Origin of the sequence: Stenotrophomonas sp. STM01 (genome assembly GCF_014852135.1) — a bacterium.
GTDB classification, from domain to species: domain Bacteria; phylum Pseudomonadota; class Gammaproteobacteria; order Xanthomonadales; family Xanthomonadaceae; genus Stenotrophomonas; species Stenotrophomonas capsici.
On record NZ_JACVBA010000002.1, the window covers coordinates 518793 to 749478 of the forward strand.

202 protein-coding genes, 1 pseudogene and 1 riboswitch (1 of these 204 running past the window's edge) are annotated in these 230686 nt (G+C 67.4%); of the genes and pseudogenes, 82 read left to right on the top strand and 121 right to left on the bottom strand.

The features are described from left to right. Positions 1-146: 146 nt before the first annotated feature. Positions 147-410, top strand: coding sequence for a hypothetical protein (locus tag IB227_RS12260; protein ID WP_192287624.1), 264 nt, complete (start codon positions 147-149; stop codon positions 408-410). A gap of 183 nt (positions 411-593) precedes the next feature. Further along, the gene (locus IB227_RS12265; protein WP_192287625.1) at positions 594-2171 is read left to right on the top strand and encodes a winged helix-turn-helix domain-containing protein; all 1578 of its coding nucleotides are present in this window, start codon (positions 594-596) and stop codon (positions 2169-2171) included. Here IB227_RS12265 and IB227_RS12270 read toward each other — a convergent pair. Both IB227_RS12270 and IB227_RS12275 read right to left on the bottom strand, forming a co-directional pair. Continuing rightward, positions 2155-3264, bottom strand: coding sequence for a serine hydrolase (locus IB227_RS12270; protein WP_192287626.1), 1110 nt, complete (start codon positions 3262-3264; stop codon positions 2155-2157). The two genes, IB227_RS12265 and IB227_RS12270, sit on opposite strands and share 17 nt — an antisense overlap. A gap of 124 nt (positions 3265-3388) precedes the next feature. Then, positions 3389-3937: a cysteine hydrolase family protein gene (locus IB227_RS12275; protein ID WP_192287627.1), complete on the bottom strand. Its 549-nt coding sequence runs from the start codon at positions 3935-3937 to the stop codon at positions 3389-3391. A gap of 101 nt (positions 3938-4038) precedes the next feature. On the opposite strand from IB227_RS12275, the gene IB227_RS12280 reads away from it, so the two are divergent. Next, on the top strand, positions 4039-5013 hold the full coding sequence (locus tag IB227_RS12280; protein ID WP_192287628.1) for a helix-turn-helix domain-containing protein: 975 nt from the start codon (positions 4039-4041) through the stop codon (positions 5011-5013). A gap of 5 nt (positions 5014-5018) precedes the next feature. Here IB227_RS12280 and IB227_RS12285 read toward each other — a convergent pair whose 3' ends face one another. Continuing rightward, positions 5019-5342, bottom strand: coding sequence for a metalloregulator ArsR/SmtB family transcription factor (locus IB227_RS12285; RefSeq protein ID WP_207911828.1), 324 nt, complete (start codon positions 5340-5342; stop codon positions 5019-5021). Positions 5343-5390: 48 nt separating this feature from the next. Between IB227_RS12285 and IB227_RS12290 the strand changes: the two genes are divergently transcribed. Together IB227_RS12290 and IB227_RS12295 are read left to right on the top strand one after the other, a co-directional pair. Next, positions 5391-5885: an SRPBCC domain-containing protein gene (locus IB227_RS12290; RefSeq protein ID WP_192287629.1), complete on the top strand. Its 495-nt coding sequence runs from the start codon at positions 5391-5393 to the stop codon at positions 5883-5885. Positions 5886-5903: 18 nt separating this feature from the next. Beyond that, positions 5904-6266 (top strand): hypothetical protein, encoded by a 363-nt coding sequence (locus tag IB227_RS12295; protein ID WP_132865603.1) that lies wholly within the window; start codon positions 5904-5906, stop codon positions 6264-6266. A 33-nt stretch (positions 6267-6299) separates the two neighbouring features. Here the strand turns inward: IB227_RS12295 and IB227_RS12300 are convergent, their stop codons facing one another. Together IB227_RS12300 and IB227_RS12305 are read right to left on the bottom strand one after the other, a co-directional pair. Further along, the gene (locus tag IB227_RS12300; protein ID WP_132865604.1) at positions 6300-7001 is read right to left on the bottom strand and encodes a LytTR family DNA-binding domain-containing protein; all 702 of its coding nucleotides are present in this window, start codon (positions 6999-7001) and stop codon (positions 6300-6302) included. Continuing rightward, positions 6989-8698, bottom strand: a complete 1710-nt coding sequence (locus IB227_RS12305; protein ID WP_192287630.1) for a sensor histidine kinase — start codon at positions 8696-8698, stop codon at positions 6989-6991. The genes IB227_RS12300 and IB227_RS12305 overlap by 13 nt, the downstream gene beginning before the upstream one ends. 179 nt (positions 8699-8877) lie before the next feature. Between IB227_RS12305 and IB227_RS12310 the strand changes: the two genes are divergently transcribed. Next, the gene (locus IB227_RS12310) at positions 8878-10380 is read left to right on the top strand and encodes an alpha/beta fold hydrolase (RefSeq protein ID WP_192287631.1); all 1503 of its coding nucleotides are present in this window, start codon (positions 8878-8880) and stop codon (positions 10378-10380) included. An 83-nt stretch (positions 10381-10463) separates the two neighbouring features. On the opposite strand, the gene IB227_RS12315 is transcribed toward IB227_RS12310, so the two are convergent. Next, positions 10464-12164, bottom strand: coding sequence for a serine hydrolase domain-containing protein (locus tag IB227_RS12315; protein ID WP_192287632.1), 1701 nt, complete (start codon positions 12162-12164; stop codon positions 10464-10466). A 221-nt stretch (positions 12165-12385) separates the two neighbouring features. On the opposite strand from IB227_RS12315, the gene IB227_RS12320 reads away from it, so the two are divergent. Further along, positions 12386-13303: a LysR family transcriptional regulator gene (locus tag IB227_RS12320; RefSeq protein ID WP_192287633.1), complete on the top strand. Its 918-nt coding sequence runs from the start codon at positions 12386-12388 to the stop codon at positions 13301-13303. A gap of 190 nt (positions 13304-13493) precedes the next feature. Continuing rightward, a complete protein-coding gene (locus IB227_RS12325) occupies positions 13494-14495 on the top strand; it encodes a cyclase family protein (protein ID WP_192287634.1) in 1002 nt (333 codons plus the stop codon). 30 nt (positions 14496-14525) lie between these two features. Here the strand turns inward: IB227_RS12325 and bla are convergent, their stop codons facing one another. Then, a complete protein-coding gene (gene bla / locus IB227_RS12330) occupies positions 14526-15392 on the bottom strand; it encodes a subclass B3 metallo-beta-lactamase (RefSeq protein WP_192287635.1) in 867 nt (288 codons plus the stop codon). 239 nt (positions 15393-15631) lie between these two features. Here bla and IB227_RS12335 point away from each other — a divergent pair, with 239 nt between their 5' ends. Further along, the gene (locus tag IB227_RS12335) at positions 15632-17314 is read left to right on the top strand and encodes a tetratricopeptide repeat protein (protein ID WP_192287636.1); all 1683 of its coding nucleotides are present in this window, start codon (positions 15632-15634) and stop codon (positions 17312-17314) included. 178 nt (positions 17315-17492) lie between these two features. On the opposite strand, the gene IB227_RS12340 is transcribed toward IB227_RS12335, so the two are convergent. Both IB227_RS12340 and IB227_RS12345 read right to left on the bottom strand, forming a co-directional pair. Further along, positions 17493-17906: an H-NS histone family protein gene (locus IB227_RS12340; protein WP_192287637.1), complete on the bottom strand. Its 414-nt coding sequence runs from the start codon at positions 17904-17906 to the stop codon at positions 17493-17495. A 121-nt stretch (positions 17907-18027) separates the two neighbouring features. Beyond that, positions 18028-18909: a LysR substrate-binding domain-containing protein gene (locus tag IB227_RS12345; protein WP_192287638.1), complete on the bottom strand. Its 882-nt coding sequence runs from the start codon at positions 18907-18909 to the stop codon at positions 18028-18030. Positions 18910-19076: 167 nt separating this feature from the next. Here IB227_RS12345 and IB227_RS12350 point away from each other — a divergent pair, with 167 nt between their 5' ends. Together IB227_RS12350 and IB227_RS12355 are read left to right on the top strand one after the other, a co-directional pair. Continuing rightward, positions 19077-19706, top strand: coding sequence for an ankyrin repeat domain-containing protein (locus tag IB227_RS12350; RefSeq protein WP_313252598.1), 630 nt, complete (start codon positions 19077-19079; stop codon positions 19704-19706). 49 nt (positions 19707-19755) lie between these two features. Further along, entirely contained in the window at positions 19756-21210 is a 1455-nt protein-coding gene (locus tag IB227_RS12355) for an amidohydrolase family protein (protein ID WP_192287640.1), read from the top strand. A gap of 95 nt (positions 21211-21305) precedes the next feature. On the opposite strand, the gene IB227_RS12360 is transcribed toward IB227_RS12355, so the two are convergent. The 5 genes from IB227_RS12360 to cyoA form a co-directional block, all read right to left on the bottom strand. After that, a complete protein-coding gene (locus IB227_RS12360) occupies positions 21306-22001 on the bottom strand; it encodes an SCO family protein (RefSeq protein WP_192287641.1) in 696 nt (231 codons plus the stop codon). Between the two features lie 78 nt (positions 22002-22079). After that, on the bottom strand, positions 22080-22412 hold the full coding sequence (gene cyoD / locus IB227_RS12365; protein WP_132865615.1) for a cytochrome o ubiquinol oxidase subunit IV: 333 nt from the start codon (positions 22410-22412) through the stop codon (positions 22080-22082). A gap of 2 nt (positions 22413-22414) precedes the next feature. Next, entirely contained in the window at positions 22415-23044 is a 630-nt protein-coding gene (gene cyoC, locus IB227_RS12370; protein WP_192287642.1) for a cytochrome o ubiquinol oxidase subunit III, read from the bottom strand. Next, entirely contained in the window at positions 23041-25023 is a 1983-nt protein-coding gene (gene cyoB / locus IB227_RS12375) for a cytochrome o ubiquinol oxidase subunit I (protein WP_192287643.1), read from the bottom strand. The genes cyoC and cyoB overlap by 4 nt, the downstream gene beginning before the upstream one ends. A 5-nt stretch (positions 25024-25028) precedes the next feature. After that, positions 25029-25928, bottom strand: a complete 900-nt coding sequence (gene cyoA, locus IB227_RS12380) for a ubiquinol oxidase subunit II (protein WP_192287644.1) — start codon at positions 25926-25928, stop codon at positions 25029-25031. 185 nt (positions 25929-26113) lie between these two features. Between cyoA and IB227_RS12385 the strand changes: the two genes are divergently transcribed. From IB227_RS12385 to IB227_RS12400, 4 genes are all read left to right on the top strand, one after another. Continuing rightward, on the top strand, positions 26114-27526 hold the full coding sequence (locus tag IB227_RS12385) for a PLP-dependent aminotransferase family protein (RefSeq protein ID WP_192287645.1): 1413 nt from the start codon (positions 26114-26116) through the stop codon (positions 27524-27526). A gap of 70 nt (positions 27527-27596) precedes the next feature. Beyond that, a complete protein-coding gene (locus IB227_RS12390; RefSeq protein ID WP_192287646.1) occupies positions 27597-27860 on the top strand; it encodes a hypothetical protein in 264 nt (87 codons plus the stop codon). After that, positions 27857-28462 carry a DUF6436 domain-containing protein gene (locus IB227_RS12395; RefSeq protein ID WP_318639543.1) on the top strand — a complete coding sequence of 202 codons (606 nt, stop codon included), beginning with the start codon at positions 27857-27859 and terminating at the stop codon, positions 28460-28462. Before IB227_RS12390 ends, IB227_RS12395 begins: the two co-directional genes overlap by 4 nt. Before the next feature lie 195 nt (positions 28463-28657). Beyond that, positions 28658-30019 carry a PLP-dependent aminotransferase family protein gene (locus tag IB227_RS12400; RefSeq protein WP_192287647.1) on the top strand — a complete coding sequence of 454 codons (1362 nt, stop codon included), beginning with the start codon at positions 28658-28660 and terminating at the stop codon, positions 30017-30019. 12 nt (positions 30020-30031) lie between these two features. Here the strand turns inward: IB227_RS12400 and IB227_RS18635 are convergent, their stop codons facing one another. The 11 genes from IB227_RS18635 to IB227_RS12455 all read right to left on the bottom strand — a co-directional run bounded on the left by IB227_RS18635 (position 30032) and on the right by IB227_RS12455 (position 41087). Then, positions 30032-31087, bottom strand: a complete 1056-nt coding sequence (locus IB227_RS18635; protein ID WP_192287648.1) for an AAA family ATPase — start codon at positions 31085-31087, stop codon at positions 30032-30034. Continuing rightward, positions 31084-31653, bottom strand: a complete 570-nt coding sequence (gene pnuC / locus IB227_RS12410; RefSeq protein WP_192287649.1) for a nicotinamide riboside transporter PnuC — start codon at positions 31651-31653, stop codon at positions 31084-31086. The genes IB227_RS18635 and pnuC overlap by 4 nt, the downstream gene beginning before the upstream one ends. Continuing rightward, a complete protein-coding gene (locus IB227_RS18640) occupies positions 31650-32999 on the bottom strand; it encodes an AMP-binding protein (protein WP_318639544.1) in 1350 nt (449 codons plus the stop codon). The genes pnuC and IB227_RS18640 overlap by 4 nt, the downstream gene beginning before the upstream one ends. Then, complete coding sequence (locus tag IB227_RS12420) at positions 32996-33592, bottom strand: hypothetical protein (RefSeq protein ID WP_225591811.1); 597 nt, start codon at positions 33590-33592, stop codon at positions 32996-32998. The genes IB227_RS18640 and IB227_RS12420 overlap by 4 nt, the downstream gene beginning before the upstream one ends. A 25-nt stretch (positions 33593-33617) precedes the next feature. Further along, positions 33618-35387 (bottom strand): VWA domain-containing protein, encoded by a 1770-nt coding sequence (locus IB227_RS12425; protein WP_192287650.1) that lies wholly within the window; start codon positions 35385-35387, stop codon positions 33618-33620. Beyond that, positions 35384-36376: a hypothetical protein gene (locus tag IB227_RS12430; RefSeq protein ID WP_192287651.1), complete on the bottom strand. Its 993-nt coding sequence runs from the start codon at positions 36374-36376 to the stop codon at positions 35384-35386. Before IB227_RS12430 ends, IB227_RS12425 begins: the two co-directional genes overlap by 4 nt. A 1-nt stretch (position 36377) precedes the next feature. Beyond that, positions 36378-37958 (bottom strand): MoxR family ATPase, encoded by a 1581-nt coding sequence (locus IB227_RS12435; protein WP_192287652.1) that lies wholly within the window; start codon positions 37956-37958, stop codon positions 36378-36380. 150 nt (positions 37959-38108) lie between these two features. After that, a complete protein-coding gene (locus IB227_RS12440) occupies positions 38109-38747 on the bottom strand; it encodes a glutathione S-transferase family protein (protein WP_192287653.1) in 639 nt (212 codons plus the stop codon). 67 nt (positions 38748-38814) lie between these two features. Then, positions 38815-39174, bottom strand: coding sequence for a hypothetical protein (locus IB227_RS12445; protein WP_192287654.1), 360 nt, complete (start codon positions 39172-39174; stop codon positions 38815-38817). 21 nt (positions 39175-39195) lie between these two features. After that, positions 39196-40086, bottom strand: a complete 891-nt coding sequence (locus IB227_RS12450; RefSeq protein ID WP_192287655.1) for a sulfotransferase — start codon at positions 40084-40086, stop codon at positions 39196-39198. Then, positions 40083-41087: a glycosyltransferase gene (locus IB227_RS12455; RefSeq protein WP_225591812.1), complete on the bottom strand. Its 1005-nt coding sequence runs from the start codon at positions 41085-41087 to the stop codon at positions 40083-40085. Before IB227_RS12455 ends, IB227_RS12450 begins: the two co-directional genes overlap by 4 nt. Positions 41088-41262: 175 nt before the next feature. Here IB227_RS12455 and IB227_RS12460 point away from each other — a divergent pair, with 175 nt between their 5' ends. Both IB227_RS12460 and IB227_RS12465 read left to right on the top strand, forming a co-directional pair. Continuing rightward, a complete protein-coding gene (locus IB227_RS12460; protein WP_132865631.1) occupies positions 41263-41976 on the top strand; it encodes a response regulator in 714 nt (237 codons plus the stop codon). Next, positions 41973-43427 (top strand): HAMP domain-containing sensor histidine kinase, encoded by a 1455-nt coding sequence (locus tag IB227_RS12465; protein WP_192287657.1) that lies wholly within the window; start codon positions 41973-41975, stop codon positions 43425-43427. Before IB227_RS12460 ends, IB227_RS12465 begins: the two co-directional genes overlap by 4 nt. A gap of 101 nt (positions 43428-43528) precedes the next feature. On the opposite strand, the gene IB227_RS12470 is transcribed toward IB227_RS12465, so the two are convergent. Then, positions 43529-44893 carry a glutamate--cysteine ligase gene (locus IB227_RS12470; protein WP_192287658.1) on the bottom strand — a complete coding sequence of 455 codons (1365 nt, stop codon included), beginning with the start codon at positions 44891-44893 and terminating at the stop codon, positions 43529-43531. Positions 44894-45131: 238 nt separating this feature from the next. On the opposite strand from IB227_RS12470, the gene IB227_RS12475 reads away from it, so the two are divergent. From IB227_RS12475 to IB227_RS12485, 3 genes are all read left to right on the top strand, one after another. Next, positions 45132-45830 (top strand): VIT family protein, encoded by a 699-nt coding sequence (locus IB227_RS12475; RefSeq protein ID WP_192287659.1) that lies wholly within the window; start codon positions 45132-45134, stop codon positions 45828-45830. Positions 45831-45833: 3 nt separating this feature from the next. Beyond that, a complete protein-coding gene (locus IB227_RS12480) occupies positions 45834-46667 on the top strand; it encodes an AraC family transcriptional regulator (RefSeq protein WP_192287660.1) in 834 nt (277 codons plus the stop codon). A 99-nt stretch (positions 46668-46766) separates the two neighbouring features. Next, complete coding sequence (locus IB227_RS12485) at positions 46767-47744, top strand: MBL fold metallo-hydrolase (RefSeq protein ID WP_192287661.1); 978 nt, start codon at positions 46767-46769, stop codon at positions 47742-47744. Positions 47745-47984: 240 nt separating this feature from the next. Here IB227_RS12485 and yihA read toward each other — a convergent pair whose 3' ends face one another. Beyond that, a complete protein-coding gene (yihA, locus tag IB227_RS12490) occupies positions 47985-48620 on the bottom strand; it encodes a ribosome biogenesis GTP-binding protein YihA/YsxC (protein WP_192287662.1) in 636 nt (211 codons plus the stop codon). A gap of 172 nt (positions 48621-48792) precedes the next feature. On the opposite strand from yihA, the gene IB227_RS12495 reads away from it, so the two are divergent. From IB227_RS12495 to IB227_RS12510, 4 genes are all read left to right on the top strand, one after another. Next, positions 48793-49578 carry a c-type cytochrome gene (locus IB227_RS12495; protein WP_132865638.1) on the top strand — a complete coding sequence of 262 codons (786 nt, stop codon included), beginning with the start codon at positions 48793-48795 and terminating at the stop codon, positions 49576-49578. 93 nt (positions 49579-49671) lie between these two features. After that, complete coding sequence (locus tag IB227_RS12500) at positions 49672-50322, top strand: thiol:disulfide interchange protein DsbA/DsbL (RefSeq protein WP_192287663.1); 651 nt, start codon at positions 49672-49674, stop codon at positions 50320-50322. Between the two features lie 128 nt (positions 50323-50450). Next, positions 50451-51254 (top strand): thiol:disulfide interchange protein DsbA/DsbL, encoded by an 804-nt coding sequence (locus IB227_RS12505; RefSeq protein WP_192287664.1) that lies wholly within the window; start codon positions 50451-50453, stop codon positions 51252-51254. A gap of 70 nt (positions 51255-51324) precedes the next feature. Then, entirely contained in the window at positions 51325-52062 is a 738-nt protein-coding gene (locus IB227_RS12510; RefSeq protein WP_132866222.1) for an endonuclease/exonuclease/phosphatase family protein, read from the top strand. 119 nt (positions 52063-52181) lie between these two features. Here IB227_RS12510 and IB227_RS12515 read toward each other — a convergent pair whose 3' ends face one another. Then, positions 52182-52592, bottom strand: coding sequence for a biopolymer transporter ExbD (locus IB227_RS12515; RefSeq protein WP_192287665.1), 411 nt, complete (start codon positions 52590-52592; stop codon positions 52182-52184). A 178-nt stretch (positions 52593-52770) separates the two neighbouring features. Between IB227_RS12515 and IB227_RS12520 the strand changes: the two genes are divergently transcribed. Further along, entirely contained in the window at positions 52771-54714 is a 1944-nt protein-coding gene (locus IB227_RS12520; protein ID WP_192287666.1) for a transglycosylase SLT domain-containing protein, read from the top strand. 111 nt (positions 54715-54825) lie between these two features. Further along, positions 54826-56055: a multifunctional CCA addition/repair protein gene (locus IB227_RS12525; protein WP_192287667.1), complete on the top strand. Its 1230-nt coding sequence runs from the start codon at positions 54826-54828 to the stop codon at positions 56053-56055. 245 nt (positions 56056-56300) lie between these two features. On the opposite strand, the gene IB227_RS12530 is transcribed toward IB227_RS12525, so the two are convergent. The 5 genes from IB227_RS12530 to IB227_RS12550 are packed head-to-tail and all read right to left on the bottom strand — an operon-like array spanning position 56301 to position 61966. Continuing rightward, the gene (locus IB227_RS12530) at positions 56301-57368 is read right to left on the bottom strand and encodes a DUF5009 domain-containing protein (RefSeq protein WP_192287668.1); all 1068 of its coding nucleotides are present in this window, start codon (positions 57366-57368) and stop codon (positions 56301-56303) included. A gap of 5 nt (positions 57369-57373) precedes the next feature. Further along, a complete protein-coding gene (nagA, locus tag IB227_RS12535; RefSeq protein ID WP_192287669.1) occupies positions 57374-58522 on the bottom strand; it encodes an N-acetylglucosamine-6-phosphate deacetylase in 1149 nt (382 codons plus the stop codon). Beyond that, the gene (locus IB227_RS12540; protein ID WP_192287670.1) at positions 58522-59550 is read right to left on the bottom strand and encodes an SIS domain-containing protein; all 1029 of its coding nucleotides are present in this window, start codon (positions 59548-59550) and stop codon (positions 58522-58524) included. The genes nagA and IB227_RS12540 overlap by 1 nt, the downstream gene beginning before the upstream one ends. A gap of 6 nt (positions 59551-59556) precedes the next feature. Beyond that, positions 59557-60633, bottom strand: coding sequence for a LacI family DNA-binding transcriptional regulator (locus IB227_RS12545; RefSeq protein ID WP_132865647.1), 1077 nt, complete (start codon positions 60631-60633; stop codon positions 59557-59559). Positions 60634-60676: 43 nt separating this feature from the next. Continuing rightward, a complete protein-coding gene (locus IB227_RS12550; protein ID WP_132865648.1) occupies positions 60677-61966 on the bottom strand; it encodes a sugar MFS transporter in 1290 nt (429 codons plus the stop codon). 369 nt (positions 61967-62335) lie between these two features. On the opposite strand from IB227_RS12550, the gene IB227_RS12555 reads away from it, so the two are divergent. The 6 genes from IB227_RS12555 (at position 62336) to IB227_RS12580 (ending at position 75490) form a co-directional block, all read left to right on the top strand. After that, entirely contained in the window at positions 62336-63358 is a 1023-nt protein-coding gene (locus IB227_RS12555; protein ID WP_192287671.1) for a glucokinase family protein, read from the top strand. Positions 63359-63450: 92 nt separating this feature from the next. Beyond that, a complete protein-coding gene (locus IB227_RS12560) occupies positions 63451-66123 on the top strand; it encodes a TonB-dependent receptor (protein WP_192287672.1) in 2673 nt (890 codons plus the stop codon). A 291-nt stretch (positions 66124-66414) separates the two neighbouring features. Then, positions 66415-68718: a family 20 glycosylhydrolase gene (locus tag IB227_RS12565; protein ID WP_192287673.1), complete on the top strand. Its 2304-nt coding sequence runs from the start codon at positions 66415-66417 to the stop codon at positions 68716-68718. A 392-nt stretch (positions 68719-69110) separates the two neighbouring features. Continuing rightward, positions 69111-70211, top strand: coding sequence for a glucokinase (locus tag IB227_RS12570; protein ID WP_192287674.1), 1101 nt, complete (start codon positions 69111-69113; stop codon positions 70209-70211). 35 nt (positions 70212-70246) lie between these two features. Next, positions 70247-73048, top strand: a complete 2802-nt coding sequence (locus IB227_RS12575) for a TonB-dependent receptor (protein WP_192287675.1) — start codon at positions 70247-70249, stop codon at positions 73046-73048. Between the two features lie 108 nt (positions 73049-73156). Continuing rightward, positions 73157-75490 (top strand): family 20 glycosylhydrolase, encoded by a 2334-nt coding sequence (locus IB227_RS12580; protein ID WP_192287676.1) that lies wholly within the window; start codon positions 73157-73159, stop codon positions 75488-75490. 211 nt (positions 75491-75701) lie between these two features. On the opposite strand, the gene IB227_RS12585 is transcribed toward IB227_RS12580, so the two are convergent. Both IB227_RS12585 and IB227_RS12590 read right to left on the bottom strand, forming a co-directional pair. Beyond that, positions 75702-76103, bottom strand: a complete 402-nt coding sequence (locus IB227_RS12585; RefSeq protein ID WP_132865655.1) for a VanZ family protein — start codon at positions 76101-76103, stop codon at positions 75702-75704. Beyond that, complete coding sequence (locus IB227_RS12590) at positions 76091-77275, bottom strand: class I SAM-dependent methyltransferase (protein WP_192287677.1); 1185 nt, start codon at positions 77273-77275, stop codon at positions 76091-76093. Before IB227_RS12590 ends, IB227_RS12585 begins: the two co-directional genes overlap by 13 nt. A gap of 54 nt (positions 77276-77329) precedes the next feature. Here IB227_RS12590 and IB227_RS12595 point away from each other — a divergent pair, with 54 nt between their 5' ends. After that, positions 77330-78067, top strand: coding sequence for a pteridine reductase (locus tag IB227_RS12595; RefSeq protein ID WP_192287678.1), 738 nt, complete (start codon positions 77330-77332; stop codon positions 78065-78067). Between the two features lie 101 nt (positions 78068-78168). Here IB227_RS12595 and folK read toward each other — a convergent pair whose 3' ends face one another. From folK to IB227_RS12655, 12 genes are all read right to left on the bottom strand, one after another. Beyond that, positions 78169-78660: a 2-amino-4-hydroxy-6-hydroxymethyldihydropteridine diphosphokinase gene (gene folK, locus IB227_RS12600; protein WP_192287679.1), complete on the bottom strand. Its 492-nt coding sequence runs from the start codon at positions 78658-78660 to the stop codon at positions 78169-78171. A gap of 119 nt (positions 78661-78779) precedes the next feature. Beyond that, the gene (locus IB227_RS12605) at positions 78780-80300 is read right to left on the bottom strand and encodes a hybrid sensor histidine kinase/response regulator (protein WP_192287680.1); all 1521 of its coding nucleotides are present in this window, start codon (positions 80298-80300) and stop codon (positions 78780-78782) included. Positions 80301-80306: 6 nt separating this feature from the next. After that, the gene (locus IB227_RS12610; protein ID WP_132865660.1) at positions 80307-80747 is read right to left on the bottom strand and encodes a response regulator; all 441 of its coding nucleotides are present in this window, start codon (positions 80745-80747) and stop codon (positions 80307-80309) included. Next, entirely contained in the window at positions 80744-82561 is a 1818-nt protein-coding gene (locus tag IB227_RS12615; protein WP_192287681.1) for an ATP-binding protein, read from the bottom strand. Before IB227_RS12615 ends, IB227_RS12610 begins: the two co-directional genes overlap by 4 nt. Positions 82562-82740: 179 nt before the next feature. Then, the gene (gene gnd / locus IB227_RS12620; RefSeq protein WP_192287682.1) at positions 82741-83649 is read right to left on the bottom strand and encodes a phosphogluconate dehydrogenase (NAD(+)-dependent, decarboxylating); all 909 of its coding nucleotides are present in this window, start codon (positions 83647-83649) and stop codon (positions 82741-82743) included. Next, a complete protein-coding gene (locus tag IB227_RS12625) occupies positions 83634-84887 on the bottom strand; it encodes a hypothetical protein (protein WP_225591813.1) in 1254 nt (417 codons plus the stop codon). Before IB227_RS12625 ends, gnd begins: the two co-directional genes overlap by 16 nt. A gap of 17 nt (positions 84888-84904) precedes the next feature. Next, complete coding sequence (locus IB227_RS12630) at positions 84905-85459, bottom strand: DUF2242 domain-containing protein (RefSeq protein ID WP_192287683.1); 555 nt, start codon at positions 85457-85459, stop codon at positions 84905-84907. Positions 85460-85552: 93 nt separating this feature from the next. Beyond that, a complete protein-coding gene (locus IB227_RS12635) occupies positions 85553-87727 on the bottom strand; it encodes a carboxy terminal-processing peptidase (RefSeq protein WP_192287684.1) in 2175 nt (724 codons plus the stop codon). A 208-nt stretch (positions 87728-87935) separates the two neighbouring features. Next, a complete protein-coding gene (gene lipA, locus IB227_RS12640) occupies positions 87936-88946 on the bottom strand; it encodes a lipoyl synthase (RefSeq protein WP_132865666.1) in 1011 nt (336 codons plus the stop codon). A gap of 16 nt (positions 88947-88962) precedes the next feature. Beyond that, positions 88963-89664 carry a lipoyl(octanoyl) transferase LipB gene (gene lipB, locus IB227_RS12645; RefSeq protein ID WP_132865667.1) on the bottom strand — a complete coding sequence of 234 codons (702 nt, stop codon included), beginning with the start codon at positions 89662-89664 and terminating at the stop codon, positions 88963-88965. After that, the gene (locus IB227_RS12650) at positions 89652-89930 is read right to left on the bottom strand and encodes a DUF493 family protein (RefSeq protein ID WP_132865668.1); all 279 of its coding nucleotides are present in this window, start codon (positions 89928-89930) and stop codon (positions 89652-89654) included. Before IB227_RS12650 ends, lipB begins: the two co-directional genes overlap by 13 nt. 109 nt (positions 89931-90039) lie before the next feature. Then, a complete protein-coding gene (locus tag IB227_RS12655) occupies positions 90040-91017 on the bottom strand; it encodes a CsgG/HfaB family protein (protein WP_132865669.1) in 978 nt (325 codons plus the stop codon). 404 nt (positions 91018-91421) lie between these two features. Here IB227_RS12655 and IB227_RS12660 point away from each other — a divergent pair, with 404 nt between their 5' ends. Next, positions 91422-92477, top strand: coding sequence for a lipid A deacylase LpxR family protein (locus IB227_RS12660; RefSeq protein ID WP_192287685.1), 1056 nt, complete (start codon positions 91422-91424; stop codon positions 92475-92477). Between the two features lie 138 nt (positions 92478-92615). Here the strand turns inward: IB227_RS12660 and IB227_RS12665 are convergent, their stop codons facing one another. The 8 genes from IB227_RS12665 to IB227_RS12700 form a co-directional block, all read right to left on the bottom strand. Beyond that, positions 92616-93830, bottom strand: a complete 1215-nt coding sequence (locus IB227_RS12665) for a D-alanyl-D-alanine carboxypeptidase family protein (RefSeq protein WP_192287686.1) — start codon at positions 93828-93830, stop codon at positions 92616-92618. Between the two features lie 88 nt (positions 93831-93918). Continuing rightward, on the bottom strand, positions 93919-95196 hold the full coding sequence (locus tag IB227_RS12670) for a septal ring lytic transglycosylase RlpA family protein (RefSeq protein WP_192287687.1): 1278 nt from the start codon (positions 95194-95196) through the stop codon (positions 93919-93921). Then, on the bottom strand, positions 95193-96338 hold the full coding sequence (gene mltB, locus IB227_RS12675) for a lytic murein transglycosylase B (protein ID WP_192287688.1): 1146 nt from the start codon (positions 96336-96338) through the stop codon (positions 95193-95195). Before mltB ends, IB227_RS12670 begins: the two co-directional genes overlap by 4 nt. A gap of 363 nt (positions 96339-96701) precedes the next feature. Then, a complete protein-coding gene (gene rodA, locus IB227_RS12680; RefSeq protein ID WP_132865674.1) occupies positions 96702-97808 on the bottom strand; it encodes a rod shape-determining protein RodA in 1107 nt (368 codons plus the stop codon). Continuing rightward, positions 97805-99886 (bottom strand): penicillin-binding protein 2, encoded by a 2082-nt coding sequence (gene mrdA / locus IB227_RS12685; protein WP_192287689.1) that lies wholly within the window; start codon positions 99884-99886, stop codon positions 97805-97807. The genes rodA and mrdA overlap by 4 nt, the downstream gene beginning before the upstream one ends. 2 nt (positions 99887-99888) lie before the next feature. Further along, complete coding sequence (gene mreD, locus IB227_RS12690; protein ID WP_132865676.1) at positions 99889-100374, bottom strand: rod shape-determining protein MreD; 486 nt, start codon at positions 100372-100374, stop codon at positions 99889-99891. Then, positions 100371-101429, bottom strand: coding sequence for a rod shape-determining protein MreC (gene mreC, locus IB227_RS12695; protein WP_192287690.1), 1059 nt, complete (start codon positions 101427-101429; stop codon positions 100371-100373). The genes mreD and mreC overlap by 4 nt, the downstream gene beginning before the upstream one ends. Positions 101430-101602: 173 nt before the next feature. After that, complete coding sequence (locus tag IB227_RS12700; RefSeq protein WP_005419402.1) at positions 101603-102649, bottom strand: rod shape-determining protein; 1047 nt, start codon at positions 102647-102649, stop codon at positions 101603-101605. A gap of 274 nt (positions 102650-102923) precedes the next feature. Between IB227_RS12700 and IB227_RS12705 the strand changes: the two genes are divergently transcribed. Next, the gene (locus tag IB227_RS12705) at positions 102924-103856 is read left to right on the top strand and encodes a carbohydrate kinase family protein (RefSeq protein ID WP_132865678.1); all 933 of its coding nucleotides are present in this window, start codon (positions 102924-102926) and stop codon (positions 103854-103856) included. A 115-nt stretch (positions 103857-103971) separates the two neighbouring features. Further along, complete coding sequence (locus tag IB227_RS12710; RefSeq protein ID WP_192287691.1) at positions 103972-104796, top strand: DMT family transporter; 825 nt, start codon at positions 103972-103974, stop codon at positions 104794-104796. Between the two features lie 12 nt (positions 104797-104808). Here IB227_RS12710 and rimI read toward each other — a convergent pair whose 3' ends face one another. The 3 genes from rimI to pssA are packed head-to-tail and all read right to left on the bottom strand — an operon-like array spanning position 104809 to position 106555. After that, positions 104809-105306 (bottom strand): ribosomal protein S18-alanine N-acetyltransferase, encoded by a 498-nt coding sequence (rimI, locus tag IB227_RS12715; protein ID WP_192287692.1) that lies wholly within the window; start codon positions 105304-105306, stop codon positions 104809-104811. After that, positions 105303-105779 carry an alanine acetyltransferase gene (locus IB227_RS12720; protein WP_192287693.1) on the bottom strand — a complete coding sequence of 159 codons (477 nt, stop codon included), beginning with the start codon at positions 105777-105779 and terminating at the stop codon, positions 105303-105305. The genes rimI and IB227_RS12720 overlap by 4 nt, the downstream gene beginning before the upstream one ends. After that, on the bottom strand, positions 105776-106555 hold the full coding sequence (gene pssA, locus IB227_RS12725; RefSeq protein ID WP_132865682.1) for a CDP-diacylglycerol--serine O-phosphatidyltransferase: 780 nt from the start codon (positions 106553-106555) through the stop codon (positions 105776-105778). The genes IB227_RS12720 and pssA overlap by 4 nt, the downstream gene beginning before the upstream one ends. A gap of 83 nt (positions 106556-106638) precedes the next feature. Between pssA and IB227_RS12730 the strand changes: the two genes are divergently transcribed. The 3 genes and pseudogenes from IB227_RS12730 to IB227_RS12740 form a co-directional block, all read left to right on the top strand. After that, positions 106639-107037 carry a DUF4124 domain-containing protein gene (locus IB227_RS12730; protein WP_132865683.1) on the top strand — a complete coding sequence of 133 codons (399 nt, stop codon included), beginning with the start codon at positions 106639-106641 and terminating at the stop codon, positions 107035-107037. A gap of 95 nt (positions 107038-107132) precedes the next feature. Beyond that, complete coding sequence (locus IB227_RS12735) at positions 107133-108827, top strand: proline--tRNA ligase (protein ID WP_192287694.1); 1695 nt, start codon at positions 107133-107135, stop codon at positions 108825-108827. Between the two features lie 156 nt (positions 108828-108983). Next, positions 108984-109349: pseudogene (locus IB227_RS12740) on the top strand (H-NS histone family protein); the annotation flags it as partial. 102 nt (positions 109350-109451) lie between these two features. On the opposite strand, the gene IB227_RS12745 reads toward IB227_RS12740, so the two are convergent. Beyond that, positions 109452-110717, bottom strand: a complete 1266-nt coding sequence (locus tag IB227_RS12745; RefSeq protein WP_132866223.1) for a threonine/serine exporter family protein — start codon at positions 110715-110717, stop codon at positions 109452-109454. A gap of 83 nt (positions 110718-110800) precedes the next feature. Between IB227_RS12745 and IB227_RS12750 the strand changes: the two genes are divergently transcribed. The 4 genes from IB227_RS12750 to IB227_RS12765 are packed head-to-tail and all read left to right on the top strand — an operon-like array spanning position 110801 to position 114307. After that, positions 110801-111913 carry an MlaE family lipid ABC transporter permease subunit gene (locus IB227_RS12750; RefSeq protein WP_192287695.1) on the top strand — a complete coding sequence of 371 codons (1113 nt, stop codon included), beginning with the start codon at positions 110801-110803 and terminating at the stop codon, positions 111911-111913. Between the two features lie 2 nt (positions 111914-111915). Next, the gene (locus tag IB227_RS12755) at positions 111916-112725 is read left to right on the top strand and encodes an ABC transporter ATP-binding protein (protein ID WP_192287696.1); all 810 of its coding nucleotides are present in this window, start codon (positions 111916-111918) and stop codon (positions 112723-112725) included. Between the two features lie 2 nt (positions 112726-112727). Further along, on the top strand, positions 112728-113654 hold the full coding sequence (locus tag IB227_RS12760; RefSeq protein ID WP_132865688.1) for an MlaD family protein: 927 nt from the start codon (positions 112728-112730) through the stop codon (positions 113652-113654). Beyond that, positions 113651-114307, top strand: a complete 657-nt coding sequence (locus tag IB227_RS12765; RefSeq protein ID WP_192287697.1) for an ABC-type transport auxiliary lipoprotein family protein — start codon at positions 113651-113653, stop codon at positions 114305-114307. Before IB227_RS12760 ends, IB227_RS12765 begins: the two co-directional genes overlap by 4 nt. On the opposite strand, the gene IB227_RS12770 is transcribed toward IB227_RS12765, so the two are convergent. From IB227_RS12770 to IB227_RS12780, 3 genes are read right to left on the bottom strand one after another with little or no spacing between them, the layout of a single operon-like run. Beyond that, positions 114252-114866, bottom strand: coding sequence for an alpha-ketoglutarate-dependent dioxygenase AlkB (locus IB227_RS12770; protein WP_192287698.1), 615 nt, complete (start codon positions 114864-114866; stop codon positions 114252-114254). The genes IB227_RS12765 and IB227_RS12770 overlap by 56 nt on opposite strands. Positions 114867-114909: 43 nt before the next feature. Then, positions 114910-115542 carry a CoA transferase subunit B gene (locus IB227_RS12775; protein WP_192287699.1) on the bottom strand — a complete coding sequence of 211 codons (633 nt, stop codon included), beginning with the start codon at positions 115540-115542 and terminating at the stop codon, positions 114910-114912. 1 nt (position 115543) lies between these two features. Continuing rightward, positions 115544-116278: a CoA transferase subunit A gene (locus IB227_RS12780; protein WP_132865693.1), complete on the bottom strand. Its 735-nt coding sequence runs from the start codon at positions 116276-116278 to the stop codon at positions 115544-115546. Positions 116279-116424: 146 nt separating this feature from the next. Between IB227_RS12780 and IB227_RS12785 the strand changes: the two genes are divergently transcribed. Beyond that, positions 116425-117771 carry a phosphomannomutase gene (locus IB227_RS12785; RefSeq protein WP_192287700.1) on the top strand — a complete coding sequence of 449 codons (1347 nt, stop codon included), beginning with the start codon at positions 116425-116427 and terminating at the stop codon, positions 117769-117771. Positions 117772-117779: 8 nt separating this feature from the next. After that, positions 117780-119183, top strand: coding sequence for a mannose-1-phosphate guanylyltransferase/mannose-6-phosphate isomerase (locus IB227_RS12790; RefSeq protein WP_192287701.1), 1404 nt, complete (start codon positions 117780-117782; stop codon positions 119181-119183). Between the two features lie 57 nt (positions 119184-119240). Here the strand turns inward: IB227_RS12790 and rfbD are convergent, their stop codons facing one another. The 4 genes from rfbD to rfbB form a co-directional block, all read right to left on the bottom strand. After that, positions 119241-120143 carry a dTDP-4-dehydrorhamnose reductase gene (gene rfbD, locus IB227_RS12795; RefSeq protein ID WP_192287702.1) on the bottom strand — a complete coding sequence of 301 codons (903 nt, stop codon included), beginning with the start codon at positions 120141-120143 and terminating at the stop codon, positions 119241-119243. Beyond that, complete coding sequence (rfbC, locus tag IB227_RS12800; protein WP_192287703.1) at positions 120140-120697, bottom strand: dTDP-4-dehydrorhamnose 3,5-epimerase; 558 nt, start codon at positions 120695-120697, stop codon at positions 120140-120142. Before rfbC ends, rfbD begins: the two co-directional genes overlap by 4 nt. Then, positions 120694-121581 carry a glucose-1-phosphate thymidylyltransferase RfbA gene (gene rfbA / locus IB227_RS12805; RefSeq protein WP_192287704.1) on the bottom strand — a complete coding sequence of 296 codons (888 nt, stop codon included), beginning with the start codon at positions 121579-121581 and terminating at the stop codon, positions 120694-120696. Before rfbA ends, rfbC begins: the two co-directional genes overlap by 4 nt. A gap of 64 nt (positions 121582-121645) precedes the next feature. Further along, entirely contained in the window at positions 121646-122701 is a 1056-nt protein-coding gene (rfbB, locus tag IB227_RS12810; RefSeq protein WP_192287937.1) for a dTDP-glucose 4,6-dehydratase, read from the bottom strand. 248 nt (positions 122702-122949) lie between these two features. Between rfbB and IB227_RS12815 the strand changes: the two genes are divergently transcribed. From IB227_RS12815 to IB227_RS12835, 5 genes are all read left to right on the top strand, one after another. Continuing rightward, positions 122950-123696: an electron transfer flavoprotein subunit beta/FixA family protein gene (locus tag IB227_RS12815; protein WP_192287705.1), complete on the top strand. Its 747-nt coding sequence runs from the start codon at positions 122950-122952 to the stop codon at positions 123694-123696. Beyond that, positions 123696-124631, top strand: a complete 936-nt coding sequence (locus IB227_RS12820; RefSeq protein ID WP_192287706.1) for an FAD-binding protein — start codon at positions 123696-123698, stop codon at positions 124629-124631. The genes IB227_RS12815 and IB227_RS12820 overlap by 1 nt, the downstream gene beginning before the upstream one ends. Before the next feature lie 173 nt (positions 124632-124804). Further along, positions 124805-125938, top strand: a complete 1134-nt coding sequence (gene wecB, locus IB227_RS12825) for a UDP-N-acetylglucosamine 2-epimerase (non-hydrolyzing) (protein ID WP_192287707.1) — start codon at positions 124805-124807, stop codon at positions 125936-125938. A 565-nt stretch (positions 125939-126503) separates the two neighbouring features. Beyond that, on the top strand, positions 126504-128924 hold the full coding sequence (locus IB227_RS12830) for a hypothetical protein (RefSeq protein WP_192287708.1): 2421 nt from the start codon (positions 126504-126506) through the stop codon (positions 128922-128924). 11 nt (positions 128925-128935) lie between these two features. Continuing rightward, complete coding sequence (locus tag IB227_RS12835; RefSeq protein WP_192287938.1) at positions 128936-129925, top strand: glycosyltransferase family 2 protein; 990 nt, start codon at positions 128936-128938, stop codon at positions 129923-129925. A gap of 378 nt (positions 129926-130303) precedes the next feature. Here IB227_RS12835 and IB227_RS12840 read toward each other — a convergent pair whose 3' ends face one another. The 9 genes from IB227_RS12840 to IB227_RS12880 all read right to left on the bottom strand — a co-directional run bounded on the left by IB227_RS12840 (position 130304) and on the right by IB227_RS12880 (position 142763). Continuing rightward, positions 130304-132418: an LTA synthase family protein gene (locus IB227_RS12840; RefSeq protein ID WP_192287709.1), complete on the bottom strand. Its 2115-nt coding sequence runs from the start codon at positions 132416-132418 to the stop codon at positions 130304-130306. Between the two features lie 31 nt (positions 132419-132449). Next, positions 132450-135977, bottom strand: a complete 3528-nt coding sequence (locus IB227_RS12845; RefSeq protein ID WP_192287710.1) for a glycosyltransferase — start codon at positions 135975-135977, stop codon at positions 132450-132452. Beyond that, a complete protein-coding gene (locus IB227_RS12850; protein ID WP_192287711.1) occupies positions 135970-137307 on the bottom strand; it encodes an ABC transporter ATP-binding protein in 1338 nt (445 codons plus the stop codon). The genes IB227_RS12845 and IB227_RS12850 overlap by 8 nt, the downstream gene beginning before the upstream one ends. After that, entirely contained in the window at positions 137297-138082 is a 786-nt protein-coding gene (locus IB227_RS12855) for an ABC transporter permease (protein ID WP_225591816.1), read from the bottom strand. Before IB227_RS12855 ends, IB227_RS12850 begins: the two co-directional genes overlap by 11 nt. A 32-nt stretch (positions 138083-138114) precedes the next feature. After that, on the bottom strand, positions 138115-139299 hold the full coding sequence (locus IB227_RS12860; RefSeq protein ID WP_192287712.1) for a cystathionine gamma-synthase: 1185 nt from the start codon (positions 139297-139299) through the stop codon (positions 138115-138117). Between the two features lie 87 nt (positions 139300-139386). Continuing rightward, on the bottom strand, positions 139387-140757 hold the full coding sequence (locus tag IB227_RS12865) for a pyridoxal-phosphate dependent enzyme (RefSeq protein WP_192287713.1): 1371 nt from the start codon (positions 140755-140757) through the stop codon (positions 139387-139389). A 187-nt stretch (positions 140758-140944) separates the two neighbouring features. Beyond that, positions 140945-141163 carry a YdcH family protein gene (locus tag IB227_RS12870; protein WP_132865713.1) on the bottom strand — a complete coding sequence of 73 codons (219 nt, stop codon included), beginning with the start codon at positions 141161-141163 and terminating at the stop codon, positions 140945-140947. A gap of 329 nt (positions 141164-141492) precedes the next feature. Then, the gene (locus IB227_RS12875) at positions 141493-142374 is read right to left on the bottom strand and encodes an OmpA family protein (protein WP_132865714.1); all 882 of its coding nucleotides are present in this window, start codon (positions 142372-142374) and stop codon (positions 141493-141495) included. Next, a complete protein-coding gene (locus IB227_RS12880; protein ID WP_132865715.1) occupies positions 142374-142763 on the bottom strand; it encodes a DUF4398 domain-containing protein in 390 nt (129 codons plus the stop codon). Before IB227_RS12880 ends, IB227_RS12875 begins: the two co-directional genes overlap by 1 nt. Before the next feature lie 98 nt (positions 142764-142861). Between IB227_RS12880 and IB227_RS12885 the strand changes: the two genes are divergently transcribed. Further along, a complete protein-coding gene (locus IB227_RS12885) occupies positions 142862-143992 on the top strand; it encodes a PilT/PilU family type 4a pilus ATPase (RefSeq protein ID WP_132865716.1) in 1131 nt (376 codons plus the stop codon). 156 nt (positions 143993-144148) lie between these two features. Here the strand turns inward: IB227_RS12885 and maiA are convergent, their stop codons facing one another. Further along, positions 144149-144805, bottom strand: a complete 657-nt coding sequence (maiA, locus tag IB227_RS12890) for a maleylacetoacetate isomerase (protein ID WP_132865717.1) — start codon at positions 144803-144805, stop codon at positions 144149-144151. Positions 144806-144898: 93 nt separating this feature from the next. Beyond that, positions 144899-145888 carry a fumarylacetoacetate hydrolase family protein gene (locus IB227_RS12895; protein ID WP_192287714.1) on the bottom strand — a complete coding sequence of 330 codons (990 nt, stop codon included), beginning with the start codon at positions 145886-145888 and terminating at the stop codon, positions 144899-144901. Positions 145889-146255: 367 nt separating this feature from the next. Here IB227_RS12895 and IB227_RS12900 point away from each other — a divergent pair, with 367 nt between their 5' ends. Continuing rightward, positions 146256-147683, top strand: coding sequence for a DEAD/DEAH box helicase (locus IB227_RS12900; protein ID WP_192287715.1), 1428 nt, complete (start codon positions 146256-146258; stop codon positions 147681-147683). A gap of 220 nt (positions 147684-147903) precedes the next feature. Here IB227_RS12900 and IB227_RS12905 read toward each other — a convergent pair whose 3' ends face one another. Then, positions 147904-150471: a M14 family zinc carboxypeptidase gene (locus IB227_RS12905; RefSeq protein WP_192287716.1), complete on the bottom strand. Its 2568-nt coding sequence runs from the start codon at positions 150469-150471 to the stop codon at positions 147904-147906. Between the two features lie 253 nt (positions 150472-150724). Then, positions 150725-153355 carry a TonB-dependent receptor gene (locus IB227_RS12910; protein ID WP_192287717.1) on the bottom strand — a complete coding sequence of 877 codons (2631 nt, stop codon included), beginning with the start codon at positions 153353-153355 and terminating at the stop codon, positions 150725-150727. Positions 153356-153554: 199 nt separating this feature from the next. Between IB227_RS12910 and queD the strand changes: the two genes are divergently transcribed. From queD to IB227_RS18645, 4 genes are all read left to right on the top strand, one after another. Beyond that, positions 153555-153911, top strand: coding sequence for a 6-carboxytetrahydropterin synthase QueD (gene queD / locus IB227_RS12915; RefSeq protein ID WP_132865722.1), 357 nt, complete (start codon positions 153555-153557; stop codon positions 153909-153911). Between the two features lie 257 nt (positions 153912-154168). Continuing rightward, positions 154169-154528 carry a phasin family protein gene (locus IB227_RS12920; RefSeq protein WP_192287718.1) on the top strand — a complete coding sequence of 120 codons (360 nt, stop codon included), beginning with the start codon at positions 154169-154171 and terminating at the stop codon, positions 154526-154528. 196 nt (positions 154529-154724) lie between these two features. Further along, positions 154725-155207 (top strand): GAF domain-containing protein, encoded by a 483-nt coding sequence (locus IB227_RS12925; protein ID WP_132865724.1) that lies wholly within the window; start codon positions 154725-154727, stop codon positions 155205-155207. Next, positions 155204-155566, top strand: a complete 363-nt coding sequence (locus IB227_RS18645; RefSeq protein WP_192287719.1) for a TfoX/Sxy family protein — start codon at positions 155204-155206, stop codon at positions 155564-155566. Before IB227_RS12925 ends, IB227_RS18645 begins: the two co-directional genes overlap by 4 nt. Before the next feature lie 53 nt (positions 155567-155619). Here IB227_RS18645 and cobS read toward each other — a convergent pair whose 3' ends face one another. The 3 genes from cobS to cobT are packed head-to-tail and all read right to left on the bottom strand — an operon-like array spanning position 155620 to position 158002. Beyond that, on the bottom strand, positions 155620-156351 hold the full coding sequence (gene cobS, locus IB227_RS12935) for an adenosylcobinamide-GDP ribazoletransferase (RefSeq protein ID WP_192287720.1): 732 nt from the start codon (positions 156349-156351) through the stop codon (positions 155620-155622). After that, entirely contained in the window at positions 156348-156935 is a 588-nt protein-coding gene (locus tag IB227_RS12940; RefSeq protein ID WP_192287721.1) for a histidine phosphatase family protein, read from the bottom strand. The genes cobS and IB227_RS12940 overlap by 4 nt, the downstream gene beginning before the upstream one ends. Next, positions 156932-158002 carry a nicotinate-nucleotide--dimethylbenzimidazole phosphoribosyltransferase gene (gene cobT, locus IB227_RS12945; RefSeq protein WP_318639545.1) on the bottom strand — a complete coding sequence of 357 codons (1071 nt, stop codon included), beginning with the start codon at positions 158000-158002 and terminating at the stop codon, positions 156932-156934. The genes IB227_RS12940 and cobT overlap by 4 nt, the downstream gene beginning before the upstream one ends. A 138-nt stretch (positions 158003-158140) precedes the next feature. Continuing rightward, a riboswitch (cobalamin riboswitch) is annotated at positions 158141-158378 on the top strand. A 117-nt stretch (positions 158379-158495) separates the two neighbouring features. On the opposite strand from cobT, the gene btuB reads away from it, so the two are divergent. Then, a complete protein-coding gene (btuB, locus tag IB227_RS12950) occupies positions 158496-160355 on the top strand; it encodes a TonB-dependent vitamin B12 receptor (protein WP_192287723.1) in 1860 nt (619 codons plus the stop codon). 110 nt (positions 160356-160465) lie between these two features. On the opposite strand, the gene IB227_RS12955 is transcribed toward btuB, so the two are convergent. The 8 genes from IB227_RS12955 to dinB all read right to left on the bottom strand — a co-directional run bounded on the left by IB227_RS12955 (position 160466) and on the right by dinB (position 170504). Then, positions 160466-161236 (bottom strand): heme ABC transporter ATP-binding protein, encoded by a 771-nt coding sequence (locus IB227_RS12955; protein ID WP_192287724.1) that lies wholly within the window; start codon positions 161234-161236, stop codon positions 160466-160468. Then, on the bottom strand, positions 161233-162276 hold the full coding sequence (locus IB227_RS12960) for an iron ABC transporter permease (RefSeq protein WP_192287725.1): 1044 nt from the start codon (positions 162274-162276) through the stop codon (positions 161233-161235). Before IB227_RS12960 ends, IB227_RS12955 begins: the two co-directional genes overlap by 4 nt. Continuing rightward, a complete protein-coding gene (locus IB227_RS12965; RefSeq protein WP_192287726.1) occupies positions 162273-163331 on the bottom strand; it encodes an ABC transporter substrate-binding protein in 1059 nt (352 codons plus the stop codon). The genes IB227_RS12960 and IB227_RS12965 overlap by 4 nt, the downstream gene beginning before the upstream one ends. 129 nt (positions 163332-163460) lie before the next feature. Beyond that, positions 163461-164867 carry an ATP-binding protein gene (locus IB227_RS12970; protein ID WP_192287727.1) on the bottom strand — a complete coding sequence of 469 codons (1407 nt, stop codon included), beginning with the start codon at positions 164865-164867 and terminating at the stop codon, positions 163461-163463. Between the two features lie 133 nt (positions 164868-165000). Then, on the bottom strand, positions 165001-165948 hold the full coding sequence (locus tag IB227_RS12975) for an alpha/beta hydrolase-fold protein (RefSeq protein WP_318639549.1): 948 nt from the start codon (positions 165946-165948) through the stop codon (positions 165001-165003). A 56-nt stretch (positions 165949-166004) separates the two neighbouring features. Next, on the bottom strand, positions 166005-168248 hold the full coding sequence (locus tag IB227_RS12980; RefSeq protein ID WP_192287728.1) for a FepA family TonB-dependent siderophore receptor: 2244 nt from the start codon (positions 168246-168248) through the stop codon (positions 166005-166007). 246 nt (positions 168249-168494) lie between these two features. Further along, positions 168495-169145, bottom strand: coding sequence for a phosphoglycolate phosphatase (gene gph / locus IB227_RS12985; RefSeq protein WP_225591818.1), 651 nt, complete (start codon positions 169143-169145; stop codon positions 168495-168497). 270 nt (positions 169146-169415) lie between these two features. Continuing rightward, entirely contained in the window at positions 169416-170504 is a 1089-nt protein-coding gene (dinB, locus tag IB227_RS12990) for a DNA polymerase IV (RefSeq protein WP_192287729.1), read from the bottom strand. Positions 170505-170715: 211 nt separating this feature from the next. On the opposite strand from dinB, the gene fabA reads away from it, so the two are divergent. Beyond that, positions 170716-171231, top strand: coding sequence for a 3-hydroxyacyl-[acyl-carrier-protein] dehydratase FabA (gene fabA, locus IB227_RS12995; protein WP_132865737.1), 516 nt, complete (start codon positions 170716-170718; stop codon positions 171229-171231). After that, the gene (fabB, locus tag IB227_RS13000) at positions 171231-172439 is read left to right on the top strand and encodes a beta-ketoacyl-ACP synthase I (RefSeq protein ID WP_192287730.1); all 1209 of its coding nucleotides are present in this window, start codon (positions 171231-171233) and stop codon (positions 172437-172439) included. Before fabA ends, fabB begins: the two co-directional genes overlap by 1 nt. Positions 172440-172598: 159 nt before the next feature. On the opposite strand, the gene IB227_RS13005 is transcribed toward fabB, so the two are convergent. The 3 genes from IB227_RS13005 to IB227_RS13015 form a co-directional block, all read right to left on the bottom strand. Further along, on the bottom strand, positions 172599-172976 hold the full coding sequence (locus IB227_RS13005; protein WP_132865739.1) for an SH3 domain-containing protein: 378 nt from the start codon (positions 172974-172976) through the stop codon (positions 172599-172601). A 132-nt stretch (positions 172977-173108) separates the two neighbouring features. Beyond that, positions 173109-175142: a M3 family metallopeptidase gene (locus IB227_RS13010; RefSeq protein ID WP_192287731.1), complete on the bottom strand. Its 2034-nt coding sequence runs from the start codon at positions 175140-175142 to the stop codon at positions 173109-173111. Between the two features lie 30 nt (positions 175143-175172). Further along, positions 175173-176294, bottom strand: a complete 1122-nt coding sequence (locus IB227_RS13015) for a PLP-dependent cysteine synthase family protein (RefSeq protein WP_192287732.1) — start codon at positions 176292-176294, stop codon at positions 175173-175175. A 289-nt stretch (positions 176295-176583) separates the two neighbouring features. Between IB227_RS13015 and IB227_RS13020 the strand changes: the two genes are divergently transcribed. The 5 genes from IB227_RS13020 to IB227_RS13040 all read left to right on the top strand — a co-directional run bounded on the left by IB227_RS13020 (position 176584) and on the right by IB227_RS13040 (position 180846). Continuing rightward, positions 176584-176943, top strand: coding sequence for a CopL family metal-binding regulatory protein (locus IB227_RS13020; protein ID WP_192287733.1), 360 nt, complete (start codon positions 176584-176586; stop codon positions 176941-176943). A 127-nt stretch (positions 176944-177070) separates the two neighbouring features. Beyond that, positions 177071-178870, top strand: coding sequence for a copper resistance system multicopper oxidase (locus IB227_RS13025; RefSeq protein WP_192287734.1), 1800 nt, complete (start codon positions 177071-177073; stop codon positions 178868-178870). Further along, positions 178867-179901, top strand: a complete 1035-nt coding sequence (locus tag IB227_RS13030) for a copper resistance protein B (protein WP_192287735.1) — start codon at positions 178867-178869, stop codon at positions 179899-179901. The genes IB227_RS13025 and IB227_RS13030 overlap by 4 nt, the downstream gene beginning before the upstream one ends. 58 nt (positions 179902-179959) lie before the next feature. Beyond that, positions 179960-180268: an EF-hand domain-containing protein gene (locus tag IB227_RS13035; RefSeq protein WP_165931215.1), complete on the top strand. Its 309-nt coding sequence runs from the start codon at positions 179960-179962 to the stop codon at positions 180266-180268. A gap of 56 nt (positions 180269-180324) precedes the next feature. Beyond that, positions 180325-180846 carry a DUF411 domain-containing protein gene (locus IB227_RS13040; protein ID WP_192287736.1) on the top strand — a complete coding sequence of 174 codons (522 nt, stop codon included), beginning with the start codon at positions 180325-180327 and terminating at the stop codon, positions 180844-180846. Between the two features lie 762 nt (positions 180847-181608). Here IB227_RS13040 and IB227_RS13045 read toward each other — a convergent pair. The 4 genes from IB227_RS13045 to IB227_RS13060 form a co-directional block, all read right to left on the bottom strand. Then, the gene (locus IB227_RS13045) at positions 181609-183429 is read right to left on the bottom strand and encodes a 2Fe-2S iron-sulfur cluster-binding protein (protein ID WP_192287737.1); all 1821 of its coding nucleotides are present in this window, start codon (positions 183427-183429) and stop codon (positions 181609-181611) included. Beyond that, on the bottom strand, positions 183426-184118 hold the full coding sequence (locus tag IB227_RS13050; protein WP_192287738.1) for a PepSY domain-containing protein: 693 nt from the start codon (positions 184116-184118) through the stop codon (positions 183426-183428). Before IB227_RS13050 ends, IB227_RS13045 begins: the two co-directional genes overlap by 4 nt. Before the next feature lie 55 nt (positions 184119-184173). After that, positions 184174-186882: a TonB-dependent receptor gene (locus IB227_RS13055; protein ID WP_192287739.1), complete on the bottom strand. Its 2709-nt coding sequence runs from the start codon at positions 186880-186882 to the stop codon at positions 184174-184176. Positions 186883-186978: 96 nt separating this feature from the next. After that, complete coding sequence (locus IB227_RS13060) at positions 186979-187374, bottom strand: CopL family metal-binding regulatory protein (RefSeq protein ID WP_132865749.1); 396 nt, start codon at positions 187372-187374, stop codon at positions 186979-186981. A 429-nt stretch (positions 187375-187803) separates the two neighbouring features. Between IB227_RS13060 and gloA the strand changes: the two genes are divergently transcribed. Together gloA and IB227_RS13070 are read left to right on the top strand one after the other, a co-directional pair. Further along, complete coding sequence (gloA, locus tag IB227_RS13065; protein WP_192287740.1) at positions 187804-188322, top strand: lactoylglutathione lyase; 519 nt, start codon at positions 187804-187806, stop codon at positions 188320-188322. A 90-nt stretch (positions 188323-188412) separates the two neighbouring features. Continuing rightward, positions 188413-188841 carry a VOC family protein gene (locus IB227_RS13070; protein WP_132865751.1) on the top strand — a complete coding sequence of 143 codons (429 nt, stop codon included), beginning with the start codon at positions 188413-188415 and terminating at the stop codon, positions 188839-188841. A 179-nt stretch (positions 188842-189020) separates the two neighbouring features. Here the strand turns inward: IB227_RS13070 and IB227_RS13075 are convergent, their stop codons facing one another. Together IB227_RS13075 and glmS are read right to left on the bottom strand one after the other, a co-directional pair. Continuing rightward, the gene (locus IB227_RS13075; RefSeq protein ID WP_132865752.1) at positions 189021-189452 is read right to left on the bottom strand and encodes a CBS domain-containing protein; all 432 of its coding nucleotides are present in this window, start codon (positions 189450-189452) and stop codon (positions 189021-189023) included. A gap of 517 nt (positions 189453-189969) precedes the next feature. Beyond that, a complete protein-coding gene (gene glmS, locus IB227_RS13080; RefSeq protein WP_192287741.1) occupies positions 189970-191802 on the bottom strand; it encodes a glutamine--fructose-6-phosphate transaminase (isomerizing) in 1833 nt (610 codons plus the stop codon). Positions 191803-192016: 214 nt separating this feature from the next. On the opposite strand from glmS, the gene IB227_RS13085 reads away from it, so the two are divergent. The 11 genes from IB227_RS13085 (at position 192017) to IB227_RS13135 (ending at position 205401) form a co-directional block, all read left to right on the top strand. Beyond that, positions 192017-193285, top strand: coding sequence for an efflux RND transporter periplasmic adaptor subunit (locus IB227_RS13085; protein ID WP_192287742.1), 1269 nt, complete (start codon positions 192017-192019; stop codon positions 193283-193285). 125 nt (positions 193286-193410) lie between these two features. Continuing rightward, the gene (locus IB227_RS13090; RefSeq protein ID WP_132865755.1) at positions 193411-194133 is read left to right on the top strand and encodes an ABC transporter ATP-binding protein; all 723 of its coding nucleotides are present in this window, start codon (positions 193411-193413) and stop codon (positions 194131-194133) included. Positions 194134-194148: 15 nt separating this feature from the next. Further along, on the top strand, positions 194149-195474 hold the full coding sequence (locus IB227_RS13095; RefSeq protein WP_192287942.1) for an ABC transporter permease: 1326 nt from the start codon (positions 194149-194151) through the stop codon (positions 195472-195474). A 2-nt stretch (positions 195475-195476) separates the two neighbouring features. Further along, entirely contained in the window at positions 195477-196694 is a 1218-nt protein-coding gene (locus tag IB227_RS13100) for an FtsX-like permease family protein (RefSeq protein ID WP_192287743.1), read from the top strand. A gap of 18 nt (positions 196695-196712) precedes the next feature. Continuing rightward, entirely contained in the window at positions 196713-198017 is a 1305-nt protein-coding gene (locus IB227_RS13105) for an ABC transporter permease (protein WP_192287744.1), read from the top strand. Between the two features lie 165 nt (positions 198018-198182). Beyond that, positions 198183-199406: an FtsX-like permease family protein gene (locus IB227_RS13110; RefSeq protein WP_192287745.1), complete on the top strand. Its 1224-nt coding sequence runs from the start codon at positions 198183-198185 to the stop codon at positions 199404-199406. 18 nt (positions 199407-199424) lie between these two features. After that, complete coding sequence (locus IB227_RS13115) at positions 199425-200738, top strand: ABC transporter permease (protein ID WP_192287746.1); 1314 nt, start codon at positions 199425-199427, stop codon at positions 200736-200738. Positions 200739-200844: 106 nt separating this feature from the next. Beyond that, a complete protein-coding gene (locus IB227_RS13120; protein ID WP_192287747.1) occupies positions 200845-202068 on the top strand; it encodes an FtsX-like permease family protein in 1224 nt (407 codons plus the stop codon). Between the two features lie 68 nt (positions 202069-202136). Then, entirely contained in the window at positions 202137-202565 is a 429-nt protein-coding gene (locus IB227_RS13125) for a nuclear transport factor 2 family protein (protein ID WP_192287748.1), read from the top strand. Positions 202566-202691: 126 nt separating this feature from the next. Next, positions 202692-204038: a sigma-54 dependent transcriptional regulator gene (locus IB227_RS13130; protein ID WP_192287749.1), complete on the top strand. Its 1347-nt coding sequence runs from the start codon at positions 202692-202694 to the stop codon at positions 204036-204038. 10 nt (positions 204039-204048) lie between these two features. After that, complete coding sequence (locus IB227_RS13135) at positions 204049-205401, top strand: ATP-binding protein (protein ID WP_192287943.1); 1353 nt, start codon at positions 204049-204051, stop codon at positions 205399-205401. A 19-nt stretch (positions 205402-205420) separates the two neighbouring features. Here the strand turns inward: IB227_RS13135 and IB227_RS13140 are convergent, their stop codons facing one another. Both IB227_RS13140 and glmU read right to left on the bottom strand, forming a co-directional pair. Beyond that, a complete protein-coding gene (locus IB227_RS13140; RefSeq protein ID WP_192287750.1) occupies positions 205421-205954 on the bottom strand; it encodes a GNAT family N-acetyltransferase in 534 nt (177 codons plus the stop codon). Next, positions 205923-207290: a bifunctional UDP-N-acetylglucosamine diphosphorylase/glucosamine-1-phosphate N-acetyltransferase GlmU gene (gene glmU, locus IB227_RS13145; protein ID WP_132865765.1), complete on the bottom strand. Its 1368-nt coding sequence runs from the start codon at positions 207288-207290 to the stop codon at positions 205923-205925. Before glmU ends, IB227_RS13140 begins: the two co-directional genes overlap by 32 nt. Positions 207291-207495: 205 nt before the next feature. On the opposite strand from glmU, the gene IB227_RS13150 reads away from it, so the two are divergent. Beyond that, positions 207496-209364, top strand: a complete 1869-nt coding sequence (locus tag IB227_RS13150) for a hypothetical protein (protein ID WP_192287751.1) — start codon at positions 207496-207498, stop codon at positions 209362-209364. Then, on the top strand, positions 209361-209738 hold the full coding sequence (locus tag IB227_RS13155; protein ID WP_192287752.1) for a GtrA family protein: 378 nt from the start codon (positions 209361-209363) through the stop codon (positions 209736-209738). Before IB227_RS13150 ends, IB227_RS13155 begins: the two co-directional genes overlap by 4 nt. Before the next feature lie 230 nt (positions 209739-209968). On the opposite strand, the gene IB227_RS13160 is transcribed toward IB227_RS13155, so the two are convergent. From IB227_RS13160 to IB227_RS13200, 9 genes are all read right to left on the bottom strand, one after another. Further along, complete coding sequence (locus IB227_RS13160; RefSeq protein ID WP_132865768.1) at positions 209969-210391, bottom strand: F0F1 ATP synthase subunit epsilon; 423 nt, start codon at positions 210389-210391, stop codon at positions 209969-209971. 83 nt (positions 210392-210474) lie between these two features. Then, positions 210475-211881 (bottom strand): F0F1 ATP synthase subunit beta, encoded by a 1407-nt coding sequence (gene atpD, locus IB227_RS13165; protein WP_192287753.1) that lies wholly within the window; start codon positions 211879-211881, stop codon positions 210475-210477. Between the two features lie 37 nt (positions 211882-211918). Then, complete coding sequence (atpG, locus tag IB227_RS13170) at positions 211919-212782, bottom strand: F0F1 ATP synthase subunit gamma (protein WP_132865770.1); 864 nt, start codon at positions 212780-212782, stop codon at positions 211919-211921. A gap of 77 nt (positions 212783-212859) precedes the next feature. Next, complete coding sequence (gene atpA, locus IB227_RS13175) at positions 212860-214407, bottom strand: F0F1 ATP synthase subunit alpha (RefSeq protein ID WP_192287754.1); 1548 nt, start codon at positions 214405-214407, stop codon at positions 212860-212862. A 45-nt stretch (positions 214408-214452) separates the two neighbouring features. Beyond that, positions 214453-214980, bottom strand: a complete 528-nt coding sequence (locus IB227_RS13180; protein ID WP_132865772.1) for a F0F1 ATP synthase subunit delta — start codon at positions 214978-214980, stop codon at positions 214453-214455. Between the two features lie 3 nt (positions 214981-214983). Beyond that, a complete protein-coding gene (locus IB227_RS13185) occupies positions 214984-215454 on the bottom strand; it encodes a F0F1 ATP synthase subunit B (RefSeq protein WP_132865773.1) in 471 nt (156 codons plus the stop codon). A gap of 115 nt (positions 215455-215569) precedes the next feature. Further along, positions 215570-215872 (bottom strand): F0F1 ATP synthase subunit C, encoded by a 303-nt coding sequence (atpE, locus tag IB227_RS13190; protein WP_054661978.1) that lies wholly within the window; start codon positions 215870-215872, stop codon positions 215570-215572. Between the two features lie 73 nt (positions 215873-215945). Beyond that, positions 215946-216743, bottom strand: coding sequence for a F0F1 ATP synthase subunit A (gene atpB, locus IB227_RS13195; RefSeq protein WP_192287755.1), 798 nt, complete (start codon positions 216741-216743; stop codon positions 215946-215948). 24 nt (positions 216744-216767) lie between these two features. After that, on the bottom strand, positions 216768-217133 hold the full coding sequence (locus tag IB227_RS13200) for an ATP synthase subunit I (RefSeq protein WP_192287756.1): 366 nt from the start codon (positions 217131-217133) through the stop codon (positions 216768-216770). A 441-nt stretch (positions 217134-217574) separates the two neighbouring features. Here IB227_RS13200 and IB227_RS13205 point away from each other — a divergent pair, with 441 nt between their 5' ends. After that, positions 217575-218399 carry a hypothetical protein gene (locus tag IB227_RS13205; protein WP_132865775.1) on the top strand — a complete coding sequence of 275 codons (825 nt, stop codon included), beginning with the start codon at positions 217575-217577 and terminating at the stop codon, positions 218397-218399. Between the two features lie 115 nt (positions 218400-218514). On the opposite strand, the gene IB227_RS13210 is transcribed toward IB227_RS13205, so the two are convergent. From IB227_RS13210 to IB227_RS13230, 5 genes are all read right to left on the bottom strand, one after another. Further along, positions 218515-219222, bottom strand: a complete 708-nt coding sequence (locus IB227_RS13210; protein WP_192287757.1) for a DUF6624 domain-containing protein — start codon at positions 219220-219222, stop codon at positions 218515-218517. A 76-nt stretch (positions 219223-219298) separates the two neighbouring features. Next, positions 219299-221083, bottom strand: coding sequence for a dihydrolipoyl dehydrogenase (lpdA, locus tag IB227_RS13215; protein WP_192287758.1), 1785 nt, complete (start codon positions 221081-221083; stop codon positions 219299-219301). 17 nt (positions 221084-221100) lie between these two features. Then, positions 221101-221760 carry a hypothetical protein gene (locus IB227_RS13220; protein WP_192287759.1) on the bottom strand — a complete coding sequence of 220 codons (660 nt, stop codon included), beginning with the start codon at positions 221758-221760 and terminating at the stop codon, positions 221101-221103. Continuing rightward, entirely contained in the window at positions 221757-223136 is a 1380-nt protein-coding gene (gene aceF, locus IB227_RS13225; RefSeq protein WP_192287760.1) for a dihydrolipoyllysine-residue acetyltransferase, read from the bottom strand. Before aceF ends, IB227_RS13220 begins: the two co-directional genes overlap by 4 nt. A gap of 187 nt (positions 223137-223323) precedes the next feature. Further along, positions 223324-223878, bottom strand: coding sequence for a DNA-deoxyinosine glycosylase (locus IB227_RS13230; protein WP_192287761.1), 555 nt, complete (start codon positions 223876-223878; stop codon positions 223324-223326). A 202-nt stretch (positions 223879-224080) separates the two neighbouring features. Between IB227_RS13230 and IB227_RS13235 the strand changes: the two genes are divergently transcribed. Beyond that, the gene (locus IB227_RS13235; RefSeq protein WP_132865781.1) at positions 224081-224722 is read left to right on the top strand and encodes an OmpW family outer membrane protein; all 642 of its coding nucleotides are present in this window, start codon (positions 224081-224083) and stop codon (positions 224720-224722) included. An 89-nt stretch (positions 224723-224811) separates the two neighbouring features. Here the strand turns inward: IB227_RS13235 and IB227_RS13240 are convergent, their stop codons facing one another. From IB227_RS13240 to IB227_RS13265, 6 genes are all read right to left on the bottom strand, one after another. Then, positions 224812-225573, bottom strand: coding sequence for a YiiX/YebB-like N1pC/P60 family cysteine hydrolase (locus tag IB227_RS13240; protein ID WP_132865782.1), 762 nt, complete (start codon positions 225571-225573; stop codon positions 224812-224814). 60 nt (positions 225574-225633) lie between these two features. Beyond that, positions 225634-226197 carry a CcdC protein domain-containing protein gene (locus tag IB227_RS13245; protein ID WP_192287762.1) on the bottom strand — a complete coding sequence of 188 codons (564 nt, stop codon included), beginning with the start codon at positions 226195-226197 and terminating at the stop codon, positions 225634-225636. 143 nt (positions 226198-226340) lie between these two features. Next, entirely contained in the window at positions 226341-227135 is a 795-nt protein-coding gene (locus IB227_RS13250) for a MetQ/NlpA family ABC transporter substrate-binding protein (RefSeq protein WP_192287763.1), read from the bottom strand. Between the two features lie 84 nt (positions 227136-227219). Beyond that, positions 227220-227909 (bottom strand): methionine ABC transporter permease, encoded by a 690-nt coding sequence (locus IB227_RS13255; protein ID WP_192287764.1) that lies wholly within the window; start codon positions 227907-227909, stop codon positions 227220-227222. Then, positions 227906-228913: a methionine ABC transporter ATP-binding protein gene (locus IB227_RS13260; RefSeq protein ID WP_192287765.1), complete on the bottom strand. Its 1008-nt coding sequence runs from the start codon at positions 228911-228913 to the stop codon at positions 227906-227908. The genes IB227_RS13255 and IB227_RS13260 overlap by 4 nt, the downstream gene beginning before the upstream one ends. Positions 228914-229184: 271 nt before the next feature. Then, entirely contained in the window at positions 229185-230081 is an 897-nt protein-coding gene (locus tag IB227_RS13265) for a DMT family transporter (protein WP_192287766.1), read from the bottom strand. Positions 230082-230186: 105 nt separating this feature from the next. Between IB227_RS13265 and IB227_RS13270 the strand changes: the two genes are divergently transcribed. Next, positions 230187-230686, top strand: the 5' end (the start) of a protein-coding gene (locus tag IB227_RS13270; RefSeq protein ID WP_192287767.1) for a serine hydrolase domain-containing protein. 592 nt of this gene lie beyond the right edge of the window; only the first 500 of its 1092 coding nucleotides appear in the window; it begins with the start codon at positions 230187-230189; its stop codon lies beyond the right edge, outside the window.

The following is a 230686-nucleotide window of genomic DNA, read 5'->3' on the forward strand; positions in this document are numbered from 1 at the left end:
GAAATCACTGAACCGTAAAGAAATCGGCACGACGAAGTACCGGCCAAGCGCGATAAACAGGCTTCAAGCGATTGAATCGCACAATTCCCCCGCAAAGCGCCTATGGTGATTGGAGATGAGCTCACCCAGTGCTCAGGGCCGCAGCGATGAACTACGAAGAAGCAAGGGCGGATCTCGACGATCTGGCCCTTGAGATGACGACGTCGAATCACGCCTGGACACAGACCAAACGGCTGGAAAAGCTGCGTGCACTCGCCATCGTCACCAGGCGCGCATTGAAAGAGGCAGCGGGTACCTCTAACGAGCAGGAGCGCCTGAACGGCATCGAGGCAGTACTCGATCGCATCAAAAGCATGATGGAGTCGGGAGCGCAGCTCGAGAAACTGAAGGAAGGCTACATCCATCGTTGATCCGCGCAGCGATTGATCGACCTCCCATCAGCCACCGGATGATGTCGGCTGCAATTGCCGCTGCCCAACCACAGCAGGCAGGACTCGCCCCACACCGCGCCTGGGATATGGCTTCCATGCCCGGTCCTGGAGACCACAACGCTGCTGATACTCTTGGCCCTCCCGGACCCTCCTCCGCTCGCGATGGCTGACACCCCACCTGCCCCGCCCCCGCAATACCGGCTCGACGACCTGCGCATCGACGTGGCACGCCAGCGGGTGACGCGCGAGGACGGGCAGCTGCTGGACGTGAGTGGGCTCAGCTTCCGCCTGCTGCATTACCTGCTCACGCAGGGCACGCGCGTGGTGGGCTTCGATGAGCTGATCGCGCAGATCTGGGCACCGGCGCATGTCAACGAGGAAACCGTGACCCAGCGCGTGCGCCTGCTGCGGCAGGCACTGGGCGAGGACGGCCGGCAACCGCGCTACCTGCGCTCGGTGCGCGGCCAGGGCTACCAGCTGTGCAGCGAACCTTCGCTCGATGCGCCACTACCGCCGGCCCCCGCGCACGCACGACGCGGCCTGGTCATTGCCGGTGCCATCGTGCTGCTGGCGGCAGCAGGCATCGCCTGGTGGCAATGGCCCGACGCCGACAACCCGGCGCACTCCCCGCTGCTGCAGCGCGCCGACTACTACGCCGGCATCGGCCAGCGTGACAACAACGAACGCGCGCTTGCGCTGTACCGCCAACGCCTGCAGGAAGCGCCGGATGACGCCCTCGCCACGCTGGGCGCGGCACGCGCCCTGGCCGCGCGCCTGTGCCTGTACAGCGGCAGCCGCGACGATGCCGACCAAGCCCAGGCGATGGCCGAAGCGGTGATCGCCCGCCAGCCGCGGCTGGCTGCCGCGCATGCGGCGCTGGCCTATGCCCATGACTGCCGCGGCGCGGTCGATGCGGCCATCGCCGGCTACGAGCGCAGCGTGCAACTGGATCCCGACGCCGATGCCAGTCGCGCCTCGGCGGCCTACCTGTACGCCCGGCAGGGCCGCCTGGCCGATGCACTCGACGCCAATCTCGCCGTGCGGCATCCCGGGCAGGTGCGGTTCTGGGAGCTGCAGGTGGCCTCCAACCTCGACCTGCTCGGGTACGCCGCCGCAGCCGAAGCACGCTACCGGCGCAGCTTCCAGCTGTACCCGGACAACGTGTTCTCCAACCAGGCCTGGCCCACGTTCCTGTTCGAACATGGGCGCATGGAGGAGGCCCGTGCGGCACTGGCCGAAGCACGGGCCCGTGGCACCGCGCATGCCGGGTTGCACCTGCTCGGTGCGGAACTGGCACTGCTGCAGGGCGATGCCCACGGCGCGCAGGTGGAAGCAGGCAAGGCACGGGCACTGAAGCCGCACGCCAGCCTGCCACGGACGGTCGCCTGGATCACCGGTGCCGCCGTCCGGCCTACGTCGGCCGAACTGTTGGTGCAATCCAACGCCCTGCGCGAAGGCCTGCAGGGCAGCGATGCCTTCGATGGCATCGACGCCGCCCTGCTGGCCGATCTGGCCGGTGACCGCAGCGCTGCATTGGCAGCGCTGCAGGCAGCCGTTGCCGCGGGCTACCGCGATGCCAACTACCTGCGCGTGTCACCGCTGCTCGCAGGCCTGCGCACCGACCCCGGCTTCACGCCGGTGCTGGCAACGATCACGTCCGCCATCGCCGCCGAGCGGGCACGCATCAACGCGGCCGGGCGGTTGCCGGCCGACGCCAAGGACGTCACGGCAACGCGCTGAGGATGTAGTCCTGCAGCAGCTTGCGGGTTTCCTGGTGCATGCCGCGCTGGTTGTAGCGGGTGCGCGTGACCACGACCACCAGTTGCTTGTCCGGCACCACGAACACCGCATTGCCACCATTGCCTGACATCGTCCACGCATGCAGCTCCTGCGTGCCCATGGTGATGGTGAAGCGCCACATCTGGTAGCCGTAATCGGCGTCGAACGGGGTCTGTGCGCGCACCTGCATCATCGCCTGCACCCAGCCCGGCGACAGCACCTGTCGTCCGTTCCAGCGACCGCCGTCGGCCAACAACTGGCCGAGCCTGGCCAGATCGCGGCTGCGGTACTCGGTGCCACCGCCGCCCATGCCGACGCCTTCGGAGGCGTGTTGCCAGACCGAGCCGCTGATGCCCAGCGGGCGCTCCAGCGCGTCTGCCGCGAAGCGCTCCAATGGCATCGCGCTGGCGCGCTCGACGATGGCGCCGAGCAGGAACGAATTGGCGGTGCAGTAGGCGAACGCACGGCCGTGCGGACTGTCCGCCGGTCGCTTCACCCACGGCGCGTAGCCGCGTTCGGGCAGGTCCAGGGTGAAGCCGGTCCAATCGGCGCTGACATACATGCGCTCCTCATGCCCGGCCGAGTATTCGTTGTTGTCATCACATTCCCACTGCGCGCTCATGCTCAGCAGGTCCTCGACGGTGGTGGCGTCCTTGAACCTGCCCGGGTGCGCGGGCGTGCGCTCGGGGAAGAAGCCAAGCACCTTCGCGTCGACCCCGGTGATCAAGCCACGGTCGATGGCCGCCCCGACCAGCATCGCGGTCACGCTCTTGGTCAACGAGCGGGTGTTGTGCAGGGTCGTGCGGTCGGCACCGTTGAAGTAGGCCTCGTGTACCAGCTTGCCGCGGTGGACGACCAGCACGCTGGTGGTGTCGGGCGCCTCGCCGCCACGGATCGCGGCATCCAGCGCGGCAAGGCGAGTGGCATCCAGGCCCTGGCTGGCGGGGTCGGCGACGGTCCAGTCAGGGGACGTGGAGGCCGCGGCGGAGGCGGCCAGGGAGGGAACGAAGGAGGCAAGGACGGCAAGCAGGGCGAGGCGGATCGGGCGGGGCATGGAGGCGCTCCAGGTAGGGAGCGCCCAGCCGACCATGGCCCCGAATGAACTGCCTGATGTGCGGATGAAGATTAATGAAGTCGTTTTCAATCAAATGGTTGCGCCGCATCCGCGCTCGCAGGGATCAGCCGGCGAGCCAGGCGTCCGTCGAGGTCACGCGCGCATAACCGAAGGCGAAGGCCGCCATCATCGCCGCATGCACCTGCGCCGCCGGGGCGGTGACGCCGTTGAACGCCAGGTCCAGCGTGGCGCAGGCATCGTGCAGCACGGTGACCGTGTAGCCGAAGTCGGCGGCGGCCCGCACGCAGGCGTCCACGCACATATGGCTCATCGCACCGATGACGACCACCTCGCCAACGCCGCGGGCATCCAGCTGCTGCTTCAGGTCGGTGTCGCGGAACGCATTGACGAAGTGCTTGGTGATCACCGGCTCGTCTTCCCGCGGGGCGACGACGGCCTGCATCTCCACCCCGTCCGAGCCCGGCACGAAGATTGGCGCTTCGTTGCTGGCCGATTCGTGACGGACATGCAGCACCGGGATGCCGGTGCGGCGGGCTTCGGCGATGACCGTCACCGCGTGGGCGACGGCGGCCTCGATGCCGGTGAGTGGCAGCTTGCCGGTGGGCAGGTATTCGTTCTGCAGATCAATGACGATGACGGCACGCTTGTGCATGGGGCTCCCGGTTCACGTATGGAAAACGTGGGAGAATTTTCCGCCGCCAGCCGCACGCAGCGAAGGGGCGTCACCGACATTCTTGAGGGCTGCACCGACAGATGCACCACGACCGCCACATCGAGATCGGGATACTGCGCTACCCCGGCGCACAACTGGCGGCCGTACTCGGGTTGGCCGACCTGCTCGCCCTGGCCGGCAGGATCGCCCACCGTCACGCGCCCGCAGGACCGCCGCAGCTGCATGTCACGCAATGGCATATCGCCGTACCGGGGCAGCGCCCAGCGCCGGACGCACCTTCCCCCGCGCAGTGCAGCCTGCGACCGGACGTATTGATCCTGCCGCCGAGCCTGGAGGAACCACTCACCACCGAGGCGGCCGCGCCCTACCTCGATTGGCTGCGTGGCCTGCATGACACCGGCAGCACGCTCGCCTCGGTCTGCGCCGGGGCCTACCTGCTGGGCGAAACCGGGCGCATCGATGGCCGCACCATCACCACCAACTGGGCGTTCAACGACAGCTTCGCCAGCCGCTTCCCTGCGGTGCGGCTGGACACCGACCAACTGGTCATCGACGACGGCGACATCCTGACCGCCGGCGGGGCGATGGCCTGGATCGACCTGGGCCTGCGCCTGGTGGAGCGCTACCTCGGCGTGGCGGTGATGCTGGACACCGCACGCACCCTGCTGGTTGATCCGCTCGGACGCCAGCAGCGTTACTACAGCAGCTTCGCGCCCCGCGTCTCGCATGGCGATGCAGCGGTGCTGGCAGTGCAGCAATGGCTGCACGAAACACACGCCAAGGCGGCAGCCCTGCCCGAGCTTGCACGCCGCGCCGGGCTGGAGGAGCGCACCTTCCTGCGCCGTTTCCAGAAGGCCACCGGCATGACCGCCACCGAGTACGGGCAGCGCGTGCGCGTGGCCCATGCACGCGACCTGCTGCAGTCCACCCGGCTGCCACTGGAACGCGTGGCCTGGGACGTCGGCTACAGCGACCCGGGCTCGTTCCGCAAGGTGTTCCACCGCATCGTCGGCCTGACCCCGGGCGAGTACCGGCGGCGGTTCAACGCGGGCTGAGGCCCTCAGCCTTCCAAGCCGGATTTGAGCCGGTCCAGCAGGGTCAGCGCATGGGTGGCGTACTGGCTGATCCAGCGCTCGTGGATGTGCTTGATGGGCAGCGGATTGAGGTGGTTCCAGCGTTCGCGCCCTTCGCGCTGGACGATCACCAGGTCGGCCGCTTCCAGCACCTTCAGGTGCTGCATGACCGTGCAGCGGTCCATGTCGTCGAATGCCTCGCACAGCATGCCGGTGGTGCGTGGCTGCTCCTTCAGGCAGTCGAGCAGCGCCCGCCGCCGGGGGTGGGCCAGCGCCTTGAAAACCGCGTCTTCCGCATCGCCATCCATCATGTTATATATTTATAACACATAGCCACCCAGTGCAAGAGGAGCAGTGCCATGAAGCCTGAATTCCGGGTATCCGCACGCATCGCCAAGCCGGTCAGCGCGGTGTTCGATGCGGTCGTGAATCCTGAAACGCTCAGCGCGTACTTCACCACCCTGGGCGGCGCCAGCGCACCGCTGGTGGCCGGTACGACGGTGCTGTGGTGGGGCGACGTGCCGGTGGACGTGGCCGAGGTGATACCGGACAGCCGCATCGTCCTGCATTGGGATGGCCCCCGCGCCGCCGATGGCACCGCCACCTACAAGACCCGCATCGAAATGAACTTCACCGCACTCGATGGCACCGCCACCCTGGTCACCATCGCCGAGACCGGTTGGCATGAGGACGTGCAGGGCCAGCGCAGCGCCTACATCAACTGCGAAGGCTGGTCGCAGATGCTCAGTTGCATGAAGGCATTCCTGGAGTACGGCATCAACCTGCGCGCGGGCTACTACCCCAGCGAACTCAATGGCGAACCGGCGCGCGCGCCGCTCGTGGACGACGAATAGAACCCGGGAGCATCCGCCATGCATACGACCTTCCAGGGTGGCATCGACATCGCCATCAAGGTACCGCCGCATCAGTACGAGGCAACGCTGCAGTTCTACCGGGACGTCATCGGCCTGACCCCCATCACCGACAAGCTGCCGGACATCGGCTTCGCGCTGGGGCCGACCCGGCTGTGGATCGCCGAAGCACCGGGAATGAGCCAGGCCGAAGTGTGGCTGGAGCTGTTCACCGAGCGCTTCGAGGACGCCGCGGCACATCTGGCCAAGGCCGGCGTCGTTCGTTGCGACGCCATCGAACCCTTGCCGGAAGGCTTCCGGGGTGGCTGGATCACCAACCCCGCCGGCATCGTCCACATGGTCCGCGAGCCGGATGCATGGTGACCGGCGTGGCAGCGGTGCCAGGAGCCAGCGTGTTCAATCCAGCCCGAGCTCCTGCCGCAATGCCGCGACATGGGCACGGCCAACGGTAAGCGCCGCACCGTCGCTCAGCACCAGCCAGTAGCGACTGCCCGAGCCGGCATGCAGGCTACGTACATGGCGCAGGTTCACCAGGTAGGAGCGGTGGCAACGCACGAAATCGGGGGGCAGCACCGCGCCCAGGCCGGCGAGCGACTTGTCGTGCAGTTCGCTGCGCCCGTCGGACATGTGCAGTTCGCTGTAGTCGCCATCGGCACGGATCCACACGACATCCGCCAGTTCGACCAGGGCCGTGCCCTGGGCCCGCCAGATGCCGAGATAGCGGGCGCGACCGGAGCGGTAGCGCCCCACGTCCAGCAACCGCTGCAGGGCCTGGCCCAACCGCTCGCGCGAGAACGGCTTGGGGACGAAATCCAGCACGCCATGCTCGAACGCCTGCAATGCACGCTCACGATGCGCCGAGACCACCACGCAGTGGTAGCGCCCGGACACGGCCTTCCGCAGCAGTTCAAAGCCGTCCTCGCCGCCAAGATTGAGGTCCAGCAACAGGCCGTCGTAGACGCTGCGCCCCAGCCTGTCGCCCGCGGACTCCAGGTCCTCCACCGCATCGAAGCGTGCGCGGGCACCGGCCAGCTCCGCGCACAGGCGCAGAAGGCGTTGGCGTACCAGCGGCTCATCCTCGACGATCAGGATGCGCATGGCAGCTCGATCCGGCCACGCCAATCGGCGCCATCGGCCCCTTGGGTGAACTGCCAGCGGCCGGGCCAGGCGACCTCCAGGCTGGCCTCGATGTAGCGCGTGCCGGTTCCCCTGCCGCGATGTGGCGATGATCCGCGCACACTCCGCAGCTCCAGGACCCAACGGTCATTCTCCTGATGCACGCGCAGGCGGAATGGATGCTGCGCGCAGGCGACGGCCCCGGCATGGGTCAATGCGTTCTCGACCTGGGCGTGCAGTACGCCGGGGGGCAACGACACGCCAATGTCGGCGGCCTCCACCTCCAGCGCGATGGGCCGGTCCAGGGCCAGGCCAACGATGTCCAGATGACTGCGGCACAGCGCCAGCTCATCGGCCAGGGGAACGCTCGGCCGGGCGCTGCTGTCGCGAAGGCGATCGAACTGGTCAGCCAATGATTCAACCATCCGGCTGGCGCGTGGCGGCTCGCGTTCGATCAGTTCCTGCAGGCAGGTCAGCGTGTTCATGAGCCAATGCGGCTGGATGCCCCGTTGCAGCAGTTGCAGCGACAGCTGCGCGCGCTCCTCGCGCAGTCGCGCGTTGTTGCGGTCCAGCGCACGCAGTTGCGCGGCGTGCCGCAGCAGCAGGAAGACCATCAGCACCGACAACAGCAGGAAGTACGGCCCATCCAGGAACGCACCGCGTTCGATCGCCAGGGCCATCGCACCGGCCAGCAGCAGGGCCAGGATCGGCCAGCGCTCCTCCCGCGCTTCACGGGCGCGCAGCAGAACCCCCGCCGAGGCCAACAGGCTCAGCAGCAGCACCACGGTGGAGCGGGCGTCGAAGCTGGGCATGAAGATCGCCGCTGCCACCAGGCCCGCCAGGTACACGGCGCAGGCGCCGGCTGGCACGGCAACACGGAAGCGCTGGGCCAGGTAGGCCGGCAACAACGCCGCCGCAGCCACGTGCAGGCACAGCAGGGCGAGCAGGCGTGGGCCATGCCACGGATAGGCATAGCCCAGCAGCGACCGCCACGCCTCCACCACCGGCAACACCAGGCCGACCGCGCACAGCGCCAGCAGCAGGCGCGTGTCCGCCGTGCGCGGACGCCCACGCTGCACCGCCAGGAAGTACAGGCATGCCGCCGCCAGTGCCCCCATGGCGAACGCCGCGATCAACCAGGGTCGGAGCAGGTGGCCAAACAGCAGCTCCGGCGGCGCCACTACGGCAACTGCGTCGGCGCTGCGCAGCGCGATGCCCTGATGGTGGCTGGAGGCAAGTACCAACAATTCGTCCGCGCCCGCGTCAGGAGATGCAGGCAGTATCCGGACGATGTCGACGCGGCCGGGGTGCTCTGCTTCGGCGGTACGGCCCACGACGCCGTTGCCCGGCAAGGGCTGCCCGTTCCAGTACAGCTGGCTGGCACCGCGCAGCGACAGGCGAAGTGCACGGCTGGCCCCGTGCTGTTCCCCCGGCGTCCCCGAGTGCCAGCGCAGCCAGTACGGCCCCCGCCAACCGGCCAGGACGCCCTGGTCCAGCGGGCGCCAGTCCGCCGTGGCTGGCGGGTGCCGCGGCAATGCCCCGGACGCCGGCAGCACCGCCGGCGCCATCTCACCGTCCAGCACCTGCACCTTGGCCATGTCCGGCGTGGCAACGGCCATCCACGCCGCAACGGCGGCGGTCAGTACCGCGAGTACGGCCATGGTCCGGAAGATCTGCATGCGCCCATCGTATCGGCTGGACGGAGACATTGGACGGCCAGCTGGAGACGTTGGGCGGACCGGCGCGGCCGGATCGACGCGTACGGGGCGATGGTGGTCACGCCCCCTGCACCCGGTACCACTTCCGCCGTCGTCGGGGCCAGTTCCACACCCACGCTTGCCCACAACCGGAGTCCGCCATGTCCCGCACACCGCGCACCGTTCCCTTCGACCGTCGCCCCTCCCCGCATCGGGCCGGCGTACTGGCCACCCTGTGCCTGGCCCTGGCCGCAACTGCAGCGGCACCGGCAGCAGCCGGCAAGGCCCCGACGCCGCTGGTGTTCTCCCCCTATGCCATGGTCACCAAGAGCCACGGCACGATTGCCACCGAGGAGGCCTTCCTGGAGGTGCCGCGCCGACACAGCGAGCCCGATGGGCCACGCATCCGCCTGCGGGTGGTGCGCCTGCCCGCCACCGGCGGCGATGGCCGCGCCGCACCGGTGGTCTACCTGGCCGGCGGCCCGGGTGGATCGGGTTTCGGGACGGCGCTTGGGCCGCGCTGGCCGGTGTTCGATCGCGTCCGTCGCCAGACCGATGTCCTGCTGCTCGACCAGCGCGGCACGGACTTCTCGGAAATGCCCCCGGAATGCTCGCACGCACATCGCTTCGCCGACGCCGAGCCATTGCAGCGTGAGGCCGCTTTGGCCGCGCTGCGCGGTGCAGCCACCGAATGCATCAACGAATGGCGCAATGTCGGCGTCGATCTCGGCGCGTACACCACCGCCGAAAGTGCCGACGACATCGACGACCTCCGGCGCGCCATGGGCCTGCCGCGCATCAGCCTGTGGGGCATGAGCTACGGCACGCACCTGGCCCTGGCCACGGTTCGCCGCCACGGCCCGCAGCTTGAGCGGGTGGTGCTGATGGGAACCGAGGGCCCGGACGATACGATCAAGCTGCCGCTGGCGGCGGACACGCTGCTGGCAGACCTGTCCACGGTCGCGCGCAAGGACGGCTTCGACGACCTGCAAGGCGCCGCCCGACGCGTGCTGGCAAGCTTGCGCCAGCACCCCGTGCAGGCAAGCAGCCCGTTGCATGGCGGCAGAACCGTCACCATCGGCGAGTTCGACGCGCAGATCGCCATCGCAAACGCGCTTGGCCGGCGCTCGACGCAGCGGATGCTGCCACTGCTGCTGCGCGAAGCCGAAGCAGGTGACTACACGTTGCTGGCCGGGTTCGTGCTGATGATGCGCGAGGACATGGGCAGCTTCCGCGCCATGCCGTTGGCGATGGACGTTGCTTCCGGACAGAGCCCGCAACGGCGCGCCCTGGTCCAGGCGCAGGCACGCGAAAGCCTGTTTGGCGACGCGTTGAACTTCCCGCTTCCGGAACTGGCGGTCGGCCTGGGGTTGGCCGACCTGGGTGAAGCATTCCGTGCGCCGCTGCGCAGCGATGTCCCGACGTTGTTCATCAGCGGCACGCTCGACGGCCGGACCCCGCCGGCCAATGCCCAGGCCTTGCTGCCCGGCTTCAGCAAGGGCCAGCACCTGCGCGTACGCGGCGCCAGCCATGACAACGAACTCTGGCTGGGCAACGCCGCCATCGCCGACCGGATCGCGGACTTCCTCGCCGGCAAGACGGTCGGCGCGGACGCACTGGACGTGCCATTACCCGTGTTCATCACGCGCAAAAGCGAGCTGTAGTAGCGCTCCGTGCAATGCCGGTCGCCGATCGGCATTGCACGCTTCCGTAGCGCGCCCCGATCAGCCGATGCCCCGCATCGCGCTCACACGCGCTGCAGGCGAAGATTGCGCCAGGTGGGCACCGGCCCACGGAAGTCCGCCGCCTCGCCGTCGCTGGTAAAGAACAGGCCGGGCTCGGTTTCAACGACCAGCCGTGTTCCATCCAGGTACAACCACCCCGAGCGCCGCTCCACCTCGACCACCATCGAGGAGCGGCCCCATTGGTCGATGCGGTAGCGGCCCAGCCAACGCTCCCACTGCGGCGTGTCCGGACCGCGTGGCAGGTCCGGGCCGTCATTGTGGTCAAGGCTCTCCTCGCCCGATGCACATTCAAGATGCGCTGGCTGGTCGCCGGTGGCAGCGTGGTAGCGATAGCTGACCACCTCACCCTCCGCATCCACCGTGAACACCGCATCGACATCCATCACGCCGAGCGCGACACCGGGCTCGCCCTCCGTTCGATGCAGGTGCAGGCGTCCCTCGTCATCGCTGCGGATCTGCGCGCGCACGTTGCGGCCGATCCAATGGCCAGCGAAGGCACGCACCCGCGCCGGGATCGGCTGGATCGTGGCCAGCGCCGAGGCCGGCAACCGCGGTGCGCGTGGCCCGAAGCGGGCCGCCAGCAGTTGATCGATCAGCGCGTCACCAAAGCGATAGCCGGCCGAGGTGGCGCGATTGAACATGGCCGCGAAGCCCACACCCGCTTCCACGCAGTAGGTGAACACGCAGCCGAAGCCGAAACCTCCGCCACGATGGTGCAGCAGGCGCACCGGGTTCTGGCCGTAGCGTCGCTCGGTACGCATCACGCCCAGCCCGTAGTCACCGCCCAGCCCGAAGCCGTGCATCTGCTTCCATGACGCCGGCGCCAGCAGCTGGCGGCCCGCGTGGCGGCCGCCGGAAAGCATGAACGCCAGGTAGGTCGCCATGTCGCGGGCACTGGTCCACACCCCGCCGGACACGAGCAGCGGCGTCACCGAAGGCACTTCTGCATGGCCCTCCTGGAGACCGCGCGCGCGGTTGGCACGCGCCTGGTGGACCGCCGCGTCGGCGGTGCTGTCCTGCATTCCGAGCGGCGCGAACAACCGCGTCTGCAGCCATTGCGCATACGGCATGCCCACGGCCCGCTCCAGGATATGCCCGGCCAGGTCGAAGCCGAGGTTCGAGTAGCGGTAACGCTCACCCACCGGGAAGCGCAGCCAGGTCTTCTCGATGCTGCGCACGTGCGTCTCGAAATCGGGAGAAGCAGCCTCATAGTTGTTGCCCACCGGTGCCTCATGGGTGAAGCCGGCGCGGTTGGCCAACAACAGGCGCAGGGTGATCCGCTCCTGCGGCGCGCGCTCGAAGCGACTGTTCACCGTGAACGCCGGCAGGTAGCGGGTGATGGGCGCATCCAGATCGAGCAGGCCATCCTGCACCGCCAGCAACACCGCGACGGCAGCGAAATGCTTGGAGGTGGACTGGATGCTGAAAAGCGTGCGGGCATCGACCGCCTGCCCGTCCACGTCGGAGGTGTGGCCAAACCCTTCCACCCACTGCGGCGTCCCATCCTGCACAAGGCAGACCGCGGTCGCGCCGATCCTGCTGCCGGCCATGGCGGACACGATGGCGCTGCGCTCGCCATCGATGAGTGAAGCCGTGCCGGCAGGTGCCGCGGCGGCGAGGGCGGCACTGGCAGGAACCAGGCCCACGGCCGGCAGCGCGGCCGTGCTGGCCAGGAAGGAGCGGCGATTGAGCGTGTAAGCCATGGATGCACCTGCCCTCTGCAAAGGGGCGATGCTTGCACTCCAGCAGCGCGCGGACATGTGTCGTTCGACATAAATGACACGAACAAGGCGTGATGCACCTCGCAGGACCGGCATTCTTCACGCGCGGAGGCAAGCCTCCAGCACGCCTGAGGCGCGGCATGCACCTTCATCATCCATCGCCGCGAACCTGCTTTCCGCTACCCTTCCACGGATTTTTCCAAATGAGAACCGCCGTGGACTCCTTCAACCTGATGCGCGCGTTCCGGCGGATCGTCGAGCGTGGTGGAATGGCGCGTGCCGCCGAAGACCTGGGTATGTCGGCAGCGGGCCTGAGCAAGCAGCTGCGTACACTGGAGGCGCATCTTGGCGTCGTGCTATTGCAGCGCACGACCCGGCGCATGAGCCTGACCGATACCGGCCAGGCCTACTACCTGGAGTGTTGTCGCCTGCTCGACGAGCTGGACGCGCTGGAGCGCGGCATCGCACGCCAGCGCGAGGAAGTCAGTGGACGACTGCGGGTCAACGCCCCGCTGTCATTCGCACTGAACACACTGTCGCCGTTGCTGCCGCGCTTCCTCGCCCGCTACCCCCAGGTCGCGCTGGACCTGGTGATGGAGGACCGGCTGGTCGATGCGGTGGGAGAAGGCTTCGATGTTTCGCTGCGGCTGCGCGCCGTACTGGAAGACTCCACCCTCGTCGCACGACGGCTGGCCTCCGTTGAGCAGGTGTTGTGCGCAGCGCCGGCATACCTGCAGCAACACCCTGCGCCTACCACAGCCGCGCAGCTGCGCCAGCATACGCTGCTGGCCTACAGCCTGTCCGACTCACCAGGTGGTTGGCCATTGCAAGGTCCGGATGGGCCGGTGACCGTGAACCCGCCCACACGCGTGAGCGCCAACAACAGCCTGCTGCTGCGCGACCTGCTGGTTGCCGGCGTCGGTATCGGCGCCCTGCCTTCGTTCCTGGCGGCACCGGCGTTGGCCGGCGGGCAGCTGCAGCAGGTACTGCCCGACCACCGCTATCCGCCACGCATCGTATATGCGGTCTACCCCACCCAGCGTCACCTGCAGCCCAAGGTGCGCGCCTTCATCGACTTCCTGCAGGACGTATTACCACAGTGCGCAGGGCTGGATTCCTGACATCTGGCAAAAACTGAGCTGCCGGGCAGCCACTGTTTCGCCGCCGGACCACTGCCTAACCTGCGCTCTTCCGCTGGGCCGGGCATGACAGTGGCACGTGATCACCGACCCAACCTGGTCGAACGCGCCATCTGCCTGCGACGGGCCCCGTCCTGACGCGCCACGCGTCGTTCCCTGCAAGGAGTCCCCCATGATCCAACGTCCCCTCGCCGCCGCACTGGGCGTGCTGCTGGCCACACTCTCCCCGCTCACCGCCGCACATTCCGGCTCCGCTCCCGCGGGGCAGCAGGTCGGCACCAGCCCCTGGGGGCCGGACGACGAGATCGGCCGCCTCAACCTGATCACCGAGCAGTCGCGCGCAGCAATCCTCGCGCGTGTCACCGGTGGCAAGGTCTACGACCTCGCCACCGACTACTACGTCGGCATGCCCAGCTGGCAGGATGCCGGCGACCCGCACTACCAGTTCTGGATGACGCACACGCCGCAGGGCACGGTGATCGACGACCCGATGGGCGTGGGCGAAGCCATGAACATCACGCGCAGCTATACCGGCACCGCCTTTTCGATGTACAGCCACACCGGCACACACATCGATGCGTTGAATCACTTCGGCATCCATGGCCGCATCTGGAACGGCTTCGAGGCCCGCACGCACCTGGGCGACCGCGGCTGGAGGGTCACCGGCATCGAGAAGTTCCCGCCGCTGGTGGCACGCGGCGTGCTGATCGACGTCGCTGGTGCCAAGGGCATGGACATGCTGCCGGAGAGCTACCGCGTCACCCGCCAGGACCTGCAGGATGCACTGCATCGCCAGAAGGTCAGTCTGCAGCAAGGTGACATCGTGTTGATCCGCACCGGGCGCATGCAACTGTTCAACCAGCCCAAGGCCTACATGGCAAACCCACCTGGCATGAGCCTGGATGCAGCTCGCTTCCTGGTCGAGGATGGAGGTGCGATGGTGGTCGGCGCCGACAACCTCAGCTTCGAGACCTTCCCGTCGGAAGTGGCCGACGACTACGTTCCGTTGCATACCTATCTGCTGGCCCAGCAAGGGGCTCCGATCATCGAACTGATCGCGCTGGACGAACTGGCCCGCGACCGGGTCTACGAGTTTGCCTTCATCGGCGGGCCGCTGAAGATCCGCGGTGGCGACGCCGCGCCACTGCGGCCGGTGGCACTGCCGGTGCACTGAGCACCTCGCCGCAGCTGAGCAGCGCGGCCCTCAGCGCGGCGCAGCTTGCGCTTGCGCAAGCGTCCGCTCGAAGTCCGCGCGGAAGTTCTTCACCAGCCGCGGCAGCAACACCGGATCAATGAATGCATCATCGTCCCCGCGCGCACGCTGCTGCTCCCGCTCCAGTACCTCGGCCACCGACGGGTGGCTGGTCAGCACGATGTCGGCGCGCATCACCGCCAGCTTGGCGAAAGTGGCGCGGTAGTCCTCGACGATGCGGGGATAGGCACGATTGCCGACCAGGGTATTGCCGGCCACGGTGATGCTGCACAGGAACAGCACCTCGCGCGGCGTGCCCCGGTCGTTCACCGTCATGCTCCAGCTGGTGCAGCCACGCGTATGCCCCGGCGTCAGGTGCGCGGTCAGTTCGACATCGCCCAGGCGCACCCGTTCGCCGTCGCTGACCACCTGGTCGACCCGGATCGGCTCGAATGGCTGGATGCCGTAGTTGTTGTCGCCCTGGTTGCGTCCGTTCTCCAGGGCCCAGCGGTCACCCTCGCTGGCGATCATGCGCGCGCCGGTGTCGCGCTTGATCCGCGCCATCGCACCGACATGGTCGGCATGGGCGTGGTCGCTGATCAGCAGCTTCACGTCGGTCAGGCGTACGCCCAGGCTCTCGATGTTGCGTTCGATCAGCGCCGCGTTCTCCGGTAGGGTGGCATCCAGCAGGATCGCCCCCGCCTCTGTGGTGATGAGGTACGCGGACAGTCCTTCGGTACCGACGTAGTGCACGTTGCCTGCGACCTGGAAGGGCGCGACCGGTGCCGACCATTCCGCCGGATCGGCCGCCAGCGCCGGCCAGATGCTGGCCGCGGCCAGTGCGGTGGCGAGGATGCCAAACCCGTTGCCAATCTTCATGCGTCCGCCTTCGTTGTGTGGATGGAACCGAACGATGCGCCGCACCGGCATCGCCCACAATCGAGCAGATTTCGGCCCAGCCATCAGGTTTTCTCATGCCACGCCAGGCGCGGTGGCGCGCGACACCGGACAGGCGCCGATGTGCCGGAATCAACATTTGGCGCGTGCTTAACGCGGCGCTATCACATCCCGCATTCGCCGGCAGTATCGTCCGCCGTGCCTGTCATGGAGTGACCCCGATGACCCGTCGAACCCCGCTCCTGCTGTCCCTCGCCGCGCTTGCCACGCTGTTGTCGGCCAGCTGCGACCGCGGCACATCGCAACCGGCCGGGACCGCGGCGGTACCGCCCGGCACGGCTGTGCCGCTGTTCGAAACGTTCGGGGACCTGCATCGCGACGTTGGCACCCGCGTACCGGCTGCCCAGCGCTATTTCGACCAGGGCCTGCGCCTGGCCTACGGCTTCAACCACGAGGCCGCGGCCCGCTCCTTCGCCGAAGCGACGCGGCTGGACCCGCAGTGCGCGATGTGCGTGTGGGGCCAGGCACTGGTGCTCGGGCCGAACATCAACCTGCCGATGGATCCGTCGCTGGCCGGTGACGCCGCGACGCTCGCGGCCAAGGCCGCCGCACTGGCCGGCAATGCACGCCCCGCCGACCGTGCGCTGATCCAGGCGCTGCAGGTCCGCTATACCGCGCCCGCACCGGAAGACCGCAAGCCGCTGGACCGGGCCTATGCCGATGCGATGGCGCGCGTGGTCCAGGCGTTTCCCGCCGATGACGATGCCGCGACGCTGTACGCCGAAGCCCTGATGGATCTCTCGCCCTGGGCTTACTGGAGCGCGGACGGCACGCCCGCCGAATTCACCGCACGCCTCGTCGGCGAACTGGAACGCGTGCTGGCCCGCAATCCGCGCCATATCGGCGCCATGCACTACTACATTCATGCGGTCGAAGCCTCCCCCGACCCACGCCGCGCCGAGCGCCACGCCGACGCCCTGGCCGCGCTCGCCCCCGGTTCCGGCCATCTGGTGCACATGCCGGCACACATCTACATCCGCCTGGGCCGCTACCACGATGCCACCCTGACCAACCTGGCGGCGAGCACCGCGGACAAGGACTTCCTCGCGGTCTGTCGCGGCAGCAACGGCGTCTATCCGCTCGGCTACGTGCCACACAACTGGCACTTCGCGACGATGACCAGCGGCCTCACCGGCTCGCGCACGCTGGCGATGGAAGCGGCCAGCCAGACCGCGCGACGTGCCGACCAAGCCGCGATGGGCGAGGCACCGATGCAGTTCATGCAGCAGTTCGTGGTCACGCCGTTGCTCACCCAGGTGCGCTTCGGTGACTGGGACGCCATCCTCGCCGACACCGCGCAGGCACCGGCATTGCCGTATCCCTCGGCGATCGGCCATTTCGCGCGCGGCATGGCGCAGCTGCGCAAGGGGGCCCTGGCCGATGCCGCGCGCGAAGCCGAGGCATTGCACGCGATCACGCTGGATCCGGCGATGGCGCAGGTGAGTTTCTTCGACATCAACCACGCCGATGCCGTGTTGCGCATTGCCGACGCCCTGCTGCGCGGCGAGCTGCTGCGCGCACAGGGCAAGCCCGCCGACGCCATTGCCGCACTACGTGAGGCCGCCACCGCCGAGGACGCACTGGCCTACAACGAACCCGCCGATTGGCCGTTGCCGATCCGTCCCTACCTGGGCGCCGCGCTGCTGGAAGCGGGCGATGCCAAGGCCGCCGCCGATGTCTTCCAGCAGGACCTGAAGACCTATCCCGCCAACGGCTGGTCGCTGTTCGGCCTGGCGCAGGCACAACAGGCGATGGGCCAGGCCGACGCCGCACGCGAGACCTCGCGCCAGCAACGTGACGCCTGGCAATGGGCCGATGCGCCGCTGACCGCGGCGCGGTATTGAGTGCCTGCTGCCATGTCACGATACGGACGTAGCCGCACTTCGTCCGAGGTGCACTTCATCGCGCGCCATCACGACGCGGACCGGCGCCGGCGTCGAGATGCCTGCGCGGTGTGCCCTGCCCTCTGTTCGTCGTCATTGGCATGCCCTTGCCGCATATGTGCGCAAGGGGCACGAGCCGTCAGCCCTGCTTGAACAACTTGCGCTTCGGGTTGGCCGGGGCCGCCTTGGGCGTGAGCTTGGCCACGCCGGGGACGAGGAAATCGACCGGGTCCTGGCCGAAGCGAACCTTGGAGGCGAGCCAGCGCGGCATCTTGCCGCGACCGGTCCAGGTGTAGCGGCGGTTCTCCGGGTCACGGTACTTGATGGCCACCTTGGGCAGCTTGCGGCGGCGCGTACGCGGTGCGGCGCCTCCGTCCATGCCTTCTCCGAACACTTCCTCGATCGTGTAACCGGCCTTCCTGGCCAGCGCGGTCAGCTGCTTCTTCACCTTCTCGGCAGGTGGGCGGCTGACAAGCGCCTTGCGCGTCTGTTCCGCGGTGCGGATCAGCTGGTTCAACTCCCGCACGCTCAAGGAAGTCAGGTCTATCGTCATTGGTAGGGATCCCATGAAAAACAGGCCGGGGCATGGACACCCGGTTGCAGGCAGTTTAGCGCGTCGCCGCCTTCGTCCGGCCATGCTGCGGCGGATACCCCGCTACCACTGGCACCCGCGATCAGGCCGGCTCCTCGCCGAGCATCCGCACCAGCATCGCCGCCAGCGTCTTGACCTCCGGTTCGGCCGAGGGGCGCTGCAGCAGCACCCGCTCGATGCTGTCCACCACCGGCAGTCCACTCGCCGGACCCAGCACCACGTGCGCGGCGGTCACCGCGCGTGCCGGCAGCAGGCTGATGCCCAGGCCGTCGGCGACCGCGGCCTGGATCCCACCCAGGCTGGAGCTGGTGAAGCTGATCCGCCAGCGCCGGCCCAGCGCCTCGACGGCATCGATCATGTCCTCGCGGTACAGCCCACGCGGGGGGAAGGCCACCAGCGGCACCGGGTCCTGCATGAAGGTGGGAGCGGCGGCGGCGTCGATCCAGCACATCGGCTCGGGCCAGCAGGCCAGGCCCTCGCGGCTGCCACGGCGCTGCTTGACCAGCACCAGGTCCAGTTCGCCACGGTCGTAGCTTTCGGCCAGGCCGCGGCTCAGCCCGCTGCTGACCTCCAGCTTCACGCGCGGGTGGTCACGGCTGAAGTCGGCCAGCAACCGGGTGGTGCGGCCGGCGGCGAAGTCCTCGGGCACGCCAATGCGGATGGTGGTGCCCGCCCCTTCGCCGGACAACGCGGCGGCCAGTTCCTCGTTCAAGGCCAGCATCCGGCGCGCATAGCCGAGCACCGTCTCGCCGATGTCGGTGGGACGCGCATCACGCACGCCACGGTCGAGCAGGCGCTGCCCCGCCAGCTCCTCCAGCCGCCGCACCTTCTGGCTGATGGTGGACTGGGTCGAGTGCAGGCGCGTGGCCGCGGCCGTGAAGCTGCCGCAGTCGGCCACCGTCACCAATGCACGCAGCAGGTCGAGGTCGAAGATCGACCTATTTGATTTATGAATATCACCCATCGCCATATTTCATTTCTGGATGGAACGGCCGACTTGTAGCATCGGCGCCAGCCCCGGGCAACTGCGCCGGCGGCCTGGAACGGCAAGCGGCGCGCCCGCGCCACGCATCTGGAGACGACATCATGGCTACCCGGCATTGGGTCACCACGCATGCATTGGCCGCGGCCATGCTGACCTCCTGTTCGGCCGGCGCCGGCGAGCCGGCGCTGGCTGAAGCGCTGCACCAGGCCGCCACGCACGGCGACGCCCGGCAGGTGACTGCCCTGCTCGAACGCGGCGCCCCGCTGGAGGCCCGCGACGGGGAAGGCCGTACCCCGCTGCTGGCCGCCGTGCGCCAGCGCCGCGCCGATACCGCACGCGTGCTGATCCATGCCGGTGCCGACGTCAACGCCAAGGACCGGATCCTGGACAGTGCCTACCTGCTCGCCGGTGCCAGCGGCCAACGCGAGATCCTGGAACTGACACTGCAGCACGGCGCCGACCTGCGCAGCACCAACCGCTACGGCGGTACCGCGTTGATCCCGGCGGCCGAACGCGGGCACGTGGAGGTGGTACGCACGCTGATCCAGGCCGGCGTCGATGTCGACCACGTCAACCGGTTGGATTGGACCGCGCTGCTGGAGGCCATCATCCTCGGCGACGGCGGCCCCGATCACGTGGCCATCGTGAAGCTGCTGATCGACGCCGGTGCCGACGTCAACCTCGCCGACGGCAATGGCATCACGCCGCTGCAGCATGCCCGCCAACGCGGCCAGGCCGAGAACATCCGTCTGCTGCTCGCCGCCAACGCGCGATGAGCACGGCGTCCTTTCCCCTGCGCACCCGCGCGGCCCACGAGAACCCCTGATGAAGACCACGCTTTCCCTGGCCATTTCGGCCCTGTTCGCGGTTGCGCTGCCGGCGCTGGCTGCCCCGTCCAGCGCCGATGTGCTGATCCGCCATGCCACCGTGGTCGACGTGGAGCACGCCCGCCTGCAGCCCGGCCAGGCGGTGGCCATCCGCGGCCAGGACATCGTCGCCGTCGGCGATGACGCCACCTTGGCCCGGCAGTGGCAGGCCACGCAGGTGGTCGATGCCGGCAACCGTTACCTGATCCCCGGGCTGTGGGACATGCACGTCCACTTCGGTGGTGGCCCGGCCCTGGTCGAGGAGAACAAGGCGCTGCTGCCGCTGTACGTGGCGCATGGCATCACCACCGTGCGCGACGCCTCCGGCGACCTGCCCGAGCAGGTGTTGTCGTGGCGCGGGCAGATCGCGGCCGGGCAGTTGTTCGGGCCGCAGCTGTTCACCTCCGGCGCCAAGATCGAAGGCATCGCGCCGGTCTGGAAAGGCACCCTCGAGGCCGGCGACGAAGCCGGCGTGGACGCCGCGCTGGACCGCGAGCAGCGCGACCAGGTGGACTTCGTGAAGATCACCGACAGCACGCTCAAGCCCGAGCTGTTCCTGTACGCGCTGCGCCAGGCCAAGCAGCGTGGCCTGCGCACCTCCGGCCACATCCCGATGGCGCTGACCGTGGAGCAGGCCGTCGATGCGGGCATCAGTTCGATCGAACACCTGGACTACGCGTTCAAGGCCGGGGTGAAGGACGAGGCGGCCATCGCCGCCGACTTCGCCGCCGGGCGCATCGACCGCGCCGAGGCCAACCGCCGGCTGCGCGGCGGCTTCGACCGCGACACCGCGATGGCGGCTTACCGCCGCTTCGCCGAACACGGCGTGGCGGTGACCCCGACCCTGGACGGTGGGCGCATCATCGATTTCCTCGACGTCGAACCGCATGCCGACGACGCCTACCTGGCGTATATCGGCCCGGGCCTGCGCAAGACCTACGCCTGGCGCGTGGACCGTGCCGCCAAGGCCACGCCACAGCAGATCCAGGACCGCCATGCGCACTACGCGCAGGTCGCCGCAGTGTTGCCGATGCTGCAGCAGGCCGGCGTGCAGATCATGGCCGGCACCGATGCGGGCTTCCTCAACTCGTACAACTATCCCGGCATCGGCCTGCACAACGAACTGGCGTTGTACGTGCGTGAAGGGTTGAGCGCACCGCAGGCGCTGGCGGCGGCGACCCGCGCCGGCCCGGCCTGGTTCGGCAAGCTCGACCGCTACGGCGCGGTGCAGGCCGGCAAGGCCGCCGACCTGGTGCTGCTGGAGCGCAATCCGCTGCAGGACATCGGTGCGACCACCGCAATCAATACAGTGATCCTGCGCGGCCAGGTCCAGGACCGCGCGGCGCTGGATGCACTGCTCGACGCCACCCGTGCGCAGGTGAAGGCCTGGAACGCGGCCGACGCCGCCGATTGAACCGGCACTTCGGCCGGCGCGCGTGACCGCATGGCGCACGCGCGCCATCCGTGGATTCGACCAAGGGGACGTGCAGGCGTCCCCGCCTGACCGGCTCAGCCCTTGCCGGCCACGCCCGGGCACTGCCCCGCACCCGGTGCCTTGACCGGATGGTCCGGCTCCAGCGTGAGCCGCTGGATGTCGGAGAACAACTGCTCCACCGGCATGCCGAACGGCACGAACAGGCGCACCCTGCCCTGGCGGTCGAACAGGTAGCCGCCCGCGGTATGCGTCATCGCGTACGCGCCGGGCACCGGGCCGTCCTCGCGCTCATAGAACGCCTTGAAGCGCGACGCCATGGCGGCCAGTTGATCGGCATCACCGACCAACGCGGTCGCGCTGGGGTCGAAGGCTTTCACGTAAGTCTGCGCGACCGCAGGCGTATCCTGCTCGGGGTCGACGGTGACGAACACCACCTGCAACTTGTCCGCGTCCGAGCCCATCAGGTGCTTCACCTGGCCCAGCTCGACCATCGTGGTCGGGCACACGTCCGGGCAGCTGGTGAAGCCGAAGAACAGGTAGGTGACCTTGCCCTGGAAATCGGCCGGCGAGCGGCTGATGCCAGCGCTGTCAGGCAGCGTCCAGTGCTGGCCCAGGTCCTGGCAGGAGATGTCCTTGCCGTAGTAATCGAGCTTGGGCTTGGCCGCGCAGGCGACCAGCAGCAGGCTGGCGGCGGTGACCAGCACGACGGGAAGGGAAAACGTGCGTGCCAACGCGGCCAGGCCGGTGGCGAGGGGGAAATGACGGGACATGGCGTTGGCAATGCGAGGGACGGCCCACCGACGGACACGCAACGGGCCGGCAGTTGCCTGCCGGCCCGTGCGACGGCGTCAGTTGACCATCATGTGGAAGTGCATGCTCCAGATGATCCAGACCGAGAGCGCGACCACGATGAAAAGGATGACCAGCGTGAAAACGAAACTGGCCAGGTTCCAGCCGCCCTCCGAGGAGCGGTTCATGTGCAGGAAGTAGACCAGCTGCACGATGATCTGCACCACGGCGAAGGCCACCAGCAGGAACAGCGTCAGCGGCCGCGACAGCGTCGGGTTCATCACCAGCAGGAACGGGATGACGGTCAGTACCGCGCAGATCACGAAGCCGATCAGGTAGGAACGGGTGGAGCCGTGGCCGCCACCGGCGCGGGAAGTATCGATGTCGGACATGCTCAGAACGCTCCAACCAGATAGACGAAGGTGAACACGCAGATCCAGACCAGGTCCAGGAAGTGCCAGAACAGGCTCAGGCAGGAAATGCGGGTGACGTTGGTGGCGGTCAGGCCGCGGCGATGCACCTGGTGCATCACCACCGCCATCCACAGCAGGCCACTGGCCACATGCAGGCCGTGCGTTCCGACCAGCGCGAAGAACGCCGACAGGTAGGCACTGGTGCCGGGACCGGCACCTTCATGGATCAGATGGCTGAACTCGAACACCTCCATGCCGATGAAGGTGGCGCCGAGCGCGAAGGTCACGCCCAGCCACGCCAGCACCGCCTGCTTGTTCTGGCGGTGCATGGCCAGCACGGCTTGGCCGTAGGTGATGCTGGAGAACAGCAGCACGAAGGTTTCCACCATCACGAACGGCAGCGAGAACAGCTCCTTGCCGGTCGGCCCGCCCGCATAGGCGGTGCTGAGCACCGCGTAGGAGGCGAACAGCGAGCCGAACAGCACCAGGTCGGACATGAGGTAGATCCACATGCCGAAGACCTTCATGCCGCCCTGCGCATGGCCGTGGTCGTCGTGACCGTGGCCGGCCACCTGCTCGGTGATGGCGGCGGTGTTGGACATCAGGTTCATGCGGTCACCCCGTGCTGCTTGAGCTTGCTCTGGTGTTGTTTCTCGATCTTTGCCACTTCATCGGCGCTTACGTAGTAATCCACGTCCTCGTCATAGGAGCGCACGATCAGGGTCACGATCATCGCCACGAAGCTGGCGCCGGCCATCCACCAGATATGCCAGATCAAGGCGAAGCACAGCACCAGGATCCAGACGTTGAGGATCAGCGGCACGCCGGTGTTCTTCGGCATGTGGATCGGCGCGTAGGTCTTCGGTGGCGGTGGCAGTCCTTCCTTCTTGGCCTCATGGAAGGCATCGAGCTGGTCGGCCCTGGGTACCACGGCGAAGTTGTAGAACGGCGGCGGCGAGGGCGTTGCCCATTCCAGCGTGCGGGCATTCCACGGGTCACCGGTGACGTCCAGGTTCTTCTTGCGGTCGCGGATGCTGACGTAGATCTGCACCAACATCAGCACGATGCCCGCGAACACGAACAACGCACCGACGAAGGCCACGATCAGGTACGGCGTCCACGCCGGGTTGTCGTACTGGTTCATGCGCCGGGTCATGCCCATGAAGCCGAGCATGTACAGCGGCATGAAGGCCAGGTAGAAACCGATCACCCAGCAGGCGAAGGACCACTTGCCCAGGCGCTCGTTGAGGGTGAAGCCGAACACCTTCGGGAACCAGTAGACGAAGCCGGCCAGGTAGCCGAACAACGCGCCACCGATGATGGTGTTGTGGAAGTGGGCGACCAGGAACAGGCTGTTGTGCAGCAGGAAGTCCGCACCCGGGATGGCCAGCAGCACGCCGGTCATGCCGCCGATGGTGAAGGTCACCAGGAAGGCGATGGTCCACAGCATCGGCACGCTGAACTCCACACGGCCGCCGTACATGGTGAACAGCCAGGTGAAGATCTTCACGCCGGTGGGGATGGCGATGATCATCGTCATGATGCCGAAGAACGCATTGACGCTGGCGCCCGAGCCCATGGTGAAGAAGTGGTGCAACCACACCACGAACGACAGGATGCCGATGGCCAGCGTCGCGCCCACCATCGACTTGTAGCCGAACAGCTTCTTGCGCGCGAACGTGGCGGTGACTTCGGAGAAGATGCCGAACGCCGGCAGTACCAGGATGTACACCTCCGGGTGGCCCCAGGCCCACACCAGGTTGACGTACATCATCGGGTTGCCACCCAGGTCATTGGTGTAGAAGTGGAAGTCCAGGTAGCGGTCCAGCGTCAACGCACCCAGCGCGACGGTCAGGATCGGGAACGCGGCGATGATGATCACGCTGGTGACCAGCACGGTCCAGGTGAACACCGGCATTTTCATCAGGGTCATGCCCGGCGCACGCATGCGCAGGATGGTGATGAACAGGTTGACGCCGGTCAGCAGTGTGCCCACGCCCGACGCCTGCAACGCCCAGATGTAGTAATCGACACCCACCCCCGGGCTGAACTCCAGCCCCGACAGCGGCGGATAGGCGACCCAGCCGGTCATCGCGAACTCGCCCACGCCCAGCGAGATCATCATCAACGCGGCGCCGACCACGAAGATCCAGAAGCTGAAGGCATTGAGGAACGGGAACGCCATGTCGCGTGCACCGATCTGCAGCGGCACGATGATGTTCATCAGGCCGACCACGAACGGCGTGGCGACGAAGAAGATCATGATCACGCCATGCGCGGTGAAGATCTGGTCGTAGTGCTCCGGCGGCAGGAAGCCCTCGCTGCCCGGACCGGCGGCGGCCAGCTGCGCACGCATCATCAGCGCGTCGGCGAAGCCGCGCACCAGCATCACCAGCGCCACCACGACATACATGATGCCGATCTTCTTGTGGTCCACGGTGGTGAACCAGTCGCGCCAGAGCGTGCCCCAGAGCTTGAAATAGGTCACCGCGCCGAGCAGCGCGAGGCCACCGAGCACCATGCCCAACAATGTCACCACGACGATCGGCTCGTGCAACGGCACGGCGTCCCACGTCAACTTACCGAACATGCTCATTACTCCTGCGAGGCCTGTGTTTCTGCGTGATGGCCCGAACTGGCCGCGGTGTTCTCGCCCACGCCGATGAACTGGTCGATGACCTTCTTGAACAGCAGCGGCTCGACCGAGGCGAAATGGCGCACCGGCGCCTTGCGGCTGGGTGCGGCCAACTGCTTGAACGCATCGAAGCTGAGCTGCTCCGGTGCGCTGCGCACTTGGGCGACCCACGCATCGAACTGCGCATCGGTCATCGCGGTGGCGGTGAACTTCATGTTGGAGAAGCCATGGCCGCTGTAGTTGCCGGACATGCCGCGGAACTCACCCGGTTCGTTGGCGACCAGGTGCAGCTGCGTGCGCATGCCGGCCATCGCGTAGATCTGCCCGCCCAGCTGCGGGATGAAGAAGGTGTTCATCGTCGAGTTGGAGGTGATGTCGAAGGCCAGCTGGCGCTTGGCCGGGAAGTTGAGCTGGTTGACCGTGGCGATGCCCAGGTCCGGGTAGACGAACACCCACTTCCAGTCGGTGGCGATCACTTCCACGTGCAGCGGCTCGCCGGGGATGTCCAGCGGCTTGTAGGGGTCGAGCTCGTGGGTGGACTTCCACACGATGGCGGCCAGCACCGCGATGATGATCAGCGGCACGCCCCACACCACCACTTCCACCTTGGTCGAGTGCGCCCAGTCGGGCATGTAGCGGGCGGCCGTATTGCCCGCGCGGTAGCGCCAGGCGAACACGAAGGTCAGCACGATGGCGGGGATCACCACGATCAGCATCAGCCCGATGCAGATCAGGATCAGGTCGCGCTGGGCCAGGCCCACGTCCCCCTTGGAGTCCAGCAACACCCAGTTGCAGCCAGCCAATCCCACGCATGCCAAAGCGGCCAGCGCTGGGCGGATGCGTTTCCAGCAGATATTCATTGAAGGTCGACCCGGTTGAAGGAGCTGCTTGACCGGGGACATCCAGCGCCCGGCGCGGGCGCGCGGAGCGGCTACACTGTCCGTACGGCGGCACCTACAAAAGGAACTCCGCTCCAGTCAAGTCCATACAAGATACATCATTGTATGGCTTGATGCACATGCCATGTATGGAAGGTGCCTCCCCGATGCAGCAACACGCCACTGGCCGACGCCTGAAAAAGCCGAACCGGACCTGGGTCCGCCCATTCACCGAGGGCGCCGGCCCGCTGTACCTGCAGATCGCCCAGCAGGTCCGCGCCGCGGTCGATGACGGCGTGCTGCAACCGGGCGACCGGCTGCCGCCGCAACGCGACCTGGCCCAGCAGATGGGGGTGGACCTGACCACGGTGACCCGCGCCTATGCCGAGCTGCGCCAGTCCGAACTGCTCGACGCACAGGGCGCCGGCGGCACCTTCATCGCCCTGTCCGCCGGCAACGGCGCCACCTCGGTGGACCTGAGCATGAACATCCCCCCTTTGCTGGGCAGCGGGTCGTTCGCGCAGGGCATGGAGCGCGGCTTCCAGCAGCTCAGCCAGCAACTGGGCCAGGGCGAGCTGATGAGCTACCACGTCGGCGCCGGCTCGCGCGAGGACCGTGCCGCGGCCGTGCAGTGGCTGGCCCCGATGCTGGGCACCGTCGCCCCGGAACGGGTGGTGATCTGCCCCGGCGCCCAGACCGCGCTGTGCGCGATCCTGCTGGCCAGGACCCAACCCGGCGACGTGATCGCCGCCGAACAGCTCACCTACCCCGGCCTGCTGGCCGCCGCGCGCGTGCTGCAGCGGGGCATCGCGCCGATCGCGATGGACGCCGAAGGCATGCTGCCGGAGGCGTTGGAAGCGGCCTGCCAGCAGCGCAAGCCGAGCCTGGTCTACCTGATCCCCACCATCCAGAACCCGACCACGGCAACCCTGTCGCAGGCCCGCCGCAGCGCCCTGCTCGCGGTGGCACGCCGGTACGGCGTGGCCGTGGTCGAGGACGACCCGTACTGGCTGCTGGCCGGCGATGCCGCCGCGCCGCTGGCCGTCGACAGCAGCCCGCAGGCGCCGGTCTACTACGTCTCCACCCTGTCCAAGTGCCTGGCGCCGGGCCTGCGCACAGCCTATCTGGTGGTGCCGCAGGGCGAGCCGATGGAACCGGTGCTCGACGCGTTGCGTTCGATCGCGCTGATGCCGACCCAATCGATGGTGGCGGTGGCCTCGCACTGGATCCGCAGCGGCCAGGCCGACGAGATGGTGCGCCGCTTCCAGCAGGAGCTGCGCCAGCGCCAGCAGATCGCCGCACGCCTTCTGCCCAGGCCCTACCAGGCGCATCCGGCCGGCCTGCACCTGTGGCTGCCGCTGCCCGCGCGGCTGGACCAGTACCGGCTGATCCAGACCGCGCAGGCCCAAGGCCTGGGCATCGCCAGCTCCGAGGCATTCAGCATCGAGGAGCAGGCCGGCAACGCGATCCGCCTGTCGCTGGGCGGGGCAGTCGACCAGCCCAGCCTGGCAGCCGCGCTGACCCGCCTGACCGAGATCATCTCGACTGCGCCTGAGACGCGAACGCAAGCCATCGTCTAGCGCCGCCCCGGTCATATCCATACAAAAATGATACATTTGAATTCTTGTATGTAAATGCGTGTGCTTCGTTATGCGTCGGGACAAGCTGAAATTCCACCTGGTCATGTTCGGCTGCGCCGGCTTCGTCGGCGTGGCGCTGGCCTCGCTGGCCTATGTCTGCACCCGTCCGCAGACCGCCAGCGTGCAGGCCGCCGAACGGGCCGCCATCACCCAGTGCTGGGAGCGCAGCCGCGCGCCTGACCGCACCGAGATCTACCGCCGTGCCCAGGCCGATTCGTGCCGGGAAATGGTCAAGCAGTACGAGCACAAGTTCGGCGCAGGCGCTGCGTCGTGAACACCCCTGCCGCGACGCCCGCGCGTCGCCGTGGCATGCACCTGCTGATCGCCGCGGCCTGTGTCTTCATGTTCGGCGTGGGCGTGGCGCTGTGGCAGTACTTCGGCTTCAGCGAACAGGCCAGCTTCGCCGAGCAGGCCATCGTGTTCGACGACGCGCAGTTGCAGCTGCCACCGCAACTGGCCGGTGCCAATGGCCGTATCCGCGTGGTGCATTTCTGGGACCCGGCGTGCATGGTCTGCAACCGCGAAACCGGTGCGCACCTGAGCTACCTGATCAGCATGTACCGCCGCGCCGGCATCGACTTCTACGCAGTGCGCCGCCCCCGCACCACCGGTGAACTGCCCGACTACCTCAAGGGCCGCCTGCAGGAACTGCCCACCCTCGCCGGCGTGGAGCAGATCCCGGCCAGCCCGGCGGTGGCGATCTGGGACCGCGACGGCCACCTCGCCTACGCCGGCCCGTACAGCATCGGCATGGTGTGCAACTCGGCCAATAGCTTCGTCGAGCCGATCCTGGACAAGCTGGTCGCCGGCAAGCCCGTGCGCCCGCGCGGCCTGCTCGCCGTCGGTTGCTATTGCCGCTGGCAAACCACGCCCTGACAGCGCCATGTGCCTTCCCTTCGCCCTCGGTGCGCGGCGCCGTCGCACGTCCACGAAGAACAGCGGGCACCCACTCCAACCGACCGATGGTTGTGAGCAGGCGCCCGCCGCTGAGGTAAACGATAGGGCACGACATCCTCCCTACATGGCGCGACCGTTTGTCGCAGCCCTGCCCCGCTTCCACGAAGGTGCGCGATGACCTGGATCGACAACGCGCTGGCCAGCAACGGGCCGATCTACCTGCGCATCGTCGATACGATCGAGCGCACCGTGAACACCGGCGAGCTGGCACCCGGGCATCGCCTGCCTTCGCAGCGTGCACTGGCCAAGCAGTTGGGCATCGACCTGACCACGGTCACGCGCGCCTTCGATGAAGCGCGCCGGCGTGGCTTGATCGAGGCACGCGGACCGCAGGGCAGTTTCATCGCACCGCCCAAGGCCGCCTTCGGGCAGCCGGTGGACATGAGCATGAACGTGCCGCCGGTACCGGATGCGGCCGCACTGAACGATGCGCTGCGCCGCGGTGCCGCCGCCGTGCTCGCACGCAGCAATGCGCCCAACCTGATGACCTACCACCTCACCGGCGGCAGCCGCACCGACCTGCACGCGGCGACCGGCTGGCTGGAACCGATGCTGGGCAAGGTGGCTGACGCCCGGCTGGTGGTCGCCGAAGGCGCGCAGTTCGCCCTGGCCGCGCTGCTGGTCAGCCAGACCCGCGAAGGTGACGCTGTACTGTGCGACCGGTTGGTCTATCCCGGCCTGCTGCAGTTGGCCGACTCGCTCGGGCGCCGACTGATCGCGGTCGATGCCGATGCCGACGGCATGCGCCCGGACCAGCTGGAGCGTACCGCGCGGCTGCACGACGCTCGGCTGGTGTACTTCAACCCGACCTGCAACAACCCGACCGCGCTGACCATCCCGCCGCTGCGTCGCGCCGAACTGGCGCGCGTGCTGCAGCAACACGACCTGCTCGCCATCGAGGACGACCCGTACTGGCACCACGATGCCAGCAAGCCGGCGCCGATCGCCGCGTTCGCACCGGCGCACGTGCACTACGTCTCCACGTTGTCCAAGGCGATCAGCCCCGGCCTGCGCACCGCCTTCGTGCACTGTCCGTCGGCCGCGCACGCCGAAACATTGGCGCGTGTGCTGCGGGCACTGTGCCTGATGGGCCAGCCGTTCGGCATGGCGCTGGCCAGCCAGCTGCTGCTGGACGGCTCGGCGCAGGCGCTGCTGGAGCAGGCCCTGGCTGAAGCACGCGAGCGCGCCCGCCTAGCCGATCACCTGCTCAGCCCGTATCTGCGCGCGCAGGTCGGCGGCGTGCATGCCTGGTGCACGATGCCGCCGCCGTGGACCGACACCGCGTTCGCACATGCCGCGCAGCTGCAGAGCCTGGCGGTCTCCCCGTCGTCCATCTTCAGTACCGTGGACCAGCCCCTGCACGATGGTGTGCGGCTCTCCCTCGGGCTGGCGCCGGACCGCCGCCAACTGGAAAGTGCCCTGCGCCGCATCAACCAACTGCTCACCGACACCGCCCCGGCACGCCTGCAGGGCTGAAACGCACGCCCCTCAGGCCACCGCGTCGGCCAGCTGCAATGCCTGCCAGGCGGCCTGCGTGCGCGCCTGCCAGTCCCCGTGCAAGGTCTGGTAGGGCACGCCGCGTGCGTCCAGCTCGCGCACGTACCAATCGTGTTGCCACTGCCGGAATGCCGGGTCACGGCGGGTGCCATCCTGCACGAACGGCACGTCCGGCCCGCACAGCAGCACCAGGTCGTAGCGGCGCGTGGCCAGCGCGACCAACGCCGGGTCAGCGCGATCGAACATCGCCTGCGCATACAGCAGCGTGGTCAACGGCGAGGTATCGCAGACCAGCCAACGCTGCGCATCGGCCAGCAATTGCGTTTCACGCGCCGCCTGGGTGCGCGCGATCCGCAGCAGGTCCGCCTCCTGCAGTACGCCCTCCTGCGCTTCCCACAGCTCGCGGCCGTACTCGGCGGCATGCACGCTGCCGCAGCGCTGGGCCAGATGGACTGCCAGCGTCGACTTGCCGGTGGATTCCCCGCCCAGCAGCACCACCCGGCGCACGAAGTCGCCGTACACCTGCGGCGCCAGCAGCTGTCGGTGCGCGTGCAGGTCGCGGCGGATCGCGGTGCCCGAGGTGGGCACGTGCACGCGCGCGGGGTCCACCGCGACATGCACGACTGCGCGCCCACCGCGCTGTTGCTGCTCCTGCGACAACACCGCGGCGAAGCCCGGCCCGTAGGCCTCGCTGGTGAACACCGCATCGACGTCGCTCCGTACGATCTCGCGCAGCAGCCAGGCCACGAAATGGCGGTGCGTCGCATCGTCCTCGTCGTTGTGCGGCAGCGCCCGCACCGGCACGCCGCGTTGTTGGCAGAGCGCGGCCAACCGCGCGTCATCCAGCACCCAGTGCTGTGCCTGCGGATACAGATTGCGCAACCACTGCTCGCGCCGCGCCGGCCACAGGCCATCGAACTCGGGCCGGGTGTAACTGACCACGACCAGCCGCTCGCAGGCGGCCTGCGCATGGTCCAGCAGCACCTGGTGGCCGCGGTGCAGCGGGCAGAACTTGCCCACCACCAGCCCCACGCGATGCGGCTTCACGCGCGCGCTTCCTGTGCCCGCCACAGCCGGTGCCAATGCCGCCACGCCAGCCAGGCGTTGATCCAGTACGCGGCATACAGCACCGAGGTCAGGCTCAAGCCGCGCGAGGCGTACAGCGGCACGGCGATGCTGTTGACCAGTATCCACACCGGCCAGGTTTCCACCCGCCGCTGCATCAACAGCAGCTGCCCCAGCACCGACAGGCACAGCACCGCCGAGTCGGCGAACGGCGCATAGGCGTCGGTGAAACGGTGCAGCAGCGTGCCGTAGGCCAGCGCGGCCAGCACCGCGGCCACGCTCATCAGCGCAAAGCTGCGCAGCCGCGTGCGCTGGATCGGCAGCGCGGCATGGTTGGCGCTTGCATGCCAGTTCCACCAGCCAAACAGGCTGGCCACGACGAAGAACACCTGCAGCAGCACGTCGGCGTACAACTGGGTGTGCCAGAACAACAGGCCGAACAACGAGCAGCCGACGATGCCGGTCCACCAGGTGTGCACGCTGTTGCGCGCGGCCAGCAGGATCGAAGCGGCGGCCATCACGTTGGCGGCGATTTCAAGAACGGTCATGCGGTGAAGCCTTCCGGTAAGTCAGTGGTGTATTGCAGCAGCTTGTCCTCGGCATGCAGCCGCTGCACCTGCACGGCGCGTCCGTCTAGGGCCTGTTGCAGGCGGGCGACGGCATCGTCGGCCAACCCGGCTTCTGCCACCGGCAGGTGCAGGGTGATGCCGGCATCGGCGTGCTGGTGCACGCGGTAACGCGACAACGGCAACGGGGCCAGCGCGTGGCTCACGTCGATGTTGTTGATCCAGCGGCCGTTGGCAGTGAGGTAACGCACCGGGCGCCGGCCCTGCAGGCCGACGATCATCGGCACGTCACCGGCCATCGCCAGTGCGCCGCGGTCGCCGGTGCGGTAGCGCAGCAGCGGCAGGCAGAAGTTGAAACCACCGGTCAGGGTGATCTCGCCTTCCTGCCCGGCCGGCAATGCCCGGCCCGCCGCATCCACCACTTCCACGTACATGCCCGGCTGCAGCAGCACATGTCCACCATAGGCATCGTCGTGCACCGCCAGCGGGCCGGCTTCGTTCATCGAGTACAGGTCCAGCACCGGGCAACCGAAGCGCGCTTCAAGCGCGGTGCGCAGGCCGGTCGACAAGGCCATCGACACCGACAGCAGCACGCGCGGGCGGTGCCAGAGTGGCAATTGGAGCAGGGTGGCGAAGGAGATCGGGTCGCCGGCGATCACTTCCGGCTGCATCTGGTCGATGTAGCGCGCACGGTCGTCCACGTCGCGCCAATCGTTGGGGTGCAGGTTGATCTTGGCCAGCCCCGACTCATCCATCGTCGGCGTCACCGACACATAGGTGAAGCAGCGTTGCTGCATGCCCAGCAGCATCACCCCCATCTGCCCGCGCCCATGTTGCAGGCCGATGCCGAACCGGGCCAATGCACGCTTGTGGTAAGCCAGGTAACGCGCGGCCACCACCGGGTGCGACGGCAGCACCAACGGATGGCCGGTGGTGCCGGTGGTGCGGAAGTTCATCATCCGCTCCAGCGGCACCGGGTCGGGCACGAAGCGGGCGATGTCGGCGGCCAGGTCGCCTCGGTCGGTGGTCGGCAGCGCCTCGAACGCCGTGCCACGGCCGCGCGCACGGAAGTACGGCACCTGTGCATGCACCGCGTCGAGGAACCCCGCCAACCACGGCGGCGGCACACCGAGCTGCCATTCAAACCGTGCCGCCATCACCTGCTGCTCATAGGCACGCAGCTGCGTCACCTCTTCGGCCAACAGGCGGTTGCCGCTCTGGTTGCGGAAGATCGGCGCGGCCGGATGCTCACGCATCCGCCGCAGCAGGCGCCGGCCCTCCTCGCTCAGGGTCGGGTAGCGCTCGGCATCGGTGGGCGCCTGGCTCACTCGCGCGTCCACTTGTCCGCCGATTCCTCGGCCGCCTTGCGCGCCAGGGCTTCACGGATGGCACGTGCACGCGCTTCGGCGGCGCGGCTGGCGGCGAGCAGGCGGCGCCGCTCCACCCCGCTGACGCTGGCCAGCCGGTCGGCCGCCTGTGCCGCGGTTTCGCCGGCGGGCAACAGGCCCAGCCGCGCGATGGTGGTACGTGCCAGCTCTTCGCGCCGGTCCGGCTCCAGCACGTAACGCGTCGCCGCCGCCTCGGTCGCCAGCGCCGGCACCGCCTCGCTGAACAACGCCTGCAACTGTTCGCCATCGCGATCGAACGACTGCCACGTCGCATCGGCCAGCAACCACGCCATCACCGCCGACAGGCTCAACTGGTTCGCGTTGACCCCCTGCAATCCGCCCGACAAGGTCACACGCAGCGACGATGCCATCGCCGTGCCGTGCATCGCCAACACGTCGTTGACCACGGCGGCAACGTGCAGCTGCCCTTCGCGGCCGCGCCGTGGCGGGTCGAGGAAGTCCGCAGGCGTGTCGAGCAAGCGACGCAACAGGACGTCGAGCGACGGGCCGGTGGTCATGGGCATGTCAGGCATGAAAACAGGTTTCCTATCTGCCGGCTCATCGCCGCGCCTCCTGCTGGTAGTGACGGCGGCTGAAATCGCGGGCGAAGGCCAGCAGATCGGCCATGTCGCGCACCACATGGATGTCCCAGCCGGCGTCGCGGGCGCGCAGCAGGTCGGCGGTCCAGCCCTTGGCACCGGCCAGGTGATCGGGCAACGGGCTGTACAGGTTCAGTGCCATCGTGCCGCCGGCCCGGCCCGCGCGCAGTGCCTGCGCGGCCACGTCCCAGCCGCTGTTGCCGCGTTCGTCGTCCTCGAACATCGTGGTGATGCCGTCGTCGGAGATATGCAGGATATGCACGGCGCGCCCGGTGCGGCTGCGTTGCGCGTAGGTATCACGCAGGCGATGGATCGGGAAGGCCGTGGCGCCGCCGAAATAGCCGACCAGCACCTCCAGGATCGCATTCTCGTCGCGGACGAAGCCCTCGGTGTGCAGGTACTGGTGCTTGCCACTCCACAAGGTCACCTGCACCCGCGCACCTGCGCGCAGCGCCGACAGCGCGATCACCGCGCCGGCCAGGGTCAGCCATGACGTTACCTGCTGCGGGTTGGGCATCGAGCCGGAGCTGTCCACGTACAGGTCCAGGTCGATCGGCTCGGCCGCCGGCTCGTTGCCGGGGGCATCGCCATAAACGCGCCGCACCGTGGTCACGCCCGGCACCACCCGGGGCGACTGCATCAGCGTCTGCAGCCAGTCCACCGCATCGAGCGGGTCGCCCGGCTCCCACGGCTCCAGGCCTTCCATCTCCGGTTCCATCGCCTGGGGTTGTGCACGGACCGGAAAGCGGATCAGGTGCGGCAACGCACGTTCGCGGTAGTAGCGGATCGCCAACTGGCTGGGGTCCAGTTCCAGCCCCGCCGCGCGCAGGATCTCGCCATACTCGAAGGGCTCGCGCGCCTGGCCCACGCTGTGCGCGGCGGCCGGCTCGGCCTCGGGCTCGGCCCGGGCAGCGGCCTCCGATGCCTCGCCGGTGACACGCGGGTCGTGCGCCGGGTGCACGGGCGGCTCCAGCTCGTCTTCCTCCAGTCGGTCCAACCCGGACGGCTGGCTGCCGCGCCCGGCGTGACGGGTATCCATCAACGCATCCACGCGCGCGTCGCTCACCGTCTCCAGCAGGTAGGGCAGCAGCAACGCCGAAAAGCGGCCGGCACCGATCATCCATTCGTTCGCATAAGTGCGGATCACCCGCGCGCCGAGCCAGGCATCGCCGCGCAGGGCCGCATCGTCCACCGGTCCGCCCAGGCTGCCGGCCGGCTGCTGCCAGAGCTGCTCGTAGATGCCCATGTACAGGGTCCACAGCGGGGTGCTGCCCTGTGCGCCGGCCGCCAGGCGCTGGTAGACCCCGGCCATGCGCAGGCCGCACTGCCGCTGCAGGCGGTCGTTGATGAGCAGGTCGGTGTAGAGGTTGGCCACCATCGGCGCATGCGCCTCCAGCGTCGGCAACGCGCGATGGATGCGCGCCAGCAGGCGGGCATGGTCGGTGGCGGTGGCCGGCGCCAGGACGTGGTGGCCGATCTCGTGGGCGAGGATCTCGCGGGCGAACGCCTGCAGGCCGAGCTGCTGGACGCGCGGCAGGTCGATCACCACACGCTGGTCGGCCAGCCGGATCATCGCGAAGCTGCCAGTCAGGCCTTCGGCGGCGGCGTCCACGCTGGAATCGCACAACCGTGGATCCTGCAGCCGGGTGAACCGGCTCCAGTCGGCCAGCGCCTGCGGCCAGGCGGTACGCCAAGCGGCCAGCAACGCGTCGTGATCAGGCGAATTCACGCGACCTCCGGCACCACGCGCACGTGATGCGAATACGGCGAATGGATCGCGATGCCGGCCGGCCCTGCCACCAGCTGCAGGCCTTCGCCGGGTGCCGCGAACCGGATGTGGCGTGCGCCGAGCTGCACGCCCTGCGCATCCACCACCGCGGCCCGTGCCGGCGTTGCACTGGCCGCGGCGAACTCCGCCGCACTGGCGGGCAGCACCACGGCGCCGAAGGCATCGGCCAGCAACAGGTGGTGACGCTCACCACTGCGCGCGATGAAGCCCAGCGCGCAGGCGCGCAGTTCCGGCGGCGCGGCGAACGGGCCGCCCAGGCCGGTGAAACCGCCCAGCAGTTGTCCCTGCGCCTCCATTGCCTGCGTGCGCGGGTTCCACCAGCGCTCCCGCTGCAGCTGTTGGCGCACCGCGTCCACCTGCCCGCCTGCGACGCCCAGGGCCTCGGCCACCAGGTCATCGGGCAGCTGCGCCGATTGCGCCAAAGCCGCCTCGCGCAGCTGCACCATGCCCGCCTGCCAGGCGCACAGCGCGCCGACAGCGCGCAGTTGCGCGCCCGAGGTGCAGCGCGCGGCCAGCGGCTGCATCGCGGCGATCCATTCCGGCACGCGCACGCCGGGCACGTTGTCCATCCGCACCACCGCATTGCTCAACGCGCCCAGCACCTGCAGCGGCTCGTGGGCAATCAGCGCCGCCGCCGGCATGGCCAGTTGCTGCCAGGCCGCGTCCACCCACGGCAGGCGCGCGGCCGGGCCGGCCAGCCCTTGCGCGACCAGTTCCAGCCCGACGTCGAAGCCGGTCTCGGCCACCACCAACGTGGCCGCCGCATCAACCTGCGCGACCGCCACGCACACCGGGTCCAGCGTCTGGGTGATGAAGGCCGACAAGGCCGCCGTATCGAAGCCGGGCCAGCGGTGCCGTGCCTCAGCCACGCGCTGGTTGAACAGGCTGCGCCGCGCGGCCAGTACACCGGCCAGTACCGACGACACCATCTCAGCGTGCCCGCAGCCAGTGCAGGTAATTGGTGTAGCGCTGGTGCAGGTACTTGAGCTTGAGCAGGTCGTCGTAGAGATGGCCGTACAGCTTGCGCCCCTTCACCCGCTCCTCGATCAACCGCTCGATGCGGGTCAGGCGCGCGCGCGTCTCGCGCTCGGTCACGCCGTCCAGCCCGCGGGCGAACTGCGCGGACAACTCCCCGACCGGGTCGTTGCGGTCCAGGTCCAGGCGGTCGTACTCGGCGTTGGAGGCATCCAGCAGCCAGCGCAACCAGCTCAGCCGGTCACTGCGGTAGGCCGCGTTCTCCGGCAGCGCAAAGAACGGTGCGTCCAGGTCGGGCTGCAGCTTGTCGTTGAGCACGAACGGCAGCACCTGGCGCACGTCGTCCAGCGCCACCGCCTGGTTGCCGCGGAACCACGCCAACGCCTTGGCGTACACCAGCAGCGTGCCCAGGTTGCGCACCGACAAGCCGTTGCGGGTCTGGCAGCCCAGGTCCTTCATGCGGTCGCGGCCGCTGTCGGCGGCGGTGGCCTGCGCCCAGTCGGTGCCGGCCAGGCGCACGGTGTCCTTGGTCAGGTACTCGAACTGCGCGCCGGCCGTCTCCATCAGCTCGAACTGGCTGCTGAAGAACTCGATGCGGCGGCGCACGTCGTCGGGCACGTCCACCGCACGGATCTGCGCCATCATCTGCTCGGACTCAGCCTCGCTGAAGATGATCTCGCGCGGCACCAGCTCCTCCGGCCGCAGGTTCTGCTCGATGCGCAGCAGCATCTCGTCCAGGAAGCGCGGGTTGAACGCCAGCGCCTGCACCACCACGTCGATGCGGTCGCGCAGCGCCTCGATCACCTGGTAGGTGCCGCCGCCGCGGTCGTCGTTGGCGGTCAGGTACCACGCCGATTCCGGGCATTCGTAGACCTGGTTGAGGATCTCGGCGTAGTTGTCGCCCATCACCGTCAGCAGCGCGCTCTGGGTGCGGGTCGGGATGCGGTTGTACTCGTCGATGATCTTGACCCGCATGCCCAGCCAGTTGCGCCAGGCGATGCGGATCTGGCCCATGTCCTGCGCCGCCACCAGGTCCGCCGGCAAGGGGTTGCCGAGCAGGTCGGCGATGGTCATCTGCGGATGGCCATGCTGCATGGCGCGGCGCACCTCGCGCACCGGGTAGCCGGCCAGCACGCCCATCAGGATCGCGCTGGCGGTCTTGCCACGGCCGGGGCCACCGACGAACAGGCATTTGCGCCGCGTGGCGAAGGTCAGCAGCGGCAGCAGCACGTAGCTGGAGTAGCTCTGCGCCGAGGGCAGGGTCAGGGTACGGCGGGTATCGCCGACGCTGAAGCTCGCCGACGGGCCATCGTGGTACTCGATGTCGTAGTGCGGGCTGATGATGGCGTTGTTGACGATCCAGAAGTACGCCTGGCGCAGCTTCTCATCCAGCGCCAACGGCGCGGCCTCGCCGGAGCCCTGCAACTGCACCGGCCCTTCGTACAGCTCGGCCACGTCGAAACTGCGCGCGACCGGCTCGGCGCGGGGGTTGGTGGGCGCCTGCGACAGGCGCTGGAACAGGTTGAATGGCGACACCGGGCATCCCTTCGACAACGTGCCCGGATTCTAGCGTGGCCGCAATGATCCGCCGGTCATGTCCTGCACGGCAGGCTGCCTGCCAGCGCCGAGCCCTGCCCGGCGAGGCATTCCCGCTCCCGCGCGGCACCGCCACGCGTCACCCGCGCCTCACCCGCGCGGCGGGATCAGGGCATCATCCAGCGCCGTCGCACGCTGCCACGCCGCGCGCTCGCGCAGGCGCTGCCCATACTCGGCGAAGGCCGTGCGCTCGGGCAGTGTCTTGAACATCTGCCCCCACAGGATCTGGCTGCCCACGTAGACATCGGCCGCGCTGAACTGCTCGCCGAGCAACCACGGCCGCGCATCGGCCGCCACCTGCTCCAGCGTGTCGACCACCTGCTCGAAGCTGCCATAGCCCACCGTGCCCGACCGCTCGGCCGGTGCCAGCAGTCCCAGTGCCTTGGCGCTGACCGCCGCCTCCACCGGGCCAGCGGCGAAGAACAGCCAACGCAGGTAACTGCCACGCAGTGGATCGTCATTGGCCGGGGCCAACCCGGCCTGCGGGAAGGCATCGGCCAGGTAGGCGCAGATGGCCGCGGCCTCGGTCACCACCACGCCCCGATGGACGATGGCCGGCACCTTGCCCATCGGGTTGATCGCCAGGTAGGCCGGGGCCTTGATGCTGTCGCCAAAGCTCAGCACCTCGGCCTGGTAGGGCTGGCCCACCTCCTCCAGCATCCAGCGCACGATGCGCCCGCGCGACATCGGATTGGTGTAGAAGACGATCTCGTCGCTGCTGTTGCCCATGCCGGTTGCTCCGCGAAAGGAATGCGGAGTCTAGCGCCGGGCCTGTGCATCCGCCGCGGCGGGCATCTCAGTCGCGCGGCGGCGGCGGGGGTGGCGGCTGCACGCCCTTGTCCTTCAGGCAGGCGTCCATGGCCTCGCGGTCATGGCCCTGCGGCGGCGCCGGCGGCTTGCCGCCCGTGTCACCGGGCTTGGGCAGCGTGATCCCGAGTGCGGTGGCGCATTCCTCCAGCGCCTGGGTGAATGCCGGATCCCGCGGCCGATGCCCGGGGTGCGGCGCACCCGGTGGCGGCTCGCGGTGTTCGCCCGGCGGTGCCTGGTCCGGCGCGCTGGCGTTGGCATCGTTCATCCAGGCACCGGCCACCAGCGCCAGCCCGAGCAGCGCGGCGGTGGCCGGTACATGCCCGCGCAGGGTTTCCATTGGCTTCATCGTTGTTGTCTCCGTTGTGGGCTAGGCGGCCGCAGCGTGCTGCAACGCGCCGGGAAGCGGCAGCAGGCGTGCGCGGATGCGGGCCTGCTGCCGTGGGGTGAACATCTGCTCGAACTTGCGGTGATCGCGCAGCGGGCCGGTGGCATCACGCTTCCAGGGTTCGTCGGCGCGTACCAGCGGCAGGCCGTGCGACGGGTGCCGCAGTGCGGCCGCGTCGCCGGGCAGGCCAAGGAAGGCACGCAGGCGCGCCAGCGTGGGGCCCGGTGCCTGCAGCACGTGTTCGTAACGCAGCAGCAGGTGGGCGGGATGTCCCTGCCAGCGCAGGCTTTCCTGCAGCGCGCGGTTCCAGCGGTCCACCGCCAGGTCCAGGTCGAGGAACGGTCGCCATGGCGGGTAGCGGTGTGCGGCGGCATGCAGCGACGCCACCACTTCCGCGCCATCCCGCACCAGGTGGATCACCCGCGCGCCGGCGACGTGGCGCTGGATCTGCGCCAGGTAGAACAGGTGGTCAGGCGTCTTCTCCAGCCACGCACCGGCGCCGTGCCGCGCGCAGTAGGCATCGAGCGCGGCCACGAACGCCTGCAGCTGCCGTTTCGCCGGCTGCCAGCGCGCCCTGGTGTCGATCGGACAGGCCAGCTCCGGGATGCCTTGCCATGCCCGCTGCACCTGGTGGCGCGGCACCCAGCCCAGGCCGGCCTGGCAGCGGCGGCGCAGCTGCTGCAGCTGGCGCCACGGCGGCCCCGCCGCGCGCGCCTGCCTCCGGTGGTCCTCGCTACGCAGCAGCCGCTGCACGAAGTGGGTTTCAGGCAACGACACCACCTGCGCCTGGGTGGCCAGCAGGTGCTGCAGCAAGGTGGTGCCCGAGCGCGGACACCCCACCAGGAAGCACCGGCCCGGCACGGCCGCGCTCATCGCTCGACCTCGGCCAACGGCAACGCCGCCGCACTGCGCGTCCAGGCCAGGACCTCACGCTGGAAGCGCCGGGCGAAGGCCTGGTCATTGCACAGGTAGTAGCTGCGCGCGGCGTGCGAGAGCCGCGCCAGCGCCGCCGCGTCCAGGGCCAGTGCCTGCTCGACCGCCGCGGCGATGCCTTCGCCGTCGACGAAGTAGCGGCGCGCCAGTCCGTCGGTCCGGCTGCCCGCCACCGGGATGTGGATGCCACGCTGCGCCGCCACCAGTTCGGCCATCGGCTCGGCGTCGGTCGTCAGCACCACCGCCCCCACGCTCAGCCCCTCCATCAGGTAGTGGCCGAAGCCCTCGGTCTCGGACGGGCACACATGGAACAGGCACTGGTTCTGCAGGGCCTGCAACGCGGCATCGTCGAGGTAGGCGATGCGGTGGTCGATGTTCGCCGCCACCACCTTGGCCGTGGCGATCTTCGGGTGCTGCACCACCACCAGCAGTGGCCAATGCGGATGCCGCTGCCAGGTGGCCAGCAGCGCCTGCGTACCCTTGGCCGAACTGCGCCCGGCCAGGTGCAGGAACACCCGCTGGCGTGGCACCGCCGCCTGCATCCGGTCCGGGCTGGTGAAGCCGATGTAGCGTGCGTCGCAGCCCAGCGCGTGGAAGATGCGTTCGGCATGGCGGGTCTTGCACAGCACCGCGTCGAAGGCCGGCAGCAGTGGCAGCCAGCGCTCCAGGAACCATTCCGGGTTGGGCACCAGCAGGTTGCGTTCGGCCAGCGGCAGGCAACGGCGGTAGACCCGCTCGGCGAACAGCTGCAGCGGCGCCTTGCCGTGCAGCAGCCGCCGGCCCCACAGGCCCAGCTCCTGCAGCCGCATGCGGCTGCGCCCGCCGATGCCCAGCCGCTCGACCCGGGCCTGCCCGGCCAGCAGGCCCGCCATCAGGTCCAGGTCCCGGCTCAGGCCCACCCCGTTCTCACGGCTGATCAGGCGTACTTGCGGAAGCCCCATCGACTGCACCCGGCGAAAAGAGGGCGCAGTCTGCGCACCCCCGATGGCCATGCGATGGCCCGCCCCTGGCACCGGCCACAAGCACTGACAAGCATTGACAAAGAGCGGCGCTATGATCGGCGGTCCGCCATACCGGCGCGGATGCCGGCACTCTTCCCTTCGCTGAAGGAACCCCATGTCCAGCCATATCCTGGTGGTCGACGATGATCCGGACCTGCGCCGCCTGATCGCCGATTTCCTTGCCCAGCACGGCTTCCACGTCGCCACCGCCGAGAACGCCGCCCAGCTGCGGCTGGCCGTGCGCGACCAGCGCCCCGACCTGATCGTGCTGGACGTGATGATGCCCGGCGAGGACGGCCTCAGCGCCGTGCGCCAGCTGACCAGCGAACGCAACCCGCCGCCGGTGATCATGCTCAGCGCGCTGGGCAGCGACACCGACCGCATCATCGGCCTGGAAGTCGGCGCCGACGATTACCTGTCCAAGCCCTGCAACCCGCGCGAGCTGCTGGCGCGCATCCGCGCCCTGCTGCGGCGGGCGCAGACCAGCGTGGAGCCGACCTCCTCGGCGCCGCACCCGATCTACGAATTCGGCGGCTGGCGGCTGGATGCCCTGCACCGCGACCTGCGTGACCCGGAGGGCACCTACATCTCGCTGTCCGACGGTGAGTTCACCCTGCTGCGCAGCTTCGTCGAGCATCCCCAGCGGGTGCTCAGCCGCGACCAGTTGCTCACCCAGGCCCGCGGCCAGGACTGCGAGGTCTACGACCGCGCCATCGACAGCCAGATCAGCCGCCTGCGCCGCAAGCTCAACGAGCGCGGCCACCCGGAACTGATCCGCACCGTCCGCAACGAAGGCTACCTGCTGCTGCCCACGGTCCGCCGTTTGTGAAGCCCCTACCGATCTTCGCCCGCACCTTCCTGCTGCTGCTGGGCGCGCTGCTGGTGGCCCTCGCGCTGGGCTTCGGGCTGTTGCTGACCCGGCCGCCGGTGCGGCCGGTGGGCGTGCCGCTGTCCGAGGTGGTGGCGCTGCTGTCCAGCCAGTTGCCCCCCACCAACAGCCGGCTGACCGTCACCGACAGCGCGCAACGCCCGGCCTGCCCGGATGGCCAGCAGGAAGACTGGTTCATGGGCCGGCGCCTGGCCGGCTGGATGAACGTCGACGTGGATGCCCTGCACTACTGCCGCGGCATGCGCCTGCCGGTACCGGTGGACGTCCTGCGCCAGAGCCGCCAATGGCAACGCCCGTTCGATCCGACCCGCCCGCCAGGGCATGGCCCCGGGCCCGGCCCGGGTTTCGATCCGGACGACCGCCCGCCGCCGGCGGCCGGCCAAACCCCGCGGCAGCCGCCCTCGCCCGACGACATCCGCCGCGCCAACGCGCCGCTGTTCGGTGACTTCTTCGTGGCGGTGCGCAAGCCGGACGGGCATTGGCGCAGCGTGACCCACCGCATGCCCGGCGCGCTGCCCAGCGTGGCGCGCCACGTGCTGGTGCTGTTCCTGCTCGGTGCGGCGGTGATGCTGCCGTTGGCCTGGTGGTTCTCGCGCGCGCTGTCGGCACCGATCCGCCGCTTCGCCCAGGCCGCCGACCGGCTCGGCAGCCATCCCGGCGCGCCGCCGCTGGACCGCAGCGGCCCGGCCGAGCTGGCCCGCGCCGCCGATTCGTTCAATGCCATGCAGGCCCGCATCAACCGCCTGCTGGACGAACGCACCCGCACCATCGGCGCGATCGCGCACGACCTGCGCACGCCGTTGGCGCGGTTGTCGTTCCGCCTGCATGCGCTGCCGGACGAGGCCCGCGACAAGGCCAGCGCCGACATCGCCGAGATGAACACCATGATCACCGCCGCGCTGGATTTCCTGCACGGGCAGTCACAGCACGGCCCACGCAGCCGCCTGGACTTCGCCTCGCTGGTGGAAAGCGTGGCCGGTGACCTGGCCGACACCGGGCACGATGTCACCGTCACCGCCTCCGAGCCGGCGCTGGTCAGCGGCGACCCGCTGGCGTTGCGCCGCGCCCTGTCCAACCTGATCGACAACGCCCTCAAATACGGCCAGCACGCGCGGCTGCGCCTGCAGCGCGAGGGCTGCAACGTGGTGCTGGACGTGGACGATGATGGCCCCGGCATCGACCCCGCGCGCGAGGACGAGTTGTTCCTGCCGTTCGCGCGTGGCGAGGAATCACGCAACCGCGATACCGGCGGCATCGGCCTGGGCCTGTCGGTGGCCCACAGCGTGGTGCTCGACCACGGCGGCACCCTGCGCCTGCGCAATCGCGACGATGGTGGGCTGCGGGCGACGCTGAGCCTGCCCTGCCTGTCACCGGACCTGGCCAACGGCTGAGCCGCCCATCGCCGCGCTCAGCCGTGCACGGGAAGGCAGGGCTGCACCGGCAACGGTCGGAACGGAGCGGCGGCGGGAAGCGGATTGCGCCCCGCGCCGGCTCAATAGGCGAAGGTCGTGAACACCGGGTCGATGTTGCCGTTCCATTCCCCATGGAACAGTTCCAGCTTGCGCTCGGCCGCGGTCTTGCCCGAATCCACGATTTCCTGCAGCACGTCCAGGAACCGCGTTTCGTCCTGGCCATCGCCATTGAGCGCGGCACGACGGCGCAGGCCGTCGCGCGAGATCTCCAGCGCGCGGCGCGCCAGGTCACGCACCGTGCCGTCGCGGAACGGCAGGTGCATCGCGTGCTTCGGCACGCCGTCACGCAGCGCGTGGCGCTCGGCCAGGCTGAAATCCTTGACCAGGTCCCAGGCCGCGTCCAGCGCGGTCTGGTCGTACAGCAGCCCCACCCAGAACGCCGGCAGCGCGCAGATGCGGCTCCACGGGCCGCTGTCGGCGCCACGCATCTCCAGGTACTTCTTCAGCCGCACTTCCGGGAACGCGGTGGTCATGTGGTCGGACCAGTCGCGCAGGGTCGGCAACGCGCCCGGCAGCACCGGCAGCCGGCCCTGCAGGAAGTCGCGGAAGCTCTGCCCGCTGGCATCGTGGTAGATGCCGGCGCGGTAGGAGAAGTACATCGGCACGTCGAGCAGGTAGTCCACGTAACGCTCGTAGCCAAAACCGTCCTCGAACACGAAGTCGAGCATGCCGGTGCGGTCGGCGTCGGTGTCGGTCCAGATGTGCGAGCGGTAGCTCAGGTAGCCGTTGGGCTTGCCCTCGGTGAATGGCGAGTCGGCGAACAGCGCGGTGGCGATCGGCTGCAGCGCCAGCGACACGCGGAACTTCTTCACCATGTCCGCTTCGCTGGCGTAATCAAGATTGACCTGCACCGTGCAGGTGCGGGTCATCATGTCCAGGCCTAGCGAGCCGACCTTGGGCATGTAGCTTTTCATGATCTGGTAGCGGCCCTTGGGCATCCACGGCATGTCCGCGCGCGCCCACTTGGGCTGGAAACCCATGCCCAGGAAGCCCAGCTGCATCTCGCCGGCCACCTGCGCCACCTCGTTGAGATGCGTGCCGGTTTCCACGCAGGTCTGGTGGAGGGTCTCCAGGGCCGCGCCGGACAACTCCAGCTGCCCGGCCGGCTCCAGCGACACCGACGCGCCGTCGCGCAGCAGCGCGATGGTGCGGCCGTTCTCCAGCACCGGCTCCCAGCCAAAACGGGTCAAGCCGGTCAGCAGTGCCTCGATGCCGCGGTCACCGTCGAAGGTCGGCGGGCGCAGGTCATCCAGCCGGAAGCCGAACTTCTCGTGCTCGGTGCCGATCCGCCATTGCGCCTTGGGCTTTTCGCCGGAAGCAATGCTCTGGACCAGTTGGTCGCGGTCAGTGATGGGGGTATCGGCGACGTGGCTGGGGCTCGACAAGGGCAGGCTCGCAAGGTTCTGTTCTGGGCGGGGATGTGGGGACCCGGCCCCGGCATCACAAGTGCGCACTATATCGCGGAGCCCGTTATCCACCGGTCACCGTGGCGGTTTTCAGCATCCCACCGGCAACGGCTTGACCGGCCCCTGCCGGCGCCCCGGACCCGCCGCCGGCGCGGCATGCAGCTGATAACGCGTTTGATTCCGCTGGCCCCGGGCCATGCGTCCTACACTGCCCGGCATGACTCGCACCCCGCATCGCGAAATCCACCGTTCCGACCGCGTCGGCTGGCTGCGTGCCGCCGTGCTGGGCGCCAATGACGGCATCGTCTCGGTCGCCGGCCTGGTGGTCGGCATCGCCGCCAGCGGCGCCCCGGCCTCCACCGTGCTGGCCACCGGCGTGGCCGGCACGGTTGCCGGCGCGATGTCGATGGCCGCCGGCGAGTATGTCTCGGTGCAGTCCCAGGCCGACACCGAACACGCCGACCTGGCGGTCGAGCGCCGCGAGCTGCACGAGGACCCGCACAGCGAACTGCAGGAGCTGGCGATGATCTACCGCCAGCGCGGCCTGTCGCCGGAACTGGCCCAGCAGGTCGCCGAGCAGCTCACCGCGCACGACGCGCTGGCCGCGCATGCCCGCGACGAACTGGGCATCACCGAGGAACTGCGCGCCCGCCCGCTGCAGGCCGCGTTGGCTTCGGCCGGTGCCTTCATCGCCGGCGCGGCCCTGCCGGTGCTGACCACGGTGTTGGCCCCGCATGCACACGTGGCACCGATCACCACCGCGGCTACCCTGGTCGGGTTGAGCATCACCGGCGCGCTGGCCGCGCAGGCCGGCGGCGCACCCGTGCTGCGCGGTGCCTTGCGGGTGATGTTCTGGGGTGCGTTGGCTATGTCCGCAGCCGCCGGCATCGGTCAGTTGTTCAATACTGCGGTCTAAGCCATGAACCTGCCCGCCGACCATGCCACCCAGGTGCTGGCCCAGTTTGCCTCGTTGGCCGACTGCCAGTTCGCCAATGGCTACGCCTGCATCACCGCCCGACGCGAACACGGTGCCAGCTCGGTGGAGATTCCACAGCCGCAGTTCGCCATCCTGCTGCAGGGGCGCAAGCAGGTCCGTACCGCCCAGCAGTCGCTGGATCTGGGGCCGGGGGATCTGTTCGTGGTCACCCGCCGCTGCCGCTTCGACGTGGTCAACAGTCCCGACCCCGACACCGGCAGGTATGTGAGCGCCATCGTGCCGTTCTGTCCCGATGTACTCAGCGCCGCGCGGATGTTGTGGAACGAACCGCTGCCCGAACCCGGGCAGGCGCTGGCCGTACAGCCGCTGCACGAACACGCCCCGATCCTGCTGCAATGGCGGCAGGCATTGCGCGAAGCCCGTTACAGCGAGGCCCGCTCGGCGCTGGCCACCTTCACCCTGACCCTGTGCCGGCGCGGTCTGGGCGGCCTGCTGATTCCCCCCGAACCCGGCCTGGGCGAACGCATCCGCGATCTGGTCGCCGCACAACCGGAACGCGACTGGCAGTCGCGCGATTTTGAACAGCATCTCGGCATCAGCGGCGCCACCCTGCGGCGACGTCTGGCAATGGAAAAACTCGGACTGCGCGAGCTGGTCGTCGATGCCCGTCTGGCCCATGCCATGCAGCTGCTTTACACCACCCGGCTGCCGCTCAAGACGGTGGCCGCACGCTCCGGCTACAGCTCGCTGGCCAGCTTCAACAAGCGCTTCGTCGACCGCTACGGCATGGAACCGGCAGACATCGGCAACGACTGAGCACCACGAGCGGTTCGCGCACCATTCTGAGCGGAACGCCCGCCGCAACCGACGCACCATGCAGACACCGCGGCGCCGCCGCAAACGGATGAAACCTGCATGTCCCCACGTTCAAAGCGCTCACTGACAGCTCTCCTGCTGTTGGCCGCCACCTGCGCCGGCAGCGCCCAGGCCGGCACCTCGCACACCCCCGACCGACAGGTCCCGGGCGTCTATCACCAAACAATCGGCGCGCTGCGGATCACCGCGCTGTTCGACGGCACCGTGGCGCTGGGCCGACAGGAAATGGCCGGCGTGGACACCGCGACCGTCACCCGACTGCTGGACCACCGCTACGTCCCGGAGAATGATCAGGGCCTGCAGACGGCGGTCAATGCCTTCCTGATCCAGAACGGCAATCACCTCACGCTGATCGACACCGGCACCGCCCAATGCTTCGGCCCGGGGCTGGGCCAGGTACTGGGCAATCTGCGCGCCGCCGGTTACGACCCGGCCGAAGTCGATGAGGTACTGCTGACCCACGCGCACCCGGACCATATGTGCGGGCTGCTCGACGCCGACGGCAAACCGGCCTATCCGACCGCCACGGTCTGGCTGTCACGCGCCGATGCCGACTACTGGCTGGACCCAGCCAGCGAGACCGCCGCACCGAAGCGCGTGCAGGCCGCGTTCCCGCTCGCCCGCAAGGCCGTCGCCCCGTACGCGGCCAGCGGCCGCCTGCATCGCTTCGTACCGGCCGATACTCTGCCCGCCGGTATCAGCGCACTGGACAGCCACGGTCATACGCCCGGCCACACCTCCTACAACGTGGACGCAGGCAACGGCCAGCAACTGCTGGTGTGGGGCGATCTGGTGCATTTCCATGCCGTGCAGTTCGCCCGCCCCGACGTGTCCTTCGAGGCGGACAGCAATCCCGAAGCGGCCATCGCCAGCCGCCGTCGCATGCTGGCCGAGGCCGCCGACAAGGGATGGTGGGTCGCCGGTGCGCACCTGCCTTTCCCGGGCCTGGGCCACGTCCGCCGTGAAGGCGAGGCCTACGCCTGGGTACCGGCCGAATTCTCGCCGCTGACGCCATGACAGACCGGCCCTGCCCCCTCGCTTCCGTACGGCGAGGGCCATGACCGGCCCGTTACCTTCCGCACGACGAAGGGCATGACCGGCCCCTCCCTTTCGCGCAGCGAAGGAACATGACCGGCCCCCTCCCTTTCGCGCAGCGAAGGGGAGGGTCGGGGAGGGGTGCCTTGGCGGAAACCACCACCCGGCAGCACCGGGCCGCGCGGCGGCGGCCCTGCCGATGGCCTGCGTGCCGGGCAGGGCTCAGCCCTGCGGGGCCGGCGCTTCCTCGGCCGGCGGGTTCAACCCCAGCCAACCACCGATGATCGTGCGGGCCTCTTCCACGCCCTGCTTCGACTCACCGGAGAACACCTGCACGCTGACCGTATCGCCGAACTTGGCGTGCAGCTCCTTGCGCACCTTCTGCAGCGTCTGGCCCTGCTGGCCACGGCCGAGCTTGTCGGCCTTGGTCAGCAGCGCGTGCGCGGGCAGGCCGCGCTGCACCGCGTAACCCAGCATCTGCAGGTCGTATTCCTTCAGCGGGTGACGGATGTCCATCACCACCACCAGCCCCTTCAGGGCATTGCGGGTGCGGAAGTACTTGTCGATGAAAGCCTGCCAGTGCGCCTGCAGCTCCAGCGGCACCTTGGCGTAGCCGTAGCCGGGCAGGTCGACCAGATGCGCCTCGGGCGTGATCTGGAAGAACACCAGCTGCTGGGTGCGGCCCGGTGTCTTGGAGACGCGGGCCAGGGCGTTCTGGCGGGTCAGGGCGTTGAGGGCGCTGGACTTGCCGGCGTTGGAGCGGCCGGCGAAAGCCACTTCGGCCCCTTCGTCGTCCGGCAATTGCCGGGCATTGTGGGCCGAGAGCAGGTAACGGGCGCGTTCGATGAGCTGTGACATGCGCATAGGATCGCATGTTGCGGTGCCGCGCGTGGTTCACGCTGCCCTGCAGCACCGCCCTGCCCCGGCTTTTTTGCTGCACTGCTTCGTTGACCCTGCCGCAAAACGGCGTTGATAATCCGACCGATGCCGGCGCACAGCCCCGCCCGGCCGGTCCACACGGAGCTTCCGCATGCGCCATGCTCGTGTTCTTGCCGTTACCGCGTTAGTCGTTCCCGTCATTGCCGCTGTTGCCTTTGCCCAGAGTTCGGTCGTCCCGGTCCCGGACAACGCGCCGGTGCAGACCGCCTCGCTGGAGGTCGATTTCAGCAAGACCAAGCCCGGCGACGCCAAGGCCGGCGAAGCCAAGGCCTCCACCTGCGCCGCCTGCCATGGCGCCGACGGCAACTCCGCGGTGGAGATCTACCCCCGCCTGGCCGGCCAGAGCGAGCGCTACATCGCCAAGGAAATGGCCCTGATCGCCAACGGCCAGCGCAACGAAGGCGCGGTCGCGGCGATGCTGCCCTTCGTGCAGGGCCTGACCCCGCAGGACATGCGTGACATCGGCGCGTTCTTCGCCACCCAGAAGCCCGGTGCCGGCGTGGCCGACGATGCCGCCGTCGCCGAGGGCCCGTATGCCGGCATGAAGTTCTTCGAGATCGGCCAGAAGCTCTACCGCGGCGGCGACGCCAGCCGCAACATCCCGGCCTGCATGGCCTGCCACGGCCCCACCGGTGCCGGCAATCCCGGCCCGGCCTACCCGCATATCGGCGGCCAGCACGCCGGCTACGTGGCCCAGCGCCTGCAGCGCTACCAGTCCGGCCAGACCCAGGAAACCGACGCGGCCCAGTTCAGGATCATGCAGCAGGTCAGCCATGCGCTCACCGAGCAGGAGATCCAGGCGCTGGCCAGCTACATCCAGGGCCTGCATGATCGGGCTTCGGACGCCAAGGTGGTTGCCGCCGCCTCGCAACCCTGACCCTGCCGGTCGCTCCGGCGACCCGGCAACTGCACGATACGCAGACACGCCGGCCGCAAGGTCGGCGTCGCTTTTTCCACTGGAGACTCCCCCATGACGTTGTTCCCCCGCCTGATCCTGCTGTTGTGTGCCCTGCTCCCCCTGGCCGCCTGCGCGGCCAGCAATGCCACCCCGGTCGAGGGCCAGGACTACGAGTTGATCGAACAGCCCGGCCCGTTTGCGCCGCTGGCCGGCAAGATCGAGGTGGTCGAAGTGTTCGGCTACACCTGCCCGCATTGCGCCCACTTCGAGCCGCAGCTGGAAGCCTGGGCCGCCAAGCTGCCGGCCGACGTGCGCTTCACCCCGGTACCGGGCGCGTTCGGCGGCTATTGGGATGCCTACGCCCGCGCCTTCTACGCCGCCGAGCAGGTGGGCGTGCTCAAGCGCAGCCATGCCGACGTGTTCAAGGCCCTGCATGAGCAGCGCAGCCTGCCGGTCCAGAATGTCTCGCCCAGCGAACTGGCCAACTTCTACGCCAGCTACGGTGTGCAGCCGGACCGCTTCATCGAGGCCCTGCGCAGCGAGGCGGTCGAGCAGAAGGTCCGCAATGCCCGGACCTTCGCCCAGCGCGTACGCGTCCCGGGCACCCCGGCGCTGATCGTCAACGGCAAGTACCTGGTGCGGGGCGCGACCTTCGATGACCAGCTCCGCATCGCCAGCGCCCTGATCGCCCGCGAACGCGCCGGCGGCGGCAGGGCCCGCTGAGACATTGCGATCCATGGCTGGGCCGATCTGCCGGTTCAGCCAAGCCTGTCGATAATGGCATCATGCGAGCGCCAGCCGCGACGCTGCGGCCTGAATGCATCCAAGAATCCCGCTGGAGATCCCACCCGATGAAGATCCGCTTCGCCCTGGCCCTGACGGCCCTGCTTCCGTTGATGGTTGCCTGCAAGGCCCAGGACGGCACCGCCGACACCACCGCCCCGGCCACCACTCCGGCAGCCCAGACCACCCCGGAAGCGGCCCCGGCCGCCACCGAAGCCGCTCCGGCAAGCGAGGCCGCCCCGGCCGACGCTGCCGCCAACACCCCGGTGCCGGCACCGGCGCGTCCGGTCGGCCCCGAGCCGGTGGCAGGCACCGACTACGTCGCCATCGAAGGCGGCCAGCCGTTCCAGCCGGCCACCGGCAAGGTCGAGGTGACCGAGATCTTCGGCTACGTCTGCCCGGCCTGCGCCCGCTTCCAGCCGCTGGTGAACTCCTGGAAGGCCGGCCTGCCGGCTGACGTGAACTTCGTCTATGTCCCGGCCGCCTTCGGCAGCATGTGGGACAACTACGCCCGCGCCTTCTATGCCGCCGAAACCCTGGGCGTGCAGGAAAAGACCCATGACGCGCTGTACTCGGCCATCCACATCGAGCAGACCCTGAAGGGCGAGCGCGGCATGGACACCCCGGAAGACATCGCCAACTTCTACGCCAAGTACGGCGTGCAGCCGAAGACCTTCACCGACACCATGGCCAGCTTCTCGGTGGCCGCCAAGGTCAACCGCGCCAAGCAGTTCGCCCAGCGCAGCAAGATCACCGGCACCCCGTCGCTGATCGTCAACGGCAAGTACCTGGTCAAGGGCAAGAGCTATGAAGACATGCTCCGCATCGCCGACCACCTGATCGCGCGCGAACGCGCCGCCAACGCCCAGTAAGGACACCAGGGCCTCGGAAACGGGGCCCTTGGTTTTGCACGTCGTGAAATCCCAGACCCAGACATTGCGGTTGCTGACGGCCAACATCCAGGCCGGCTCCAGTACCCGCCGCTACAGCGACTACGTCACCCGCAGTTGGTCCCACGCCCTGCCCGCCGGACAGAAGCGCTCCAGCCTGGACGCCATCGCCAAGCTGGCCAGTGGCCGCGACATCGTGGGCCTGCAGGAAGCCGACCCCGGCAGCCTGCGCTCGGGCTTCACCAACCAGACCCATTACCTGGCCGAGCGGGCCGGCTTCAATTACTGGAGCCACCAGCCGAACCGGCGCATGGGCGGCGTCGCTTCCAGCGCCAATGGACTGCTCAGCCGGCTGGAGCCGGTCGAAGTGCAGGACCATGCCCTGCCCGGCCGCCTCGGCGGGCGCGGCGTGCTGGTCGCCCGCTTCGGCGATGGCGACCAGGGCCTGACCGTGGCGGTGGCGCACCTGTCGCTGGGCATGGCTTCGCGCCTGTCGCAGCTGGACTTCATCTCCGACCTGCTGTCCGACCTGCCCAATGCCGTGCTGATGGGCGATTTCAACTGCATGGCCGACCGGCCCGAGATGCGCGTGCTGTACCACAAGACCCGCTTGCAGCCGCCCAGCTGCAACGTGCTGACCTTCCCGAGCTGGGGCCCGGACCGCGCCATCGACCACATCCTGCTCACCGACAACCTGAAGATGGTCGACACCCGCGCGGTCGCTGCGGCGCACTCGGACCACCTGGCGGTGGAAATGGAAGTCCAGGTCCCGGGCGAGAGCCTGCGCTGAGGCCAGGCAACGCGGCAACGAAACGAACGAAACGAAGGCCGGCATTGCCGGCCTTCGTCATTTCATGGCGGTTCCCGCCGGCATCGGCGGGCCTGCCCGCGTGCGCCACCCCCGCCTGCTCAGCGCACGAAGCTGATCCGCTGCATGTGCGCGTTGCTGGCATCGGCCAGCACCTGCGCCATCACCTCGTACTGCGCGTCGGGCGAAGCGTCGATCCGCAGCTCCGGCAGGTTGCCGGCATGCGCCTGCGCCTGTTCCTGCAGTTGCGCCTGCAGCGTGGCGCGGCCGATCGGCTGCCCATTCCAGAACAACTGGTTGCCGGCATCCACGCGCAGCTCGATCGGCGGCGGTGGATCCGGGCGCGGGACCCACCGCTCGCTGCGCTGCGGCAGGTCGACCGGGATGGGAACGGCCACCATCGGCGCGGTGACGATGAAGATGATCAACAACACCAGCATCACGTCCACCAGCGGGGTGACGTTGATGTCGGCCAACGGACGTCCGGAATTGCCTGCCGCACTGAATGCCATGTCCAGTTCCCCGGGGCGAGGCCGGTTGCCTCGGATCCAACGCTACGCCGCTGCCGGAGCAATGCCATCGCGGTTGGCATGCCCGTTCAGCCCGCGTTGGCGTGAGGAGGCCCGTTCCATTCATCCACCAGTTGGAATGTCGCTCGGTCGTTGACGCCGCGGTCGGTATCCTTCGGCCATGAAGCATTTTTTCCTGACGCCACTGGCCGCCCTTTCCCTGCTGACCGGCTTTGCCGCCTGCGCACAGAACCTTGATGCCCAGCGCGCGACGATGCGCAGCGCCATCGACAACGCCGAACGCGGCCAGTTCGATGCCAATGCCGCCGCCAGCCTGCGCAATCACCCGCTGTACGGCTGGCTGGAGTACAGCGCCCTGCGTCGCAACATCGACACCTTGGGCACGCCGCAGGCGCAGGACTTCCTCAAGCGCTACCAGGGCCAGGCGGTGGCCGAGACCTTCCGTGCCGCCTGGCTGCCGGCGCTGGCCCGCCGCCAGGATTGGCCGACCCTGCTGGCCAACTGGAAACCCGGCAACGATGCCGGCCTGCGTTGCGCCGAACTCAACGCCCGCCAGGCCACCGGCAAGGCCGACGCACAGTGGACCAGCGATGCGCAGGCGTTGTGGCGCAGCAGCGGCAAGTCGCTGCCCGATGCCTGCGACCCGGTGTTCGCGGTGCTCGCCAGCCGCGGCGGCCTGTCACCGGCGCTGCGTTGGGAACGCATCGATGCGGCCGCCGATGCCCAGCAACCGGCGGTGATGCGCGCCGCCGCACGTGGTCTGCCGGCCGCCGAGTTGGCCCAGGCCAATGACTACGCCGCCTTCGTCGACAAGCCCGACGCCCGCGCACTGAACTGGCCGAAGAACGAGCGCAGCCGCCGCATCGCCACCGACGGCCTGCAGCGGCTGGCCAAGGCCGACCCCGGCGCCGCCGAGCAGCAGTTGCCACAGTACGCGCAGGCGCTGGGATTGAGCGCCGAACAGCAGGGCCAGGTGCTGTATGAGATCGCACTGTGGACGGTGGCCTCCTACCTGCCGGATTCGGCACGCCGGCTGGCTGCGGTGCCCGAATCGGCCTACGACGAACGCCTGCACGAATGGCGCACCCGCGAAGCCATGGCCCGCGGCGACTGGCCGGCGGCATTGGCAGCCATCCGCAGGATGCCGGCGACGCAGCGCAATGATTCGCGCTGGCGCTGGTTCGAGGGCCGGCTGCTGGAGAAGACCGGCCGTCCCGGCGAAGCCACCGCGCTGTACCGTGCCGCCGCCACCGAACCGACGTTCCACGGCTTCCTGGCCGCCGACAAGCTCAAGCAACCCTACGCGCTGTGCCCGTGGAACCCCGGCGACAGCGCACAGGCCAAGGCAACGGTGGCACGTGACCCGGCACTGGTCCGTGCGATCGAACTGTTCAGGATCGAACGCCCAACCTGGGCGGCGCGCGAGTGGGCCGACGCGCTGACCCGCTTCGATGACACCCAGCGCCGCCTGGCCGTGGAAGTGGCCAGCACCAACGGCTGGTTCGACCGCGCCGTGTTCGCGCTCAAGGGCGCGCAGGAACAGCGCCTGTACACGCTGCGCTTCCCGCTGCACCACGACGACACCATCCGCCGCGAAGCCAGTCGCAATGCGCTGGACCCGGCCTGGGTGGCCGCCGAGATCCGTGCCGAGAGCATCTTCAACCCGAAGGCGCGCTCGCCGGCCAATGCCATGGGCCTGATGCAGGTGCTGCCGGCCACCGGTGCCAGCGTCGCCAGGAGCATCGGCCTGAGCGGCTACGGCGGTGCGGCCAGCCTGTACGACTCGGACACCAACATCACCCTGGGCACCGCCTATCTGCGCCAGTTGATGGACAAGTACGGCGGCCAGCCGTACGTCACCATCGCCGCCTACAACGCCGGCCCCACCCCGACCGCGCGTTGGCAGACCCAGCGCCCCAACTACGACCCGGATTTCTGGATCGAGACGATCAGCTACAAGGAAACCCGCGAGTACGTGGCGCGCGTACTGGCCTTCAGCGTCATCTACGACTGGCGCCTCAACGGCAACGCGTTGACCCTGAGCGACCGCATGGTCGGCAAGGTCGACGGGGCACGCAAGGCATTCACCTGCCCCACGCCCTGACCAACGCCGCATGGCCAAGCGCAGCCATGCGGTGCTGAAGCGTTGCCCTGGAGTCCTGCCGGGGACGGCCCGGCACTACCCTTGACGCGCCCTGCGCCGCATCATGTCGGCATGAAGATCTATCTTGTAGGCGGCGCGGTCCGCGACGCACTGCTCGGCCAGCCGGCCGGTGACCGTGACTGGGTGGTGGTCGGCGCCACGCAATCGGACATGGAAGCGCGCGGCTTCAAGGCCGTGGGCAAGGATTTCCCGGTGTTCCTGCATCCGGACAGCGGCGAGGAATACGCGCTGGCACGTACCGAACGCAAATCCGGGCGCGGCTACCGTGGTTTCGTGGTCGACGCCGACCCGTCGGTGACGCTGGAAGAAGACCTGCAACGCCGCGACTTCACCATCAACGCCATCGCCCGCGACGAGACCACCGGTGAGCTGGTCGACCCCTGGGGTGGCATGCGCGACATCGAGCGGCGCGTGCTGCGCCACGTCGGCCCGGCCTTCATCGAAGATCCGCTGCGGGTGCTGCGCGCGGCCCGTTTCATGGCCCGCTTCGCCCCGCTGGGTTTCACCCTGGCCCCTGAAACCGCCGAATTGATGCGGCAGATGGCCGCCAGCGGCGAACTCGACGCGCTGGTGCCCGAGCGCATCTGGCAGGAGCTGCGCCGCACCCTGGCCCTGCCACGGCCCTCCGCGTTCCTGCGCTGCCTGCACGATACCGGCGCACTGAAGGCGATCCTGCCCGAACTCGATGCGCTGTACGGCGTGCCGCAGCGCGCCGAGTTCCACCCGGAGGTGGACACCGGCATCCACCAGGAAATGGTCAGCGACATGGCCGCGCGGCTGGCGCCGGGCGACGACCTGATCGGCTTCGCCGCGCTCACCCATGACCTGGGCAAGGCCCTGACGCCCAGCGACGAACTGCCGCGCCACATCATGCACGAGCAGCGCGGGCTCAAGCCGTTGGCGGCGCTGTGCGAGCGCCTGAAGGTCCCGACCGACCATCGCCAACTCGCCGAAGCAGTGTGCCGCGAGCACCTCAACGTGCACCGCATCGACGAACTGCGCGACGCCACCGTGCTCGAGCTGATCCAGCGCTGCGACGGCTTCCGCCGCCCCGAGCGGATCGCGCAGATGGCGCTGGCCTGCGAATGCGACAAACGCGGCCGGCTCGGCTTCGAGGACGGCGACTATCCGCAGGGGCAGACGCTGCAGCGCCTGCACGCCGCCGCATTGGCGATCAACGCCCGCGACATCGCCACCGCAGGCCTGCACGGCCCGGCGATCGGTGAAGCATTGAACAAGGCGCGGGTCGCCGCGATCCACAATGCCCGGAGCCAACCGTAGCCGGGGATGAACTCCCGGCTCGTGGCGCCCGCCACGCGGTCAACACCGCGCCGCTGCAGGAGCGGCTTCAGCCGCGAAGCCCGGGATGAAGAGGCAAGTGCTGCCGCATGCAATTGCATGATCTTTGGCGAGTTGTCGCATCAGCGGCTTCGCGGCTGAAGCCGTTCCTACGTGGAACTCGCATGAAGCCTGCGAAAAGGTCATCCCGACAGCACCGCGATGCCGGGCGCCCCTGATGCGCGACGTCAGATCTTCAGATAGATCTTCCGCCGGTCCATCCATGCCATCGGCAGCCACCACAACGCGACGAACGCCAATGCCATCGCCAGCGACGCGCCCTGCGCGCCGGCCAGCGGCGTGATCCAGCGCTCGAATACGTGCGTGTACAGCCAGCCCCAGCTACCGGTGGCCATCATCGCAAGCACCATCGCCGAGGAGCCGGCGTAGGCGGTGATCGCGTTGACGCCGAAGCGTCGGCCCAGCGCAGGCCAATGGCGGATATCGATCAGCACGTGCGCCAGCCACAATGCCGCGAACGCCCAGCCCGCGGTCCACAGCACGTAGGAGGGTGTCCACAGGTTCTTGTTGAACGACAGCCACATCGACCACACCGCGCCCAGCGCCAACAGCACGCCCGCACCCGGCAGCAGGCGCGCGGGGCGTGTACGCAGCAACGCACCGGCCTGCAGGCCGATCAGCGTCGATGCCAGCGCGCCCAGCGTCGACAGCAGGCCTTCCGGATCGTGGCCGTGGCCGGTGACCGGGTCGTATTGGTACAGCAGCGAACCAAACAGCGCGGTGTCCACGCGACTGGGCAGGTTGAGCCAGGGCGCCAATGAACCGCCCGCGGCCAGCAGCAGCGCGTAGCCCGCCAGCAGGCCGAACAGGCACAGCCACTGAGCGCGCGGTCGCAGCCAGATCGCGACCATGCCCGCCACCGCGAAACAGATGCCGATCCGCTGCAGCACGCCCCACGGCCGGTAGTGGGCCAGGTCCAGCCACCACCAAGCCAGCAGGTGCAGCAGCAGGCCCAGGCCAAGGATGCGCAGTGCGCGCACCAGCACCGTGCGGCTCAGCGCCGCGCGGTCGGCGCCCTGCTCCACCCGTGGCACCACGCCCAGCGCGATCGACACGCCGACGATCACCAGGAAGAACGGGAACACCAGGTCGGTCGGCGTGCAGCCGTCCCACTCCGAATGCAGCAGCGGCGCGAACACATGCCCCCAGCTGCCGGGGTTGTTGACCAGCAGCATCGCGGCCACGGTGAGGCCACGCAGGGCATCAACCGAGGCATAACGCAGGGGTTTGCTCATGGCGATCAGGCCTGTTCTGGTTGACCGGCAATCCAGGTGGCCCGCACCTGCAGGGCCTCATCCAGCAACACGAAGTCCGCCGCGTAGCCGGCGGCGATATGCCCATACCGCTCGCCCAGACCAATGAACCGGGCCGGGTAGGTCGAAGCCATGCGCGAGGCTTCTGCCAGCGGCAGGCCCAGCAACTGCACGGTGTTGCGCACGGCCGTGGCCATGTCCAAAGCCGAGCCCGCCAGCGAGCCGGCGGCATTGCGCACCACGCCATCGACGGCGGTGATCACCTCCCCGTACAGCTCGAAGGCCGGGCTGTCCGAGCCGACCATCGGCATCGCATCGGTCACCAGGAACACCTTGCCGCGCGGCTTGGCCGCCAAGGCCACGCGCAGGCTGGCCGGGTGCACGTGCACGCCGTCGACGATCACGCCACACCAGCTGTGGGGGTCCTCCAGCGCGGCACCGACGGTGCCGGGGTCACGCCCCTGCAACGGTGACATCGCGTTGTACAGGTGGGTGAAGCCGCTGACACCGGCATCCAGCCCGGCGCGGATTTCCTCGTAGGTCGCCGCGGTGTGGCCGGCCGCGACGATGGCGCCGTTGGCCACCATCTGCGCGATGGTTTCCACCGGCACGCGTTCGGGTGCCAGCGTGATCAGGGTGACGCCGTTGTCCAGCGCGGTGGCCATGCGTACTTCATCGGCATCGGGCACGCGGAACTTGCCGGCATCGTGCGTGCCCTTGCGGGCCGGCGCGATGTACGGGCCTTCCAGGTGGATGCCAAGCACGCCGGGCACCTTGGCGGCGATGGCATCGCGGGTGGCCTGCACCGCACGCGCCATCACCTCGGCGTCGTCGCTGATCAGCGTCGGCAGCATGCCGGTGGTGCCGAACCGGCGGTGGCCGGCCATCATCGTGCGCAGCGCATCGACATCGGTCTGGTTGTTGAACAGCGCGCCACCGCCGCCGTTGACCTGCACGTCGATGAAGCCCGGCATCAGCCAGCCACCGCCCAGATCGACCTGGACATCGGCCGCCTGCAGCGACGCGTCGTCATCGGCGAGCACCGCGACGATGCGGCCGTCCTCCACCACCACCGCGACGTCGTCGCGGAAGTCCTCGCCGGCAAGGATCCGGCCGTTGCGCAGTACGGTGTTCATCAGACCGTTTCCGTGACCTTGTTCAGGTGCGGCGGCAAATCCGGATTGTGGCCTCGGCGCAGGGCCAGCGCGTTGATGGCCCGGTAGAAGCTCTGGATGGTAAGCAGCGGCGCGCACAGCGGGTGCGGCGCGACGATGGTCGGCAGGCTGCCGCCTTCGCCGGCCAGCCACACCTGCGCGCCACGCGCGGCGAACTCCTCGGCCACGGCGCGGGTGCCACTGCCGGTTTCATCCGGCTGGGCGAAGGCCAGCACCGGGAAGTCGCGGCCGACCAGCGCCATCGGGCCGTGCTTCACTTCCGCCGAGCTGTAGCCCTCGGCGTGCAGGCCACAGGTTTCCTTGAACTTGAGCGCGGCCTCCTGCGCGGCGGCCAGGCCCGGGCCGCGGCCCAGCACGAACAGGTTGTGGGCATCGACCAGGCCATCGGTCAGCGCGGTCCAGTCGCATTCCCAGGCCTGGGACATGGCGGCCGGCAGGGCGTCGAGCGAAGCGATCAGCGCCGGATCGTTCTTCCAGTAAGCACCGAGCTGCAGGATCGCGGCCAGCGAGGCCAGGTAGCTCTTGGTCGCCGCGACGCTGCGCTCGGCACCGGCGCCCAGCGGGATCACCGTGTCGGCCAGCTGCGCCAGCGGCGAATCCTCGACGTTGACCAGCGCCACCACGCGCGCGCCGCCGGCCTTGGCGGCCTCGGCGTTGCGCAGCAGGTCCGGGCTCTTGCCCGACTGCGAAATCACGATGTACAGCGCGCTGCGCACCTGCAGCGGCGCTTCGTAGACCGAGCCCACCGACGGCGACGCCGAGGCGGTCACCAGGCCCAGCTGGGTCTCGAACAGGTACTTGCCATAGGTTGCCGCGTGATCGGAACTGCCGCGTGCGCAGGTGACCACGAACGGCGGCGGGTTCTGCCGCAGGTCGCTGGCCAGTGCCTGGACCACCTCGCGGTTGCGCGCGAACTGGGCGGCGATGACCGAGGCGCTTTGCGCGGCCTCGTTGAACATCAGGGTTTGCGTCTCACTCGGCAGTGCCATGGATCGTTACTCGGAAAGGTCGGGGGGGGATGAGGGAGGCCGCGCCGGCTGCTGCCGCAACGGTGCGGTGGAACCGCGCACCACCAGCTGCGGCACGAAGCCCTGGTTGTGCAGCTGCACCGGGGCGTCGTCATAGGCATCGGTGCGCAACTGGCTGATCAGCAGCCGCGCGGCATGCCGGGCGATGTCGCCGGTGGCCTGCTTGGCGGTGGTCAGCGCCGGCCACGACTGGCGCGAGAACGGGCTGTCCTCGAAGCCGGCGATGGACAGGTCGTACGGCACGTTGAGCCCGGCTGAATTGGCCGCGGCCAGCACGCCGGCGGCGATCTCGTCGTTGGAGCCGAAGATGGCGGTGGGCGGCTCGCGCAGCGCCAGCAGGCGGCGTGCCCCCCGGAAGCCATCGTCGAAGGTGTAGTCGCCCGGGATCACCAGGTGCTTGTCCAGCGGGATGCCGTAGTCCTTCAACGCGGCCTCGTAGCCGGCGTAGCGCTCACCGCTGGAGTGGTGCGAGGTACCGCCCCACAGGAAGCCGATGCGCTGGTGGCCGAGCTGGATCAGGTGCTCGGTGATCTCGTAGGCGGCGTCGCGGTCGTCGACGAACACGCACGGGCCATCGCCCGGGTCCTCGGTGGCGGCGATGATGCGCACGTTCTTGATCCCGCGCGCGTTCAACGCGGCGACCAGCTCCGGCCGCTCGGACATCGGCGCGGTCAGCACCAGCCCGGCCAGGCGCGAGCGCTGCACCCAGTCGGCCAGCTCCTCGGCCAGCATCGGCGAGGTGGAATCGCAGGGGTGGATCTGCAGGCCGAAGCCGGTTTCACGGCAGGCCGAGAGCACGCCGTTCTGCACGCCGATGATGTGGTACGGGTTCGGGTTGTCGTAGACCAGCCCGATCACGAAGGTGGTGTTGCTGCGCAGGTTGCGTGCGGACGGGTCCGGCTCGTAGTCCAGCTCGGCCACGGCCCGCAGCACCCGTGCCCGGGTGGCCTGCATCACCGAGGGTTCGTTGTTGATCACCCGCGACACGGTCTTCAGGGAGACCTTTGCCCGCTCGGCGACGTCCTTGATGGTGGGTCTGCGCATTACCGGTTCCCGCGTTGGCTCGATGGTCGCCATGATGCTTGATTCACGCGCCACGCGCCCTGCCCGCGTTGTGGCCCAGGGTGCCGAAGAACAGGATGTACAGGTAGCACGGGACCATCAGCGCGGCGAACACCAGCTGGAAGTGTTCCGGGTACGCATGCTTGAGCAGGGCGAAGGCCTGCGGGATGATCGCGCCGCCGGCGATGCCCATCACCAGCAGGGCCGAGCCGGTCTGGGTGAAGCGGCCCAGGCCGCGGATGGCCAGCGGGAAGATCGCCGGCCACATCATGGCGTTGGCGAAACCCAGCGCGGCGACGAACCCCACCGAGACATAGCCGTGGGTGAAGTAGGCGCCCAGGGTGAACACCACGCCCAGCACCGCCGACACCGCCAGGTACTTCTCCTGCGAGATGAAGCGCGGGATCAGCACCAGCCCGGCCACGTAGCCGACCAGCATCGCGAACAGGGTGTAGGACGTGAACAGCTTGGTCTGGTCCAGCGGCAGGCCGAAGGCATTGCCGTAGGTGCCGATCGCGTCGCCGGCCATCACTTCCACGCCGACGTACACGAACAGGCACAGCACGCCCAGCCACAGGTGCGGGAACTGGAAGATGCTGCGCCGGGCGGCCTTGCCATCATTGGCGGCGGCATTGGCCTGGTCCGGCTTCACTTCCGGCAGCGGCGAGAACAGCACGCCCACGGCGACCAGCAGCAGCACGCCGGCGATGGCCATGTACGGGGTGTGGATCTTGGCGGCGAAGGCATTCAGCAGCTCGGTCTTGGTGGCCGCGTCGGCCGCCTGCACCTGGGCTTCCAGGTCACCGATGCCGTGCAGCACCAGCGAGCCGATCACCACCGGCGCGAGGATGCCGGCGATCTTGTTGCAGATGCCCATCAGCGCGATGCGCTGGGCCGCCCCCTCGATCGGGCCGAGGATGCTGATGTAGGGGTTGACCGCGGTCTGCAGCAGCGCCATGCCGCCACCGATCACGAACAGCCCACCCAGCGCGCCGCCGAACCAGCGGCGGGTGGCGAACTCGCCGAAGGCCATCGCACCGACCGCCATCACCGCCAGGCTCAGCGCCAGGCCCTTCTTCATGCCGGTGCGGTTGAGGATGAACGAGGCCGGCAGGGCCAGGAAGAAGTAGGACAGGTAGAACACCATCAGCACGAGGAAGGCCGAGACCTCGCTGACGTCGAAGGCCAGCCGCACGAAGGTGATCAGCGGTCCGTTGATCCAGGTACAGAAGCCGATGATGAAGAACAGCACGCCGACGATGGCGATGGACGACAACGTACTGGTGCGCGGCGGATAGGCGGGAACAGCAGACATGGGCAAGGCTCCTGCGAATGCGGGATACGGATCGGGGCCGCTCGGGAAGACGTGGGAACAACGTTGTCACATTTATGGTTTGCTGCTGACGGATTTGTCAACAACGCGTGATCGCCCAACCGATACTTGCATTTGAGAGCAATCGGCGCGAACGCCGGAGGGATCAGGCTTTCCCTCGCAAAACCCCTATACGTCGGCATGCCATCGCCGGGGACGGCGGGAAATCGCTTTCCCGCGAGGTTTGCGCAATCGCGCTGCGGCGCAGCATCGAAAGTTTTAATTATTCGTTGACATCGTTGTCAGAACGATTACAGACTCGGCCCCCGAACGGCGCCCCCGACGGGCGCTCCCATGCCATAGGGAAACCGAGTGACTGCAGTCGCCCCCCCGCTACAGAGCACCCGCCCTGCGCTCGCGCCCCGGCCCTTCTTCGCGGCCGACGTCGGCGGCACCCACGTCCGCGTGGGCCTGATCCAGGCCGGCAGCGGGCTGGGCCCGGCCGTGGAGGTGCTGTCCTACCGCAAGTACCGCAACGCCGATTACCCCGGGCTGGGCGCGATCCTAGCCGACTTCGCCAGCAGCCAGCCGCCGGTCGCCGAGTGCGTCATCGCCACCGCCGGCTACGCGCTGCCCGATGGCACCGTGATCTCCGCCAACCTGCCCTGGCCGCTGTCGTCCAACCGCATCCGCGAGGACCTCGGCTTCGACGCCGTCCATCTGGTCAACGACTTCGAAGCCGTCGCCCATGCCGCCGCGCACATCAACGGCAGCCAGGTGCTGCAGCTGACCGGCCCGGCCGAGGCCCCGCGCGGCCCGACCCTGGTGGTCGGCCCCGGCACCGGCCTGGGCGCGGCGGTGTGGATCCCGGTCGGCAACCGCTCGGTGGTGTTGGCCACCGAGGCCGGCCAGGCCTCGCTGGCCGCCAGCACCGAGCTGGAGATGGCGGTGCTGCAGCAGATGCTGCGTGGCCGCAGCCACGTCTCCATCGAGCACGGCGCGCTGTCCGGCCCGGGCCTGCTCAACCTCTACACCGCCCTGTGCGCGGTGCGCGGCGTCGCCCCCACGCATGCCACGCCGGACGCGGTCAGCGCCGCGGCCTGCGACGGCAGTGACCCGCTGGCGGTGGAAACCCTGGAACTGTTCTGCGGGATCCTCGGCTCCACCACCGGCGACATGGCCCTGCTCTATGGCGTGCAGGGCGGCATCTATCTGGCGGGCGGGATCCTGCCGAAGATCAGTCAGTTCCTCTTGAACAGCACCTTCGTCGAACGCTTCCTCAACAAGGGGCCGATGGGCAAGGCGCTGCAAAGCATTCCCGTGAAGCTGGTAGAGCACGGGCAACTGGGCGTGATCGGCGCGGCCAGTTGGTATCTGGAAAAGTCGGCCACCTGAGCCTTCGCAGCATAAGCAACAGATCCACCAGCAATACCCAGCAGTAACGCGGCACCCCGGTGCCATCCAATCTGATGTTGAGGAGAGACAACATGCATCGCAAGACCCTGCTTTCGGCAGCGATCGTCAGCTGCCTTGCTTTCAGTGCCCACGCGCAGGAAGCCGCCCCCACCGCCACCGACCTGGACACCGTGGTCGTCACCGGCATCCGCGGCTCGATGGAAAAGTCGCTGGACACCAAGCGCGAAGCCAATGCCCGCGTTGAAGTGGTGACCGCAGAAGACGTCGGCAAGCTGCCGGCGCACAACGTCGCCGACACCCTGCAGCGCCTGCCGGGCGTGAACATCAGCTCCTCCAGCGCCGACGAAGGCGGCTTCGACGAAGCCGACCGCGTCAGCCTGCGCGGCACCAGCCCGAGCCTGACCCAGACCCTGATCAACGGCCACACCGTCGGCTCGGCCGACTGGTTCGTGCTGTCCCAGGCCGGCAACGTCGGCCGCAGCGTCAGCTACTCGCTGCTGCCGTCGGAGCTGGTCAGCTCGGTGGAAGTGAACAAGTCCTCGCAGGCCAAGCTGATGGACGGTGGCACCACCGGCACCGTCAACATCATCACCCGCAAGCCGCTGCAGTTCGCCAAGCAGTTCACCGCCGAAGCATCGATCGGCGCGGTGCGCTCGGACCAGGCCGAATCGACCGACCCGCAGCTGTCGGCCCTGTTCAACTACAAGAACGAAGACGGCACCTTCGGCGTGATGGTGCAGGGCTTCAGCCAGAAGCGCGAGCTGCGCCGCGAAGCCCAGGAGTTCCCGGGTGGCTGGTTCAAGATGGGCCGCAATGCCGATGGTACGGTCAACGCCCTGGGCCAGAGCAATCCGGACCTGCTCGATGTGTGGGCCCCGAGCCTGCTCGGCTCCACGCTGTTCGAGCAGACCCGCGAGCGCAAGGGCGGCCTGGTCGAGATCCAGTTCAAGCCCAACGATGACCTGACCCTGGGCGTGAGCGGCTTCAGCTCCAAGCTCGACGCCAACAACTACAACCGCAACTTCATGCTGTGGGGCGGCAACTTCGCCAACTCGCAGGCCCCGCAGGCCGGTTACGTGGTCAAGGACGGCGTGCTCACCAACGCCACCTACGCAGGCGTGGCAGGCACCAACTACGGTGTCTACGACATGATCTACCGCGAGTCGTCGGCCAAGACCAACTACCTGACCTTCGACGCGGACTGGCAGATCAACGACAGCCTGACCTCCAGATTCCAGGCCGGCAGTACCAAGGGCGAAGGCAAGACCGCCCGCCAGTACATCGCCGAGGTCACCCTGGCCAATGGCGGCGGCGCCAGCTGGAGCACCCATGGCAACAGCTCGCCGACCGACTGGAGCCTGGGCGGCGACCTGAGCCCGTCCGGCGTGACCAGCTTCGGCACCTGGGGCAACCAGCAGATCGTGGCCGAGGACAAGGAGAAGTGGGCCACGCTCGACTTCAACCAGTACATGGATACCGGCGTGCTGAGCTCGCTGGACTTCGGCCTGCGCTTTGCCAAGCACAGCCGTGAAGCCATGTCGCCGGAAGGTGCCAGCCCGGGCGACATCTGGTCGGACCTGCAGAACGGTGCCACCGCCAACTACCCCAGCGGTTTCGCCAGCGGCATCGGCGGCAACTTCCCGCGCAACCTGTGGTACTTCACCCCGGGCGCGCTGAAGGAAGCCATCACCAACAACTCCACCTGGCTGTCCAACAACGACGGCCCGACCGGCCGCCACAACTACGGCTCGGAATGGAAGGTCGAGGAGAAGAACCTGGCCGCCTACGTCCAGGCCAACTTCACCGGCGACAACTGGGCCGGCAACATCGGCCTGCGCTACGTCAGCGTGAACCAGGACATCGACTCCTACCGTGCGGTCAGCAATGCCGCCAACGCTGACGTGAGCAGCCTGTTCGGCATGTGGGAGGCGCTGGCATACAGCAACACCCACCGTCGCCTGCTGCCCAGCGCCAACTTCAAGTTCGACCTGGCCGAGAACCTGGTGTTCCGCGTCGCCGCTTCGCAGACCCAGACCCTGCCGGACTACTCGGCACTGGGCGCTTCGGCCTCCGGTTCGGACCTGGACAAGACCGGTTCGGCCGGCAACCCGAACCTGAAGCCGGTGGTCTCCACCAACTTCGACGCCAACGTGGAGTGGTACTTCATGCCGCGCGGCCTGCTGTCGTTCGGCGTGTTCTCGATGAACATGAAGGACTACGTGGCCTACGGCACCGAGAAGCAGATGCTGTTCAGCGAGCTGACCAACCAGCTTGAGCAGTACGAGATCTCGCTGCCGACCAACGCCAACGCGCAGGTGCAGGGCCTGGAAGTGGCTTACCAGCAGCCGATCGGCGAGTATTTCGGCATCGATGCCAACTACACTTACTCCGACGGCAGCACCTCGCACACGTGGGCCGACGGCAGCAACAACCTGCTCGGCAACTCGAAGGACACCTACAACGTCGGTGCCTACTTCGAGAACGACACCTTCGGTGCGCGCGTCGGCTACACCTACCGTTCCTCGTTCCTGATCGGCCTGTCCTCGGTGAATCCGTACTACCAGGATTCGTTCGGCACCGTGTCGGTCTCGTTGAACTACAAGGCCACCGACTGGCTGAGCTTCAGCCTGGATGCGCTGAACCTCAACGACCCGACCTACAAGTACTACCAGAGCTCGGCCATTCCGGTTGCGTTCTACAACAACGGTCGCCAGTACTACTTGAACGCCCGCATCAAGTTCTGATCCATCCCGGCACGCAACATCGCCGGACAGCGTGACGCGCCGGGCCTGGATCACTCCGGGCCCGGCGTTTTTCGTTGGGAGTGCGGCACGCCCCTCCACCGGCATGCCGGCCGATGGCGGGCGTCACGCAACGTGCCCCCTTGGGCACCTTCCGCGCAGGGTCCGGCGCTGCCGTTGCACAATCCTGCTTTCGTCGTGCCGCGCATGACCCGGCACTGCACTGCCCGCAATCCCGCACCACCTGCCAGGCCCGGCCCGGCACCACCGCCTTACAACAGGAGCTCCGCCCCGATGACGAAGTCCCTCCGTGCGCGCCGTCGCGCAACCCTGCTCGGCAGTTGCATGCTGCTCGGCCTCACCACCGTGCAGGCCCACGCCGCCGCCGGCGCACCGTCGCTGATCCCCCTGCCCGCCAGTTACCAGGCCGACGGCGGCAAGGACTTCGTGCTGAAGCATGCCGCCCGGGTCGGCGGCAATGACGAAGCCTCGCGCCGCGTCGCCGCCCAGTTCGTAGAGCTGCTCAAGCAGAACGGCGGGCCCACGCTGGCCGTGGCCGAGAACGCCAACAAGGCACAGATCCGCTTCCGCCTGGACCCTTCGGCCACCCATCCGGCCGAGGCCTACACGCTCAAGGTCTCCAACACCGGCATCGACGTCAGTGCCAGCGATGACCGCGGCCTGTTCTACGGCGCCGTCACCGCCGCCCAGCTGCTGACCGACCAGACCCCCGGCGAGGTCGCCGCGGCCACCATCACCGATGCGCCGCGCTTCGTCTGGCGCGGGCTGATGCTCGACTCGGCCCGCCATTTCCAGAGCATGGAGGAGATCAAGAAGCTGCTCGATGCGATGGCCCAGCACAAGCTCAATACCTTCCACTGGCACCTGACCGACGACCAGGGCTGGCGCATGGAGATCAAGCGCTACCCGAAGCTCACCGAAACCGGCAGCTGCCGCGTGCCGCTCGGTGATGCCGGCCACAACGAGGCCACCGGCCAGCCCCGCACCTACTGTGGTTTCTACACGCAGGAGCAGATCCGCGAGATCGTCGCCTACGCCGCGCAGCGGCATATCCAGGTGATCCCGGAGATCGACGTCCCCGGCCACGCCACCGCGGCCATCGTCGCCTACCCGGAGCTGGGCGTGACCGACCATAAGCTGGTCATCGACAACCAGTGGGGCGTGTTCCCCAACCTGTTCAACACCGAAGAAAGCACGATGCAGTTCCTGGAGAACGTGCTGCTGGAAGTGATCGACATGTTCCCGGCAAAGTACGTGCACGTGGGCGGCGACGAAGCGGTCAAGGACCAGTGGATCGCTTCCCCGCGCGTGCAGGCGCACATGCGCCAGCTCGGCCTGAAGGACGAGATGGAAATGCAGAGCCACATGATCAAGCGCCTGGAGAAATTCCTGGAGCAGCACGACCGCCGCCTGATCGGCTGGGACGAGATCCTCGAGGGCGGCCTGCCGCCGGAAGCCACGGTGATGTCCTGGCGTGGCACCGAGGGCGGCCTGAAGGCAGCCAGCGAAGGCCACGACGTGATCATGTCGCCGGTCACCCACATGTACATGGACTACCTGCAGACCGAATCGCCGAACGAGCCGCCGGGCCGCCCGACCACGATCCCCCTGCAGAAGGCCTACGAATTCGAACCGGTGCCCGCCGAACTGGCCGCCGACAAGCGTTCGCACATCCTGGGCCTGCAGGCGAACATGTTCGTCGAGCACACCCGCAACAACCGCCACCTGGAACACAACCTGTTCCCGCGCGTGGCGGCGGTGGCCGAGACCGGCTGGAGCCCGCAGGACAAGCGCGACTTCCGTGGCTTCACCCAGCGCCTGCCGCGCCAGCTGCAGCGCTACCGTGCGATGGACATCGCCTACGCGCAGACACCGTTCCAGGTGGACCTGCGCGACAAGGGGGACGCTGCCACCGGCAACGTCACCGTCACCCTGGACAATCCGCTGGGCTACCCGGTGCATTACACGCTCGATGGCAGCGCGGTCAGCAGCCGCTCGCCGCTGTACAGCCAGCCGCTGCAGCTGAAGGTTCCCGTGCAGGTGCAGGCGGCGGCCTTCTTCAACGACCTGCCACTGGCCGCGGCCAGCAACTTCGCGCTCACCGCCGACTCCCTGCGGGTGCGCGAGGACACCCAGCTGGGCCTGTGCCCGAACGGCGGCAAGCTGCTGCTGCGCCTGGAAGACGACGGTCCGGCCGAGGGCGAGCGCGAAGTGTTCAACGTCAACATCTTCAACCCGTGCTGGTTGTGGGAAGACGTGAACCTGGCCGGCATCAGCAGGATCAAGGTGCGTGCCGGCCGCATCCCGTACAACTTCCAGCTGGCCCACGACGAACCGGCACGCAAGTTCGCTCCGGCGCACAGCAGGTACGGCGAGATGGAGATCCTGGCCAACTGCGAAGGCACGCCGCTGGCCTCGGTGCCGCTGCCTGCCGAACCGGGTGCCGACGGCTTCCTGGAACTGGAGGCACCGATCACCGCGCCAGCCGCACGCGGCGACCTGTGCGTGCGCTTCACCGGCGATACGCGACCGAACATGTGGACGCTGGACTGGATCCGGCTCGAACCGGCCCGCTGACCGTCCCTGCCGTCGTCTCCTGGAAGGCCACCGCTCGCGGTGGCCTTCCGCGTTTCCAGCCCTCGCAGGGGCCACCCGCACCAACCCGCGCGCCGCTTCCTGCCTGTGGCAAGGCGGCTGCATGCCCCGCCGGAGGGTGGCTTTGCAGGCCCCGGACGGCTTGCCAAAAAATTTCACGGACATCCCGTTCAACCCGCCCGCCGGCGGCAAGATGCCGACACCCATTGCAATGAAATCTAAATTTCCATTGAAATCATCAGCCTATGGATGACCAAAGTCATGCCCGGCACATGAAAATTTTTTGCAACACAGCTTGACATCGTTGTCACACAGCACGGAAACTCCACCTGCCGTAGCGCCAAAGGGGGCCGCACGGACTTCGGGGGAACTTCGTGGTTGCCAGTCTTCCAGCAGCGTCCAAGCACACCACCGCCACGGCCCGGCCCTTGCTGGCCGCGGACGTCGGCGGCACCCATGTGCGCGTGGGCCTGGTCTGGCCAGCCAGCGGGGGCCAGCGCCTGCAGGTGCAGGACTATCGCCAGTACCGTTGCGCCGACCACGATGACCTGGCCGCGATCCTGCGCCAGTTCCCGGTCGACCCTGCCTCGCTGTCCGCCTGCGTGATCGCCAGTGCCGGCCATGCCCTGGCCGATGGCACGGTGATCTCGGCCAACCTGCCGTGGGCGCTGTCCACCACCGCCATCCGTACCGCGCTCGGCACGCCGGCCGTGCACCTGGTCAACGACTTCGAGGCCGTGGCCCATGCCACCGCCCACATCGACCACGACCAGTCCACCCTGCTCTGCGGCCCGGCCCAGGCGGCCGAGGGCCCGGTCCTGGTGGTCGGCGCCGGCACCGGCCTGGGCGCGGCGCTGCGGGTTCCCTTCGGCGGCCGCTCCCTGGTGCTGGCCACCGAGGCCGGCCAGGCCGCCTTCGCCGCCACCACCGAGCTGGAGATCGCGGTGCTGCAGCAGCTGTTGCGCAGCCGTCCGCATGTCTCCGTCGAGCAGGCCCTGTCCGGCCCCGGCCTGCTCAACCTGTACGGCGCGCTGTGCGCCTTGCGCGGCCAGTCGCCCCGCCATGCCACCCCGGACGCGATCAGCCACGCCGCCTGCGAAGGCAGCGATCCGCTGGCCGTGCAGACCCTGGAACTGTTCTGCGGCCTGCTCGGCTCGGCCATCGGCGACATGGCGCTGGTGTACGGCCCGCACGGTGGCATCTACCTGGCCGGCGGCATCGCCCCGCGCATCGGCCACTTCCTTGCCAACAGCACCTTCGCCGATCGCTTCCTCAACAAGGGACCGATGCGCAAGGCGCTGGAACGCATTCCCGTGCGGCTGGTCGAGCACGGGCAACTGGGCGTCATCGGCGCCGCCAGTTGGTACCTGGAACGCAGGGAACTCGAGCCTTGCACTCCACCAAGCGCAGCAGTCCCCGTGCACGCGAACGCATCCCGCCCCTGCATCGGTCCACGTCAAGCCACTGCCGGCTGAGCCGCCGGAATCCATCAATGATGAGGAGAGACATCATGAGGTACCGCAAGTCCGTACTATCCGCCGCCATCGTCACCTGTCTGAGCTTCTCCGCGCACGCGCAGGAAGCGGACAAGAGCGCCACCGACCTTGACCGCGTCGTCGTCACCGGCATCCGCGCCAGCCTGCAGCAGTCGCTGGAAACCAAGCGCAACGCCGACGCCATCGTCGACGTCATCACCGCCGAGGACGTGGGCAAGTTCCCGGCCACCAACGTCGCCGAAGCGATGACCATCATCCCCGGCGTGACCATCGACCGCGCCTACGGCCAGGGCGAGAAGGTCAGCATCCTCGGCACCGACCCGGCGCTCAACCGCACCCTGCTCAACGGCCAGTCCATCGCCTCGGGCGACTGGAACATGTCCGACTTCCCGACCCGTACCTTCAACTACTCGCTGCTGGCGCCGGAACTGGTCGGCAAGGTGGAGGTGTTCAAGTCGCCGGAAGCACGCATCGACGAAGGCTCGATCGGCGGCACCGTGATCGTCTCCACCCGCAAGCCGCTGGACATGCCGGAAAAGGTCAGCATCTCCGGCCGCGTCAGCTACGGCCGCAACGACCGCGTCGAGAAGACCGATCCGAGCGCCTCGGCCGCCTTCGCATGGAAGAACGCCGCGGAGAACTTCGGCTTCATCGTGTCGGCGCAGGCCTCGAACGAGAGCATCCGTCGTGACGGCATCGAGTCCTACGGCACCGTGCGGGCCAAGGATTACATCGCCGGCGTGGGGGGTGCCAACGGCTCGATCACCAACCTGCCCACCGACTGGTCGGTGGCGCCGAACCCGGACGGCTCGCAGCCGACCTCGCCGGCCACCTGCGTCGGCGCCTGCGCCGACACCGTCTACGCCAACCCCGACGCGATCGGCCCGAACTCCACCAGCGCCCACTTCTTCGAGCAGGAGCGCAAGCGCAAGACCTACTCGGTGGCGTTGCAGTTCAAGCCGGTCGAGCAGATGAACATCGAGTTCAACGCACTGAAGATCGACGCCAACTTCGACCACATGGCGCAGTCGATGTTCACCCACCAGGGCAACACCTGGAACAGCCTGAAGACCCTCAGCGGCCTCACCGTCAAGGACGGCCTGATCACCAGCGCCAGCCACAAGAACGGCCTGGTCGTGTTCGACATGCAGAACCGTCGCGCGCAGGTCGATTCGGAAACCTACGACATCAAGCTGGACTGGAACGACGAACGCTGGTTCGCCTCCACCCACATCGGCCGCACCAAGGCCGAGGGTGGCCCGAAGCAGGTGTTCGGCGAATTCCTGGCCCGCACCGACTACACCTGGTCCATCGCCGATGCACCGGGCAAGCCGGGCAGCGTGCATTTCACCGGCGCCAACCCGTTCCAGAACCCGGACCAGTTCCAGATGGACGGCGGTTGGGGCGCGGACCCGAACCAGCCGAGCTGGAACACCGGCTGGGGCGGCAACCTGGTGGAGAAGCCGACCACCGACAAGGAAACCTACGGCCAGGTCGATTTCGGCATCAAGCTCGATTCGCCGGTCTACCTGCTGCGCTTCGGCTACAAGCAGCGCAAGCATGAAACCACCCAGATCCAGCGCGGCATCGGCCTGGCCTCGGTGGCCGGCTACGGCGACGCCAAGGCTTCGGACTTCGACCCCCGCAAGCTGCCGGGCAACTACCTGAAGGGCTTCAGCGGTTACGGCGACCTGGGCAACCGCTTCACCATCGATGGCTGGAAGCTGGCCGACTACATCACCAGCGGTGATTGGCTGGCGCCCTGGCAGACGATGCCGGTGATGTCGCAGTTCAGCGCCGAGGAGTTCGCCCGCAACAACTGGTCGATCAACGAAGACATCGGCGCCGCCTACCTGCAGGCGGACTTCAGCTTCGACCGCCTGCGCGGCAACATCGGCGTGCGCTACGTGCGTACCGACCTGGAGTCGGGCAGCTTCGCCTGCAACACCGGCCTGGCCGGCTGCACCCAGGCCGGCTGGTCGGCCGAGAAGCTGGCCGCCTCGTACAGCCCGGTCGTGGTGAAGAACAAGTACAACAACGTGCTGCCCAACCTGAACCTGGCCTACGAGGTCACCGACAAGCTGGTGCTGCGTTTCTCCGCCGCCAAGACCATCGCCCGTCCGAACTACACCGACGTGTCCTCGTACCTGTGGCTGTCCGACACCGCGCTGACCGGCGGCGGCGGCAACCCGGCCCTGAAGCCGTACCAGTCCACCAACCTGGACTTCTCGGCCGAGTGGTACTTCTCCGACAACGCCATCCTGGCCGGTTCGATCTTCTACCGCGACGTGGCCGACTACATCCTCACCGAGTCGACCCCGGAAGTGCACTGGAACCAGAACCAGAACAAGGACGACACCTACATGGTGGACCGTCCGCGCAATGCCGGCGATGCGAAGATCAAGGGCTACTCGCTGGCATGGCAGCAGAACTTCGGCTACGGCTTCGGCGTGATCGCCAACTACACCTACTCCGATGGTGAAGCCACCGGCGATCGCCCGCTGCCGTTCAACTCCAAGAACCAGTTCAACATCAGCCCGTTCTTCGAGAACGACACCTGGAGCGCGCGCGTCACCTACGGCTGGCGTGACAAGTACTTCACCCAGGTCAGTGGCGGCCGCCAGCTGTGGACCATGGACTACGCCTCGCTGGATGCCTCGGTGGCCTTCAAGATCACCGACAACCTGTCGGTCGGCCTGGATGCGATGAACCTGCTCGATGAGGAATACCACTCCTACTCCGGCGTGGAACAGCTCACCCGCGGTGCCTACCTGAGCGGCCGTCGCTACAACGCCTCGCTGCGTTTCAACTTCTAAGCATTTCTCCCTGGCAACATCGTTTTTCCGCTGTTTTTCTCCTCCAGCGGGCCTGGGTTTTCCAGGCCCGCTTTTTTTTGCGATAACGCTTGTCCACCTGGAGCTCCCATGACCCGACTGCATACGCGCACGCACGTCCGCAGCCTGCTGGCCACCGGCTTGCTGCTGGGCGCCGGCCTGACCGCCGCCCACGCCACCTCCGCACCGCCCTCGCTCGCCGTTCCCCTGATCCCGCTGCCGCAGCAGGTACAGCCCGGCGCCGCTCCCTATCGCGTGGATGCCACCACCACGGTGAGCGTGGACGGCGAAGGCGCACGCGCCGTCGCCGGACAGTTCATCGCCCTGCTGGGCAAGACCAGCGCGCTGCACCTGCAGCCGGCGAGCGTCGGCAAGCCGGTACGCGGCATCCGCTTCGAGCACGATGCGTCGCTGGCAGGCAACGTGAAGGGCAGCTATCGCCTGCAGGTTGGCGCCCAGGGCGTGCGCATCCGCGCCGCCACCGACGCGGGGTTGTTCAATGGCGCGATGACGCTGGTGCAGCTGCTCAGCGGTGGTGATGGCCAGGACGGCCAGGTCCCGGCCGTGGACATCACCGATGCCCCCCGCTTTGCCTGGCGTGGTTTCATGCTCGACTCGGCGCGCCACTTCCAGAGCATCGAGCAGATCAAGCAGTTGCTCGATGCCATGGCGCTGCACAAGCTCAACACCTTCCACTGGCACCTGACCGACGACCAGGGCTGGCGCATGGAGATCAAGCGCTACCCGAAGCTCACCGAAGTGGGCAGCTGCCGCGCGCCGGCCGGCCAGGCCGGGGTCGGGCCTGATGGCAAGCCACACCTGTACTGTGGCTACTACACGCAGGCGCAGATCCGCGACGTGGTCGCCTACGCCGCCGCGCGCCACATCACCGTGGTGCCCGAGATCGACGTGCCGGGCCACGCGCAGGCCGCGGTCGCCGCCTATCCCGAGCATGGCGTGGTCGATGGCCCGACCCAGCCGTCGGCCAACTGGGGCGTCAACCCCTACCTGTTCAACCCCCGCGAGGAAACCCTGCAGTTCCTGGAGAACATCCTGGCCGAAGTGCTGGAGATGTTCCCCGGCCAGTACATCCATATCGGTGGCGATGAAGCGGTCAAGTACCAGTGGCAGGCCTCGCCGGCGGTGCAGGCGCACCTGCGCGCGCTGGGCCTGAAGGACGAGGAGGCCCTGCAGTCGCACATGCTCAAGCGGCTGGAAACCTTCCTGGAGGATCGCGACCGCAAGCTGATCGGCTGGGACGAGATCATCGAAGGCGGCCTGCCGCCGCAGGCCACGGTGATGTCCTGGCGCGGCATCGAGGGCGGCATCGAGGCCGCCACGCATGGCCACGACGTGGTGATGTCGCCGGGCAACACGCTGTACCTGGACTTCCTGCAGACCAACCTGCCCGACGAACCGCCGGGGCGCCCCAAGTTCACCTCGATGCAGCGCGTCTACGCCTTCGACCCGGTGCCGGCGCAGCTGACCGCCGAGCAGCGCAGGCACATCCTCGGCGTGCAGGCCAACATGTGGACCGAACACACCCGCACCTGGGAGCGCCTGCAGCACAACGTGTTCCCGCGCATGGCCGCGCTGTCGGAAATCGCCTGGACGGCGCCGGAGCGCAAGAGCTATGACGATTTCCTCGCCCGCCTGCCGGCGCAGCTGCAGCGCTACAAGGCGCTGGACATCGCCTATGCGCAGACGGCGCTGTCGGTGGCGATGAAGCGCCAGGACGACCGCGCCGGCAACAAGGTCACAGTCGAGCTGTCCAACCCGCTCAGCTACCGCGACATCCGTTACACCACCGATGGCAGCACCCCCACCGCGCAGTCAGCGGCCTATCCCGGCGCACTGACCCTGCCGGTGCCCACCGAGCTGAAGGCGCTGACGTTCTTCAACGGCAAGCCGGTGGCCGATGCACCCAGCCGCTGGAACCTGGATGCCGAATCGCTGCTGACCCGCACCGACAAGACCCTGGCGCAATGCCCGCAGGGCGGCCGCCTGCTGCTGCGGCTGGAAGACGACAACCCGCTGCAGGGCGCGCGTGACAACTTCGACGTCACCATCTTCAACCCGTGCTGGTTGTGGGAGGACGCGCAGTTGCAGGACATCCGCGCGTTCAAGGTGCGCGCCGGGCGCATCCCCTACAACTTCGGCCTGCTGCGCGAGGAAGAGGCCAAGCGCGGCTACCGCAAGCCGGGCGCCGCGCATGGCGAGTTCGAAGTCCGCGCCGGCTGCGAAGGCCGCGTGCTGGCTTCGGTGCCGCTGCCGCGCGAGGCCGGCGCCGATGGCTTCATCGAGCTGGAGGCACCCTTGCGCGCCGGGCCGGAACAGGTCACCGACCTGTGCATGACCTTCAGTGGCGACACCCGCCCGCAGATGTGGGTGCTCGACCAGGTTCGCCTGCAACCGGCGAAGTAGTGGCCGGGAAGGCGCGGTGCGGTCCGCATGGTCCTCTCCACCCTGCGGCCCGCACCGCGCCATCTTTGCAGCAGCGCCAACGGGGTCACGACAGGGCCCCGATGGCCTGGCGACGGTATCAGTCCCGGGCTCGCCGAAGTAAGTGCCAAAAGACAGAAAGGCACTGTTTTGAAAGGAAATTTCGGTTGCAGCCGCAACTACGCGCGTGCGCTCAGGAGGCGCGGCGGGGCTGCAGCCGCAACAGTAGGTTCGCCAGCGGCGTCAGCGCGATGAGCATGCCCGCCACCACGCCACTGGTATTGGCCAGCGCATCGATCGGGTCGGCCATCCGGTTGTCGGTCAGCGCGCCCTGCGCCCATTCGATGCCCACGCCCATCAGCACCAGCCCCACGCCCGCCACCCACAAGGCGCGACGGGTGGCGAACACCTGCACCGCGCTGGCGGCCAACAGGAAATACGCCAGGAAGTGCTCGACCTTGTCGCTGTTCTGCGGCAGGTCCAGTGGCGGCGGCGGGATCAGGCACACCACGATCACCGCCAGCACCGCCGCCCCCCACAACGACAGCCAGAACCGCGCATGCCGCAACGGCTTGATCGGGCTTACAGCCGCCACGTCAGGTCGCCCATCAGGAACGCGGCACTCATGTCCACGTCGCGGCTGAAGGCCATCACCTGGAAGCGCTCGCCCATCTCGGTCGGCAGGGTCAGCCGCTTGAGTTCCTCGCGCAGGCGCATGCGGCCCACGTCGTCGGTGCGCTCCTCGGCCGCTTCGAGCAGGCCGGTGATGCCGTTGCCGAGCAGGAAGCTGGCCTGGTTGCTGTAGCCGGCCAGGTCGAAGCCGGCATGGGTGCCGGCCTCGGCCAACGCGGTGAAGTCCACCGAGGCGGTGATGTCCTGCAGGCCCGGCCACAGGAACACGTCGTTGTGCACGCGGTGGCGGTAGAAGGCGCGGATCGTGCCGTCGTCGCGGTCGTGCTGGTAGAACTCGCTGCGCGGGTAGCCGTAATCGACGAACAGCATCGCGCCACGCTGCATGCCACCGGCCACCGCCTGGATCCAGTACGGCAGCTGCGGCAACACCTCCGAGCGGTAGCCGTGCGCGAACGGGCGCTCCAGGTAGTGCTCCAGGTGACGCACCGCCGCAGCGGTCAGCGCATCGGCCGGCTTGGCACCGCGCACGAAGCGGCCCTCGCCGTCCAGCTCCACGGTTTCCTCGTAGATCTCGCCATCGCTGGCAAGGAAGCGCGGGGTCGGCAACGCGTCGATCACCTCGTTGGCGAACAGCACGCCGTCCCAGTCGTCGTCGAACGGGCGGTCCAGCCATTCCACCAGGGCGAACACCGGCGGGATCAGCGCCTTCTCCAGGCGCTCGCGCTGGCGTTCGCGCAGGTCCGCGCTGGGTTCCAGGATAGCGTAGCGCTCCGGCAGCGCGTCCAGCTCCAGCAGGCGCTTGAGCAGGATCTCGGCGAACGCGCCGCTGCCGCCGCCCAGCTCCAGCATCCGCGCCTGCGGCCCGAGCTGCTGCAGCACCGGGGCGATCACGTTGGCGGTGGTGGCGGCGAACAACGGCCCCATTTCCGGCGAGGTGACGAAGTCACCGGAGGCACCGAACTTGCTCGCACCGGCGCTGTAGTACCCCCAGCCCGGGGCATACAGGGCCAGCTCCATGAACCGCGAGAACGGCACCGCGCCACCCTGGGCGCAGATGTCCGCGCGCAGGTGCGCGGCCAACTGCTCGCTGTGTTCAAGCGCTTCGGGTTCGGGCGTGGGCAGGTCGGAATGCATGGTGCGGCCGTTTACAGGGACAATGCACAGGATAGCCGAGTGAGGAAAATGCAGATGACAGATTACCAACGGGTGGCCCTGGTCACCGGCAGCGCGCGCCGCATCGGCGCGGCCATCGCCCGCCACCTGCACGCCCACGGCTACCGCATCGCCCTGCACGCGCATTCATCCACCGAAGAGATGCAGTCGCTGGCCTTCGACCTGGAAAGCGAGCGGCCCGGCAGCGTGTTGGCGGTGGAGGCCGACCTGCGTGACCCGGCCGCGCTGCCGGACATGCTCGAACAGGTGGTCAGCCATTTCGGCCAGCTCGATGCCCTGGTCAACAACGCCTCCAACTTCTTCCCCACCCCGTTCGGCCAGGTGCAGCCGGCGCAATGGGACGAGCTGCTGGCGGTCAACGCGCGCGCACCGTTCTTCCTGGCCCAGGTCGCCGCCCCGCACCTGATCCGGCAGCGCGGCGCCATCGTCAACCTGACCGACCTGCATGCCACCCAGCCATTGCGCGACTACCCCGCCTACAGCATCGCCAAGGCGGCGCTGGAGATGGTCACCCGCTCGCTGGCACTGGAACTGGCACCGCACGTACGGGTCAACGCCGTGGCCCCGGGTGCCATCCTGTGGCCGGAGGAAGGCAAGAGCGAGCAGGCCAAGCAGAAGCTGATGGAGCGCACGCCGCTGGGCCGCATCGGCACCCCGCACGAGATCGCCTCGGCGGTACGCTGGCTGCTGGACGATGCCGGCTACATCACCGGCCAGACGTTGCGACTGGATGGCGGGCGGACGTTGACGTAAGCCAGGGATCAAGGCCGCGGCAAACCCGCCGCCCTCCCTTGGCACCAGCCGGGGAGGCAGCGCAAAGCCGCACGGAAGCGTTTGCGCTTCCCCATGGGACCTCACTCCCGTTCCAGCGCCACCACATCGAAATCCTGCCCGAACTGCGGATGCTCGGCCCACATCTGCGCCAGGTTCAGCCCACGCACCGGGTCGATGAATTCCGGCGCGATGTCGGCCAGCGGCTTGAGCACGAAGGCATGCTTCAGCTCAGGGCGCGGGATGCGCAGGTGCTTGGGACCCTCGACCACCAGGTCGCCGTAATACACCACGTCGATGTCCAGGGTGCGGTCGCTGAAACGCGGGCCGGAACGGTCACGCCCGTGCGCGTCCTCCACCGCGTGCAGCCATTCGTCCAGGGCCAGCAGCGGCATGTCGGTTTCCAGCAGCACCGCGTTGTTGAGGAAGTCCGGGCCGTCGAAGCCCACCGCGGGGGTGCGGTAGGCCGGCGATACGCGCAGGGTCCCGAAACGTTCGCGCAGCACGTCCACGGCGGCCTTGAGGTAATGGCGTGGATTGAGGTTGCTGCCCAGGCTGAGGAGCACGGTGGTCATCGGTGGCTTTGCCTGCGGGCCTGCCCGCACCGGTCAGGGCGGACCACGGCCCTGCATCAGGAGTGGGGGCGACAATGATAAGGCCAGCGGGCGTCGGCCAGATGCGCGCCGGAGTGCTTTCAGTCGCTGCCCAGCGCATCGGCCACGGCACGGAACACCCGCTGCATCTCCAGCGGCTTGGGCAGCACGTGCACGCTGATGCCCGACGGGGCCTGGCCGTCGGCGAATGCCGGGGCATTGGCGTCCTCCAGCACGATGGCCGGCCCGCGGTAGCCCATCGCCTGCATCTCGGCCAGCAACTGCCCGGCCGACAGCAGCGGGATGCCGCTGTCGACCAGCACCACGTCGGGCAGGCCGGCTTCCTGCAGGTGCCGCATCGCGACCGCGCCATCGCTGGCCAGGCGCATGCGGTAGCCCTGGCTGGACAACGCATTGCCCAGCAGCGAGAGCCGGGTGGCCTCGTCATCGACCACCAGCAGGCGTTCGCCGCGGCCGGCGCGGATCGCCGGCACCTCGCCCTCGCCTTCGGCCAGCAGGGCATCCTGCATCGGCAGCAGCAGTTCGAACGAGGTCCCCTCGCCCTTGCAGCTGTGCACGCGGATATGCCCGCCAACGCTCTCGATGATGCGCCGGCATGACACCAGCCCCAGCCCGGTACCGTTGGCCTTGGTGGTGAAGAACGGACTGAACAGACGCGCCTGGGTCGCCTCGTCCATGCCGATGCCTTCATCGCTGACGCGGATGCGCACGCACTCCTCCTGGCCCTGGCCACCGCGTTCGGCGACCAGGCTCAGGCGCCCGCCGTCGGGCATCGCCTGGATGGCGTTCAATGCCAGGTTGAGCAGCACCTGCTGCAGCTCGGTGTAGTTGGCCTCGATGGCCATGCGGTCATCGGAGACTTCCAGGTGCAGGTCCACGTTGCGCGGCAGGCTGCTCTTGAGCAGCATGCCGACCGCCTGGAACAACCGCTGCAGCACGATGCGCTCGCTGGGCTGGCGCGAACCGCGCACGAAGGACAGCATCGACTCGACCATCTCGTGGCCACGCCGGCCGCACTCAGCGATCACGTCGGCCAGGCGCACGATCTTGGGATCGTCGCTGCGCTCGCGGATCAGGTCCGGCACGATCAGCAGCGGCTGCAGGATGTTGCGCAGGTCGTGGCTGAGACCGGCGGCCAGCAGCGCCAGGCTCTCCAGGCGCTGCGAACGCATCAGCTCGTCCTCCACCCGGGCGCGCTCGATCTCGCTGCGCGCCTCGCGGATGGCCCGCGCCACGGCCGGCGGCAGGCGTGCCGGCAGGTGCTTGATGATGTAGTCGTTGGCGCCCTTGCGCAGCGCCTCCACCGCGGTCTCCTCGCCCATGGTGCCGGAGACGAAGATGAAGGGAACCTTCGGGTGCAGCTCGCGCAGTATCTGCAGCGCCTGGTAGCCGGAGAACCCGGGCATGCTCAGGTCCGAGAGCACGATGTCGGGCATGTACTCGGTCAGGGCGCGGCGCAGCCCGGCCTCGTTGTCGACCCGCTCGAATTCGGCCTGCAGGCCGGCGTCAAGCAACTGGTCACTGACCAGCTCGGCATCTTCGGGCGAATCCTCCACCAGCAGGATCCGCAACCGCCCCAGTGGTGCTCCCTTGTTAGGCATGCACGCTCACTCGCCTTCCGGCGCCTGGTTGATGACCGCCCAGAACGTGCCGATCGTCTTGACCGCGTTGAAGAACTGGTCGATGTCCACCGGCTTGACCACGTAGGCATTCACGCCCAGGTCCCAGCTGCGTGCCAGGTCGCTTTCCTCGCGCGAGGAGGACAGGATCACCACCGGCAGGCGCTTGAGCTCCTCCTCGGCACGGATGCGCTGCAGGACCTCCAGCCCGTCCATGCGCGGCATCTTGATGTCCAGCAGCAGGACCGCCGGCAGCCCTTCCTCGCGGTCGGCGTAGGCCCCGCGGCGCAGCAGGAAGTCCAGCGCTTCCACGCCGTCCTCGCAGTGCACGATCGGGTTGGCCAGGCGCGCCTCGCGCAGGGCGTCGATCGCCATTTCGGCGTCGGCCGCGCTGTCTTCGGCGATCAGGATGGTGCGCAACGTGGTCATGCCGGGAGATCCTTGTGGTGTGCGTCGTTGAACGGGGGAATGATGAAGCTGAAGGTGGCCCCCTTGTCCACCTGTGCCTCGGCCCAGATGCGCCCGCCATGGCGGGTCAGCACCCGTCGCACGCTGGCCAGGCCGATGCCGGTACCGGCGTACTCGGAGGCCTTGTGCAGGCGCTGGAACACCCCGAACAGCTTGGAGGCGTACTGCATGTCGAAACCGGCGCCGTTGTCGGTGACGCTGAACTGCTGGCTGCCGTCGGGCAACTGCCGCGCCGACACCTCGATCACCGCCTTCTCGCGCCCGGCGCTGTACTTGATCGCGTTGCCCAGCAGGTTCAACCACACCTGCCGCATCATGTTCTCGTCGGCCACCAGCACCGGCAGCGTGCCGATGTGCCACTCCACCTCGCGCGGCGTGCCGTCGGCACCGGCCTCGGCGCGCAGGTTGGAATCCAGCAGCGCGCGGGTGTCGGCCACCAGCGACTGCATGTCCACCGGCTGCAGGCGCATGGCCCCACGCCCCAGCCGCGAATAGACCAGCAGGTCGTCGATCAACGCCGCCATCCGCTGCGCCGAGCTGCCGATCACGTCCAGGTAATGCTGCGCCTTCTCATCGGCGCCCTCGCCCAGGTGCCGGCGCAGCTTGTCCGAGAACCCGGCCACGTGGCGCAGCGGCGCGCGCAGGTCGTGCGAGACCGAGTAGCTGAAGGCCTCCAGCTCGCGGTTGACGTCGGCCATCTGCTCGACCTTGCCTTCCAGCTGCCGATTCAGCTCTTCCACCCGCACCTGCACCGCGCGCTGCAGGGTGATGTCGCTGATGGTCATCAGCACCACGTCGTCGTTGGCATCGGGCAGCGACATGCGCCGCGCATTGATCAGCATGGTGCGGGCCAGGCCGTCCACGCCCTGCTGCTGGTGCTCGTAGTCCCACAGCTCGCGCCCGCGCAGCAGCACGTCGGCCAGGCGCTGGCGCACGATGGGGTCCTCCCAGGCACCCTCGCCGATCTCCTGCAGCGGACGCTGGTTCACGTCCTGGCCATCGACGCCGTACAACTCGGCGAAGGCGTTGTTGTGCAGCACGATGCGCAGCTTCTCGTCGAGCAGCACGATGGGCTCGCGCACGGTCTGCAGCACCGAGTTGGCGCGGGCGGTGGACTTGCTCAGGCGCAGCTCGGCATCGGCACGGCTGCCGATCTGCCGGTTCAGCAGCCACAGCACCAGTGCCAGCAACAGCAACTGCACCACTAGCGCACTCCAGCTCACTAGCGAGGACATCCGCTGCTGGCGCTGCGCCTGCAGGCCGCGCTCGGCCAGCAGCGCCTCTTCGTGCTGCTGCAGCTCGACCACCATGTCGCGGATCGGGTACTCGAAGGTCATCTGCTCGATCAGCTCGCGCTGGCGCGGCGAATCGGTGCTGACGGCGATCTCCTTGGCCAGCGCCATGCGCCGCTCCAGCATCGACTCCATCTTGCCGATGCGGACCAGTTGCTCGGGGCTGTCGCTGACCAGCCCGGCGAGTTCGCGCAGGTTGTCGGTCACCCGGTCGGCCTGGTCCATGCGCTGCTGCAGCGCCGGCGAGTCGATGCCCTTGGACAGCGTCAGCGCCGCCGACTCGACGTCGCGGATGTCGGCCTGCAGGTTGTACAACCGCGCACCCACCGCATGGGTGTGCGCCACCCAGTTGGCCGAGGCCACGCTCTGGGTGGACAGCCGCTGCAGGGTCAACGCCGGGACGATGATGATCAACAGCGCAGCCAAGGCCAGCCCCATCAGGCGCCAGCGGCTCCACCCCTCGTCGCTCAATCCCAGTGCCATCCCGTTTCCTTCGTCACGCGTGGACGCCCCCTGCGTCACACCAGCCGCCATCGACGGCAGTTTCCGTCAATCGGCAGAAACCGCGGCCGTATCCAGGCGTTTGCCTGACAGGGGCCAAGGATTGCATGAAACCTGCGGGGAGTGAACGCCTCGCGCCCTCCTCCCCGCCGTGCTCCGGTTCAGCCGTCGCTGCGCTTGATCGCGTGACCACCGAACTCGTTGCGCATGGCCGCCAGCATGCGGTCGGTGAACGAGTTGTCCTCGCGCGAACGCAGCCGTTCCAGCAGCGACAGGGTGATCACCGGTGCCGGCACGTCGAGGTCGATGGCCTCGCTGACCGTCCAGCGCCCTTCGCCGGAATCCTCCACGTAGGGCGCAATGCCATCCAGCGCCGGGTTCTGGCGCAGCGCATCGGCGCTGAGGTCCAGCAGCCAGGACCGCACCACGCTGCCATGCCGCCAGACCTCGGCGATCTGTGCCAGGTCCAGCGCGAACTCGGCCTTCTTCTCCATCAGCGCGAAGCCTTCGGCGTAGGCCTGCATCATTCCGTACTCGATGCCGTTGTGGACCATCTTGCTGAAGTGGCCCGCCCCGACCGGCCCGACATGGGCCCAGCCACGGTCCGCGGCCGGCGCCAGCGCCTGGAACAGCGGCGACAACCGCGACACCACCGCCTGTTCGCCACCGATCATCAGGCAGTAGCCCTCCTGCAGCCCCCACACCCCGCCGCTGGTGCCGCAGTCGACGAAGTCCACCTGGTGCGCTGCGCAACGCCCGGCCCGCTGCTGCGATTCCCGGTACCAGGAGTTGCCGCCGTCGACCACCACGTCGCCCGCCGACAGCAACGGCAACAACGCCTCCAGCGTCGCGTCCACCACCTTGGACGGCACCATCAGCCACAGCACCCGCGGTGCGGGCAGGGCCTGCACCAGCGCCTGCAGCGAGGCGACCACCGCCACGCCCTTGGCGGCCACCTGCGCCCTGGCCTGCTCGCCCGGATCGAAGCCAGTGACGCGGATGCCACCGCCCTGCAGTCGCTGCGCCATGTTGGCGCCCATCCGGCCCAGTCCGATCATGCCCAGTTCCATTTCTCACCTCGGGTTGTGTTGAAGGAAATTCCGTCCGCACACGCCCGCAGGCGCGCATCGATCCAGCGCCGGTACAGGGTGGTGTGCAGGTTGTGCAGCGTCAGCTCGATGCTGAAGGGGGTGCGCGGGTTGCGGTCGAGCAGGCGGGCGATGTGGTAGCCCAGCGGGCGCACGCCCTTGGGATGCACGTACAGCATCAAGCCGCCATACACCGGGTCGGCCATCAATGCATCGATGCGCGCCAGCAGCACCTGCTGCTCCGCCGGCAGCGCGGCCCGCAGCGTCGCATCGCGCTCGTGCAGCAGGCGTTCGAAGCGGCGCCGGCCATGCCCGGGCATCTGCCGCGCCAGCTCCCATATCCGCGCGTTGAGCGCGTCGTAGTGCGCGAAGCCGCCATGCCGGGCCAACGCCTGGGCGGCAGCCTCGCTGATGTCGGTGATCACGAAGTTCTCGGCCTGGTTGTTGATGTCGTCCAGATAGCGCTTGTCGTAGACGTGGCTGATGTAGCCCGGCAGGCCCATGAACGCCTGCCGCCCCATCGCCGCGGTGCGGACCGCCTTGCCATCGGCGAAGAGCTCGCCGGCATTGCTGCCCAGCAGGATGCTCGGCGTATCGTGCAGGGTCAGGAAGGTGCCGATGGACAACTCCCCGGCACTGAACTCCGCATCGAACGCCGCATCGCCATACAGCTCGCGCTGGGCGGCGAGCTGGGCGACCTGCCGGCCCACCCCGCACTCGGAGCGCACCCGACCGCTGTAGAAGGCCTCCAGCGCCCGGCTGTTGCTGCCGCTCGGCGCATAGCCACGGCCAAAGCTGCGGAAGCGCTGCCAGCCCTGCGCACCCGCGCCGCGCGCGCCGAAGCCGATCCAGCCCAGCTGCAGCGCCGAGAACCGGTAACCGGGGTTGTCCTGCAGGCGACGGGCCGCCGCGCGCGTGGCATCGCCCAGCCGGAACGCATAGGCGCACACGCTGGCCTGCTGTTGCAGCAGGGCTTCGGCCATCCGCTCGCGCTGCGTGGCATCGAAACCCTCGGGCACCTGCACGCGCAGATCACCCCGGGCCTGCGCCTGCTGCAGCGAAGCACGTTGGCAGGGCCGCCCGGCATTGACCGTGACCCCCTGCTGCGGGCCCGATTCAATCTGCCACCCCAGCTCGCGCAGCAGCCGCATCGCGCAGCCGTCGGTGGCCTGCGCCGTGGATGCCAACACCCACATCAACGCAGCGCCGACGCGAACCATCGCGTGCCGGCGCCACGTCACCGGGCCGGCGCCCCGTCGGTCGGTGGCGGCACCAGCGCGGTGGCGAACTGCTGCACGCGCGCGAAGAAGTTCCGGTAGAACTGCGCATCCTGCACCGTGCTGCTGGCCACCCGCACCAGCGAGTCATCGTTGCTGCCGAACGGCAGCGACACCGACCCCAGCGTCCCCACGCCCACGCTGGCCGAGGTGGGCGACTTCTTCAGTGCATAGCGGTCCTGCACCGCGCTGGCGAACACCTGTGCATGGCCGTCGCCACGCGCCGCGCAGGACACCCGCAGCACCAGCTGCTCATGCACGTCCTCCTTGGGCTGGAAGTTCTTGTTGGCCTCCACGCTGCCGGCATCGGCACGGGTGATCGCATAGCCCTGCCCCAGCAGCGCGCGGCGCGCCGCCTCGCAGGCCTGCGCCGGCGATATCTCGAAGTCGCGCGAATAGGTGTCGCCGGAATCGAACGACTCGCGCAGCAGCGTGCTGTTGACGGCCTTGCCACCGCAGCCAGCCAGCGCCAGCAGCATCAGCCCGGCCAGCGCACGAAGCCCGTAAGCGCGCATGGACGCCTCCACCCATCATCGAATGCCCACAGCATAACGCCGCCAACGTCCAGGGACGTTGACGGCGTTTTCAACACGCTGTTGCGTTGTTGCTCAGTCAGCCCAGCGGCCGGGACCGGTGGACTGCGGCAGCACCTGCGCCGACAGCGGGCGGTCCGTTTCCAGCAGGTTGAGCGCATCGGCCAGGATCGAGGCCGACTCCTTCAACAGCGGGTCCGGACGCTTCTCGGCGGCTTTCTCGCGTGCGGCATCCTTGACGATGTCGCGCTCGTTGCCGGTCAGGCCGTCGTCGCTGCTGTCCTCGGCCAGCGGGTCCAGCGGCAGGCCCAGCTCCCTGCGGGTGGCCTGGCGCTGCTTGCGCTGCGTTTCCTGGCGGTCACGCTCGGCGCGGCGGTCGGCCTCGTTGAGCGAGACGTACTTCTTGGCCGCCTCGGTGCGGAACTGGTTGACGTCCTCTTCCCACCACTGGAACTCGCGGTCGTTCTGGATGCGCTGGCCATGGCGGGTTTCCAGGCGCGGCAGGATCGGCGCGAAATTGCCGTACTGGGTGTGCGGCACCGCGGCGATGCGCGTCCACGGCAGCGCGTTGTCGTAGGTGCTCTCGCCGAACTCGCTGGCATCCACGCTGGCCGGGAAGGCCAGGTCCGGGACCACGCCCTTGTGCTGGGTGCTGGAGCCGCTGACGCGGAAGAACTGGGCGATGGTCAGCTTCACCTGACCGAAGCGCTCCTTCTCGCTGGCCGGCCAGCGGTCCAGCGGCACCACGTTCTGCACGGTGCCCTTGCCGAAGGTGGTTTCACCGATGACCAGGCCACGCCCGTAGTCCTGGATGGCACCGGCGAAGATCTCCGATGCCGACGCCGAGCCACGGTTGATCAGCACCGCCAGCGGGCCGTCCCAGGCCACGGCCGGGTTGCGGTCGCTGTTGACGGTGACGCGGCCACCGGATTCGCGCACCTGCACCACCGGGCCCTGCTCGATGAACAGGCCGGTCAGTTCGATCGCCTCGTCCAGCGAGCCGCCGCCGTTGTTGCGCAGGTCCAGCACCACGCCGTCGACCTTGTCGGCCTTGAAGCCGGCCAGCAGCTTGGCCACGTCGCGGGTCGCGGAGGCATAGTCGGCCGCGTTGCGGCGACGGCCTTCGAAATCCTGGTAGAAGGTCGGCAGCTTGACGATGCCGATGCGGCGCTGCGCCTCGCCGGCCGCGCCGGGGATGGTCATGGTCTCGCCCTTGGCAGCCTGCTCGGACAGGCGGATCTTCTGCCGGGTGATGGTCACCATGCGGTGCTTGCCGTCCACGCCTTCGGCCGCCGGGATGTACTCCAGCCGCACCTGGGTGTCCTTGGCACCGCGGATCTTGGACACCACGTCATCGATGCGCCAGCCGATCACGTCCTCGATCGGACCGGAACGGCCCTGGCCCACCCCGACGATGCGGTCACCGGCCTTGAGCGTGCCGTCCAGGTCCAGCGGACCACCGGGCACCACCTCGCGGATCACCACCACGTCGTCCTGGCGCTGCAGCTGGGCACCGATGCCCTCCAGCGACAGCGACATGGCCTGGTTGAAGTTCTCGGCCGTGCGCGGGGTGAAGTAGTCGGTGTGCGGGTCGACGGCGCTGGTATAGGCGTTCATGTAGAACGAGAACACGTCGTCGTTCTTGAGCTCGTTGATGCTCTTGCCCAGCGTCTCGTAGCGCTTGTCCAGCGTCTTGCGGATGTCGGCGGCCGACTTGCCGGCCAGCTTCAGCCGCAGCCAGTCGTTCTTGACCGACTTGCGCCACAGCTCGTCGAGCTCGGCGCTGGTCGCCCACGGCACGTCCTTGCGGTCGTAGTCGAAGCGTTCCTGGACGCTGAAGTCCGGCTCCTGGCGCAGCAGGCGGCGGGCATAGGCCACGCGCTCGGTGGCGCGCTGGCGGTACACGCTGAACACCTGGAACGCCGGGTCCAGCTCGCCGGAGCGGATCGCATCGCCGGTGCGCGCGGCCAACGGCGCGAAGCCGTCCACGTCGTCCTTGGTGAAGAACTGCTTGCCGCTGTCCAGCGACTCCAGGTAACGCTTGAACACGTCCTGCGAGGTGGCCGCGTCCAGCGCGCGCGGGCGGTAGGCGTAGCGGCTGTCCGACAGCAGCCCGTAGACCAGCTTGGAGGTGGTGGTCTGGTCGAGCGTCGGGGACGACGGCAGGGCCGGGGAATCGGCGCGCGCCAGCATCGCGGCGGGCGCGGTCAGCGCGAAGGCCAGCAGGAAGGCGGGAACTCGGTAAGTCATCAAAGTACTCGGGGCACCGGACGTTGGGGGGAGGTTGCGGACAGCTCGGACACTTCGACAGTGCCGAAAGTTTCGGCCGTTGTCACGCTGTCCACGGCCAGACTAGCCGCAGCCCCGTAGCAGAATGTGAATCGCCCGGACACGGGCTGGCGGCGACCGCCCTGCCCACGCCTGCGCTGCGGCAGGCGCGGGGGCACTCAGGCCGCGCTCAGACGTGGACGCCGGCACCGGCCGCCTGCTGGTCGGCGTGGTAGGACGAACGCACCATCGGGCCGGAGGCCACGTGGGTGAAGCCCAGCGCGTAGCCGTAGTCCTCGAACGCCTTGTATTCCTCCGGCGTCCAGTAACGCAGCACCGGGTGGTGGTGCGCGGTCGGCTGCAGGTACTGGCCGATGGTGACCATCTCCACGTCATGCGCGCGCAGGTCGCGCAGGGTGGCCTGCACCTGCTCGAAGGTCTCGCCCAGGCCGAGCATGATGCCGGACTTGGTCGGCACGTCCGGGTGCTGCGCCTTGAAGTTCTTCAGCAGGGTCAGCGACCACTGGTAGTCCGCGCCCGGGCGTACGTTGCGATACAGGTCCGGCACGGTCTCGATGTTGTGGTTGAACACGTCCGGCGGGTTGGTCGCCAGGATCTCCAGCGCGCGCTCCATGCGGCCCTTGCCACGGAAGTCCGGGGTGAGCACCTCGATGCGGGTGCCCGGCGACTTGGCGCGGATGGCCGCGATGCAGTCGACGAAGTGCTGGGCACCGCCGTCGCGCAGGTCGTCGCGGTCGACGCTGGTCACCACCACGTACTTCAGGCCCATGTCGGCCACGGTCTGGCCGAGGCTGGCCGGTTCGTTGGCATCCGGCGGCTTGGGCCGGCCGTGGGCCACGTCGCAGAACGAGCAGCGGCGGGTGCAGACCTCGCCCAGGATCATGAAGGTGGCGGTGCCGTGGCCGAAGCATTCGTGGATGTTCGGGCAACTGGCTTCCTCGCACACGGTGACCAGGCGGTTCTCGCGCAGCTTGGCCTTCAGGTTGGCCACCGCATTGCCCGAGGGGATGCGCACGCGGATCCACGACGGCTTGCGCAGCACCGGGGCGTCGGCGAACTGCACCGGCGAGCGGCCGATCTTGTCACCGCCGATCTGCTTGACACCGGCCTGCAACGGCGCGGACGAGGTATCGGCCTGCACGACCTGCAGGGGAATGGAGCGCGTGGTGGATTCAGTCATGGCGTTACCGGCGGCGTCAGGGCCGCGTAGTCAGGTCGGGCAATTCGGGCGTCGGCTGCAGCGCCAGCCCGAACTGCTGGGCCAGATGGGACAGCAGCACCGACTTGACCGCCTCGATGCCCGAGGGACCGCCCAAGTCTAGCACCGAGGTCACCTGCATCCCGGCGTAACCGCAGGGGTTGATGCGGTGGAACGGTTCCAGGTCCAGCGAAACGTTGAAGGCCAGCCCATGGAAGCTGCAGCCGCGCCGCACGCGGATGCCGAGCGCGGCGATCTTGGCCCCGCCGACGTAGACGCCCGGGGCGCCCTCCAGCCGCTCGGCGCCGATGTTCCACTCGTCCAGCGTATCGATGATGGCCTGCTCGATGCGGCACACGTAGTCACGCACGCCGATGCCGAGCCGGCGCAGGTCCAGCAGCGGGTAGACCACGATCTGGCCGGGGCCGTGGTAGGTCACCTGGCCACCGCGGTCCACGTGCAGCACCGGGATGTCGCCCGGGGCGAGCACGTGCTCGTCCTTGCCGGCCTGCCCCAGGGTGAACACCGGGTCGTGCTCGACCACCCAGACCTCGTCGGTGGTGCCGTCGTCGCGGCCGTCGGTGAACTGCTGCATCGCATGCCAGACCGGCGCATAGCCCTGCCGGCCGAGGTCACGCAGGACGGCGGGCCGCTGGCGCGCGGGCGCCGCCGGTACCGCGCAGGCGGTCACAGCGTCCACTTCACTTCCGGATGGTCACGCAGCGCGGCATGCGCCGCGTCGTACTGCTCGCGGCTGTCGGCCCGGAAGGCGATGCGCACGGAGACGTACTTGCCGTTGGACGAATGCTTCCAGGCGATGCGCTCGTTGAGCACTTCCACCCCGGCGCTCTGCAGCAACCTGGGCAGTTCCTGCTCCAGCCCGATGTTGGCCGCGCCCATGGCGCTCAACTCGAAGGTACCGGGGAACTGGAAGCCGTGTTCAGGATTGTCGGACTTGATTTCCATGGTGGACATTATCGGGGCGTGGCGCCCCAAACCCAAGGCCATGGCCGGTTTACAGCCTTCCAAAACGGGAAGGGCCGCTTTCGCGGCCCTTCCGGCAGGCATCGGCAGCTTACCTGGACAGTTCCAGCAGGGTCGAGGAGACCCAGCCACGGTTGCCCAGTTCATCTTCCACTTCCCACATCACGCCTTCCTTGGTGCCGGTCGGGTACAGCATCATGCCCGGATCCAGGGTGCGCACCGGGGCACCGGTGCCGCGGGCGTTGGCCAGCAGGCGACCGGCACGGGTCACGGTCACGGCCTGCTGCGCGTTGGAAGCGGCGGCATTCTCCGGCAGGCCACCCAGCTGGGCGACGATGTCGGTGTAGGCCTGCAGGTAGGCCATGGTGATCACCTGGCCGATTTCGGTGTTGGCGTAACCGCCCACGCCCGCCGCGCCCAGGCCGCTGCCGCCGAACAGGCCGCCGCCGGCACCAAAGCCCATGTCGCTCTTGCGCGCGGAGCCTTCGGCCATGGCCACCTGCTCGGAGGAACGCACGTCGGTCACGGTCAGGACCACATCGGCGGTCTTGCTGGTGAAGTTCAGGCCACCGACGATCGCGCCGGCGCGGCCACCGATCAGGCCGCCCAGCAGGCCACCGATGGCATTGCCACCGGCGTTGCTGTTCTGCGAGATCAGGTCCGGGATCATCACGTAGTCGGCGGCCTTGATCTGGCCCTTGCCGACGTTGGAACGGCCACGCAGCTCGCCGCTGGCGGCCAGCTCACGCTCGAACTGGCCGGCGGCCATGCCGGCGCCACGGTCGACCAGAGTGAAGCAGCGCGAACGGTTGACGAACACCTTGATCAGGCGGCTCGGCGCCGGCAGCTGCTGGCCGGTCCACCAGTTGGTGGCATCTTCGGGCTCGATCACCGACATCGAACCGATCGGGCGCTGGCAGGTCGGAATCTGGGCGACCGCAGCCTTGCGCTGTTCCTGCGCCTGGGTGCCCCGGTTCTTGAATGATGCTTCGGCGGGCTGGCTGGTGACAGCCGCGGCAATACCTACGGTGAGCGCCGCTGCAACGAGCGGCGAAAAGACGTTACGCATATCAGTTACTTCCCCGTTACCTGCACCTATCGAGGTGCGTTCCTTTGGCGTTTGCGACCTAGCGGCAAAATCCTGTTCCACCCCACTTTCGGGCAGGCGAGCGCGGGCCGGTCGCGCCGATGCTACCGCACGAAGATCAAGGGATTCCATCAAAGTCTTGTGGGAAAACCCCGCGACTTGCGCCTCCCAGGGTGTGATCGTCCGCAAATTTCGATGGACGTCACGTTGCAAACCCCCATTCATCTTGCTGGAAACCACCAGTAGCCTGCCCGCGCCTTCCACCGGTATGCGCGGTCATTTCCCCTTGCTCCCGAAACAATTTGTCCGTTCAGGGCCCGATGTTCAAACCGGCCCGCGCCGCTAAGCTGGTCCGATCTTACGAACGACATCATGGAGAACGCCGCATGAGGGACGGCAAGGGCTTTCCTCTCGCCGCGCTGCTGGCCGGCACCCTGCTCGCCAGCACCGCCCAGGCCGCTGAACAATGCGCGCAGAGCGCCTTGGCCGAGCACCCGCCGGCGATCAACTTCCGCGTCGACAACGACCTGTTCGGCGGCGCCCAGCAAGACCAGGGCTACACCAATGGCGCGATGTTCACCCTGGTCTCGCCGAACCTGAAGGACTACACCGACGACCCCTGCCTGCCGCGCCTGGCACGCTGGACCAACCGGCACCTGGAACGCCTGCATCCGGGCGGGTTCGAACAGCAGAACATGATCTTCAGCTTCGGCCAGGGCCTGTTCACGCCGACCGACAACACCCGCTCGGACCTGATCCGCGACGACCGTCCGTATGCCGCCGCGCTGCTGGTGAACTTCGGCTACAACGCGCGCAGCGGCGCACACCTGCGCACCACCCAGCTGGCGGTCGGCATGGTCGGCCCGGCCGCCATGGGCAAGCAGGTGCAGCAGGCGGTGCACAGCGTGCTGGGCGACGAGAAGTTCAAGGGCTGGGACAACCAGCTGCACAACGAGCCGGTGTTCAAGCTGGTGCATGAGCGGATGCGCCGGTGGCCGGCCGAGCCCAGCACCGCTGGCTGGGGCTGGGACGCGATCAGCCATTGGGGTGGCGCGCTGGGCAACCTCGCCACCTACGCCAACGCCGGTGGCGAAGTCCGCTTCGGCTGGAAGCTGCCCGACGATTTCGGCAGCTCGCCGATGCGCCCGGCCGGCGAGAACACCGCGCCGACCCGGCTGGGCCGCGCCGCGGGCTGGTCCGGCCACCTGTTCCTCACCAGCGACGCTCGCTGGGTGCTGCGTGACATCACCCTGGATGGCAACACCTTCCGCACCAGCCACCGCGTGGACAAGCGCCCGTTCGTCGGCGACATCGGCTATGGCGTGGCGGTGATGCGCGGTCGCTGGAAGTTCGCGCTGGCCCGCTACCACCGCACCCGCGAGTTCGAAGGCCAGAAGGAAACCCCGGTGTTCGGCAGCTTCACGGTCAGCCGCACGCTCTGACCCGCCTGCGGCTTCGCTGCGTAGCCGCGCGCCAGGCAGGCGCCGGCAGCGAGGCCCCCAAACAAAAGCGGCGCTGCCGCGTCCGACGAATCGTCGAGCGCGGCAGCGCCGCCTGGCCGTTCCGGCCGGTGGCCGCCCTTACTCGGACTTCCACCACATCATGAAGGCGTCCCACAGGCGCTTGAAGAAGCCCCCCTCTTCCACCGCCTGCACCGCCACCAGCGGCGCCTCGGCGATCACCTTGCCGTCCAGCGACACCTTCACGGTGCCGATCTGCTGGCCAGCGGTGATCGGGGCGACCAGCTGCTTGGGCACGTCCATGCTCGGCTTGAGGTCGTTGTAACGGCCGCGCGGCACGCTCACCAGCATCGGCTGGGCAACGCCCAGCTGCACTTCATCGGCCTTGCCTTTCCAGACGTGCTGGCTGGTCACGGCCTTGCCCGGCTCGTACAGGCGATGGGTTTCGAAGAAGCGGAAGCCCCAGTTCAGCAGTGCCAGGCTGTCATCGGCACGCTGCTTCTCCGAGGCACCGCCCATCAGCACCGCGATCAGGCGCTGGTCGCCGCGCTGGGCCGAGCTCATCAGGCAGTAGCCGGCCGCCGAGGTGTGGCCGGTCTTGATGCCGTCCACGCTCGCATCACGCCACAACAGCAGGTTGCGGTTGGGCTGGGTGATGTTGCCGACGGTGAATTCCTTGATCTTGTTGTACGCGTAGGTCTCCGGGTAATCGCGCACGAAGGCGCGGCCCAGCAGCGCCAGGTCGTAGGCGCTGGACTGGTGGCCTTCGGCGTTGAGGCCGTGCGCGTTGACGAAGTGCGAGTCCTTCATGCCGATCTTGGCGGCGTAGCTGTTCATCAGCGCGGCGAAGGCCTCCTGGCTGCCGGCGGCATGTTCGGCCAGGGCGATCGCGGCATCGTTGCCGGACTGGATCGCCATGCCCTTTTCCATGTCCTCCAGGCGCGCGGTCTGGTTGACCGGGAAACCGCTGTAGCTGCCGTCGGTGCCCGCGCCGCCTTCACGCCAGGCGCGCTCGCTCATCATCACCTGGTCGTCCGGCTTGATCTTGCCGTTCCTGGTCTCGGCGGCGAGCACGTAGGACGTCATCACCTTGGTGATGCTGGCCGGCGGCACCGCCATGTGGACGTTCTCGCCGGCCAGCACCTGGCCGGTGGCGTAATCCATCAGCACCCAGGCGGTGGCGGTGGTCGGGACCGGTGCCGGCGGCGTCGCCACCTGGGCCGGAGCGGCCGCGGCAGCGGGGGCTGGGGTCGGCGTGGGGGTGGGCGTCTGGGCGGATGCCAGGCCAACGACGAGCGTCGTGGCCAGCGCGGCGGCGGCAAAACGGAATTTCATCGGAAATCGGTTCCTGCGGGACGAGGAAAAAAGAAACGGACGATCATTGTAGGACGGGCGCACCGCCATTGCGGTGCGACATCCGGCGTCAGTCGCGGACGATCTGCGGACTGCCAAAGCCCAGACCCGCAATGCGCCCGGCGAGTTCCGCCGCACTGCTCTGGTCGCTGGCTGGTACGCGCAGGCGCCACAGGGTGCGCCCGCCGCTGACGATATCGCTGAGCGAGGCGCCGACGATACCGGCGGCCGACAACTGGCTCAGCGCCCGTGCAGCATTGTCGCGGCTGGAAAAGCTGGCCACCTGCAGCAGGATGGCGCCCAACGCACGCGTGGCCGGGTCGGCCGGAACCGCCGGCGTGGTGGCCGCGCGCACGGCCGGTGCGGGCGCCGTCGCCGGCAGCGGTTGTACGGCCACCGGGGCCGGTTCGGCACCGGCGGCGCGCGTGGCAGCCGGGCGACCGGTGGCCACGCGCACACCGTTGTCCTTCATCCACGCGTCGAAATGATCGGCACTGGCGACCGCGGTGGGGGCCGTCGGCGGGGTCGCGGCAGGCGGGTTCGGCAGCTTTTCCACCAACTGGTCCATGCGGCTTGGTGCCACCGGTCGGGCCGGCGCACTGACCGTCGCCACCACCGGCGCGGCCGCGCGTTCGCCGCGGCCACGGCGGCTGCCGGCCAGCACGTTGTCGCTGCCCGGGGTCAGGCCACGCACCTCGACCCGGCCGGTGCCGCGCTGGGTGATGCCCAGGCGCACCGCGGCCGCGTAGCTCAGGTCGATCACGCGGCCGTCGTGGAAGGGCCCGCGGTCATTGACCCGCACCACCACCGACTCACCGTTGTCCAGGTTGGTGACACGGGCGAAGCTGGGCAGCGGCAGGGTCTTGTGCGCGGCGGTGAAGGCGTACATGTCGTACACCTCGCGGTTGGAGGTCAGCCGGCCGTGGAACTTCTGGCCGTAATACGAGGCCGTGCCCTGCTCGACGTAGCGGCTGACGTCGTCCATCACCTGGTACTGCTTGCCCAGCACCACGTAGGGCGAACGGTTGCCCACCGCCGACCGCGGCTCGCTGGTCACCACCGGTTCGGGGATGCAGTCCACGTTGGGGATGTAGCTTGGCGTGCTGTCCCTGACGCCCGGCTTGTACAGGCCTCCGGCGGTGTAATTGCCCCGCGTGGAGAGGTCTTCCTGCGCCTTGGCGTACGGCGAGCCTTCCGGGCAACCGGCACGGGCGTCACCGCGGCCATGCACCGCCGTGCCGGCATGCGCGCTGGCAGCGGCACTGCCGCCGCCGGCCTTCTTCGGGGCGCTGCTGCAGGCGGCCAGCCCGAGCACGATCAACGCAGGGACCAGCCACCTGATGTTCATGCCGGGGGGAGCTCCTTGCCGGCGATGGCCTGGGACAGCTGGAACACGGCCATCGCGTACATCTTGGAGATGTTGTATCGGGTGATCGCGTAGTAGTTCTGGAAGCCCAGCCAGTACTGCTTGCCGTTGCTGCCTTCCAGGGTCACCGGCGTGGCGGTGGCGTTGGCCGCGCGGATCGGCGTCACCGCGTGGTAGCCGCGCGCGGCCAGGTCATCGATGGTCCAGGTCGGGGTCCAGTCGGTCGGGTTGAACTCCTCGCGGCCGGCGTCGAGCATGGCCGGCACCGCGACGGTGCCACCGCGCACCCAACCGCCCTTCTTCACGAAGTAGTTGGCGATCGAGGAAAACACGTCGTCATAGCTGTTGAACAGGTCCCGGCGGCCGTCACCGTTGCCGTCCACGGCGAAGTCCAGGTAGCTGGATGGCATGAACTGGCCCATGCCCATCGCGCCGGCATAGCTGCCCTTGAGGGTGGTGATGTCCAGCTTCTCCATGCGCGCCAGTTCGAACAGCTTGGCCAGCTCGTCGCGGAAGAACAGCTCGCGGCGCACCTCGCGCTCGAGCTTGGCCGGGTCGCCGCTGCGCGGGTACTTGAAGGCCAGCGTGTACAGCGCATCAAGCACGCGGTGGTTGCCGGCGTTGCGGCCGTAGCTGGTCTCCACGCCGATGATCGCCACGATCACCTCGGCCGGCACGCCGGTGCGTTCCTGCACCCGCATCAGCTCGTCGCGGTGCTGGGCCAGGAAGGCACGGCCGCCGTCGATGCGGGCCTGGGTGATGAACATCGGCCGGTATTCGTTCCACGGCTTGACCCGCTCGGCCGGCCGCGACATCGCCGCGATGATCGGTTCGCGGATCTGCGCCTGCGCCAGCGTGGCTTCGATGTAGGCCGGATCGATGCGGTAACGCGCCGCGGTGTCACGGACGAAATTGGCACGGGCGGTTTCGAAGGGCACCGGGGTCAGGTCGACCGGGGGCAAGTCCTGCTTGCTTTCCGGAGTCGCCTCGGCCGGACCGGTGCCTGGCTTGGCCGGCGTGGCGGGTGCCTCGGCCGGAACCGGCGACGGCGTGGGAGCATGCGGCTGGGTCGCGCAGGCGACCAGACCGAACGTGAGACAGCAAATCAGAGCGCGTCGAATCATCGGCCGAGATTAGCAGGTCAAAGATGAATTTCCATCAATAAGACCATGAATCCCAACGAAATTGAAGGGGAAAATCCGTCCGCGGATGGCACCCTGCGGCGACCCTGGAAGATGAATGCAGCCACGCTTTGCCGGCCCTGCCCGTCCACCGGGCATAAAAATAGGCGTCGGCCATCCCCCCATCCCGCAGAGATGACCGACGCCCGGATTGGTGTGGGGGAACCGGGTCGTCATCTCCCCATGCCGACCCGCCAACAACCAACCGGATGTCGCGGCGCGACAGCTGCCAGCGACGCTGACATTGTGAAGAACTCGTAAAGCCTTGTGTTTGATCTCGATCAAAAGCCGAGCAATCAACCCAACTCAGCCACCGTGGACCGGCCGGTGCGCACGCACCGCCATCACCAGGCCGAAGCCGGCCAGCAGCGAGACCGCCGAGGTGCCGCCATAGCTGATCAGCGGCATCGGCACGCCCACCACCGGCAGCAGGCCGGAGATCATGCCGCCGTTGACCAGGATGTACACGAAGAAGGCCAGGCCGGTGGCACCGGCCAGCAGCCGCGAGTAAGTATCGCGCGCCTCCACCGCGATCCACAGGCACCGGCCGATCACGAACAGGTACAGGGCCAGCACCACCGCCACGCCGACCCAGCCGTATTCCTCGCTGAGCACAGAGAAGGCGAAATCGGTGGTCTGCTCGGGGATGAAGTTCAGGTGCGACTGCGAGCCCAACCCCCAACCCTTGCCGGTCAGGCCACCGGAGCCGATCGCGATCTTGGACTGGATGATGTTCCAGCCGGCCCCGAGCGGGTCACTCTCCGGGTCGAGAAACATCATGATGCGGTCCTTCTGGTAGGGCCGCAGCAGCCACAGCCACGCCACCGGCGCGGCCGCGGCCACGCCGCCCACGCCGATGCCCACCCACCACCACGGCAGGCCGGCCAGCAGCAGCACGAACGCGCCGCTGGCGGCGATCAGCACGCCGGTGCCGAAGTCCGGCTGCAGCATCACCAGCCCGGTCGGCACGCCGATGATCACCGCCGCCACCAGCACCACCGGGATGCGCGGCGGCAGCGGCATGCGATTGAGGTACCAGGCCACCATCATCGGCAGGCTGACCTTCAGCAACTCGGCCGGCTGCAGGTAGAACAGCCCCAGGTTCAGCCACTGCCGGCCGTACTTGCCGGTGCCCAGCACGAACACCGCCAGCAACGGCAGCATGGAGACGGCATAGATCAGCGGCGTCCAGGCGCGGATGCGCAGGATGGAAACCCGCGAGATGGCCCACATCGCCACCAGGCCCACCGCGAAGCGCACGCCCTGCGCCATCACCAGCCCGCCACCGCCGGCGCTGTCCAGCACCGACAGGCCGATGCCCATCAGCACGGCCAGCGCGATCAGCAGCGGCCAGTCCAGGCCGCGGGTCAGGCGCTGGCCCATCTCCAGTGCCCAGCGCAGGAAGTCCCTCATCGTTGTGCCTCCGGGCCGCGTGCCTCGGGCCCGGCCGGGCGCGATGGCGCCACCGCGGGGGATTCGAGGGAGGACGGTGCCTGTGGCGGTGGCGCGGGCGCGCCCACCATCACCGGCATGGCATCGAACAGCAGTGCCGCCTGTTCACCACGGGCGCGTGCGGTCGGGTCCTCGGTATCGAAGGTGGCGATGCCGACCGCGACCGTGCCGCGCTCGGCATCCAGCGGCTGCAGGCCCTCGGGCATCACGCCCAGCAGCCACGCATCGAACACCTTGCGCGCGATCGGCGCGGCCGCCGAACCACCGTAACCACCGCCCTCCACAGCGATGGCGATGGCGATGACCGGGTCCTCGGCCGGCGCGAAGCCCACGAACAGCGCGCGGTGGCGCAGGTGCATCGGCAGGCTCTTGGGGTTCAGCGCGGCGGTGCCCTTGCGGCTGATCACCTGCGCGGTGCCGGTCTTGCCGGCCATCCGGTACTGGGCCCCGGCGGCGACACGCCAGCCGCTGCCACCGGGCTGCATGGTGCCCATCATGCCTTCGCGCACGGCCTGCAGGTTGGACGGGTTGGGGCTGATCGGCAGCGGTGCCGGCTGCGCCATCGCCATCCAGTCGTGGTCGAAACCGGCGCGTTGTTCGGTGACCAGGTGGGGGCGCCGCAGCTGCCCGGTGGCCAAGCCGCCCACGCCGCGCGCCAGCTGCAGCGGCGTCACTTTCCACAGGCCCTGGCCGATGCTGGCATTGACGGTATCGCCCGGGTACCAGCGCTCGCGGTTCGCCTTGGCCTTGGCCGCCGGCGAGGGCAGGATGCCGCCGATCTCGCCGAGCAGGTCGATGCCGGTGGGCCGGCCGAAGCCGTAGTGGCCGCCCATGTACTCGTCATAGCGCTCGATGCCCATGTCGATGCCGAGCTGGTAGTAATAGGTGTTGACCGACTGCGAGATCGACTTGCGCAGGTCGGTCCAGCCATGGCCGCCACGGTTGGCGTCACCCCAGCCACGGCTGACGCCGGGCAGGTAGAACATGCCGCGCGAGAGGATCTTGTCCTCCGGCCGGCGCAGCCCGCTGTCCAGCCCGGCCAGGCCGAGGAACGGCTTGACCGTCGAACCCGGCGCCACGCCGCCCAGCACCAGCCGGTTGAACTGCGGACGCGACGGGTTCTCGTTGAGGCGCTTGAAGTCGGCGTGCGAGATGCCGTTCACGAACAGATTGGGGTCGTACGACGGCAGGCTGACCATGGCCAGGATCTCGCCGGTACGCGGGTCGATCGCCACCGCCGAGCCTTCCTGCTCGCCGAAGGCGGCCACCATCGCCCGCTGCAGGTCGGCATCGATGGACAACCGCAGGTCGGTGCCCGACTGCGCCGGCACCCGGCCGACGGTGCGGATGGCGCGGCCCTGCACATTGGTCTCGACCTGCTCGTAGCCGATCTTCCCGCGCAGCTGCTGCTCGTAGTAGCGCTCCAGGCCGGACTTGCCGATGTGGGTCAGCGCGGCATTGCCCTCGCCCAGCTCCTCCAGGTCCTTGTCGTCGACCCGGCCGACGTAGCCGATGATGTGCGCGAACAGGTCGCCGTAGGGGTAGCGCCGGGTCAGGTACGGCTCCAGCTCCACGCCCGGGTAACGCCAGCGGTCCACCGCGAAGCGCGCCATCTCGTCGTCGCTGACGCGCAGCTTGAGCGTCACCGGCATGAAGCTGCGACGCGCCTTGCGCGACTGCCGGAAGCGCTCGATGTCCTCATCGCCCAGCGAGAAGATCTGGCGCAGGCCGGCCAGGGTGGCCTCCATGTCCTGCACCTTGTCCGGGGTCACGTCCAGGCGGAAGGCCGGCACGTTCTCGGCCAGCAGCCGGCCGTTGCGGTCGTAGATCAGCCCGCGCCCCGGCACCACCGGACGCGCCTTGATGCGGTTGGCCTCCGAGCGCGTGGCATAGATGTCGTGGTCCAGCACCTGCAGCTTGAAGTACCAACCGCCCAGGAAGCCCAGCGCCAGCAGCACGCCGAGGAAGCCCAGTGCCGCGCGCCGCCGGAACTGTTCGGCCTCGGCGTGCGGGTTCTTGGTCTGGCGCCGGTTGTACATGCTCAGCGTCCGCGCTTGCCCAGCCGCACCGCATCCAGCAGCACATACAGCGGCAGCCACAGCGCCATGCCCAGCAGCGGCGCCCACCAGTAGCTCCAGGGCAGCAGCGGCGCATCACCGAGCAGGTGGATGGCCGCGTCGATGACGCGGTCGTTGAACAGCAGCCCGCCGATCGACAGCGCCTGCTGCGACAACGGGAAGAACCGGATCCGCGCGCGGAAACGCTGCAGGATGAAGGCCATCACCACCAGCCGCAGCGCCTGCTCGCCGAGGATGCCCCCGGTCAGCACATCGGCCAGCAGGCCGATGCAGAAGGCGAAGCCCAGCCCTGCGCGCTCGGGGGTCTCGATCACCCAGTACGCCAGCACCAGCGCCAGCCAGTACGGGCGCAGTGGCAGCAGCAGGTCAGGCAACGGCACCAGTGCCAGCAGGAACGCCAGCACGATGCTGACCGGCAGCACCCAGCCCTTGTTGCGCAGGCGGCTCATCGGCGCTGCTCCGGCGTGGCCTGCGGCGACGGCGCTTCGGCGGGAGCCGTGGACGCACCGGCGGCGCCCGCCGGAGTGGCCGGGGCCGCTTCGGTGGGCGACGGGCCTGCCGGCGGTACGGCCGTGGCACCGGCCGGGGCCGGATGCGCCGACGGCGTGACCGTACCGGCCGCGTCGGCCGGGAGCTCCAGGCCCTGGGTCACCGGCAGGCGCGGGATGGCCGGCACCGAGCGCAGCAGCAGCACGTTGCGACCACGGTCCAGCTTGGCCGCCGGCTCCAGTTCACCGACCAGGAAGGCATGGGTATCGTCCGGGCGCAGCTTGAGGATCCTGCCGACTGGGAAGCCGGCGGGGAAACGCCCGCCCAGGCCCGAGGTCACGATCTCATCGCCCACCTCGACGCCCGCGCTGAGCGGGATGTCGCGCAGCTCCAGGCGGTCGCCGCGCCCGTAGGCGATCAGCCGCACCCCGTTGCGGGCCACGTTCACCGGCACCGCGTGGTCCGGGTCGGTCAGCAGCAGCACGGTCGAATGGCTGGCATTGACCGCAATCACCTGCCCCATCAGGCCGCCGGCATCGATCACCGCCTGGCCGACGTGCACGCCGTTGCGGCTGCCCGAGTCCAGCACCACGCGCTGCTTCACCGGGTCCAGGTCGATGTCCAGGATCGGCGCCAGCTGCACGTCCAGGCCATTGCGTTCGGCGGCATTGAGCAGCTCGCGCAGCTGGGCGTTGTCCAGCGCGGCGGTCTGCAGGCGGGTCAGGCGGGCATTGGCCAGCAGCAGCTGGTTGCGCAACTCGCGGTTCTCCTCGACCAGCTGGCCGTGGCTGGCGGCATGGTCCTTGACCGTGGCACCGACGCGGCCGGGCAGCCCGGCCAGTGCCCAGACCGGCTGCACCACCACGCTGGCCTGCGCACGCAGGCGCGACAGCCAGCCGCCCTGGATGTCGAGCACGATCAGGGTGATGGCCAACGCCAGGTAAGCCAGCAGTCGCAATGTGCTGCTGGCGTCACCCTGTCGGGAGGCTACGGGAGGGCCGGCGTAAGGAGGCACGGATCAGGCGCTGGGAGCAGGGAAAGGGAAAAAGGGAATGGGGGCCGCAGGAGCCCCCGAACGTCAGCGCGCACACCGGATGTCATCTGCAGCGGGGGCAGGAACACGCGGACCGGGGCAGATCGCAGCAACCCACGCATCGTCATTCCCGGCTCCCCACCCCGATCCCGGCCTCACTCCGGCGCGAAGAACTCGTTGCCGTGCATGTCCACCAGCTCCAGCGCACGGCCGCCACCGCGGGCCACGCAGGTCAGCGGGTCATCGGCCACCTGCACGTGCAGGCCGGTCTCCTCGGAGATCAGGCGGTCCAGGTCGCGCAGCAGGGCGCCACCACCGGTCAGCACGATACCGCGCTCGGCGACGTCGGCGCACAGTTCCGGCGGGGTCTGTTCCAGGGCCAGCTTGACCGCCGAGACGATGCCCGACAGCGGTTCGTGCAGGGCCTCGAGCACCTCGTTGGAGCTGATCTTGATCATCTTCGGCACGCCCTCGGCGAGGTTGCGGCCGGAGATCTCCATCTCGATCACTTCCGCCTGCGGGTAGGCGCAGCCCAGCTCGACCTTGATGCGCTCGGCGGTGGCTTCACCGATCAGCATGCCGTGGTTGCGGCGCACGTAATTGGTGATGGACTCGTCGAAACGGTCGCCGCCGATGCGGACCGAGGCCGAATAGACGATGCCGTTCAGCGAGATGACCGCCACTTCGGTGGTGCCGCCGCCGATGTCGATGACCATCGAGCCACGCGCCTCGGTCACCGGCATGCCGGCGCCAATCGCCGCGGCCATCGGCTCCTCGATCAGGAACACGTCACGCGCACCGGCCTCCTCGGCCGACTCCTTGATGGCGCGGCGCTCGACCTGAGTCGAGCCGGCCGGCACGCAGACCAGCACGCGCGGGCTCGGGCGCAGCACGCGCGACTTGTGCACCTTCTTGATGAAGTGCTTGAGCATCGCCTCGGTGTAGGTGAAGTCGGCGATGACGCCGTCCTTCATCGGGCGGATGGTGGTGATATGGCCCGGGGTACGGCCGAGCATCTGCTTGGCCTCGGCGCCGACGGCGGCCACCGAGCGGGTGCCGCCGATGGCACGGTCCTGGCGCACGGCCACGACCGACGGCTCGTTCAGCACGATGCCCTGGCCGCGCACATAGATGAGGGTGTTGGCCGTGCCCAGGTCGATGGACAGGTCATTGGAGAACATGCCACGCAGCTTCTTGAACATCTGGGAAGTGATCCTGACGGGTGTCGTGCCCACGCCGGTTGGCGAAAAAATGGGCAGAAAATGAGGGCCGCTAGCCTATCAACCCACCATGGCCCGGGCAAGAAAAATCCTTGGAAAATCCGGGTTCCGGACCACATCAGGCAGACGCGGTACAGATTCGGTTGTGGCCGTCCGCCGCGGCACCCGGTAACCTTATGCGCTTTGGCGCGCTGCGCGCCGGCCCGCCTGCGGCCGCACGGCGGCGTTTTCCTTTTCCCGTATAGGCCTGTTCGCGATGTCCGCTTTGATCTGTGGTTCCCTTGCCTTCGACACCATCATGGTGTTCCCGGACCAGTTCAAGAACCACATCCTGCCGGACAAGGTGCACATCCTGAACGTGTCCTTCCTGGTCCCGCGCATGCGCCGCGAGCTGGGCGGCTGCGCCGGCAACATCGCCTACAACCTGAAGCTGCTCGGCGGCGACCCGATCCCGATGGGCACCGTGGGCCAGGACTTCGGCCCGTACCGCGAGCATTTCGAGCGGCTGGGCATCAACCTGAGCCAGGTGCGGGTGCTGGAGGAGATGTTCACCCCGCAGTGCTTCATCACCACCGACCACGACAACAACCAGATCACCGCCTTCCACCCGGGCGCGATGATGCGTTCGCACGAGAACCACGTGAAGGACGTGCCGGGCGTCACCTTCGGCATCGTCGCGCCGGACGGCCGCGAGGGCATGATCCAGAACGCGGCCGAGTTCCTGGAATGCGGCATCCCCTTCATCTTCGACCCGGGCCAGGCGCTGCCGCTGTTCAACGGGCCGGAGCTGCGCCAGTTCATCGAACAGGCCGACTACGTGGTGGTCAACGACTACGAGTCCAACCTGCTGCAGCAGCGCACCGGCTGGAGCGAGAAGGAAATCGTCGAGCGCACCCAGGCCTACATCACCACCCAGGGGCCGCGCGGGGCGATCATCCATACCCCGGAAAAGAGCTTCGACATCCCGCCGGCGCACGAGCGCCGCGTGGTCGACCCGACCGGCTGCGGCGACGCCTTCCGCGCCGGCCTGATCTACGGCATCGAGAAGGGCTACGACTGGCTCACCATCGGCCGCATGGGCAACCTGATGGGCGCGCTGAAGGTCGAGCACCCCGGCACCCAGAACCAGCGCTTCGACTTCGCCGAGTTCAACGACCAGTTCAAGCAGCAGTTCGGCTACGCGCTCTGAACCCGAAGCGCGGCGGCACCCGGGAAACGGCGCTTCGGCGCCGTTTTTCGTTGCCCCCGCCACCGCCCGGGCAGGCACCAGTTAGCCTTGTGGCCTGACCCGACCGCCACCGCCAATGTCCCTGGGCCTTTTCTGCGCGGTGCTGCTGGCCGCCCTGCTCCACGCCAGCTGGAACGCCATCGTCAAGCTCGGCGGCGACACGCTGCTGACCACCCTGCTGGTCACCGGCTGGGCGGCGGTGCTCGCGGCCCTGCTGCTGCCGTGGTTGCCCGCGCCCGCAGCGAGGAGCTGGCCCTGGCTGGCGGTATCGGCGGTCCTGCAGGCCGGCTACTACGTCCTGGTCGCGCGCGCCTACCGGGTGGCGGATATGAGCCTGTCCTACCCGCTGATGCGTGGCTGCGCACCGCTGCTGGTGGCCCTGGCCGGCAGCCTGGCCTTCGACGAGCACCTGCCCGCTGCCGGCTGGGCCGGCATCGCCCTGGTCTGCGGCGGCATCGTGCTGATGGCCGGCAGCGGCAACCGCCGCAACCTGCAGCTGCCCCTGTTCATCGCGGTGGTCATCGCCACCTACACCCTGGTCGACGCCCGCGGCGCACGCCTGTCCGGCAACACGCTCAGCTACACGCTGTGGCTGTTCCTGCTGTCCGGGCTGCCATTGCCGCTGTGGGCACTGGCCCGGCGACGCGCCGAGCTGGGGGACTACCTGCGCCGGAACTGGGCACGCGGCCTGGTCGGCGGCATCGGCACCACCACGTCCTACGGCATCGCACTGTGGGCGATGACGCTGGCACCGGTGGCGATCATCGCCGCGCTGCGCGAAACCTCGATCCTGTTCGCGTTGGCGCTGTCGGCGCTGCTGCTGAAGGAGCGGATCAGCCGGCGCCGCCTGCTGGCCGCGGCGGTGATCCTGATCGGCGTGGCCTTGCTGCGGCTGGCCTGATGCACCCGCCGCTCAGAGCGGCGGCATGCGGGCGATGTCCTCGTCCACCAGCTCCATCGCCATCACCAGCGCGTCCTCACGGCCGTTGTCGGCGGGGTAGTAACGCGGTCGCCGGCCGATCTCGTTGAAGCCTTCGCTGTGGTACAGCGCGATGGCCGGGGCATTGGACGGGCGCACCTCCAGGAACACCCGCACCGCGCCGCGCTGGCGCGCCACCCGCACCAGTTCGCGCAGCAGCCGCCGGCCATGGCCGCGCGACTGCACCAGCGGGTCCACGCAGACATTGAGCACATGCGCCTCGTCGGCGGCGAGGCTGAGCATGCCGTAGCCGACCAGGCCGTCTTCCACCTCGAGGATCCGCCCGGGATAACCGGCGCGCAGGCAGTCCTGGAAAATGCCACGCGTCCACGGGAAGGGGTAAGCGCGCAGCTCGACCTCCATCACCGCGTCCAGGTCGTCTTCCTGCATCGGCCGCAACACCGGGCCGGCCGGGCGGGCCTGCGCGTTCATTGCCGCTGCTTCCGCCGCAGGCTGCGCAGTTGCGGCCACAGCGCGCGCTTGGCGGCCGGGTTGGCACGCAGCTCGTCCAGCGGCCAACTGTCCATCAATGCCCGCGTCTGCGGGTCATTCGGGTTGCAGCCGGACGCGCGCAGCAGGGCGATCTGCAGGCGGTCGGGCATGCGCAGGCCACCGCCGCGGCGTGGCAGGGTCGCCGCCGATGCCGGGGACGCGGGCCTGTCCGGCGTGGTCGCCGGGGCCTCTGGCGCGCGGGCAGCCTGCTCACGGCGGGCGGGCGGGGCGGCCGGGCGCGGCGGCGGCGGGGTACGCGCCGGCGCGATCTCCAGGGCGACCGGCGGCGCGGCGGCCTCCATGGCAGGCGGTGCGTCCAGCGCACTGCCCTCCAGGTAGACCGTGTAGCCCATCGCCTGCAGCAGCGCCTGCTGCTGCGCGGACCACAACGGCGCGGGCGCGAGCCCGGTCATTCCACCTTGCCGGCCGGCGCGCGCCGGCGCAGCAGCAGCCACATCACCGGCCCGGAGATGGCATACAGGATGCCCACCACGAACAGGGTGCGCGGCAGGTCCACGACCATGATGGCGATGATGATCGGCACCAGCGCCAGCACCACGAACGGCACGCGCTCCGAGCGCGGCCCCTTCTCGTTGCCGCCCTTGAAGCTCCAGAAGCGGATCCGGCTGACCATCAGCAGGCCCGAGACGATCGTCACCGCCAGCGCCACGTAGCGCAGCTGCTCGCCGCTCCAGCCCAGGTTGCCGTCGGCAAAGGCCCAGACGAAGGACATCATCAGGCCCGCCGCGGCCGGGCTGGCCAGGCCGACGAACCAGCGCTTGTCGACCGTGCCGACCTGGGTGTTGAAGCGCGCCAGCCGCAGCGCAGCGCAGGCGGCGTACAGGAACGCGGCCGACCAGCCAACGCGGCCGAGGATCTCGCCGTCGAACTTCAGCGAGGACAGCGCCCAGTGGTACATGACCAGCGCCGGCGCCATGCCGAAGCTGACCAGGTCGGCCAGCGAGTCGTACTGCACGCCGAACTCACTGCTGGTGCCGGTCAGGCGCGCCACGCGGCCGTCCAGGCCGTCCATGACCGCCGCCACGAACACGGCGATGCTGGCGTTGACGAAGTCCCCGTTGGCGGCGGCGATGATCGCGTAGAACCCGGCGAACAGGCCGGCGGTGGTGAACAGGTTCGGCAGCAGGTAGATGCTGCGCGAACGCGGTGGGGGTCTCAATTCGTCCATGCCGCCCAGTTTAATCGACTTGCCAGCCGCGTCACCGGGTGCTGCAATCGGCGCCTTGCCCGTCCGCCCTGCCCGGAGTCGCCATGCCCGTCCTGCCCCGCCTCTGCTGCCTGCTCCTGCTCGCCAGTTCCGCCGCCAGCGCCGGGCAGCTCTACAAGTGGAAGGACGCCAATGGCGTCACCCAGTATTCGGAGCGGCCGCCGGTCGGGCAGAAATACGAGACCCGGCAGATCACCCAGAGCGGCGCGCCCAGCGTCCAGGCCGAACCTGCGGCGGCGGCTGCACCGGCGACGGTCGACAACCTGCAGTGTGCCTCGGCCCGCCACAACCTGGAGCTGCTGTCCAAGCCCAACCCGGTGATGCGCGATACCGACGGCGACGGCAAGCCCGACCAGACCCTGGACGACGGCCAGCGCCAGGCCCAGAAGCGCCTGGCCGAGTCGATGGTGGCCACCTACTGCAAGCCCGCCGCGAGCCCCTGAGCAGGCAGGTCGGGCACGGCCTGGCGGCGCAGCCACCCCAGCGGGCCGCGAGGCTGGCAAAATAGGCGATTCCGCCGTTTTGCGAAGCCCCTCCCATGCGCCTTTCCCGCTTCCACCTGCACACCACCAAGGAAACTCCCGCCGACGCCGAGCTGGTCAGCCACAAGCTGATGCTGCGCGCGGGCATGATCCGCAAGCTGGCCTCCGGCCTGTACATCTGGTCGCCGCTGGGCCTGCGCGTGCTGCGCAAGGTGGAAGCCATCGTCCGCGAGGAGATGAACCGCGCCGGGGCGGTGGAACTGCAGTTGCCGACCATCCAGCCGAAGGAACTGTGGGAGGAGACCGGGCGCTGGCAGAAGTTCGGCGGCCAGTTGCTCAAGATCAAGGACCGCAAGGAGCAGGAGTACTGCTACAGCCCCACCGCCGAGGAAGCCATCACCGACTTCGCGCGCCAGGAGCTGTCCAGCTACAAGCAGCTGCCGGTCAACTTCTACCAGGTGCAGACCAAGTTCCGTGACGAGATCCGCCCCCGCTTCGGCGTGATGCGCGCGCGCGAGTTCCTGATGAAGGATGCCTATTCCTTCCATCTGGACGACGCCAGCCTGGTCGCCGAGTACGAGAACATGAAGGCTGCCTACACCCGCATCTTCACCCGCCTGGGCCTGGAGTTCCGTTCGGTGCAGGCCGACTCCGGCGCGATCGGCGGTGATGCCTCGCAGGAATTCCACGTGATCGCCGATTCGGGCGAGGACGCGCTGGTGTTCTCCACCGGCTCGGATTACGCGGCCAACGTCGAGGCCGCCATCGCCGCCGACCCGGCCGCGCGTGCCGCCGCCGCCGAGGAACTGCGCAAGGTCGAGACCCCGACCCAGAAGACCTGCGAGGACGTCGCCGCGCTGATGGGCATCGCCCTGCTGCGCACGGTCAAGTCGGTGGCGGTGATGACCACCGAGGATGAATTCGTGCTGGCCCTGGTCCGCGGCGACCACGAGATCAACGAGATCAAGCTGGCCAAGGTGACCGGCCTGCGCGATTACCGCATGGCCAGCGAAGCGGAGATTGCCGACCACCTGGGCAGCGAGCCGGGTTTCCTGGGCCCGTTGAATCCGCGCAAGGCCATCCGCGTGGTCGCCGACCGCGAGGTCGCGGCGATGGCGGACTTCGTCGTCGGTGCCAATGAAAAGGGATTCCATATTGCCGGCGTCAACTGGGGCCGCGACCTGGCCGAGCCGGAAGTGGCCGATATCCGCAACGTGAAAGCCGGCGACCGCGCCCGTGACGGCGGCGAACTGAAAATCGCGCGCGGCATCGAAGTGGGCCATGTCTTCCAGCTGGGCCGCCAGTATGCGCAGGCACTGAAGGCCACCGTGCTGGACGAGAATGGCAAGGCCGCGGTGATGTCGATGGGCTGTTATGGCATTGGCGTATCGCGCATCGTCGCCGCCGCCATCGAACAGAACCACGACGACGCCGGCATTATCTGGCCGGTGGCGATGGCACCGTGGCAGGCGGTGGTGTGCATGATCAACCCGAAGCAGGATGCCGCCATCACCGCGGCCGCCGAATCGCTGCTGGCCGAACTGCAGGCCGCCGGCGTCGACGCGGTGCTGGATGACCGCGGCCTGCGTCCGGGCGCGATGTTCGCCGACATGGAACTGATCGGCGTCCCGCACCGCATCGTGGTTTCCGAGCGCGGCCTGGCCGCGGGCACCTTCGAGTACCGGGCCCGCACCGCCAGCGAGGCGGAGAATCTGGACAAGGCGGCGGTCCTGCAGAAAATCGCAGGCTGAGCAGAAAAAGGCCGGGATATATTCCCGGCCTTTTTCATTCCTGCATCACACAACGCACGTTATGTAGTTTGTCATCCGTACATATGGCCCGGTATGCTGTTTGCCGCTGCCACGGAGTGGCTGTCTCGAATCCATTTCCCTGGAGTAACCCATTAGATGAGTATTGATCTGTCCGGCCTGTCGGCCAAGGAACTTGCCACCCTGATCCGCGACGCGCAGAAGCGCAAGACCGTCGTGGCCAAGCGTCTGCCGATCACCAAGGTCCGTGCGCAGCTGACCGCTGCCGCCAAGAAGGCCGGTTACACCATCGAGGAACTGTTTGGCGGCGCCGCGCCGAAGGCCGGCCGTCCGGCCAAGGCCGCCAAGACCAGCGCCCCGAAGGCGGGCCGCAAGCTGGCCAAGGTTGCCCCGAAGTACCGCAATCCGGCCAATGCCGAGGAAACCTGGACCGGCCGTGGCAAGCAGCCGCGCTGGCTGGCCGAGCTGACCGGCAAGGGCCGCAAGGTCGAGGATTTCCTGATCCAGAAGTAATCGGGTAATCGAAATCAAAAACGCCGGCGCAAGCCGGCGTTTTTATTTGGCCCCGTCCTGCCCGCGCACTACCGGATATATATGAATCTGAAATTACAGATTCTGGTTCTTACGCGCCGGGATCAGCAGGTTGCCAAACAGCAGCCCGGCCACCAGCGCCATCACCACATTCACCACGGTCAGCAACGCGGATTCACCGGCATTTACATTCTGCTGCTGGATCAGGCTGAGCACCCCACGCAGGCTGATGCTGCCGGGCACCAGCATGATGATGCCGGGCAGGCGCACGATCGCGCCGGGGCGCTTGGCCAGCCGGCCAAACAGGTTACCGGCGGCGGTCAGCAACATGGCCGCCAGGAAGATACCGGCCGGCCCGCCCCATAGCAGCCCGCCATAACGCGAGATCGCATAGCCGGCCACCGAGGCGGCGATCACCCACGGATAATCGCGGACACTGGCGCGGAACAGCATGGCGAAGGCGAACGCCGCCACCAGCACCGAGCCCCACTCCACCCAGTTGGACTGCGGGCGCGAGGCCCGCACCACCGGCTCCAGCCCGATGTAATGGGCGATGGTGACCGCGATCATCGCGCCCACGGTGAGTTTCATGATGGTGGTCAGGGCACCGGCGAACCGCGCCGTGCCCGATACCCAGTGCTGGCTGGCCAGCTCGTTGACCGCGTTGGTCAATGCCATGCCGGGCAGCAGCACCACCAGCGAGGCGATGATGGTGGAGTTGAGGTTGAGCGGGCCGATGAAGCTGGCCACCAGGACCGCCACGAAGCCAGCCAGCAGCGCCGCCAAGGCTTCGCTGGCCTCGCGCGTGGCCACCCGCCGGTCGGTATAGAACAGCAGCAGGCCGATCAGCAGGCCGGTCACGCCGGCGGTGGCGATATCCAGCCATGGCAGCCGCCACAGGCCCGCCACGCCGGCCGAGCCCAGGGTGAAGGAGGTCAGCATCGCGATCCGGTCGCTCAGGCCCGGGTCACTGTCCAGCTGGCGCAGCGCGGTATGGCCCTGGGCGATGCTCATGCGCCCCCCGGCCACCGCGTCGGCGATCTCGTCGGCGATGGCCAGCTTGTGCAGGTCGGTGCTGCCCGGCCCCATCCGGATCACGCGGGTGATGTCGCTGGAGCCGATCGCGCGGGTCGGGTCGCTGAAGCTCAGGATCAGGCCGGTCGGGTTCGACCACGGCTCGCAGTCCAGGTCCAGCTGCTGGGACAACGCGACCACCGAAGCCTCCAGCCGTTGCGCGGTGGTGCCGTAACTGTGCAGCCGCCCGGCCATCTCCGAGACGAAGGCCACGCGCTGTGCATAGGTGGCCCGAGGGGGCGCGGGAGCAAGGGTTTCGGCAGACATGGCCATTAGTATCGCCTGAAGCCGATGCAATACTCATCCGGGTTGTACGGACGTCGGGTTATCCTCGGCAGCGGATGCCACCAATGACAGACATTTCCCCACCCCAATGCGCGCAAGACCCTGATGCCGAAGGCCGGTTGCGGCTTTCCGGCAGCTGGACGCTGTCCACCGCGCTGCGCTCGATGGAGGCGCTCAAGGCCAGCCCGTCGCCGGTGACCACCATCGATGCGCGCGGCATCGACCAGCTGGATTCGGCCGGCGTACTGCTGTTGCTGCGCTTTGCCAGCAAGGCTGGCCTGCAGGAACATGCCCTGCAGTTCCGCGACGAGCATCAGGCACTGGTCTGCACCATCGACGAGGTCGCCGACGAGCGCCCCAAGCCACAGCGCGACTACGGCGTGGCGGCGGCACTGGAACGCCTGGGCCGCTCGGTCCACGCCATCGGTCGCAACATCGTGGTGCTGGTCAGCTTCCTGGGCGAGAACCTGTCCAAGCTGGCGCGCCTGGTGCGCCAGCCGCGCCGCTTCCGGATGACCGCCGCGGTCAACCAGATGGAAGAGGTCGGGCTGGACGCGGTACCGCTGGTGGCCCTGCTGTCCTACCTGGTCGGCGCGGTGATCGCTTTCCTCGGCTCGACCATCCTGCGCGACTTCGGCGCGGAGATCTTCGTGGTCGAGCTGGTCAACATCGCCTTCCTGCGCGAATTCGCGGTGCTGCTGACCGCCATCGTGCTGGCCGGCCGCACCGCCAGCGCGTTCACCGCGCAGATCGGGGCGATGAAGGCGCGCGAGGAGATCGATGCCATCCAGACCCTGGGCCTGGACCCGGTCGACCTGCTGGTGCTGCCGCGCGTGGTCGCCCTGCTGCTGATGCTGCCGTTGCTGACCTTCATCGCGATGATCGCCGGCCTGGCCGGCGGCATCACCGTCGGCGCCTTCGACCTGGGCATCCCGCCGCAGATGTACCTGGCGCGCATGCACGAGACGATGGAACTGCGGCACTTCCTGGTCGGTATGTCCAAGGCCCCGGTGTTCGCGCTGATCATCGCGCTGATCGGCTGCCTGGAAGGGCTCAAGGTCGAAGGCACGGCACAATCGGTGGGCGAACGCACCACCTCCAGCGTGGTGCAGACCATCTCGCTGGTCATCATCCTCGACGCGCTGGCCGCGTTGTGGTTCATGCACATGGGCTGGTGACGATGGCCATCGCATCCAGGAACGACGAGCGCACTACCGAACTGGCCATCCGCGTGCGCGGGCTGGTCAACCGCTTTGGCAGCCAGACCGTGCATGAGGGCCTGGACCTGGACGTGCGGCGTGGCGAGATCCTCGGCGTGGTCGGCGGCTCGGGCACCGGCAAGTCGGTGCTGATGCGCTCGATCCTGGGCCTGCGCAGGCCCGACGAAGGCCAGATCGAGGTCTTGGGCGTGGACGCACGTTCCGAGCATCCGGCCGACCGCCTGCAGATCGAGCGCAACACCGGCGTGCTGTTCCAGGACGGCGCCCTGTTCTCCTCGCTGACCGTGGGCGAGAACGTGCAGGTGCCGCTGAAGGAACACCATCCCGAGCTGGACGAGCGCTGGCACTACGAGCTGGCGCTGCTGAAGGTGAAGCTGGCCGGCCTGCCGGCCGATGCCATCAACAAGCTGCCCTCGCAGCTGTCCGGCGGCATGCGCAAGCGTGCCGGCCTGGCACGCGCGCTGGCGCTGGACCCGCCGCTGCTGTTCCTGGACGAGCCCACCGCCGGGCTGGACCCGATCGGCGCGGCCGCCTTCGACCGCCTGATCAAGACCCTGCAGGAAGCGCTGGGCCTGACCGTGTTCCTGATCACCCACGACCTGGACACGCTCTACGCCATCTGCGACCGCGTCGCGGTGCTGGCCGACCGCAGGGTCGTGGCCAATGCGCCGCTGCCGGAAATCGAACAACTCGACCACCCGTGGATCCGCGAATACTTCCACGGCCCCCGCGCCCGCGCCGCGCGCGGCCTCCAGCCCGAGCACGTGTGACCATGGAAACCAAAGCCAATTACGTCCTGATCGGCGCCTTCACCCTCATCGTCGGGGTGGCCCTGCTGGCCTTCGGCCTGTGGGCGGCGAAGTACTCCTCCGACCGCACCTGGCAGGAGTACCGCGTGGTCTTCACCGAGGCGGTCACCGGCCTGTCGGTCGGCAGCCCGGTGCAGTACAACGGCATCGCGGTCGGTTCGATCACCGAGCTGACGCTGGCGCCGGACGACCCGCGCAAGGTCATCGCCAAGCTGCGCCTGAACTCGACCACGCCGGTCAAGACGGACACCACCGCCAAGCTGGCCATCACCAGCCTGACCGGCCCGTCGATCATCCAGCTCAGCGGCGGCAGCCCGCAGGCCACCGCCCTGGCCGTGGCCAGCAAGGAACCCATTCCCACCATCGCCACCGCGCCCTCGGCCCTGCAGAACATCACCGACGTGGCCAACCGCGTGGTCGAGCGCATGGACGAGCTGCTCAGCGACGAGAACGTCGGCAAGATCTCGGCCACGCTGAGCCACCTGGAAACGATCAGTGGCGGCCTGGCCGACCGCGACAAGGGCACGCAGGCCCTGCTGGTCGAGGCCCGCGACGCGGCCCGCAACCTCAACGCCACCTTGAACACCGCCAATGGCGCGATCGCCCACCTGGACCAGAACGTGCTGCGCCAGCTGCCGGCCACGCTGGACAAGCTCGACACCAGCCTGTCCAAGCTGGATTCGGCCGCCGGCAACGCCGATGCGATCCTTGGCGAGAACCGCGCCGCGATCAACAGCTTCGCCAATGACGGGCTGGCCCAGCTCGGCCCGACCCTGACCGAACTGCGCGGCCTGATCCGCGACCTGCGCCGGGTCAGCGACCGGCTGGAGAACAACCCTGCCCGCTACCTGCTCGGCCGCGACGCACCCAAGGAGTTTGAACCGAAATGACCGTCCTTCCCTCGATCAAGCGATTCGCTCCGCTGTGCCTGCTGGTGCTGGCCGGCTGTTCGGTGCTGGCCGGCGGCGACCGCCAGTCGGTCACCATCTACGCACCGCAGGTGCGCGTGCAGGCCGACCCTGCCTGGCCACAGGTCGACTGGCAACTGGTGCTCGCCAAGCCCAGCGCGGCGCGGCTGGTGGACAGCCCGCGCATCAACGTCCGCCCCAGCCCGGGCGAACTGGAGGTCTACCGGGGCGCGACCTGGTCGCAGCCTGCCACCGACATGCTCGAGGACACGCTGCTGCGCGGCTTCGAGGACTCCGGGCGGATCGCCGCGGTGGCACGCATCGCCACCGGCATCCGCTCGGACTACAAACTGACCACCGACCTGCGCCGCTTCGAGGCCGACTACCGCGGCGGTGACACGCCCGCGGCCACCATCGAGCTCAATGCCAAGCTGATCCACAGCGTGGACCAGCGCGTGGTCGCCGCACGCACCTTCGTGGTCGCCGAACCGGCCGCGTCCGCCGACATCCCCACCGTCGCGCGCGCCTTCGAAACCGCGCTGGACAAGGTCTCCACCGACCTGATCGGCTGGACGCTGCTCAGCGGCCAGCACGACGCGGCGCGGCTGCCGGCGCCGCGATCCAGCGGAAAGTAAGGTTGATCCGCTCGCCCATCGGGCGGGCGGTCTTCGGCAGGGCGTGCTGGTAGTGGCGCTGGGTATCCCCGGCCATCACCAACAGGTCGCCGTGGCCGAGCACGAACTCGGTGACCTGCGCCCGGTCATCACGCCGCCGCAGCAGGAACCGCCTTGCCGCCCCCAGGCTCAACGAGGCGATCAGCGGCTGCGTGCCGAGCTCCGGCTCATCGTCGCTGTGCCAGCCCATGCTGTCGCGCCCATCGCGGTAGCGATTGGCCAGCACGCTGTTGAAGCGGGCACCGCAACGCTGCTGCAAGCGTTCACGCAACGGCAGCAACGCCGCCGGCCACGAATGTGGCACGAAGTCGGCGCCGGAATAGCGGTAGTGGGCCTGCGGATCACCGATCCAGCAGCTCAGGCGCGGCGAATCCACCCAACGGCCGAACATGCGGATGCGGTGCACCTCCCACGGCACGCCCTGTTGCAGGTCGTGCAGCAGGGCATCGGCGTCGGGCTGCGGCAGCCAGGCCGGAAGATGGCTGACGTCTGCGCCGGGAAGGTCGGGGGGAAACAACATGCGATATGCGAAGGGACGGCACCGCCGTCCCTCCGGACTTTGCTCACGCGCGCCGGAACGGCACGCCGGTCTTTTCCTTCAGTTCGTCATCGCTGACGCCCGGCGCCGCTTCGACCAGCACCAGCCCGTCGTCGGTGACGTCGAACACGGCCAGGTCGGTGATGATGCGATCAACCACGCCCACGCCGGTCAACGGCAGCGTGCATTCCGGCAGCACCTTGTGCTCGCCGTTCTTGGCGGTGTGCTCCATCAGCACCACCACGCGCTGCACGCCGGCCACCAGGTCCATCGCCCCGCCCATGCCCTTGACCATCTTGCCGGGCACCATCCAGTTGGCCAGGTCGCCCTTGTCGGTGACCTGCATGGCACCGAGGATGGCCAGGTTGATGTGGCCGCCGCGGATCATCGCGAACGAATCATGGCTGCCGAAGTAGCTGGCGCCGGCACGTGCGGTGACGGTCTGCTTGCCGGCGTTGATCAGATCGGCGTCCACCTCGACCTCGGTCGGGAACGGGCCGATGCCGAGCAGGCCGTTCTCCGACTGCAGCCACACGTCCACGCCTTCGGGGATGTGGTTGGCCACCAGCGTCGGCAGGCCGATGCCCAGGTTCACGTAAGCGCCGTCGGTCAGCTCACGGGCCGCGCGGGCGGCCATCTCATCACGGGTCCAGGCCATTTCAGTTCCCCTCCTGACGCACGGTGCGCTGTTCGATGCGCTTCTCCGGCGTTGCGTTCAAAACAATGCGGTCCACGTAGATGCCCGGCAGGTGCACCTGGTCCGGGTCGATCGCGCCCACCGGCACGATTTCCTCCACCTCGACCACGCAGACCTTGCCGGCCATCGCGCAGGCCGGGTTGAAGTTGCGGGCGGTCTTGCGGAACAGCAGGTTGCCGGCTTCATCGGCCTTCCAGGCCTTGACCAGCGACACGTCCGCCTTCAACGCGGTCTCCAGCACGTAGTGCTTGCCGTCGAACTCGCGGGTTTCCTTGCCCTCGGCGACCACCGTGCCGTAACCGGTGGCGGTGAAGAAGGCCGGGATGCCGGCACCACCGGCGCGCAGGCGCTCGGCCAGGGTGCCCTGCGGGTTGAACTCCAGCTCCAGCTCGCCGGACAGGAACTGCCGCTCGAATTCCTTGTTCTCGCCCACGTAGGACGAGATCATCTTCTTGATCTGGCGGGTCTCCAGCAGCTGGCCCAGGCCGAAGCCATCGACACCGGCGTTGTTGGAGATGGCCGTAAGACCCTTGACCCCGCTGTCACGCAGGGCAGCGATCAGCGCCTCGGGAATGCCGCACAGGCCGAAACCGCCCACGGCCAGGGTCTGCCCATCGGCCACGATGCCGGCCAGGGCCTCGGCGGCGCTGGCGAATACCTTGCCGCGCTTGCCGGTCGGGGTTGGGAGATCACTCATCGCTTCTTGCCCACAGTAACCAAGGATGAGCGCATTCTAGCGGCGTTGCGGTGACGGCTACCTTGGACCTTCGTCCAGCGCGCAGACAGCCAACGGCCCTGCAGCCGACTAAACTAGGCGGCATCTCTCCCTCGCAGGATGCAAGCATGCCCCTTCCCGCTTTCAAGGCCTATGACATCCGTGGCCGGGTTCCGGAAGAGCTCAACGAGGACCTGGCCCGCAAGATCGGCAAGGCCCTGTCTGCCCAGCTGGCACCGGGCACCGTGGTCCTGGGCCATGACGTCCGCCTGGCCAGCCCGGCCCTGCAGGATGCGCTAGCGGCAGGCCTGCGCGGCGAAGGCCGCGAGGTCATCGACATCGGCCTGTGCGGCACCGAGGAGGTCTACTTCCAGACCGGTCACCTGCAGGCGGCCGGTGGCGTGATGGTCACCGCCAGCCACAATCCGATGGATTACAACGGCATGAAGCTGGTACGTGAACAGGCACGCCCGATCAGCTCGGACACCGGCCTGTTTGCCATTTCCGATGCGGTGGCCGCCGATGACAGTGCCCCGCAGCCGCCGCGTGCTGGCCAGCGCGCCGAGCATGACAAGAGCGCCTACATCCAGCACCTGCTCAGCTACGTGGACGTCTCCACGCTCAAGCCCCTGAAGCTGGTGGTCAACGCCGGCAACGGCGGCGCCGGCGCCATCGTCGACCTGCTCGCCCCGCACCTGCCGCTCGAGTTCGTGCGCATCTGCCATGAACCGGATGGCAATTTCCCCAACGGCATCCCCAACCCGCTGCTGCCGGAGAACCGCGCCGCCACCGCCAATGCGGTGCGCGAACACGGCGCCGATTTCGGCATCGCCTGGGACGGTGACTTCGACCGCTGCTTCTTCTTCGACCACAGTGGCCGCTTCATCGAAGGCTATTACCTGGTCGGCCTGCTCGCCCAGGCCATCCTGTCGCGCAATCCGGGCGGCAAGATCGTGCATGACCCGCGCCTGACCTGGAACACCGTGGAGATGGTCGAGGCGGCCGGCGGCGTGCCGGTGCTGTGCAAGAGCGGCCATGCGTTCATCAAGGAGAAGATGCGCGCCGAGAACGCCGTGTATGGCGGCGAGATGAGCGCGCATCATTACTTCCGCGAATTCGCCTATGCCGACTCGGGGATGATCCCGTGGCTGCTGATCGCCGCCCTGGTGTCCGGCAGCGGCCAGTCGCTGGCCGAACTGGTGGAGGACCGCATGGCCCGTTTCCCGTGCAGCGGCGAGATCAACTTCAAGGTCAGCGATGCCAAGGCCGCCGTGGCACGGGTGATGGCGCACTTCGCCGACCAGTCGCCAGCGCTGGACCATACCGACGGCATCAGTGCCGATTTCGGCGCCTGGCGTTTCAACCTGCGCAGCTCCAACACCGAGCCGCTGCTGCGCCTGAACGTGGAAACCCGCGGTGACGCCGCGCTGCTGGCGCAGCGCACCCGCGAGATCTCCGAACTGCTCTCTGCCTGAGGACACCCATGAGTTCGATCCTGCCCGTCATCCTGTCCGGTGGTTCCGGCACGCGCCTGTGGCCGCTGTCGCGCGAGGCCTATCCCAAGCAGTTCCTGCCGCTGACCGGCGAGCGCACCATGCTGCAGGCCACCTGGCTGCGCGTGGCCGACATCGCCGCGCATCCGCCGATCGTGGTGGCCAACGAATCGCACCGCTTCGTCGCGGCCGAACAGTTGCAGCAGGCCGGCACCGCGCCGTCGGCGATCCTGCTCGAGCCCATTGGCCGCAACACCGCACCGGCCATCGCCGCCGCCGCGCTGGAAGCCCGTCGCAACGGCGATGACCCGTTGCTGCTGGTGCTGCCGTCCGATCACCTGATCAATGACATCACCCGTTTCCACCAGGCCATCGCCCAGGCCGCGGCCATCGCCGAGCAGGGCAAGCTGGTCACCTTCGGCATCCAGCCAACCGCGCCGGAAACCGGCTATGGCTACATCAAGGCCGTGGCCGGTGATGGCCCGCGCGCGATCGAGCGTTTCGTCGAGAAGCCTGACCTGGCCACCGCCGAAATCTATGTCGCCTCCGGGGAGTACTACTGGAACAGCGGCATGTTCCTGTTCCGCGCCTCACGTTACCTGGAGGAACTGGAACGCCTGCAGCCGCAGATCCTGGCTGCGTGCCGCACCGCATGGGAAAAGGCACGCCGCGATACCGACTTCATCCGCCTGGATGCCGACGCCTTCAAGGCCAGCCCGTCCGACTCCATCGACTACGCGGTCATGGAAAAGACCGGCGATGCCGCCGTGGTGCCGCTGGATGCCGGCTGGAGCGACGTTGGTTCGTGGACCGCGCTGCGTGATGTCTCCGAGCAGGACGCCGACGGCAATGCACACCGTGGCGACGTCATCGCCATCGACTGCCGAAACACCTTCGCCTATGGCGACCGGTTGATCGCGATGGTCGGGTTGGAGGACGTCATCGTGGTGGAGACCAATGACGCGGTGCTGGTCGGCAAATCCGACCGCATGCAGGAGGTCAAGGACGTGGTTGCCCAGCTCAAGGCCGATGGCCGCAGCGAGGCCACCTGGCACCGCAAGGTCTACCGCCCGTGGGGCGCCTACGACTCCATCGACCATGGCGAGCGTTTCCAGGTCAAGCGCATCACCGTCAAGCCCGGCGGTACGCTGAGCCTGCAGATGCACCACCATCGTGCCGAGCATTGGATCGTGGTCAGCGGCACCGCCGAGGTCACCCGTGGCGATGAGGTGCTGCTGCTCACCGAGAACCAGAGCACCTACATCCCGCTCGGCGTCACCCACCGTCTGCGCAACCCCGGCAAACTGCCGCTGGAACTGATCGAAGTGCAGTCGGGCAGCTACCTCGGCGAGGACGATATCGTGCGCTTCGAGGACACCTACGGCCGCGCCTGACCACGGCGTGGCGATGGCATGAAAAACCCCGGGATTCCCGGGGTTTTCCTTCTCACGTCATTGCCCGGAACGCAGCTCGGCAATCACCTTTCGCAGGCCATCCTGCCAGGGCGGCAGCACGATATCGAAGTCGTTCTGCAGCTTGTGGTTGTCCAGCACCGACCACGACGGTCGTTTGGCCGGCGTCGGATACTCCGCGCTGGAAATCGCCTCGACCGCCGGCACCTTGGCCATCAGCCCGGCAGTCACCGCTTCGGCGAAGATCGCCTCGGCGAAACCGTGCCAACTGGTCTGCCCCGAAGCCGTCAGATGCCAGGTACCGGACAGCCCCCCCGGATGCTGCAGCGCCTTCACCGTAACCTCGGCGATCAAGGCCGCGCTGGTCGGCGTACCGATCTGGTCAACCACCACGCGCAGCGCATCGCGCTCGGCGCCAACCCGCAGCATCGTGCGCAGGAAGTTGCCACCGTGCGAGGCGTACACCCACGCCGTACGGAAGATCAGGTGCCGGCCACCGGCCGCACGCACCGCGTCTTCGCCATCGCGCTTGCTGGTGCCGTAGACACCCAGCGGCGCGGTCGGCTCGTCCTCACGGTACGGCGCCGTGCCCTGGCCATCGAACACATAGTCGGTGGAGTAATGCACCATCGGTACGCCGTGCGCTGCGCACCACCGGGCGATCACGCCCGGGGCCTGCGCGTTGGCGGCAAACGCGGCCTCCGGCTCCTGCTCGGCGCGGTCCACGGCGGTGTAGGCCGCCGCGTTGATCACTACGTCTGGACGGACGCGATCAAGCAAGGTCGTCAGGTGCTCCGGCTGGGTGAAGTCGGCCGTTTCGCAGTCGCGCCCATCGGGCAACCGGCCGCTGCGCGTGGTCGCCACGACCTCGTCCACGTCGTGCAACGCGCGCAGCAGTTCCTGGCCAACCTGGCCATTGCCACCGAACACCAGCACGGTCATGCGACGTAAACCGGAAGACGGTCTTCGGGGATGTCCTTCAGGAACGGCGCGGCCTCGTCCTTGCCGGACAGAGTCGGGCCGCTGATCGGCCAATCCACGGCGATGTCGGCGTCGTTCCAGCGCACGCCGGCGTCGAACTCCTTCAGGTACACCTCGGTGCACAGGTAGCTGAAAACCGCACGCTCGGACAACACGGCGAAGCCGTGCGCAAAACCTTCCGGGATCCAGAACTGGCGCTTGTTTTCCGCACTCAACACGACCGCTTCCCACTGACCAAAGGTGGGCGAACCACGGCGGATGTCCACCGCCACGTCGTAGACCTCCCCTTCCAGCACGCTGACCAGTTTGCCCTGCGGGCGCGGCCACTGGTAATGCAGCCCGCGCAGCACGCCCTTGCTCGAGGAAGAGACGTTGCTCTGCACGAACCGGTCCGGCAGGCCTGCGGCCTTGAAGCGCTCCGCATTCCAGGTCTCGAAGAAGAAGCCACGCTCGTCGCCAAACACCGCCGGCTCGATGACCACGCAGCCCGGCAACTTGGTTTCAATCACTTTCACGGAACAATTCCTCGTTCAACCAGCTTCTGCAGATACTGCCCATAGCCGTTCTTTGCCAACGGCGCTGCCAGCGCCTCCAGCTGCTCACGGTTGATCCACCCCTGCCCGTAGGCGATCTCCTCCGGGCAACAGACCTGCAGCCCCTGCCGGGTCTGGATGGTCTCGATGAAATTCGATGCTTCCAGCAGGGATTGGTGCGTACCGGTATCCAGCCATGCGTAGCCACGGCCCAGCGGCTCCAACTGCAACGTGCCTTCATCCAGATAACGCTGGTTGAGATCGGTGATCTCCAGCTCGCCGCGCGGTGAGGGCTTCAGCTGCGATGCGTAGTCACTTGCATTGCCGTCGTAGAAATACAGCCCTGTTACCGCATAATTCGAACGAGGATTCTCCGGCTTTTCCACAAGACCGATGACCTTTCCGCTCTTGTCGAATTCCGCCACGCCATAACGCTCCGGATCATTGACCCAATAGCCGAAAACGGTCGCACCCATGTCACGGGCACCCGCGCGTTTTAATACTTCGCGCAGACCAGTGCCATGGAAGATGTTGTCCCCCAAAACCAGGCAGCTCGGCTTTCCGGCGACGAACTCACGCCCGATCAGATAAGCCTGCGCCAAGCCATCAGGGCTCGGCTGGACGGCATATTGGATGTTCATGCCCCATTGCGAGCCATCACCCAGCAGATGCTGGAAGAGCGCCTGCTCGTGGGGCGTATTGATGATCAGCACATCGCGAATGCCCGCCATCATCAAGACGCTCAGCGGGTAGTAGATCATCGGCTTGTCATAGACAGGCAGCAACTGCTTGCTGACGCCCTTGGTGATCGGATAAAGGCGGGTACCGGAGCCACCGGCGAGGATGATGCCCTTGCGTTGCGTCATTTCTGTAATCCTTGTCGAAGCATCACGTCATTGCCGACCTGAATCCCGGACGGCGCCTGATCGATCACGCCACGGTTCCAATGCGCTGCAGGCGATAGCTGCCATCGAGCACGCTCTGGACCCACTCCTGGTTTTCCAGATACCAATCAACCGTGAATGCAATGCCCTGCTCGAATGTGTACTTCGGTTCCCAGCCCAACTCACGCTCCAGCTTGGACGCATCAATGGCATAGCGCCTGTCGTGACCCGGACGATCGGCCACGTAGGTGATCTGGCTGCTGCGCGACTGACCATCCGCGCGAGGTCGACGCTGATCCAGCAACGCGCAGATGGCCTGCACCACCTCGATGTTCTGCCGCTCGGAATTGCCCCCCACGTTGTAGGTTTCGCCCACCTTGCCCTTCGCCAACACTGTTCTGATCGCCTCGCAGTGGTCGGTCACGAACAACCAATCCCGTACTTGCCTGCCATCGCCATAAACCGGCAGCGGCTCCCCGGCCAACGCCTTGGCGATCACCAGCGGGATCAGCTTTTCCGGAAAATGGTAAGGGCCGTAGTTGTTGGAGCAGTTGGTGGTCAGCACCGGCAGGCCATAAGTGTGGTGAAACGCGCGCACCAGGTGGTCCGACGCGGCTTTCGATGCTGAGTAAGGCGAGTTCGGCGCGTAGGGGGTGGTTTCGCTGAACTTGCCGGTTTCCCCCAAGGTGCCATAGACCTCGTCGGTGGAGACATGCAGGAAACGAAACACCTGCGCTGCGCTGTCAGGCAACGCCTTCCAGTAGTCACGCACCGCTTCAAGCAGGCCGAGCGTGCCCACCACATTGGTCTGGATGAATGCACCTGGCCCATCGATTGAACGATCCACATGACTTTCAGCCGCGAAGTTCAGCACCGCTTCCGGTTCGTACTCGGCAAGCAAGCGGGCAACCAGTGCTTGGTCACCGATATCCCCCTGGACGAACACATGGTCTGGATTTCCCTCAAGCTTCGCCAGCGTCTTCAGGTTGCCCGCATAGGTGAGTGCGTCCAGATTGATGACACGCACACCCTTGGCAACGGCCTCCAGAACAAAGTTGCCGCCGATAAAGCCGGCGCCGCCGGTCACAAGCCATGTGGTCACTCGATGGTTCTCCTGATATTCGGCCGCCAAGACCAGCGGGCCAATCGCACAAGGATATAACGAGCCCTCTTCCACAGCCTGCACGATTGCCAACAACATGCGCCAAGCACCCAATTGTCCGGACATAAAATGATGGACCGCAGTACTCCATACGCATTCGCATGGAGCATGCTTCCCAGCTAGAATCGGGAAAAACCTTAACTCCCGGCCCGGCCGGCCCCCTCAGCAACCGAAGGACTCCGCAGCACATGAAAATCCTCGTCGCGTACAAGCGCGTGGTGGACTACAACGTCCGCATTCAGGTCAAGCCGGACGGCTCCGGCGTGGTGACCGATGGCGTCAAGCTGTCGCCGAACCCGTTCGACGAAATCGCCCTGGAAGAGGCCCTGCGCCTGCGTGACAAGGGGATCGCCACCGAGGTCGTGGTCGCCACCATCGCCCCAGCCGACGCCCAGGCGCACCTGCGCAACGGCCTGGCCATGGGCGCCAACCGCGCCATCCACGTCGTCACTGACCAGGCCATCCAGCCGCTGACCGCCGCCCGCACCCTGCTCAAGCTGGTGGAGAAGGAACAGCCGGACCTGGTCATCCTCGGCAAGCAGGCCATCGACGACGACGCCAACCAGACCGGCCAGATGCTGGCCACACTGTGGGCGCGCCCGCAGGCCACCTTCGCCTCCAAGGTCGAGATCGCCGACGGCAAGGCCACGGTCACGCGTGAAGTCGACGCCGGCCTGGAGACGCTGGAAGTCGACCTGCCGGCGGTGATCACCACCGACCTGCGCCTGAACGAGCCGCGCTTCATCAAGCTGCCGGACATCATGAAGGCCAAGGCCAAGCCGCTGGAAACCCTGCAGCTGGCCGACCTGGGTGTTGAAGCCGCCGACACGTTCAAGACCACCCACTACGCCGCGCCGGCAAAGCGCAGCAAGGGCGTGATGGTGAAGGACGCCGCCGAACTGGTGGCTGCACTCAAGCAGAAGGGGGTGCTGTAATGGCCAAGATTCTCGTTATCGCTGAGCACCTGGACGGCAAGCTCAACAGCGCCGTCGCCAAGACCGTTTCGGCCGCTGCCGCCGTCGGTGGCGACATCGACGTGCTGGTGCTGGCCACCGACCCGGCCGCCATCGCCGCCGAAGCCGCGCAGATCGCCGGCGTCAGCAAGGTGCTCACCCTGGCCAACCCGGCCAACGCCCATGCCCTGGCCCAGGTGCAGGCACCGCAGATCGCCAAGGCCGCCGCCGGCTACAGCCACGTGTTCGGCGCCTCGACCACCACCGGCAAGGACCTGGTCCCGGCCGTGGCCGCGCTGCTCGGCGTCAACCAGGTTTCCGACCTGATGAGCGTCGAAGGCCCGCACACCTTCAAGCGCCCGATCTACGCCGGCAACGCCATCATCACCGTGGAAGTGCCGGCCGACCAGGTGGTCGTGGCGACCGTCCGCGCGGCTTCGTGGCCGGAAGCGGCCAAGGGCAACAGCGCCCCGGTCGAGGCCATCAACGTTGATGCCGCCCTGCCCTCGCACACCCGCTTCATCGGCCTGGCTGCCGGCAAGAGCGACCGCCCGGACCTTCAGAGCGCCAAGCGCGTGGTTTCCGGCGGCCGTGGCGTCGGTTCGGAAGAGAACTTCAAGGTGATCTACCAGCTGGCCGACAAGCTCGGTGCCGCCGTCGGTGCCTCGCGCGCCGCGGTCGATGCCGGCTACGTGCCCAGCGACATGCAGGTCGGCCAGACCGGCAAGATCATCGCCCCGGAGCTGTACATCGCCGTGGGCATCTCCGGCGCGATCCAGCACCTGACCGGCATCAAGGACGCCGGCACCATCGTGGCCATCAACAAGGACGGCGAAGCGCCGATCTTCGAAGTGGCTGATATCGGACTGGTGGGGGACCTGTTTGCCCTGCTGCCGGAGCTGGAAGCAGCGCTGTAAGCGAGCGCCAGAAAGTCCAAGCTGAACCTGGGAAGCAGCCTCTTACGAGGCTGTTTTCTTTAGGGACACAGTGAAAACCATCCACTCCGGCGCCAGCGTAGAATGCGCGGAGCAAGCGGTTCTTTTTTCCGGCTTGGCTGGTCAGAACGTTATTTCAAGGAGTGGCAGGCAACATGACGCGTCGCAAGAAGGTAATGGTAGTCTTCGGCACCCGCCCCGAAGCCATCAAGATGGCTCCGTTGGTCACGGCGCTGAAGAAGCATCCCGAGCTGGAAACCATCGTCGCGGTCACGGCCCAGCATCGTCAGATGCTGGATCAGGTACTGGAGTTGTTCGAGATCAAACCCGACGAGGATCTCAACGTCATGCAACCCGGCCAGACCCTCTCTGAACTAACGTCACGCATCGTGCAGGGCATGCAACAGCTCATTGCAAAGCATGCGCCTGACATGGTCCTTGTTCATGGCGACACCACCACCACGTTCGCCACGTCCTTGGCTGCGTTCTACCAACGCACCGCGATTGGTCATATTGAAGCCGGCCTACGCACCGGCAATCTGTATTCACCATGGCCAGAGGAAGCAAATCGCAGATTGACTGGCGTACTGGCCTGCCTGCACTTCGCTCCAACGCAGAAGTCTGCCGACAACCTGCGCGCGGAAAATGTTGACCCAAGCAGTGTCCATATCACCGGCAACACGGTGATTGATGCGTTGCTGGCCGTGGTTGAGAAGATCGAAAGCAGCACTGCCTTGAAGCGCGAACTTTCTGCCCGTTTCCCGTTTCTCGATGACTCCAAGCGCCTGATCCTTGTAACTGGTCACCGCCGTGAGAACTTTGGCGACGGTTTTGAGCAGATATGCCAGGCACTCAAGGAAATCGCTGCCCGCGGCGATACGCAGGTGGTGTATCCCGTGCACCTCAACCCCAATGTCCAGGAACCCGTCAAGCGCATCCTTGGTGATCAGGCGGCAGTACACCTTATTGAGCCGCAGGAATACCTCCCGTTCGTCTACCTCATGAGCCGCTCGCACATCATCGTCACCGACTCCGGCGGCATCCAGGAAGAAGCCCCTTCATTGGGCAAACCTGTGCTCGTGATGCGCGATACGACCGAGCGCCCGGAGGCTGTCGATGCAGGCACGGTGAAGCTCGTCGGTACCAACGCAAGCCGGATCGTCGCCGAAGTCACCGAATTACTGGACAACCAGACCGCCTACCAAACGATGTCAAAGGCACACAATCCGTATGGTGACGGCCTTGCCTCCCATCATGTCGTCGAACTGATTGCCCGCGTCCTGAGCTGATACCGAAGACCCCTGCCGACTATCCGCTGTCCTCGACGCATTGTGTGACGCGAGCCTGCCAGCACGCCATCTTCCCATCTCCGTGGTGTTCAGCATGCTGGCAGACTCGGGCGACTTGCGACTGCGGCCTTTCCACAACTGCCGCCGTGCCCGGATCGTCTGAACATGGGGTTGGCACTGCCCTGTCCTGGCAGAAACGGAGAGAAGATGAATGCCCGCGCACCTGCGGGCAGTCCGTCACCACCGCATGACCGGCTTTGGGTCCTGGCCACGTGCAATAGATCGCTTCCCTCTTCATCTCCTGAGACGGTATCTGCCTGTTCAATCTGGGGGGCCAGTCGCGGTTGGCCAGTTGCCGGCCCATAAACCCTGCCGGCAAAGCCGCGGCCATACCCCCTCGGATGCCGGATCCGTCCGCAAATTACCCCCACGCAAGCCAGTGGCCCGGTTCTCCCTGCCGGAAGGCCTGCATTCTTCTTGATATGTCATTAAATGCGGTTAACCTTTCACGCACCCACCGTTGGGCCATCGGCGCTGATCCGCCTCCTTCAGAACGTCCCTCACCATGCATATCCGCCTCCCTGAGGTTGCCCCCTTCCGCTATGCGCTTCCTCTCGCGGCATTCGTCCTAACGGTCATTGGATATTTCAGCCAGTCGATCTTTGACCCCATGCAGGTCAAACCTCTCAAACTGCTGTTCCATATAGCCCTGATCCTCAACGCCATCGCCGCCCTTGTCTGGCTGCTGAAGCGTCAGATCCCATTGACCATCTTTGTCAGCGTCGCGTGGCTGGCCGCCTTGGTCTACTTCGCCGGACTGGGACCGAGCGCCGCCGTGCTCCTGCTCGCGGCCAGCGCGGTGGGGCTTGGCACACTGGTAGTTCCTGCCAACAGGAGCAGCCTGGCAGTTGTAGCCCTGTGTGGACTTGCACTGATAACCACGGTGATCAGTTGGTCTCTGCCTTTCCGCATTCACCATCCCTGGGTCTATTTCCTCGCTGGCTCCATCATCGTCGCGTTGCGACTTCAGCCCATCATTGATGCGGCGGCAAAAGGAAATCAGGAGTTCCAGAGGATTCTCCGCACCTATCCCTGGGCGGCGTTCCTCGTCGTCAATGTAGTGGGAGCGTGCTCCACCCCGCTCTGGCTGCCCACCATGCAGTCGGACGATATTGCCTACCACCTCGCCCTGCCTACCCAGCTCCAGCTCCTGTCCTACTACCGCATGGACATCGACGGCTCGATCTGGGCGCTTTCGCCTTGGGCGACCGACATCGTACAGGCCATTCCCCAGGTCCTCACCGGCACGGAGAGCCGCGGCCCCGTCAATCTGGTATGGATGCTATGTCTCTATGGAGGCATGTGGAGGCTGGGGCGCCAGCTCGGCCTTGCTCCTTCGCTCAACCTGCTGACCATCGCCTTGCATGCCAGCCTGCCGATATCCAGCTCGATGTTGGCGGGCATGCAGACCGAACTGCCAAGCTCGGCGGTGTTCATCAATCTTCTGTGCCAGATCGGCGGACGTCGCGTACTGAACGCAAGGACCTTGTCCAGCATTGCCATACTTGCAGGCCTGCTGCTGGCAATAAAGCTGTCCAATGCCCTGCTTCTGGCACCGGCAGCCCTTTGGCTTGTTGCTCGCCATCACCGCCAGTTCCCGTATCGAGGTCTGCCAGCGGCAGTCCTGTTGGGTGCATTTGTCGCGCTCCCCAGCTTTACCTATGCGGCGATCGTGGCTGGCAATCCCTTCCTGCCATTCCTGAACGGATACTTCGAATCCCCGTACCTGCCGATCAAGAACTGGACAGACACGTCCTGGCAACGCGACATCAACCTGATGTTGCCATGGCTGCTTACATTCAAGACGTCGGATTATCTCAGCGCCACCAATGGAGCCACTGGCTTCATCTACATATTCTGTGCCGCCGGCTTGTTTCCCGGGCTCTACTTCCGCCGGACCCGTGCGGTCACACTGGTCGCAGTTGGCGCATTTGCTGCAGTCTTTTCCCAGATCCAATATGTCCGGTACACACAGCCTGCGACAGTTGCGCTGCTGATTGCCGCCGCGACGGGCCTTCAACTGCTTGTTCGTGGAAGCAAGCCGCTCGCCATCGGCATGACAGTGCTATGCGCCCTCAACGTGAGTGTCGTCGGAAGCGGCTACTGGCATCTTCGCCATGGGGCCCTGAGGATGTTCATCAAGGATGGCCCGGTGGCGACACTGGATCACTTTGCTCCCCAGAGATCCATCGCGGCAATGCTCGCCGCATCGGGGGAGTCGAACATGCAGGTCATCTTTCATAATGTCGACTCACAGGGAAATGCCGAACTTGTCATTCCCACTCTGACCACATCCTGGTACAACCCCGATGTCGCCGCGGAACGCAGCGATGCCGATGCCGACCCGACCGGCAATACCTGGGCAGCCTTGATGGCGAATCACGGCACCACTCACCTGGTGACGAATCGGAACCAGATCACCCCTGGGCTGAAGGCAGCGCTGGGCACCGTGGGTGACGGCATCATTTACAGGGCTGGCGTCTACGACGTCTGGCGCATCAACTCCAGAACCGCGCTTACCTATGAAACCATCCACAGCGGCGATGACTACATCAAGCTGCGCTATCCCTCGTCAGTTCATCCCGGACTCGTCGCGATTGATGCCCAGTTCTCCTGCTCCCTGCCCGGCGAACCCATCGTAATCAGCATATCCTCGCGCAGCACCATGGGTGGCAAGGACCGCAACCTCCTTTCCCGATGGGCTGTATGCGGCCCGGACATGATTGCCAAGGGAAACATGGAGACATCCCTCACTGACCAGAGTCAGGTCATCTTGTTTACGGCTGTGCCACGCAAGCCCATGCATTTTGAGCTGCAACATATTTCCACCCATCTCAGCGCCAATAGCCCTGGTGCCTCCACCGACCCAGCGACACAACTGGTGCAGCAGATCACACGGTCGATCGGCTTTGACGAATCCAAGTGAGTAAACCGATTATGCGCCCCCATATTCTTCCCACCCCGTCCGTCGCCGTAGTGATTCCATGCTTCCGCGTGGGGAAGCTGGTGCTCGATGTCATCGCCCGTATCCCTGAATCGGTAACGGCCATTTATGTCATAGATGACTGTTGCCCCGTCGCCACAGGGCAGTTGGTGCAGCAGAGCTGCGACAACCCCAAGGTCAAGGTTCACTTCCACGAACAGAACCAGGGTGTCGGCGGCGCAGTGATAACCGGCTATCGTGCCGCTCTGCAGGATGGCCACGATATCGTCGTGAAGATTGACGGTGACGGCCAGATGGATCCCATTCTGATCGACGGATTCATTGCTCCCATCATCGAAGGTCGGGCGGACTACACCAAAGGCAACAGATTCCACCGGCTGCGCAATGTTCGGCGCATGCCTCCCGTACGCCTGTTCGGCAACGCGGCGCTCTCCTTCATGACCAAGCTCTCCAGCGGCTATTGGCAGGTATTCGACCCAACCAACGGCTACACGGCATGCCATCGCCTCGCTTTGCGGGAGCTGGACTTCGACACACTGTCACGCCGATATTTTTTCGAGTCTGACATGCTCTTCCAGCTCAACCAGGCAAGAGCCGTTGTAATCGACGTCCCCATGGTTGCAAAGTACGAGGACGAACCAAGCAGCCTCAGGCCATCGCGCATCCTGCTCCCGTTCATGCGCGGGCATCTGCGCAATACCGTGAAGCGCCTCTTCGGCAGCTATTTCCTTCGGGGTTTTTCTGTCGCTTCGGCTGAGTTGATCGCTGCAGGCCTGTTGATAGCGTTCGGCAGCATCTATGGCAGCCATGCATGGATACGCTCGATACTCGACGATGTGCCTGCCACTGCCGGTAGCGTCATGCTGGCGGCCCTGCCATTGATCCTCGGGATGCAGCTGCTGCTTTCCTGGCTGCACTTCGACGTTTCTTCCGAACCCAAGACTCCGTTGCAGCGGATCATAGGCAACTACCCGAGGAACTGATCGGCCGGTGCCCAGCATCCCCTGGGCACCGCGACACCGTCGCAGGGCGCTGCATCAGCTCGTTCTGGCGCAGGAGCGAGGCTAGAAGGAAAGCTGCAAGGATCGCCGCTTGAATCGAACGCTGGCGAATATTCGCCAGCAGCCAAATCCGAATCAATACCTGTCAGAAGGTCAACTGCCTGCGCCCTTGGCCGAACACCCTCCCGGCCCCGATCCGGGGCATCGATTGGCAACCCGCATCAGGTCGGCCTATCGCACGGAATCGGACGATGGAGCCGCGGCGGTGGCAGGGGACTGTGCGCAGCCCCCTGCCAGCTCTGATCGCGTACAGCGCCCCGCTCCCAACCTTGCCAGCGGAGCCTTCGCTGCCATTGATGCTTACTTCGCGGTGATCGTCAGCTTGCCGAACGCCACCGGTGCTTCATCCTCACACTGATAGCTGACCCGATGCTCGCCTTCTGCATGGATGAACTGTGGTGCAGCGTATGAAGCCGAAGCGCTGCCGCTTGCGACGACGATATCCGCCCGCTCATCGTCCACGAACAATACCGGATCTCCACGAACGCGGCGCACCTTGAACCAGAGCGCGGAGTTGCCGCTGGGCTGCTTGTTCATCGGCTGCCCCTTGGATCCAACCTGCGGCCCCCATGCTTCCACATCAAACACACAACCGTAGTGATCGCGGTTGATCGTCATGCCGTGCTTGCCCACGTTGGGCGTATCCCACATCTGCAGGGCGTACTGATGGCCCCATACGAGATCATCGCGCAGTGCCCTGAGCTCGTTCCGACTATCCCGTCCTGCTTCACAGGACTTGTCATCGTCACGGGAACACCTTCTCCAGCCCTCATTACCCGGAACCAGCATGGACGCAAGAAAGTTCCGGGTCCGCATGTCCGGATGGAGGATTGCTTCGGCGTGAGGCAGCGATACCTGCCCGGCAGTCGCCATTTCCACAATCTTTGGCGCCAACTCGTACAGTGGCTGGGTCCCCATCGACTTGGGCCCGTTCTTTCCGTCGATCACAATGAGCGGCGTAAGGCTCAGACGAGCGTAGCCTTCGGGCAAGGTCGTCCCACCCTCGCGCAAACCCGCAATTTCATAAGGATCAGGGGAAGAATCCAGCACGGGAGCATGGTCGCCAAAGATGACGATCAACGCGTCCGGATCCATATCCCGCAGTGCGTCAACGTAATCGGCAAGCGCCTCGGTGCTGTAGGAAATGGCATTCGCATAGTTCCCCAACGCCACTGCAGCCGGCGTCACCTGTATCCGATCCGGGCGCTTGGTTCTGTCCCGCTCGTAGGGGTAGTGCGAGCTGAGGCTGACGACATAGGAAAGATGAGGACGATCCTTCTTGAGGAGATTCAGTCGCGCGAGCGACTGGAACAACAACGATCGATCATTCAGGAACATTCCATCCCGATCGTCCATTTCAAATGCCTGATCAGGAAGATACTGTTCAAAACCTACCTTTGCGTAGGCCGTATCGCGGTTCCAGAAGGTCTTCTTGTACGGATGGCTTGCCGTCGTCAGATAGCCATACTGGCGCAGGACGGCCGGCATGCACGGCAGATCATTGGTGATGCCCTCGGAAAAAACTACTCGCCCGGCACCGGTGGCGGGCAAACCACACAGTACTTCGAACTCGGCATTCGCGGTTGCACCACCAAAAACCGGGCTCAGCACACCTGAACGCCCGCCAGCATTCCACCAGTCACGAATACGCCCATCCCATGGATCCGAGCTCATTTTGAAGCCATCCAGGGCAGTCACGTCCCAAAAGCTCTCCACAAGAATCAAATGGATGTTCCGCGCATGAGTCGGCATGGAGGATCCGCGCGCTTTGGTCGCCGCCAAGGCATGGGCCACCTTTGATCTGCTTGGAATCCTGTCATTGCGCATGTATCTGACCGCGTCGCTGGCCAGGTACAGGAACCCCCCGCGCTGCTTCAGCACGTCAACACGACTGACCCCGCTTTCGCTGCTGAGTATCTCGTCACCATTTACCAGCCAGACCGCACCCAGAATGGTAGCCACCAGCAAGGGCGGCAGGAGAAGCCACTTCAGGCGATTTTTCCCCGGCCACAGCCCCCAGAGCGCCAGGCCGAGCAGTACCACGATGCCGGCAACCGCTCCGGCAAGCCGCGCGCCCTCAAGCACGCCGAGCAAAGCCACCGCGGGCTTCAAGTCCGCAAGGCCCAGCGGCATACCGAGCATGATGCTCTTGACGCCATTGCCGGTGATGAAGAATGCGGCAAGAGCGAAGCCCAATGCCACTGTCGCAACCGTTCTCCGTGTCACCCAGTGCACAACAGCCATTACTGCAAACAGGAGCAGGGAGTCCCAGAACACCGCCAAGGGTGCGTAGCTGAACCCCACGATCAATCTGGCAGCGCATACCGCCAGCAGAACCATCAGTATCGATACAACAAGGGAAGCAGCCAGCTGCTTCCAGAGAGTCGTCCTCTCAAAATTCATCCACTTGCTCAACGCACTTCCCCCCCGAAGTAGTTCGTCGCCTTCATCGCGGCGAACGCCGGTAATCATGAGGAACCCAAGGGCCCCATTTGGCTTCATACAAAGCCCGATTTTTATCGAACAACGCCTGCTTCGCCTCAGCCTTCAGCTTGTTGAAACTGGCTGACAAGTGATGATGCACGAAGACGTCTTCAGCACATAGCCTGCTGAACCCCGCCTGCTCGAGGCGACGGCAATAGTCATCATCCTCAAAGAAGCCGACACCAAACTGCTCATCCAGCCCACCCACGCACTCATATGCCTGCCGGCTGAACATCACGCAGAAGAATGCACTGGTATGTATGGGAAATGACTGGCCGGCATGCCTGCGCGTGTACTCGCCGGCAAGTCTCAACATCTCATCCATCGATTCATAACTGATTTCGATACGAGCCTCGTTGCCGATGTTGTTGGTAACCGGACCGACCAGACCCGCTTCCGGGTGGCGATGAAGTTGATTGCGCAGGGTACGCAGCCAGCCAGGCGTTACATAGGTATCGTTGTTGAGGACGACAAGATAGTCACCCTTTGCCACACGGAGCCCAACATTGTTGCCTGCGGAGAAGCCAAGATTGGCTTCATTGGGCAAGAACACCCGCCGAGGATCGCGCTTCACCCATTCCGCGAGAAACTCTCGGCTACCATCGGACGAGGCATTGTCCACCACGATGATCTCGAGGTTCCGGTAATCCGTATAGGACTCCAGGCTATGCAGGCATTGCTTGGTGTAATCGAGATTGTTGTAGGTAAGCACGATGATGCTGATCAACGGCTCAGCCAGGGAATCCAGCGCCTCATCCAGCGCTGCTGCACGGTGCAGCCAGGTCTGCCGTGAACCGAACTCCCTGCGAGGGGACTCCAGTGAAACATCCCCAACCGGCTCAGCCAAAGCCAGCTTGACCTGGTGCAGGAAACCCTCGTGGTCCCCGGCCAGCCGCACAAGCCCTTCAAACTGGCTCAACTCCGGCAGGTCAACCGATACGACCGGCTTGCCTGCGCTCAGGTATTCATAGACCTTGACGGGATTCGTGGCCAGCGTCAGTGGAATCACCTTGAATGGCAACAGGCATACATCAAAGCCGTACAGCCAGTAAGGTAGTTCGGCATAGGCGACTTCACCCACGAAACGGATGTTCTTCACATCGGAGACCGCTTCTGCGACGCCCGCCGTGTCACGCCCAACCATCAGCACGAGTGCGTCGGGATTGTCGCGCGCAACCTTGCGCAACAGATCCACATCAAACCATTCAGCGATGGCACCGTAGTAGCCGATCACACGGCGATGCTCCACGTCGGCAAACACCTTGGCCGGTCGGGACGAGAAGTGCTCGTACTCGGCCGCGTTGCGCACCATCGCAATACTGCGCGCCGAGGGGCTCAGCTCATCATGGAGCCACTGCGAGGTGACGATCAGCAAATCCGCTGTTCGGATCAGTTGATTCTCGCCGGACAGGATCTCGTCGGCATTGTCCTCGAATCCCCCATGGTGATCCATGCAGTCATAGACCAGCCTGCTGTTCGGAAGACATTGTGCCGGCTCCAACCAGTAGGGATGCTGGACAAAGGAAATGCAGCTCTCCGAACGGGTCCAGCCCAACAACGCGGCCAGACTGGAGCGGATCGCGTCCACGTCCGCCACCTTGGGCATTGCATGGTAGATCTGCGGCGAACCAGCCAGGTTCAAGTTGACCTGGAATAGCCTGCCCGACTCACCAAGAGGCTCAACTTTGAAGCCTGCAGCCGAACTATCGGCAAAGTTGTTGGATATGTAAAAGACGCGATGTCCCTTGGCTGCCAGCGCTGCAGCCAAGTGCTGAGGCCGCTGGATCCGGAAATTCCAATCGATCACGGCCCACACGAAAACGTCTGCAAGCGTGCCATCCGCCTTGGCCAGCTTCGGCAGACGGGAATAATCGACCTGCGCAGCGGGATCGACCACAGCCGCCTTGGCCGATGGTGACAGCAATTGCTTCAACCGCGCCTTGTCATTGGGGTCTACCCTGCCGGTACGGACTGTCCGGGCGCTGAAACGTGCCGCAGACTGCACCGGACGGGGCAATCGCTTGAACAGATGCCTGAGCTCATCAGCCGGATGAGACAACAGCCGACGCAGTACGCGGACTGGCCTTGTCACCCGCCAGGAGTTGCTTGCGTAAACCCCCTTCAGCTCCCGGTCCATCGATGCCATGCGCAATCGCGCGCGATGGTATGTCTCCGTCGGATCCTCATTTCCGCCTTCTGCTTCCGACCAGTACTCCGGCTCTGGCCCCACGTGCGCCACCACCTCCTCGCCCAGGCGTAGTGTCAACTTCAAGGCATGGTCAGCGTCAAAACGTTGCTCTTCAGCCATGCGACGCTGCGCCTCGGCTTCCACGCGTTGCGCTTCGGCTTCCAAGCGTTGTGCTTCGGCTTCCACGCGTTGTACTTCGGCGGCCGCCCGCTGGGTCCGTGCCTCCTTGCGCAGAGCGGACTCCTGTTCCACAAGCACAGCCTGGCGATGGACCAGCTGCCGTACCTCGTCAAGGACACGCCTGTTTTCCTTTGCAGCGTATTGCAGCGATTCCAGCAAGTGCGTACCTGCCAGTAGCGGCGCAATCACCTGCAGGGCATTCTCGAGCACGGCGGCATCCCGCCCATCCCGCGACACCAGATCCCCACGCCATGCTGGGCTGGCATTGGCCAGCGCCGTCTCCCGCACCAAGCGCCATCTATCCAGATCAACCCGAACCCCATCCAGAACGGTCAGTTGCTCCTTGTCAGCAGGCACACCTCCCCGAAGCCTCCCCAAGGCACCACCCAACTCCGTGGCCAATTGCGCCACCGCGTCGGCCTGGCCGATCAGAGTACTGGCTGGCTCCTGCTGCAGCGTCAGGTCCTCCAGGTAAAGCCCTTGCTCTTTCAACCACGCAGGATCCGCCCATACCAGCAGAATCTGCTCACCGGGCCAGAAACAGGGTTGGTCACCACGCGTATCAACGGCACTGGCGTGGACAAGGACCTTGCCGTCGATCACCTGCGGGATGTTCTCCGGCATGAAGGAGGCATGATGCTCCTCAATACGAAGCCGTTCACGGTAGGGAAGCATGAGCACGACACAGTGACGCGCTCGCGCTGCAATGGAATCAAGAACCTTCCATGGCTCATGGAAGTGCTCCAGGGTATTCGAGCTGAAAAGTACGTCATACCTGCGCGTTGACGGCGACTGCCCCCCCTCAAGCCAGTCCTCACTGACAAAGCGCTGTCCAGGGAAGCGAAGCGCCGCATCTGCAATCGCCACCTGCGAGAAATCCACGCCTGTGAAATCCACGCCAGGCAGGCCCTGGGCGAGCTCATTGGTTCCGTCGCCCAATGCACAACCCCAATCGCACCAGGCCAGACGCTCGCGCTTGCTTGCCTGGACAAGCCATGCCGGCAGCACTTTCAGTGCCAGTGCACCGAAATAGCGGGATTGATCACGCCCGCCCAGCGTTTCCCAGTCCTCCCCAAACCGGTCATCCCAGTAGCCTTCCGAGTTGATGGCCTTGTCAGACACTGGATGCTCCCTTGTATACCTGCGTGATCTTCGGCTGATAGATACCGAAATGACGAAATTGACTGATGACGGAAAAAAAACGAACGCCTTCGATGTATTCGTAATACTCCACAACAGCCCCTGCACGTCTTTCGACGGCAGCGACCAGGAAGTACTTGCCTTCCACCAGACCATTCACGAACTCGAATCCTATTTCCACCACCTGGCCGGCACGCCAATCGCTCGGCGGGGTCTTACCGGTGTCCGCCGTACTGGAAACGATGATGTCATGCCCGCGCAGATCCTTGATCGAGAACGCCACACAGAAGGTATCCGGGGTGTAATCGTCAGGAAGTGCAACCGCGAGTGTCACGGTGCAGGTCTCACCCCACCCCAGCATTTCGACGTCGGCACCGGTTCCCCCGGACAATGCCACTGCGCGGATCAGGCCGATCTGCTGCCCCCAATGTGCCAGGGGTTTGCCCTTGCCCATACTCGTGTCCGGAAGTGGGCTGACTGGCTCGTCCATCGGCAATTCCGCCTGCACATCAGGATGATCCTCCTCCGGTGCCTGAAGTGCCTCCGGGTCATCAGCGAAGATCGATTCCATGTAACGGGAACTGACCTGCAATACCGGCCCGATATCCTTCAGCGACCCACGCTCGAGCCACAGAGCGCGCTGGCACAGCGTGCGTACCGCAGCGACGTCATGGCTGACAAAGAGAACCGACGCGCCATCATCCTGGATCCGACGGATGCGCTTCATGCAGCGCGCCTGGAAGCGCGCATCACCGACCGCCAACGCTTCGTCCACCACCAGCACATCCGCATCAACGGAGGTGGCTACAGAAAAGGCGAGGCGCACGAACATGCCACTGGAGTAGGTCTTGGTCGGCTCGTCAATGTAGGCGCCGATATCGGCGAATGCGCAGATATCATCAAAGCGCGCCTCGATGGCTGCCTGGTCAAGCCCGAGAAGCCTGCCATTGAGGAAAACGTTCTCACGTCCAGTGAACTCGGGATTGAATCCCGCGCCAAGCTCCAGCAGCGCGGCAATGCGACCGGCAACCTGCACCTGCCCTTCAGTGGGAGTCAGCGTGCCGCACAGCATCTGGAGCATGGTGCTCTTGCCGGAACCATTGCGACCCATGACGCCAAGCGCCTCGCCACGCGGCACCTCAAAACTCACATGACGCAGCGCCCACACTTCCCGGCTGTGCTCCTTCGGCGCAAGCCCCAGCCCTTTCCTCAAGGGATCGGAGATCAGTTGCACCAACCGATCCACGGGCTTGGCAAACATGTCGTAGCGTTTGCCCAGCCCGTTTACGCGAATGATCGGCTCAGATGACATCTGCAAACCCCTTGCGGACATACTGAAACACCGCAAGCCCGCAGAACATGAGCAACAGCCCCACAGCAAACTGCCACAGCAGCAGGCTGTAGTTGGGCCAGACGCCAAAGATCAGGGTATCCCGCACCCCATCCATCACGCCGGTGATCGGGTTGAGTGTGACCACCTTGCGAAAAGAAGCCGGGACTGCGGTTATGGGATAGAACACCGGTGATAGAAAAAGCAGCATCGTCGTTGCAAGCGGCATGATCTGGCTCAGATCACGAAGATACACACCCAGTGCCGAAAAGAACCAGGTCAATCCCAGTGTGGCAAAAATCAGCGGTGCCACCACCAACGGAAATGCAACCGCTGTCACCGGGATGCTTCCCTTGAGCACAAGCATGGCCACCAGAAGAACCAGCAGACTGACCAGCATGTGGAACAACGCAGCCAGTGCGGCCGACAGCGGCAGGACTTCCAGAGGGAACACGACCTTCTTCACGAACTGCACATTCACCGTGATGAGTGCCGGCGCCTTGTTCAGGCACTCGGAGAAGAAGCCATACACGACCAACCCCGAGAACAGGATGAGAGCAAACTCCGAGGTCAGTGGCGTCTCACCAGCGGTTGTCGACCACCGGGAACGGAAAATCACGCCAAAAACGAAGGTGTAAACACCGAGCATCAGGACTGGATAGAAAAACGACCACGCCAACCCGATCACGGACCCTTTGTAGCGCGCAAATACCTCGCGCTTGGCCATTTCCCAGGCCAGGCTGAAACGTGCTGTCATCCTGCTCCCATCCTGCATCCGAGCGCCCCTGCTCAAGCCAGCGCCCGTTCCAGATCCGCCCGCAGATCCACAACATCCTCCACGCCCACGCTCAACCGCACCAGCGCGTCGCTGATGCCGAGCTGCTCGCGACGAGCGACGGGGATGGACGCATGCGTCATCACCGCCGGGTGGTTGACCAGGCTTTCCACGCCGCCGAGCGATTCGGCCAGGGTGAACAGTTCGGTCCTCTCGCAGAAACGCTTGGCGGCTGCGAAGCCCCCCTTGAGCACGATCGAGACGATGCCGCCGAAGCCGTTCATCTGGGTTGCCGCCAGCGCGTGCTGCGGGTGCGAGGGCAGGCCCGGGTAGATCACCTTCTCGATGGCCGGATGGGTTTCCAGCCACTTGGCCAGTTCCAGCGCATTGGCGCAATGCGCCTTCATGCGCAGCGGCAGGGTCTTCAGGCCGCGCAGCGCGAGGAAGCTGTCGAACGGGCCCTGCACGCCACCGACGGAGTTCTGCAGGAACGCCATCTGCTCGGCCAGCTCGGCGTTGTCGCCGACCACGACCATGCCACCGACCATGTCGGAGTGGCCATTGAGGTACTTGGTGGCCGAATGCAGCACCAGGTCCGCTCCAAGCTCCAGCGGACGCTGCAGCATCGGCGAGGCGAAGGTGTTGTCCACCACCACGACCAATCCATGGCGCTTGGCGATGGCGGCCACCGCGGCGATGTCCACGATCTTCAGCATCGGGTTGGTGGGCGTCTCGATCCACACCATCTTTGTCTTCGGCGTGATCGCCGCTTCGAAGGCCGACAGGTCGGTCAGGTCGACGAAGCTGAAGTCCAGCCCGGCGGTGCGGCGGCGCACCCGCTCGAACAGGCGGAAGCTGCCGCCGTAGATGTCGTCCATCGCCACCACGTGACTGCCAGCGTCCAGCAGCTCGATGACAGTGGAACTGGCGGCCATGCCCGAAGCAAAGGCGAAGCCACGCGAACCACCTTCCAGCGACGCCACGCAGCGCTCGTAGGCGAAGCGGGTAGGATTATGGGTGCGCGAGTACTCAAAACCCTGATGTTCGCCCGGGCTGGACTGCGCGTAGGTCGAGGTCGCGTAGATCGGCGGCATGACGGCGCCGGTGCTGGGATCGGGCGATTGCCCGCCGTGAATGGCCAAGGTGGCAAGCGACAAGCTGCGCTCGCCCTCCTGGCTGCGTGAGTGCTGATCCGTCATAAGTGCTTCCAGCGAAAGGGGCGGAATTCTATCAGTCTGGCCTGAACCTGCCGTGGTGCCCTCCCCCTGGTGGGCACCACGCCAGAATCACTGAACCCTGCGACGCAGGTAGTTCAGCAGGTCGATACGGGTAATCAGGCCCAGGAAGGCGTCACCATCGGTGACGATGGCCACCTGGCCACGGTCGAACACCGGCAGCAGCGCCTCGATCGGCGACTTGACCTCCAGCCGGTCCAGCTTGCTCACCATCGCCACCGACACCGGGTCGCGGAAGCGGGCTTCGTCACCGTACACGTGCAGCAGCACGTCGCTTTCATCGATGATGCCGACCAGCTGGCTGCCTTCCATCACCGGCAGCTGCGACACGTCGTACAGCTTCATGCGCTGGTAGGCGGTGGTCAGCAGGTCGTTCGGGCCAACCACAACGGTGTCGCGCTGGCTATAGGGGCGCAGGATCAGGTCGCGCAGGTCGCCGTACTGCGGGCGCTCCAGGAAGCCGTTGTCCAGCATCCAGTAGTCGTTGTACATCTTGGACAGGTACTTGTTGCCGGTGTCCGGCACCAGTACCAGCACCTTCTTCGGCGTGGTCTGCTCGCGGCAGTACTTCAGCGCGGCGGCCAGCAGGGTGCCGGTCGAGGAGCCACCCAGGATGCCTTCCTTGCCCAGCAGTTCACGCGCGGTGTGGAAGCTCTCCGCATCGCTGATCGCGTAGGCCTTCCCGACCCGACTGAAGTCGGAGATGTCCGGCAGGAAGTCCTCGCCGATGCCTTCGACCAGCCAACTGCCGGACTTTTCGTTCAGGGTGCCGTCGTTGATGTATTCGGCCAGGATCGAACCGACCGGGTCGGCCAGCACCAGTTCGGTATTCGGCGAAAGCTTTGCGAAGGCGCGCGAGAGGCCGGTCATGGTGCCGGAGCTGCCGCAACCGAACACGATCGCGTCCAGGTCACCGCCCATCTGTTCGATGATTTCCGGGCCGGTGCCGAACTCGTGGGCGGCCGGGTTGTCCGGGTTGCCGAACTGGTTGATGAAATAGGCGCCCGGGGTCTGCTCGGCCACGGTCTTGGCCAGGTCCTGGTAGTACTCCGGGTGGCCCTTGGCGACGTCCGAACGGGTCAGCACCACTTCGGCACCCATCGCCTTGAGGTTGAAGATCTTCTCCCGGCTCATCTTGTCCGGGACCACCAGGATCAGCTTGTAGCCCTTCTGCTGGGCCACCAGTGCCAGGCCCAGGCCGGTATTGCCGGCGGTGCCTTCCACCAGCGTCGCGCCGGGCTTGAGGTCACCGCGCTTCTCGGCGGCCTCGATCATCGACAGGCCGATGCGGTCCTTGATCGATCCACCCGGGTTCGAACTCTCCAGCTTCAGGTACAGCTCGCACACGCCGGCATCCAGGCGCTGGGCCTTGATGATGGGCGTGTTGCCGATGAGTTCGAGGACGGAGGAGTGGATTGCCATGTGTCGGATTCGGATCACGCCGTCAAGCGGCTGGACCCTCGATTATCCGATGGATATGCCAGAAAGTCAGGCAAACCGTCCGAAATGCTGCAGGTACATGAATGCGCATCAACCGCTGGCGCGGACAATGACGGCCGACGAGGAGGCCGCCATCGCCCGCGACATGACGGTCAAACGCGGGGGAGCGTCAGTTGGGTCGGTTCTCGTACATCCTCAGGAGTCGTTGCTTTGCCAGCAGCTTCTCCCGCTTCATCTGCCCCAGTGTGCCATCGCTGATGGGTAGCACTCCCAGTTCCGCATCCATGCACTTCTTGTTCAGCTTCTTGTGCTGTTGGTAGAGCTGCTTGAACTCGGGGTTGGCCTTCATCAAGGCTTCGATTTCACTCTGCGGCTGCCCTTCAAACATGACTTACCTCCTCATGCAGAAACAAGAACGCCCCGGCCTTGACGGCACGGGGCGTTGCAGGATGGAGCGCCGGGCCCGCATGCGACGGAACCACCCGGGATCATCCGGTCGACCGACCGGAAGCCTTCGGAACCTGGTTCGCGCCTGGATTGCACCGGCTCGGCCCTCCGCTGTCCGGGTGGCGGAAGTACCACCCGGACAATTGACCCTACGCCTGCAAAAAGGTTCCGGCAAGGGCTCAATCCATGCAGTGGCTGAATCAGCGATTTGACGCACATTCAGCCGGAAGCAGACAACAAAAACCTAACAATCTCAGCCAGTTAGGTTTATCAAGGCGCAACAATGACCTCGGCCGAGCGCGCCCGCGTGGAGGCGGCCTTCCTGCCGGTGACCTGGATGCGGTTGGCGGCCACCCCAGCGGCGACCAGGGCGTCCTTCAGCGCCTGCGCGCGGCGCTGGCCGACCCCGTTGGCGCTGTCGTAGGCCTCGATGGTCACCCGCCCCTTCTTGCCGATGTTCAGGTACTCGGCCAACGCCTTGGCCTGGTTGCCCGCGCCTGCCGACAGCGCAGCCTGGCCGGCGGCGAAAGCGTCGCCGGCGAAGGTGAACACCTCACCGCGGTTGTCGAACTTTGAGCCCGGCAGGCGCTGCCCGGACACCAGCTCGGCCTCCTCACGGGCCAGCTTGGCCGCGTTCTGCTGGGCCGCGCTCAGGCGCTGCTGCTGTCGGCCGGCGACGCTGGTCAGCGCGGTTTCGGCGTCCTGGCGGGCCAGGGTCTCCGCTTCGGCTGCCTGGCGTAGGCGTTCGGCCTCCTCGGCCTGGATCTGGGTCTGCACGCGCAACCGCTCGGCCTCCTGCCGGGCACGCAGCGCATCGCGGCGGCTGGCCTCGATCAGCAGCTCGCTGCGGGTGCGTTCGAGCTCCTCGATCTCACGGCGGGCCAACGCGGTACGCGCGGCCGCCTCGGCGATCGCCACCCGGCGTTCGGCCAGGTAACGGGCGTTGTCCAGGTCCTTGCGCTTGGCCTTGGCCAGCGCGCCGATGGCCTGCTGGGCCTGCAGCTTCTCGTAGGCGGCGACCTCGGCGGTACGCATGTCCGCCTGCAACGCCACCAGCCGCTGGTTCAGCCCGGCCACGGCCGGATCCTCGGCGGCCACGGCCGCCATCGGCAGGGCCAGCAGCCCGACCACCACCAGATTCCTCAGTGCCATCACCGGCCCTCCCCTGTTGCCAGTTGCCGTTGCAGTTGCTCGACCTCGGCCTTGCGCTGGGCCAGCTGGGCCTGCGCGACCGATTCCTCGCTCTGCACCCGGGCCAGGTCGGCGTCGGCGGCGGCACGCTGGGCCAGCACCGGGGCCTGCTTGCGCTCGCGGCGATCCAGCGCGGCGCGCTGGGCCTGTTCCAGTTGCTGGCGGGCCATGGCCATGGTGTCGGGGGCGTACTGGTCGGCGTCGGCGCGGTCAGCGCGTTCCACCGCCTGCTGCGCGGCCATCAGGTCGGCCGAGGCCGGGTCCTGCGCCAACGCGGCACCGCAGAACAGCGCGGTTGCGCAGGCCGTCACATACAGGATTCGTCTTAAGTGTGCGAAGCTAGCTTTCATTGGGGAGCCGTTGCCGGAGTGACTGAGCGCGGCCATTGTGGTCAAGCCTATGGCGTGCTTGCAACGGCACGCTGCCGTTTGTTGGGGAACTATTGCGCATGGATATCGGCTACTTCCTGAAGCTGATGACCGAAAAGAACGCTTCGGACATGTTTTTGACGACCGGGGCGCCGGTCTACATCAAGATCGAGGGCAAGCTGTATCCGCTGGGGAGCACCGGCCTGCCGCCCGGGATGGTCAAGAAGATCGCCTATTCGCTGATGGACGAGGGCCAGGTCCCCCAGTTCGAGCGCGACCTGGAGCTCAACATGGCCATCGCCCTGGCCGATGCCGGGCGTTTCCGCGTCAACGTGTTCAAGCAGCGCGGCGAGGTCGGCATGGTGATCCGCGCGATCAAGAGCCGCATCCCCAGCATCGAGGAGCTCAACCTGCCGCAGGTGCTCAAGGACGTGATCATGACCCCGCGCGGGCTGGTGCTGGTGGTCGGCTCGACCGGTTCGGGCAAGTCGACCTCGTTGGCCTCGATGATCGACCACCGCAACAGCACCTCCACCGGGCACATCCTCACCATCGAGGACCCGATCGAGTTCCTGCACAAGCACAAGCAGTCCATCGTCAACCAGCGTGAAGTGGGCCTGGACACCCATGCCTTCCACAACGCGCTGAAGAACGCGATGCGCGAGGCACCGGACGTGATCCTGATCGGCGAGATCCTCGACGCCGAGACCATGGAGGCCGCCATCGCCTTCGCCGAGACCGGCCACCTGTGCCTGGCCACGCTGCACTCCAACAACGCCGACCAGACCATCGAGCGCATCCTCAACTTCTTCCCGGAAAGCGCGCACAAGAACGTGCTGATGAACCTGTCGCTGAACCTGCGCGCGGTGATCTCCCAGCGCCTGGTCAAGGGCAAGGATGGCCGCCGCCGGCCGGCCACCGAAGTGCTGATCAACACGCCGATGATCCGCGACCTGCTACGGCGCGGCGAGGTGCACGCGATCAAGCAGGCCATGGAAGAGTCGCTGGAGGAAGGCATGCAGAGCTTCGACCAGTGCCTGTTCCGGATGGTCAAGGACGGCATCATCGAGCAGGAGGAAGCGCTGCGCGCGGCCGACTCGCGCGATGGCCTGGCCCTGAAGTTCCGCCTGTCCGAGGGCGCCAGCGGCGAGCATGACCCGTACGCGGACTTCAACATGGGCGCGCCGGCGACGATCAGCCACGGCTTCTGAACGTTGGGATGGCTGCCTGGCAAAAGCCCCGCCAAAGCGGGGCTTTTGTTTTGCGGCAGCAACGAGCCTGCCCGCGGGGCCGGTGGACCCCACTCCTGCACCTCGGGCGGTTCTGTGGCTTCGCGGCCGAGGCCGCTCCTACCAGGCCGCCAGCCCTCAGATGGCGTCGGGCTGGTTTTCCGGGCGGGCGGCATCGAAGGCCGGCAGCGCCAGGCAGGCTTCCTCGATGCGGCACAGGGTCGGGTACGGGGCCAGGTCCAGGTGGAAGCGGCGGGCGTTGTACAGCTGCGGGATCAGGCAGCAATCGGCCAAGCCCGGTTCGGCGCCATGGCAGAACCGGCCGGTGTCGAACGACCCCACCAGCATCGTCTCCAACGCCCCCAGGCCGGTACGCATCCAGTGCAGCGTCCATTCGTCGCGCTCGGGTTGCGGCACGTTCCACTCGCGGTCGAAGAACTGCATCACCCGCAGGTTGTTGAGCGGATGGATGTCGCAGGCCACCTGCTGGGCAAGGGCACGCACGCGGGCGCGACCACCGGCATCGGCCGGCAACAGCGCCGGCTGCGGATGCACTTCGTCCAGGTACTCCAGGATGGCCATCGACTGGGTCAGCACGCGCTCGCCGTCACGCAGCGTCGGCACCAGTTCCTGCGGGTTGAGCGCGGCATAGTCCGGGGCATGCTGCTGCCCGCCGTCGCGCACTAGGTGCACGGGAATCAGCTCGTAGGCCAGCGCCTTGAGGTTCAGGCCGATGCGCACGCGATAGGCGGCGCTCGAGCGCCAGTAACTGTAGAGCTTCAGCCCCGCTTCCATGTCTGTTCCCCCTGTCGCTTGCACACAACATAACCGTTGCGGGTGAGGGACACCTTCACCCGCAATTCGATAACGGCGGCGATGCCGCCGGATTCAGGGCAGCGGCGCGTGTTCGATGCGCTGTTCGATCGCACCAAAAATGCTGTTGCCGTCACGGTCCAGCATTTCAATGTGGACCACGTCACCAAAACTCATGAACGGCGTGGACGGCTTGCCGTCACGCAGTGCCTCGACGGTGCGCTGCTCGGCGAAGCAGGAGGCGCCCAGCGAGGTGTCCTCGTTGGCGATGGTGCCCGAACCGACGATGGCACCGGCCGACAGCGGACGGGTCTTGGCGGCATGCGCCACCAGCTGGGCGAAGTTGAACTGCATGTCCACGCCGGCTTCCGGCGCACCGAACCACTTGCCGTTGATGTGGGTGACCAGCGGCAGGTGCACCTTGCTGTCCTGCCAGGCCGCACCGAGCTCGTCCGGGGTCACGAACACCGGGCTCAGCGCAGAGCGCGGCTTGGACTGCAGGAAGCCGAAGCCCTTGGCCAGCTCGGCCGGGATCAGGTTGCGCAGGCTGACGTCGTTGACCAGGCCCACCAGCTGGATGTGGCCGGCGGCCTGGGCCGGGGTCACCGCCATCGGCACGTCGTCGGTGATCACCACGATCTCGGCTTCCAGGTCGATGCCGTAGTCCTCGCTGACCACCTTGACCGCGTCGCGCGGGCCGTAGAAGCCGGCGCTGGTGGCCTGGTACATCAGCGGGTCGGTGTAGAACGACTCGGGCACCTCGGCGCCGCGCGCCTTGCGCACCCGCGCCACGTGCGGCAGGTAGGCACTGCCGTCGACGAACTCATAGGCGCGCGGCAGCGGCGCGGCCAGCGCCTGCATGTCCAGGTCGAACGCGCCATCCACGTCGCCGGCATTGAGCTGCTCGGACAGGGCGTTCAGGCGCGGGGCGAGGTTGGACCAGTCCTCCAGCGCCAGCTGCAGGGTGGCGGCAATGCCGGTGGCCCGCACGGCGCGGGTCAGGTCACGCGAAACCACGATCAGGGTGCCGTCGCGGCCGCCTTCCTTCAGGGAACCAAGCTTCATGGGAACGTCCAGTCTGCGGAGTAAACAAGTTTCAATTGTAATGAATATGCCAGCGGCGACCAGCGCCACGGGAATGCTGAACAGGCAGTTTTGTGCCGCCGGCGACAATCCCCTAGACTATCGCGGTCTGCCAGCGGCCGTCCGTTTCCCTTGAGGGACCGCCGGCGGTGCAGGATCGCCGGCCCCGCCGGATCCGCCCGCCCGCCCCTACTCCGACGCCTTTCGTCACGCATTCCGGCCTGCGCACCGCGCTGGTCGCGCCAATTTTCTCGCAGCGCGGTTTACGGGAACGCTCCGAGTCAGCCGATCGAATCGATCAGCACCGCCATTCCATTCGGTCTGGCGCGATTTCCATCTGGAGTTCCCAATGTCGTTTGAAAACCTGGGCCTTGCGCCCTTCCTGCTGCGCGCGCTCGCCGAGCAGGGCTACGAAAACCCGACCCCGATCCAGGAGCAGGCGATCCCGCTGGCACTGGACGGGCATGACCTGCTGGCCGGCGCACAGACCGGTACCGGCAAGACCGCCGCGTTCGGCCTGCCGCTGCTGCAGCACCTGGGCACCGCGCCGCAGAGCGTGGGCAACGGCCCGCGCAAGCCGCGCGCACTGATCCTGGCGCCGACCCGCGAGCTGGCCACCCAGGTGCATGACAGCCTGCGTGGCTACAGCAAATACCTGCGCATCCCCAGCGCCTGCATCTACGGCGGCGTCGGCATGGGCAACCAGCTGGACGTGCTGCGCCGTGGCGTGGACCTGCTGGTGGCCTGCCCGGGCCGCCTGATCGACCACTTGGAGCGTCGCAGCGTCGACCTGTCGGGCATCGAGATCCTGGTGCTGGACGAAGCCGACCGCATGCTCGACATGGGCTTCTTGCCCTCGATCAAGCGCATCCTGGCCAAGCTGCCGCGCCAGAACCGCCAGACCCTGCTGTTCTCGGCCACGTTCGAGGAGAGCATCAAGCAGCTGGCGCTGGAGTTCATGCACAACCCCAAGCAGATCCAGGTGACGCCGCAGAACACCGTGGCCGAGACCATCACCCACCGCGTGCACCCGGTCGATGGCGGCCGCAAGCGCGAGCTGCTGCTGCACCTGCTGGCGCAGGATTCGCGCGTGCAGACGCTGGTGTTCGGCCGTACCAAGCACGGCTGCGACAAGCTGGCCACGTTCCTGGAGAAGTCCGGCATCAAGACCGCCGCCATCCACGGCAACAAGAGCCAGGGCCAGCGCCTGCGTGCGCTGGGTGACTTCAAGGCCGGCCGCGTGACCGTGCTGGTGGCCACCGACATCGCCGCGCGCGGCATCGACATCAACGAGCTGCCCAAGGTCATCAACTACGACCTGCCGATGGTGCCGGAAGACTACGTGCACCGTATCGGCCGCACCGGTCGCAACGGCTCCACCGGCGAGGCGATCTCGCTGGTGGCGCAGGACGAGGCCAAGCTGCTGCGCCAGATCGTGCGCCTGCTCGACCGCGACATGGACATCCGCGACGTGCCGGGCTTCGAGCCGCAGACCCCGATCCGCTGGGGCATCAGTGCACCGGGCAAGGCCGAAGTGCCGGGCGGCCACAAGACCCCGCGCCGTGGCAACGGTGGCCATGGCCAGCGTCGCTCCAACGGCGACGCCCCGCGCGGCGGCCGTGGCGGCCAGGCCAAGCCGGGCGCCCCGCGCGCCGCGGGAAACGGCCAACGCAATGGCGGCAACGGCCAGCAGCGCCGTGACGGCCACCCGGGTGGCGGCCAGCGTCGTGGCGGCGGTCGTGGCCAGGGCGGTGGGCAGAGCCGTACCAGCGCCTGATCTGCAGTAGCGGATCCGAGCTAAAAAAAAGCCGGCGCATTGCGTCGGCTTTTTTGTTGGTTGGGATCTTCGGGTGATGGGAACTGCTGCCTGCGGCCTGCCCTCTCCCCAACCCCTCTCCCGCGGGCGGGAGAGGGGCTTTGGCTCGTCATTGGTTGGGCTTGGGAGAGGAGCCTTGGCTCCTCAGTGATTCGACTTTGCAGCGGGCCTTGGTCCCGGGCTACTCCCCGCGCTGGCGTGGCGGGGTCAACTGGTTGGACTGCAACAAGGCATTGAGCAGCAGGCGTTCGGTGCCATGCCAGTACTTGCGGTGCGCCGGGTCATCGGCGAACACCACCACATTGCCGCTGCCGGTCGGCACCACCTGCAGGTAGCTGGAGCCGGACACGCGCGCGCGGTTGGCATCGGAGAGGTAGCCGTTCACCAGCGGCTCCGGATCGATGTTGACCACGTTGAGGAAAGCGTTCTTCACCGGCTCCAGCACCAGGCCACCTTCCTTGTTCACCCAGATCCTGCGCTGCTGCACGCCAAAGCCCAACGGATGGGTCGGATCGATGTCGGCACTGAGGATGTTGCCGCTGACCCGCCCCAGCGCGAACACGTCACGCACGGTGCCGAAATCCAGCCGTTCGCCGTCGTCCCTGCCGTCGCCGGCACGCAGCCTGGCTTCCACCAGCCCCTTGTCGATGGCCCAGCGCGCGCCGCTGCCGTAGACCACCAGCGAGCCGCCCGCGCTGATCCAGCGCTTGAGCGCGGCGATGCCGGCCTCGCTGACCGTGGCATAGGTGCCGCCGGACAGCACGATGGAGGTGTAGCGCGACAGGTCCACGCTGGCCAGCTGTACGGGGTCCAGCTTGGAGGACGGCAGCCCCAGGGCCTGGTCCAGTGCGAACCAGGCCGAACCGATCTCGGTGGGCGACACGCCCTCGCCCATCACCAGCGCGATGCTCGGCGCACGCAACACCCGCACGTTGTCGCTGCCCAGGTCGATGCCGCCGGCGCTGCGACCGCTGGCCAGGGCATGCACGGTGACACCGGCGTCCTGTGCGCGCGCCAGCACCCTGGCCCGAAGGGCATCGGCATCAAGCGTCTGACCGGCGACCGGGATCACCACCGCGCCATGGCCGAAGGCCACCTCGCCCGATGCCGTGGCCGCGGTGAAGGGCTGGTGCGCGGTGCGCAACCGCACCCCGTCGCGCAGCAACCCACCGATCAGGCGATAGCTGCCGAAATCCCGTGCATCGGCAACGTAGGCAAAGCCCGCACGGCCGCCACTGATGCCCCCCTGCGCCTGCGGAACGCCATCCACCACTGCACCGGCCGGCAAGGCACCGCGGCTGGCCGCGTAGCGCAGCCCGTAGGCTGCGGCCACGGCGTAGGAGGTTCCGCTGTAGAACACGTCGCCCTTCACCGGCGGCGTGAACTCGAAGATCGCATGGGCCAGCCGGAACTGCGGTTGTCGCGCCGGCACCACGTAGGCCGAACCGGCCTGGAAACGCTTGCCATCGACCTCGACATCGCGGGCCAGCGCGTGCACCTGGATGCGATGCTGGAGCAGCACGGCCAGCAAGCGGTGGGCGAGCGTGGGGTCGGCGGCATCACCGAACACCCAGTCCCGCACCGGGTAGGCCGCTGCCTGCGTCAACGCGCTGCGGAAGAAGTCCTTCTGCAAGGCGAGCAGACGCACCCGGTCCTCGACCGCCCCGCGCACACTGGCCAACCCGGTCGCGACCTGGTTGCGGATGGTGAAGTTGAAATGCAGCGGGCCGTTGAGCGACTCCTGCACCAACCCGCGCGAGCTGGCCTGCTCCACGGTGACGCCGACGCCGCCGTGGAAGTCCGGATAGGTGGAGCCGTAGATCGGCGAGAAGTTGTCGAAGTTCTCGCCGGTGTAGTACAGCGAACCCAACGCATCGAGCGCCTGCGCATGGAAGCGCGCCAGCCAGTGGTTGGCCGCGTACGAGGACTTCGGCAGCAGCGGGCTTTCCATGCTCTTCGGCGAGGGCTCGAAGTAGTAGGTGCTGTCCTTGCCCATCTCGTGGAAATCGATCTGGATGTTCGGGTACCAGCGATGGAACTGCGCGACCTTGGGCCAGCTGTCGGCCTGTGCCAGGGCCAGCCAGTCGCGGTTGAGGTCGGTGAAGTAGTGGTTGACGCGGCCACTGGGGAACGGTTCGACGTGCTCCTTGTCGGCCGGGTCGGCCGACGGCGGGCGCGACCCCCAGGCGTTGTGCCAGTTGGCGGCGCGGTCGCGCCCGTCGGGGTTCTGCGCCGGATCGATCACCACCACCGCCTCGTCCAGCCAGCGCGCGGTTTCCGCGTCCTGGTTGGCGGCCAGATAGTACGCCGTGAGCAGGGCCGCCTCGGCACTGGAGGTCTCGTTGCCATGCACGCTGTAGCCCAGCCAGACCACCGCTGGCGTGTCGGCGCCCGGGGCCGTATGCGCCGGGTCCACCTGCGCCTGCCGCTGCGCCAGGATCTGCGCGTGGCGCGCATGGTTGCGCGGCGAAGTGATGGTCACCAGCAACAGCGGGCGATGTTCGTAGCTCTGGCCGATGATCTCGACGGTGATCCGGTCCGAAACACGCGCCAGTTCGTTGAAGTACGCCACCAGCTGATCGTGCCGGGTGTACTGGCTGCCGATGTCGTAACCGAGGAACTGCTGCGGCGAGGGCACCTTCGCTTCGAACTGCTGCGCGGTTGGAAAGTAGTAGCTGGATTGGGCGAAGGCCGGTGTTGCGCTGACAGCTGCCGCGAGCAACAGGACAAGGACAAGGCGGAATGACATGGGCGACGGATTCCCCGGTTGTTTGGCACGGATCGCGAACGGTGCCGGCTGTTCACTTCTCCCACGCGCGGGAGAAGCTGCCCCGCAGGGGCGGATGAGGGCGCCTCGGGCGTTGGGTTGTGGCGCCCGGGGGTGGATGGAGCCGAGCCACTCCGGGTACCCGTCCTGCCCTCACCCCAACCCCTCTCCCGCTAGCGGGAGAGGGGCTTGAGTCAATGAGCAAGGCTCCCGCATGCAGGAGAGGGGCCCACGGTCAGAAGCGGTAGTCGAAGCCCACCGTGTAGTAGCGGCCGCGCAGGTCGTACTGGCTGAAGTCGTACGGTGCGCGCACGCCCGGGAAGGTCGCATCATGGGGCGGCTGACGGTCACCGATGTTCTGCACCTTGGCGTAGACGGTGAGTTTGTCGATGCCGGTGTAGCCCAGGTACAGGTCGAACTGGCTGTAGCTGGCCACCTCCTTCTGCACCGCCTTGGCCGCGGCGCTGCCTTCCTGGTCATAGCCGCTGGTGTAGTACCAGGTCAGCGCGGTGCGCCAGTCGCCCAGCGCCCAGTCCAGCGTGGTGGTGGCCTTGGTATCGGGCAGGGACGGGCCGAGGTTGGAGCCGGCGTAGTCCACCAGCGGGCCGCCGGTGACCTGCGGGCGCTTGTAGTCGATGACATAGGTCAGCGCCGAGGACAGGCCGAACGTACCCAGGCGCGCGGTGGACCAGCCCTGGCGCAGTTCCACGTCGATGCCGGAGGTCTCCAGCTCGCTCAGGTTCTGGTAGCGGTTGTAGACGGCCAGCAGCTTGCCGCGCGCATCACGCAGCACGTTGGCCGGGTTGTTCTCGGCCACCAGCGTGGTGGTGTTGCCGCTGCCGATCAGGTTGTCCAGCTTGATGCGGTAGTAGTCCACGCTCAGGCTGGTGCGCTGCCACGGCGAGAGCACGATGCCGGCGTTGAAGCTGCGCGTGCGCTCCGGGTCCAGGTTGTTGTTGCCGACGGTGAAGAAGGTCGGATTCTGCCGCGAACCGGCCACGTCCGGATCGTGCGGATCGACCACCGAGCCGTAGGCGATGCTGGTGGAGGCCGAGTTCTCCGACAGCGACGGTGCGCGGAAACCGCGCGAGGCCGCGGCGCGGACCAGCAGCCAGTCCAGCGGCTGCCAGCGCAGCCCCAGCTTGGGCGAGAACGCATTGCCGAAGTCGCTGTAGTGGTCCGCGCGCGCGGCGGCCTGCAGCTCCAGCGTGCTGTGCAGCGGCACGTTCAGTTCGGCGTAGGCGGCGCTGACCTTGCGCTCGCCGTGCACCTCGGCAATGGCCGGACGCACCTGCAGGCCGGCATCGATCTGCCAGGGGTTGTCGGAGTCCAGCGTTTCCTGGCGCCATTCGGCGCCGGCGGCGAAGCCGATGGTGCCGGCCCAGGTCGTGCCCAGCGTGCCGGAGACCTTGGCATCCAGGCCCTTGAGCACCGAATCAGCCGGGCGCAGCGTGCTCAGGCCGATGGCCTTGAGCACGGCCGGGTCGGTCGCCGACGGGTTGAGCAGGTTGTAGCTGCCCGACGCGAGCGCGTCGTACAGCGCCCAGCGGTTGGCGAAGCCGCCGGAGACGGTTTCACGCTCCTTGCTCGCGGCCTGGAATGCTCCCACTTCCCAATCCCACTTCTCGCCGCTGCCACGCAGGCCAACCACGCCGCGATAGGCCTGCGAACGATTGGTCTTGAGGGTGCCACCGAGGTTGAAGAACGTGTACTCGATCGGCACGTCCACGCCGTACGGGTTGTACGGGTTGCCGGCGGGCAGGGTCGAACGCACCGGCTCGGCCAGCCCGGTGTCGGCGTTGAGCGCGAAGCGCCCGCTTTCCAGGGTGAAGAACGGGCTGGAGCCGAACCAGGACACGCCCTTGATGTCGCTGTAGATCACTTCGGCGAACGCATCGACCGAATCATTCAGGCGCAGCGTGCCGTTGACGTAGGCCTGCCAGCGCTTGGTCGACGGGATCAGCGTGGTGTATGGCGCCTGGTTGAACGCACAGGTATCGCCGGCCAGGCCGTCGATCGGTGCACTGGCGGTGAGCACCGTGCCTTCCGGGCAGTTGCCGCTGGCATCGAGCATCGGCACCGACTTGCCGTCGACCAGGTAGCGCGCGCCCTTGGCCGACCAGCCGTTCCAGCGGCCGCCAGCGAGGTCGGTGTAGATGCCCGAGCGGGTCAGCGCACGCTGGTCCTGGTCCAGGCGGTCGCGGTTGTAGCCTTCCAGCGAGACCAGGATGTTGTAGCCATCCGTGTCCAGGTCGCCGATGCCACCGATGAACTTGACGTTCTGCTGGTCCAGGCCGCCGGCCTCGGAGGTGCCGCCGCTGACGCCCAGCTCGGCGCCTTCGAAGCCCTGCCGGGTGATGATGTTGACCACGCCGGCCACCGCATCGGAACCGTACACGGCCGAGGCGCCGTCCTTGAGCACTTCGATGCGCTCCACCGCCACCAGCGGCAACGCGTTGAGGTTGACGAAGGTGTCGGACAGGCCACCGGACGGGAAGCCATAGTTGGCCAGGCGGCGGCCGTTGAGCAGCACCAGCGTGTTCTTCTGCGACAGGCCACGCAGGCCGATGCCGGCCGAGCCCGAGGCCCAGCCGCTGTTGCTGGTTTCGTTGGCGGCGTTGCCGGTGTTGGCGGAGATGGAGCGCAGCAGGTCGGCGACTGTGGCCTTGCCGGATTCCTCCAGCTGCTGGCGTTCGATCACCTGCACCGGGTTGGCGGTCTCGGTGTCGCTGCGCTTGATGTTGGAGCCGGTGACTCGCACCGCCTCCAGCGTCTTGCTGTCGTTGGCGGCCTCGGCGAAGGCGTGGGGGGAGAGCGCCGCGGCGGCAGCCGCGACGGCGATGGCAAGCAGGGAACGATTGGGCATGAGCTCGGGGGGGAGGAAGCGGAAATTGCCCGGCAAGTAGGACATGCGCGGTAAATGTCCGGCCAATAACCTCCGCTCATCCACACATGACGAAAAGTTACATCTCTTCATCAAGATGGATGAATATATGAAAACCTGCGTCCGCGGCCCGCATCGGACCGGCCGGCACGTGGCCTGTCAGCGCCCTACAATTGCGCGCATGGATATTTTCAAGGTTTTCACCCTCGAAGCCGCACACCGGCTGCCCAACGTGCCGCCGGGCCACAAGTGCGCACGCCTGCACGGCCACTCGTTCCGCGTGGAACTGCGGGTCAGCGGCGAACCGGGCGCCGACACCGGCTGGATCATGGACTTCAGTGACCTGAAGGCCGCTTTCCAGCCGCTGTATGACCAGTTGGACCATCACTACCTCAACGACATCCCCGGCCTGGAGAACCCGACCAGCGAGCGCCTGGCCATGTGGATTTGGGAACGCTTGAAGCCTTCGCTGCCGCTGCTCAGTGAAGTGGTGGTGCATGAGACCTGCACCTCCGGCTGCAGCTATCGCGGCAGCTGAAGGGCGCCAGCCCTGCCGTAGGCGCGGCCTCGGCGGCGAAGCCAGTACAGGCACCGGCCCGCCCACTTGCATCGGCGGCGCATCACTGCCGACATCCGGCACCGCGCCAAGCGCTCCCCCCTCCCCTCCGCCTGCGGCGAAAGGGCAGGGAAATGGCGCGCAAAACTGAATGGGTCAGAAAAATCCGTCCCGCGGTGTTGCGCTGCGCAAAATCCGCGCTATGCTGCAACGCAACAAAGACCCTCCGGAACGCCGTGATGTCCGCCCAGTTCAACGATTTCAGCAGCTACACCCAGCAGCTCGCCGCCGCGGCCAACCGCGCGAACCGGCTGACGCTGGAGAATGCCGAAAGCGTGTTCGGGGTGCAGCTGCGCACCCTGGAACGGAACACCAATGCCACCGCGGGCTTCTTCGGTGAGCTGGCCCAGGCCGGCGCCCAGGCCGACCTGCAGGCGTTGCTGCCCAAGGGCATGCAGTTGGCACGTGACAACTTCGAGCGCCTTGCCTCGGCCGGACAGGAAGTGATCGGCCTGAACCTGAAGACCAGCGAGGCGCTGGGTGCACTGGCCAGCCAGCCGTTCACCGCCACGCCCAAGGCCAGCGGCAAGACGCGCTGAACCTGCAACCGAATTTGCGCGGTCCCCTCCCCCGCGCAATCCCAGACCCGTCAGCATCCCCTCCCGCTGACGGGTCTTTTTTTGCCCGTCCGTTGCCGCCACCGGCCTGCCTTGCAGGAGGCAGTGACGCGCGGGCGGCGCGGCAATGCGCCTGCGGTGGCAAAATCACCGGTCCCGTCGCGGTTAGACTCTCACGATGTTCAGCACCAACACGCTTACCGGCAGCAAGCCGGAACAGTACGCCCAGCTGCTGGCCCAGGCCCGCGCCCTGGTACACGGCGAAACCGACCGGATCGCCAACGCGGCCAACCTGTCGGCGCTGGTCTACCACGCACTGCCACAGTTGAACTGGGTGGGTTTCTACTTCTACGACGGCACCGAACTGGTGGTTGGGCCATTCCAGGGCCTGCCGGCCTGCGTGCGCATCCCGCTGCACAAGGGCGTGTGCGGCGCGGCGGCCAGCACCCGCCAGACCCAGCGCATCGAGGACGTGGATGCGTTCCCGGGCCATATCGCCTGTGACTCGGCCTCGCGTTCGGAACTGGTCGTGCCGCTGGTACGCGATGGCGAACTGGTCGGCGTGTTCGACATCGACAGCCCGGTGCTGGCGCGCTTCGATGGTGATGACCAGCTCGGGCTGGAAGCCATCGCGCAGGTTTTCGTCGAGGCGCTGCGGTGAGCACCATCAAGCTGCGCAACATCGGCCCGAAGAGCGCGGCCTGGTTGCGCCAGGTCGGCCTGCGCACCGAACAGGACATCGCCGCGGTCGGTGCGGTGGGCGCCTTCATGAAGGTGCGCCGGGCCGGCTTCAAGCCCAGCCTCAACCTGCTGTATTCGCTGGAAGGCGCGCTGGTGGGCTGCCACTGGCAGGAGGTCCCCGAGGCACGCCGGCAACAGCTGGTCTGCGAGTACGAAGCGGTGGCCGGCGAGCTGACCACGCTGCGCGCCGCGCAGGTGGCCGGCCCCGTGCACGAGACGCGCATGCAGCCGGACGACGAGCCCGAGGAAACCGGCGAGATCCGCTTCGGCGAGGAGTGAGCCACGCTTGTGCGCAGGAGCGGCCAAGGCCGCTCCCGCGACACCGTGTGTTGTCAGGACACGCCTGCCGCTACCACCAGCACCACCAGCAGCATCGTTTCGGTGACCTCGACGCTGGCGCCCAGGCAATCGCCGGAAATGCCCCCCAGCCGGCGACGCCAGTACAACGCCACCAGCGGCACCAGCAGCAGGGCGACCAGCAACGGCCAGGCGACGATCGCGGTGATCACCGCCAGCAGCACCGCCCACAGCCACATCGAACGCAGGCTCAGCTGCCATGAAAACCGCTCGGCCATGCCGGCGCCATGCAGCGAGGGCAACCGCCGGCTCCACCACAAGGTGCCCCAGCGGGCCCAGACCGGCACCAGCACGATGCCGTACCACAGCGGGCTGACCGCCAGCTCGGTCAGCAGCACGAACTTGAGCAGCAGCTGCATCACCAGCGTGACCACGCCGAACACGCCCATGTGCGGGTCCTTGAGGACCTCGAGGAAACGCTGCGGATCGCGATGCGATGCGCCGAAGGCGTCGGCCACGTCGCCCAACCCGTCCAGGTGCAGCGCGCCGGTCACCCACACCCAGACCAGCAGGGTCAGCATCCCGGCCAGCCACGGACGGTCGGCGAAGCCGTACAGCGGCAGCGCGAGCAGGACGCCGATGATCGCTCCCACCAACGGGTAGTACACCGCCGAACGGCTCAGGTCCTCCTGGCGGAAGTCCCGTACCTGCGGCGTCGGCAGCCGGGTCAGGAACTGGATGGCGAGGACCAGCCGGCGCATGCTCATGCCTGCCGCAACTCCAGCAGTTCGCCCCACAGGCGACCATCGTCGCCGCGCTCCACGCGCAGGCGCACGCGGGTGCCATAGTCGATGCGCATCGCCCACAACACCGACAACGGCATGCCGCACACGCGCGATACCGCCAGCCGCAGCACGCCGGCGTGGCTGACCACCAGCACCGGCTGGCCGTCACCGTCGTCCTCGTCCACCAGGCGATGCAGCTGCTCCTCCACGCGCGCCCGGAACTGCGGCCACGACTCGCCGTTGGGCGGCACCGTGTCGTGCGGTTCCTCGTAGAACGCGGCCAGCTGCTCGGCGGGCAGTTGGTCGAAGTGCAGGCCGTCCCAGTCACCGAAATCCAGTTCGGCCCAGTCCGGGTGGATCTCGCAGAACTGGTTGCTGCCGGCCACCAGCGCATGCGCGGTGTCCAGCGCGCGTCGGCGCGGCGAGCTGATCACCCGGCTCCAGCCGATGCCGGCATGGCTGCGGTACAGCGCATCCATCGCGCCGTCGATCAGAGGCGGGTCGGTACGGCCGTCCAGGTGGCCGGAGCGGCCGGTGGAGGCATGTCGCATCAGGTCCAGGATCATGGCGTGCCCTCCCGATCGGCGACCGCCGCCTCGGCAAAGGTGGCCATTCCGTTGTGCAGCGCGCACGCCATGCGCACCAGCGGCAACGCAAGCGCCGCACCGGAGCCCTCGCCCAGCCGCAGGTCCAGCGACAGCAGCGGCTGTGCCTGCAGCGCGTCCAGCAGGTGCAGGTGGCCACGCTCGGCCGACTGGTGCGAGAACAGCAGCCACGGGCGCACGCCCGGATTGATGCGTACCGCGGCCAGCGCCGCCGCCGAAACGATGAAGCCATCCACCAGCACCGGCACCCTGCGCTGCGCAGCGCGGATCATCGCCGCGCTGATCGCGGCGATCTCCAGCCCGCCCACGCGCTGCAGGGCTTCCATCCCGGGCGATGCCGCAGCGTTGATCGCCTCGCCGTGCAGGGCCAGCGCGCGGGCGATGATGTTCTTCTTCTGCACCATGCGCACCGCGTCCAGCCCGGTGCCGGCACCGACCAGGTCTTCCAGCGGCAGCGGCCCCAGCGCGGCGGCCAGCGCACTGGCGGCGGTGGTGTTGCCGATGCCCATCTCGCCGAACACCAGCAGGTCGGCACCGTCGGCACAGGCCGCATCCACCGCACGGCGGCCGGCGTCGAACACCGCGTGCAGATCCGCCGCGGACATCGCCGCCCCGACGCTGAAGTCGTCCGTGCCCGGCCGGGGCTTGTCGCTGACCACGCCGGCGATCGGCTGCGTGGCGCGGCTGCCCACGTCCCACACGTGCAACGGCAGGCCCAGCTCACGCGCCAGCACCGCGATGGCGGCACCGCCGGCGGCGAAGTTGTGCAGCATCTGCACGGTGACTTCGGCCGGATAGGCAGAGACGCCCTGCGCGGCCACGCCGTGGTCGCCGGCGAACACCAGCACCGGTACCCGCCGGGCCTGTGGCTGCGGCGTGCCCTGCAGCGCCGCCAGTTCGATGGCCAAGGCTTCCAGCCGGCCCAGCGCGCCTTCCGGCTTGGTCAGCTGCCGCTGGCGGGCGATGGCCTGCTGCCGGTGCTCCTGCGAAGGCAGCCCGCAGGCCTGCCCGAACCATGTTTCTGTCACGAGTGTTCCGATACTGCCAAGGCAATCTGGCATTTTAGCCGCCGCCACGGGATTGCGGACCGCCACGCCAGGGAACCCCGGGACACCGCGCATCAGGGCGTGATGTGCATTCACGGGCACCGTCAGGGCCAATGGCATAGAATGCGCGCACTTTCGGGTGACCCACCGGCCATGCTGGTGGGTTGAAACGGGAAGCCGGTGCCGCGCACGGCTGGATCTCCAGCCTGCCGCCATTCCGGCGCTGCCCCCGCAACGGTAAGCAGGACAAGGCCAGGCAACACCGCCACTGTGCAAGGCACGGGAAGGCGCCTGACCGGAAGCAGCCATGCTGCTTCGCCTGCGAGTCCGGAGACCGGCCCGAAAGCCGACTGGTTGCGATGCGGAGGGCATGGCGGCGGCTGCGGCGCCGTGCGCGCGCCTGCTTCCGTCCCTTCCCTCTCCTGGCAGCCCCACCCGTTTGTCTGCGCGGGAGCGCGCAGGCCCAGGAGCAAGCATGAAACTGCATTACCACACCCTCTCCCTCGCCGTGCTGATGGCGCTGCCGGCCGTTGCCGCCGCGCAGTCCAGGACCACCGACCTGGACGACGTCACCGTCACCGCCACCCGTACCCCGGTTGCCGTCGAGGCCAGCGTGGTCCCGGTGCAGCTGATCGACCGCGACCAGATCGACCGCAGCCAGGCCAACTCGGTGCTGGAGCTGCTGCGCGGCCGCGCCGGCCTGGACTTCGCCAACCAGGGCGGCACCGGCAAGATCACCTCGCTGTTCCTGCGTGGCACCAACTCCAACCAGGTGCTGGTGCTGGTGGATGGCGTGCGCGTGGGCTCGGCCACCAGCGGCATGGCCGCACTGCAGGACCTGCCGGTGGACCAGATCGAGCGCGTTGAAATCGTGCGCGGCCCGCGTTCGAGCTTGTACGGCTCCGAGGCCATCGGCGGCGTGATCCAGATCTTCACCCGCACCGCCGGCCAGGGCCTGCAGCAGAACCTGTCCATCACCGCCGGCAGCAACAACCTGCGCCAGGCCAGCGCCGGCTTCAGCAACCGTGGCGAGCGCGGCTGGATCTCGGCCCAGGGCGGCTACCAGAAGACCGATGGCATCAATGCCTGCCGCGGCACCGCCGCTGGCTGGGGCGCTGGCTGCTTCGCCGATGAGCCGGACCGCGACGGCTACCGCAACACCTCCATCAACGTGCGCGGCGGCTATGCGCTGACCGACACGCTGAGCCTGGAAGGCCACGTGCTCAACGCCGACAGCTTCAACGAATACGACGGCAGCATCTTCGGCGGCAACGAGGCCGACAACCGCCAGCAGGTCTACGGCGGCAAGCTGGCATGGGCCGCGTCCGATGCGTTCCAGCTGACCGCACAGGTCGGCCGCAACCGCGACCAGGCCGACAACTACTTCGCCGCCAACGGCAGCCGCACCTTCGCCAGCAATTTCGACACCCGTCGCGACACCGCCAGCGTGCAGGGCGACTTCCAGTTCGCCGAAGGCCAGCAGCTGACCGCCGGTGCCGATTGGCAGAACGACAAGGTCACCAGCTCCACCGCCTACGACATCGGGGACCGCGACAACCTCGGCGTGTTCGTCGAGTACCAGGGCCAGTTCGGCGCGCACTCGCTGCAGGCCAGCGTGCGCAATGACGACAACGAGCAGTTCGGCAACCACACCACCGGCAGCCTGGGTTACGGCTTCGCCTTCGGCAACGGCTTCCGCCTGACCGCCAGCGCCGGCACCGGCTTCAAGGCACCGACTTTCAATGACCTGTACTACCCGGGCTTCAGCAACCCGGACCTGAAGCCGGAAGAGTCCAAGAGCCTGAACATCGGCATCGCGCAGTACGCCGACAACTGGAACTGGACCTTGAACGCGTACGAAACCCGCGTGGACCAGCTGATCGGCTACGACAGCAGCTTCAACATCGTCAACGTCGCCGAGGCCCGCATCCGCGGCGCCGAGCTGACCGGCTACCTGTCGCTGGCCGGTTTCGACATCAACGCCCAGGCCAGCTTCACCGACCCGCGCGACCACACCTCCGGCGCGGCCACCTACGACAACCTGCTGGCCCGCCGCGCGCGCACCAGCGGTCGCCTGGACGTGGACAAGAGCTTCGGCCCGGTGCGCCTGGGCGTGACCGCGGCCGGCAGCGGCCACCGCTTCGACAACGCCGCCAACACGGTGCGTCTGGCCGGCTATGGCACCGTGGATGTGCGCGCTGAATACGCCATCAACGATGCATGGAGTGTCCAGGCCAAGGCCGCCAACGTGTTCGACCGCGCGTACGAAACCGTTGCCTGGTACAACCAGCCGGGCCGCGAGTACCAGCTGACGCTGCGTTACCGCTCCAAGTAATTACCAAGTAACGAGCAATGAAGAATGCCCCGGTTCGCCGGGGCATTTTTTTGGGTGTTATGGAGCAGGGCCGTGCTCCGCGGAGGCGTTACCGGCAAAGTCCCCGCCGATCATTCGTCGCAAGGCACCACCAGCGGTACGCCACGGGTGGGATGTTCGATCACGTGCACCGCCTGCCCGTACACCTGCCCGATGATGTCGCGGGTCAGCACCACACGTGGTGTGCCATCAGCAGCGATGCGGCCTTCGCACAGCATCACGATGCGGTCGGCATAGGCCGAGGCCAGATTGAGGTCATGCAGCACCACCACCACGCAGCGCCCCTGCCGGGCCAGTTCACGGGCACTGTGCAACGTGCGCTCCTGATGGCGCAGATCCAGCGCGGCGGTGGGCTCATCCAGCAACAGCACCGGCGCGCACTGCGCCAACGCGCGTGCCAGCGAGGTGCGCGCGGCCTCGCCGCCGGACAACGTCTGCACGTCGCGGCCGGCCAAGGCACCCACCTCCACTTCGGCCATGGCCTGCGCGGTGATGCGTGCGTCCTGTTCGCGGTCAGGCGGATGCGGCAAGCGCCCCATCGCCACCACCTCGTGCACGCTGAAGGCGAACCGCACCACGTGATCCTGCGCCATCACCGCACGCTGCAACGCCAGTTCGCGCACCGGCCAATCCGCCAGTGCACGCCCGGACAACAACGCGCTGCCCTGGTCTGGCACGGCATCACCGGCCAGCAACGCCAGCAAGGTTGATTTGCCTGCGCCATTGGGACCCACCAGCGCGGTAAGCGTGCCGGCTTCCAGGCGCAGGCTCACCCCGGACAGCACCCGGCGATTGCCCCGCATCACCCCGGCGTTGCGCAGCTCCAGTAACGGCGTGCTCATGCCGCCCCCCGGCCACGCCTGTGCAGCACCAGCCACAGGAAGAACGGTGCACCCAGTGCCGCCGAGAACAGGCCCAGCGGAATTTCCGAAGGCGGATCGAGCGTGCGCGCGGCGGTATCGGCCACCACGATCAACAACGCGCCGGTCACGCCCGACAGCGGCAGCAACCAACGGTGTCCCGGGCCGGCGAGCATGCGCACCAGGTGCGGCACCACCAGCCCGACGAAGCCAATGCTGCCGGCGAATGCCACCGCCGCGCCCACCAGCAGCGCGCTGAACACCACCAGCAGTAGCCGCGTGCGTGGCACGTCCAGACCGATATGGCGCGCCTGGCGCTCGCCCAGGGCCAGCATGTCCAACGGCGTCGCCAGGCGCCACAGCGCCAGCAAGCCGACCAGGAACACCGGTGCCACCGCTGCCACGTCGTTCCAGCGCGCGTGCGCCAGCGAGCCCATCTGCCAGAACACCAGCGACTGCAGTTCGCTCTCGCTGGCGATGTAGGTCAGGAAGCCAACCGCCGCCGAGCAGGCCGCACCGATGGCGATGCCGACCAGCAGCAATGTGGCAGTGCCCTCACCGCGCCCGGGCCGCGCCAACAGGTAGATCAACGTGGTGGCACCAGCGCCACCGAGAAAGGCTGCGAGGGGAATGAGCCAGGCGCCCAGCGTTCCGGCGCCAAGCACGATGGCGGCCACCGCACCCAGCGATGCGCCCTGGCTGACGCCGACGATGCCCGGGTCGGCCAGCGGGTTGCCGAACAATCCCTGCAGGGCGACGCCGGCCATCGCCAGCGACGCACCCACCAGCGCTCCCAGCAGCGCACGCGGGATGCGCAGCTGCCAGACCACGCCCATGTCGCGGGCGCTGACCGTGTGCGGATCGGCCAGCCCGAACCGGGCGGCGATGGCCTGCAGGACGTCGGCAGGCGGCAGCTTCAGCGGGCCGACGGCGAAAGACAGCAGCACCGCGGCCAGCAGCACCGCCGCCAACAACACCAGCAACAGCGCACCGTTTGATCGCCGCACCTGCCCGGCGATCATCCGCGCGCGAGTTCGGCCAGGGCCTGCGCCAGCGCCAGCGCGCCCGCGCCGGAGCCAACGCTGGTGGCCTTCAGCGCGATGTCCGGCATCACCCAGACGCGGTTGGCGGCACCGGCCGGCGTATGCCGCAGGGTCGGATACGCCTTCCACAACCCGGCTTCACCGCCGAACAGGCGCAGGTCGTTGTCGGTCACCAGGATCACCTCCGGTGCTGCCGCCACCACGCCCTCGTTGCTGAGCTGCGAGTAATTGGCCACCCCGGCCTCCTCGCCGATGTTGATGCCGCCGGCCAGCGTGATGAGCTGGTTGGCCGCGCTGTCGGCGCCGGCGACGGTCGGCAATCCTCCCGCACCGCTGGCCGACAGCGCGATCACGCGCGGACGCCGTGGGTTGTGCGCAGCCATGGCCGCGGCCTGGTCCATCTGCGCCTGCACCTGCATGGCGAGTGCCTGCCCCTGCACGGGCAGCCCGACAGCCTCGGCCACCTTGCGCACCTTGTCCGGCGGCGGCTGCAGGTCATCGATCACCACCGCCGCATGCCCGGTGGCACGCAGGCGCTCGGCCAGCACGCCATGGCGCCGTAGGCTGTTGCCCAGGAACAGGCTGCCGTCCAGGCTGAGCACGCCTTCCACGCCGGTGGTGCGGTTGAACAGGAAATGCTTCTCGGCGGCCTTGCCGGCCGCGGTGGCCGAGCGCTCGGGCGCGGCGTAAAGGTTGTCCGCCAGGCCCAGCGCTTCGAGCACGGCGATCACGTCGTCGCCGCCGGCCACGATGCGGCCGACGTCGCGAACCTCCACCTCGGCACCGTCGTCGGAGCGTACCCGCGCCGGCAGCCGCGGCGTGGCCGCCGTGGCTTGCGGGACATCCTGGCCGGCCACGCGCTTCCAGCCCTGCGGCAAGCCAGCGGTGTCGGCGCCGCCGCCAGCGGTTGCCGAGGGCGTGGGTGATGCCGGCGTGGGCGATGCCGGCGTAGGCGATGGGGCACGGTTGCAACCCACTGCCAGCACCGCCAGCAGCAGGCCCAATCCCGTTGGCAGGATGGTGGAGTTCTTCATCAGGGGTTCCTCGTTGGTGGCGCTTGCGCGCGCGGTCCGTGCCACGGCAAGCCCTTTCATGGCAGGGCGGGAGATGCCGTCGCCGGCACCTCCCGCATGCCCGCACGACGTCGCGTGCCGGCGTGGCGGTTACTCCCGGGTCGGGATGAAGCGGGTGATGCGATCACCCTTGGCATCGTCCTCGCCACGCGACTTGTTGATCGCGAACATCGCCGTGCCCGGGCCCTTGCTGACGTGGTTCGGGTAGGTGCCACCATCGAGGTTGGCGACGATGTTGCCGGCCTCGTCCACCACCGTCACCGTGCCGGCACCGCGGTTGCTGACATACGCCAGGCGCGTGGCCGGGCTGTAGGACACGTTCAACGCACCGGCACCGACGTAGACATCGTGCTCGACCTTGCCGCTTTCCGGATCGACCACCAGCAGGTTGTCGCTGCCCTGCGCGACCACCAGCAGACGCTTGGCCAGCGGGTTCCAGGCCACGCCGATCGCGCTGCGCGCGTTGCCCAGCGCGATCACCTTCTCCACCTTGCCCGCGGCTCCGTCGATGATCGCCGCCTCGGCCGAGCCGAGGCTCGCGGTGTACACCTTGCCGGTGGCCGGATCGATGTCCAGGCTGGTCGGGGTGAAGCTCTCGCCGCGCTTGCCCGAAGCCAGGGTGATGTTGTCCAGCTGCTGCAACGTGCGCGTGTCGAACACGCTGATGAAATCCTCGCCGGTCGCCGAGACATAGGCACGATTGCGCTGCGGGTCGATGACCACGTCACGCGAATGCGACACCGCCCCCACCGGGAACTGCTTGACCAGCGCCAGGTCCGACTGGCGGTACACGGCGACCGTGTCCTGGCGGGTGTTGGTCACCCACACGTTGCCATGGGTGTCATCCACGCCGACCCCGTACACGGCGAACACCCCGCCTTCGCGCGCGGGCTGGCCCGGTTGCGCGGCCGGTGCCGGTGCCGCCTGCGGCGAGACGCGGGCCAGGACCTGCAGGGTTTCCGGGTCGACCTTGAGCAGTTCGGACTGCTTCACCGGTGGGCGGCCCACCGCGCTGGTCACGAACGCGGCCTTGCTCGCGGGGCTGTAGGCCACCTGGTACAGGCCCTGCACCAACCGGTTGCTGGCGGCCTGGATGCGCTCCTGGCCGGACAGTGGCACCTCCCGCGAAACCTTCAGCGCGAAGATCGACGCCGCGTCCGGGCTGCTGGCGCGCACCACGATGGGTTGCGCGCCGACGGCCGCATCGGCCGGGATGCGCAACGTTCCCCGGAACCGGCCTTCGCCATCGGCCACGTAGGGTTGCGCGTTGAGCACGCTGTCACCGCGTTGCAGGGTGACCTTCTGCCCCGGCGTGAAGCCGCTGCCCTCGATGCCGGTTTCACTGCCCGGCAGCACCACCGGCGCGGTCGCGCGGACGCTGCCCTTGAAGTCGACGTCGGGCTGGCCGAATACCTGTGCGCCGGCGGCGCCGGTCGCAAGCAGCAGGGCCAGGCCGAGCACGGCCGGGCGCGGGAAACGGGAAGGGATGACTGCCATGGCGCATTACCTCATCGATCGATGCACGCCCTTGGCGTGCGGGTGGGGTGATTGCCTGGGCCATGACGCGGCCTGGGTTGTCTGGCGGGCGGCGCATCGACCGCCGTGTGCGAAGGTCGGCCGCGGTTGCGGCTCAGGGACGCGGCTCGCCGCTGCGGTCGCCGATGCCGGCCACCCGATGCAGGGTGCGCATCAACGAGGCGCGGAACATCGGCCCGTGGCTGAGCCCGTCGAACTCGATGTACTCGGTGTCCAGTCCCGGCACCTGCTGCAGTCGCGTGCCCAGCGCGGTGGCGGCCCCGGAGGGCGCGCCGGAGATGCGCTTGAGGTGGGCCTGCACCCGCGGGTTGCCCATGTCGCGGTTGCTGAAGTCCGGCGTGCGCTCGCCGCCGCCGAGCATCAGCAGCAGGCGTGCGTGATGGCCGGCATTGTTGGCGATGAACTGCCGTTCCGGTGCGCCGAGCATCGCGCCCTGCGTCCACCACAACGATGGACTGGCCGCGGCATAGGTCTGGAACGCCCCGGCGCGGGTGTACAGCGCGTGCAGCACGAACAGGCCGCCGAGGGAATGCCCCCACAGCGTCTGCCGGCTGGCGTCCAGCGCGGCCCGGCGCGCCACTTCCGGCCGGACCTGGCGTTCCAGGACGTCCAGGAAGGCATTGGCGCCCCCGCCGGAGACGGTGCCATCCTCGCCTTCATCGGCGAACGGCGTGTAATCACGGGTGCGTGCCGGCGAGTCGATGCGCAACGGGTTGTCGTAGCCGACGAACACCAGCAGGCTCGGCGTGGTCCGCGCCAGTTCTTCCAGCACGCTGTCATCGAACTCGATCAACGCCGCATTGCCGTCCAGCATCCAGATCGCCGGGAAACCCGCGGCCGGCGCCTTGCCGGCCGGGATCCCCAGGTTCACCCGCCAGCGACGGCTGCCGTCGGCGCTGCTCACCACGAACCGCTCGAAGCGGTAGTGCGCGGAGCTGCGGTCGGCCACCGTCTCGCCGATCACCTGTGCGGGATTGCGCTGCTGTGCCGCCAACGGCGGCGCTGCCAGCAGCGTCGCCGTTGCAATGATCACCATGGCCATCACCGCCATGGCACGGCGCAGCGCGCCGTACGTACCCCTGTGCATCGCCACCGCCCTCAGAAGCCGACCGTCAGGTTGACCCAGTAGCTGCGGCCCGGCTCGTTGTAGGTGGCCGCGCCCGCACCGGTGGCGCTGGTGCTGGTGGTGCCTTCGCGGAACAGGCGCTTGTCGAACAGGTTGTTCACGCCGCCACCCACGCGCACCTTCGGGGTGATCCGATACTGGCCACCCAGACTCCACAGGTCATAGGCACCGCGCGTGTCCGGCGGCAGCACCGCACCGGTGGTGCTGGACTGCGTGGCCGACTCCTGCTTGCCGTAGAAGGTGCCGGTCAGCATGAACGACAGCTGCGTGTTCACCTGCCAATCCAGGAACGTGTTGATGGTGTACTCGGGGATGATCGACAGCGGCTGGTCGGTGGTCTTGTCGACGTTCTCGATCATCCAGGTGACATTGGTGTTCCACGACAGCACGTCGCCGCCGCCGACCAGCGGCACCTTCAGGTTGCCTTCCACGCCGCGGATGATCGCCTCCGGCGCATTGGTCCACTGGAACACCTGGCCCTTGGTGTCGTTGGTCACGCCGATGCGCTCCTGGCCGGCGACGATCTTGTCCTTGTAGTCGTTGTGGAAATAGGTGACCGAGGCGTGCCAGCCGTTGTCCGGCGCCCACTCGATGCCGATCTCCTTGTTGATGCTGGTTTCCGGGTCCAGGTCGGCGTTGCCCATCACATAGCAGCCCGAGCCCATGTTCGGGCTCAGCACCGGACAGCCATTGCCACGCGTGTAGTACAGGTAGTCCGGGTTGGCCTGGTACAGGTTCGGCGCCTTGAACGCACGCGCCATGCCGCCCTTGATCGCCCAGTCCTGGGCCAGCTTGAACTGCACGTTGAGGCTGGGGCTGAGGTTGTTGCCGAACTGCGAGTGATGGTCGAAGCGCACGCCGGGGGTCACCGTCCAGCGGTCACCGAAGTACAGGTTGTCCTCGATGAACACCGCGGCGAACTGCTGGTCGGTCTTGCCGGTGCGCGCGCCGCCGTATCCCGGGATGCCACCGCCGCTGCTGGAGCTCTGCGTCACCGAGTACGGGTCATCCAGCTTCAGGTCGCGGTATTCGAAGCCGACCGTCGCGACCTGGTCGATGCCACCCCAGCCCAGCGGCACGTTGATCTCGCCGTCCACCCGCGCGGAGGTCAGCTCGGAGGTGGAGAAGCTGGCGTTGTCGTTGATCGAGCCTTCCGGTCCGCCGGCCAGGCCTTCGTTGAGGCGGGTGTTGTCGGTGTCCTCGTAGGCGGCGGTGATGCGCGAGGTGCCCCAGTCGTAGCGACCGCGATGGGTCAGGCCGAACGAACGGCGCAGCATGATGTTGGTCTCGGCGCCGAACAGGTCGTTCAGGCGCTGGAAACCGTCGCCGCTGACGCCGCGTTCACCGGAATAGATGTTGCCCTGGCGGCTGACGCTGGCATCCAGTTCGACCACGTGGTCGTCGTTGATGTCGTAGCGCAGCAAGCCGCTGATGTCGCGGTTGCGCACGCCCTCGCGGCCGGCCGGCGGGGTCACGCCGGTGGCGAAGTCCTGGTTGAGTTCCAGTGCATCCGGGTCGGTCTTGTTGATGTTGCCGAACAGCCGGAAGGACAGGCGCTCGCTGAGCGGGCCGGACAACTGGAAGCCAACGCGCTCGCTGTCCCCCTCGGCGCTGTGCTCGGCCTGGCTGCCGTACAGGGTGAGCGAACCGGTCAGGTCACCGGTCGGTTTCTTGGTGATGATGTTGACCACGCCACCGGAAGCGCCGGACCCGTAGCGCGCGGCGGCGGGGCCACGCAGCACTTCGATGCGCTCCACCGCTTCGGCCGGCACCCAGTTGCTGTCGCCGCGGCTGTTGCGTTCGCCGCTGCGCCCCATGCGCACCGAATCACGCGAGCTCACCGGGCGGCCGTCGATCAGGATCAGCGTGTTCTCCGGGCCCATGCCGCGGATGTCGATCTGGCGGAAATTGCCGTAGGCACCGGAGGCGGTATTGCCGGTGAGGTTGATGCCCGGCATGCGGCGGATCACTTCGGACAGGTCGTTGGCTGGCGGCAGGCGCTCCAGGTCCACCGAGGTGATCACCGAGGTGCCCAGCGCCTGGCGTGCGATCTGTTCGGCGGTGACATGCACGGTGTCGATGTCGGTCGCGGCGGCAACGCCCTCGGCGGCAGCCGGGCCGGCGACCAGGGCGGACAGGGCCAGCGCGACGGCCAGCGGGCGACGACGGGACAACAGGGCGCGCGCGGACAACCGCGACGAGGAACGACGGGACATGGCAAAGCCTCTCGACAGTGGGGTTGCGAACCTCTGGCGACGGCTTGAGGAACGGTGGATCGCGATGCAGCCACCGGGATCACACACCAGGCGCGCTGCTGAATGACGGGCAGTCTACACCAAATGATAATGATTATTACTAACTTTCAGGTGCGACAAATCACCGCGCGAGATAGAGCGCAGCCATGCGGCGCCGGGCTGTACCGGGAAAGCGCCTGCCGCGCGTGGCCCGGCACTATCGGCCGGTCATGCGAGGTGGCCCAGCAACTCCGGCAGTGCATCGATCACCGCCACCGCATCGGTGGCATCCAGGTCCAGGTCGCGCGGATAGCCGTAGCGCACCAGCACGATCGGCATGCCGGCGTTGTCGGCCGCGCCCAGGTCGGTGGCCGAATCGCCCACCATCAGGCAGGCCTGCACCGGCTGCCCGAGCAAGGCCGCGGTGTGCAGCAGGGGTTCGGCCGCGGGCTTGCGCTGCGGCAACGAGTCGCCCCCGATGATGTGCGCGAAGAAGCCCGCGATATCCAGGTGCTCCAGCAACGGCGGCACCAGCGCGGCCGGCTTGTTGGTGCAGATGGCCATCGGCAGGCCACGCTGGCGCAGTGCCTGCAGCGTCTCGACCACGCCCTCGTACAACTGCGGGCTGCGCAGCAGGCAATCGCGGTAATGGCGCATGAAGGTCGGCATTACTTCATCCAGCGTCCGCTCGCTGCCAGCGTCATTGAGCGCAGTGGTGACCAACTTGCGCACGCCTTCGCCAATCCAACTGCGCACCGTGGCCTCGCTCACACGTGGCAGCGAGAGATCTTCCAGCGTGCGGTTCACCGCTTCGGCGATATCGCTGGCACTGTCCACGAGCGTGCCATCCAGATCGAAAATCACTGCCGACGTTGCCAATGCATTACTCCGTTTGCGAAAGCAGAAGATTGTAGCGAAACGCCTGAAAACTCCCCCTTCTCCCGCAAGCGGGAGAAGGTGCCCCGAAGGGGCGGATGAGGGGCGCTTTTGATCTTCGCCCGCCAAAAGCTTCCCCTCACCCCAACCCCTCTCCCGCATGCGGGAGAGGGGCTCGAAACAAAAAATCTGAAAACCCTTCCTCCTCCCGCAAGCGGGAGAAGCTGTGTCGCAGAGAGCGCCCAACGCTGCGGCATCAACCCGCCGCTCATTTCAATCTTCACTCCATGCATTCCGAAACAGATCACCCTGCACCACCACGTCCTCGCGGTCACGGAAGCCCGACAGGCCCACGCCCACCAACCGGTACAAGGTGTCCGCCGGCAGCTGCACGCGCTGGCACAACGCCAATGCAATGTCGCGCAGCTCCTCCACCGACGAGGGCGGCGCTTCCGGGGTGAAGCTGCGGGTAAGGATGCGGAACTGCGCGGTCTTGAGCTTGAGCACCACGGTGTGCCCTACCCGCTCGGTGCGCCCCGTCGCGCGCCAGGTCTTCTCCGCCAGTTGCGTGATCACCTCGTCGAACCGGCCCAGCGGCAGGTCCTCGCTGAAGGTGTCCTCCGAGGAGATCGACTGCACGGGCTGGTCCGGCTCCACCGGCCGCTCGTCGATGCCACGCGCGCGCCGGTACAGGCTGCCGCCGAACGTACCGAACAAGGCCTGCAACTGCTCCAGCGGGATCGTGCGCAGGTCGCCGACGGTGGCGATGCCCAGCGCCGACAGCTTGCCTTCCATCACCTTGCCCACCCCGGGCACGCGGTTGACCGGCAGCGGCGTCAGGAACTGCTCCACCTTCGAGGGCGGCACCACGAACTGTCCATCCGGCTTGCGCCAGTCCGAGGCGATCTTGGCCAGGAACTTGTTCGGCGCGATGCCGGCCGAGGCGGTGAGCTGGGTGGCTTCGCGGATCTGCGCGCGGATGGTGCGGGCGATCTCGGTGGCGATGCCGTCGCAGGTCGGCGAGTCGGTCACGTCCAGGTAGGCCTCGTCCAGCGACAGCGGCTCCACCAACGGCGTGTGCTGCAGGAAGATCTCGCGGATCTGCCGGGACACCGCCTTGTAGCGGACGAAATCCGGCGGCACGAAGATCGCGTCCGGGCACAGCCGCTCGGCACGCAGCGCCGGCATCGCCGAGCGCACCCCGAAGGTGCGCGCCTCGTAGGACGCGGCGCAGACGACTGAACGGGCGCCCCGCCAGGCCACCACCACCGGCTTCCCGCGCAAACCGGGGTCATCGCGCTGCTCCACGGACGCATAGAAGGCGTCCATGTCGACATGGATGATCTTGCGAAGCTGGGCCACGACAACAGTCCGAAACGGTCGCCAACATGATAGCTGTTGTCGCTAAATGCACACTTGTCCTCACAATTGTGCAATTCAAAACGTTCCGTAACAGCCTTCTAACGGCTGCTAACTGCGCCGAACATACGCAACCGTCCAGTTAAAACATTTGATTGAACGCAGGTGCTGACGCATGCTCGGCGGCTCGTTCCTGGCTTTGGACACTCCCCGGATGACCCGTCTGCACACGTTCTCCCGCGACCAGTTGCTGGCCAGCGCGCGCGGTGAACTCTTCGGCCCCAACAAGGGCCGCCTGCCCAACGACCCGATGCTGATGTTCGACCGCATCACCGACATCCGCGAGGACGGCGGCGCCTATGGCAAGGGACTGATCCGGGCCGAACTCGACATCAAACCGGACCTGTGGTTCTTCGGCTGCCACTTCATCGGCGACCCGGTGATGCCCGGCTGCCTGGGCCTGGATGCCATGTGGCAGCTGACCGGCTTCTTCCTCACCTGGCTGGGCGCCGAAGGCCGTGGCCGCGCCCTGGGCTGCGGCGAGGTCAAGTTCACCGGCCAGGTGCTGCCCAGCGCCAAGCTGGTGCAGTACGAGATCGATGTCGCGCGCGTGATCAACCGCAAGCTGGTGATGGCGCAGACCGATGCCCGCATGCTGGTCGATGGCCGTGAGATCTACTCCGCCAAGGACCTGCGCGTGGGCCTGTTCACTTCTACCGAGAGCTTCTGATGCGTCGCGTCGTCATTACCGGCATGGGCATCACGTCCTGCCTAGGCAACGATCTGGATACCGTTTCCAGCGCCCTGCGCGAAGGCCATCCCGGCATCGTCGCCATGCCCGACCACGCCGAAGCCGGCCTGCGCAGCCAGGTGGCCGGCAAGGTCGAGCTGGACATCGAGGCGCAGGTGGACCGCAAGCTCAAGCGCTTCATGAGCGATGCGGCCGCCTACAGCTACATCGCCATGCGCGATGCCATCGCCGATGCCGGCCTGGACGAAAGCCAGGTCAGCAACGCGCGCACCGGCGTGATCGCCGGCTCCGGCGGCGGCTCCAGCGAATGGCAGGTGGAAGCAGCCGACCTGCTGCGCAACCGCGGCGTGCGCAAGGTGGGCCCGTACATGGTGCCGCGCACGATGTGCTCGACCGTGTCGGCCAACCTGGCCACCGCCTTCAGCATCAAGGGCCTGAGCTACTCGCTGTCGGCGGCCTGCGCCACCTCGGCGCACTGCATCGGCGCGGCGGCCGACCTCATCCGCCACGGCGCGCAGGACATCATGTTCGCCGGCGGCGGCGAGGACCTGCACTGGTCGATGAGCGTGATGTTCGACGCCATGGGCGCGCTGTCCACCAGCTTCAACGACACCCCGTCGGTGGCCTCGCGCCCGTATGACGCCAACCGCGATGGCTTCGTCATCGCCGGCGGCGGCGGCATGCTGGTGCTGGAGGACTACGACCACGCGGTCGCGCGCGGCGCGAAGATCTACGCCGAGCTCGTCGGTTACGGCGTGACTTCCGACGGCGCCGACATGGTCGCCCCGTCCGGCGAAGGCGCGGTGCGCTGCATGCAGATGGCCATGGCCACCGTGGATCGCCCGATCGACTACCTCAACACCCACGGCACCTCCACGCCGCTGGGCGATGTGACCGAGCTGGGCGCGGTGCGCGCGGTGTTCGGCGAGGCGGTGCCGCCGCTGTCCTCGACCAAGGCGCTGTCCGGCCACTCGCTGGGTGCGGCCAGCGTGCACGAGGCGATCTTCTGCCTGCTGATGATGCGCGATGGTTTCATGGCCGGCTCGGCCAACATCGAAACGCTGGACGAACGTGCCGAAAGCTTCCCGATCCTGCGCCAGACGCAGGAGGCCACGCTGGACACGGTGATGTCCAACAGCTTCGGCTTCGGCGGCACCAACGCCACGCTGATCTTCGGCCGGGTGTGATCCGTTCCGTTGTGGATGCACGAAAACAGCCGCGCAAGCGGCTGTTTTCGTAGGAGCGGCCTAGGCCGCGACGCTGGAAGACCACCATCGCGCGAAGTGCTACCCCTCCCCAACCCTCCCCTTGGCTTCGCCAAAGGGAGGGGGCGGTGTCCTTCTCACTTAACCACCCGGGCGCGCGGTCTCGATCACCACGCCCATCTGCTTGCCGGCCTCGGCCAGGCGCACGCGCTTGCCGTCGCTCCGGGCAACCAGGTAATCGGCCGCCACCCAGCCACTCTTGCCGGCGGCACGCACGTTGCACCATTGCAGGTCGTCCAGGCAGCGCTGCACTTCCACCTGCGTGCCCACCGGCAACACCGCCAGGCGCTCGGCGCGCTGGTCCGGTGCGCTGCGCAGGTTCAGGCCATTGCTGACCTCGGCCGCCGGCTCATTGATGCGCGGCTGGAACCACATCACCACACCGATGATCGCGGCCGAGGCCACGATGCGGAATACGGTACCGGGCTTGCCCCTGGAGGGGCCGAACCACCTTTTCATGGTGAATGTGAATTGGCGCGAATGTCCCCACAGTGTGCCACGCCCAATGTGGATGAAACCGAAACCCCGGCCAAGCCTCGCCGTAGCCCGCCCAAGGCAGGTGCCACGGCGTCACTGCCGCCGGGTGCCGGCTCAGGCGACCATGCCGCTGTGCCGCAGCAGCGCGTCGAGCTGCGGGTCACGGCCGCGGAACGCACGGAAATTCTCCGCGGCGCTGCGGCTGCCGCCACGCGACAACACCTCGGCGCGGAAACGCGCGCCGGTTTCCTGCAGCTTGTCCGGTGCTTCCTCGAAGGCCGCATAGGCATCGGCGCTGAGCACCTCGGCCCACTTGTAGCTGTAGTAACCGGCCGCGTAGCCGCCGGCGAAAATGTGGCTGAACTGGTTCGGGAAGCGGTTCCATGCCGGCGGGAAATTCACCGCCACTTCGCCGCGCACCCGCTCCAGCACCTGCAGCACGCTTTCCTGCGCCGGCTGGTACTGGCTGTGCAGCAGCATGTCGAACAGGCCGAACTCCAACTGGCGCACGGTGAACATGCCGCTCTGGTAGTTCTTCGCGGCCAGCATGCGCTCGAACAGCGCGCGCGGCAGCGGTTGGCCGGTGCTGGCATGGGCGGTCATCGCCTCGACCTGCTCCCACTCCCAGCAGAAGTTCTCCATGAACTGGCTGGGCAGCTCCACCGCGTCCCACTCCACGCCGTTGATGCCCGCCACCGCCAACTCGCCGACGCGGGTGAGCAGCTGGTGCAGGCCATGCCCCATCTCGTGAAAGAGGGTGGTGACCTCGTTGTGGCTGAAGGTCGCCGGCTTGCCGTCGCTGCCGCGGCCGAAGTTGCACACCAGGTACACCAGCGGGGTCTGCACGCCACCGGCGGTGACGCGACGGTTGCGGCAGTCGTCCATCCACGCACCGCCACGCTTGCCCTCGCGGGCGTACAGGTCCATGTAGAACTGGCCGACCAGCGCGCCTTCGGCGTCCACCAGCCGGTAGAAGCGCACGTCCTGGTGCCAGACCGGCGCGGTGTCCGGCTGCACCGTCAGGCCATACAGCCGCTCGATCACGCCGAACAGGCCGGCCAGCACCTTCGGCTCGGTGAAGTACTGCTTCACCTCCTGCTCGGAATAGCTGTAACGCGCTTGCTTGAGCTTCTCGCCGGCATAGGCCAGGTCCCAGGCCTGCAGATCATCCAGGCCCAGTTCGTCGCGGGCGAAGGTTTCCAGTTCGGCCCGGTCGCGTTGTGCGTACGGCTTGGCGCGTGCCGCCAGGTCGCGCAGGAAACCCAGCACCTGCAGCGCGTCGTCGGCCATCTTGGTGGCGATGGAGTACTCGCCGTAGTTGGCAAAGCCCAGCAGCGCAGCCAGTTCGGCGCGGACGGCCAGGATGCGGTCGATGTTGCCGCCATTGTCCAAGGCCGCGTCGCCGAACTCCGAGGCGCGCACCGCATTGGCGTGGTACAGCCGCTCGCGCAGCGCGCGGTTGTCGGCATAGGTCTGCACCGGCAGGTAGCACGGCATCTGCAGGGTCAGCTTCCAGCCCTCGCGGCCGTCCTTCTGCGCCGCGGCGCGGGCGGCGGCGATGACATCGGCCGGCAGCCCGGACAATTCGTCCTCGTTGTCCACGTACAGCGCGAAGGCGTCGGTGGCGTCGAGCACGTTCTGCGAGAACGTCGCCTGCAGGCCGGACAGCTCCTCCTGCAGTTGGGCGAAACGGGCCTTGTCGGCCTCGCCCAGCTCAGCGCCGCCCAGGCGGAAATCACGCAGGGCGTTGGCCAGCACCTTGGCCCTGGCGTCGTCGTAGGCGCCTGCTTCCGGGGCGGCGGCGAGTGCCTTGTATTGCGCGTACAACGCCGGGTTCTGCGCCACCGCGCTGCCGAAACGGCTGAGCTTCGGCAGGTTGGCGTTGTACACCTCGCGCAGCTCCGGCGTGTTGACCACCGATTGCAGATGCGACACCTGGCCCCAGGCGCGGTACAGCCGCTCGGTGGCGTCGTCCAGCGGCCTCACGAAGCTGTCCCAGCTGACCGGCGCCACCGTCTCGGCGGCCTTCACCGCCGCCTCGGCCTCGGCCAGCAGGGTGTCGATGGCCGCGGTGACGTGCTCCGGGCGGATCGCGTCAAAACGCGGCAGGCCGGAAAAATCGAGCAGGGGGTTGGTGTTCATGGTCATCCTGGGAAAACAGCGCCGGCCCGGCCGGCTTCACGCCTGATATGGCGACGCTTCCAGCCAGGCACAAGGCAGCGCCAGCACGCCCTGCCCGGCCACGGCGGCGGCGATGCGCGCATCTGCGGCGGCGATGTCGATGCCCTGCTGCGCATACCAGGCCGGGTTGTAGTAGCTGTGCGCGTAGCGTTCGCCGGCATCGCACAGGATGGTGACGATGGAACCGCTGCGGCCGGCGTCACGCATCTGCTGCGCGGCGTACAGCACGCCGATGAAGTTGGTGCCGGTGGAACCGCCGACCCGGCGCCCCAGCGTGGCGCTGACGTGGCGCATCGCCGCCAGGCTCAGCGCATCGGGCACCTTGACCATCGCGTCCACGCTGGTCGGGATGAAGCTGCGCTCCACCCGCGGGCGGCCGATGCCTTCCACGCGCGAGCCGCCCTCGCAGGTCAGCGTGCGCCAATCGTCGCCGGCCAATGCCGCGCAGTAGCCGTCGTAGAACACCGACACCTCCGGGTCCGCGCACAGGATCAGCGTGTCGTGGCGACGGTAGCTGACGTAGCGGCCCAGCGTGGCGGCCGTGCCACCGGTGCCGGGGCTGCAGACGATCCACTCCGGCACCGGGTGCGGCTCCTCGGCCATCTGCTTGAAGATGGATTCGGCGATGTTGTTGTTGGCGCGCCAGTCGGTGGCGCGCTCGGCGTAGGTGAACTGGTCCATGAAGTGACCACCGGTTTCGCGCGCCAGGCGCTCCGATTCGCAGTTCAGGTCGCAGGCGCGCTGCACCAGGTGGCAGCGGCCACCGTGGAATTCGATGGCGGCGATCTTCTCCGGCGAGGTGCTGGCCGGGATCACCGCGATGAACGGCAGGCCAAGCAGGCGCGCGAAATAGGCCTCGGACACCGCGGTGGAACCGCTGGAGGCCTCGATCACCGGGCAGCCCTCGCGCAGCCAGCCGTTGGCCAGCGCGTACAGGAACAGCGAACGCGCCAGACGGTGCTTGAGGCTGCCGGTGGGGTGGCTGGACTCGTCCTTCAGGTACAGGTCGATGCCGGGAAAGCCCGGCAGGTCCATCGGGATCAGGTGGGTGTCGGCCGAACGGTTGAAATCGGCTTCGATCTTGCGGATGGCCGACGCCACCCATGCACGCTGGGACATGGAACGCCACTTCAGTGAAGAGTGCCGGGAATTCTACCGGCTGGGGGATGGTTCGACGCTGGAAGCCCCCCTCCCCAGCCCTCCCCGTGGCTGCGCCAAAGGGAGGGAGCGGAAAGGCGGCATTGCGACGACCTCGCAGGTCGATGACTTTGCCCCCTCCCTTTGGCGCAGCCATGGGGAGGGCCGGGGAGGGGTATGCCCTTCGCACACACCCGAAACCCGACAAACCATTCAGGCCTTTCTTCACACTGAAATGGTATGGTTCAGGCCTGTTCCCGGACCCCAGCCCGTGCCGCGCATCCTGCTGCCCCTGCTGCTGTGCCTTTCCCTGATCGCCGGTGCGGTCGGGTCGGTATGGTCTGCGACGGTCATGGCGATGCCGATGGACGACATGGCCATTACCATGGACGCCGGTCACGACTGCTGTCACGAGGAAGCCAGCCTGCAATGCGCCGACGATGGGAGCGACGCCACCGCCGCCTCCTGTGCCGACGGCAACCACTGCGACTGCAAGCAGCACTGCAACATGCTGCCGGCCACCGCCATGGCCCGCCTGGGCAATCCCCGCCACACGCTCGCGCCGGTGCCAGCGGTGCCCTCGCGCTACGACGTGGCCCCCGGCCAGCTGAACCGGCCTCCCATCGCCTGATCTCCCGCTGGCGCCCCGCGCGCCGGTATGCAGATGCCTGCGCCACGGCCCTGCCGCGGTGCTTCCTTGATCTGTTCAGGACATGCCACGACGCATCGTGATGCGCTGGCATGGCCGGGAGTTCCACATGTCATCCGATTTCCTTTCCGATTCGCGCTCGGCGCTGTCGCGACGCCGCTTCGTGCAGGGCCTGGCCCTGGGCGGCGTTGTCGCCGGTGCCGGGCTGGGGCGCATCCCCGATGCCCTCGCCCGTACCCCTGCCGCCATGGCCACCGGCGCCACCGAACTGCGCGGCACCGACCTGCAGTTGGCCATCGGCCGCTCGGCGGTCAACTTCACCGGGCGCACCCGCGGTGCGATCACCGTCAATGGCTCGCTGCCGGCGCCGATCCTGCGCCTGCGCGAGGGCGATACCGTCAACCTGCGCGTGGCCAACACGCTCACCGATGAGATGACCTCGATCCATTGGCACGGCATCCTGCTGCCGGCCAACATGGACGGCGTGCCGGGCCTGAGCTTCAACGGCATCGCTCCGGGCGAGGCTTACCAGTACCGCTTCCAGCTCAAGCAATCGGGCACCTACTGGTACCACAGCCACTCGCTGTTCCAGGAGCAGGCCGGCCTGTACGGCGCGCTGATCGTCGACCCGCTGGCACCACCGCCGTACCACTTCGACCGCGAGCACGTCGTCATGCTCTCGGACTGGACGGACATGGATCCCAATGCCCTGCACCGGCGCATGAAGAAGATGCCGATGCACGACAACACCTACCAGCGCACCGTCGGCGACTTCCTGCGCGATGCCCGCACCGATGGCCTGCGCGCCACCCTGGCCGATCGCGGCATGTGGGGCCGGATGCGGATGACGCCTTCGGACATCTCCGACATCAATGCCCACACCTATACGTACCTGATGAACGGCACCGCGCCGGCGGGCAACTGGACCGGGCTGTTCCGCAGCGGCGAGAAGGTGCTGTTGCGTTTCATCAACGGCGCCTCGATGACCTACTTCGACGTGCGCATCCCGGGCCTGAAGATGACCGTGGTCGCGGCCGACGGCCAGTACATCCATCCGGTCAGCATCGATGAGTTCCGCATCGCGCCGGCCGAAACCTTCGACGTGATCGTCGAGCCGACCGGGCAGGATGCGTTCACGCTGTTCGCCCAGGACATGGGCCGCACCGGCTACGCCTGCGGCACCCTGGCGGTGCGCCACGGCCTGCAGGCACCGATCCCGCAACTGGACCCGCGCCCGCTGCTGACCATGGGCGACATGGGCCATGACATGGGCGCCGGCGGCCATGCCGGCATGGAAGGCGGTTGCGGCGCCAACATGGGCAAGGGCATGGAAGGTGGCTGCGGCGCAGCCATGGGCCACGGCGCGCACGGCGGTGGTGACAAGGCGCCGAAGCACAAGCCGAGCGAGGCGGGCAACCCGCTGGTGGACATGCAGACCGCGGCCACCGAACCGAAGCTGGACGATCCGGGCATCGGCCTGCGCGACAACGGCCGCCAGGTACTCACCTACGGCGCGATGCGCTCGTTGTTCGAGGACCCGGATGGCCGTGAGCCCGGCCGCGAGATCGAGCTGCACCTCACCGGCCACATGGAGAAGTTCGCCTGGAACTTCGACGGCATCCCGTTCGGCGGTGCCGAGCCGATCCGCCTGAACTACGGCGAGCGCATGCGCATCGTGCTGGTCAACGACACGATGATGCAGCACCCGATCCACCTGCACGGCGTGTGGAGCGACCTGGAGGACGCCGACGGCCAGTTCCAGCTGCGCAAGCACACCATCGACATGCCGCCGGGCACCCGCCGCACCTACCGCGTGCGTGCCGATGCACTCGGCCGCTGGGCCTTCCACTGCCACCTGCTCTACCACATGGAAGCGGGGATGATGCGCGAAGTGAGGATCGAGGCATGAAGACGATCTCCCACACCTTGCTGTTCATCGCGCTGGCTGCCAGCGGCACCGCATTCGCCCAGGACCCGCATGCCGGACACGGCACGACGATGAGTCCGGCCGCGGATCCACACGCCGGCCATGCACCACCGAAGGCAAACGCCGATGCGCATGCCGGACACGTGATGCCGGCGGCGCCGAAGGACGACCCGCACGCCGGGCACGTGATGCCGCAACCGCCGGCGCAGGACCCGCATGCCGGCCATGACATGTCGGCCATGGACCACGACGCACATGCAGGGCACGCCATGCCGGCGAAGGCCGCCAGCGATACCCCCCGCGAGCCGATCCCGGTGCCGACGGCGGAGGATCATGCCGCCGCGTTCCCGGCGTTGAAGCCGCATGCGATGGAACATGCACCGGCGTTCAACAGCCTGGTGGTGTTCGACCACCTGGAGGGCTGGGACAACGACCAGGGAAGCGGCCAGTCGTGGGGCGTCAACGCCTGGTTCGGCAACGACATCGATCGCCTGTGGGTGCGTAGCGAAGGCAGCCGCAGCGACGGCAAGCTCGGCGACTGGTCCGTGGATGCGCTGTACGGGCGTTCGATCTCACCGTGGTGGGACGCCGTGGCCGGTGTCCGCCACGACAACGGCCGCCAGATACCGGACCTGACCCGCGCGGCGATCGGCTTCCAGGGCATGTCGCCGTACAAGTTCGAAGTCTCGGCGATGGCCTACCTCGGTAGCACCCGCAAGGCCGAGCTCGCCGTCGAAGCCGAGTACGACGTGCTGCTGACCAACCGCCTGATCCTGCAGCCGGTGATCGAAGCCAGCATCGCCGCCGATGACGATCCCCGCCGCGGCGTGGGCAGCGGGCTGGGCCATGTCGAGGCCGGCCTGCGCCTGCGCTACGAGATCACCCGTCGCTTCGCGCCCTACGTCGGCTTCGTGCATGAGCGCAAGTTCGGCCGCACCGCCGACATCCATCGCGATGCCGGCGAAGGTACCCGCGAATCACGCTGGGTGGCCGGTATCCGCTTCTGGTTCTGACCGCCATCGCTGGCGTGCGACGTGCGCGCCAGCACCTACCTCATCCAAGGAACATCCCATGAAGATCCTGCACACCCTGCTGCTCATCGCCGTCGCCACTGTCGCACCGGCTACCCTCGCCCAGGCCCAGCATGCGGGCCACGCCGCGCACGACCACAGCGCACACGCCGCCAAGCCGGCCACCAACGCTGCGGCAAGCGATGTCGAGGCGACCTTCAAGCGCCTGGACAGCAACAACGATGGCGCCCTCACCCGCCAGGAACTGCCGGCTAGGCATGCACTGCTGCCGCATTTCGACATGAGCGATGCCAACCGTGACGGCAAGCTCGACCTCAACGAGTTCAAGCGCGGCATGTCCATGCTGTAAGCCCTTGGCCGCGCCGGCACACCACCGGCGCGGCAATCCCGACGGAGTTCAATGACATGAAACTGCTTTCAACAAGCGCCCTGCCCGCCCTCGCCCTGGCCGCCAGCACGCTGCTGGTCAGCGCCTGCAACGCGACACCGGCCGCGCCTGCCGCCAAGGCGGCCAACGCAACGGTCGACGCCGTACCCGCACGCGCCACCTTGCCGGTGGTGAAGGTGCACAAGGACCCCAACTGCGGCTGCTGTGGCGGCTGGGCCGAGCACATGCAGGCAGCCGGATTCCCGGTGGAAATCCATGACACCAGCGACATGGCCTCGGTGAAGCAACGCCTGGGCATTGGCGAGGGCATGATGTCGTGCCACACCTCGGAAATCGATGGCTACGTGGTGGAAGGCCATGTGCCTGTCTCCGCGATCCAGAAGCTGCTGGCCGAGCGACCCAAGGCCCGCGGGCTGGTGTTGCCAGGCATGCCGATCGGCTCGCCGGGCATGGAGTCGCCGGATGGCTATCGCCAGCCGTTCACCGTCGCGTTGCTGGCCGAGGACGGCAGCCTGAGTGAGTTCTCGCGACACGAGTGAGTTCGTGGCCGAATGAAAAAGCCCTTCTCCGCAATGGAGAAGGGAAATGGCAGAGACCGGCTGTTCGTGGCAGGAAGTGGCTGCAATCCTGCTGCTCAAGCCCCTCTCCCGCTTTGCGGGAGAGGGGCTGGGGTGAGGGTGCTGTTGAAGCACGTCGAAGCAAACGCTCCCCTCATCCGCCCCTGCGGGGCACCTTCTCCCGCACGCGGGAGAAGGGAGACCCCCAGGCAGTGCGTGCCTCGGCTTCCTGCTCAAGCCCCTCTCCCGCATGCGGGAGAGGGGCTGGGGTGAGGGCGCTGTTGAAGCACGTCGAAGCAAACGCTCCCCTCATCCGCCCCTGCGGGGCACCTTCTCCCGCAGGCGGGAGAAGGGAGACTCCCAGGCAGTGCGTGCCCTGGCTTTCTGCTCAAGCCCCTCTCCCGCTTCGCGGGAGAGGGGTTGGGGTGAGGGCGCTGTTGAAGCACGCAGAAGCAAACGCTCCCCTCATCCGCCCCTGCGGGGCACCTTCTCCCGCAGGCGGGAGAAGGGGGACTCCCAGGCAGTGCGTGCCCTGGCTTTCTGCTCAAGCCCCTCTCCCGCATGCGGGAGAGGGGTTGGGGTGAGGGTGCTGTTGAAACACATGGAAGCAAAAGCTCCCCTCATCCGCCCCTGCGGGGCCCCTTCTCCCGCAGGCGGGAGAAGGGAGATCCGTGTGCACCGCGAACTCGCCGCTCCCTGTCCCGCTAGCGGGACAGAAAAGCGCGCCCAGGCAACCATCAACCCTCAGATCTTGAAGTCGTCGTAGGCAATCCTCGACTCCTCGACCCCCAGCTTGCGCAGCAGCTGGCGCGTCGCCGACAGCATCGCCGGTGGGCCGCACAGGTAGAACTCGCAGCCCGACAGATCCGGATGCTGGCGCAGCAGGTCCTCATGGATCGCATCGTGCACGCGTCGTGGCGTTCCGTCCGACGCATCCTCCGACCACACCGGGTGCCAACTGAAGTTCGGGTGCTGCGCGGCCAGGGCCTGCATCTGCTCGGCATACGGACAATCACGCCGATTGCGCGCGCCGTACCAGTAATGGATGCGTTCGCCGCCACCCTCCTCCAGCCGCTGCTGGATCATCGCGCGCAGCGGTGCCATGCCCGCGCCGGCCCCGATGAACACCTTCTCGCGCTCGACCCCGCTCAGGGCGAAATCACCGAACGGGCCGCTGTAACGCACCCGGTCCCCTTCGCGCAGCGTGTACAGCCAGGTGGAACCCTTGCCGGGCGGATGACGCTTGTTCTCCTGCCACCCGGGGCTGAAGCGTGCCAGCAGCACCAACTCGCCTTCGGTCGCAGTCACCGGCATCGCCAGCGAATACGATCGACGCACCGATGCCTTGTTCTGCAGGGTGGCCGGCAATGGCAATGGCTTCCAGTCCTCGCGGTGTTCGTCCGGATGCCACAACGCGCTGCGCGGCAGTTCGTACTCGGGAACGTGCAGCTGCAGGTAGCAACCCGGCTGGAACTGGGCGTCGGCCGGGTTGTCCGGGCGCAGGTGGACCTCGCGCAGGAACGGCGTCACCGCGACCACCTTGACCACCGTGGCCCAGTGCTCGGTCCACAGGCTGGCGCCACCGGCCACCTCGATCTCCAGGTCCTCGTCCACCGGCAGGTTGCAGGCCAGCCGGCAACCGACCTTCAACTTGGCCGCCGGCAGGTGCGAACGGTCCGATGCGGTGGCCTTGCCTGCGCCGCCGCGCACGCGGACTTCACACAGGCCGCAGCTCTGCCCGCCGCCACAGTTGGACGGCAGGTTCACGCCTTCGCGGGCCAGCGCCACGTACACGCTGTCGCCGTTGGCCGCGGTCACCGTGCGCAGGTGTGCGCCGCCCGGGGCGTACACCATCAACTGACGCCGCCGGCGCCAACGGCGCGGGATGAACTCGTGCAGGTGGAAGCTGGCCACCAGCAGCCAGAAGCCGGTCAACGCCAGCCACAGGCCGCCGATGCCCATGCCCACCACCAGCGGGTTGTTGAAGTTCACCCGCTCGCTGTAATCCATGATGTGCAACATCCAGAAGATGTCGAACAGGCGCCAGGTGGCGGTGCGGTGCTCCATCACCTGTCCGCTGTGCGCGGACACGTAGATCGTGGTGTCCTGCGCGTCGCTGAAGTCCACCCGCCAGACCGGGTCGGGGTTGGCCCGCGTTTCCAGGCTCTTTTCCAGGTACGTGGGTGCCGACGGCATGCCGTCACCGCGGTAGGCCGCCTGGGCCACGCGCAGTGCCAGCGTGTTGCTGATGTCGATGCGGCGGCCATCGAGCGCGTCGATCACCTCGGTGCCCTCCGGTGACTGCAGGCGGTAGACCGGCATGTCCAGCAACCAGCCACTGTCCAGCGTCGCCGCCGGATGCCGGGCCGCGCGCAGTGCCTCGGTCGGCGACACGGTGCCGGACGGCCAGGCCGGCATCTCGGCCTTGGGCGCACGCTGTGCGGTGCCTTCGATCCGATCAGGGTCGAGCAGGCCCATCATCAGGCCACTGCCCAGCCACACCACGAACTGCAGGCCGATCACCAGGCCCACCCACTTGTGCAGGGTCCGCATCCAGGGCGTCATGCCTGCCTCCGCTTGCCGAAGCTGTAGAACAGCAGCCAGATGCCACTGAGCGCGAAGCCCAGTCCGATCACCGCGGCCATCCGCAGCAGGGTGTTGTTGACGTCGGTGCGGTTCTCGTAATCCATGATGTGGAACATCCACAGGAAGTCGAACCAGCGCCACAGGCTGTGCCGGCGCGCCAGCAGTTCGCCGCTGTCCGGCGACAGGTACAGCGTGCTCTGGCCGCGGTCGGTGAAATGCACCGCCCACATCGGCACCGGCCGCGTCTTCACCTCCGACGGTGCCTGGGTGATCCATTCCACCCGCGCCACTTCGCCGTCGCCCTGGTAGAGCGAGCGGGCCAATGCGATCGCGCCGTCACGGTCCAGCGGTGGCAGGCGTTCACCGCTGCCGGCATCGACCAGGAACTTCGCGCCGCCTTGGCGCACTTCGTAGACCTCGCGGTCCAGCACATGCTTGAGCCGGAACGATTGCAGCTGCGGGTGGCGGGCCACCAGGGCATCGGCATCGATGCGGGCGGCCTGCGGCGGCAGTGGCTCGCCATGCACGTGCGCCAGGTGGTCACCGTGGATCACGTCCAGCGGCACCACGGTCATGTAGACGCCGCTGAGCATCCACAGCAGCGCCTGCACGCCGATCACCAGGCCGATCCATTTGTGGGCGCGTCGCGCCCAGAATGCGGGTTTCATCAAGTCATCCTCACTCAGCGTCGCGCCCCGCCGTCATCCGGCGGGGCGCCAGCGGTCACCAGCGGTAGCCGATGCGTGCGTACCAGCGGCGACCCAGCAGGTCGTAGGTCATGGTGTCGGTGTTGGCGTCGGTGTAGCTCTGGATGAAGGGCGGCCTCTTGTCGAAGACGTTGTCCAGGCCCAGCGAGACATCCAGCGCCTTGTTCACGGCGTACTTCAACTGGAGGTTGTGGTAGAACACCGACGGCGCATGGTCGCCGATGTCGCCGCGCGTGGCATTGATGTCCTCGGCACGTCCGATGTACTGGGTGGACCAGGTACCCGACCACTGCGCGCGGCTGGCATTGAAGGCCACCAGGCCACGCCACTTGGCATAGCTGCCGCGGCCACCGGTGATCTTGCCGGCGTACTCGATGACATCGGCACCTTCATACGGCCGCACGTCATAGCGCTGCAGGTAGGACACGTCGGCACTGACGCTGGCATCGAAGCCGGCCACGTCGAACTCATACAGCGCGCCCAGGTCGACGCCACTAACCCGCTCGTTGGCGGCATTCACCGGCTGCGAGGACAGGTAGTCCACCTCGCCGGTGCGCGGGTTGCGGGTGAAGTTGCTGGCATCGCAGAACGGGTGCGCCAGCCCCGGCGTGTTGTAGCAGATGGCCAGCTTGGTGGAACCGGCGATGCGCTGGATCGCGTTCTTGATGCGGATGTTGTAGTAGTCCAGCGTCAGCGTCAGGCCCGGGGCGAACGCAGGCGTCCACACCACGCCGGCGGTGAAGGAGGTGGCGTCCTCCGGCTTCAGGTCGGCGTTGCCACCGGACGTGGTGAGGATGGTGTTGCCCGGTTGCACGTAGCCGGCCGGCACGCCGTAGGCCTGGCAGTTGGCGCGCACCACCGAATCGGACGGCAGGCTGCTCCAGTTGCTGCACGGGTCGGTGGTGGTGAGGTTGCCTTCGGCGACGCCCCCGAACAGCTCCGGGATGTTCGGGATGCGAAATGCGGTGGCGTAGGTGCTGCGCAGCTTCAGCGATTCGTTGACCTGCCAGTCCAGGCCGACCTTGTAGTTGTAGTCACGGCCGAACAGATCGTAGTCCGAGGCGCGCCCGGCCAGGTTGAGGTACAGCGAATCGGCGATGACGCTGTCCTGCAGCAGCGGGATGGCCAGCTCGGCGAACACTTCCTTGGCGGTGTACTCGCCATGGATCGGATCCTGCTGGTTGGTGTTGCCGATGCCGAGCACGGTCAGCGGGTCCGGATCGCGCCAACCGCTTTCCTTGCGCACTTCCACGCCGGCGGCGAAGCCCACCCAGCCCGCAGGCAGCTCGAAGACCTGGCCGCTGAGGTTGGCGGTGAAGCTCTTCTGCTCGTTGCCACCGGTATCGCGCGAGCTGTACAGGATATAGTCCAGCACCTCGCGGCTCAGGTCGCCGTAGCCCAGGTAGTCACCGCAGGGAATGGCCGCACCCGGCAGCGGGCTGCACAGCGCGCGGTCCAGGGTCTGCTCGACGCGGTCCAGGTTGGCCACGTTGTCCGAGCCGTCCACGCCGGTGTTGCGGCCCCAGTTGAAGGCCGCCGACCAGTCCCAGCTGGTGCCCAGTTGGCCCTTCAGCCCGGCCACGACGCGCCAGGTATCGGTTTCCTGGAAGAAGTGGCGCGGACCCGCTTCCTCGAGGCGACGGCGCTGCAGCAACAGGTCCTGCCCGGTCGGGTTGGTCGGGTGATCGGCGGCGATGTTGATCGGCCGGTACACGCCCAGCGCGCCGGCCGTTGCCAGCTGCCTGGACTGGCGGTTGGTGTACATCAGCTCGACGAAGGCCTCGGTGGTGTCATTGAGCTTGCTGTCGCCGAACACACTGAAGCTCAGGCGTTCGATCGGATTGACCGCATTGAGGGTGGGGTTGCCGTTGTAGTTGTGCTTGGCCGCCGAGTACGGCTCGTAGAAATCACCGTCGCCGCCGAGCACCTGGTTGAAGTTGACGCGGCTGCCATCGGCCAGCAGCGCACGACCGCCCACGGTGGTCGAGCTGCCCGAGCACACCAGCTTGCCGTCGGATTCGATCAGGCCGCAGGGCGCGCGCGTGGCCATGTTCACCGAGCCGCCGTCGTAGTAGTTGATCGCCGCCATCAGCGAGCCACGCTCACCGGTGACGCCCCAGCTGAAGTCCACCGAGGTTTCCTCGCCGTCGCTCTTGCTGGTCTGGCCATAACGCACGGCCAGCTCGGCGCCGTCGAAGCCCTGTTTGGTGATGATGTTGACCACGCCGGCCACCGCGTCGGCGCCGTAGATGGCCGAGGCACCGTCCTTGAGTACTTCCACCCGCTCGATCAGCGATACCGGGATCACGTTCAGGTCGACCGAACTGTTGGCGCCGGTGCCGCCGTTGACGATGCGGCGGCCGTTGAGCAGCACCAGCGTGCGGTTGATGCCCAGGCCGCGCAGGTTGACCTGGGTGGTGCCGTAGCCGTTCTCGGCCCAATAGGCGTTGCTCTGGCTGCCGGCGAAGCCGGCCGAGGCCGGCAGGCGCTGCAGCAGCGTTTCCACCGAGGTGGCGCCGGAGCGCTCGATCGCCTCGGCATCCACCACGCTGACCGGGCCGACGCCGGACAACTGCGCGCGCTTGATGTGGCTGCCGGTGACCTGCACCGCATCGAGCGTGCGGGCGGCTTCGTTCTGGTTTTCCTGGGCCTGTGCGGCCTGGATGGCGGCCACACTCAACAAACTGCCAATGGCCACGGCCAAGGCGTTGGACTTCACGTACATGGTCTCTCTCCCGCTGGGGAACCTGTCTCTGGGCTGGGCGTGCGCAGATGCGCGCGCAAGGGCGTTGCAGCGTCGTCACGACGCGTAAAACACCGCTCAGGCGATGGGAGGTCGGAATACCCGGGAGAGTTTGCTGGCCGGCAACTGCAGTACCGGCAAGGGGACATCGAAGGTGACCGGCGGGTAGCTGCCGGCGAACAACGCCACCGTCGTGGGTGGATACAGCGCCAGCACGCAGGCGCATTCACAGCCGGTGCTGTCACCGCAGGTGCAATCGGTGGCATCGGTGCCGCCGGGCTTGCCATGGCCGGCATGGGCCTTGGCCAGGACCGGCTTGGACGGCGCGCAGTCCGCTTGTGCCGCCACATCGCCGGCGGCGGCCACGCTGGCCGCCGTGTCCAGCGCCATGCGCGCGCCCACCCACGCCCCGAGCACGCCTTCGGCCGCGAGCACGCAGATCAGCAGCAGTGGCAGCCAGCAGCGGTACGGCATGGGGCCCGACGGTCCTCGTATATTTGTATATACATACAATCAATAGCGCGTCCGGAGAAAGCCTGTCAACTGCGCTGGCTTCCGGCGTGGGTCAGTCCGTGGGTGCGCCCCCTGCGCAATTGCCGGTACACCCCTTGTACCGGCGTCGTCTCCGCCCCATTCAAGTGCAATGCACGCGCACTTCAGCGGATCGCAGAGCGGCAACGACTATCCTGCGTCGCAGCATAGCCAGCGCATCTGCCAGCGCCAAGATGCGCGGGGCATGGCAATGACGATTTTTTCTGTCGATGCACCAAAGCGCTGGTTTTGGCTGGAATACTGATTTCCGGTGCAACTTTTCCCGGCGCTGTTGATTACGGATGCAACATTCCCGATGCTGCCGCGACAACCCGTTTCCCCTCCCCCATTCACTGCAACAGGATGTAATCGATGAGCGTTGAATCCCTCCGTCAGCAGCCCGGCGTGGCCGCGCAGGTCCCCGCCGAAACCCATGGCTTCGTGTTCAACCACACCATGCTGCGGGTCAAGGACATCACCCGCTCGCTGGACTTCTACACCCGCGTGCTCGGCTTCCAGCTGATCGACCAGCGCGACTTCCCCGAAGCGGCCTTCAGCCTGTACTTCCTGGCCTACGTACCGGCCGGCACCCCGGTCCCGGCCGACGACGCCGAACGCCGCCGCTGGATGGCCGGCATTCCCGGCGTGCTGGAACTCACCCACAACCACGGTACCGAGCACCAGGACGGCCCGGTCTACCACGACGGCAACAGTGACCCGCGTGGCTTCGGCCACATCTGCGTGTCGGTGCCGGACATCGAAACCGCCTGCGCGCGCTTCGAGGCGCTGGACGTGCCGTTCCAGAAGCGCCTGAGCGACGGCCGCATGAAGCACCTGGCCTTCATCAAGGACCCGGACGGTTACTGGGTGGAAATCATCTCCAACACCTGACGGCAGTGGGTAACGGAGGGATCACGGCATCCCGCGCATCATGGCGCCGGACCCCAGTGGTCCCCTCCGCCACCTTCATCCGAGGTCTGCATGGAAACCATGGAACTGCACCGTGGCCGCCTGATCGATCACCTGCAACTGGTGGTACGTGACCTGGCCGCCAGCCGCCGCTTCTACCAGGCAGTGTTCGATGCGATCGGCATTCCCATCGCCGGCGAAGGCGATGACTATTTCTGGGCCGACGAGTTGTTCATTTCCACCGCCAGCAGCCAAGCCGCCGCCGGCCAGCTGACCGGGCGCCACCACCTGGCGTTCCAGGCGCGCGACAGCGCCACCGTCGATGCCTTCCACAAGGCCGCGCTGGCCGCCGGCGGTACCGACAACGGCGCCCCTGGCGAGCGCCCTTATCACCCCGGTTACTACGGCGCCTTCGTGCTCGACCCGGATGGCAACAACATCGAAGTGGTCTACCACGGCCCGGCGCGCTACAGCGCCGACTCGGTGAAGGTCACGTTCTGATCCATGCGCGGGCATGCGCCCGCACTGCGGCACCGGCGCGTGTCGCCTGCACGGCTGCTGTCGCCGCGTTCCCGACACCGTGGTCCTGCCCCCGGCTGGCGCGCCGGACCGGGTAACGCAAACGGCCAGGTGCGGATGCACCTGGCCGTGATTCACCACCTTCGGGGCCGGTGACCGCCTCAGTGCGCGGCCATGTAGATGTCCTGCAGCACGGCCTTCTCCAGCTCCAGTTCGCCGAGCAGGTTCTTGACGATGTCGCCCAGGCTGAGGATGCCAACCAGCCGCCCGCCCTCGGTGACCATCAGGTGGCGACGCCGCGAGTAGGTCATCAACGACATCGCCTGTTTCAGGCTGGCTTCGGGTGCGATGCCTTCCAGTCCCATCGACGGCAGGCTCGAGATCACCCGGCGTCCCGCCTGCGGTCCATCGTCGGCCAGCGCGCGCACGATGTCCTTTTCGGAAATGATGCCCACCGGTGCGTCGTCATTGAGCACCACCAGTGCGGCAATCCGGTTCGCACTCATCTTGTGCGCGGCGGCACCGATCGTGTCGTGGGTGTCGATGGTGATGACAGTTTCTTTCTTCGATTGCAGAAGTTCTCGGACGTTCATTCTTGTTTCCTGTTGCAGGTCACTGAAGTCGAAACCGTGCTCTGCCGATACGCCCCTCCCGGGAACAGATCTTCCAGCGCACTTGTGGCGCACCTGCCTGCCGTTCGACGCGTCGTCGGCAGGCAGGGCGCTGCATCGCGGACGGGGCCGGCAACTGCACGCCTCGTCCTGTGCCACTTCGATTCTACGGCTGCATCCCGGCGGCATATGTCGCCACGAATGGGATGGTTCGTCGTGGAACCGGATGACGATCCGGAGCATGGCACCGCAGGCGAAACCGCCACTGAATGTCCGCGAACGCCGCCGCTTGACGTTCGCCGGATGCCGCCGCTGATCGGTTGCCCGGACCGATGCCCTGCCCCGGCGGCCAGGCACTCCCCGCCACTGCAGCCCATGCCGCGAACAGGCAAAAGAAAAGCCCGGCTCATGGCCGGGCTTCCTCACAGCGTCGGGGGAGAGAGAACCGGGCTGCTGGAGGTGATTATCCGCAGCTCCGGTTACGCTCACGTGACAGCCATCATTCCACTGTCACGCTCTTGGCCAGGTTGCGTGGCTTGTCCACGTCGGTGCCGCGGGCCAGCGCCGTGTGGTAGGCCAGCAGCTGCACCGGGATGGTATGCACCACCGAGCTCAGCACCCCGGCGTGGCGCGGGGTACGGATCACGTGCACGCCCTCGGAGGCATTGAAGTTGCTGTCCTGGTCGGTGAACACGAACAGCTCGCCGCCACGCGCACGCACCTCCTGCATGTTGGACTTCACTTTCTCCAGCAGGCTGTCGTTGGGCGCGATCACCACCACCGGCATCTCCGCGTCCACCAGCGCCAGCGGGCCGTGCTTGAGCTCGCCGGCCGGGTAGGCCTCGGCGTGGATGTAGGAGATCTCCTTGAGCTTGAGCGCGCCTTCCAGGGCAATCGGGTAATGCAGGCCGCGGCCCAGGAACAAGGCATTGGACTTGCCGGCGAAGCGCTCGGCCCAGGCGATGATCTGGGGCTCCAGGTTCAGCGCATGCTGCACGCTGCCCGGCAGGTGGCGCAGCTGCTCCAGGTAGTCCGCTTCCTGCGCGGCGTCGACCTTGCCATGCAGCTTGCCCAGCACCACGGTCAGCTGGAACAGCGCCGCCAGCTGGGTGGTGAAGGCCTTGGTCGAGGCCACGCCGATCTCGGCGCCGGCGCGGGTGTAGCAGACCAGCTCGCTGGCGCGCGGGATGGCGCTCTCGGGCACGTTGCAGATCGACAGCGTGTGCAGGTGGCCCAGCGACTTGGCGTACTTCAGCGCCTCCATCGTGTCCAGGGTTTCACCGGACTGGGAAATGGTGACCACCAGATGCCTGGGGTTGGCATAGGCCGCGCGATAGCGGTACTCGCTGGCGATCTCGACGCTGCACGGCAGGCCGGCGATGGCCTCGATCCAGTAGCGCGCGGTCAGGCCGGCGTAGTAGCTGGTGCCACAGGCCAGGATCTGCACGCCTTCGATGTCCTTGAGCACCGCTTCGGCGTTGGCACCGAACAACGTGGCCGGGAAGCCACCGGCGTCGATGGCCGCTTCGGCGGTATCGGCCAGCGCTCGCGGCTGCTCGTGGATTTCCTTCTGCATGAAGTGGCGGTACGGGCCCAGCTCCAGCGAGGCCAGCGACACGTCGGACAGGCGCTGCTCGCGCTGCGCGGGGGCATTGTCGGCATCGAACACGCGCACGCCCTGGCGGGTCAGCTCGGCGGTATCCCCCTCTTCCAGGAACATCACCCGGCGGGTGGCCTGGATGATGGCCGAGACATCGGAGGCCACGAAGTTCTCGCCGTCGCCCAGGCCGACCAGCAGCGGGCAGCCCATCCGCGCCACCACCATGCGCTCGGGCTCCTTCTGGCTGATCACCGCCAGCGCGTAGGCGCCGGTCAGCTCCTTGACGGTGCGCTGCAACGCGCCGAGCAGGTCGTCGTGATCGGCCTTGAGGTGGTGGTGGATCAGGTGCGCGATGACCTCGGTATCGGTCTGCGACTCGAAGGCATAACCCAGCGCACGCAGCTTCTCGCGCTGCTCCTCGTGGTTCTCGATGATGCCGTTGTGCACCAGCGCCACGCCGTGGCTGATGTGCGGATGGGCATTGGACTCGGTCACCCCGCCATGGGTCGCCCAACGGGTATGGCCGATGCCCAGTTGCGCCTGGAAGTGCTCGGCGGCGGCGGCGCTCTCCATTTCGGCCACCCGGCCGGTACGGCGCACGCGGCGGATGCTGTTCCCCTCGAACACCGCGATGCCCGACGAGTCGTAGCCGCGGTACTCCAAACGCTTGAGTCCTTCAATCAGTACCGGAACCACATCGCGATCGGCGATCGCACCCACAATCCCGCACATAGTTCGTCCATCTGGAATAACAGGCGGACATTCTAAGTCAGCCGGTTCGGACATCCAGCAGACATTGCCGGACAACCCGCGCGGACACTGTCCGCAGAAGTGTCCGCGGACACCCGGACACCCCCAGCCATCGAATTTATTTCAACAATTTCAATACGTTGAAGTTGGCACGCGGCGTGCTTAACCAATACCAACCTCTGCTGCGAAGCCCACGATGATCCGCGACACCTCCGCCCAGGACCGAGTCTCCACCCAGCCCCAGCAGCCCAAGTGGCGCCGCTGGCTGTGGCCCGCCGTGGCCACGGTCGCGGTGGTGGCCGGCATCGGCTTCATCGCCAACAAGTGGGCCGGCGCCAGCCGCTCCTTCGACAGCAGCCGCGTGCGCATCGCCGAAGTCGGCCGCGGCGACCTTGTCCGCGACATCGCCGCCGACGGCCGCGTGATCGCCGCCAACAGCCCGGTGCTGTACGCCATCTCCGCCGGTACCGTGACCCTGAAGGTGGTGGCCGGCGACGTGGTCAAGCAGGGCCAGGAGCTGGCGGTGATCGACAGCCCGGAACTGCGCAGCAAGCTGGCCCAGGAACAGGCCACCCTGGCCGGCCTGGAGGCCGAGGCCAGCCGCGCCGCCCTGGACGCCACCCTGGCCCGCGCCACCGGCGCCAAGATGTCCGACCAGGCCGGCCTGGTGCGCATCGCCGCCCAGCGCGACCTGGACCGCTACCAGCGCGGCTTCGACGGCGGCGCGGTGCCGCAGGTGGACCTGGCCAAGGCCCAGGACGAGCTGAAGAAGGCCCAGATCGAGCTGCAGCACGCCCAGCAGGACGCCACCCTGCAGAGCCGCGGCGCCGACCTGGACGCCCGCAACAAGCGCCTGCTGGCCGAGCGCCAGCTGGCCGTGGTCAACGAAGTGCAGCGCCAGGTCGATGCCCTGACCCTGCGCGCCCCGTTCGATGGCCAGGTCGGCCAGGTGCAGGCCACCCAGCACACCCAGGTCGCCACCAACGCCCCGATCCTGAGCGTGGTCGACCTGTCCCGCTTCGAGGTCGAGATCAAGGTGCCGGAGAGCTTCGCCCGCGAACTGGCCATCGGCATGCCCTCGCAGCTGACCAGCGGCAGCGGCCAGCCCTTCCCCGGCGAGATCTCGGCGGTGTCGCCGGAGGTGGTCAACGGCGAAGTCGTGGCCCGCATCCGCTTCTCCGACAAGCAGCCCGAAGGCCTGCGCCAGAGCCAGCGGATGAGCTCGCGCATCCTGCTCGACACCCGCCGCAACGTGCTCAAGGTCGAGCGCGGCCCGTTCGTCGAACAATCCGGCGGCCGTTACGCCTACGTCGTCACCGGCAGCATCGCCACCCGCCGCCCCGTGCAGCTGGGCGTGAGCAGCCTGGGCGAGGTGGAAGTGGTGTCCGGCCTGCAACCGGGCGAAAAGATCGTGGTCTCCGGCGCGGATCTGTTCGGCGACAACGAACGCGTCTCCATCAATTGATTGAACCCCGGGAGCGGGGCACGGCAAGTCATCCAACCGGCCCCGCGCCCAGCCAACGCACTGCTCCCAGCTCCCAGCGCCCTGTTCCCCGCTGCCCCGCAACCTCGTCCCCAAAGGAAATAGACATGCTCCATATGCAATCGGTCTCCAAGGTCTTCCGCACCGAACAGGTTGAAACCCACGCGCTGCGCTCGCTCGACCTGCATGTGCGCGAAGGCGAGTTCGTCGCCGTCACCGGTCCTTCCGGCTCGGGCAAGACCACCTTCCTCAACATCGCCGGCCTGCTGGAAACCTTCACCAGCGGCCAGTACCTGCTCGATGGCCAGGACGTGAGCCACCTCGGCGACGACGCACGCTCGCGCCTGCGCAACCAGAAGATCGGCTTCATCTTCCAGGGCTTCAACCTGATCCCCGACCTCAACCTGTTCGACAACGTCGACGTACCGCTGCGCTATCGCGGCATGGGCGCGGCCGAGCGCAAGCAGCGCATCGAGCAGGCGCTGACCAGCGTCGGCCTGGGCTCGCGCATGAAGCATTACCCGGCCGAGCTGTCCGGCGGCCAGCAGCAGCGCGCCGCCATCGCCCGCGCCCTGGCCGGCAGCCCGCGCCTGCTGCTGGCCGACGAACCGACCGGCAATCTGGACACGCAGATGGCCCGCGGCGTGATGGAGCTGCTGGAGGAGATCAACTCCCAGGGCACCACCATCGTCATGGTGACGCACGACCCGGAGCTGGCCGCACGTGCCCAGCGCAACGTGCACATCGTCGACGGCCAGGCCACCGACCTGCTGCGTGAGCCGGTGCTGGCCCACGCCTCGCGCATCGCCGAAACCAACACGCAGGGCTGAGGACCACGCATGTCGCTGTTCACGTACTACCTGCAGCAAGGCATGCGCAGCCTGCGGCGCACGCCGGTGCTCACCGGGCTGATGGTGCTGTCCATCGCCGTGGGCATCGGCGCGTCGATGACGACGCTGACGGTGATGCACCTGCTCTCGGGCGATCCCCTGCCCGGGCGCAGCCAGCACCTGTACTACCCGCAGGTGGATGCGTCCCCGCGCGGGGAGAAGCCGCGCGTCGATCCGCTGGACATGCTCGACTACACCTCGGCGGTCGATCTCTGGCGCGATGGCCCGGCCGAGCGCAAGGCACTGGTCGCCAACAGCCCGGCCAAGCTGTCCGCCCCCACCAGCAGCGCGCCGGCCAGCATCACCCCGATGCTGTCCACCACGGCCGACTTCTTCCCGATGTTCCAGGTGCCGATGGCCTACGGCAGCGGCTGGTCGCGCGAGGACGACGAGCGCCGTGCGCGCGTGGCGGTGATCTCCTGGAATCTCAACCAGCGCCTGTTCGGCGGCAAGGACAGCGTCGGCCAGATGCTGCGCATCCGCGACAGCGAGGTCCGCATCGTCGGCGTGCTCAAGCCGTGGCGCCCGGCACCGCTCTACTACGCCGTAGCCGGTGGCCGCTTCTCCCAGGGCGACACCGCCGATTTCTACCGCGCGCCGCAGGACGTGATGATGCCGTTGTTCAGCAGCCTGCAGGTCAATGCCGGCAACTTCCAGCAGTTCACCTGCTGGGGGCTGCCCGAGCAGCCCGGCCACCTGGAGAACAGCAACTGCGTGTGGTTGCAGCAATGGGTGCAGCTGGACACGCCGGCGCAGGTCAGCGCCTACGAGCGGTTCCTGCAAGGCTACGTGCAGCAGCAACAGCAGCTGGGCCGCATCAGCCAGCCGGAACTGGCGCGCCTTTCCAGCCTGATGCAGTGGCTGGACTTCAACGGCGTGGTGCCGCGTGACGTCCGCCTGCAGGCGTGGATGGCATTGGCCTTCCTCGGCATCTGCCTGTTCAACACGGTGGGCCTGCTGCTGGCCAAGTTCCTGCGCCGCACCAGCGAGATCGGCGTGCTGCGGGCGCTGGGCGCGACCCGCGCGATGGTCTTCCAGCAGTGCCTGATCGAAGCGGCGCTGATCGGCCTGGCCGGCGGCCTGGGCGGCTTGCTGTTGACCGCGTTCGGTCTGTGGAACATCCGCCAGCAGCCCTTGGCCTACGCGGACATGATGCAGCTGGACCTCACCATGCTCGGCTCGACCCTGGCCGCTGCCGTCATCACCACCTTGTTGGCGGGACTGCTGCCGGCGCTGCGCGCCGCCCGCATCGACCCGGCCCTGCAGATCAAGGCACTGTAAGCATGGATATCAAACCCATCCTGGTCGCACTGTCGCGCCACCGCATCGCCGCCTCCCTGATCACCCTGGAGATCGCGCTGGCCTGCGCGGTGCTGTGCAACGCACTGTTCCTGGCGGTTTCGCGCATGGACATGATCGGCATGAACAGCGGCGTGGACGAGAGCCGCGTCGCCGCCCTCAGCCTCGATGACTGCGACGGCTGCCAGCCGGCCGAACTCAACGGCCGCTGGCTGCAGCAGCTGCGCAGCCAACCCGGCGTACAGGCGGTGGGCGTGGTCAACGCCGTGCCGTTCGGCCAGCGTGCCGGCACCGCCGGCATCAGCCTGGACCCCGAAGGCAAGCACTTCGGCGGCGTGCCGCATTTCTACCTGCTCGACCCCGGCGCGATCGACGTGATGCAGCTCAAGCCGGTGCAGGGCCGCAGCTTCACCGATGGCGACTTCCAGCCGGTGGAGAACTACCTGCCCGAGAGCGCCCAGGTGTGGATCACCCGCGCCCTGGCCGCCCACCTGTGGCCGGGGGAATCGGCGCTCGGCAAGCAGTTCTGGATGTCCAGCAACCGCTTCACCGTGGCCGGCGTGCTGGAACACTTCGCCCGTCCCGACCCGGGCCGCAGCGAGAGCGGCGTGGCCAGCGCGCAATGGTCGGTGATCGTGCCGGTCCTCACCCACGCGCAGAGCGGCACCTACGTGCTGCGCGCCGATGCGGCGGACCTGCCGGCAATCATCCGCGACGCGGTGGCCGCTGCCTCCAAGGTCACCCCCGAAGCCATCCTGTCCAGCGACTACAGCGCCACGCTGGCCCAGCTGCGTGACACCTACTTCCGCCAGGACCGGGCGATGACCCGCCTGCTGCTCGGCGTGTGCCTGGCGATGCTGCTGGTGACCGCGCTGGGCATCATCGGCCTGGCCAGCTTCTGGGTGCAGCAACGCACCAAGCAGATCGGCATCCGCCGTGCGCTGGGGGCCACCCGGCGCCAGATCATCGGCTACTTCCAGACCGAGAACCTGCTGCTGACCGGCTTCGGCATCGTGCTGGGGATGCTGCTGGCCTTCGCCGGCAACCAGGTGCTGATGCACTACTTCGAGATCGACCGCCTGCCGCTGTACTACCTGCCCGTCGGCGCCGTACTGCTGTTGCTGCTCGGGCAGGTCGCCGTGATCGGCCCTGCCCTGCGCGCGGCTGCCATCCCACCCATCGTCGCCACCCGTAGCGTTTGACCTCGCCGAGGACTTCCCATGTTCAGCTACTACTTCAAACTCGCGATCCGCAGTTTCGGTCGCAACAAGATCCTCACCACGCTGATGGTGCTGGCGATCGCCCTGGGCATCGGCGCGGCGATGACGACGCTGACCGTGTTCAAGGTGCTCTCCGGCGACCCGATCCCGCAGAAGAGCGACCGGCTGTTCTACGTGCAGTTGGACCCCTACACGAAGGAGGGCTACCAGCCGGGCGAGGAGCCGGAGCGGCAGCTGACCCGCTTCGATGCCGAGGAACTGCTGCGGCAGAAGAAGGCACCACGCCAGGCGATGATGACCGGCGGCGGTGGCATCCTCGATCCGCGCGTGGACGCGCTCAAGCCGTTCAGCGTCGAGATGCGCTACACCTCGGCCGACTTCTTCCCGATGTTCGAGACCCCCTTCCTGTACGGCACCGGCTGGAGCGCCGGGGAGGACGCTGGCCGCAGCCGCGTGGCGGTGCTCAGCAAATCCCTCAACGAGAAGCTGTTCAAGGGTGAGAACAGCGTCGGCAAGGACGTGCTGATCGAAGGCCATGCGATGCGCGTGGTCGGCGTGCTGAACGACTGGAACCCGCGCCCGAAGTTCTACGACATCACCACCGGCCGCTTCGACCGCGAGGAAAGCGTGCTGCTGCCGTTCTCCACCTTCATCGACCTGAAGCTGGAGCGCAACGGCAACATGAACTGCTTCGGCCGCGAGATCGTCAACGACGCGCAGGCATTGAACGTGCCCTGCTCGTGGGTGCAGTACTGGGTGGAGCTTGATTCGCCCAGCGACGCCGGTGACTTCAAGGCCTACCTGGACAACTATTCCGAGCAGCAGCGTGCCTCCGGGCGCTTCGAGCGCCCGGCCAACACCCGCCTGCGCAACGTGATGGAGTGGATGGATTTCACCCAGGTCGTGCCGGGCGACGTGCGCCTGCAGATGTGGCTGGCCTTCGGCTTCCTGCTGGTATGCCTGGTCAACACGGTGGGCCTGCTGCTGGCCAAGTTCCTGCGCCGCAGCGGCGAGATCGGCGTGCGTCGCGCACTGGGTGCCAGCCGCAGCGAGATCTTCAAGCAATGCCTGGTCGAGGCCGGCACCGTCGGCCTGGCCGGCGGCATGCTCGGCCTGGTGTTCGCGCTGCTCGGCCTGTGGGCGGTACGCCAGCGCCCCGCCGCGTACGCCTCGCTCGCCCACCTGGACGGCTCGATGCTGCTGGTCACCTTCGCGCTGGCCGTGTTCGCCAGCCTGCTGGCCGGCGTCCTGCCCGCCTGGCGGGCCATGCAGGTCACGCCCGCACTGCAGCTGAAGAGCCAATGAGGTACCGGTCCGGGGCGTGCGCGGCGGCAAGCCGCCACGCCACGACCTTCCGCGTAGTGCCGTCCCCAACGCCTGGCGGGGGGCGGGGTTGAAGAAGGGTTCGATCCACTCCCCTTTCACCCTCGCACCTCTTCACCTTACTCCTCGCTCCACCGGAGAACCCTCATGGAAATCCGCCCCATCCTCTCGACGCTGTCGCGGCACAAGACCGCCGCCGCCTTGATCGTGCTGGAGATCGCGCTGAGCTGCGCGATCATCTGCAACGCGCTGTTCATCGTCTCCCAGCGCATCGAAGTCATGGAACTCCCCAGCGGCATCGACGAAAGCCACCTGCTGGAGATCGGCCTGAGCGGCATCGGCGAGCAGGTCGATGCCGATGCGCGCACCGCCGAAGACATCGCCACGCTGCGCGCCATCCCCGGCGTGGAGAACGTCGCCATCACCAACCAGCTGCCGTTCCAGAGCGGCTCGTGGAATACCTCGCTGTCGGCCAGCCCCGAACCCGATGCGCAGTCGGTCAACGGCGCGCAGTACATGTTCGGCGAGAACATGGTGAAGACGGTGGGACTGGAGCTGCTCGCCGGCCGTGACTTCAATGCCGACGAGTACAGGAGCAACGAAGAGCTGTCCAAGACCACCGCCACCGAACAGATGCCCTCCAGCGCCATCCTCACCGACGCGATGGCCCGGCAGTTCTTCCCCGATGGCAACGCCGTCGGCAAGACCGTCTACATGCTGGGCATCCCGATCACCGTGGTCGGCGTGACCAAGACCCTGCTGCGCCCCAACATGCAGAACAACAACCGTACCTACGGGGTGATCTTCCCGATCCGCATGAGCTTCTCCGGCGGTGGCCGCTACATCATCCGCGTCGCCGACCCGGCGCGCCGCGACGAGGTGATGAAGCAGGCATTGGCGACCCTGGAGAAGAACGACCCGAACCGGCTGGTGTGGACCAACCTCACGCTCGAGGAGAAGCGCGCCAAGAACTTCGCCAACGACCGCGACATGATCGGCCTGCTGCTGATCGTCAGCGGACTGCTGTTGCTGGTGACCGCGGTGGGCATCATCGGCCTGGCCAGCTTCTGGGTGCAGCAGCGCACCAAGCAGATCGGCATCCGGCGCGCCCTGGGCGCCACCCGCGGCCAGATCCTGCGCTACTTCCAGACCGAGAACTTCCTGCTGGCCGGCATCGGCATCGTGCTGGGCATGCTGCTGGCCTACAGCCTGAACTACTGGCTGATGGGGCGCTACGAGCTGCCACGCCTGCCGTTGCTGTACCTGCCGGTCGGTGCGGTGTTGCTGTGGGTGATCGGGCAGATCGCGGTGTTCGGCCCGGCCCGCCGTGCCGCCTCGATCCCGCCGGCCGTGGCCACCCGCAGCGCCTGACCACGACAAAGGGATCCCATGTTCGGCTACTACCTGCAACTGGCCTTGCGCGGCTTCGGCCGCAACAAGGTGCTGACCACGCTCATGGTGCTGACCATCGCGGTCGGCATCGGTGCGACGATGACCACGCTGGGGCTGTACTTCGTGCTCTCCGGCGACCCCATCCCGCACAAGAGCGGCCAGCTGTACTACGCGCAGCTGGAACCCCGCACGCTGGGCAAGGACGCCACGCTGGACAAGGATCCACCGCGGCAGATGAGCCGCTATGACGCCGAGGAACTGCTGCGGCAGAAGCGCGCCGACCGCCAGGCGGTGATGTCGGCCGGCGCGGTCACCGTGCAGCCGGCCGGCAGCGCGGCCCAGCCGTTCCGGGCGATGGCGCGCTACACCTCGGCCGACTTCTTCGCGATGTTCGACGTGCCGCTGCACAGCGGCAATGCCTGGAACGCGGCCGATGACGAGGCCCGCGCGCAGGTGGCGGTCATCGACCGCAAGCTGGCCGCCACCCTGTTCGGCGACGATGCCGCGGTGGGCCGGGAAATGCGGCTGCCGCAGGGCGTGTTCCGGGTGGTCGGCGTGATGGACGACTGGCGCCCGGCCCCGCGCTTCTACGACCTGAGCAGCCAGCGCTACGGTGGCGACGAGCAGGTGCTGCTGCCGTTCTCGACCTCGCGCGCACTGAAGCTGGACACGCAGGGCAGCGTGCATTGCTGGGGCAACAGCAGCGGCGTGGACGGCGGCAATTATGGCCTCAACGCGCCCTGCGCATGGCTGCAGTATTGGGTGGAGCTGGACTCGCCCCAGAAGGCGCGGGACTACCTCAAGTACCTGGCCGACTACTCCGACAGCCAACGCGCCAGTGGTCGCTTCGAACGCCCCACCAACGTGCGCCTGTACAGCGTGATGGACTGGCTGGACTTCAACCGCATCGTGCCCAACGACGTGCGCCTGCAGATGTGGCTGGCGTTCGGTTTCCTGCTGGTCTGCCTGCTCAACACGGTGAGCCTGCTGCTGGCCAAGTTCCTGCGCCGCAGCGGCGAGATCGGCATCCGCCGCTCGCTCGGCGCATCCCGCGCGGACATCTTCCGGCAATGCCTGACCGAAGCCGGCGTGATCGGCTTCGTCGGCGGCGCGCTGGGGTTGGGCTTCGCGGCCTTCGGCCTGTGGCTGATCCGCCAGCAGCCCGACGAGTACGCCAAGCTCGCCCACATGGACACCACCACGCTGTGGCTGACCTTCGCCCTGGCCGTCACCGTCAGCCTGCTTGCCGGCCTGTTGCCGGCCTGGCGCGCGATGAAGGTGCCGCCAGCCCTGCAGCTCAAGAGCCAGTAATGCGCTTCGGACCGGACCTGCTTGGGGAGAGACGCTCCGGCTCTCCCCTTTTTTCCGGGCCCCGTCCATCGTCCGACGCGCTTCCCACACTCCCAGGCAGATGACCATGGAAATCCTCCCCATCCTCACCACGCTGTCGCGGCACAAGACCGCCGCCCTGCTGATCGTGCTGGAGATCGCACTGAGCTGCGCCATCATCTGCAACGCGGTGTTCATCATCCGCAACCGCATCGCCGAGCTGCAGCTCAGCAGCGGCGTCGCCGATGACGAGCTGGTCTACCTGGCCACCAGCAGCCTGCTGCCGGACGTCAACATGGACGCACTGCGCAAGCAGGACCTCCAGGCGCTGGCCGCGATCCCCGGCGTGCAGGCGGTCAGCAGCGTCAACCAGATCCCCTATGGCGGCAACATCTGGTCCTCCGATGTGCGTCTGGAGGCAAGCCAGACCCGTCCCTCCGCGACCGCGGCCATCTACATGGACGATGGCCGCATGCAGCAGACCTTCGCGCTGCGGATCGCCCAGGGCCGCGGCTTCAACCCCGACGAATACATCGACAACAGCAGCTTCGATCCGAACCAGGTCGGCACCGGCATCCCCGCCGTCATCCTGGGCCGTTCGCTGGCGCAGACGCTTTTCCCGGGCCAGGACGCGGTGGGCAAGCAGCTGTACGTGTGGGGCGAGAAACAACCGCCGTCACCGGTGGTCGGGGTGATCGAGGACCTGCTCGCGCCGGGCGAGGCGGGTACCTTCGCCAACCGCTACCACTCCATGATGTTCCCGATCCGGGTCTCCAATGGTGCGTACGCGATCCGCACCACGCCGGACCAGCGCGAGGCGGTGCTGAAGGCCGCCATCGACGCGCTCCACGCCACCGACCCGAACCGCCTCATCGAACAGCAGGGCACGCTGGAACAGATGCGTGCCGACTTCCACCAGCGCGACCGCTCCGTGATCTGGCTGTTGCTGGCCGTCAGCGCCGCGCTGTTGGCGGTCACCGCGTTCGGCGTGCTCGGCCTGGCCAGCTTCTGGGTGCAGCAGCGCACCAAGCAGATCGGTATCCGGCGGGCACTGGGGGCCACGCGCGGCAACATCCTGCGTTACTTCCAGGTGGAGAACTTCATGCTCAGCAGCGCTGGCATCGTGCTCGGCCTGCTGCTGGCCTATGGCCTGAACCTGCTGCTGATGCACTACTACGAGCTGCCACGCCTGCCGCTGGCCTACCTACCCGTCGCCGCGCTGCTGCTCTGGCTGCTTGGCCAGCTGGCGGTGCTCGGCCCGGCGCGCCGGGCGGCTTCCATCCCACCGGCCGTTGCCACGCGCAGCGCCTGAATCTGGCGAGGTATCGATGAAGACCCCCCCTGTTCCCCCTGCTGCTCGCACTGGCCTGCACGCCGGCGATGGCCGCCGAAGGAGACGACCTGACCGCGACCATCACCGCGCTGGACCACGCGGTGTTCGACAGCTTCAACCACTGTTCGGACCCGGCGCAGCTGCGTCGCCACGCCAGCTACTTCGATGCGGCGGTGGAGTTCTACCACGACACCGGCGGCGTCACCTGGACGCGTGATGCCATGCTCGCCAACACCGCCAGGCATGCCTGCGGCCACTTCACCCGCGAACTGCTGCCGGAAACGCTGGAGGTCTTCCCGGTGAAGGACTTCGGTGCCATCGCGCGCGGCCAGCACCGCTTCTGCGACAGCGACAGCGGCAAATGCGAAGGGCTGGCCGACTTCACCATCGTCTGGCGCCTGCGCGATGGGCAATGGCAGATCACGCGGGTGCTCAGCTATGGGCACCGCGCGATTGCCGCCGACAGCGCACGATGACGCCGCTCCGGCAGCGGGGCCGCCAGGCCTGCCGGCAACCGGCCCCACTGCCAGCGCCACCGCTAGCGTGTAATGTGCTGGACCCGACGTCCTGTTGCCGCCTCCCTTCCGGTTTCCACGATTCCCATGCCGCAGATCCTGATCATCGACGACAACGCCGCCGTGGCCACCGCACTGGAGGTGCTGTTCTCCCTGCATGACATCGACACCCGCCACGCCAGCTCGCCCGAGCAGGGGCTGGCGATGTTGGCCGAGCAGGAGTTCGACCTGGTCCTGCAGGACATGAACTTCACCGCCGACACCACCTCCGGCGAGGAAGGCCAGGCGTTGTTCCGTGACATCCGCCAGGCCTATCCGGACCTGCCGGTGATCCTGCTCACCGCCTGGACCCACCTGGACAGCGCGGTGGAACTGGTCAAGGCCGGTGCCGCCGACTACCTGGCCAAGCCCTGGGACGATGGCCGCCTGCTGACCACGGTCAACAACCTGCTGGAGCTGGCCGAGACCCGCCGCGAGCTGGCCCGTCGCCGCCAGCGCGAGCTGGCCCAGCGCAAGAGCCTGAACGAGCGTTACGACCTGCGCGGCGTGGTGTTCGCCGACCCGGCCAGCGAACGGGTGATCGCCCTGGCCTGCCAGGTCGCCCGCTCCGACCTGCCCGTGCTGATCACCGGCCCCAACGGCGCCGGCAAGGAGAAGATCGCCGAGATCATCCAGGCCAATTCGCCCAACCGCAAAGGCCCGTTCGTCGCCCTCAACTGCGGTGCCATCCCGGCCGAACTGATCGAGGCCGAACTGTTCGGCGCCGAGGCCGGTGCCTACACCGGCGCCAACAAGGCGCGCGAGGGCAAGTTCGAGGCCGCCGATGGCGGCACGCTGTTCCTGGACGAGATCGGCAACCTGTCGCTGACCGGGCAGATGAAGCTGCTGCGCGTGCTGGAAACCGGCCGCTTCGAGCGGCTGGGCTCCAACCGCGAGCGCCAGGTCAAGGTGCGCGTGGTCAGCGCCACCAATGCGGACCTGCCGGCGATGATCCGTGATGGCAGCTTCCGCGAAGACCTGTACTACCGGCTCAACACCGTCGAACTGGTGCTGCCGCCGCTGGGCGATCGCCGCGAGGACATCCTGCCGCTGGCGCGGTTCTTCCTCGGGCAGGACAACAAGCCGCTCTCGCCGCAGGCCGCGCAGGCGCTGCAGCGCCACACCTGGCCGGGCAACGTGCGCGAACTGCGCAACGTGATCCAGCGCGCCGCCCTGCTCGCGCAGGGGCCGCGCATCGAGGTGGCCGACCTCAACCTGCCGCGCGCACCCGCGCGCCCGACCGCCGCGCACGGCGCCGAGGAACCGGACCGCGAACGCATCATCGCCGCGCTGTCGCACGCCGGTGGCGTCATCGCCCAGGCCGCCGCCGAGCTGGGCATGAGCCGGCAGGCGCTGTACCGGCGCATGGACCGCCACGGCATCCCGCGCGAATGACACGGCCATGCTGAAGTCGCGCTCGTTCACCCTCACCCTGTTCCTGCGCCTGCTGCCGGTGCTGGCGCTGGCCGCCGTGCTGCCGTGGCTGCTGGCCTACTGGATGGACCATGGCTGGTGGGTGGTGGCCACCTCCACGGTGATCCTGCTTTCCCTGATGTGGTGGGCGCTGCGCCGGGCCACCGCACCGATCCGCTCGTTGCTGCGTGCCCTGTCCGGCACCACCAGCAGCTACCGCGACGGCGAATACAACTTCGGCGTGCACTGGCGCGGCAAGGATGAGTTCGCCCAGCTGGTGCAGGCCCATGCCGAACTGGGCGAGGTGCTGCGCGAACAGCGGCAATCGCTGGTGCAGCGCGAGCTGCTGCTGGACACCATGGTGCAGAACACGCCGGTGGCGATGCTGCTGTTGACCGACGGCGGCGACGGCATCCAGCGCGTGGCGTTCTCCAACATCGCCGCACGCAAACTGCTGCACGGTGGCTGGAAGCTGGAAGGCCAGCGCATGCCCGACCTGCTGGAGAACATGCCCACCGAGCTGCGCAACGCCATCTCGCGCGGCGGCGACAGCCTGTTCGCGGTCCGCGACCCGGAGGCCTTCGAGGGCGATGAGGACGACGAGCAGATCTACCACCTGTCGCGCCGCAACTTCCATCTCAACGGCCGCCCGCACGAACTGCTGCTGCTGCGCCTGCTCACCGCCGAACTGCGCCGCCAGGAAGTGCAGACCTGGAAGAAGGTGATCCGCGTCATCAGCCACGAGCTCAACAACTCGCTGGCACCCATCGCCTCGCTCGCCCATTCCGGCGCCGAACTGGTGCGACGCAACCGCACCGAGCGGCTGGAGAACATCTTCGGCACCATCGAGGAACGCGCGCGCCACCTGGAGGGTTTCATCCGTGGCTACGCGCGTTTCGCCAAGCTGCCGCAGCCACAGTTGCAGACGGTCATCTGGGCCAACTTCCTGCACAGCCTGCAGCAGCAGATCCCGTTCCGCATGGAACCTGTGCCGGAGGACCTGAGCAGCCGCCTGGACCCGGCCCAGTTCGCCCAGGCGCTGCTGAACCTGCTCAAGAACGCGCACGAGGCCAGTGACGACAACGGCGCCGCCGGCGAGGGCGTGGAAGTGCGCCTGGCGCGCCTGCCACATTGGCTGCGCATCGAGATCCTGGACCGTGGCATCGGCATGAACGAAGCGGTGCTGCAGAACGCGCTGATGCCGTTCTACTCGACCAAGCGCAACGGCACCGGCCTGGGCCTGGCCCTGACCCGCGAGATCATCGAGGCCCACGCCGGCCGGATCTCGCTGCAGAACCGCACCGATGGCGGCCTGTGCGTGACGGTGCTGTTGCCGCACGACTGAGCCGCACGCGGCCGTCCATTCACAGCGCCCGTTGCATCGCCACGCGCAACGCCATCGGGAAGCCCGCGGCGGCCTCCTCGGCCATCACCGCGTGCATCGCCGCGCTCCAGCTTTCGCGTGGCCACACGGCAAAGCCTTCGCTCGCATAGAAGCCGGCGTTCCAAGGCACGTCGCTCAGGGTGGTCAGCACCGCGCGCCGATGTCCGCGGCCGGCGCCCTGTGCCAGCGCATGCCGCAACAACGCCCGCCCGTGTCCCTGGCGGCCCTGCTGCGGCGACACATCCATCTGCAGCACATGGAAATCCTCATCCAGAACGCCAGCCAACAGATAGCCGGCGATCCCGCCCTGCGCGCTTTCGGCAACCCACAACGAACGCGCGTGCAAGCCCTGGGCGAACGCCGCCACATCGGTCGGGCAGGCGGAAAACACCGCCCACGCCGGATGCCCGCGCAGGCGCTGCCCGGCCTGCTGCTCGATCAACGGCAGCAGCGCCAGCTCCTCCGGCCGCGCCAGGCGCGGCTCAGGACTTCTTGACGGGCCGTGTCCAGCCATCGATGGTCTGCTGCCGGGTGCGCGCCACGGTCAGCTTTCCTTCCGGCGCATCGCGGGTGATCACCGAGCCGGCACCGATGGTCGCGCCGTCGGCCAGGGTCACCGGCGCCACCAGCGAGCTGTTGGAGCCGACGAACACCTTGTCGCCGATGACGGTCTGGAACTTGTTCACGCCGTCGTAGTTGCAGGTGATGGTGCCGGCGCCGATGTTGGTGCCGCTGCCGATCACCGCATCGCCCAGGTAGGTCAGGTGGTTGGCCTTGCTGCCCTTGCCCAGCGTGGCCTTCTTGGTCTCCACGAAGTTGCCCACGTGCACGCCGTCGGCCAGCACCGTGCCCGGCCGCAGCCGCGCGAACGGGCCGATCTGCGCGGCGCCTTCGCTGACCACGCCTTCCAGGTCGCAGTGCGGGCGCACTTCGGTGCCGGCACCGAGCTTGACGTCCTTCAGCCGCACGAACGCGCCGATGCTCACCCCGTCACCCAGTTCAACCTCGCCTTCCAGCACCACGTTGGCATCGATCTGCACGTCACGGCCGACCTTCACCGTGCCACGCTGGTCCAGGCGCGCCGGGTCGAGCAGGCGGGCACCCTGCTCGCACAATGCCCTGGCCGCGCGCAGCTGCCAGGCCCGCTCCAGCTGCGACAGCTGCCACGGATCATTCGCGCCCTCGGCCTCCTGTGCGTCGGCCACGTGCACCAACCCGGCCGGCGTGTACTCCGAGGCCGCCGAGGCGAACACGTCGGTCAGGTAGTACTCGCCCTGCGCGTTGGCGTTGGACAGCGCCGACAACCAGCGCCGCAGCGCGGTCGACTCGGCGGTGATGATGCCGGTGTTGATGGTGCGGATGCGCTTGTGCTCATCGTCGGCATCCTTCTGCTCGACGATCGCGGCCACCTTGCCCTCGGCATCGCGCACGATCCGCCCGTAGCCGGTCGGGTCATCCAGATCGGCGACCAGCACCGCCAGGCGCGGTGCATCGTCGATCAACGCCTGCAGGGTCTGCGCGCGGATCAGTGGCACGTCGCCATACAGCACCAGCACCTGCGCCATGTCCGGCACGTCCGGCATCGCCTGCTGGACCGCGTGGCCGGTGCCCAGCTGTTCCTTCTGCTCGGCCCAGACCAGGTCTGTCTGTCCGGCGAAGGCCGCGCGCACCGCTTCACCGCCATGGCCGTAGACCACGTGGATACCCGCCGGCTGCAGCTGCCGCGCCGCTTCGATCACATGCGCCAGCATCGGGCGCCCGGCAATGGGCTGCAGCACCTTGGGCAACACTGACTTCATGCGTTTGCCAGCGCCAGCAGCCAGGATGATCACATGTAAGGGATGACTCATCGGTTTTCCACCTGCCAATACAGGAATGCGTTCGTTGGCTGATAGCATAGGCGACCGCCCCTATCTCCTGCAGAACCGAATGGAAGCGCCTCCTGCACGTCTGGCCCGGCCTCTTGTCTGGCTCGGACCGCTCGCCCTGCTCATTGGCCTGGCAACACCGGAGTTATGGGCGACCCGGCCCCTCAGCAGGGCTGGCGAATTGCTGGTGCTCGGCCTGCTGGTTGCCGGCCTGTCCTGGCTTCCGGCCCGGCTGTGGCGTGGTGCGCAGGCAAGCTGGGCACTGGCCCTGTGGGGCGTGCTGCTGTGCGTGTTCGCCGGCCCGCTGCCGGTGTTCGCCACCGCCTTGCTGGCCCTGGCTGCGATCGCCGCCGGCAGCCTGCTGTTCCCGCGTGGCCCGATCGGCCTGCAGGCCGTGCTCGGCCTGCTGCTGATCGCAGGAACCCTCGGCTGGCTGCTCACGTTGCCCATTCACAACGGCTGGGGGTATCTGCTGGCCTGCGTGGCATTGCTGGCCATCCGCCGCACCCAGGTGACCGGCATGCTGCGCGAAGCTGCCAGCCACTGGCAATCGGCCGTTGCCGCGACGCCACGGCTGGCCACGTTCTGCGTGATCGTGATGGGCCTGGCTGCAGCCAGTTGCTGGCTGCCTACCCTGCAGTACGACGACCTGGCCTATCACCTGCGCCTGCCGTGGCAGCTGCAGCAACAGGGCTTCTATAGTCCGGCGCCCGAGCACCAGGTGTGGGCGTTCGCGCCCTGGGCCTCGGACGTGGTACAGGCCGTCACCCAGCTGATCGCCCACCAGGAAGCGCGCGGGCCGGTCAACGCCCTGTGGCTGCTGCTGCTCGCCAGCGGGCTCTGGCAGCTGGCCGCCCGATTGGATGCACCCGTCGCTGGCCGCTGGCTGGCCGCGGCCGTGGCGCTGAGCCAGCCGCTGACCACGGCACTGGCCGGCGGCATGCAGACCGAGCTGCCGATCGCCGCCGCGCTGGCCTGGCTGTTCGCGCTCGTCGCCGGCCCCCGCGATGGCAGTTTCCGCTTCTGGCTGGCACTGGCCGTGCTGTGCGGCGGTCTGGCGGCAATCAAGACCTCCGCCGCGGTGATGGCGGTGGTGCCGTTGCTCTGGGCCCTGATCCGCCATCCTTGGCCATCGCTGCCACGCATTGGCGCGGTGTTCCTGCTGGGGCTGGCGGTCGCCGGTGCCAGCTACGCGCACGGGCAGGTCCTGGCCGGCAACCCGGTGCTGCCGCTGCTCAACGGTTGGTTCCAGTCGCCGTACTACGCGCCCACCAACTTCTTCGATGACCGCTGGCACAGCGGCTTCAGCCCCTTGCTGTTGTGGCAGATGAGCTTCCACACCGACCGATTCCTCGAAGCGTTCGCCGGTGGCGGCAGCTTCGTGCTGGTCGCACTGCTCGGTCCCTGGCTGCTGGCGCTGTTCAACCGCGGCACCCGTGCCGCCGCCATCGCCGCCTCGCTGGTACTGCTGCTACCGCTGTTGCCCCTGCAATACATGCGCTACGCCTATCCCGGGTTGGCGGTGTTGGCTGCGGTGCTAGTCACGGCGATGTGCCGGGTGAACCTGCGCCATGCCACATGGATCGCGATCGGGCTGTGCGTGCTGCAGTTGTGCTTCCAGGCAAGTGCTCACTGGACGCTGCGCTATGGCGCCATCAAGGAGACCGTGAAAGCCGCGGGGCGCGACGCGCCGCTGCTGGAGCACTACGCACCGGAACGCATTCTGGCCAAGGCCATGCGCGATGGCGGCGGGCCGCAAGGCAACGTGCTGCTACTGGACCCTGCGCAGGCGTTCTACGCTGAATTTGGCAGTCGCGGCCGCACCCTCAGCTGGTACTCGCCGCCGCTGTCACAGGCAGCCATCGGGGCGGCCGGGGATGCCAGCGGCCAGGCCTGGCTCGCCGTACTGCGGAACGAAGGGGTCAGTGACGTGATCCTGCACAGCGAGGCTGTAACTCCTGCCCAACGCGCCGCATTGGAGTTGGCGCACGCCACCCACCGCGATACCGTCCGTCAGGTCGAATGGTGGTCGATCCCCGCGGAAAACACGCCATGACGCTCGCCCGCCAAGGCTGGCTGTTCCTGCTGATGGGATTCCTGCAATGGATCCTGGATTGGGCGGTCACCGTGGCCCTGAGCCACTTCGGGGTCCCCTTGGAGGTGGCCAACGTCTGCGGGCGCATCACCGGCGCCCTGCTCGGCTTCTGGTTGAACGGCACGATCACGTTCTCCACCAGCACGCCGCTGGGCCGCCGGCATCTGGTGCGCTTCATCATTGCCTGGATCGTGCTGACCATCATCAGCACCTGGGCCGTCGGCTTGGTCGGACACAGCGCCGGCCTGCAGTACGCATGGCTGGCCAAGCCGGTGGTCGAAGCGGTACTGGCCGTCGCCAGCTTCTTCATCTCCCGCTACTGGATCTACCGCTGACGCACTGCGGCGGCTGATGGCACCGGCATTTCCCTGCCACCCTGCCGCACCGGTTCACGTCCACCACGACACGGAACCCTCACTCGCCGCTTATCCGCTCTCCGGGGGAGGTGGTGGTCACTGCGTCAGAGGGGCTTTCCACGGAGCTGGCACGCTTCCTCCAGCCTTGCAGCCGCCCAAACAAGAACGCCGGCCCAGGGCCGGCGTTCTCGCATGCGCTGCGGGCAGCCTCAGTGCTTGAGGGTGCGACGCAGACGCTCCAGCGCCTGCAACTGCGCGGTGACTTCGGCCAGACGCTGCTGTGCTTCGGCCAGCTCCATGGCTTCGCCACGGTTGGCGAGCACGCGCTCGGCTTCTTCCTTGGCCTTGCGCACGGCAGCTTCGTCGATGTCGGTGGCGCGGATGGCGGTGTCGGCCAGCACGGTCACGACCTGCGGCTGGACTTCCAGGATGCCGCCGGAGATGGCGAAATCCAGGTGCTCGCCAGCTGCCGTGGTGACCACGACCTTGCCCGGCTTCAGGCGGGTGATCAGCGGTGCGTGCTTGGGCGCGATGCCCAGCTCGCCCAGCTCACCGGTGGCCACGACCAGGGTCGCTTCGCCGCTGAAGATCTGCTGCTCGGCACTGACGATGTCGCAACGGATGGTGCTCATGGAAATCTCTTCGCCTGGTTGGGTGGGCCTGCGCCCACCGCAGGATGCCGCGAAGGCGGAGCGAACTCCGCCCTATGCGGGAATTAGGCCTTTTCAGCCATCTTCTTGGCCTTCTCGACCGCTTCGTCGATGCCGCCGACCATGTAGAACGCCTGCTCCGGCAGGTGGTCGTACTCACCGTCCACGATGGCCTTGAAGCCACGGATGGTGTCCTTCAGCGGCACGTACTTGCCCGGCGAGCCGGTGAACACTTCGGCCACGTGGAACGGCTGGCTGAAGAAGCGCTCGATCTTGCGGGCGCGGGTCACGGCCTGCTTGTCTTCCTCGGACAGTTCGTCCATGCCCAGGATGGCGATGATGTCCTTCAGTTCCTTGTACTTCTGCAGGGTCTGCTGGACGCGCTGGGCGGTTTCGTAATGCTCGTTGCCGATGACCTGCGGGTCCATCTGGCGCGAGGTCGAGTCCAGCGGATCCACGGCCGGGTAGATACCCAGCGAGGCGATCGAACGCGACAGGGTCACGGTCGAGTCCAAGTGGGCGAACGTGGTGGCCGGCGACGGGTCGGTCAAGTCATCGGCCGGCACGTAGACGGCCTGGATCGAGGTGATCGAACCGGTCTTGGTCGAGGTGATGCGCTCCTGCAGGACGCCCATTTCCTCAGCCAGGGTCGGCTGGTAACCCACGGCCGACGGCATGCGGCCCAGCAGTGCCGACACTTCGGTACCGGCCAGCGTGTAGCGGTAGATGTTGTCGACGAACAGCAGCACGTCCTTGCCCTTGCCGTTGGCGTCCTTCTCGTCGCGGAAGTACTCGGCCATGGTCAGGCCGGTCAGGGCGACGCGCAGACGGTTGCCCGGCGGCTCGTTCATCTGGCCGTACACCATCGCGACCTTGTCCAGGACGTTGGAGTCCTTCATCTCGTGGTAGAAGTCGTTGCCCTCACGGGTACGCTCACCCACGCCGGCGAACACGGACAGGCCGCTGTGCGCCTTGGCGATGTTGTTGATCAGCTCCATCATGTTGACGGTCTTGCCGACGCCGGCGCCGCCGAACAGGCCGACCTTGCCGCCCTTGGCGAACGGGCACATCAGGTCGATCACCTTGATGCCGGTTTCCAGCAGCTCGGTCGAGGAAGACTGGTCTTCGTACGACGGGGCGGCGCGGTGGATTTCCCAGTTGTCCGAAGCGGCAACCGGGCCGGCTTCGTCGATCGGGCGACCCAGCACGTCCATGATGCGGCCCAGGGTGCCGGCACCGACCGGCACCGAGATGGCGCGGTTGGTGTTGACGGTGACCAGGCCACGCTTCAGGCCGTCGGTCGAACCGAGGGCGATGGTGCGGACGATGCCGTCACCCAGCTGCTGCTGGACTTCCAGCGTGATTTCGGTGTTTTCCACCTTCAGCGCGTCGTACACCTTCGGTACGTCGCTGCGCGGGAATTCGACGTCGACGACCGCGCCGATGATCTGAACGATCTTGCCCTGACTCATTGCTGCATCCTCTAAATGTGTGCTTTGACTGTGCGCGTCAGACTGCTGCCGCGCCGCCGACGATTTCGGAGATTTCCTGGGTGATCGCTGCCTGGCGGGCCTTGTTGTAGACCAGCTGCAGGGTTCCGATCAGCTTGTTCGCGTTGTCGCTCGCCGCCTTCATCGCCACCATGCGTGCCGCATGCTCGGAAGCAACGTTCTCCAGCACGGCCTGGTACACCAACGACTCGATGTAACGCGTGATCACGTGCTCGAGCACGGTCGCGGCATCGGGTTCGTACAGGTAGTCCCAGTCGTGCGAAGCCACCTGCGTTTCGCTGGCCGGCAACGGCAGCAGCTGGTCGAAGGAGGCCTTCTGCGTCATCGTGTTGATGAAACGGTTGTAGACCAGGTACACGCGGTCGACCTTGCCTTCGGTGAAGGCGTCGAGCATGACCTTGATCACGCCGATCAGCGTTTCCAGCTTCGGCTGGTCGCCGATGTGGGTGACGCTGCCGACCATGTTCACGTTGACGCGACGGAAGAACACGCTGGCCTTCTGGCCGACGGTCACCATGTCGATCTCGGCGCCCTTTTCCTGCCAGCCGCGCATCTCGGCCACGGCCTTGCGGAACAGGTTGTTGTTCAGGCCGCCGGCCAGACCGCGATCGGAAGAGATCACGATGTAGCCCACGCGCTTGACGTTCTCGCGCTCAACCAGGAACGGGTGCTGGAAATCGGTGCTGGCCTGGGCCAGGTGGCCGATCACCTGCTTCATCGCCTGCGCGTACGGACGCGAGGTCTTCATCCGATCCTGCGCCTTGCGGATCTTGGAGGCCGAGACCATTTCGAGCGCGCGCGTCACCTTGCGGGTGTTCTGCACGCTCTTGATCTTGGTTTTGATTTCGCGTCCGCTTGCCATCTCTTATTCCCGTAGAGCGGGGCTGAGCCCCGCTTTATCAGTGTGAAGCGGAGCATGGCTCCGCTCTACATACGCTGTTACCAGGTGCCGGTGCTCTTGAAATCGGAGATGCCCTTCTTGAAGGCCGCCTCGATCTCGTCGTTCCAGCCACCGGTGGCGTTGATCTTGGAGACCAGCTCGCCGGCGGTGTTGGCAAAGTGCGCGTGCAGGCCGGCTTCGAAGGCCAGCAGCTTGTTGACCGGCACGTCGTCGAGGTAACCCTCGTTGACGGCGTAGATCGACAGCGCCTGGTCGGCGATGGACATCGGCAGGTACTGCTTCTGCTTCATCAGCTCGGTGACGCGCTGGCCGCGCTCCAGCTGCTTGCGGGTCGCTTCGTCCAGGTCCGAGGCGAACTGCGCGAACGCGGCCAGCTCACGGTACTGGGCCAGCGAGATACGGATGCCGCCGGACAGCTTCTTGATGATCTTGGTCTGGGCCGAGCCACCCACGCGCGACACCGAGATACCGGCGTTGACGGCCGGACGGATACCGGCGTTGAACAGGTCGGTTTCCAGGAAGATCTGGCCGTCGGTGATCGAGATCACGTTGGTCGGAACGAAGGCGGACACGTCGCCGGCCTGGGTTTCGATGATCGGCAGCGCGGTCAGCGAACCGGTCTTGCCGGTGACCTTGCCTTCGGTGAACTTCTCCACGTACTCCTCCGACACGCGGGCTGCGCGCTCGAGCAGGCGGGAGTGCAGGTAGAACACGTCACCCGGGTAGGCTTCACGGCCCGGCGGGCGCTTGAGCAGCAGCGAGATCTGGCGGTAGGCAACGGCCTGCTTGGACAGGTCGTCGTACACGATCAGGGCGTCTTCGCCGCGGTCCATGAAGTACTCGCCCATGGTGCAGCCGGAGTAGGCGCTGATGTACTGCATCGCGGCCGATTCCGAAGCGGTGGCGGCCACGACCACGGTGTGGGCCAGCGCGCCGTTCTCTTCCAGCTTGCGCACGATGTTGGCCACGGTCGAGGCCTTCTGGCCGATCGCGACGTACACGCACTTGATGCCGGTGCCCTTCTGGTTGATCACCGCGTCGATGGCCATCGCGGTCTTGCCGGTCTGGCGGTCACCGATGATCAGCTCGCGCTGGCCACGGCCGATCGGGATCATCGAGTCGACCGACTTGTAGCCGGTCTGCACCGGCTGGTCGACGGACTTGCGCCAGATCACGCCGGGGGCAACACGCTCCACCGGGGCGGTCAGGTGGGTACCCAGCGGGCCCTTGCCGTCGATCGGCTCGCCCAGGGCGTTGACCACGCGGCCCAGCATTTCCGGGCCCACCGGCACTTCCAGGATGCGACCGGTGGTCTTGGCCACGTCGCCTTCGCGCAGGTGCTCGTAGTCACCCAGCACCACGGCGCCGACCGAGTCGCGCTCCAGGTTCAGCGCCAGTGCGTAGGTGTTGTTCGGCAGTTCGATCATTTCGCCCTGCATCACGTCAGCCAGGCCGTAGATGCGCACGATGCCGTCGGACACCGAGGTGACGGTGCCTTCGTTGCGCGATTCCGCGGACAGGGCGACCTTCTCGATGCGGTTCTTGATCAGTTCGCTGATTTCGGAGGGGTTGAGCGTGGTAGCCATCGTCAAGTCCTAGTGCCGGCAATCAAGCCGGACGTTAAATTGAATTCAGTGTGCGAGCGCGGTCTGCAGGCGGGACAGCTTGCCCTTGAGCGAACCATCGATGACCACATCGCCGGCATCGATCACGGCGCCGCCGATCAGCGAAGCGTCCACCGCGGTCGATACCTCGACGTCGCGGCCGAAGCGCCTGCGCAGCGCGGCCTTGATCTTTTCCAGCTCGTCAGCCGACAGCTCGGCCGCCGAGGTCACCGTGGCCTTGACCACGTTTTCGGCCTCGGCGCGCATCTGGTCGAACAGGCCGGCGATTTCCGGCAGCTGCTGCAGGCGGTGCGACTCGGCCAGCAGGTTCAGGAAGCGGCCGAAGGTTTCACCCGCCGCTTCCGGGGCCAGCAGGGCGACGGCGTCGCCGCGGCCCAGCTCCGGATTGGACAGCAGGGCCGACACGCGCGGATCGGCGGCAACGCGGGCGGAGAACGCAAGCGCATCCGACCACGGCGCGAACTTGCCTTCCTCGCGCGCAATCGCGAAAGCGGCGCGGGCGTACGGGCGGGCAAGCGTGAGGGCCTGGCTCATCTATCAGATCTCCGCGGCCAGCTCGTCGAGCAGCGCCTTGTGGGCGTTGGCATCGATTTCGCGCTTGAGCAGCTTTTCTGCGCCGGTCACGGCCAGGGCGGACACCTGCTTGCGCAGATCTTCGCGGGCACGGTTGGCGGCAGCGTCGATTTCGGCCTGGGCCAGTTCTTTCTGGCGGTTGGCTTCGGCGATGGCTTCGTTCTTGGCGGCTTCAACGATCTGGTTCGCCCGGGCGTGCGCCTGGTCGATGATCTCGTTGGCCTTGCCACGAGCTTCCTTCAGCGCCTCGTTGACCTTCACTTCGGCCTGGGCCAGGTCTTTCTGGCTGCGGTCGGCAGCAGCGAGGCCTTCAGCGATCTTCTGCTGGCGCTCTTCGATGGCCTTCAACAGCGGCGGCCAGATCTTGGTCGCGATGATCCAGATCAGCGCGGCAAAGGCCAGGGCCTGTGCAAAGAGGGTGAGATTGATATTCATGAATTAGCTCGATCGCTGGTGTCGGGGGTGGCTGCGCCGCCGTGGCGGCGCAACCGAACCTTCATCCGAAGCCCGGCGCCTTCAGCAGGCACCGGACTGTCTCACTGCAGCTGGATCAGCCTGCCAGCTTGGCGGCTTCGGCCAGCAGGGCAGCAGCCAGCGGGTTGGCGAAGGCCAGCAGCAGGCCAACGGCGACCGAGATGATGAATGCGGCGTCGATCAGGCCGGCGGTGATGAACATGCGGACCTGCAGGACCGGGATCAGTTCCGGCTGGCGAGCGGCCGACTCCAGGAACTTACCAGCCATGATGGCCAGACCCAGACCGGCGCCCAGCGCGGCCAGGCCGATCATGATGCCAACGGCAAGGGCGGTGGAGCTCTGAACTTGGGCGAGATTGGTCAGGACGGCGAAGTACATGGTTTTCTCCAGGAACTTAAGTAGCTAAGGGTGATGAAACGGATGAAGGTTGGAACTGGTTGAAGCTTGTAACTCAGTGGCTGTCTTCCGACAGGCTCAGGTACACGATCGACAGCATCATGAAGATGAAGGCCTGCAGCGGGATCACCAGCAGGTGGAACAGCATCCAGCCAAGGCCGAACACGCCACCGGCAACAGCACCGAACACACCGGCGCCGCCCAGCACCCAGATCAGCAGGAAGACGATTTCGCCGCCGAACATGTTGCCGAACAGTCGCATCGCCAGCGAAATCGGCTTGCTCAGCCACTCGACGATGTTGAGGATCAGGTTGAACGGCATCATCCACTTGCCGAACGGAGCGGTCAGGAACTCCTTGATGAAGCCGACCAGGCCCTTGGAGCTGAGCGAGAAGAAGACCATCAGGAAGAACACGCTGATCGACATGCCCAGGGTGGCATTGACGTCGGCGGTCGGGACCGGCTTCCAGTAGTGCACGCCCGCCCATTCCAGCGGCTTGGCGATGAAGTCGGCCGGGATCATCTTGATGAGGTTCATCAACAGGATCCAGAAGAAGATGGTGATCGCGATCGGCGTCACCAGCTTGCTCTTGCCGTGGTAGGTGTCCTTGGCCTGGCGGTCAACGAACTCCAGGCAGATTTCAACGAAGGCCTGCCACTTGCCCGGCACGCCGGCCGTGGCCTTGCGGGTCGCCATCCAGAAGGCGAAGACCATCAGCAGGCCCATCAGCACCGCGGTGACGATCGTATCGACGTGGATGGTCCAGAACGCGCCGCCGTCCCCGACCTTGGCGGTCAGATTCTGCAGGTGATGCTGGATGTAGGTGGTAGGGGTAAGAGCCTCGCCCGCCATGAGTCCGGAACCTTTATAAATGGATCAACGCCTGGCCAGAGCCAGAACCTGGAACATCAGCGCCACTGGAATTGCGGCCAGCAGCGCCAAAGGAGGAAGCCGCCACCAGACAAACGCCAGCACCAGCACAACAACGATCAACACGATCTTCAGCGCGAACCCCAGGAACAGGCGGATCATTGCTGAACCGGCAGCCTGAACGCCGCCACCGAGCCCAACCCACGCCGCCAGAACGGTTCCCGCCACCACCGTCACGCCCGAGACGAGCGCGCCAAGTGCGTACTTCGGCCCCATGAACAGGAAGGCCAGAGCCAGGACCACCACTGCTGCCAGCGGATAGACCGCGGCGCGCAACATCAGTCGCCGACCCGCGTCAACGGAGTTCAGCACGTCAAAGTGTCCTGCACAGGTGAATAAAGGGAACCGAGCCGCGCGTGGGCGCCTCGTCGAGCCGCGAAAGTATAACAGCGGGACATTTTGCGAGACAACCGCCATCAGCCTGCCCTTTTGACTATGCAAGTTGCCGCATTTGCTGGTTTTTTCCCCCGCCCACCGGGGCCGGGCGGGCGGGCGATATTGCGCTGCAGCAGCGGGAACTTCCTGTCAACCGGCCTGTCAGATTGTCCGTGTCCGTCGACATTACTCGTCGAATGCCCCGGCGGACCGGGTGAGGTGGTGTCGCCCGTCCCCTGCGGCACCACCTCACCGCACCTCTCGCCTGCTCCGTGATTTCCGCCCGCGCATGCACATCGCGTGCACGCTCCGGTCACGTCGATGGTACGTGCGATCACCGATAGTCCATTGCTTTCCCGCAACACGAGAAAGCACGCGATGCGCCAACTCAACCTCCTCCCCGTGATCGCCCCCTGCGCGCTGGCGCTGGGCCTGTTCCATGCATTGCCGGTGCACGCCGCCGAAGAGGACCCGCGCTTCACGCTGCGGCTGGGCGCGATGAACATCGACACCGACAACACCATCCGCGGCAGCACCGTGATCGGTGGCCAGCCGATCAACCTGTCCGAGGATTTCGGCATGGGCGGCAAGGAGTGGGAACCGCGCGTGGATGGCCTGTTCCGCATCAGCGACCGCCAGCGCCTGATCTTCGACTACTTCAAGTACGACAAGGATCGCCGCCAGACGCTGGGCGAAACGGTGAGCTACGGCGACACCACCGTGCCGGCCGGCAGCTTCGTCAAGGGCGAGCTGAAGTACCAGGTGGCCACGCTGGTCTATGACTACTCGGTGGTGGACAGCGAGAAGTTCGACGTCGGCCTGCAGTTGGGCGCCGAGTACGCCAAGGTCAGCGCCGATGCCTATGCCGACCTGGGCGACCTCTACCAGGGCCGCTTCCTCAACGAGAAGACCGACGGCATCGCGCCGGTGGTCGGCGCGCGCCTGACGTTCACGCCCTCCGAGCACTGGCTGATCAACCTGCAGGGCCAGTACCTCAACACGCGCTGGGGCAACTTCGACGACTACAAGGGCGACCTCAGCCGCGCCAATGCCATCGTGCAGTACAACTTCAACCAGAACTTCGGCATCTTCGCCGGCTACGACTGGTTCAAGCTGGATGCCGACAAGCGTGGCAGCGACGGCGTGATCGGCCTGAAGCAGGAGTTCAAGGGCCCGCTGGCAGGCGTGAGCCTGTCGTTCTGATCGATGGCGGGCGTGCCAGGCGTTGCCTGGCACGTCACGCTGTGTGGTGGTACCCAGCCCTGACCGGCACGCGGCCTCGGCAGGAAAGCCCCTGCGGAGCTACCGGCCGCACTGTTTACAGCAGCTTGCCGTCCGCATCGGTGGCCGGTGCCGGGAACATCTCCACGGCGACGCAGAGGTAATCGGCCAGCGGCATCAGGCCCAGCGCGGCACGACGCGCATCAACCTGTTCGGGCGCTTCCATCGGCTTGGGTTGCCACCTGCTGCTGATCGCCGCCAGCTGGCTGCCATAGCGCTGCGGCTTGCCGGTGTTGACCAGCACGCGATCAACCAGCAACGCGTACTCACGCGCGGAGACTTCACCGCTGTCCACCTTCGGCGCCAGACCCTCCAGCACCTGCTGCTGGAAGGCCGCATCGGTGTCGGCATGCTGCACCAGCAACCATGCTGCGGCCATGCCATCGGCGCCCACTTCACGCACGCCCGGCAGGCCGTGATGGTCGGCGACGATCTGCTTGATCCTCGGCAGGTTGGCGGCGTCCACCGCCAGCATCTTCGTGATCATCTCCTGCGACCAGTCGCCGTCACGCGCATCCTGGTCGACGCGTGCCATTTCCAGCAGCTGCTCGCGCAGCGGTGGCGCACTGGGCGTGATGCCGGCCCATCGGCGCGCGTCCTCGGCCTTGCGTGCTTCCTCGGCCTTGGCGAAAACCGCCGCTGCAGGGCACTTCAGCAATGCCGCCGCCAGCTCCGGGTCTTCTTCCTCGGCGCAGGCGTTGCCTGCGCATGCCAATACCGCCATCACCGCGACCGCTCGCAACATTCCCATTCTCCCTGCGACATCCGCAAACAACGACGCCCCGGTGAAGGGGCGTCGTGACGATCACTTCGTATGCAGCTTACTTCTTCTTCGGAAGGTACAGGTCGGTGATGGTGCCGTCGTAGATCTCCGATGCCATCGCCACCGACTCGCTCAGGGTCGGGTGGGCGTGGATGGTGTGGCCGATGTCCTCGGCCTCGGCACCCATCTCGATGGCCAGGCCGATCTCGGCCAGCAGTTCACCGGCGTGCACGCCGACGATGGCGCCACCGATGACGCGGTGGGTTTCCTCATCGAAGATCAGCTTGGTGAAACCTTCGGTACGCGCGATGCCGATGGCACGACCGCTGGCCGCCCACGGGAACTTGGCCACGCCCACCTTCAGGCCCTTGGCCTTGGCCTCGGTCTCGGTGACGCCCACCCACGCGATCTCCGGGTTGGTGTAGGCCACCGACGGGATCACCCGCGCCACCCACTCCTTCTTCTCGCCGAAGGCCACTTCGGCCGCCAGCTTGCCTTCGTGCGTGGCCTTGTGGGCCAGCATCGGGTTACCGACGATGTCGCCGATGGCGAAGATGTGCGGCACGTTGGTGCGCATCTGGCGATCGACCGGGATGAAGCCGCGATCGGTGACTTCGACGCCGGCCTTGTCGGCATCGATCTTCCTGCCGTTGGCCGAGCGGCCGACGGCCACCAGCACGCGATCGAAGGTGCCGCTTTCCATCGCCGGCTTCTCGCCCTCGGTGGCGGCCTCGAAGGTGACGGTGATGCCCTTCTTGTCGGCGGTCACGCCCGAGGCCTTGGTCTTGAGGTGGACCTCGATGCCCTGCTTCTTCAGGCGGTCGGCCAGCGGCTTGACCAGGTCCTTGTCGGCGCCCGGCATCAGCTGGTCCATGAACTCGACCACGGTGACCTTGGCACCCAGCGCGCTGTACACGGTGGCCATTTCCAGGCCGATGATGCCGCCGCCGACGACCAGCAGCGAACCCGGCACTTCGGCCAGTTCCAGCGCGTCGGTGGAATCCATCACGCGCTTGTCGTCCCACGGGAAGTTCGGCAGCTTCACTGCCTGCGAACCGGCGGCGATGATGCACTGCTCGAAGCGCAGCAGCTGGGTCTTGCCGTCGTCGGCGGTGATTTCCAGCTCGTTGGCCGAGACGAACCTGGCCACGCCCTGCACGGTACGGATCTTGCGCTGCTTGGCCATGCCGGCCAGGCCCTTGGTCAGCTGGCCGACGACCTTTTCCTTATAGCTGCGCAGCTTGTCCAGGCTGATCTTCGGCGCGCCGTACGCGATGCCCAGTTCATCGGCATGCGCGGCATGGTCGATGATCTCGGCCGCGTGTAGCAGGGCCTTGGACGGGATGCAGCCGACGTTGAGGCAGACGCCACCGAGGCTGGCGTAGCGCTCGATCAGCACGGTGTCCATGCCCAGGTCGGCGGCGCGGAACGCGGCGGTATAGCCGCCCGGGCCAGCGCCCAGCACCACGATGCGGCATTCGATGTCGGCTGCGCGGCCGGTCGATGGCAGTGCCTTGGCGGCCACGGCCGGGTCCGGTGCGCGGTGCGACGGGGTCACCGGCGGCTTGCTGCCCGGGACGGCCTTGGCCGCTGCGGGTGCGGCACCGGCAGCCTCCAGCACCACCACCACGTCACCCTGTGAGAGCTTGTCGTCGAGCTTGACCTTGATTTCCTTGACCACGCCGTCGGCCGTGGACGGCACTTCCAGCGTGGCCTTGTCCGATTCCAGCGTCACCAGGCCCTGGTCCTTCTTCACCGTGTCGCCCACGGCCACCAGGATCTCGATCACCGGCACCTTGTCGTAATCACCGATGTCCGGAACCTTGATTTCAATCGTCGCCATTGTCTTCTCCTGTGGGCTCAGCCGGCGTCTTCGCCGTAGAACCGGTCATGCATCTTGTCGAGCGCGCGTTCGATGCCCTCGTAGCGCTTCTCGTATTTTTTGTCCTTGCTGTGCGCCAGCTCGACCAGCAGCGCAGCCTGCTCCAGCAGCTCCGCCAGTTGGCCGCAACCGGGCCGCAACCCGCTGTAACGCTCGCCGTTGATGGTGAAGGACACCACCTCGCCATCGGTCACCGGTGCACGTGCAGCCACTTCGGGCGTGGCCAGGGCACTGGCCCATGCCGCCACCAGGCGCTGGGCCAGTGCGTCGGGCAGGGGCGCCTGGGCGAACTCCGGCGACTGGTCCAGGCGCAGGTTCACGCCGCCACGGCTGGCGCCGCCGTCCCAGTTGTAGATGCGCTTGTCGGCCTGGCCGGCCAGCACCTGCCACTGGCTGCCGCCGGCGTCGCGCCGCAGCAGCACCTGGGTCTCCACGCCCCGCGCCGGCAACACCAGCAGCGACAGGCCGTCTTCGGCCTGGCCACCCAGCAGCTGCGCGGCAGCCTGGCCGTAGTTGCCCACCGCCGGCGGCCAGCCTTCGCCGACCACCGCTTCGCACTGGCGAGCGGCCAGGGCCGGCGAGGACGCCAGCCCCAGCAACGCGATCAACAGCGCCCGCTTGAGCGCGGCCGATGTCACAGCAGCACGCGCCGCATGTCGGCCAGCACCTGCGACAGGTACGTGGTGAAGCGTGCGGCCAGCGCGCCGTCGATGACGCGGTGGTCGTAGCTCAGCGACAGCGGCAGCAACAGCTTGGGGGCGAATTCCTTGCCGTTCCAGACCGGCTGGATCGAGGACTTGGACACGCCCAGGATGGCCACTTCCGGGGCATTGACGATCGGGGTGAAGGCGGTGCCGCCGATGCCCCCCAACGAGCTGATCGAGAAGCAGCCGCCGCTCATGTCGGCCGGGCCCAGCTTGCCGTCGCGCGCCTTCTTCGCCAGCTCGCCGGTTTCCTGCGCGATCTGCACCACACCCTTCTTGTCCACGTCGCGGATCACCGGCACGACCAGCCCGTTCGGCGTGTCGGCGGCGAAGCCGATGTGGAAGTACTTCTTCAGGGTGAGGTTCTCGCCGCTGGCATCGAGCGAGGCGTTGAACTCGGGGAACTTCTTCAGCGCCGCGGCGCTGGCCTTGATCAGGAAGGCGAGCATGGTCAGCTTGATGCCAGCCTTCTCGTTCTCCTTGTTCAGCGCCACGCGCAGGGCTTCCAGCTCGGTGATGTCGGCCTGGTCGAACTGGGTGACGTGCGGGATCATCGCCCAGTTGCGGGCCAGGTTGGCGCCGGAGATCTTCTTGATGCGCGACAGCGGCTGCACCTCGGTCTCGCCGAACTTGCTGAAGTCCACCTTCGGCCACGGCAGCAGGTTCAGGCCACCGCCGGCGGCGGCCGGTGCGGCACCGGCCACGGCCACGCCGCCGCTCAGGGCGCCCTTGACGAACTTCTGCACGTCGGCCTTGGTGATGCGGCCGCCCTTCTCGCTGCCCCCCACCTGGGCCAGGTCCACGCCCAGCTCACGGGCGAACACGCGCACCGCAGGGCTGGCATACGGCACCTTGGACGGCAACACGCCTTCGGCGTTGAACTGCACCGGCGGGGTCGCCGGGGTGCCGGCCGGCAGCGCGTCTTCCTGCTGGATCTCGCGCTGGGCCAGCTTGTCGGCCACCGGGGCAACAGCCACCGGTTCGACCTTGGCACCGGTCTCGGCGGTCGGCTCGACCTTGGCCGGCGCGGCCGGGGCAGCAGCGGCGGCCGGCTTGGCGGCGCTCTCCTCGGCCACTTCGATCACGGCCACGACCTTGCCCTCGGACAGGGTGTCACCCACCTTGACCTTGAGTTCCTTGACCACGCCGGCATAGGCGGACGGCACTTCCATCGTGGCCTTGTCCGATTCCAGCGTGACCAGGCCCTGGTCCTTCTTCACCGTGTCGCCGACGGCAACCAGGATCTCGATCACCGGAATGTCGCTGTAGTCACCGATATCGGGGACAAGTGCTTCCTTGATTTCGGCCATGAATAACTCCAGCAACAGTGAGGGAATCTCCTATTGTGGCGTCCCCGGGCCGCAGCGCCAACCGCCTCCACTGAATTCGCATACGTATGTCCCTGGACAGCCACGCCCCAAGCCCGGCCGGGCGCGACGGTTGTCCCAGCCAGGCCATCAATACTGACCCGAACGGTTGTCCCTGATGTCCTGCCCGTCAACGGCCACGGGCCGTTGGGGCAGCTTGCGCGCCGGTTTCCAGCCACGGCTGCAGTGGCGCCCAGGCCGCGCACAGGCGCGGCAATGTCCATGCCGCGTTGGCCGGACTGGTGGAAGGCAGCGCCAGCACCGGCAGCGCAGCCGCCAAAGGCGGCAAAGCCGGGGACACCCAGCGCCGGAACGCCGCGGCGGCGGCACCGCCATTGCAGGCGATGGCGCGCAGCCCGGGCAGGCCCTGGATCAGCGTCGGCAGCGCATTGGGCACTTCGCTGCCCCGCTCGATGGCCGCATCCAGGCTGCCACTGCGCCGGCACTGGCCGATCACGTCCCAGACGCCGACCCCGGACTGCAACAGGCAGTGCAGGCGCTGTGTGTACTCCAGCGCGGGATCGAATCCGCACAACGCGCCCATCAACGGCCAGAAGCGGTTGCGCGGATGCGCGTAGTAACGCGCCTGCTGCAGTGACACCGCGCCCGGCATCGAACCCAGCACCAGCACCCGGCAATCCGCATTCACCTGCGCAGGCAATCCCTGCAGTAGCTGTTCGTCCATCACGCGCGCCACAACATCGTGAACGGACTTTGGGTGGTTTGTCCCGATTTCATGGGGTTTCGTCCATTGCTTACTGAACGCATGCACAGAAAAAACCCCATGCGTACAGAGCGATTCATCTTCGCATCGCTAGGGTTTGCCACGCCCCGCAACGAGGGCCTCGAAAACAACAATGTCCCGATAGAGAGACGAGGAGTTTGTCATGCGTTCGATCAAGATTCTGAGCCTTGCCACCCTGGGCGCGCTTGCGCTTTCTTCCACTGCGTTCGCGCAGGACGGCACGGCTGACACTGCATCGGGCAAGCATTTTGCCGTGGTTGGCGGCGTTGCGCTGCTGCAGCCCAAGAGCGATCCGGTGGACGGCATCGACAAGTTCGATGGCGGCCCGGCCCCGACGCTGAGCGCCAGCTACTACTTCAACGACAACATCGCCGTGGAACTGTGGGGTGCTGCCGACAAGTTCAACCACCGCGTGCGCACCGATGGCGGCGCCAAGGCCGGCTCGGTCGAGCAGCAGCCGATCGCGCTGAGCGCGCAGTACCACTTCGGCGCGGCTGACAACGTGTTCCGCCCGTTCGTGGGCGTGGGCTACTACGAGTCGAACTTCAGCAACGAGAAGATCGATGGCCTGTCCGGCACCGGCGACCACGTCGCCGTGGAAACCGCCAAGGGCGCCATCGGCACCGTCGGCGTGGACATGAACATCAACTCCACCTGGTTCGCCCGTGCCGATGCACGCTACATGCACGCCCGTCCGGAACTGCGCGTCGCCGGCGCCGGCACCGGCCAGGACCTGAAGCTGGACCCGTGGACCGTGGGCTTTGGTATCGGCGCCCGCTTCTGATTCATCCAGAACAAAACAGTGGTTGATTCAACAGGCACGGACCGTTCGCGGTCCGTGCCTGTCTTCGTTCACGCAGCCGCAGGGCGGCTTCACGGGGTGCCGTCTTCGCTCCATTGCAGGGCGAGGTAGTCGAAGCCGGATTGCAGGCGTGGCTTGATCACGTCGAAGAACGGCGAGACGTCGAAGTCGCGCGGCGTGTACAGGCTGTAGTTGCGGATGTGCAGGATCTCCAGCCGCTGTTCGCGGCCACCGGCCTGCTCCAGCACCGTTTCGATCTCGGGCAGGATCGGGTAGCGGATCGACTCGAATGCCTGCGCCAGCAAGGTCGAGCAGATCGCCTTGGTCGGTTCGCCGCTGCCCAGCGCGATCAGGCGCCGGCGCATGTTGCCGGGCACGGGCGGCTGGCGGATCAGGTAACGGGCCAGGTCGAACACGTTCTTCAGGTCGTAGCTGTAGCCCAGCCGTGCACGCATGAATGCGACCAGCTGTTCCACCACCATCGGCGCCAGCCCCTGTGGACGGCAGATGCGCGTGTGCTGGTGGGCGAACTCGCTGAGCGGAATGCGCCGCACGCCCTGCTCCACGTCCACGTCGATCAGCATCGGCTGCGGCCGCCCGCCTTCGTGCAATGGCTCCTCGCCGATGTACAGCGCGGCGTGCGACCAGGTGGACTGGGTGAGGTACTTGATCGCCGTGGCGAAGCGGCTGTTGCCTTCCACCAGCAGCACGTCGCCGCGTCGCAGCGTCCGCGCCAGCAACGCCGGGTCGCTGGTGGACGGCCGCATCTGGCGACGCCGTGGCTGGGCGAGGAAATGCGCCATCCGGCGTCCCAGCAGGTTCAACACGCCCATGGATACCCCCGGCAGGATCGTTGCACCAGCCTACCGGCAGCCCGGCGTGGCCGCCATGGATCAGCGCATGCTGCGGTCGTGGCGACGGTAGCGCAGGTGATGCCGTACCCGTCGCCGCAGCAACAGTGCGTACATGCCGGCATAGCCCAGCAGCAGGGCCGCCATCGCCAGCAGGCCGGCATGGCTGAGCCAGCCGCTTTGCGGCCAGGCCACGCCGTTCACCGAGGCCTGCCATCCCTGCACCAGGCCTGCCACCAGGCGCACCACGATCATCAGGGTCAACAGCAGCACCAGCGCCGTGCTGGGCTTGTAGAACAGCACGTCCGGACCCGGGTCGAACTGCGTGAGCCGGTAGCCCAGCACGCCGACCAGCAGCCCCACCAGCCATCCCAGGGCGGCATAGGCCCAGGCGTTGGTCCACCAGAAGCCGGCGATGGCGGTGAACACCACGAACATCACGGTCGAGACCAGCGTGCCCCAGAAATTGAAGGTGACCAGCCAGGGCCGCGCCTGGCGTCGCGCGCCACCATTGCGCACGCGCTGCCACAGCGACAGCGGCAACAGCAGCAGCGTGATCGCAACGAAGACCAGCAGCCCCAACGGCAGGGCGAACAGCATCGGCATGGTGTCAGGGTCCGTTCGTGATGCAGCGGGAACGGGGAGCATAGGCCGGCGCGCGTGATGGCCGGTAGAGCGGAGCCATGCCCCGCCGGGACTTCACCGGGCACGCCCCTGCCGCGCGTGGCCCGGCACGAGCGGTGCGTGGGTCAGAATGCCGGCAGTACCGCGCCCTTGTACTTCTGCTCGATGAAGGCCTTCACTTCCGGGCTGGTCAGGGCCTTGGCCAGCTTCTGCACGCGGGCGTCGTCCTTGTTGTCCGGGCGCGCGACCAGGAAATTCACGTAGGGCGAATCGCTGCTCTCGATGGCCAGCGCATCCTTGGTCGGGTTCAGGCCCGCATCCAGCGCGTAGTTGGTGTTGATCAGGGCCAGGTCGACCTGGTCGAGCACGCGCGGCAGCATCGCCGAGTCCAGCTCGCGGAACTTCAGGCCCTTGGGGTTCTCGACGATGTCACGCTGGGTGGACAGTGCGTTGGACGGGTCCTTGAGCTTGATGACGCCGGCCTTGTCCAGCAGGATCAGCGCGCGGCTGTTGTTGCTGGGGTCGTTCGGGATCACCACGTCGGCGCCGCTGGGCAGTTCGGCCAGCGAGGTGAAGCGACGCGAATAGGCACCGAACGGTTCGATGTGCACGCCGGTGACGGTGACCAGGTCGGTCTTGCGGTCACGGTTGTAGGCCTGCAGGTACGGCTCGGTCTGGAAGTAGTTCACGTCCACCTGCTTCTGCACCAGCTGGTCGTTGGGCTGCACGTAGTCGTTGAACACGCGCACGTCGAGCGTGACGCCTTCCTTCTGCATCAGCGGCTTGACCACTTCCAGGATCTCGGCGTGTGGCACGGCGGTGGCCGCAACCACCAGCCTGGACTCATCCGCGGCCGGCTTGCCGCAGGCCGAAAGCGCCAGCGCGGCGGCGAACAGGGGGAAGGCGAGCAGCTTTTTCATAGGAATCAGGATCCCGTGGGGAAGGATGGTGGACGGCATACCGTAACAGGCCCGCCGCGCGGACGACGCACGGCCGGGCGCGGCTTACTTGCGGCTGTAGTGCGCGACCAGCCGGTCGCCGGCCATCTGCAGCAACTGGACCAGCACCAGCAGCAGCACCACGGTGACCAGCGCCACGTCGGTGTGCGAGCGCTGGTAGCCATCGCGGAAGGCCAGGTCCCCCAGGCCACCGGAACCGATCGCACCGCCCATCGCGGTGAAGCCGATCAGCGCGATGGTGGTGACCGTGGCGCCGGCGATCAGGCCCGGGCGCGCCTCCGGCAGCAGTACCTTGAACACCAGCTGGCGGGTGGTCGCCCCCATCGCCTGGCTGGCTTCGATCACGCCGCGGTCCACTTCGCGCAAGGCGGTTTCGACCAGGCGCGCATAGAACGGCGCGGCGCCGACGACCAGCGGCAGGATCGCGCCGCGCACGCCCAGCGAGGTGCCCATCAGGCCCAGCGTGACCGGGATCAGCACGATCATCAGGATGATGAAGGGCACCGAGCGCAGCAGGTTCACCAGCAGCGCCAGCACGCCGTAGACCACCGGCTTGCGGTGCAGCTGCGGCGAACCGGTCAGGAACAGCAGCACACCCAGCGGCAGGCCGATGGCCATGGTCAGCGGCAACGAGCCGGCCAGCATCAGCAGGGTGTCCAGGGTAGCCTGGCCGATGTCGGCCCACTTGCCGGCATCGAGGTGGCGGAAGAAGCCGCCTGCGGTCGCGAACATCATTGGCGCAGCTCCTCCACGTGTACGCCGGCGCCGGCGAACACCGCCAGCGCCGCGTCCTGGTCACCCCCGACCAGTGCGACGGTCAGCTGGCCATAGGGCGTGTCCTTGATCCGGTCGATGCGGCCGGACAGGATGTTGTAGTCCACCCCGGTCTCGCGCGCGATGCGGCCCAGCAGCGGTTCGTAGGTGTCATTGCCGAGGAAGGTCAGGCGCACGATGCGGCCGTTGACCGCGGCGTAGTCGCGCAGCTGCTCGCCTTCGTCCACGTGCTCGGACTCGGACACGAAGCGGCGGGTGGTGGGATGCTGCGGGTGCAGGAACACATCGGTCACCGGGCCCATCTCGACCAGGTGCCCGGCATCGAGCACGGCCACGCGGTCGCAGACACGGCGGATCACGTCCATCTCGTGGGTGATCAGCACGATGGTCAGGCCCAGCTCGCGGTTGATCTTGCCCAACAGCGACAGCACCGAGGCGGTGGTCTGCGGATCCAGCGCGCTGGTGGCCTCGTCGCACAGCAGGATCTGCGGGCGCGTGGCCAGCGCACGGGCGATGCCCACGCGCTGCTTCTGGCCGCCGGACAGCTGCGCCGGGTACTTGCTGGCATGGGCTTCCAGGCCCACGGTGCGCAGCAGTTCGGCGACGCGCGCATCGATCTCGGCCTGCGCGGTGCCGGCCAGTTCCAGCGGGAAGGCGACATTGGCCGCCACCGTGCGCGAGGACAGCAGGTTGAAGTGCTGGAAGATCATGCCGATACGGCGGCGCAGCGCACGCAGGCCGGCATCGTCCAGCGCGGTGGCGTCCTGCCCGTCGATGAGCACGCGGCCGCCACTGGGTTCTTCCAGGCGGTTGATCAGGCGGATCAGGGTGGACTTGCCGGCACCGGAATGGCCGATGATGCCGAATACCTCGCCGGCCTCGATCGTCAGATCAAGCGGATGCAGCGCGGTGATCGCGCGACCATCGACGACATAGGACTTCTGCAGGTTCTGGAACGCGATCACTGCCTGGGCAACCGGGGGGACAGAATGGGGGGCGTGCAGCCTAGCAGCGCCGACCGCCCGGCGCGCGTGCTGATGGACGGAAGCTTATTCCTTTTGGCTCTAAGCTGGCATCTCCGGGGCTGCGGCTGGCCCACCGGGCCCCATCCCGACCCGGGCGCTGCCCTGCCCCCTCCCCTGGACGCAGCCCAAGGGGACAACAGGGGAGGATGGCTTCGGGCCCGGCCGGAAAGGCCTCACCGGGATTGCCTGCCTATGTGCGGCCGGCGCGGGCTCAGGGATGGTCGACCGGTCCGGCCCGATGGGCCTGCTGGACCCGCTCGCGGTGCAGCAGGTACAGGCCGCTGGCGACGATGATCGCCGCGCCGACCCAGGTCCAGCGATCGGGCAGCTTGTCCCACAGCATCAGGTCCCAGCCGATCACCCAGACCAGCCCGGTGTACTCCAGCGGCGCGATCAGCGAGGCCTGGCCGAGCTGGAACGCCTTGGTCAGCGCGATCTGGCCCAGCGCCCCGGCCAGGCCCATGCCGGCGATCAGCGCGGCGTGCTTCCACTGCAGCGGTTGCCACTGCGGCCAGGCCAGCAGGCCCGCACCCACCGCCATGATCAGCAGGAACCACACCACCATCGACTGCGGGGTATCGGTGCGGGTCAGCAGGCTGACCGTCACCGCGGCGATCGCGTAGGCCGTGGCCGCGATCAGCACCATCAACCCGGGGAAGGAGATGAAACCATCCACGCCCGGGCGCAGCACCACCATCACGCCGAGCAGGCCGATGCCGATGGCCACCCAGCGGCGCGGCCCCACGTACTCGCCCAGCAACGGCACCGACAGCGCGGCCACCAGCAACGGGGCGACGAAGTAGATCGTGTAGGCGGTGGACAACGGCAGCGTGCGCAGCGCGTAGACGAAGCAACCGATCATCACCATGCCCAGCACGCCGCGCAGCAGGTGCAGGCCCCAGCGCACCGGGATGATCGAACGCGGGCCAGCGGTCATCAGCACCCACACCAGCACGAACGGCAACGAGGCCGCGCCACGCAGCGTGGTCACCTGCAGGGTGGGATAGCTTTCGGCCAGCATCTTCATGCCGGCATCCATCAGCGAAAAGAAGGCGACGGCGGCCAGCATCCAGATGATGGCGCGCGCGGGGGATTTGGTCACGGACATGGATCGATTATCCGCTGTCGCGCGCATTATCGGTAACCCCGGCCGGTGCGCTATGTTCAGCCCACATCGTGCCGGGAGATTCCCATGCAAGCGAAGTGTCCGCGGTTGCCCGTTCCCCTCCGCCCGTTGCTGGCCTGCCTGTTGGCCGCACTGCCCTGGCCGTCGCTGGCCGGTGAGGTTCCCGACCCGCTTGCGCTGGCCCAGCTGGACGGCTTCGCGCTGGGCGTGGAAGCGGCCGGCAAGTTCTCCGGCGTGGTGCTGGTGGCCAACGGCGACATGGTGCTGTTCGAGAAGGCCTACGGCCTGCGCGACGAGAACGGCGATGCGCCGCTGCAGGCCGGTGACCGCCTGAACTTCGCCTCGGCCGGCAAGATGTTCACCAGCGTGGCGGTGTTGCAGCAGGTGGCCGCGGGCAAGCTCGGCCTGGACTCGCCGGTCGGGCAGGTGCTCAAGGACTATCCGAACCGGGCATTCGCCGACGGGGTAACCGTCCGGCAACTGCTCACCCACAGCGCCGGCGCCGGTGACATCGAGGAGCTGTTCGGTGCCACGCATTCCGCAGAGCGCGCCCGGCTGCGGACGCTGGCCGACATGATCGCGCTGCA

Bases quoted from the DNA above. Each gene is read 5' to 3' on its own strand.
- IB227_RS12260 (WP_192287624.1), top strand. From the start codon at position 147: ATGAACTACGAAGAAGCAAGGGCGGATCTCGACGATCTGGCCCTTGAG.
- IB227_RS12265 (WP_192287625.1), top strand. From the start codon at position 594: ATGGCTGACACCCCACCTGCCCCGCCCCCGCAATACCGGCTCGACGAC.
- IB227_RS12270 (WP_192287626.1), bottom strand. From the start codon at position 3,264: ATGCCCCGCCCGATCCGCCTCGCCCTGCTTGCCGTCCTTGCCTCCTTC.
- IB227_RS12275 (WP_192287627.1), bottom strand. From the start codon at position 3,937: ATGCACAAGCGTGCCGTCATCGTCATTGATCTGCAGAACGAATACCTG.
- IB227_RS12280 (WP_192287628.1), top strand. From the start codon at position 4,039: ATGCACCACGACCGCCACATCGAGATCGGGATACTGCGCTACCCCGGC.
- IB227_RS12285 (WP_207911828.1), bottom strand. From the start codon at position 5,342: ATGATGGATGGCGATGCGGAAGACGCGGTTTTCAAGGCGCTGGCCCAC.
- IB227_RS12290 (WP_192287629.1), top strand. From the start codon at position 5,391: ATGAAGCCTGAATTCCGGGTATCCGCACGCATCGCCAAGCCGGTCAGC.
- IB227_RS12295 (WP_132865603.1), top strand. From the start codon at position 5,904: ATGCATACGACCTTCCAGGGTGGCATCGACATCGCCATCAAGGTACCG.
- IB227_RS12300 (WP_132865604.1), bottom strand. From the start codon at position 7,001: ATGCGCATCCTGATCGTCGAGGATGAGCCGCTGGTACGCCAACGCCTT.
- IB227_RS12305 (WP_192287630.1), bottom strand. From the start codon at position 8,698: ATGCAGATCTTCCGGACCATGGCCGTACTCGCGGTACTGACCGCCGCC.
- IB227_RS12310 (WP_192287631.1), top strand. From the start codon at position 8,878: ATGTCCCGCACACCGCGCACCGTTCCCTTCGACCGTCGCCCCTCCCCG.
- IB227_RS12315 (WP_192287632.1), bottom strand. From the start codon at position 12,164: ATGGCTTACACGCTCAATCGCCGCTCCTTCCTGGCCAGCACGGCCGCG.
- IB227_RS12320 (WP_192287633.1), top strand. From the start codon at position 12,386: ATGAGAACCGCCGTGGACTCCTTCAACCTGATGCGCGCGTTCCGGCGG.
- IB227_RS12325 (WP_192287634.1), top strand. From the start codon at position 13,494: ATGATCCAACGTCCCCTCGCCGCCGCACTGGGCGTGCTGCTGGCCACA.
- bla (WP_192287635.1), bottom strand. From the start codon at position 15,392: ATGAAGATTGGCAACGGGTTTGGCATCCTCGCCACCGCACTGGCCGCG.
- IB227_RS12335 (WP_192287636.1), top strand. From the start codon at position 15,632: ATGACCCGTCGAACCCCGCTCCTGCTGTCCCTCGCCGCGCTTGCCACG.
- IB227_RS12340 (WP_192287637.1), bottom strand. From the start codon at position 17,906: ATGACGATAGACCTGACTTCCTTGAGCGTGCGGGAGTTGAACCAGCTG.
- IB227_RS12345 (WP_192287638.1), bottom strand. From the start codon at position 18,909: ATGGGTGATATTCATAAATCAAATAGGTCGATCTTCGACCTCGACCTG.
- IB227_RS12350 (WP_313252598.1), top strand. From the start codon at position 19,077: ATGCTGACCTCCTGTTCGGCCGGCGCCGGCGAGCCGGCGCTGGCTGAA.
- IB227_RS12355 (WP_192287640.1), top strand. From the start codon at position 19,756: ATGAAGACCACGCTTTCCCTGGCCATTTCGGCCCTGTTCGCGGTTGCG.
- IB227_RS12360 (WP_192287641.1), bottom strand. From the start codon at position 22,001: ATGTCCCGTCATTTCCCCCTCGCCACCGGCCTGGCCGCGTTGGCACGC.
- cyoD (WP_132865615.1), bottom strand. From the start codon at position 22,412: ATGTCCGACATCGATACTTCCCGCGCCGGTGGCGGCCACGGCTCCACC.
- cyoC (WP_192287642.1), bottom strand. From the start codon at position 23,044: ATGAACCTGATGTCCAACACCGCCGCCATCACCGAGCAGGTGGCCGGC.
- cyoB (WP_192287643.1), bottom strand. From the start codon at position 25,023: ATGTTCGGTAAGTTGACGTGGGACGCCGTGCCGTTGCACGAGCCGATC.
- cyoA (WP_192287644.1), bottom strand. From the start codon at position 25,928: ATGAATATCTGCTGGAAACGCATCCGCCCAGCGCTGGCCGCTTTGGCA.
- IB227_RS12385 (WP_192287645.1), top strand. From the start codon at position 26,114: ATGCAGCAACACGCCACTGGCCGACGCCTGAAAAAGCCGAACCGGACC.
- IB227_RS12390 (WP_192287646.1), top strand. From the start codon at position 27,597: ATGCGTCGGGACAAGCTGAAATTCCACCTGGTCATGTTCGGCTGCGCC.
- IB227_RS12400 (WP_192287647.1), top strand. From the start codon at position 28,658: ATGACCTGGATCGACAACGCGCTGGCCAGCAACGGGCCGATCTACCTG.
- pnuC (WP_192287649.1), bottom strand. From the start codon at position 31,653: ATGACCGTTCTTGAAATCGCCGCCAACGTGATGGCCGCCGCTTCGATC.
- IB227_RS12420 (WP_225591811.1), bottom strand. From the start codon at position 33,592: ATGCCTGACATGCCCATGACCACCGGCCCGTCGCTCGACGTCCTGTTG.
- IB227_RS12430 (WP_192287651.1), bottom strand. From the start codon at position 36,376: ATGGTGTCGTCGGTACTGGCCGGTGTACTGGCCGCGCGGCGCAGCCTG.
- IB227_RS12440 (WP_192287653.1), bottom strand. From the start codon at position 38,747: ATGGGCAACAGCAGCGACGAGATCGTCTTCTACACCAATCCGATGTCG.
- IB227_RS12445 (WP_192287654.1), bottom strand. From the start codon at position 39,174: ATGAAGCCAATGGAAACCCTGCGCGGGCATGTACCGGCCACCGCCGCG.
- IB227_RS12450 (WP_192287655.1), bottom strand. From the start codon at position 40,086: ATGAGCGCGGCCGTGCCGGGCCGGTGCTTCCTGGTGGGGTGTCCGCGC.
- IB227_RS12455 (WP_225591812.1), bottom strand. From the start codon at position 41,087: ATGGGGCTTCCGCAAGTACGCCTGATCAGCCGTGAGAACGGGGTGGGC.
- IB227_RS12460 (WP_132865631.1), top strand. From the start codon at position 41,263: ATGTCCAGCCATATCCTGGTGGTCGACGATGATCCGGACCTGCGCCGC.
- IB227_RS12475 (WP_192287659.1), top strand. From the start codon at position 45,132: ATGACTCGCACCCCGCATCGCGAAATCCACCGTTCCGACCGCGTCGGC.
- IB227_RS12480 (WP_192287660.1), top strand. From the start codon at position 45,834: ATGAACCTGCCCGCCGACCATGCCACCCAGGTGCTGGCCCAGTTTGCC.
- IB227_RS12485 (WP_192287661.1), top strand. From the start codon at position 46,767: ATGTCCCCACGTTCAAAGCGCTCACTGACAGCTCTCCTGCTGTTGGCC.
- yihA (WP_192287662.1), bottom strand. From the start codon at position 48,620: ATGTCACAGCTCATCGAACGCGCCCGTTACCTGCTCTCGGCCCACAAT.
- IB227_RS12495 (WP_132865638.1), top strand. From the start codon at position 48,793: ATGCGCCATGCTCGTGTTCTTGCCGTTACCGCGTTAGTCGTTCCCGTC.
- IB227_RS12500 (WP_192287663.1), top strand. From the start codon at position 49,672: ATGACGTTGTTCCCCCGCCTGATCCTGCTGTTGTGTGCCCTGCTCCCC.
- IB227_RS12505 (WP_192287664.1), top strand. From the start codon at position 50,451: ATGAAGATCCGCTTCGCCCTGGCCCTGACGGCCCTGCTTCCGTTGATG.
- IB227_RS12515 (WP_192287665.1), bottom strand. From the start codon at position 52,592: ATGGCATTCAGTGCGGCAGGCAATTCCGGACGTCCGTTGGCCGACATC.
- IB227_RS12520 (WP_192287666.1), top strand. From the start codon at position 52,771: ATGAAGCATTTTTTCCTGACGCCACTGGCCGCCCTTTCCCTGCTGACC.
- IB227_RS12525 (WP_192287667.1), top strand. From the start codon at position 54,826: ATGAAGATCTATCTTGTAGGCGGCGCGGTCCGCGACGCACTGCTCGGC.
- IB227_RS12530 (WP_192287668.1), bottom strand. From the start codon at position 57,368: ATGAGCAAACCCCTGCGTTATGCCTCGGTTGATGCCCTGCGTGGCCTC.
- nagA (WP_192287669.1), bottom strand. From the start codon at position 58,522: ATGAACACCGTACTGCGCAACGGCCGGATCCTTGCCGGCGAGGACTTC.
- IB227_RS12540 (WP_192287670.1), bottom strand. From the start codon at position 59,550: ATGGCACTGCCGAGTGAGACGCAAACCCTGATGTTCAACGAGGCCGCG.
- IB227_RS12545 (WP_132865647.1), bottom strand. From the start codon at position 60,633: ATGCGCAGACCCACCATCAAGGACGTCGCCGAGCGGGCAAAGGTCTCC.
- IB227_RS12550 (WP_132865648.1), bottom strand. From the start codon at position 61,966: ATGTCTGCTGTTCCCGCCTATCCGCCGCGCACCAGTACGTTGTCGTCC.
- IB227_RS12560 (WP_192287672.1), top strand. From the start codon at position 63,451: ATGCATCGCAAGACCCTGCTTTCGGCAGCGATCGTCAGCTGCCTTGCT.
- IB227_RS12565 (WP_192287673.1), top strand. From the start codon at position 66,415: ATGACGAAGTCCCTCCGTGCGCGCCGTCGCGCAACCCTGCTCGGCAGT.
- IB227_RS12575 (WP_192287675.1), top strand. From the start codon at position 70,247: ATGAGGTACCGCAAGTCCGTACTATCCGCCGCCATCGTCACCTGTCTG.
- IB227_RS12580 (WP_192287676.1), top strand. From the start codon at position 73,157: ATGACCCGACTGCATACGCGCACGCACGTCCGCAGCCTGCTGGCCACC.
- IB227_RS12590 (WP_192287677.1), bottom strand. From the start codon at position 77,275: ATGCATTCCGACCTGCCCACGCCCGAACCCGAAGCGCTTGAACACAGC.
- IB227_RS12595 (WP_192287678.1), top strand. From the start codon at position 77,330: ATGACAGATTACCAACGGGTGGCCCTGGTCACCGGCAGCGCGCGCCGC.
- folK (WP_192287679.1), bottom strand. From the start codon at position 78,660: ATGACCACCGTGCTCCTCAGCCTGGGCAGCAACCTCAATCCACGCCAT.
- IB227_RS12605 (WP_192287680.1), bottom strand. From the start codon at position 80,300: ATGCCTAACAAGGGAGCACCACTGGGGCGGTTGCGGATCCTGCTGGTG.
- IB227_RS12610 (WP_132865660.1), bottom strand. From the start codon at position 80,747: ATGACCACGTTGCGCACCATCCTGATCGCCGAAGACAGCGCGGCCGAC.
- IB227_RS12615 (WP_192287681.1), bottom strand. From the start codon at position 82,561: ATGGCACTGGGATTGAGCGACGAGGGGTGGAGCCGCTGGCGCCTGATG.
- gnd (WP_192287682.1), bottom strand. From the start codon at position 83,649: ATGGAACTGGGCATGATCGGACTGGGCCGGATGGGCGCCAACATGGCG.
- IB227_RS12625 (WP_225591813.1), bottom strand. From the start codon at position 84,887: ATGGTTCGCGTCGGCGCTGCGTTGATGTGGGTGTTGGCATCCACGGCG.
- IB227_RS12630 (WP_192287683.1), bottom strand. From the start codon at position 85,459: ATGCGCGCTTACGGGCTTCGTGCGCTGGCCGGGCTGATGCTGCTGGCG.
- IB227_RS12635 (WP_192287684.1), bottom strand. From the start codon at position 87,727: ATGACTTACCGAGTTCCCGCCTTCCTGCTGGCCTTCGCGCTGACCGCG.
- lipA (WP_132865666.1), bottom strand. From the start codon at position 88,946: ATGACTGAATCCACCACGCGCTCCATTCCCCTGCAGGTCGTGCAGGCC.
- IB227_RS12650 (WP_132865668.1), bottom strand. From the start codon at position 89,930: ATGGAAATCAAGTCCGACAATCCTGAACACGGCTTCCAGTTCCCCGGT.
- IB227_RS12655 (WP_132865669.1), bottom strand. From the start codon at position 91,017: ATGCGTAACGTCTTTTCGCCGCTCGTTGCAGCGGCGCTCACCGTAGGT.
- IB227_RS12660 (WP_192287685.1), top strand. From the start codon at position 91,422: ATGAGGGACGGCAAGGGCTTTCCTCTCGCCGCGCTGCTGGCCGGCACC.
- IB227_RS12665 (WP_192287686.1), bottom strand. From the start codon at position 93,830: ATGAAATTCCGTTTTGCCGCCGCCGCGCTGGCCACGACGCTCGTCGTT.
- IB227_RS12670 (WP_192287687.1), bottom strand. From the start codon at position 95,196: ATGAACATCAGGTGGCTGGTCCCTGCGTTGATCGTGCTCGGGCTGGCC.
- mltB (WP_192287688.1), bottom strand. From the start codon at position 96,338: ATGATTCGACGCGCTCTGATTTGCTGTCTCACGTTCGGTCTGGTCGCC.
- rodA (WP_132865674.1), bottom strand. From the start codon at position 97,808: ATGAGGGACTTCCTGCGCTGGGCACTGGAGATGGGCCAGCGCCTGACC.
- mrdA (WP_192287689.1), bottom strand. From the start codon at position 99,886: ATGTACAACCGGCGCCAGACCAAGAACCCGCACGCCGAGGCCGAACAG.
- mreD (WP_132865676.1), bottom strand. From the start codon at position 100,374: ATGAGCCGCCTGCGCAACAAGGGCTGGGTGCTGCCGGTCAGCATCGTG.
- IB227_RS12700 (WP_005419402.1), bottom strand. From the start codon at position 102,649: ATGTTCAAGAAGCTGCGTGGCATGTTCTCCAATGACCTGTCCATCGAC.
- IB227_RS12705 (WP_132865678.1), top strand. From the start codon at position 102,924: ATGTCCGCTTTGATCTGTGGTTCCCTTGCCTTCGACACCATCATGGTG.
- IB227_RS12710 (WP_192287691.1), top strand. From the start codon at position 103,972: ATGTCCCTGGGCCTTTTCTGCGCGGTGCTGCTGGCCGCCCTGCTCCAC.
- rimI (WP_192287692.1), bottom strand. From the start codon at position 105,306: ATGAACGCGCAGGCCCGCCCGGCCGGCCCGGTGTTGCGGCCGATGCAG.
- IB227_RS12720 (WP_192287693.1), bottom strand. From the start codon at position 105,779: ATGACCGGGCTCGCGCCCGCGCCGTTGTGGTCCGCGCAGCAGCAGGCG.
- pssA (WP_132865682.1), bottom strand. From the start codon at position 106,555: ATGGACGAATTGAGACCCCCACCGCGTTCGCGCAGCATCTACCTGCTG.
- IB227_RS12730 (WP_132865683.1), top strand. From the start codon at position 106,639: ATGCCCGTCCTGCCCCGCCTCTGCTGCCTGCTCCTGCTCGCCAGTTCC.
- IB227_RS12735 (WP_192287694.1), top strand. From the start codon at position 107,133: ATGCGCCTTTCCCGCTTCCACCTGCACACCACCAAGGAAACTCCCGCC.
- IB227_RS12745 (WP_132866223.1), bottom strand. From the start codon at position 110,717: ATGTCTGCCGAAACCCTTGCTCCCGCGCCCCCTCGGGCCACCTATGCA.
- IB227_RS12750 (WP_192287695.1), top strand. From the start codon at position 110,801: ATGACAGACATTTCCCCACCCCAATGCGCGCAAGACCCTGATGCCGAA.
- IB227_RS12755 (WP_192287696.1), top strand. From the start codon at position 111,916: ATGGCCATCGCATCCAGGAACGACGAGCGCACTACCGAACTGGCCATC.
- IB227_RS12760 (WP_132865688.1), top strand. From the start codon at position 112,728: ATGGAAACCAAAGCCAATTACGTCCTGATCGGCGCCTTCACCCTCATC.
- IB227_RS12765 (WP_192287697.1), top strand. From the start codon at position 113,651: ATGACCGTCCTTCCCTCGATCAAGCGATTCGCTCCGCTGTGCCTGCTG.
- IB227_RS12770 (WP_192287698.1), bottom strand. From the start codon at position 114,866: ATGTTGTTTCCCCCCGACCTTCCCGGCGCAGACGTCAGCCATCTTCCG.
- IB227_RS12775 (WP_192287699.1), bottom strand. From the start codon at position 115,542: ATGGCCTGGACCCGTGATGAGATGGCCGCCCGCGCGGCCCGTGAGCTG.
- IB227_RS12780 (WP_132865693.1), bottom strand. From the start codon at position 116,278: ATGAGTGATCTCCCAACCCCGACCGGCAAGCGCGGCAAGGTATTCGCC.
- IB227_RS12785 (WP_192287700.1), top strand. From the start codon at position 116,425: ATGCCCCTTCCCGCTTTCAAGGCCTATGACATCCGTGGCCGGGTTCCG.
- IB227_RS12790 (WP_192287701.1), top strand. From the start codon at position 117,780: ATGAGTTCGATCCTGCCCGTCATCCTGTCCGGTGGTTCCGGCACGCGC.
- rfbD (WP_192287702.1), bottom strand. From the start codon at position 120,143: ATGACCGTGCTGGTGTTCGGTGGCAATGGCCAGGTTGGCCAGGAACTG.
- rfbA (WP_192287704.1), bottom strand. From the start codon at position 121,581: ATGACGCAACGCAAGGGCATCATCCTCGCCGGTGGCTCCGGTACCCGC.
- IB227_RS12815 (WP_192287705.1), top strand. From the start codon at position 122,950: ATGAAAATCCTCGTCGCGTACAAGCGCGTGGTGGACTACAACGTCCGC.
- IB227_RS12820 (WP_192287706.1), top strand. From the start codon at position 123,696: ATGGCCAAGATTCTCGTTATCGCTGAGCACCTGGACGGCAAGCTCAAC.
- wecB (WP_192287707.1), top strand. From the start codon at position 124,805: ATGACGCGTCGCAAGAAGGTAATGGTAGTCTTCGGCACCCGCCCCGAA.
- IB227_RS12830 (WP_192287708.1), top strand. From the start codon at position 126,504: ATGCATATCCGCCTCCCTGAGGTTGCCCCCTTCCGCTATGCGCTTCCT.
- IB227_RS12835 (WP_192287938.1), top strand. From the start codon at position 128,936: ATGCGCCCCCATATTCTTCCCACCCCGTCCGTCGCCGTAGTGATTCCA.
- IB227_RS12850 (WP_192287711.1), bottom strand. From the start codon at position 137,307: ATGTCATCTGAGCCGATCATTCGCGTAAACGGGCTGGGCAAACGCTAC.
- IB227_RS12855 (WP_225591816.1), bottom strand. From the start codon at position 138,082: ATGACAGCACGTTTCAGCCTGGCCTGGGAAATGGCCAAGCGCGAGGTA.
- IB227_RS12860 (WP_192287712.1), bottom strand. From the start codon at position 139,299: ATGACGGATCAGCACTCACGCAGCCAGGAGGGCGAGCGCAGCTTGTCG.
- IB227_RS12865 (WP_192287713.1), bottom strand. From the start codon at position 140,757: ATGGCAATCCACTCCTCCGTCCTCGAACTCATCGGCAACACGCCCATC.
- IB227_RS12870 (WP_132865713.1), bottom strand. From the start codon at position 141,163: ATGTTTGAAGGGCAGCCGCAGAGTGAAATCGAAGCCTTGATGAAGGCC.
- IB227_RS12875 (WP_132865714.1), bottom strand. From the start codon at position 142,374: ATGGCACTGAGGAATCTGGTGGTGGTCGGGCTGCTGGCCCTGCCGATG.
- IB227_RS12880 (WP_132865715.1), bottom strand. From the start codon at position 142,763: ATGAAAGCTAGCTTCGCACACTTAAGACGAATCCTGTATGTGACGGCC.
- IB227_RS12885 (WP_132865716.1), top strand. From the start codon at position 142,862: ATGGATATCGGCTACTTCCTGAAGCTGATGACCGAAAAGAACGCTTCG.
- maiA (WP_132865717.1), bottom strand. From the start codon at position 144,805: ATGGAAGCGGGGCTGAAGCTCTACAGTTACTGGCGCTCGAGCGCCGCC.
- IB227_RS12895 (WP_192287714.1), bottom strand. From the start codon at position 145,888: ATGAAGCTTGGTTCCCTGAAGGAAGGCGGCCGCGACGGCACCCTGATC.
- IB227_RS12900 (WP_192287715.1), top strand. From the start codon at position 146,256: ATGTCGTTTGAAAACCTGGGCCTTGCGCCCTTCCTGCTGCGCGCGCTC.
- IB227_RS12905 (WP_192287716.1), bottom strand. From the start codon at position 150,471: ATGTCATTCCGCCTTGTCCTTGTCCTGTTGCTCGCGGCAGCTGTCAGC.
- IB227_RS12910 (WP_192287717.1), bottom strand. From the start codon at position 153,355: ATGCCCAATCGTTCCCTGCTTGCCATCGCCGTCGCGGCTGCCGCCGCG.
- queD (WP_132865722.1), top strand. From the start codon at position 153,555: ATGGATATTTTCAAGGTTTTCACCCTCGAAGCCGCACACCGGCTGCCC.
- IB227_RS12920 (WP_192287718.1), top strand. From the start codon at position 154,169: ATGTCCGCCCAGTTCAACGATTTCAGCAGCTACACCCAGCAGCTCGCC.
- IB227_RS12925 (WP_132865724.1), top strand. From the start codon at position 154,725: ATGTTCAGCACCAACACGCTTACCGGCAGCAAGCCGGAACAGTACGCC.
- cobS (WP_192287720.1), bottom strand. From the start codon at position 156,351: ATGAGCATGCGCCGGCTGGTCCTCGCCATCCAGTTCCTGACCCGGCTG.
- IB227_RS12940 (WP_192287721.1), bottom strand. From the start codon at position 156,935: ATGATCCTGGACCTGATGCGACATGCCTCCACCGGCCGCTCCGGCCAC.
- btuB (WP_192287723.1), top strand. From the start codon at position 158,496: ATGAAACTGCATTACCACACCCTCTCCCTCGCCGTGCTGATGGCGCTG.
- IB227_RS12955 (WP_192287724.1), bottom strand. From the start codon at position 161,236: ATGAGCACGCCGTTACTGGAGCTGCGCAACGCCGGGGTGATGCGGGGC.
- IB227_RS12960 (WP_192287725.1), bottom strand. From the start codon at position 162,276: ATGATCGCCGGGCAGGTGCGGCGATCAAACGGTGCGCTGTTGCTGGTG.
- IB227_RS12965 (WP_192287726.1), bottom strand. From the start codon at position 163,331: ATGAAGAACTCCACCATCCTGCCAACGGGATTGGGCCTGCTGCTGGCG.
- IB227_RS12970 (WP_192287727.1), bottom strand. From the start codon at position 164,867: ATGGCAGTCATCCCTTCCCGTTTCCCGCGCCCGGCCGTGCTCGGCCTG.
- IB227_RS12975 (WP_318639549.1), bottom strand. From the start codon at position 165,948: ATGGCCATGGTGATCATTGCAACGGCGACGCTGCTGGCAGCGCCGCCG.
- IB227_RS12980 (WP_192287728.1), bottom strand. From the start codon at position 168,248: ATGTCCCGTCGTTCCTCGTCGCGGTTGTCCGCGCGCGCCCTGTTGTCC.
- fabA (WP_132865737.1), top strand. From the start codon at position 170,716: ATGACCCGTCTGCACACGTTCTCCCGCGACCAGTTGCTGGCCAGCGCG.
- fabB (WP_192287730.1), top strand. From the start codon at position 171,231: ATGCGTCGCGTCGTCATTACCGGCATGGGCATCACGTCCTGCCTAGGC.
- IB227_RS13005 (WP_132865739.1), bottom strand. From the start codon at position 172,976: ATGAAAAGGTGGTTCGGCCCCTCCAGGGGCAAGCCCGGTACCGTATTC.
- IB227_RS13010 (WP_192287731.1), bottom strand. From the start codon at position 175,142: ATGACCATGAACACCAACCCCCTGCTCGATTTTTCCGGCCTGCCGCGT.
- IB227_RS13015 (WP_192287732.1), bottom strand. From the start codon at position 176,294: ATGTCCCAGCGTGCATGGGTGGCGTCGGCCATCCGCAAGATCGAAGCC.
- IB227_RS13025 (WP_192287734.1), top strand. From the start codon at position 177,071: ATGTCATCCGATTTCCTTTCCGATTCGCGCTCGGCGCTGTCGCGACGC.
- IB227_RS13030 (WP_192287735.1), top strand. From the start codon at position 178,867: ATGAAGACGATCTCCCACACCTTGCTGTTCATCGCGCTGGCTGCCAGC.
- IB227_RS13035 (WP_165931215.1), top strand. From the start codon at position 179,960: ATGAAGATCCTGCACACCCTGCTGCTCATCGCCGTCGCCACTGTCGCA.
- IB227_RS13040 (WP_192287736.1), top strand. From the start codon at position 180,325: ATGAAACTGCTTTCAACAAGCGCCCTGCCCGCCCTCGCCCTGGCCGCC.
- IB227_RS13045 (WP_192287737.1), bottom strand. From the start codon at position 183,429: ATGACGCCCTGGATGCGGACCCTGCACAAGTGGGTGGGCCTGGTGATC.
- IB227_RS13050 (WP_192287738.1), bottom strand. From the start codon at position 184,118: ATGAAACCCGCATTCTGGGCGCGACGCGCCCACAAATGGATCGGCCTG.
- IB227_RS13055 (WP_192287739.1), bottom strand. From the start codon at position 186,882: ATGTACGTGAAGTCCAACGCCTTGGCCGTGGCCATTGGCAGTTTGTTG.
- IB227_RS13060 (WP_132865749.1), bottom strand. From the start codon at position 187,374: ATGCCGTACCGCTGCTGGCTGCCACTGCTGCTGATCTGCGTGCTCGCG.
- gloA (WP_192287740.1), top strand. From the start codon at position 187,804: ATGAGCGTTGAATCCCTCCGTCAGCAGCCCGGCGTGGCCGCGCAGGTC.
- IB227_RS13070 (WP_132865751.1), top strand. From the start codon at position 188,413: ATGGAAACCATGGAACTGCACCGTGGCCGCCTGATCGATCACCTGCAA.
- IB227_RS13075 (WP_132865752.1), bottom strand. From the start codon at position 189,452: ATGAACGTCCGAGAACTTCTGCAATCGAAGAAAGAAACTGTCATCACC.
- glmS (WP_192287741.1), bottom strand. From the start codon at position 191,802: ATGTGCGGGATTGTGGGTGCGATCGCCGATCGCGATGTGGTTCCGGTA.
- IB227_RS13085 (WP_192287742.1), top strand. From the start codon at position 192,017: ATGATCCGCGACACCTCCGCCCAGGACCGAGTCTCCACCCAGCCCCAG.
- IB227_RS13090 (WP_132865755.1), top strand. From the start codon at position 193,411: ATGCTCCATATGCAATCGGTCTCCAAGGTCTTCCGCACCGAACAGGTT.
- IB227_RS13100 (WP_192287743.1), top strand. From the start codon at position 195,477: ATGGATATCAAACCCATCCTGGTCGCACTGTCGCGCCACCGCATCGCC.
- IB227_RS13105 (WP_192287744.1), top strand. From the start codon at position 196,713: ATGTTCAGCTACTACTTCAAACTCGCGATCCGCAGTTTCGGTCGCAAC.
- IB227_RS13110 (WP_192287745.1), top strand. From the start codon at position 198,183: ATGGAAATCCGCCCCATCCTCTCGACGCTGTCGCGGCACAAGACCGCC.
- IB227_RS13115 (WP_192287746.1), top strand. From the start codon at position 199,425: ATGTTCGGCTACTACCTGCAACTGGCCTTGCGCGGCTTCGGCCGCAAC.
- IB227_RS13120 (WP_192287747.1), top strand. From the start codon at position 200,845: ATGGAAATCCTCCCCATCCTCACCACGCTGTCGCGGCACAAGACCGCC.
- IB227_RS13125 (WP_192287748.1), top strand. From the start codon at position 202,137: ATGGCCGCCGAAGGAGACGACCTGACCGCGACCATCACCGCGCTGGAC.
- IB227_RS13130 (WP_192287749.1), top strand. From the start codon at position 202,692: ATGCCGCAGATCCTGATCATCGACGACAACGCCGCCGTGGCCACCGCA.
- IB227_RS13140 (WP_192287750.1), bottom strand. From the start codon at position 205,954: ATGGCTGGACACGGCCCGTCAAGAAGTCCTGAGCCGCGCCTGGCGCGG.
- glmU (WP_132865765.1), bottom strand. From the start codon at position 207,290: ATGAGTCATCCCTTACATGTGATCATCCTGGCTGCTGGCGCTGGCAAA.
- IB227_RS13155 (WP_192287752.1), top strand. From the start codon at position 209,361: ATGACGCTCGCCCGCCAAGGCTGGCTGTTCCTGCTGATGGGATTCCTG.
- IB227_RS13160 (WP_132865768.1), bottom strand. From the start codon at position 210,391: ATGAGCACCATCCGTTGCGACATCGTCAGTGCCGAGCAGCAGATCTTC.
- atpD (WP_192287753.1), bottom strand. From the start codon at position 211,881: ATGAGTCAGGGCAAGATCGTTCAGATCATCGGCGCGGTCGTCGACGTC.
- atpG (WP_132865770.1), bottom strand. From the start codon at position 212,782: ATGGCAAGCGGACGCGAAATCAAAACCAAGATCAAGAGCGTGCAGAAC.
- atpA (WP_192287754.1), bottom strand. From the start codon at position 214,407: ATGGCTACCACGCTCAACCCCTCCGAAATCAGCGAACTGATCAAGAAC.
- IB227_RS13180 (WP_132865772.1), bottom strand. From the start codon at position 214,980: ATGAGCCAGGCCCTCACGCTTGCCCGCCCGTACGCCCGCGCCGCTTTC.
- IB227_RS13185 (WP_132865773.1), bottom strand. From the start codon at position 215,454: ATGAATATCAATCTCACCCTCTTTGCACAGGCCCTGGCCTTTGCCGCG.
- atpE (WP_054661978.1), bottom strand. From the start codon at position 215,872: ATGTACTTCGCCGTCCTGACCAATCTCGCCCAAGTTCAGAGCTCCACC.
- atpB (WP_192287755.1), bottom strand. From the start codon at position 216,743: ATGGCGGGCGAGGCTCTTACCCCTACCACCTACATCCAGCATCACCTG.
- IB227_RS13205 (WP_132865775.1), top strand. From the start codon at position 217,575: ATGCGCCAACTCAACCTCCTCCCCGTGATCGCCCCCTGCGCGCTGGCG.
- IB227_RS13210 (WP_192287757.1), bottom strand. From the start codon at position 219,222: ATGTTGCGAGCGGTCGCGGTGATGGCGGTATTGGCATGCGCAGGCAAC.
- lpdA (WP_192287758.1), bottom strand. From the start codon at position 221,083: ATGGCGACGATTGAAATCAAGGTTCCGGACATCGGTGATTACGACAAG.
- aceF (WP_192287760.1), bottom strand. From the start codon at position 223,136: ATGGCCGAAATCAAGGAAGCACTTGTCCCCGATATCGGTGACTACAGC.
- IB227_RS13230 (WP_192287761.1), bottom strand. From the start codon at position 223,878: ATGGACGAACAGCTACTGCAGGGATTGCCTGCGCAGGTGAATGCGGAT.
- IB227_RS13235 (WP_132865781.1), top strand. From the start codon at position 224,081: ATGCGTTCGATCAAGATTCTGAGCCTTGCCACCCTGGGCGCGCTTGCG.
- IB227_RS13240 (WP_132865782.1), bottom strand. From the start codon at position 225,573: ATGGGCGTGTTGAACCTGCTGGGACGCCGGATGGCGCATTTCCTCGCC.
- IB227_RS13245 (WP_192287762.1), bottom strand. From the start codon at position 226,197: ATGCCGATGCTGTTCGCCCTGCCGTTGGGGCTGCTGGTCTTCGTTGCG.
- IB227_RS13250 (WP_192287763.1), bottom strand. From the start codon at position 227,135: ATGAAAAAGCTGCTCGCCTTCCCCCTGTTCGCCGCCGCGCTGGCGCTT.
- IB227_RS13255 (WP_192287764.1), bottom strand. From the start codon at position 227,909: ATGATGTTCGCGACCGCAGGCGGCTTCTTCCGCCACCTCGATGCCGGC.
- IB227_RS13265 (WP_192287766.1), bottom strand. From the start codon at position 230,081: ATGTCCGTGACCAAATCCCCCGCGCGCGCCATCATCTGGATGCTGGCC.